This window comes from Devosia sp. 1566 (assembly GCF_004005995.1).
GTDB lineage: Bacteria > Pseudomonadota > Alphaproteobacteria > Rhizobiales > Devosiaceae > Devosia.
On sequence record NZ_CP034767.1, the window covers coordinates 3124478 to 3353992 of the forward strand.

The window sequence follows — 229515 nt, forward strand, 5'->3', positions numbered from 1 at the left end:
CGGCTCTCCAATGCCTTGACCCGGTGGCTCAATGCGGATGCGGAAACACCTAGCACAGGGGCAGCCCGGCTAAAGCCGCCCGCTTCCACTATTGCGGCCAGAACAGCCATGTCGCCCCAGGTGTCACGATCCATTGCTGAGCTCCATTCACAAGCCTTGCAAGTTCTTCCCAGCTAGTCCTCAGGGATCACAGGATACATCTTTGGTCCTGTCAACACGAAAGGACACTTCCATGTTTCTAAAAACCAGCTTTGTCGCCCTTGCCCTATTCGCCGCTTCTCCCGTTGCTATGGCAGCAGAAAGCTTGGTGTCGGATCGCGAGATCAACGGTCATTCGATCAGCGAGATCGAGGCAAATCTTAAAGCCAAAGGCATCGACGTCACGGGCATCGAGAAATGGGGTGACGCATTGCGTGCTCACGCCCAGAGCGCAAGTGGCGCCTTCTACTGGGTATTCGTCGATCAGCATACATTTCGGCCGCTCGAGGCCGCCCATGCGGTAGCCACCAGCCTTGACGTAGGCACGACCTCGGACGCCGTCCGCACCGCGCCTTCCTCATCTCAGGCGCCACTCTCACTGTCTCAGAACAGTGACGAGTAACCGACCTGACTCGAGGCTGTCACCAGCCTCGAGTCCTATTGGCTTGTGCCGGGAAGATCCCGAGCAAAGGGTGTTCCGCTTCCCACCCGATCAAGGTTTCGCAGGCCAGGCCGAAAGCGCCTGCTCGGCCACGGCGTCTAGCATTGCACGGCTAAAGCCAGCTTTGGCCTGCAAGGCCATGCCGTGCAGGACTGCCATCAGGAAAGCCGCAAGGGCCGCGGGCTTGGCGTTCGGGGGCAAGTCACCCTCGGCTACTGCCCGCTCGAAGCGCTCGCGGAACTGGATTTCACCTGCTGCCCGGACATCTATCAGCGCCTGTCGGATCGGCTCGGCATCATCCGATGCAGCCACAGCCCCATTGATGTTCAAACAGCCCGTATGCGCGGGATAGCGGGTGTTCAGGTCGGCTGAGCTGAACAGCATATGGGCAGCGACATCCCGTGCTGTCGGCAGAGCGAGAGCTTCGGGAATGAAGGTCAGGTAGTGCTCGTTGTAGCGCGCCAGGGCCAGGCGAAACAGCGCTTCCTTATTGCCAAAAGCGGAGTAAAGCGCCGGCCTTTCCACGCCAGCGGCCTTGGTGAGGTCGGCATACGAAGCCCCCTCATAGCCCTTGTCCCAAAACACCCCCAGCGCCGCATCAAGTACTTTATCAGGGTCAAACTCGCGATGACGTCCCATCAGCTCAACTCAACACATTCCATAACGGCTATTATTAAACCGCTTGACACGCCACGTCAAGGTTTCGTAATGGTCATTAGTGTAACCGACGTTATGCAATAGATTTCGCCGCATTATACGCCCGGCCGGTAGCTGGTCGTCCATGAAAGACTTCTCATGTCAAATATCTTAACAGGCAAGATTGCCCTGGTGACTGGTGGCTCGCGCGGTTTGGGTGCCGCCACAGCTGAGGCGCTGGCTGACCAAGGCGCAGATGTCGCCATCAGCTATGTTGCCTCCGCCGGGAAAGCCGAAGCACTGGTCGACAAGCTCAAGGCGAAGGGTGTGCGCGCCCTGGCGATCCAAAGTGATCAGGCTGACACCGCCGCGGCAAAACCCTTGATTGAAAAGGTCCTGGCCCATTTTGGCAAGCTCGACATCCTCGTCAACAACGCGGCGATCGTTGCCAAGGGGCAGATGGTCGACGATCTCGCCCTGGATACGGCCGCTCTCGACCGGCAGTGGCAAGTCAACGTCATGGGCGTCGTGGCGACCACGCGGGCGGCAGCGTCGGTGCTCTCCGATGGTGGCCGCATCATCTTCATCGGCTCGCTGAACGGCACCCATGCTCTGGTTTCCGGTGTTGCCGACTATGCGGGAGCCAAAGCCGCCATCAACGGCTACGCCAAGGGTGTCGCCCGGGACCTGGGTGGACGCAGCATCACGGTCAACGTCGTCCAGCCCGGCGCGATGCCCACCGACATGATGGCGAACGTCTTCGGCGGCACTGTTGCTCCCGAGGCTTTCCTGGATCTGCACCCTATCCGCCGGATCGCCACACTCGAGGAAGTGTCAGAGGTGATCTGTTTCCTGGCAGGCCCGCATGCCGGCTACATGACGGGCGGCATTATCGATGTGGCTGGCGGCCTTGGCATCTGAAAAGCTCCTGGCCCAGTCCGTCTAAGAGCTGTCATGACCACGATCGGCATCATCGGTGCAGGCGAAGTCGGCACGCAATTCGCGCGCGCAGCCATCGCGAATGGCTACCACGTCGTGCTGGCCAATTCACGAGGCCCTGAAACGCTGCGCGACCTCGTTCAAGAACTGGGGCCATCAGCTCAAGCCGCAACTGCGGCACAAGCTGGAGCCGCAGCCGATTTCGTGGTCGTGGCAGTGCCGCTCAAGTTGATCAACGACATGCCCGTCGACGAACTCGCGGGCAAGGTCGTGCTCGACACCAACAACTACATGATCTGGCGTGACGGCCATTTCCCCCTCGTCGATTCCGGCGAAAAGACTGTGCACGAACTGCGCCAGGAGCAGCTTCCCACATCGAAAGTGGTCAAGGCCTTCACCCATATCCAGGCGCCCCGGATCAATAGCTGGGGTCGACCGGCCGGAGCCCCCGACCGGCTAGCGCTGTCAACTTCAAGCAATTTCTCCGAAGCCGTAGACCTCGTCACCCGGCTTTACGACCAGTTCGGTTTCGACACCGTGGACCATAGTCCGCTCAGCCAATCCTGGCGCAGCGCTCCCGGGCAACCGGCGTGGAAGCAGGAGCGCCAAACCCGGCCAGAGCTGATGGCCAATTTGGCCCGGGCACGCCCCATCGTCCGGTCCTAGTCCAGCCCATATTCAAGGAATATCCGCCATGACATCGACCGCCTATGCGCCCTCCTTGCCGTTATGGGGAGCCGTGCTTGCTATGAGCCTTGGCATATTCGGCATCGTTGGAGCCGAGCTTCTGCCGGCAAGCCTGCTCACTTCCATGGCCCACGACCTTCAGGTCACCGAAGGCATGGCCGGCCAGGCTGTGACCGTGACTGCCGGCGTGGCCGTCCTTGCCAGCCTGCTCGTTGCCGCCGCGAGCGGTCGCGTGGATCGCCGCAATGTGCTGATTTTTCTCACCTCCCTGCTGGTCGTGTCCAATCTCCTTGTGGCCGTGGCGCCTTCGCTGAACCTGTTGCTGCTCGCCCGCATGATGCTCGGGATTTCGCTTGGCGGCTTCTGGGCATTGTCCGCGGCGACAATGATGCGGCTGGTCCCGGAGAAAGACATCGCCAAGGCATTGGCAATCCTGTTCGGGGGCGTTTCTGCGGCTACCGTGTTTGCCGCGCCGCTTGGCAGCTTGTTGGGCGATCTCTGGGGATGGCGGGCCGTTTTTGTGGCAGCGGCAGGTTTGGGCGCCCTTGCTCTCCTCGCGCAATTGGTGCTGCTGCCGTCCATGCATTCCGAGCAGGCGGCACGTTTGAGTACCGTGTTTCGCCTCTTGCGCCGGCCAGGCCTAGGCTTGGGAATGTTGGCTTTCCTGCTGGTGTTCACTGGCCATTTTGGCTTCTTCACCTATCTTCGCCCGTTTCTTGAAACGGTGACGCGGGCGGGCCCGATGGGTGTCACCTCCATACTGCTCATCTTCGGCATCGGCACCTTTGTGGGCAATTCAGTGAGCAGCCGGCTGATCGAGCGCTCGATGTTCGGGACGCTGGCAACAATGCCCCTTCTGCTTGCGGTTCTAGCCATCCTGCTGGCGACCCTTGGTGGGAACGCGTTTGCCGACGCGGCACTCCCCGCCATCTGGGGTTTCGCCTTCGGCATTATTCCGGTTTCCTGGTCGACATGGGTCACCCGCGTCGCACCCGATGAAGCGGAGTCCGGCGGCGGCTTGTTGGTGGCAACGGCCAACCTCGCAATCACCATTGGAGCGGCAGCAGGCGGCTGGATCTTCGACCACAATGGTTCGCGGATGGTATTCTTTGCCTGCGCGGCGGTTCTGGCCTTGAGCTTCGTGTCGACCCTCATGCTGAAGGCCCGCCCAAGCAGATGACCCTTCCCATGGTGCAGGTACCAGTCACCTCACCTGCCCCAGAGTCTGGTTCGTATCACGAGCGGCTCACGAGACCGTGGCGGGCAGGGCTGCGCCTTGTTCGTCAGACCGGATGGTCACTGTCTCGCCCTAGACATGTCACCCCAAGTGTCACGATGCATTGCTGAGCCCCGTTCACAAGGCTTGCAAGTTCATCCCAGCTAGTCCGCAGGGATCACAGGAGACATCTTTGGTCCTGTCGAAACGAACACCAGTTCCATGTTTCTGAAAACACGAAAGGGCATCACAATGGCTGAAAAAGTATGGTTTCTCACTGGCGGATCACGCGGTTTCGGTCGGATCTGGACGGAGGCGGCACTCAAGCGCGGGGACAAGGTTGCGGTCACCGCGCGCGACCCAGCCTCGCTTGTCGAACTGACGGAAAGGTTCGGCGATCAGGTGCTTCCGCTGACGCTGGACGTCACCGACTCCGATGCCGTGATCAAGGCCGTTCACATGGCCCACGATCATTTCGGCCGGCTCGACATCGTCGTGTGCAACGCGGGCTTCGGGATGGTCGGCGCGGTAGAGGAGGTCAGCATTGAACAAGCGCGCCTCGTCATGGACACCGACTTCTTTGGCATGCTGGCAGTCGTAAAAGCTGCGTTGCCGATCATGCGCGCCCAAGGGTCTGGTCACATCCTGACTGTGGCCAGCACCGCGGGCATCATGGCAACACCATGCGGCGGGCTCTATAATGCGGCCAAGTTCGCGGTCGTAGGCCTGGGTGAAGCCCTTGCCGGCGAAGTCGCGCGGCTGGGCATCAACGTCACGATCATCGAGCCAGGCCCGCACGCTACGGACTTCACGAGCGCGTCCTCGATGGTCGTTGCCCAGCCGATCGACGCCTACGGGCCCCTTCGAGACGAACTTGCGGCGGCGTATCCGGCCGGGGGCGCCAGTGATCCCCGTACAACAGCTGCCGCAATATTGGCAGTTGTGGATGCCCCCTACCCGCCCTTGCACCTGCTGCTTGGCAGCGGCCGGGCACAGATCGATCAAGTCTATGCCAGCCGGACCGCCGACTGGGATGCCTGGTCTGACGGTCCGCACTGAGCCTCGCGTGGAGCAAGAGGGAACCGCGCGGTGCGGTCCCGTCTCAGCCGCGGGCGCAATGGGCGAGGACCGTCGATAAAACAGCGGGTCGGCTGGCTTGAAGCCCGGTTGGTGGTTTCCTCCGTCCTGATCGGCGCAAGCGGCCGAGCAAGTGCTGGACGATGTTAGTTCACTTTCATTGGCCTGCAGTCCAGAACAGGTCGCCCGGCTGGGGCCAGGCCCCACTGCCGCAAGGTGCCCGAGGCCGAGATGATCAGCCACTCGCTGCCACAATCATGAAGGCGCGAGTGGGCAGCCGGATGATACCTTGTGCATCGGCATAGCCATTGAAGGCCTGCTGCAACGCCTCACGTAAGTTTTCACCCTCATCGGGGCTCAAGGCAGCATACCCCGGAAAACCGCGGAACATCGGGTCGCACTCGCTGACCACGTCGGGGGAGGAGTAAGGACTCCAGTCTGCCTGAGCGACGTGAATATTGGCAGTGGAGCAACCAGCCTCCAACAGGCTCTCCCTCAGCTCGTCTTGCGAGAAGGTAGGGAACATCCCTGCCGGCCATAGTTCGCGATCCGGATGAAGCTGCGCAAACACACGCCGCATCAGATGTGCCGGTGAGCAATCGTCTTCCTGCGTCCACATTGTCAGCCCAACACGACCCTGGCGGCGGGTGACCCGCAGCAACTCGTCCAGCCCCAGCCGCCATGTCGGAAAAGCAAGAATGCCAAAATGCGAGATGGCGATATCGTAGCTTGCACCGGCTGTGCCGAGCGATCTGAAATCCATGACCCCAGCGCGGGCATTCTTGAAGGATCGGAGCCGCTCCGCGCTGCGCGCCACCATGTCCGGACTGATATCGGTCGCCGTTACCCAGGCGTCGCGCTCTGCCGCAGCGACCGCGAGTCCACCAGTGCCGGAGGCAACGTCGATTACCGCCAAGCCATCGAGCGGCATCAACTGGTCGAGCAACTGGATCGCGAAGGGCTGCGTCGCGCGCTCGCCCATACGCTCGTAAAGTCCAATTGGGCCGGCGCCTGCATCGATGGGGCTGTTTGTCAAAGCTAGGCCTCCTAAAATCTTCTCGTAACGTGCAAAGTGTGGGGGCGGCGCTGATTGGCGTACTTTGTTACTCGTCCATCAAGCCACGTTCACGCCGGGCGTCGTATTTGAGAATTTCACCTCTCATGGCGTCACCCCATCGGCCAACGAACGCGACCGTGTCGCTAGAGTGGAGATGAGCAGTGAGTGCGGCCTGGTCTCTCCACCGCTCGGCAATCAGGAGGCGGCCAGCATGCGGATCGTCCATAGCCGCGTCATAGGACAGATTTCCGTCCCGCTGCCGCGCAGTGATGGCGAGTTTCTGGAGATCCTCGACAAACTCGGTAATCGAGGAGGGCTCGACATACATATAGCCGGTAACAATCAGCATCATGGCTTACCTTGGTGGATCCCGCTCGACCGTCTGCACTTCCGACGATCGGGCGGCTGACAGCAACAAATCAGACGGACAGCACGATCTTGCCTTGAATACTGCCGTGGGCGGCGCGCTCATGTGCGCGCGATGCCTCGGCCAGCGGGAATGTGCTGTCGATGACGACACGCACAATGCCGTCGTCGAGCAGGCGGGCGGCTTTTGCCAGTTGCGCGCCATTGGATCGAACCTGCGTGGATGAGACCGTAATCCCGAGCTTCTTGGCCTCCGCGTGACCAGAAAAGCCCAGCGGGTTGACCAGGAACAGCGCGCCACCCGGCTTCAGAACATGTAAGAAGCGCTCCATGTCCGCGCCGCCTACTGCGTCGAGGACAAGGTCCACGTTTCGGACGACTTCCTCCGTCGCGATCGTCTTGTAGTCGATGAACTGATCCACGCCGAGATCTCGCATCAGCGCCTCGTTCTTGGCCGATGCCACCGCGATGACGCGAGCGCCCTGCCATTTCGCCAGTTGGACAACCAGGTGCCCGACACCGCCCCCGGCGCCGTTGATCAGCACCGTCTGGCCGCCAAGGGGCACTGGCTCATGCCGGAAGGCTTGGAACGGATTGGGCTCGTCATGGCCAAGCTCGATCAGGAACTGCCATGCCGTTAAAAGCGACATCGGTGCACCGGCCGCATGAATATGGTCGATACCGGTTGGTTTGGACGCAAGATGCGATGCCGGCACACCGATGTACTGCGCGTAGGCGCCGCTTCCCGTCATTAGGTCGTCAGGGAAGCGAACCATCGCGTAGACCTCGTCGCCAATGCTGAACTCATCGACGTCGGGGTGAACCGCTTCCACGACACCCGACACATCCGTGCCGAGAATCAGTGGGAAGGATGCGTTGGGTCGCCATTCTGGCGGCAGCGCTCGATAGCCGTCCCGCAGATACCAGTCGGGCGGATTAAGCCCTGCCGCGTGGACCCGAACAAGCACCTCGCCGGGCTGCACATCCGGCCTGGGCGCGTCTTCGTACATCAGCACCTCTGGACCACCAAATGCGTGCAGACGAACTGCCTTCATCTCGTCGCTCATGGTCAAATCTCCGCCTCTCATTGTCATTGGCGAATTTAGCGGCAGCACTGCTGGTTGATAATCGCTGCAGAAGGCGTTTAAGTAATGCCATGGTGGAACATATCACTCTGGACCGGCTCACTGGCATTATCGCCTTCGCGCGTGCGGGATCGCTGGGCAGCTACACGGCAGCGGCGCGCGCGCTGTCGATTTCTCCGTCGGCTGTCAGCAAGAGTGTCCAGCGGCTTGAGCGGCATCTGGGGGTGTCGCTGTTTACCCGTACGACACGCTCGCTGGCCTTCACGCCTGAAGGACGCGACCTGCATGAGCGCGCGCTGCGTCTGCTCCGCGAGGCGGAGGAGATCGAGCAGACGGCAATGACCGCCCGCTCGGAGCCATCGGGCACGTTGCGCGTGGCGGCGTCACTGCCGATCGGACTCCACCTGATCGCTCCCGCTTTACCAGCTTTCCGCCGGCTCCATCCGAACCTGGTCGTTGATCTTAGGCTGGGTGACCAGATGGTGGACATGATTGAGGAAGGGATCGACGTCGCCATACGTATCGGTGATCTGGCTGACACTCGACTTCTATCACGCAAGCTCGCGCCCCATCGGCTTTGCTGCTTCGCCTCGCCAAGCTATCTCGAGGAACGCGGCACCCCAACCCACCCCGATGACCTAGGAGGGCACGACACCGTCAATCTTCGGTATCAGAGCACGGGCCAGGCATTTCGCTGGCCATTCCGGATTGGCGATCGTGAAATCGAGATCGTGCCCAATTCCGGTGTGCTCGCCGATGCCAGCGAGGCCGTGCTCATCATGCTGGCAGCCGGTGGTGGGATAGGGGTAGGCGCCTCCTTCATGGCAGCTCCCTACGTGCAGCGCGGTGAATTGATCCCAGTGCTGTCCAGGTTCGCCGTTGAGCGAAATAACGTCACCGTGCTTTGGCCGGCAAGCCGACGCGCCAACCCCGCCGTGCGCGCCTTTCTAACCATGCTCGACGCCACTTTCACCCAGCGAACGGCGGCTTCAAGTATCGGCTGATCTTGCGCGGAAGGGCGGCCTAAGGGGTCGGTTCCTGCCGACAGACTGCGCCCCATTTCAGGCGTTCGGTCCGCGTTTTCGTGCTGACGAGGGTCACTCGTGCATCAGCATCGGATGGCTGAGATCACGTAAAGTATCAAGGCAGCACACCGAGCTGGCGGGCAATGGCCTGGTAGTCCATTAAGAACCACATCTCGGCGAAGCGACTGTCTCGGATCCGGTAGCTGGCGAACTCGGTGAAATCGACGCGGCAGCCAGTTGACTCTAGGCCTAGCCAGGTTTGCCCGGGGGTTCCGGTATCGCGAAGCCGGGCGGCGATACGATCATCATCTACGAACAATTCTTCGACCTCCCAGGTGAAATCGGGCACAGCCTGGACTATGCTCTTGAGGGAATCCACCACGTCATCCCGCCTGTAGGATCGGCCATTTATGGTGACATCAGGGCTGATCAAATCCGCGATGGCACTGAAATCCCGCGCGTTCGCTGCTTGGATGTAATGAAGATAGAATTGCTTCAACAATTCGTCTGTCATGAAGCACTTCTCCATGTTGTTGACTGAGCGATGGGAATGGCGTCGGGGTGATCGACGCCATTGAAGCTTACTGGCCTTCGCTATTGCCAATGAAGTCCAGGATCAGGTCAGTGACCGCTTCGGGTGCCTCCTCGGCTACGTAATGACCGACATCAAGCTGAACGATCTTAGGGTTGGCGATCCGATTTTCCATGAAATCAGCCAGCAAACCGTAGCCCAAGCCACCGATGCCCAGCGAGGGGACATCGATTTCTCGGGGAAGGAAGCGTTGTCGATCAGATCCTGCGGATAGGCTTGGTACCATCCGTCGCCTGCCCGAATGGCAGCAGGCGTGTTGTAGGCGTTTGCGTAAACGGCGCGATCGAACTCGGTGATCGCGTCCTGATGGTAGAGGAGCGAGTCCCAAAACCAGTCCAGGTAGATATGTGCCCGTCCCTCGATCAGCTGCTCGGGCATGCCATGCACCTGATGGAAGGCGAACCACCAGATTAAGAAGTCCTTCCTGAATTCTCCCGACAGAACCTGGGGCGGCAGGAGCGTCATCTGGGAAGTTGATGCGGGAAGTCCGCCGACGTCGAGATAGGTCGTCGACAGGGTTGCTTCGGGGTAGAGAACAGAGAACGGATACGCGATGTGCCCGCCGATATCATGTCCGACGATATGGACTTTCTCCAATCCGAGGCTCTGGATCAGCTCGTATATGTCCTGGGCCATGTTCTTTTTATCATAGCCACCCTCGGGCTTGTCCGATGCCCCCATGCCGCGGATATCGACCGCGATGACGCGGTGGCTTTCCGCCAGCTTGGGCATGATCTCGTGGAACGCCCACCAGGTCTGGGGCCACCCCGGCCATGAGGACGACCGGCGTGCCTTCCCCGCCCTCCACATAGTGCAGCCGCGTCCCATTCACGTCGGCAAACCCGCGGCGAAAGCCGTCGAGTTGAGCGACCAGGGCGTCATCCGACACGTCCAAATGGGCGTAGGGATTTCCCTTGTCGGTGACTTGTGCAAGCACTGCTGTAGGCGAGAACATCGCCAAGCCCATCAGCGCTGATGCTGCGCCCACACGAACTTTGCTGCGCCAAACGGACCAGGTATCGGATTTAGGATTCATTCGTCTGCTCATTGGATTGCCATTGTAATTTTTGCGCGTCGCGCCTGAAGAGGGACGGGCCGCCTTTGCTTGGGCCTAGGCGTTGTACCCGCCGTCCACGGTCAAGGTCGCTCCGGTCACGAAATCAGCACCGGGGCTAGCCAGGAAAACCACGGCCGCCGCGATGTCGGCGGGCGTGCCGTACCGGAGCACTGACGTCAGGCGACGGTTTTCGTCGGCCAATGGACCGTTAGCCGGGTTCATGTCGGTGTCAGTCGGGCCGGGTTGAACGACGTTCACCGTGATGCCCATCGGGCCCAGTTCGCGGGCGAGATGGCGGGAGAGGCCCAGGTAAGCCGATTTGGTAAGCGCGTAGGCCGCCAGGCCAGAAAAGGGCGCGCGCTCAGCCGAGTTTGAACCGATGCTGATGATACGGCCGCCTCGGCCAAGGTGAGGAATTGCCGCCTTGATCGCCAGCATGGCCGAGCGCACGTTCACATTCAGCAAGGCATCAATGTCGTCCAGCGTGAGATCAACAAAGGCCCCCATGCGCGCGGTGCCGACATTGTTGACGAGAATGTCGAGACCGCCCAATCCGCCCGCCGCCTCGCCTACCGACCGGGTCACTGCAGCGGCATCAGCGCTGTCAGCCTGGATCGCCACCCCTCGGCGACCGGCGGCTTCGATCCTGCGCACCAGTTCATTCGCACGGTCGGCCGACCGCTCATAGGTAATCGCGACGTCAGCGCCTTGCTCCGCCAAAGCCAGCGCTATGCCAGCGCCAATACCGCGCGAAGCACCTGTAACCAAGGCACGTTTTCCAACGAGTTCGCTCATCAAAGCTTTTTCTGTATCGTTCGATCCAAAAACTCATAGGCCGACGTCAGCGTCCTGGTCAACACTTATATGTCGGTCGATACAGAAAGGAAGATGAAGCCGACTTTAGTGGCACCTCGGGTTGAATGTTCGCCTGAGCAGGAAACTTGAAGGTTGAGGCTGAGGAAGATATGTATCGCTCGATGCAGATTGCTTCAGTACCTGCTTCTCGGAGACCGACAGTGGCTAAAAGTCGGGGCAGACCTCGCGAATTCGACCGTGACGCCGCGCTTGCCGCCGCAGCCCGACTGTTCTGGTCGAAAGGCTATGAGGCGACGTCATTATCTGACCTCAAGCAAGCCATGGGCATCGGCTCGCCCAGCCTTTATGCTGCATTCCTATCCAAAGAGGCTCTGTATGTGGAGTCGCTGCAGTACTACCGCCGCACCTATGATGGTCTGGTGTGGGGCAATTTCGCGGAAGCGGCCACCGCACGGGAGGCCGTGCGGTCCTTCCTGACGGACTCCGCCGCTGCGCTCACGGGACACTTGGCTGACATCCCCAAGGGTTGCATGCTGGTGCTGTCCTCTGTCGGCAGCGAGGGTCACGACGTCCTCGGAGAGATCGTAAGGTCTGGACGGGCGGCCACTGTGGAACGACTGGAAGCCAGGTTTATCCAGGCCATCGCCGATGGCGAACTGTCCGAAGCCGTCGATGTCCATGCCTTGGCGCGCCTCGTACAGACAATGCAGTCAGGCATGTCCATTCTGGCGCGGGACGATGTCAGCTACGCCGAGCTTCGGGCGGTCGCCGAGTTGGCTATCGAGGGTTGGGACGCCTATTTGGCTAAAGCATCCCGTTCTCCAGAACAGCATGATGCTTAGGGATTGCTCCCTCCGCTCGCCTTGCCACTTGAATTTACGCTACTGCCGCTGCCACACCAGGTTTGTTGAGCATGGATGCGCGAAGCTGTCGCGACCCCTGCGGACTGCCACACCGTAGCGCCTTGCTGCTGAGCTCGAAGCATGAAGCGTAAACTCAGATCCTACTCACTTTTGGCGCGATCTGATTACCCCTTGTCATCCTCTGCCAATGCCGCTGTCGCCCGCACGGCATAGGTTCGCTCCAGCAAAGGAGCACATCATGACCGACACCATTTTGATAACGGGAACCTCGAGCGGCCTGGGCCGGGCAACAGCAAAGCTTTTCCAAGCCAGGGGCTGGAACGTCATCGCCACCATGCGGACGCCCAATCGGGAGACAGAACTCAACCAGCTCGAACGGGTCCTGGTCACGCGGCTCGACGTGCAGGACGTCGGCTCGATCCAGTCTGCGATAGATGCTGGGCTGGCGAGGTTCGGGCGCATCGACGCGGTGGTGAACAATGCCGCTTATGGCGCCTACGGTCCGCTGGAGGTGACACCGCTCGACAAGATCCGCCGCCAGTTCGACGTCAACGTCATCGGGCTCGTGGCGGTCACGCAGGCCCTGCTGCCGCACTTCCGGGCCAAGCGCAAGGGCACGATCGTCAATATCTCCTCGGTCGGCGGAAGGGTCGCTTTCCCGCTTGGTACGCTCTACCATGGCACCAAGTTCGCCGTGGAGGGGCTCTCAGAAGCGCTGCACTACGAACTTGCCCCGCTCGGCATTGCCCTTAAGCTCGTCGAGCCCGGCACCATCGCCACCAATTTCGCCGGGCCGTCTTTTGACTTCAGCAATGATCCACCGATCGCGGAATACCAAGGCTTGGTGGAGGCCCTGTGGAAGGTGATGGGGCCTATGATGGTGGAGGGATCGACGCCCGAACAGATCGCCGAAACGGTCTATGCCGCAACCACTGACGGCACCGACCGGCTGCGCTACGCGGCGGGGGAAGATGCCATCCAGTTCCTGAACAATCGTCGGGCAACCGATGACGCAAGCTTCTTTTCGAGCATGCGGGCGCAGTTCGGCATTGGTGCATGAAGTGCCCGGGGTTGGCGGCGTGATGGTGGTTTGATGATTGGAGACGTCATGCACGAGCATCACTATGCACTCGATACGACATGGCGCACCCTGCTCAGGGACCTGGAGATCGTTCCCGCCAATGTGCTGCGCCGGGCGGGACTTCCCGATGATCTGTTCCAGCAACCCTCGGCCCGCCTTGCTCCGCAAGACTATTATCGCCTTTGGGACAGCCTTGAGGCCGAATCGGCAGACCCGCTCCTGCCGATCCGGCTGTGCGAAAGCCTCCGCAGCGAATCCTTCTCGCCCGTCCTCTTTGCAGCGCTGTGCAGCCCGAACCTGCTGGTGGCGGCACAGCGCATCGCTCACTACAAGACGCTGATCGGCCCGATCCGGCTGGACGTCACGCGGACCGCCGACACGGTGACCTTCCAGCTGACCTGGCTCGACACGCCCCTGCTGCCGCCAACATCTCTGGTGTTGCTGGAATTGCTGTTTGGCGTCTCGATCGGCCGCATGGGCACGCGTGAACCGGTGCGGCCATTAACCGTCACCACCACGGTGCTGCCCAGTTCGGTCACACCCTACGAGGATTATTTGGGCGCCCGCATCCAACGCGGAACCGCCCATAGCATCACCTTCACACTGGCCTATGCCACTCGCCCGTTCCTGACCTCCAACGAACAGCTCTGGTCGGTGTTCGAACCCGAGCTGCGGCAACGCCTGGCCAGCCTTGAAGCCTCCGCGACCACCGCGCAGCGGGTACGGGCGGCCCTGCTCGAAAGCCTTCCCAGCGGTCTTGCCACGATCGAAGCCATTACCCAAAAGCTGGCCATGAGCCGCCGCACGCTGCAACGCCGCATTGAGGCCGAGGGCACGAGTTTCCAGGGGATCCTGCGGGACACGCGCGAGGCTCTTGCCCGCCATTATCTCGAAAAAACGAACCTCGCCCCTGCGGAGATTTCGTTCCTGCTGGGGTTCGACGAGCCCAACTCCTTCTATCGAGCCTTCCGGAGCTGGACAGGCACCACACCGGACGGAGTGAGGCGGGCGAATAGGAGGACCGCTTGAACTGGGTGTGCCAGTGCTCGAATCTTACCCACCCTGGGGACAGTAGAGCGCCCGCATTCCGGCCGTTCAGCGAGTCCGATCAAGCTCCTGAAAGCGGCCGTTCTGTCTCAGGGCTCCGGGACGGCTTCCTTGGGGTGGATTGCGGACTGACTGCTTTCGACACCGCACTCTCGTATACGGACACTGGAGGGGGCCGCTTCAGGCGGCCCCTATATTGCTGATTTCAGAGCGAACCCGCCTCCTTGAACCGGCGTGGCAGCAGGAAATCGATAAGGGCAAGGACGATGACTGAAGTGCCAGTGAGCGGGAAGGCAATGCAGACCGCCGCCGCGATGATGATCACGCCCCGGGGTGCCCGGTACTGTTTGGGATAGAGCGGTTCCGCAAGCCTGCCCTTGGGTCGACGCTTCCACCACATCACCACGCCCGATACTGCGATCAAGACCACAGCCGCGCAGAACAGCAGATTAAGGGCGATGTTCCACCATCCAAGATTGCCCTGATGCAAAGCGATGCCGGCTGCCATGGCCTTGCCACCGAGCCCGTAGTCGGCAAAGGCGACTTCGCTGATAATCTCGCCGGAGTACTGGTCGATATGGACGGTGCGGTCTCCGAACGGATTGGCGCTGTCCCCACTGCTGCTGTCGGTAGAAATGGTGAAAACACCGGTCTCGCTCGCGGGCATGTTCACGCGAAACTGGCCGGTAAAGCCGATGTCGAGGGGGGTGGCGACGATGCTGTCGAGGTTCGCCGGACCGGCTGCCGACATGTCCATGCCTGAATGATCCATGCCCGTGGCACTATGGTCATGCGGTTCGCACACCGGCATGGGGGTCTGCTCGAGGGTCCACGGGACGTCATGCTCGTCGCCATGGTTCAGGGAGGCATGGGTCGTGTCGGATACTGGCGCGCCAAGCTTGGCTGCCGGGAACGTGTTCCAAGCCTGCACGATCTGGGTGCCCCAGATGCCGGTCCAGGCCAGTCCGCTGAAGAGGAAGAACAGCAGGACAATGGCGAAGTAAAAACCGGTGCTCATATGAAGGTCGCGCGAAAGCCCCCGGCCCTTGGTCAAACGCGGAAGCAGCGCCTTGCTCCAGGTCCGGGCGCCGCGTGGCCACCACATATAAAGGCCGGTGAGCAACAGCACGATGCCGAGACCGGCCGCCATCTCAAGGACGCGGTCGCCGAAGTCGCCGAGCAGAAGTGTGCCGTGGATCTTGGAGGCCCAGTTGAACAGCACGCTGTCCTGCCGGTACTCGGCCATCACTGCGGCGTGGTTAGGATCGACAACGACGATGTGAGCCCCGTCCTCGGCAGACACCATGAACTTGTTGGCGAGGTTGGTCTCAGGTGCCTGAACGAACATGGTGATACGGCCACCCGGGATGGAGGCCGCGGCAGTGGCTGCTTGCTCGACGAGCGGCGCCGCTGCGGTGGGCGCCTCCACCAGGTGCCGCGGCCCGAGCATGGTCTCGACGGAATTGCCGTAGAGCATGATCATGCCGGTGCAGGCGAGCAGGATGAAGAAGGGTACGACGACGAGGCCCGCGTAGAAATGCCACCGCCACACGGCGCGATAAAGACGAGAGCTGGCGCGGCTGTTCGCCTGCGCGCCTTCGGAAGACATGATGGTCATATTAGATCCTGAGCGTTCACGCGCCGAGGGCAGCGTGATTGTAAGAGCGAGATTGATTGAGCTCAGGCGTGCAGCGGAGGGCCTCGGCTGCGATTGGCAATCGAGTGCAGGTCATCCTGGGAGACGACTTCGGCGAGCGGGTACACGACAGGCACCGCTTGAAGCGCGATGTGTTCACTGTGGCAGGGCGGCGGCGGCAAGACCGCGTCACCACCAAGTCGGCAGGCGTGGCATGGCGCATGGGAGAAATTGTCGCCGGGGCCGCCATCGCCACAGTAGACGACTGCGCCATTGGTAAACGCGAGGCCGTCGTAAGCAACTGCTGGCGCGGGTGCCGGGACGAGATTGAGCAGGACTAGCGCCAGCACCAGCAGCGCTCGCGTCACCTCCTCAAAATATGGTCGTACGCGATCCATGGTGCACCTCACCTCCAGATAGCTGGTGCTTCGGACTTCCGCCACGACAATCTTGAATGACGATCGCAACGTTAAGCCAGTGGTCCGGGAGACGTTGTGACCGCGCTTGTGGCACCGCACACTCCGCCAGAGTACATGGGCTCCTAAGCGTGCATTGCTGGCTGGAACGCGCCCCATTTCAGACGTTCAACCTGCTTGATCAAAATCTGAAAACCTGCCGGTCGGGTCCGGGCCTCCGGAACGGCTTCCATGGGATAAACCTGCGACCGGCAAGCTCTAAAGGAGCGTGGTAGAGCGCTATTGGCGCAGCGTGCCCCATAAAAGCGGTGCACGTTTAGCCGAGTTGTAGATACGGGGGGCAGTCCGAGGCTGGCCCATACCGAGGACAGGAAAGCGTCGATGACCAACGAGATCGAGGTCTGCGCCCCCGACCACCCACAATAGGGCGAGCGGCGGGGGGGGGTGGTCAGGGCTAGGCAGACGCCGGCGACGCGACCAGTGCCGACCAGAGTCGATCAGGCAAACACCAGCAGGGTCAGCCGGCTACACCTTTCGGCACGGCCGCAGTTCAGTAGTCGAACTGGTGCGCCACGCTGATTTTGAAGGTGCGGCCGAGGGAGCGGTCGAGGGCCAGGTTTTCGCGGTAGTCGGCGTCAAACAGATTGTCGATGCCCAGCCCGATCTCGGTGCCCGCCAATGGACCGTAATCGGGCTTCCAGGTGGCGAAAAGATCGAGCGTCGCAAAATCCTCGGCCGAACCGTCGGCCGGTCCGATGATGTATTCGCCAGCCTCCGCAAGGGTCAGCCGCGCGCCATATTCCAGCATCCATTCCGGATAGCGCCCGCCGAGCGTTGCCACCAGCCGCGATTGCGGCACGGTCGAGAGAGGGGTGCCGGTAACGAGGTTTGTGCCAATTGTCATGGCATAAGCGAGATTGGCGAACATCCATTCGGCGTCATAGGCCGCTTCGACCTCGATCCCGTACAGTTCGGCTTCCGAGATATTGCCATAATAGGGCAATCCCCAGACGCTGGGATTGGAGGCGATCATGTCCTCGATGCGATTATAGAACACCGTGGTCTTGAGCGCCCCCGTGTGTATTGTAGATATTTTCCGCATCAAGGATGCACTCGCTAGCACCGTTTGTTACGCAAGTTTAGGCCGCGAATGCCTCTTCCGTCTAGTTAGATGGATCACCGTGAGAAAAACTTGCAAGAGGCTAGCAGGACTTTTATGTGCGCTCCCAGATGCCGTGTGAATCGCAACTAATCAAAAGTCCTTTTTCGTTGCTTACCCTCTTCTGATAACCACGATGAAAACTCGCTCTTTGAATGCAGCCCGAAGCGGCTACATCGAACGTCACGCACAGCACGGCCCTCGACTTCACTGAACCTCAGTGATTAATTGAGCAGCTGTGTTCGCTCAGCTGACATGGAGAGATGCTATGAGACCGTCCACTGTCATCTTGCTTGCTATCGGAGGAATGCTCTTAGTTCTCACCCCAGCGCTCAGCCAATCTTTGTCGACCTTGCGAGGCGAAGTGAGTGTCGGAACGCTCGATTCCGCGATTGGCGAGTATTCTTTCCTCACGGACTCGACCGTAGGTGACGCAATTTTCGCCAGCTGCCAAATGGGCGATCTGTGCGAGATTCAGGCTCTCGTGCAGAACGAACAAATTGTGGCGGTGGCAAGCGCGAAGAAAGTTCCTGTGGGACCCCCTTCACCTGAAGCGGTTTACGATACGAGATATGCCTGCCTGTACGGCTCAATGGAAGGCGAGCAGCTAGCCGATGCTGACAGAATTGAGATGTGCGATGCGCTTGGCCAGCTTGAAGCTGAGGCTCTAGATGCGGGCTATTGCTGGAACCAGATGGCCGGCGAGTACAAAAGCTGCGAGTGACCGTTTGGTTCGTTCAACCCAGCCCGGCGGAGCTGAAGCCGGGGTGCTTGGCCGATACAGCAGTCACGGGTCTTTCTTGCCGTCTTCGGGGCTGGTGGGCCACTCGATATGGGCAGCCGCGGCCCTAACCAACAGCATTTCTAGAATGGCTCACAAACGCCGGTGACGTGTCGATTGTCTTAATACGAGGGTTGGAAGCGTCGCCTCCGCCACTTACTTGGCCAGAACGGCACCGGCCAATAAACCCATGCAAGTGGGTCGCCGAACTCCACGCCACCAATCTTGAGGATGCGGGACGTGCTGCTGATGGAAACCGTAACAGCGTTCAAGGCGACCTCATCCTCGTCGTCGGTCCACTGGTAGAGCTGAGTCATTGCTGAGGCTTTGGGGTCGTTGTCCTTAGGTGATTATCTACCCGCCTATCTAAGTCTTGGATATCTCCATAGGGATAAATGTCGGTTGCGCTTGTGGCGAAGGATGCGGGCCGAACGATCACCTTGTGACCCCGAAGTGCGGGATCTGGCTACAGCATGATCTCGCCACCTGTCACCGGGATCACAGCGCCAGTCATATAGCTTCCCTCGTTAGAAGCGAGTAGCACATATGCGCCTGCCAGCTCAGCCGGTTGCCCGACCCGTCCAAGCGGCGTGTCTTGCCCAAAGGTCTTTACCTTCTCTGCTGGCATTGTAGACGGAATGAGCGGCGTCCAGATAGGACCGGGCGCAACGGCGTTCACTCTGATGCCTTTCCCCCCAAGCATTTGCGCTAGTCCAGCTGTGAAGTTGGAGATAGCTCCTTTTGTCGTTGCATAGGCGAGGAGCTCAGGAGACGGATCCTTGGACTGAATGGATGTGGTGTTGATAATCGAGCTTCCCGGTTCCATGTGCGGGACCGCCGCCTTGCTAAGATAAAACGGCGCGTAGATGTTAGTCTTGAGCGTTGTGTCCCATTCCTCCGAGGTGATATCCCCTATGTCCTCGTAAGTGCGTTGGAACGCGGCATTGTTCACTAAGATGTCCAGCCTACCGAGTTGATCGACAGCCGCCTGAACCAGTGCACGGCAGTGGCTCTCCTTGGTGATGTCACCGGCCATCACCAAGGCTGTACGGCCAGCCTGTCGGACCAGTTCAGCCGTTGAGTTGGCATCTTGGTCCTCGCTCAAATAGGACAGGAGAATGTCCGCTCCTTCCCGCGCGAAGGCGATGGCGACTGCACGTCCAATGCCGGAGTCAGCGCCCGTGATAAGAGCCACTTTCCCGGTCAGCTTGCCACTTCCCTTGTAGCTGTCTTCCCCATGATCCGCAGGGGGATCCAACTGGTCAATGAAGCCGGGCGGCTCTTGCTGCTGTTCTGGGAACGGGGGCGTGGGTCTGTTGGACTCGGTCATTTACGTAACCTTCGGTTGAAGCCTTCTGCTCATTGCAAGCTAGTCCTCTGACGTTTGGTTCCTGCGTTTTATTATTCGGCCTTCTGAAGTGATCAAGGGTGCAATGCTGACGGCAGCCTTCCGAGCGTCAACATGGCGTTCTTTGACCCGCACGCCGCGACTAAGCCCGCTCAGCGGGTGAATTTCACGCCGAAACTCAGTTAGCGCTCGCCTGCTTTGGTGAAGGCGCAAAGGCCATGCCTGAGGCGAAAAGGCGGCCATCACCGGCACAACCATGTCGACCCAAACCGGCCGCACATCAACCCAGTCCCGGCGCAGGGGCAAGCCGCCCCCAGCTGTTGTTCCACAGAGCTCGGTCCTGCAGAGCTATGAGCCGGATGTTTTCACCCGATAGCCACAGGGTTACGGCGAGCGCTACTTCTGCTCAGAGGCGGATGCACGGTCTGCTGGGTGGCGGAAGTCAAGTGTCTAATGGTTAGGCCAGTAGACAGTTAGCCTACCAGCCTAGGTCTGCGGTTTCCAAGCAAATTGAAACCAGAAGCATTCATCCACACGCGAAACTTAAGCGTCGATCTGCATGGCCGCTCTTAGGTGGCCCTTGAACTCCGCGACGGCGGACAGAATGGCCGCTCGGTCACCAAGTTGTGCCAAATCGAATGTCATCTTAGTGGCCGCAAGCGGGGGGGTAGAACTAACTAGCACCTCACGGTCATTCTCGGGTGGCTCTTGCTTCTCCCATACACCGTAATACCAGTTTAGGCTGGTATCTTCCGTGCACTTCCAAGCCATTAAGGTGAGCATAGACTTCGTTGTGGCAGCGTCGGGAAATTTAGCAGCGTCGGGCTCCCCCCGGCCTAACTCATCAAAGTCTACATCGTCAGCATCCAGCATTATCTCCAGTAGCCAATCATTTGCCTTTAGCTCCTGATTGCTGGCGTTTATACCTTTGTAGAGAAATGACGCCTTGTAGAATGGCAGCGCGTCCCAAGCCCACTTGTGTCTCATCGGATTTGTCGACAACTGTCCGGGACGAGCGGTTGCAAAGGGAGCCCAAGCATAAAAATCGTGGGTCTCGAACTCGTCACTTATAACTTGAACGAGGTCCATGACCTTCCGCTGATAAGCCCAGACGAGGCGATACGCTTTCCGCACGTCCCGTAAGGCGAGTTCTAAATCTTGCATCATGCTCTCCAGAAGAGACTACGGATGACTGAAAGAGACTGGTCAGCGTTTTGCATCGTCTCGAAATTCCCCAAAGTGTTCAGCTCCTGCCCCTGTCGAAATCCAAAGAGCGAAAGTGCATCCCTTATGTCGTCAACTATGCGCTGTGTATGGCTATCGAAAATGTCGATGGCACTGAGCGCCGTGTAAAGCCTCGACCAATCGGCGGCGGCGGCGGTCAGCGCAGTCTTCCCATCGGACACAGTCAAAATCTCCGACTTGAGCCGAGCAGCAAGTTCTGCGGCGGAGCTGCCGACACCACCGATGGCCAAAAGGTACACCTTTCGGGTTCCGGCAAATTGCTCCTCATTGGGCGCATTCCTAGCCCTCAGCGCTTCCCATTGGCGATACCATTGGTGTGCGTATTGAGCCCCTCCGAGTTTTGCCTCGACTATAAGGTCGATGTGAATGGAGGGGTCACCCACCTCAAACTGGATAAATACGTCCGGCTCCACCGTGCCGCCAGTAACGGTGTCCGACCAACGAGGCCAAAATTCTATTTCTCTGAGTTCTGCCACTCTATACAGTGGAAGGACGGGACCAAAAGTCTCCCGCAAAACGGCCCAAAGAGTCGGCCCGCTTAGATACGCCAAACGTTCGAAGACGGTCGCGGTAAGAAGGTCTTCACTCGCTCGGAATGCTTCTGACCAAGAGACTGTTTCGCCTGATTTGGAGTCGACACGACCAGCTTTGCCCGACTGAATTGCTTTGAACAAAAATCAAGTCCTAGGGAATATTGCTAATCGGAGCATATGCGGCTCAGTGACTTAGCTGCAAGGGGTGAAGTTGTGCCGTGCAATTCTTTCTTGGGCTTGCTAGGGCAGAGCCCAAAACTTGCCTGCTATCGAAGTCAAGCACGCCGTCAATGAACCATTACAGTCACATCAGTCCACAAAATCGAATATTTCATCCACCAAATTCTCGCACGCAAGAAGTGCGCTCAGTGTGACTCCGATTGTCGCCAATGCCCAGTTGGGAGCGTTACAGACGGCTCTAAGTTCTTGCTCGCCGTCCACGAGATCTGCTCGAACCGCTATGCCTGTGTTGTCGCCCGACCAATTTTCGGACAACTGCAGCTGCAGGTGGATTCCGAAGAAAGCCCACTTGAACCTGTTCGCGTCCTCTAGTCGGGTTGTATAGCGAGGAACAACTTGCAGGTGCTGGACGTACTCGATTTCCGGCTCGCCTTCTTCATCGCCCTCCCCTCCCCAATTTGCTAAGTCGCGGATTGCCATAAGCTCCTCATAGTCAGCAGCAGGAGTGCGGTTGTTGTGCTTGAACCAGAGCCGCCTTTTCGACAACAAGTCACCGTCGATTACGTCGCCTGTCGTATGGCGGACCTTCACCACCGTCGCACTATCGATCAGCTGGAATAGCTCGCCGTCTAGTGCGCGCATCGCTGACGAAGTTGAGTGCCCTGTTTCGTTCCTGACGGCTTCGAGGAGGTCATTAATGCGCTTTCTCGAAATGAACATTGGATTCCTACCCACCATCGCCTTGGAGCATAGATAGAAGCGTATTCCGGGGTCCCGTAGCACGCAGCAATAGAGTGGAGCGGCCTTCACGTTCGGACAAGGTTGCCGAAGCAAGTATGCTAAGGCAGTAACATCAGGGCGTACCACCAAGTGACGTAACAGCCTTGCGCCCACGCACGTCACCTGACGCTCGATATTGGCCGATGTGACACTACTCAACCGCTGCCTAAGCCCTGATGTGGCAAAGTGATAGTCGCTTCACGACCGCGCGATTTGGCCCAGCCTTAGAACATCGTTAGCTATGTTGATCGCTAATAGACCTGAGCAGTGTTGTCCCGCAGGTGGGATTGGCTGACTAGATCCGTTCCCGAGTTCAAGATGCCAACATTGACCACGTGCGTTGCCCAAGCCGCCTTTGTTGCCGTACTTTCTATCTTCTGGAGCAATAACGCTCTGGCGCAGTCACAGACAATCACAGCGGACGCCATCAACTCTGCGAGTCTAACCGATTACATTGCTGCTGCGGCTTTCGCGCCTGCCGTGGTGCAGGTCGCGTCAAACGAAGCTATGGAGCCTGAGAGGGTTTACGCCGACCCGGCTCTAGCGCGCCTCCAGATACTGCTGGATCGGGCCGGAGCTTCCCCCGGCGTGGTTGACGGCTTCGATGGCGGAAACCTGCACAAGGCGGTACTGGCGTTTCAGATGATGAACGGCCTGCCTGCCGATGGACAACTGACGCTCGCTGTTGCGGCTAGACTGGATGAGCCGGGCGATGCCATCGGCCTTTACACCATCACTCCCGAGGACGCCGCAGCTATAGGCGGCCCCATTCCAACCGACTACGCCGAGAAGGCTGCGCTGGACTATCTTGGCTACGAGAGCGTTCCTGAACTGTTAGCCGAGCGGTTTCACATGGATGTCGGCTTACTAGTGGCGCTCAACCCGGCCTCTGGGTTCGGGGTTGGCGACAGCGTCAACGTCGCGATGACCGGCACCGGCCGCCAAGGTGTGGTGACTTGGATTGAAGCCGACAAGACCCTTAAACAGGTGCGGGTTTATGGCGTCGATGGCGTGCTGCTCGCCGCCTACCCTGCAACCATTGGTAATGAAGAAAACCCCTCGCCAACCGGCACTTATGTGGTCGAAAACGCCACAGCCATGCCGGGCTACACCTACAATCCCAAGATCAACTTCCAGCAGGGCGAGAATACCGAAGTTCTGACCATACCCCCCGGACCAAATGGGCCAGTAGGATCGGTGTGGATCGGCCTATCAAAGCCATCCTTCGGTATTCATGGCACCCCTGAGCCGTCGATGATCGACAAGACCGGCTCGCATGGTTGCATTCGCCTGACCAACTGGGATGCTGAGGAACTTGCAGCGATGATCGCTCCGGGTGTGACAGTGGACTTCCTGTAAGCTCCGACAACTGCATGTTGACACCGACTATTCGCGCCATGCGAGCCTCAGGTATAAACCTTGAGGTGACACATGGCTCGTATCGGCTACGCCCGCGTCAGCAGCAATGACCAAGACTTAGATATTCAACTGGCCAAGCTTAAAGCTGAGGGCTGCGAGATCGTTCGTTCCGAGAAGGTGTCGGGTGGAAGCCGTGAAGGCCGGGCCGAACTCGAAACGGTTATTGAGTTCCTGCGCCCCGGTGATGAATTGGTTGTCGCTCGCCTTGACCGACTGGGCCGCGACACCCGGGACGTACTCAACCTCATTCATGAATGCGAGCAGCGAAAGGCGTTTGTCACGGTGCTCGACCCACACGTTTCGACTCGTGGCGAGGTGGGGCACATCGTGCTCACCGTGCTCGGCATGGTGGCCCAGATGGAGCGCCGCTTCATCAAAGAGCGGCAGCGTGAAGGCATACAGCAGGCCAAGGCGCAGGGGCGATACACAGGCGGAAAACGACGTCCCGACCGGGAAAAAGTGATCCAATTCCGTACTGAGGGGCTGGGCGCTTCGGCGATTGCCAAACGGCTGGGCTGCTCGCGTATGCAGGTCTACCGGATCATAGCAGAGCAGTAATGACGGGGCATCAGCACGGCGGTGCCCTACAGGTAGGTCACGCCGACATGGCGGGATGGCGTACAGATTGCAGGGGCTCTTGGGCAGAGTTGCCTGCGTATTTGGTGCCTTGCTCGTCCGCCCATACACCACTCCACGGCACAACGACGACAATTCCGGCAACAACGCACGTGCTGAATAGCGATCCCTTTAAGCCAATCGTCACAACCTGAGTGGCGGGCCGAACTCACTTTGCACGAGCCGGGCCGAAGCGTAAGCTTCCGCCTGTTCAGCTCTGCTGACGCGGAGGGACAAAACACCAAGGGAGGACTTCATGAGGCCAATTGTTCTAGCTGCATCAGCAGCACTGTTGCTGACGGGCACGCCCGCCGCCTTCGCTCAGGATGCCATGAGCTTTTTCATTACCAGTACCGGGTTGGGCGACGGTGCCAACCTCGGCGGGTTGGAGGGCGCTGACGCGCATTGCCAGAGCTTGGCGGAGGCGGCCGGTTCCACCGGACAGACTTGGCGTGCTTATCTCAGCGCCGAGGGCGTCAATGCCCGCGATCGTATTGGCTCCGGTCCTTGGACCAATGCCAAGGGTGAAATCATCGCCGCCGATTTGGCTGAACTTCATAGTGACAAAGTCAACATCACAAAAGAAACGGGCCTCACCGAGGCTGGCGCTGTCGTCAGCGGACGGGGAGATGAACCCAATCAGCACGACATCCTCACCGGATCGAACGCCGACGGGACCTTGGCCGCTGGGCAAACTTGCGGCGATTGGACCATGAACGGAGAGGGGTCCGCCATGGTAGGACACCACGACCGTTCCGGCCCTGACACCCTCGCAACTGCCACGTCCTGGAACGCGGCGCACCCGTCACGAGGCTGCGGGCAGGATGCCTTGGTGGGAACCGGCGGCGCTGGCCTACTTTACTGCTTTGCGGTTTTGCCGGTCGGCAACTGAAGCCTCAATGCCCGGATCAGACTAAGCCGCCTTAGTGACACACTAGGGCGGCAGGCATAGCCGAGCAACGGATGAAGCTTTCTTACTGTTTTGGTGAGTGGTCTCCCCAGTCGCGCAAGCCGTGGCCATAATGGCCGTGGAGGACAAGCGTCGAGGCAGGTACAGTCAATAGGGGTTTACCACCCGGCAGGCCCAGATCAGCCCCCGAACCACCGGTGTCCGAGTGGTTGCTGGCTATATTTATATGGTGCCCCTCCTCGACGGCAATGATAAAGTCGGCCATGAGCACAATTCAGTTCGAACCAGATCCCCGCCTTGCCGCACAAAAAGTCTCAGGAGGAGATCGGACTTGGGAGAGTACCTCTGAGCTACGGTTCTTTGCTCATTCGCCTCATGACCCAACCGCACTTCAACAGCAATGGAAGTGCGTCGAGACGGGCGACTATGAATGGCGCGAGGTGCCTACGGTCACGGGTTCAACAATGTTGAACGACAACGCTGTCTAACCGCCTATATCCAGCAGGAGCTGGTAGACTTGCCTAGCCACTGTACGTAGCTAGCCAAGCTCGCGAACCAGTAACCTCAGGCCTTAGATTCCCCGCGCCGCTGTCACATCAACTCGGCTCGAACCTCGTTGTGACGCCCGTCCTTAGTATCGGTGTTACGTGCCGACAGGGTATGCCCAAAAGTGACAGATAGTTCTACGGGCACGCCGCACTCGTAGTTCCTGCGCATGGAGTTGGCAGTTGCTGAGTTATCGGCCAATAGAGGATCGGCAACTCATCATGTTGAGGCTCTCTGCAAACGAATAGAGTCTAGGGAGGTTGAAAAGCAGATCGCTTGCCAGAGAATGCGGACGTGGCAAGCCGGGCAAAGGCTACCAGGAGAAGCCGAGCAGAGGGCAAACGGGCTTTGCGACTGCAAGAAAACAGCTACACCGATTAGCAATAATTTCCGAGGAGGCGAACATCGCAGCTGCTAAGAGCTTTGCCTAAAGAGCGGCACTAAAACCAGAAGGAACTTGAGTTGTATATCTCTGTGATATTTCCACTAGCTGATTTTCGTGTACTTCATGACAATCATGCTGGCCGCCTGAGCAAACCGAAATGGGGCGAGCATGATCCCCAAGCTCTATTTGTGCGCGGCTTCGGAAGCATTCACACCCGAAACAAGTCAGGACTGGGTTTCTTCGGAGAGAATTATTACGCGGATTGCGACAACCTAGTGAAATATCCTCAGCAGACATTCGTGTCAGCGATTGTCGGGGACGAACGAAGAATACTTACTTACCCAATTTATCGTCGCTTCTATTTTGATGGCTTAACATCCGGTCGGTTCGAGCTCGGGTTCAGGATGAACAAGGCTACCTTAGAGGCAGCAAAGACGATTGCTGATTATAGACATAACGAACTTGTCTACGACCCCGTTTCAGTCGCGAAACAGATTCTATCGAAACAAACTACATTGCATCTTCTTGATGGCCGAACGCTCGCGTCTGCGCTCGTGCAAATCATGGAGCCGCTCAGAGATGCCTATCTGATGGCTACGACGAGCAGTAGTGCGATGCACCAGTATGACATCACCTCGGTCGGCTCCAGGTACGTCAATGTTAGTTCGCCATTTGTCGTTGTGCGATCGGGGAGCGACACACCACTCACCGGCGCAAGTAGCATGCGGTCACTGTACAAAGGGGAATTTGCAATGTGGGGGGCCAGAAGCGGCCACCACAGACGCGACATAGACACGATGATTATCGAGTCTTCCAATTTGCTAACTAACGAGTCAGCCAAAGAGAGGTTCGCTCGACTATTTTATACCCAGATCCGCTGTCTAAGCTTCTCCCACTCGTTTTATCTAAGACAATCAGACAAGGGACAGTTCACTGGCCCCAGTCACTTACGGCCAGCGGTAGCGGCTATGCTTACGCGCCTGCAGAACCTTCAGCCAGTCGCCGGAGATAAACATGATGCTGATGTATGTCTTGCAATGGCCGAGATTGTCGCAAATTCAGATTTCAACCCGTCTCGGCTGGCCGATGAGATAAATAAGCGGGTAAGTAGGACCTGGGCTAGAAGGTTTCTTCCAGCTGCCTTTAACTTTGTCGACAAGAAGATCGATAAAGCAATAGAGGCCGCCGCAAGCACTGCAACAAAGCAAGCGCTAAACGGCGGCCTCTGAATATATTGGGCAGCACCAAATGCTCAGCCCGTCTATGACGTTGAGGGCAGACCCTCTTGAGTTCATTGATGCCCAAAAAGCCTGCGTTTGTCAAGCCACGCTTCAGCTGCCGCACTTTGCAAGTGTGTCGACACTGGGCGCTATTGCCACGCAAGGTACGACTTCAATCCAGAACGCCACTAGCCTTGAGCGTCCATCGCCGCCCTATCTAAGCATGAAAAAGCTGAAGATATGGAGCAAACCTACTTAAATCGAAGCGGTCGCTTGATCGTGCTGACCATGGTGGCACTGCCTGTAGGACGTACTTTGCTGACGATTCGCATGACCGCGACACTATGATGATAGTTTTTGAAGTCTCTTGCGTCGCCACCACTTGAGAATGACGTGGACAGTTGAGCATCGCCTGATTGCGCCAGAAGCCCAGAAGGCAGTGCAGAATGCCAGCCTTTGCTTTGGCGAAATCCATTAACAATGGCTCCGAATGGTGGATTGCCGTGCGCGAGGTGCGCCTCCCCATAAGAGATTAAGTCACCAGTGACATCACACTGTAAGTGACCATCAGCGTCAGCAAAGCGGTCGAACTGGTTCTGCTTCATCGCAAGCAGATCACGGGCAACGGCATTGTGACAGGCATCGTAGAACTCTTGCGACTCGGGTCTGGGATTGCCAGCGACAGCATTCGGATAACTGAAGTCTGTTGCTGTGCCATCAACTCGTACGACCCAAAACCCTGAGCTTGACCATCCCTCTCCCTTGTTAAGCCTTCGTTCGAAGCGCTCTATACCCGGTCCGATTTTAGGTGGCCCATCACCAATCAACATATCATATCGCTCCAGCAACGCGGCAAGGTCGCTGTGGTCATTGAAGTCTGTTACAACATCTCCATTATTGTACCGAGCAAGCATCTCCCTAAAATGCTCAGTTGCCGCTTTCTTAGAAGTCCAATTGCGTCCGTTAGACAACTCAACTTGTTTCGCCAAAATCCCCCTCCGCAGCCTTAGCTAAAATCTTCTCCCTTACCTCCCTCGCTATGATCGCAGGCAGGCCGATGCTGTCAATTTCATCACGGCGCTCCAGAACCCAGTTTAAGCACGCGGCTTGGTCCAGATTGTCCAAAGCGATTTTCTCGTAAAGCGCAACTGCGCCCATTCGTGACATTCCAAGTTCCATTAGTGCACGCAATGTAATCGAGGAGACCCCAAACTCTAGAGCAGTACCAATATCGAGATCATCGTCAATAAGGTCAGTTTCCCCAATCTCTTGCAAGTAGAAGTTCAACACGTCAACATATGCAGAGAAAAACTTCGGCGCTCTAAACCTTGCTGTGTCTTCAATTAACTCGAGAGTATTCCTGATTAGAGTGGCTGCATCAAAACTCTGTCCGCGCCGCTGCTGATATTCCATTCGCTTGCGTATGATGGTTGGCAATGAAAACCCTTTTAACCACTCCAGAACAATAAGGGCGTGGAGTGGGACCAATCCAGCCGGAGTGAAAGTCGGCAATATAAATTCGTTGACCCTATTCATGATCAAACTGAACCGCTCGTATGCATCTTCGCTCTCGGGTGGCGCAGGAACAAGGTCCTCTGGCGATCCTTCGTAGCTTCGAAAATGCAGCAGTAAATTTTGCAGCCCTAGCAAGCTAACCCCCGGATTTCTTCCGGCCATTTCGCTCGGCAAATCGATCTGAGTGGAAGCAGAGGCGACCGCTGCTTCTAAGGCTTCAATACTTTCTGCCGAATGCCGTTTCGCCAACGGGGTGGAAGATAGCGATCCAGTACGAAGGTAAGCCGCCACCAAATAGGCACCCACTTGCTCAAACTGAGACAATGAGTCAGGGGTTAGCTGCTCTCCAGCCGCCCTGCGGTTCAAGTACTCCACTAGACCAGCAGTTTGAGCTACCACGGAGTCGGTTTCGCGGCGGATTGGGTATCGGGCGCGGTCAGGCACACCCGTCGGCCAAGCCTCAGTGTTCGAGGCATCAACGCAGATTATGTTGCCCTGAAACTCGTCTCCCCAGCGTCCCGCGCGCCCAGCCAAGTTCCAGAAGTCGTGAGCCTCCATAGGATGACCAGCACCCTTGCGTGGCCCCCTAACCACGATCGTGCGACACGACAAGTTCACGCCCTCGATCAAAGTCGAGGTGCAAACCAGAAACCTTATCTTGCCTGATCTAAATAGTCGCTCGATCTCAAGACGAATGAGGGAAGGCATGTTGCCGTAGTGAAAGGCAACACCACGCTCAACAAGTGGTGCCAGAATGTAGCTTTTGTGGATTCCCTTGCGTGCTAGGTCGGCAAGATCTGTGAGCTCTTGGTCAACGTTGTCTAATTTGGGTAACAACTGGCTTATGAGCAATGCGAGTTCTTCGGCTTCAGCTGCTCCGTTCGCGTAGACCAACGTTCCTCCTCGCTCACCCGCTGCTGCTGCGATGAAGGCTAGGCGCTTTCGCAGCCCCATGGGTTTGCTTCTAAGTGCCAATGTTCCCAGTGGCACAAATGTCGTTCCTTCTCTAAGATTTAGAGCCCATTCTTTCGGCTTTCTGGGGACCTGATGGGCCACAATGATATTCTGCAGCACGGTAGGAAAGTCACTGTCGACTGAAATCCTCCGTATCCCCTCGGGCGCATCGTCCAGCAGCATCTCGGGGTTCTGAGTGGCGGGACTGACAAACACAGCCCTGAGTTCAGGGTTGGACCGCTGCAGTCGCTCCAGCGCGTCCTGCAGTATCACGCCGCGCTGGTGATCACCAATCTTGTGGGCTTCGTCCACAACAACTAGGTCGATTTGTAAGTCATCTCGTAGCAAGTTCGCGAGCAAGTGCACTCGCTCTTGCGTGAAAACAAAAATGCACTTCTTTGAGCCGCTACGACTGGCCCTATACTTCTCGGCGGAAGGCAATGAAGTAACATCAACGTTGAGGTCGTCATCTGACACAAGGCTCTGTAGTGCCGCTTCAATCTCGGAGACCAAAGCGCGAGTTGGTGCTAGGTATACCGCCGTCCGGCTCTCTCCCGAAACCAAGGTATCTAGGAGCCACTTCAAGACTAAAAAGGTTTTTCCTGAAGCTGTTGGAGCGGATGCTGACAGCCAAGCATTTGGCTGGCTAGCCCCAGCCCAGAATTGACGCTGAAAGTCATTCACCTCTACTCGCTCCCCAGTTGATCCGAGCAGGACCGAATTGTTTAGCCGCCTCTCCTCACTTTCCATCCGGGCGGCCACCCCTATTCGAGACGAGAGCTCAGCGCGCACTCTCCCACGCTTTTCAGCCAACATAACAGCTCTTCGATTTGATAGCTTCTCAAGCACAAGAGCAGCAGCATCTCGGATGTGATCTTTCGTGTCCAACAGCAAGGCCGAGGTAGCAATCCGCAGCGCCGCTTCCCGATGTGCGCGCAACGGCGACTTTACGAGAATGCTCGATGCAAGGAGTAGCCGTCCCCAATCAAACGAGGGACTCTCAACAACCCGTGGCTCATGAAGGTTATCGATTTCGAGACGAGCAGTCCTCTGGGCAAGGGATCGCAGTTCGTCAGCTAGGGCAGTGGAATAAAGCCAGTCCTGCAACTCTTTCTCGGACATCAGTTGCCCATGACCTTGAGAAACTCTGATCGAAAGGCTTCTACTGATGGAAGAGGAACGCAAAAGAAGTGAACGTCAAAATTCTCGAGTTGCTCTTCTCGTAATCGTCGGTCGATCGGCTTCAGCCAGTCTGACAAACCAGTTTTGGCAGCAGATGCTACATCGGCTGCAGCGGCAGAAACTGCGTCGGAGGGGTAAAAGCTTGCGTCGAAACCCACCAGCGCAATACCGCAGTATTGCACCCGGTTAGAGAGTGGTAGGTTGGTATCGAAATACCTCCGGAAAGCGTTGGACAACTGTTCGTTGCCCAAATCAGCTCTGTCACTCAATAGAAGCAGGTCCCGCTCCCGAGACGAACCGGCGCTGTCTGCCTCCGTCAGAAAAGGGGCTAGTGACGCGAGACAGTCACGTATCGCAGTTGTGGCGTCCGCATAGACTTTGCTTTCTCCCCAGTAGAGCTTCAGCAGCCCGTCGTCAGATATGGACGCATAGACCCCGTCAGCACCATGATAATGCATACGAGTGTCAGTCTTGAGGTCCATTTTGCAAAGGACAAGCGGCAGATTGAGGAATCGCTCTGCTAGGAGAAAAAGCAGCATTTCGCCGCCTTCTCCTGTCTTGGCTAAATCGGTGAACAACTCACGTGCTTGTTGGTGAAGCTTCGCCGTAGCTGAACTAGATTTGAACTTGGCGTCACGCGCCCGAGCTTCGGCCAGTTTGGACTTAGGTATCGCATAATCGGCGGCTGCGTACCTCATGAACTCCGCCAATCGGCTAACCTTCACCCTTCCGTTGGCGTCTGTGGCTAGGCAGTGGCAATGAACAGTTACTCTGTGACCATCCACGGTAAGGTCGCGTTCAACTAGATGCAGATGAACTCCAAGCTCCTCTGGATCACCAGATAAGATGGATTGCATTTCACTATCGGTGATGTCCGGCATTGTTTCCCTCAGTAGGGTATTACTGAAGGTGACACTCACAATTGTCTAGACCTGCCATCGGGCGCAAAGCATTGCTCCACCGCAGGGAACCGGCGAAAGACCAAGGAGATGATAGCTGTGCAACGAATCGCTGCATAAGTGCTTGCTCATGCCCGTCCACTCGGAAGTACCACTACACAAGTGGAACTCCTTCGGCCAAAGCAGACCCCACAAAATGTGGGGCGCGATGAGGGAAGAACATTTAGCCTAAGAAAATAACGCGGGTGTTACAACCACTTAGCTCGGGCAAGTGGCGGAGAGGAAGGGATTCGAACCCTCGAGACAGTTCATCACCATCTGCGCCCTTAGCAGGGGCGTGCCTTCGACCACTCGGCCACCTCTCCGGCAGGGCTCGTCTAGCTTGAGGGAGCGGTGCTGGCAAGGGGTTTCTGGCGAACTGGCGTGTTCTTCCCACAACATCGGCGCCACCGCGTGCTCCGCCGCTTGAGATCGCCGCTGGTTTGACTTGGTGAAGCCGCCAATACGGGTTATTTCTTCGCCCCGCCATACAACCAATTTGTTGTTGGCGGCAGCAGTGGAGGGGGCATGATGCGCGGCAGCGTCTTACCGAGGTTAGCAACCGTCCTTGTTGGCACGGCCCTTCTTGGGGCGACAGCCAGCGCGGCCCAGGCTCAGGCCATGCTGGAAGGCACCTGGCGCACGGTGCTGGAATCGGAGATCACCATCACCCCATGCCCCGAGGGTTATTGCGGCGTATTGAGCAAGATCGTGGTGCCTGAGGGCAAGCTCAGCGCCGAAGAGACGCGCGCGGCCGCGGCGATTGGGCCGGAGGACTTCGTGGATGCGCGCAACAAGGAGCCAGAACTGCGCAACCGCCCGATGCTGGGGCTGCAGATCCTCACCTTGCGACCCAGCGACAAGCCTGCCGTTTTTGACGGCAGCATCTATAACCCCGAGGACGGCAACACCTATTCGGGCTATGTGCAGGTCACCGGGCCGGACGCGCTGCGCCTCAATGGCTGCGTGCTGTTCAACGTTATCTGCCGCGGCGAGGAGTGGGTCCGCGTTCCCTCCGAGGAGTTGGCCGGGGGGGCACCGCCTCCCGAGGCGGTGCCGTAAGCGAGCCTAGCGCGCCCGCTGGTTGAACAGCATGGCCTGGGCGGCCTTGTCATTGCTGAGATCGGCACTGGGCAGGTCCTTGCCCACTTCGAGGCCCCGCTTGACCGCGGGCCGGGCATTGCAGCGCTCGATCCAGGCTTTGACATTGGGGAACTCGTTGATGTCCATGCCCTGCCGCTCCCAGAGCTGCGCCCAGCCGATGCAGGCGATATCAGCGATGGAATACTCGCCGGCAATATAGTCCTGACCTTCGAGCTGCTTGTTGAGCACGCCATAAAGGCGGTGCGTCTCATCGATATAGCGCTTGGTGGCATAGGGGATGCGCTCGGGCGCATAAAGGGCGAAGTGGTGGTTCTGCCCCAGCATCGGGCCAAAGCCGCCGACCTGCCAGAACAGCCATTCATCCACCTTGACCTGCGCGCGCATGTCCTGGGGATAGAACTGCCCGAATTTGAGGCCGAGATATTTGAGGATCGCGCCCGATTCAAAGATCGAGATCGGCTCACCCCCTGGCCCTTCCGGATCGATGATGGCCGGGATCTTGTTGTTGGGCGAGATCGCCAGGAACTCGGGCTTAAACTGATCGCCCTTGCCGATATCGATGCGATGATAGGTATAGGGGACGCCCAGTTCTTCCAGCATGATGGCGGCCTTCTGGCCGTTGGGGGTCGGCAGCGAATAAAGCTCGATCGGCTTGGTCTGGGTGGTCATGGCGCGTTCCGCTGTATTTGGGGTACAGTAGTTTATCGGCATTTGCCGATGAATGGCAAGGCGAGGCAGCTGCGAGCCGCCTCCTTTCAGAGTGGCTGGATGCGCAGCTGGGGCTCGCCATTGCCGAGCCGCGCCGGCGACACACCCCGGATATCGATCGTCGCATTGACCCGCTGCCGGAACGCCGAGAACAGTTCGGAGCTCACCACATCCACCGGCTGGTCGAACTTCACCGTGATGTCGTAGTGGCTCATGTCGGCACGGATCCTGACGCCCAGCACCAGCCCGGTGAAGCTTTGCCCCAGATAGGTGCCGCGCACGCGCTGGCCCACCTGAAGAGGGCTGGCAATCCGCTCGGGCAGCATGGCGCAGGCCGTGTTCCAATCGCGAAAGCCATGGGTCCGGGCGACCGCTTCCAGGGCCGCGCCGTGGGTTAAGCTCTCGCCCGCGGCCTGCCGGCTGGTGCGCAACTCTCGTGCTTCGGCCTTGAGCGTCTGGATCGAAGGGGTATCAAGGGAATAAGTCATGGTGCTTCTCACATCCGTGAGGCTTAGTTCCATGGGGCTCGCCTTGCCATGAAGCGCCTCGCTGGGGAGAGACAACATGGGGGATATCAAAGGCTGTCTTCACCATCGGGCGGACCCGGCGAGCGGCAGGCGACAGCAACCATTGCCTGCATGCGCGCTTCCCCATGGAAAGTCAAGCGGAGCTAGGTTTTCGCGCCTTGGTGGCAACAATAGGTTTGGCCTTCGCGCGCCCAATTGGTTAGCTGAGGCAGTTCCTCTGCTTCACTTTGCGCCCAGAAAGCCCCTCGACATGACTGAAATGCTGCTGCTGATCGCCGGTTTGCTCGGCGGTGCAGTGAACTCGCTTGCGGGAGGAGGCTCGTTTATCGTGTTTCCGGCGCTGTTGTTTGCCGGCGTGCCGCCGGTGATCGCCAATGCTTCCAACACCTATGCCGCCCTGCCCGGCTATCTGAGCGGCGCCTTTGGCTATCGCCACGCCATGGCGCGCTATCGCAACAAGCTGGTGTTCTATACCGTCGTGGCACTGGTGTTCGGCTATGTCGGGGCCGAGCTGCTGCTGGTGGTGTCCGACGAGCAGTTTGCGCTGGTCGTGCCGTGGCTGATGCTGTTTGCGGTGCTGGTGTTTGCCTTTGGCAACCAGCTCAATGCGCTGGTGGCGGCGCGGGGCGGCAGCGGGCGCGGCATGCGGCTGGTCGGCAGCTTGCTGCTGACGGCGTTTCTTGGCGCCGTGTGCGTTTATGGCGGCTTTTTCAATGCCGGCCTCGGCATCCTGCTGCTGGCATTCCTCGCCGTGGCGGGGCTCGACGACATCCATGCCATGAATGGGCTCAAGCTCTGGATCTCGGCCGTTGTGGCGCTGGTTGCCGTGGTGCGTTTTGCCTTCAACGGCTCAATCGACTGGTATCACGGCTCCATTGCGCTGGTGGGCGTCACCATTGGCGGCTACCTGGCGGCCCGCAATGCCCATCGTGTTCCCAGGGCGGCCTTGCGCCTCGCGATCATCCTTTATGGGGTGGCGATGACCGCCTACTTCTTCTGGGGCGCTTATGCCTGATCTGCGCGACGTACCCAAACAGCGGCATCGTGGAAGGCGGCGCCGCCAAAGGGTGGCACGGGCCGTGCATCGGTCAGGGTATTGATGCCCCGGCCCTCGCGATGCGCCTTGTTGGGATGCAGCCCTTCGGCGATCACCACGCCAGTGGGCAGGCCCAGGCGCAGGCGGGCGGTCAGATGCACTTCGCCCCGACGATTGCCGACCAGAACCGCATCGCCCTCGCCAATGCCGAGCGGGGCGGCGTCAGCAGGATGGATAAACAGCGATGGCGGGCCTTCACGGCGCTGGCTGCCGGGCGTTTCGTTAAAGGTCGAGTTGAGAAAGGTGCGCGCCGGACTGGTGGCCAGCCGGAACGGATGCTCGCTGTCGGTGCGCTCGGTGATGTTCCAATGGTCGGCAAAGCGGGGCATTGCGGCGGGATCGCAGGTCCAGAGATAGCCCTTCTTGTCGGCTACGGCCTGCCAGTCCGGTGCAAAGCGGAAGCGCTTGTCGGGCCAGGCAAAACCCTGGGCATAGCGCGCTTCAGCATCGGGGCGTTCGCGATCCACAAAGCCGAGAGGCTCGATGGCATCGAGTTCGCCATAGCCTGAGCGGCGGAATGTTTCGGCCACGACCTCGCGGTCGGTGCTGGTGAACGAGGGGTCGTCGAGCCCGAGGCGCAGCGCCAGGGCATTGATCACCTGGTGGTTGGACCAGCATTCGCCCGGCCGCTCGACCAGCGCGGGTCCATAGAGCACGCGGGTATGCCCGCCGCGGGTGTAATAATCATTGTGCTCGAGAAACATGGTCGCGGGCAGAACGATATCGGCCAGTTCAGCCGTTTCGGTCATGAACTGCTCGTGCACGACGAGGAACAGGTCTTCGCGCGCGAGACCCGCCCGGGCTAGGGTCTGATTGGGCGCGACCGAGGCCGGATTGGTGTTCTGCACGATCATGGCCTTGACCGGCCCGCCGCCCTTGAGCGCGGTTGCGTCACCCGTGAGGATCGGCCCGATCTCGCTCATGTCGAGCCAGCGCGGATCGCCCTTTTGCAAATGGCTGCCGACCAGGCGCGATTTATCAAGCTGCCAAGTGCCCGAATTTGAATGGAACGCGCCACCGCCGCGATGCTGCCAGGCGCCGGTCATGGCCGGGATGCAAAGGGCGGCATGCATGGCGGTGGCGCCATTGCGCTGGCGGGTGAAACCATAGCCCAGGCGGAAATATGACCGCTTGGTCGTCCCCACGAGATGGGCGAAGCGCTCGATCTCGTCCACCGACAGCCCAGTGATCTCGGCGGCCCATTGCGGGGTCTTGGTGGAGAGATGCGCTTCAAATTCGGGGCTGCAATCGGTATACTGAGCCATATAGGCCCGGTCGGCGAGCCCATCGCGCAGCAGCACATGCATGACGCCGAGGGCGAGCGCGCCATCGGTGCCGGGCCGCAGCATCAGACCCAGGTCGGCCTTGTCCATGGTCGCCGTCTGGTAGATGTCGACAACGACAATGGTGGCGCCACGCTCCTTGCGGGCGCGCATGGCGTGGGTCATCACATTGACCTGGGTATGCACCGCATTGGTGCCCCAGATCACGACGCAATCACTTTCTGCCATCTGTTCGGGATTGACGCCGCCCAGCATGCCAGTGCCGGCGATATAGCCGGGCCAGGCCGTGCCGGTGCAGATCGTGTCATACTGGCGCGAATAGCCCTTGGCGGCGCGCAGGCGGTCGATGCCGTCGCGCTGCACATGGCCCATCGTGCCGGCATAATAATAGGGCCAGATGCTTTCGGCGCCCCATTCGGCCTCGATGGCGCTGAAGCGGGCGGCAGTTTCGTCGAGGGCCTCGTCCCAGCTGATCGGCGCCCATTGCCCCCCGCCCTTGGGCCCGACCCGCCGCAGCGGCTGGGTCAGGCGATCTGGGTGGTGGACCCGCTCGCTATAGCGGCTGACCTTTTCGCAGATGACGCCGGCGGTATAGGGGTCGTCCTGGGCGCCGCGCACGCGCCCGATCCGGCCAGGGCCCAGCAATTCCACGTCGAGCGCGCAGGCCGATGGGCAATCATGGGGGCAGACGGTGCGGGCAATGCGCGGCAGAAAGGGCTGGTTCATGGCTGGCTCGGCGTTCACGGCAAACTAGCCGAGCCGATGGGGCCTGACCAGCGCTGACATCGCCTACTTCGGCCGCTTAAAGGGTGGCGAAGGCCTTGGTTGCGGTTTCGCTATTGCGGCGGGCGCGATTGCTGGCATGGCGGGCCAATTGCGCGGCACCCGAGTGGAACTGCGAAAAGGTGATGCTCTGCCGATCGGCGGTGGCGATGGTGATGCCGCGCCAATCGGGCTGCACCGAGCGCACATCGGACCAGGCGATGGTGGTTTCCCGGCCGAAAGCCGAGCGATGCTCGAGGCGCGAATTGTTCCAGCGCAGCTTGGTGAAGAGCCCGCCAATGCCGATGCCAAAGGCCCCTGCGCCCAGCAATACCGAGGCCGAAAAGGCTGCGATCATCTGGGTGGGGTTAACGGCCTTGGTGCTGCCGATCACGATCACGGCCGACATCAGAACGACCGAAAGGGCAGCCGCGCCATAGCAGGCAAAATATTCCACCATGGCCGGGCGCAACTCGGACCAGCCATCGACCTCGATCGCTTCCTCGTCCTGCAACAGGCGCAGGGCCAGGAACGCAGCATAGCCGAAAGCCACGACGCCGGCGGCGCGGGCCAGCGGCAGGGCGGCAGTAGCTGGAATGTGCTTGAGCACCAGAAGGAAAATAATAACGACAAGCGGCACAGCCACTTCCTGCCAGCGCAAGGGCACGATTGCTCTCCAAAATCTGCGTCGCCAAACAGCGGCGGCGAACGAGTCTGAAACTAGCAAGTCACGCGCGCAAGACCATTAACAAAGTCGCGATTCTAAAAGGTTCCATCGCGACAAAGATATTTTTACCACAATGGAAATAGGCCGCTACGCGCGCCAAGCAGGCGAGAACAGTCCAGAATTGCGCGTCACGTCAGTAGCTTAAGACCGGCGATGCCCGCGATGATGAGCCCGATGCAGCCCAGCCGCGCGGCAGTGGCGGGGTCACCGAACAGCACCATGCCAAGGATCACCGTGCCAACCGTGCCGATTCCGGTCCAGATAGCATAACCTGTACCCACTGGCAGATCACGCAGCGCGAGGCCCAAGAGCAGAACACTCGCGACCATGGCCGCGACGGTGAGGGTGGTAGGGACAACGCGGGTGAAGCCTTCCGAGTACTTAAGGCCAACGGCCCAGCCGACTTCCAAAAGACCAGCGATAAACAGATAAAACCAGGCCAAGGATTACTCCTGCGCTTGGCGGGTCGTCCCGGCCAGAAAATGGGAAAGGCGCGAGGGTCGTCCCTCACGCCGTCTATTTAGTTCACACGCGCGCCGGTGGGAAGCCCCTGGTCGGTCGGTGTAGATGGCGCACCCACCGCTGCACTGCTTGCGTCGCCCTCGGCCTTGAGTTCTGCCTCCCCTTCTCGCCGCAGCGTACTGGCAAGCGGAAGCTCCTCAAGCAGGAAATTGAGCGCAAAAGCGAGCAAGGAAGCACCTGCGGCCGTAAAGAACACCGGATGGAGTGCACTGGCGAATCCCTCAAGCACCTGCTGGCGCACCTGGGGCGGCAGTGCTGCCACAGCCTGGGCATTGAAGGCTGAAGTGCCGCCGCCTTCCGGCAAGGCGTCACCCAACTCACGCGCAAGATTGCTCGCAAAGATGGCCCCGAACACAGAAACCCCGATTGAACCCCCGATCTGGCGGAACAGGGTGGCGCCGGCGGTCGCCACGCCCACCAGGTGCTGGGGCGAGGCGTTCTGGATTGCGGTCACGGCAACGCTGTTCACGGGACCGATGCCCACGCCAACGATGAGCATGAAAACGGCGATCTGCCAGTCGGGCGTGTCGAGGCTCATGCCGGCCAGCAGCAGCAGGCCCAAGGTCAGGAGGGCTGTCGAGACCGTGGGCAGGATCTTGTAGCGACCGGTGCGGCTCATGAAAAGGCCGGCGAGCGTCGAGGCGCTGATAAGGCCGATCATCATCGGTACCAGCTGCATGGCAGAGGCAGTGGGGCTGGTGCCGCGGGCCGTCTGGAGGAACAGCGGCAGGAAAGTGATGGAGCCGAACATCGCCATGCCGACAAGGAACGACACGCTGTTGGAGACCAGAAATGTGTTGTTGCGGAAAAGACTGAGCGGCAGCACCGGTTCGGCGGCGCGCTTTTCATTGAAAACGAAAGCGACGAGCAGCACCAGCGCTGCGACAACAAGGCCAATGATCTGGGCCGAGAACCAAGGGAAGGTCGTGCCGCCCAGGCTGGTGGCCAGTACAAAAGAGGACAGCCCGGCACTCAGGAGAACAAAGCCAGCAAAATCAATCTTGTGGGACACACGGTCCGGGCGCGGCTTGAGAGCCACGGCGATCACGCCAAGGGCGAGCAGCCCCAGCGGCAGGTTGATAAGGAAGATCCAGCGCCAGCTTAGATGCTCGACGATGAAGCCGCCCAGAAGCGGCCCGATCACGGTGGATACGCCGAAAACCGCGCCGAAAATGCCCTGAATCTTGCCGCGCTGCCGGGGCGGGATGACGTCGGCGACCACCGCCATGGCCACAACCATGAGGCCGCCGCCGCCCAATCCCTGGATGGCGCGGGCGATGATGAGGAAGGTCATGGAGGAGGCCATGGCCGAGAGCGCGGCGCCGCCAAGGAAGATAAGTATCGCTATCTGCAGGACTATTTTACGGCCGAAGAGATCGCCGAGCTTGCCATAGATGGGGGCGACGACGGTGGAGGAGAGGAGATAGGCGATTACCACCCAAGTGAGGTGATCAAGCCCGCCAAGCTCGCCCACAATGGTGGGAAGAGCTGTGGAAACAATGGTTTGGCCCAAAGAAGCCAGCAGGAGCGTAACGGCCACTGCGCCGATAATCACGCGAACCGACTGTGGTTCCGGCTCGCCGGGGGCTGAAGAAGTGGGAAACATGAACGCATCCTGAACGGATTCTGAACGGCCAGAGCACCGCCCTTGCGAGGGGGCGCCGGCGACGTTATATCTGCTTCTAGCATATGCATGTCAACAGCACGCAATTGCGACACATGCAGTTATGAGGCGTAAGTTGGCCCCCGAGACTCCCAATGATCAGGTCGATCTTTTGTTGCAGAAAGCAGGGCTCTCGCACGAAACTGTCACTGCGGCGCTGAGCATCGATGCGGTGCTGCAGAACTGGCGGCGGCGGGTGGCCAAGCGCGAACTGGGACACCGGGCGCTGGCCGATCTCAAGATCGGGCTCGACCTTGCGCAACTCGATGTGCTGGTCGCCATCGATGCGCCGGTCAACGAGTTCGGAGCCGCCACGGCGGGCGAAACTATGGTGTCGACCGTCGCCGAACGGTTGGGGATCGACCCCTCACGCGCTAGCAGGATCGTGGGGGACATGGTGGACAAGGGCTATGCAAGGCGGGCGGTAAGCCAGGCCGATGGGCGGCGCTCGATCATCGAGCTGACCGATGCGGGCCGTGCCGTGCTCGACGCGGTGCGCGCCTATAAATTCCTGATCTTGGGGGATTTCCTCAGCGGCTGGTCGAGCGAGGAGCTCGAAACCTTCCTCCCCCTGCTGCAGCGCTTTGGGCGCTGGTCCGAGCACACGGAATCGGGGGCGGAAAAGTTCCGCGGGCAGATTGAGGCGCTGGCGGCAGGCCTGCCCCGGGCGTAGGCCGCCCGGGCGCAATCAGTTCAGTTCAAAAGGGTCAAACCTGCGGCTTGCGCTTGGGCTTGTGGTCCTTGCTCTTGGGCGGCTTTGGCTTTTCGGACCGGCTGGCGGCGGGAGCATCGCTCTTGCCGGCCCATTTTGGCTTGCCCTTGTCCTTGGCTGGAGGGGCCTTGGGACGCGGGGCGCGGGGCTTGTCGGCCGCAGGAGCAGCCGGAGCACCCGCCGGGTCCCAGGCGCCGGTCGGGGCAGCAGCGAAATCGTCGGGCTGCAACTCGGAGGAGCCATAACGAGTCTGGCGATCAGCGCGGCCGGGGCGTGGCGCATCGGGGTCAAAGCGCTCGATTGGACCGGCGGGACGGCGCTGCGACGGCGGGGGACCCGCGCGGCGTTCGCCCGGACCATCAACCGGGGCAATGGTGACGCCGCGTTCGCCCGAGCCATTCTTTTCGATGCTGCGGGCAAAGGCGTCGGCCTTTTGCGCAGCGACCTCAAAGATGGATTCAGTGTCAAAGATGCGGATCGAGCCAATGGCGGTCTTGGTGACATTGCCGGCCTTGCACAGCATGGGCAGCAGCCAGCGCGGCTCAGCCTTGTGCTTGCGCCCGACCGTGACCTTGAACCAGGTGCCGCCCTCGAACTTTTCGCGCGTGCGTGGATCCTTGTCACCGGGCTTGTCGAATACGGGGATGTCGCTGACATCTTCGGGTGCGGGCCGCGCCGCAAGCTGCTGGCGCAGATAGGCGGCGGCAATGGCTTCAGGCGCATGGCGCTCCAGAAGCTGGGCGACGAAGGCGGTTTCTTCCTCGGCGATGGGCTTGCTCAGCATCTCGTTGGAAAGGATGCTTTCGCGGTAGCGCGCCTCGATCTCCTCGGCCGATGGCGGGGCCATCATGGACACGTCGAGCTTGGCGGTCTTGAGGATGCGCTGGGCGACATTGCGCCGATGCGTCGGGGAAATGATGACGCAGGTGCCCTTGCGCCCGGCCCGACCAGTACGGCCCGAACGGTGCAGGAGCGTATCGGGATTGGTGGGCAGATCGGCGTGGATCACCAGATCCAGATTGGGCAGGTCGATGCCGCGGGCCGCAACGTCGGTGGCGACGCAAATATGGGCGCGCCCGTCGCGCATGGCCTGGAGCGCATTGGTCCGCTCGGCCTGCGAGAGTTCGCCCGAAAGGGTCACGACATCAAAGCCGCGATTATGCAGCCGCGCCGAGAGATGCTTGACCCCTTCGCGGGTGGAGGCGAAGACGATGGTGTTGACCGCCTCGAAGTAGAGCAGCGTGTTGATGATGGCGTTTTCGCGCTCGGCGGCGGGCACCAGCATCAGCTTGTAGTCGATATCGGCATGCTGCTCGGTGGCCGAGGTGGCCGAAATGCGCAGCGCGTCGCGCTGGAAGGTTTTGGCCAGCTGCGCGATGGGCTTGGGAACGGTCGCCGAGAACAGCAGGGTCCGGCGCTCTTCGGGCGCGGCATCGAGGATGAACTCGAGATCTTCGCGGAAACCCAGATCCAGCATCTCGTCGGCTTCATCGAGCACGACGGCGCGCAGCGCCGACATGTCGAGAGCGCCACGCGTGATGTGGTCGCGCAGACGCCCCGGCGTGCCGACAACGATATGGGCGCCCCGCTCCAGCGCCCGGCGCTCGGTGCGGGCATCCATGCCGCCAACGCAAGACGCGGTCTTGGCGCCGGTTTCGGCATAAAGCCATTCGAGCTCGCGCTGCACCTGCAGGGCCAATTCGCGGGTCGGGGCAATCAGCAGGGCCAGCGGCGCGCCAACGGAGGTAAAATGGTCTTCATCGCCCAGGAGGGTTGGCGCAATGGCCATGCCAAAGGCGACGGTCTTGCCCGAACCGGTCTGGGCGGAAACGAGGAGGTCGCGCCCCGCGGTTTCCTCTTCGACCATCGCCGACTGGACGGGGGTCAGCGTGTCATAGCCCTTGGCCACGAGGGCGCGGGCGAGCGGGGCAAGGATAGTTTCAGGCAAGGACATTTCTGGCTTTCTGGACGCCGCCAATCATTGGCGTCATGGCCCGCGCGGCAGTGAGCCGTTGGTCGCGGATAGGGTAAAGGAGGCTCCTGCATTGGCAGGAACAAACGCCGTGGTGGTTGGAGGCACAGCACACAGCAAAGCAAAAGGCCGCCCCGAGGGCGGCCCGAAGGCTGTTTAAGCGCATTAAGCACAAAACCGGCGCCCTGTCACCCCGGCCAGCAGCCGGGACGACATTGCGCACAAGGCTTTTGGCTTAGCCGACGATCTCGTCTTCGGTGAAGAAGAACTTGATTTCTTCGGCAGCGGTTTCGGGAGCGTCCGAACCGTGTACCGAGTTTTCGCCGATCGAGAGGGCAAATTCCTTGCGGATCGTGCCGGGAGCGGCATTTTCCGGATTGGTCGCGCCCATCACTTCACGGTTCTTGAGGATGGCGCCTTCGCCTTCCAGAACCTGAACCACGACGGGCGACGCGATCATCTGCTCGACCAGTTCGCCAAAGAAGGGGCGTTCCTTGTGCACGGCGTAAAAGCCTTCGGCCTGTTCGCGCGTCATGTGGATCTTCTTGAGGGCGATCGGACGCAGGCCCGCTTCCTCGAACTTGGCAATGATCTTGCCGATCAGGTTGCGGCGGACGGCATCGGGCTTGATGATGGAAAAGGTGCGTTCGAGCGCCATAGCGGGCTGATCCCTTGATTGTTGTTGTTGGAAGGTGGCGCGCTTTTAGCTGCACTCTGTGTCCGACACAAGACGGCCGCGCTCAAAGGAACGCGGCCGCTGGGGATTGGCAAAAAGGATCAATCGTCGACCGTGGTGGTTCCGGTGGCAAGTGTTGCCCCATCAGGGCCGATCAGGGTGATGTTGACCGTGTTGACGGTGCCATCGACGGGCACGGTCTGGTCCACTTCCTGCTCGGTCTGCATGGCGGTGCAATTATCCCCTGTCCGAGTGACCGGGAAAGTGATGTCGAGCACGCCATCGATGGCATCGTTGAGTTCGGCCATGCCCACCTGATCGCAGGAGCTGCCCATATACTCGAATTCGATCTCCATCTGCGTCTGGTCAATGCGGTCAGCATCCAGATCATCGATGGACGCAGCGTCCTGGGCGAAAGCCGCTCCAGTGGTCGCCAGAACGAGGCCGGCGGCAAGGTTCAGGGCAAAGTGCTTCATGCTGAGTTCCTTTCGAGTGAAGAGCTTGTCAGGACACCAACGCATGGGCCGCGCAGGTGGATGCGCGACAATGGGGCACGGCCATGCAGGGCTGGCGGTTGCCATAACGGACACTTAACTCTATCCAACATTCCAAAGACAGTTTTGCCGCGGCGTTTGACCCGCCCGCCTTGTTCCGCAGCGCTTTGTGCTGCCTTCTCGATTCAGAAATTGCTTGCGCCATGCTCACCATCAACAATCTCACCTACCGCATCCAGGGCCGCGAGCTGTTCGAGGACGCATCGGTGGTGCTGCCGACCGGCTCCAAGACCGGCTTTGTGGGCAAGAACGGCACGGGCAAGACCACGCTGTTTCACCTGATCCAGGGGCATATCCACCTCGATGCCGGCTCGATCGAGCTCAACAAGAAGGCGCGGATCGGCGCCGTTGCGCAGGAAGCCCCGGCGGGCGACGAGAGCGTGCTCGAAGTGGTGCTGGCGGCCGATACCGAGCGCACCGCGCTGATGGCGGAAGCGGAAACCGCTGATGATCCCGACCGCATCGGCGAGATTTATATTCGCCTGGCCGATATCGATGCCCACACCGCCGAAGCACGCGCCTCATCCATTCTCAAGGGCTTGGGCTTCGAGCAGGACCGGCAGAACGCGCCGACCCGCGAGCTGTCGGGCGGCTGGCGCATGCGCGTGGCGCTGGCGGGCGTGCTGTTCAGCCAGCCCGACCTGCTGCTGCTCGACGAGCCCACCAACTATCTCGATCTCGAGGGTACGCTGTGGCTCGAGAAATATCTCGCCACCTATCCCTATACCGTCTTCATGATCAGCCACGATCGCGATCTGCTCAACAAGTCGGTGAGCTCGATCATCCATCTCGAGCACAAGAAGCTGACCTTCTACAAAGGCAATTACGACACCTTTGAGAATACGCGCCGCATGCAGATGGAGCTCAACAACAAGAGCCGCGACAAGACGCTCGACCAGATCGCGCATATGCAAAAGTTCGTCGATCGCTTCAAGGCCAAGGCCACCAAGGCCAAGCAGGCCCAGGCGCGCGTCAAGATGATCGAAAAGCTGCGGCCGCCCGCCGCGATGTTCGACGAATATGCGGCGCCCTTCACTTTCCAGCAGCCCAAGATCGAGCCCCCTACCCCCATGATCACGCTGGATGGCGTTTCGGCGGGCTATGGCAACAAGACGATTTTGCGCAACATCAATATGCGCATCGATCCCGAGGACCGGATCGCGCTGGTCGGCGTCAACGGCAATGGTAAATCCACCTTCGCCAAGCTGCTGGCCGGCGACATTCCGGTGATGGGCGGCTCGTTCAACAAGGGCAAGAAGCTCGAGATCGCCCACTTCGCCCAGCACCAGATGGACAAGCTCAAGCCCGAATGGACCCCGTTCGAGCATGTGATCGAGCTGATGCCCACCGATAGCGAGGCCAAGCGCCGCTCGCGGCTGAGCCAGATGGGCCTGACCAAATCGCGCATGGATACCCCAGCCAAGAACCTCTCGGGTGGCGAGCGCGCGCGTTTGCTGATGGGCCTCATCACCTTTGGCGGCCCGGGCATGATGATCCTTGACGAGCCCACCAACCATCTCGACATCGACAGCCGCGACGCGCTGGTGCATGCGCTCAACGAATATGAAGGGGCCGTGCTGATCATTTCGCACGACCGGCACCTGGTGGAAGCCACCTGCGACACGCTCTGGATCGCCGAAGGCGGCACGATCAAGCAGCTCGACGAGGATCTCGACAGCTACCAGCGCTCCATCACCGGCGCCAAGGAAAGCCGGGGCGGCACCAAGGAAGACCGCAAGGCCGCCAAGGCGCAGGCCGCGGCCCGGCGCGCCGAGATCGCGCCGATCAAGGCCTCGATCAAGGACGTGGAAGCCAAGATCAGCCGGCTCAAGAGCGAGATCGGCAAGATCGACGCCCAACTCGAGGACCCCAAGGTTTATAACGGCCCCGCCGACAAGGTGGTGACACTGGGCAAGGACAAGGCGCGCTTGAACGCCCAACTCGAGGAGGCCGAGGAAAACTGGCTGACCCTGAGCGCCGATTTGGAAAGCATGGAGGGGGCATGATCGGCCGCACTGCCGCGGAGGTGATTGCCCTGTTGGGGCTGGAGCGGCACCCCGAGGGTGGCTGGTATGTGCAAAGCTTTGCCGACAAGGCGGCGCCCGGCGGCCGCGCGCATTCCACGGCGATCTATTTCCTGCTCGAGGGCGGGCAGCGCTCGCACTGGCACCGGGTCGATGCCGCCGAAGTCTGGCACTGGTATGCCGGCGCGCCCCTGACGCTCGAGATTGCCGACGACACCGGCGCCTGGGCGCTGACGCTGGGGGGCGGCCTCTTTGCCGGCGAGCGCCCGCAGGCGGTGGTGCCGCCCGGGGCCTGGCAGGCGGCGAGCAGCAGCGGGGAGTGGACGCTGGTGGGCTGCACGGTGGCGCCGGGCTTTGAGTTCGCCCGGTTTGAGCTCGCGGCGCCCGGCTGGAGCCCTACGGAGCGTTAAGCCTGCCGCCCGGCCGGCGTTGACACAACGCCCTCCCCGGCTATTGCTGAGGTGGGATCACTCACCGGAAAGACGGATATGCGCTTCTTGGGCCCGGGCCTTGCCGCCGCCGTCTTGTTGCTGCTGGCCTTGGCGACCGGGAGTGCGCAGGCGCAGCCCCTGAGCGAGGCCGAGCGGCGGACGCGGGTGATCGAGTTTGCCGCCAACAACAGCCTGTTCGTGCTGTACCATGAAATGGCGCATTTGCTGGTGCATCAGCTCGGCCTGCCGGTGCTGGGGCGCGAAGAGGATGCCGCCGACAACATGGCCACCTGGACGCTGCTCAACCAGGGCACACCCCATGCCGAAGCCGCGCTGGCCGATGCTGCGCGCGGCTGGCTGCTCTCGGGGCTGGTGTATGGCGCCGAGCTTGATGACACCGATTACTACGACAATCACAGCCTGGATCGGCAGCGCGCGTTCGGGATCGTGTGTCTGATGGTGGGCAGCGACGCGCGCGCCTTTGCCCCCATCGCCAATGCCTATGCTATCGACGAGGGGCGGCAAGGCACCTGTCCGGATGACTACCGGCTGGTGAACCGCAGTTTGGCCAAGCTCCTGGCGGGGCGGGACCGCAAGAAAAGCAAGACCCGGGTCGAGGTGTCCTACCAGAGCGTGAGCGGACGGCTCAAAAGGGCGGCGGATGCCTTCAAGGCCAGCGGCGTGTTCGAGCAGGTGGCGGATGAATTGCGCGGGCATTACAGCCTGCACAAACCGGTGCAGCTCAATGCCAAGCGTTGTGGCGAAGCCAACGCCTTTTATGATCCACAAACGCGCGAGATCATCTTTTGCTACGAGATGATGCAGGACTATATGCAGCTTTACACCAGCCAAAAGCCCGGCAAGGCCGTCCCTGCGCTCTAGTCAGCTAAAGCCGACATAGCGGCCGGCGCGATGATTGGTGGCAATGATGAGATTGAGCACCAGCGCGCCCAGCAGCGAATACAGCACCCGGTCAAGCGGCAGGATGAAGAACGCGGCGAGCAGGATCACCGCGTCGATCCCCAGTTGCACATAGCCGGCGCGAATGCCGAAATTTTCCTGCAGATAGAGCGCGAGGATATTGATGCCGCCCACGCTCGCCTTGTGCCGGAACAGCGACAAAATCCCCAGCCCCATCATGCCGCCACCCATGAGCGCGGCGTATAGCGGCTCGATGCGCCCGATATCGAGCCAGGTGGGGATGGCGGAAGAGAAGAACGACACCAGCAAAACGCAGCAAAAGGTCTTGAGCGCAAAGGGCCAGCCCATGCGCAGCACCGCCAGCACGTAGAATGGCAGGTTGATGACGAAGAACAGCAGGCCAAAGCTCAAGCCAGTGCCGTATTGCAAAAGGAGGGCAAGACCCGCCGTGCTGCCGGTGATGAGGGTGGCTTCGGCGTAGAATACGATGCCCAGCCCCACCAGCATGGTGCCGATGAGCATGGCGAAGATGTCTTCGGCAAGGCTGTGGCGGCTGGGAGCGGCGAGGTCGGGGGTCAAGCGCGTTTGCTCCAGCGTCCGTCCTGGTTTTGCTGCCAGTAGGTCACGGTATTGCCCGGCGTCAGCGCCCGCCAGGCGAGGCGCGCTTCGGCCACGGCATCGGGATCGTGCCCGGAAAACAGATAAACCAGCCGCTGATAGCCCTCGGCCGATTGGGGCACGGCGCGATCAACGAAAAAGCGCACTTCCGCCCCGTTGGGGTTTTCGTTCGTCGTGGTCAACAGCACGGGCTGGAGCGGATCGGTGTCCTCTCCATCCAAGCCGTGGGGCAGGAAACTGTCGTCGCGATAGGTCCACAGATGCGCCTCGAGCGCTTCGGCGCGCTCGGGGCTGCCGATTTCCACCACCGCCCGCCAGCCGCGTTCGAGGGTTTTTTCCAGCAATTGGGGCAGCACCGCTTCCAGCGGGCGCTGCTCCAGATGGTAAAACAGAACTTCGGCCATGCCAGCTCCGATGCGCGGCTCAGTTCTCGTAGAAGTCGCGGACCAGCCGGTCCAGCAGCGCCACGCCAAAGCCCGGCGCCCAGGAGGCGTTGATCTCGCTGTTGCCGGCGCCAAAGGCCATGCCGGCGATATCGAGATGGGCCCAGGGGACATCATTGACGAAATGCTGCAGGAAATGGGCCGCCGTGATCGAGCCGGCCGGACGACCGCCGGTGTTCTTGATATCGGCGAAGCGCGATTCAATGAGCTTTTCATAAGCCGGCGACAGCGGCAGGCGCCACAGCTTCTCATTGGCGGCAAGGCCGGCATTGAGCAGCTGGATCGAGAGCTCGTCATTGTTGGAAAAGAGGCCGGCATGATCATGGCCCAGCGCGACGATGATCGCGCCGGTGAGGGTCGCCAGATTGATCATGAAGCGCGGCTTGAAGCGCTGCTGGGTGTACCAGAGCGCATCGGCCAGCACGAGCCGGCCTTCGGCATCGGTGTTGACCACTTCGATCGTCGTACCCGACATCGCCTTGACGATATCGCCCGGGCGCACCGCGGTCGCCGATGGCATGTTTTCGACGAGGCCAATCACGCCCACGGCGTTGACGGGCGCCTTGCGCTTGGCCAGCGCCAGCATCAGCCCGGTAACGGCCGCGGCGCCGCCCATATCGCCCTTCATGTCTTCCATGCTGGCCGCGGGCTTGATGGAAATGCCGCCGCTGTCGAACACCACGCCCTTGCCCACAAAGGCGAGGGGCGCGGCATCCACATCGCCGCCGCGCCACTGCATGATGGCAAGGCGCGCCGGACGGGCCGAGCCTTGCGCCACGCATAGCAGCGATTCCATGCCCAGCCGCTTCATGTCCTCGGGCAGGAGGATCTCGACATTGATGCCATGCTCGGCAAGCTCGGACACCCGGTCGGCAAATTCCACCGGGCCCAGCACATTGGCGGGCTCGTTGACCAGTTCACGCGCCAGGAGCGTGCCGTCAACCACCGCGCCACGATCGGCAATGGCGATGTCTGCCGCCGCAGGATCGGCAACATGGAGGGTGACGGCAAGATCGGCCGGTGCATCCTCGCGTACGGCCTTGTATTTATCGAACTTGTATTGGCGCAGCCGTAGCCCGGCCGCGAGTTCGGCGATGGCGGCGGGGGTTGCGCCGGCCTCATCGACGACGACGGCAACCGTGGGCACGCGGCTGGCCAGAATCTTGGCCATCAGCGAGCCGCCGCGGTCGGTCCAGGCATTGAGCGGGGTTTCGCTGCCCCCGTTGCCGGCGCCCAGTACAAGGAGGCGCCCCGCAGCGGTCACCACATCGAGCCCCTGCCCCTGCTTGCCCGTAAAGGCGGCAGCCTTGCTCGCCTGGCTCCAGTCCAGCCCCGTCTGCGCCCACAAACCAGCGGCAGCGCCGGCGGGGGCTTGCCCTTCATGGGCGTAAACGATGACGAGAGGCGCAGCAGCGCCAGCCAGCGCTGCGGTGTGGAGATCAAACTGTTGGGGCATGGAATGGCCTTGTTGGCGAAATAGGCTCGCAGTGTGCGCAAAGGTTGAGGGGGACTTTCACGGGGTTTGCGGCCCGCGTCAATCCCGCAACAGCGGCGCGGCAAAGGGCCCCTGCGGCCGGCCCCCCGCTTGAACCGGGCAGGGAAAGGTCTCAAGGTCGTTCCGACAGTCCAAGAGTAGTGCGAGTTTCTGCCAGCCCATGAAGCGATTGACGAGATATGTGGCGGGCCTGTTCGTGCGCGATGCCGTAATCCTGTTTGGTGTGGTGTGCGTGCTGCTTTGGCTGGTCAACTGCCTGCGATCCTTTGACGTGGTGGCGGTCAAGGGACAGGATCTGCTGACGCTGGCGCTGCAGGCGCTGCTCACCATGCCGCCGCTAGCCTTGACCTTTGCTTATGTGTGCATCGGCATCGGCGTTGCCCGGGCGCTGCAGGCGCTGCAGAATAATCGCGAACTCCATATCATCCACACCAGCCATGGACTGGGATCGCTGTGGCGGGCGGCCGCCATTGTCGCCGCGGGCGGGATGATCTTCGTGCTGCTGCTGAGCAATTTTGTCGAGCCGATGGCCAATCGGCGGGTCAATTTGCTGCAAACCAGTATCGCGGCGGACCTCGTCAGCTCCACCCTCAAGCCCAAGCGCTTCACCCAGGTAACGCCTGGCGTGGTGCTGTTGATCGGTGGCCGCTCCGGCAATGGGGAAATCACCGATTTCTTTGCCGATGACCGGCGCGATCCGCGCACCGAGCGCACCTATATCGCCAGTTCGGCCCGGGTGGCACGGGACGGCGACAATTACATGCTCGAGCTGCGCGATGGCTCACTGCAATATACCGAAAGTACGGGGCAGTTCTCGCAGATCTCGTTTGCCCGCTATGACCTCAGCGTCGAGCGGCTAACGCAAACCCCCGAGGACAATTTCCGCTTCCGCGAGCAGGACAGCCTTTCCGCAGTCAATGAAGCACTGCAGAGCGCGCAATGGACGCCCGAGCTGCGCGCCGACCTGCTGGAGCGGCAAGCACCCGCGCTCAGCGTTCTGGGCATTTGTCTGCTGATGGTCGCGGTGCTGGGCTTTCCCAATGGCAGGCGCAGCCGGTTCACCGTGCCCATGGAAGCCTTGGTGATGCTGCTGGCTTTTGCTGAGCGGGGCGTGAGCTCCTATAGCCCATGGGGTCCGGCCACCGGAGGGATCGTGCTCATTGTCGCCGCCCTCCTGATCATCCTGATGCGCGCGCGGCCCCGGGCGCCGGGCAAGGTGGTGCCCGCATGAGCCGGATCGACCTCCTCGTGCTCACCCGGCTGGGCGGGCGCATCGCTACCATCGTTTTTGTGTTTTACGGGCTGATCGCCCTGGTGGAATCGCTCGACACCTGGCGCTTCAACTATGTGGCCGAAAGCCAGGGCGTGCCGCTGGCCATCCTGATGGTGGCGATGAGCGCGGTGCGCTGGACCATCAAGACCCTGCCCGTGACCGTGCTGCTGGGCGCAATCCTGGGCTTCCTCGATCTCAAGGCGCGCCATGAGCTGACCGTGATTGCCGCCAGCGGCATCTCCATCTGGCGCATCGTGCGCGCCCCCACCCTGGCGCTGATCTTGGTGAGCTTTGTCATTGCCCTGGGCGCCGAAACGATGAGCACCCAGATCAACCGTCAGCTTTATCCAACCTCCCCGGGCAAATCCTCCATGCTCACCGATGGGGACGATATCTGGCTCGAGCAGCGCAGCGGGGAGTTCCGCTATGTGCTGCTCGCCCGTGCCATGCAGCCGGGCGGCTCGGTGCTGGGGGATGTGACGGTCTATGCCCTCGGAGGCGAAATGCCCCCGCGCATCGAGGCACCCGAAGCGCAGCTGCGCGACGGGCAGTGGCTGATGCCGGAAGCGATCGTGCGCACGGCCGATGCCCCGGCACGGCTGTTACGCGACTTCGCGCTGCCTACCACATCGAGCCCGGCCGAAATCAGCCTCAAGCTGGCCTCCACCGAAGACATGACCTTTTTCGAGCTGTCGCGCCTTGTGAGCGCGGGGATTGCCGATGAGGGCATCCGGGCGGCAGCGACAATGCGGCTGATCAAGCTGCTCTCCTTGCCGCTTGTGCTTACCGGATCGCTGTTCATTGCATTTGCATTTACTGCGGGTTATCGAAGGTCGGCTAACTATGGCCCCGCGGTTCTTTCGGGGATCGTTCTTGGGTTCGTTGTGTTCGTGATTACCGAGATGGCTGACCGCGCAGGGTCGACCGGCGTTCTCGACCCCACGTTTGCGGCAGTTGGACCGGCATTGGTGGCGATCGTTATTGGTGTAACGGTGCTGCTGTATAAGGAAGACGGGCGCGCGTGAGTAACAGGGGCTGGAACACAGGTTTGGTGTCGCCGCTCCGCAAGGCGGGTGCAGGTGCCCTGCTGGCGCTGGCCTTGTCTACGGGCGCCATGGCGCAAGGGCTGGTGCCGGCGCAATTCTTCAATGCTCCCGTCGATCCCGAAGCCGCTGCAGCGGTGGAAGCCGATAATCTGCAATTTGATGCCCGCACCGGGATCATCACCGCTTCAGGCGACGTGGTGCTGAATTATAGCGGTTACACCGTAACCGGGCACAATCTCGTCTTCAACCGCAACAGCAATGATGTGCAGTTCACGGGGCCCGTGAGCGTGCGCGACCCCTCGGGCAATGTGGCACAGACTACCGATCTGCGCGTGACGGGTGGCATGAAGCAGGCCTTCATCAACGCGCTGACGATTACCACCTATGACGGCGCCCGGATCACGGCGGACAGCGTCGAATTTGACGCGGCGCTGCGCACCCTTTTGAATGATGCCACCTATTCGCCCTGCGGCGATTGTATCGACGCCAAGGGACGGCGAATCGGCTGGTCGATGCGCGCGGCGCGCATCATCTCCAATGAGGAAGATGGCTCGCTGACGCTCGAGCAGCCCTCGCTGGCATTGCTGGGATTTCCCGTGGCGTGGCTGCCTTACCTTTGGCTGCCCGATACCAGCGACAGCGCGCTGGCCAATGTCCGCATGCCATCGATCGACTCCAGCGAGGAAATCGGGCTCAAGGTTGAAGTGCCCTTTGTGGCCTATTCCAACCAATGGACCGACATCATCCTGTCGCCCGCGCTGGTGAGCCGGCAGGGCCTGTTGCTGGGCGCCGAATGGATCCAGCGCTTCGACCAGGGCTCGTTCCGGATCAAGGCTTCAGGTATCTACCAGCTTCAACCGGACGCCTTCAGCTTCCCCGAAGCGCGCGAGGACTGGCGCGGAGCGGTGCAAAGCTCGGGCTCATTCCGGCCGGTCAAGGACTGGACGGTGGGTTGGTCCTACTCGGCCTTCACCGATGCGGCATTCTTCGAGGATTATCGCCTCGAAGAGCGCGAAGCTTCGGTCAACGAGGTCTATGCGACCAATGTGACGCGCGACACCTTTATCGATCTACGCCTGCAGCAGTTCACCCTTCTTGGAAAGGTGTCCGAAGCTGATCAGGACCGGCAGGGTGATGCCGTTCCCAGTGCGCGGTTCAACCATGTCGAGCGCCTCGCACCCGGCTGGGGCCAGGTCGAGGTGAGCGGACGCTTGCTAGGCGTGCAGCGCGAGGGCGATCATCGCGCCTTTGCCAACACCGTGCCCTATGTGTTTGGCTTTGCCGGCGACAAGACCCATGCCATGCTGCAGGGCGGCTGGCAGAGGCAATGGATCGGCGCGGGCGGCTTTGTCGCCACGCCCTATCTGGGTGGGCGCCTCGATGCGGCCTATTACAATGGCGAAAGCACCTTGCCAGTGGCGCCCGATGAAACCACGCTCTGGAGCGCAACGCCAATCGCCGCCATGGATGTGCGCTTCCCGATGGCCGCGAGCGATGGCTCCACGGTGCATCTGGTGGAGCCGATCGGGCAACTGGTTTATCGCGGCTCGGACACTTCGCTTGTCGGCATCACCAATGACGACGCCCAAAGCTTTGTGTTCGATGACACCAATCTGTTTTCGTATAATCGCTTTTCGGGCAGCGATCGGCAGGAAACCGGGCTGCGCGCCAATATCGGTGGCCGTTATCTGGCCGACTTCGCCGATGGCAGCTATGTCGAACTGATTGCCGGCCAGTCCTTCCATTTGGCGGGTGAGAATGCCTTTGTCACCGCCGATCCTGCATTCAGCAGCGCCCGGACTGGGCTTGAGGACGGGGCATCCTATGCGGTGCTGGGCGCTTATGGCGCCCTCAATCCCCATACCCGATTTGGCGGCAAGCTGCAGGTTGATACCGAAACCATGGACATCGCCCGCGCAGGGCTGGGGGCGAGTTTTTCGGCCGAAGGGTATTCGGCGGGGCTTGATTACTTCTATATTGCCGCCGACCCCCAGGGTGGCGTGCTGCGCGACCAGCATGAGATTGGCGCGCAAGTGGGCGTGCCCATCGCCGACTACTGGACGGTCAAGGCTGCCACCTATTGGGATCTCGCGGCCAATGAGTGGCTGCAGGTCAGCGGCGGCGTCGTATACGACGACGGCTATCTGGAACTGGGCGCCGGGGCGACCCTCACCGGGCCGACCCACACCTCCCCCGACGATACGCGCTTTACGGCATCGTTCCGCCTCAAGGCCCCGGCAGGGCTCAACATCGGCTATTCCGGAGATGTGGGCCGATAGGTTACCGATTTTGGCCGTATTCGTGAGCAATTGACTCCACGATGTTCCCGCCCCATTGGAGGTGGGCAAGCGAACAACAGGCGGATAAGCGAGATGGCGGTTGGAAATTTGGCCCGCGCGGCCGGGGCTGTGATGATCGGCGCGCTGATGAGCTTTGGTTTGGCAATGCCGAGCTTGGCAGCCAATGTGAAGGTCACCGTGAACGGCACCCCCATCACCGACGTGCAGATTGCCCAGCGCGTCAAGCTGTTCGCCATTGAAGGCAACAAGACCGGCCAGCGCGGCGCCACCGAGCAGTTGATCGATGAAGCCATCCAGATGCAGGAAGCCGAGCGGCTCGGCATCGAGGTTTCGGGCGCACAGGTGGATGAAGGCATCCTCCAGATCGCACGTAACACCAAGCTCAGCCAGGACAAGCTGATCCAGATGCTGCAGCAAAGCGGCGTCAATATCGACACGCTGCGCGATCGGCTGGAAGCGGCTATTGCCTGGAACGGCGTGACGCAGGCGGCGATCATGCCCCAGGTGCAGATCTCGGACCTGGCACTCGACCAGCAGGCGGCGAGCAAGGTCGCGGCCTATCAGAGCTTTGATTATATCCTCAAGGAAATCATCTTCGTGGCCCCGGGCGGCCAGGGCGCCGGCGCCCGCACTGCCCAGGCCAATCGCTACCGCAGCAGCTTTTCGGGCTGCGACAGCGCGGTGGAACTGTCGCTCGGCTATACCGACGCGGCCGTGATCGATGTGGGTCGTCGGCACGCCACCCAGCTGCCCGAAGCCATTGCCAAGGAACTGGCCGGGCTCAACGCCGGCGGCATCACCAAGCCGCGCGTGGTGGAAACGGGCGTTTCGATGCTCGCCGTGTGCCAGAAGACGCAGGCGGAAGACCTGACCTTCATCAAGGGCGATCTGCGCGCCGAAGCGGGCAGCGACGCGCTCAAGGGACAGGTCGAGACCTATCTGGCTGATTTGCGCAAACGCGCCAAGATCATCTACAACTAATCAGGGCCCGCTTCGGCGGGCCTTTTGCTTTGGGGGGTATGGATTTGGCTCAGCCGCTGGCGATCAGCATGGGAGAACCGGCCGGGATTGGGCCTGACCTGATCTTGCAGTTGTTCGCGCGACGTCATGCTGAGGCCCTGCCCCCATTTTGCGTCTTTGGCGCATCCGAGTTCTTTCGCGCCCGTGCGGCTCGGCTGGGCCTCGATCTGGCGGTAGAGGAATGCACGCCCGCTGACGCGGCCGAGGTGTTCGCGCGGGCTTTGCCCGTGTCAGCCGTTGAGGGGCTGGTGCCAGACCATCCCGGCAAAACGAGCCCGTTGTCGGGCCAGGCGGTGATCCGCGCCATCGAGCAATCGGTGGCCGCGGTGCTGCGTGGCGATTGTCGTGGGCTGGTGACCGCGCCCATCCACAAGGCGGCGCTTTACCATGCCGGCTTCCGGCACCCCGGCCATACCGAATTTCTGGCCGAGCTTTGCGCGGGCGGCGGCAAGCCCAAGCTGCCGGTGATGATGCTGGCCCATGGCGACCTGCGGGCGGTACCGGTCACCATTCACGTCCCGATCAAGGATGTGCCGGGGCTCCTCACCAAGGAGTTGATCGTCGAGACGGGCTGCGCCGTGCATCGTGATCTCAAGCACCGCTTCGGGATCGCCGAGCCGCGGATCGGGGTGGCCGGTCTAAACCCCCATGCGGGAGAAGGCGGCGCGATCGGACGCGAGGACCTGGAGATCGTGGGGCCGGCCGTGGCCGAAATGCGCTTCCAGGGCGTTGACGCAGTCGGTCCCATTCCTGCCGACACGCTGTTTTATCCGCCCCATTGGCGGCAATATGATGCGGTGATCGCCATGTATCACGACCAGGCGCTGATCCCGATCAAGACGGTGGCGTTTGAAGACGCGGTCAATGTTACACTAGGACTGCCGATCGTGCGCACGTCCCCCGACCATGGCACGGCGTTCGACCTGGCGGGCACCGGCAATGGGTCGACCCGCAGTTTTCTTGCGGCCATCCGGCTGGCCGACACCATGACGGAGCCGAGCAAGGCATGAGCCAGATCGATGACTTGCCCCCGCTGCGCGAAGTGATCGCCGAGCATGGGCTGCGCGCCAAAAAGGAACTCGGACAGAATTTCCTCCTCGACCTCAACCTCACCTCGCGCATTGCCCGCGTGGGCGGCTCGCTGGAAGGCGTGCGGGTGATCGAGGTGGGTCCGGGGCCTGGCGGGCTGACGCGAGCGCTGCTGGCCGAAGGGGCGCGCGAAGTGATCGCCATTGAGCGCGACCCACGCACGCTCCCTGCCCTCGCGCAGATTGCCCAAGCCTATCCTGGCCGGCTGACCGTAATCAGCGGCGACGCGCTGGAGATGGACTACCGTGCGCTGGCGGATGGGCCGACCCGCATCATTGCCAACCTGCCCTACAATATCGCAACACCCCTGCTGACTGGATGGCTCACTGCCGAGCCCTGGCCGCCGTTCTGGGACAGCCTGACGCTGATGTTCCAGCGCGAAGTGGCCGAGCGGATCTGCGCCGCGCCGGGCGAGGATCCCTATGGCCGGCTTGGCGTCCTGGCTGGCTGGCGCACCGATGCGCGGATTGCCTTCAATGTGGGTCGGCAAGCCTTTGTGCCGCCCCCAAACGTGACGTCCGCCGTGGTGCATCTCGTACCCAAGCCGGTGGACGACACCATTGCGGTCAAGCAGCTCGAACAGGTCACCAAGGCCGCGTTCGGGCAGCGGCGCAAGATGGTGCGGCAAAGCCTGAAATCGCTGGGCGTGCCGTTGGAAGGCCTGCTCGCTGCCGCCGGGCTCAAGGGCGATGAACGTGCCGAGGATTTGCCTGTTGGTGCGTTTCTCGCCATGGCGCGCGTATTGCCGCAGCTGCGCCAGGCAGCAGCGGCGGCCAGCCAGCAATAGGTCGGCTAGGCTCCGGTAGGGGCTGCAGGCACCGGCTGCTCGGATGGCAGCGGCGTAAGGCGGGTCAGGTGCAGCCCGACCAACAGGGCTGCCGCTGCCGCCCCGCCGCTAACCAGCAGCACGCCGTTCCAGTCCCAGGCGACCCACGCATAGCCGCCCAGCGTACCGAGCACAGATGAGCCCAGATAATAGCTGAACAGATAGATGGCGGAGGCCTGGGCGCGACCGACGCTGGCGCGGCGGGCAACCCATGCACTGGCAATGCCATGGGCGGCGAAATAGCCGGTGGTGGCAATGGCGAGCCCCAGAATGATCACCGGGGTTGAGGGCACAAGGGTCAGGAACACGCCAAGTGCCATCACCAGCACAAGGGTCCAATACACCCGCCGCCGTCCGAGGCGCTGCGCGAGGCCGCCGGCCCAGGCTGAGCTGAAACTGCCCAGCAGATAGACCACGAAAATGGCCGAGATGGCCGCATGGCTCAGCACAAAGGGCGGCAGCGCCAGCCGGAAGCCGACATAGTTGTAGAGGGTGACAAAGCTGCCCATCAACAGGAAGGCCGAGGCAAAGAGCCAGGGTAGCCCAGGATCACGGAATTGCAGGCGTACCAGCGCGGCAAGCTCACGCAGCGCAATGCGGCTGCGGCGTGAATTATGCGGCGCGGGAAGGAGCAGCACGACCACCAGAGCAGCGAGCGCGATGGCGGCGCCAAGAACCATGAGCGCGGGGCGCCAGCCAATGAGATCGGCAAGGATACCCGACAGCAGCCGCCCGGCCATGCCGCCAATGGCAGTGCCCCCGATGTAAAGCCCCATGGAAAAGCCCAAGGCTTCGGGGTCCATCTCCTCGGCGAGATAAACCATGGCGACCGCGGGCAGGCCGGAAAGGGTAAAGCCCATCAGGGTGCGGATGATGAGGAGCGCGCTCCAATTGGGCGCGAAGGGCAGGACGAGCCCCAAAGCCGCGGTGAGGAGAATGGCCCAGACCATCAGCGTGCGGCGCCCCAAGCGATCCGACACCCAGCTGGCGAGCAGGAGTGCGAGCGCCAAGGTGGCGGTGGTGCTGGAAAGCGCAAGGGAACTGGTGCCGGCGTCGAGCCCAAACTCGGCCGCCAGGATGGGCAGCAGCGGCTGCACGGAATACAGCGACGCGAAGATCGCGAAGGCGGACAGAAAGAACGCGATATTGGCGCGCACAAAGGCCGGGGTGCCACGGCGAATGATCTGCGTGCCGTTGGTCATGCCAGAAGTGCCTTGTCGCGCCGCGGGATATTGAGCTTAGAACCGCGCCCCGGCACCGCTCAAAGGGAATCGATCTGGTTCTGCAGATCCTTGACGAAATTATCGAGCTGCGTCAGCCGGCTCCGCTCGAGCCGTGCAGCGGCAAGGATGGAGCGCACCTTCTGGGTCGAAGCCTCCAGATCGTCATTGACGATGATATAGTCGTATTCGTTGTAGTGCTGCATCTCGAGCTTGGCGTTGCGCAGCCGCTTTTCGATCGTGCCCACGCTGTCCTGCGCGCGCCGCTCGAGCCGGGCGCGCAGCTCCTTGATGCTGGGGGGCAGGATGAACACGGTCACCATGTCCTTGCGGCTCTTTTCGTAGAGCTGCAGCGTGCCCTGGTAATCGACGTCAAACAGGATGTCGTTGCCGGCGGCCAGCTGCTCTTCCACCTTGGCGCGGGGGGTGCCGTAGAAATTGTCGTGCACCTGCGCCGATTCGAGCAATTCGCCATCGGCCTTCATGCGGTTGAAGGTGGGCACATCGATGAAATAGTAGTGCGTACCCTCGACCTCGTCGGTGCGGCGCGCTCGCGTTGTCACCGATACCGACAGCCGGATATTGGGGTCCTGCCCGAACAGGGAGCGCGAAATGGATGATTTACCCGCCCCAGAGGGCGAAGCAATCACCAGCATCACGCCGCGACGTTGAGATTCCATTGGGGCACGGCCTTGCGTGAGGTTCTGTCGCTGGGTTGTTTAGCGAACAAAGCCTTGCGGTCAAGAGCCGTGCGCCACCCCGTCCCCAGCTGCGACCTATTGCGGCGCGGCGGGGGCCGCCTCACCCGCTTCTTCGGCTTCCAGCGCCTGGCGGGCGGCTTCGGCATCTGCCTCGGCCTGGGCGGCCGCCTCACGCTCTATTTCGCGCCAACGCGCCACATTGGTCTGGTGCTCGGCATAGGTTTCGGCAAAGGCATGGCCGTCAGAGGGTACCGGCCCCTTGGCCACGAAGTAGAGATACTCGTGGGTGTCGGGGTTGGCGACAGCGCGCAGGGCATCGGCGCCCGGATTGGCAATCGGGGTCGGGGGCAGACCATCGATCTGGTAGGTGTTGAACGGGGTCTTGGCTTCGATCTCGGAGCGCCGCAGCCCGCGCCCAAGCGGAGCCTGGCCATTGGTGATGCCATAGATGATGGTGGGGTCCGATTGCAGGCGCATGCCTTCGCGCAGCCGGTTGACGAACACGGCGGCGACCTGCGGACGCTCGCTCGCGACCCCGGTTTCCTTTTCCACGATGGAAGCGAGAACCAGCAGCTCTTGGGCCGATTGGAGGGGCAGGTCCGGATTGCGGGCGGCCCAGATCGCGTCTAGCTCGGCCTTCATCGCCGCCTGCATCTTGTCGACCACTGACTGGCGGGTATCGCCAGGAAGGTAGTCATAGCTGCCGGGCAGCAGCGAGCCTTCGGGGGGCACCGGGGTGATTTCGCCCACCAGATTGCTGTCGCCATTGATCCGTTGCACCGCTTCCCACGTGGTCCAGCCCTCAGGGATGGTCACGGCGTAGCGGATCGGATTGCCTTCGGTGAGTTCCTTGAGGATATCGGCCATGCTGGCGCCGGCGGGGATGGTGAAGTCACCCGCCTTGAGCTTGCCTTGCCGCTCGAGCGCCCGCCCGCCGAGCTGGAACACATAGCGGTTCGAGATCAGCCCCTGCTCTTCAAGGCGCTCGGAGGTGGTGCCAAGGCCGTTGCCCGATTCGACGCGGAACACGGTGTCAGCCTGGGCGGGGCCGTCGCCATAGAACTGAGAGGCGCCATAGAGGAGCACGCCGCCGGCAACCACAAGTCCGATCACCAGCAGGGTCAGCAACCCATTGAGGATGTCGAGAAAGCCATTGCCCGAGCGCTTACGCGTCCGCCGGTTCTTTGGATCGGCCATGTTGCTGCCCCCGCCCTCTGTCGTGAATCGTTGTGGGGCTCTGTTCCATCGCAATGGCACAAAACTGTGGCATGGCTCGCGCTTGCGGTGCAAACCAGCGCATGAGCGCTGGCTACCCTGCGCGGGATAGTCGTCCCTTAATCGGCCTTGCGCATCACCAGAGTCGCATTGGTGCCGCCAAACCCGAAGGAATTGGACAGCGCCACATTGATCTCTTTCTTGCGCGGTGTCTTGGGCACCAGGTCCATGCTGGTTTCCACCGACGGATTGTCGAGGTTCAGCGTTGCCGGAGCAATGCTGTCACGCATGGCCAGGAGGCAGAAGATGGCCTCAACCGAGCCGGCAGCGCCCAGGAGGTGACCGATGGCCGATTTGGTAGAGCTCATAACCGCCCCGGCGGCGGCATCGCCCATGACACGCATGACGGCGCCCAGTTCGATTTCGTCGCCGAGCGGGGTCGAGGTGCCGTGGGCGTTGATGTAGTCGATCTCGGCGGGGCTGATGCCGGCGCGCTTGATCGCCGCGCTCATGGCGCGGAACCCGCCATCGCCATCGGGCGAGGGAGCCGTGATGTGATAGGCATCGCCCGAAAGGCCATAACCAACCACTTCGCCATAGATCTTGGCGCCGCGGGCCTTGGCGCGCTCATAGTCCTCGAGCACGACAATGCCGGCGCCTTCGCCCATGACAAAGCCGTCGCGATCCTTGTCATAAGGCCGGGAAGCGGCTTCCGGATTGTCGTTGAATCCAGTTGATAGCGCCCGTGCAGCCGAAAAACCGGCGAGAGCCAGCCGGTTGACGCAGCTTTCGGCGCCGCCGGCGACCATCACATCGGCATCGCCGAGTGCGATCAGCCGGGCCGCATCGCCAATGGCATGCGCGCCGGTGGAGCAGGCGGTAACCACGGAATGGTTGGGACCCTTGAGGCCAAAACGGATCGAAACATGGCCGGAAGCCAGGTTGATCAGGCGGCCGGGGATAAAGAACGGGCTGATGCGCCGCGGACCTTTTTCGTGCAGCGTGATGGAGGCATCATAGATGCCGCCGACCCCGCCAATGCCAGAGCCGATCAGAACGCCGGTGCGTTCCTGATCTTCCTGGGTCTTGGGCTCGACACCGGCGTCCTGGATGGCCTGCGTTGCCGCGGCCATTGCATAAACGATGAAAGGATCAACCTTGCGCTGTTCCTTGACGTCCATCCAGTCGTCGGGATCATACTTGCCCTCGGCATAGGGGCCGAGCGGCAAGCGATGAGCGATCTGGCAGGCGATGTCGTCGACCTGGAAATCGTCGATGCGCTTGGCGCCGCTCTTACCAGCCAGAAGATTGGCCCAGGTTGCTTCTACGCCACATCCTAAAGGTGTGACGAGACCCAAACCGGTGACGACGACGCGGCGCATTTCCATTGTCGAGCCTATCGTGCGCCGGCCTTAGCCGACAGCCTTGGTGAGGAAGGAAACTGCGTCACCAAAAGTCTGGATGGATTCAGCAGCATCGTCCGGGATCTCGACCGAGAATTCTTCCTCGAACGCCATCACCAGCTCGACCTGATCGAGCGAGTCAGCGCCCAGATCGTCGATGAAGCTCGCCTTTTCAACGACCTTCTCAGCATCCACATTGAGGTGTTCCACAACGATCTTGCGGACCCGATCAGCGACATCGCTCATATTTGACTTCCCTTTTTCGAAATCGAAGTTTCGGTTGCTTCTTATTGGCGCCTAGCCAAATCTTCAAGCGCCGTCTTGGGCTGCCACACCGGAATATCGGCTTCCAGCACAGCTTTTCCCGGGACGGAGCCGTCCTTGCAGTGGCCCCGATAGGGGCGCCAGCTGCCCTATCCTAACGCAGCACCGGCGATTTAGATCATCGCCATGCCGCCGTTCACGTTCAGCGTATGCCCGGTGATATAGGCCGCAGCATCGCTGGCGAGGAACACCGCGCAGGCCGCCACTTCCTGGGGCGTGCCCAGCCGATTGGCGGGGATGGTCGACAAAATCCCCTCGCGCTGCTTGTCATTGAGCTCATCGGTCATGGCCGAGGCGATAAAGCCCGGCGCGATGGAATTGACCGTGATGTTGCGCGAAGCCACTTCATGGGCAAGTGCCTTGTTCATGCCGATAAGGCCGGCCTTGGAGGCAGCATAATTGCCCTGCCCCGGGTTGCCCATGACCCCGACCACCGAGGAAATCCCGATGATGCGGCCAAAGCGCTGCTTCATCATGCCGCGCAAAACGGCGCGATTGAGGTGAAAGGCAGCGGTCAGGTTAACCGCGATCACCTCGTCCCACTCCTCGTCCTTCATGCGCATGAAGAGGTTGTCGCGCGTCATCCCGGCATTATTGACCAAAATATCGAGCCCACCCAGCGCCGCTTCCGCGGAAGGCACGAGCTTGTCGACGTCATCGAGCTTGGAGAGATTGCACGGCAGGATCGGACTGTCGGCGCCGATTTCCTTGGCAACATCCTCCAGCGCTCCCTGGCGGGTGCCGCTCAACGCCACCTTGGCTCCCGCTGCGGCGAGCGCCTTGGCGATCTCGCGCCCGATGCCGCCGCTGGCGCCAGTCACGAGGGCGCGCTTGCCGGTCAAATCAAACATGGGACAGCTCTCCGCAGAAAATCAAACAGGGGATCAACAAGAATCAGGCGGGCAGCGTCGCGGCGAAGGCGGCGATGTCGTCGGGCGTGTTGACCGCCACAGCAGTAGCCTCAGGGTTGATGCGTTTGGCAAGGCCCGTCAGCACCTTGCCGCTACCCAGCTCGGCCAGATGGGTGACCCCGCCCTCGCCGGTGAGCCAGGTCACGCTTTCGGTCCAGCGCACGACGCCGGTCACCTGCTCGACGAGACGCTGGCGGATCGCGTCGGGATCGCTGATCGGCGCGGCCAGCACATTGGCGACCAGCGGCACAACGGGAGCCTGCATCTGCACCTCGGCCAGCGCTTCGCGCATGGCATCGGCGGCAGGCTGCATCAGGGCGCAATGGAACGGGGCACTGACAGGCAGCAGCAGGGCACGCTTGGCGCCTTTGGCCTTGGCCAGCTCAACGGCGCGCTCGATGGCGGCGACTGCACCCGATACCACGACCTGGCCGGGGGCATTGTCATTGGCGACATCGCAGATTTCGCCCTGGCCCGCTTCTGCCGCGACGGCACGGGCGGTCTCGAGATCAAGGCCTAACAGCGCCGCCATGGCGCCATGACCGACCGGAACGGCCTTTTGCATGGCCTGCCCGCGCGTCTTGAGCAGCCGCGCCGCATCGGCAACAGTAAAGGTGCCCGCCGCGCAAAGGGCGGAATATTCGCCCAGCGAATGGCCCGCCACATAGGCGGCGTGATCGGCAAGGCGCACACCGCGTGCTTCAAGCACCCGCATCACTGCGATGCTCACCGCCATCAGCGCCGGCTGCGCATTTTCGGTCAGGCGCAGCATCTCGTCCGAGCCTTCGAACATGATGGCCGAAAGGCGCTGCCCGAGCGCCTCATCGACTTCCCCGAACACGGCGCGCGCTTCCGGAAAGCTCGCGGCCAAATCCTTGCCCATGCCAACTGCCTGGCTGCCCTGGCCGGGAAAGGTGAATGCATAGCGGGTCATTGACGGCGTCCTTGTTGCTCGGGAGCGGCGCCGCTCCCTCTTGGGAGGGGCGTTTGCCGGGTGTGTGTGGCAGAGTCAAGGCACGGGCCGCTGCCCCCGGCCATCCAATCTAGTTGTTGAGGCCAGCCGCCTGGCGGGCCGAGCGCTCGGCGACGTCACCGGCCTGCCGGATCTCGGCTTCGGTTTGCCCCAGGGCACGAGCACCTTCTTCGGCTGCGCGACGAGCAGCGACAACCGCATCGCGCCGCATCTGCTCGGTCATGGTGCCGGCCCGCGACCGCAGATTATCGATCGTCGCCTGGGGGTTGGCCATCGCGTCAACCGCGGGCGCCAGCGATTCGGGCACGTTGAGCTGCAAGGTGCGCGAACCATCGGGATTGGTTTGAACACTTGCCGCAGGCTCCCGGTCCGGCGCGTCATCACAGGCCACAAGCCCAAGGGTGGCAAGGAGCGCGAGTGGGGCAAACAGCTTTTTCATGCGAAACAAAATTCCTGGTAACGTTGAGTGGTCTCGCCATGGCAAAGCCTGAGCCGCCGGGCGGTTCCAAAATAGCCAACAGGCCGAAAAGCCTTGTGCGAAGCCCCTCTTTGGCCTATGTGACCCGCAGCATTCGTTTGGCCGGGGGCTGAACGGAGGGTTGGTGCATGGGGTTTCTCCTGCGCCGATAGGACCAACAAGTCCGGCCTCCCGTGTTCCCGCTCTTTGCAAGACTGCTTTGACGCCGTTCCCGGCTTCAAGGAGGCTCCGCGCCAACAAGTGCACTGTGTTGAACCACAAAGGAAGGCGCATCAATGGCCCTTTACGAGCATATCTTCCTGGCGCGCCAGGACGTTTCCCAGCAGCAGGTTGAAGAGCTGACCGCTGCTCTGACCGAAGTCCTCGCTTCTGGCGGCGGCAAGGTCACCAAGAATGAATATTGGGGCCTCAAGGGCCTCTCCTACCGCATTCGCAAGAATCGCAAGGCCCACTACACGCTGATGAACATCGACGCTCCGGCTCCCGCCGTTGCCGAGATGGAGCGCCAGATGCGCATCAATGAAGACATCCTGCGCTTCATGACCGTGCGCGTTGACGAGCTGGAAGAAGGCCCGTCGGCCATGATGCAGAAGCGCGACCGTGATGACCGCGGCGACCGCGATGGCGGCCGTCCTGATCGTGGTGGCTTCGGCGGCGAACGCCGTCCCCGCCGTTTCTAATTCAAGGACCTCAAAGCTATGGCAATCAAAGACCTTACCACCGCCCAGGCCCGCCGTCCGTTCCAGCGCCGGCGCAAGACCTGCCCATTCTCGGGCGAAGGCGCTCCCAAGATCGACTACAAGGACGTGCGTCTGCTCAGCCGCTATGTTTCCGAGCGCGGCAAGATCGTTCCCTCGCGCATCACCGCCGTTTCGGCGCTCAAGCAGCGTGAACTGGCTCGTGCGATCAAGCGGGCCCGCTTCATCGGCATCATGCCTTACGCTGTTCAATAAGCTCACTGGGACGGCCAGCTAGCGGCAATCTGCTGCGCTTCCGGTGCTCACGTACTTCAGTACGCTCCGCTCCGGTTCTCGCAGATCACCACTATCCGACTCGTCCCAGTGGCTTTTTGTCCGCGTAAGTGCCTGCCACAGTGTCCCCTTTGGGGGCACATCGCTGGGGTTCCGGATGGTCCGGGGCTCCTAACCGTCCATGAGACGGGACAGCCACAAGGAAATTGCAATGAAAGTTATCCTGCTCGAGCGCGTCGGTCGCACCGGCTCCATCGGCGACGAAGTGACGGTCAAGGACGGGTTCGCCCGTAACTACCTGCTGCCCCAGGGCAAGGCCCTGCGCGCCACTGCCGGCAACCGCTCCAAGTTCGAAGCCGAACGCGCCCATATCGAAAAGCGCAACGAAGAGCGCCGCAACGCCGCTGCCGGGATCGCCGAAGGCCTAAATGGCCATGTGGTGGTGATCATCCGCCAGGCCGGCGAAACCGGCCAGCTCTACGGCTCGGTTGCTTCGCGCGACATCGTCGAGGCCTTGGCTACCGACGGCTACACCGTACAGCGCTCGCAGGTGGACCTTGCCGACCCGATCAAGTCGGTCGGCATCCACACCGTCGCACTCAACCTGCATGCCGAAGTTGCGGTCACCATCACCGTCAACGTCGCTCGCTCGGAAGACGAAGCAAGCCGCCAGGTGGCTGGTGAAGACCTCACCGTCACCCAGTATGACGATGACGAGGCTGGCGATTTCGCCGCCGGCCAGGCCGATGCGGCCCAGGACGATCGTTTCGACGACTCGATCTAAAAACCTTCTGCCCAAATTTGTGAAAGGCCGGGCACCCTGCCCGGCCTTTCGCTATTTCCAGGCGCTTCGATTCGCCCCCATCTTGCCGCGTTCGCGCGCTAGCAAGGCAATCGCGCCCGCCATCCCCGTTATGCCCATAGTTCACAGCCTTGTTCGCCAGCCGTTAACCTTTGTGGCGTAGCGCGAGACTCCCGGCTCCGTGCCATGGTTAAGAAGCGTTAACGATCCCTTAGGAGGTCCGCATGGCAGAGATCGCGCACTTCCCCCGCGCCGAAGAAAAGCCCCTTCGTCTGGCGCCCCACAATGTGGAGGCCGAACAGGCATTGCTGGGCGCGGTCCTGGTCAACAACGAAGCGTTCTACCGGGTCTCGGACTTTCTCGAGCCCGTGCATTTCTACGAGCCCATCCACCGCGAAATCTACGAGGTGATCGGCAAGTTCATCCGCGCCGGCAAATCGGCCGATCCGATCACCATCAAGAGCCACCTGCCCGAGCAGCTACTCGCCGATATGACCATGCCGCAATATCTGGCGCGGCTGGCGGCCGAAGCAACCACGGTGCTCAACGCCGCCGATTATGGGCGGGCGATCTATGACCTCGCAATTCGCCGCAACCTGATCCTCGTGGGCGAGGAGATGGTGTCGGTCGCCTATGAGTCGGACGTCGACATGAGTCCGAACCAGCAGATCGAAAAGGTCGAGGGCGAGTTGTTCCAGCTCGCCGAAAAAGGCCGCTATGACGGCGGCTTTCAGGCCTTTGGCGCTGCGCTCACCGCCTCGATCCGGATGGCCGGCGAAGCCTTTCAGCGCGACGGTGGGCTTTCGGGCGTTGCCACCGCGCTGCACGACCTTGACCGACAGATGGGCGGGTTGCAGCGCTCGGACTTGATCATCCTGGCCGGCCGCCCCGCCATGGGCAAGACCTCGCTCGTGACCAATATCGCCTATAACGTCGCCAAGGCCTGGAAGGGCGATGTCACCCCCGACGGGCACAACCGCACGGTGGATGGCGGCATTGTTGGCTTTTTCAGCCTTGAAATGAGCTCCGAACAGCTTGCCACCCGTATTTTGGCGGAGCAGGCGGAAATCTCCTCCTCCGATATCCGCCGCGGCCGTATCCATGACAGCCAGTTCTCCAAGCTGGTGGATGTGTCCAATGCCATGAGCCGGGTGCCGCTTTATATCGACGACACCGGCGGCATCTCGGTGGCGCAGATGGCGGCCCGCGCCCGGCGCCTGAAGCGGCAAAAGGGTCTGGACCTCTTGATCGTCGACTATTTGCAACTGCTGTCCGGCTCGTCCAAATCCTCGAGCCAGAACCGCGTGCAGGAGTTGACCGAGATCACCACCACGCTCAAGGCGCTGGCCAAGGAGCTGGAAGTGCCCATCATCGCGCTGTCCCAGCTGTCCCGTCAGGTGGAAGCGCGCGACGACAAGCATCCCCAGCTCGCCGACTTGCGCGAATCGGGCTCGATCGAGCAGGACGCAGACGTGGTGATGTTTGTGTATCGCGAAGAATACTATCTCAAGAACAAGGAGCCCAAGGAGGGCACGCCCGAGCACATTGCCTGGCAAAGCGAGATGGAAAAGGTGCATGGCAAGGCAGAAGTGATCATCGCCAAGCAGCGCCACGGCCCCACCGGCACGGTGCAGCTATCGTTTGAGGCGCAATATACCCGTTTCGGCAATCTGGCCCGCGCCGATTACCTCCCCGAGCGAATGGAATAATTCATGGCCCTGCAATCCGGCCTGGGCGGCCAGTTGAGCATCGATCTTGGCGCGCTGGCCCGTAACTGGCGCGCCCTCGACAAGGTCAGCGCCGGAGCCCTGACTGGCGCCGTGGTGAAAGCGGACGCCTATGGCACCGGCATCACCCAGGCCAGCAAGGCTCTGTTTGCGGCAGGTGCCCGATTCTTTTTCACCGCAACCCCTGACGAGGCGCTTTCAGTGCGCGCCGCCCTGCCCGAAGCCCATATCTTTGTGCTGGACGGGCTTTACCCCGGGGCGGCCAATCTTTACGTGCGGCAAAACCTGATGCCGGTGATCTCCTCGATCCCCATGCTTGAGGAATGGCTGGCCAAATGCGTGGAGCGCAACGAGGCCTATCCTTGCGCTTTCCATTTCGATACCGGCATGAACCGCTTGGGTTTTCGGCTCAACGAGGCCGAGGAAGTGCGCGAGCGCACCGCGGCGCTTGGTTATCAGCCGCAAATGCTGATGAGCCACCTAGCCTGTGCCGACCAGCCCAACCATGAAAAGAACCGCACGCAGCTGGCGCTGTTCAGCTCCGTGCTCAACCAATTCCCCAATATCCCGGCCTCGCTCGCCAATTCGGCCGGGCTGATGACCGGACGCGAATATCATTTCCAGATGGTACGACCTGGCATCGCCCTTTATGGCGGGCGCGCGGTCAACGGGCGCCGCAACCCGATGGCGCCCGTGGCAACGCTGCACGTGCCCATCTTGCAGGTGCGCGAAGCCCGCACCGGGGAAACCGTTGGTTACGGCGCCCATTATTCGCTGGCGCGCGACAGCCGTCTGGCGATCCTTGGTCACGGCTATGCCGATGGCTGGCTGCGCTCGCTGTCCTCGGCAACGGCGCGGCAGACCGCCAAGGCCTATATTCGCGGCAAGCTCTGCCCCATTGTCGGGCGCATCTCGATGGACCTTTCCATCGTCGACATCACCGAGCTCGGTTCCGACCTGCCCCTTCCCGGTGAAGCGGCGGAAATCCTGGGCGCCAATGTGCCGGTGGACGAGCAGGCCGATGCCGGCAATACGATCGGCTATGAATTGCTGACTTCGCTGCGGCTGGCTCGGGTCAACCGGGTATATCTCGGCGACGGCGTCGGCGAGGATTAGCGTTCGTCTTTTGTTCTTGCTGCCCCGTCGTCCTTGTCGTATTGCCTGAGGTGAAACGAGAGGGTGCGATGGGCGTATATGTGATCCTGCTGCGGGCCATCGGTCCGGTCACGCACAAGATCATGTCCATGGCCGCCTGGCGCGATGCGGTAGCGGCCGCCGGCTTTACCGCGCCGCAGACCTATATCGCCACCGGCAACATGATCGTGCACAGCGACGATACGCCAGCCGCGGTGGAGCGCCGGATGAACGAGATCGTCCGCGGCTTGGGCTTGGGCCCCGGCAATGTGGCCGTGGTGCGCACCTCAGCGCAGGTGCGCCAGTTGGTGGACAGCAATCCCTTCCCCGAAGCGGCGGCCCAGCGTGGCGGGCAGATGGGAGTGTATTTCTTTGTGGACCCCAGCCCGGACTTCGGCTGGGTCGCCCGATATAACGGCCCGGAACAATTGCATGTCGAGGCCAACCACCTGATCGTCGATTACACCAGGCAGATCTCTGCCAGCCCCAAGCTTCCCGGTATGATCGAGAAGCGATCGGGCACCGCCACCGCCCGCAACTGGAATACACTCAAAGGACTGGCCGAACGAGCCAGCGCCCGCGAGCAGAAGGATCACTGACTTGGCAAAATCGCGCTCCTCCTTTGTCTGCCAGGCTTGCGGCGCTGTCACCACGCGCTGGCAGGGACGCTGCGACGCCTGCGGCGAGTGGAACACCATTGTCGAGGAACTCACCGATAGCGGCGTCGGCGCGGGACCCAAATCGGCCAAGGCTGGCGGCAAGCCGACCAATCTCGTGCCCCTTTCGGGGGAAACCGAAACTGCGGCGCGCGTCATCACTGGCATTGCCGAACTCGACCGGGTGACCGGCGGTGGCTTCGTGATGGGTTCGGCCTTGCTCGTGGGCGGCGATCCCGGCATCGGCAAATCGACGCTCCTGCTGCAGTCGGCGGCCGCGCTCGCCAATCGCGGCAAGCGCGTGGTCTATGTGTCGGGCGAAGAAGCGGTGGCGCAGGTGCGCCTGCGTGCCCAGCGGCTGGGCCTGGGGGAAGCCGAAGTGTTGCTCGCGGCCGAAACCAATGTCGAGATCATTCTCGCCACGCTCGAAAACGGGCCCCCGCCCGATCTTGTCATCATCGACTCCATCCAGACCCTCTGGACCGACCGCGTCGACAGTGCGCCGGGCACCGTCACCCAGGTGCGCACCTCCGCCCAGGCGCTGACGCGCTTTGCCAAGAAAAGCGGCGCCGCCGTGGTGCTGGTGGGCCATGTTACCAAGGACGGCCAGATCGCCGGCCCACGCGTCGTCGAGCACATGGTGGATGCCGTGCTGTATTTCGAGGGCGACACCAGCCATACTTTCCGCATCCTGCGCGGCGTCAAGAACCGCTATGGCGCAACCGACGAGATCGGGGTTTTCGCCATGACCGAGCGGGGGCTCGAACAGGTGGCCAATCCATCGGCGCTGTTCCTGGATCAGCGCGACGAAGGCGCCGCCGGCTCGGCCGTGTTCGCCGGGCTCGAAGGCACCCGGCCGCTGCTGGTTGAAATCCAGGCGTTGGTGTCGCCCTCGCCCTTGGGTACGCCCCGGCGGGCGGTGGTGGGCTGGGACTCCTCGCGCCTGTCCATGGTGCTGGCGGTGCTGGAAACCCGTTGCGGCGTGCGGATCGGCGCTAACGACATCTATTTGAACGTGGCGGGCGGGCTCAAGATCAACGAACCGGCGGCCGACCTCGCTGTGGCAGCCGCACTGATCTCGTCCCTCACCGGTTCGCCCCTGCCGGCGGATGCGGTGTATTTCGGCGAAATCTCCCTCGCCGGCGGTGTGCGGCCGGTGGTGCACGGCTCCTTGCGCCTGCGCGAAGCCCATAAGCTTGGGTTCAAGTCGGCTTCCACCGGGCGCCTTGCTAGCAATGACCGGCATGGCGGGCTCGACATCGCAGAATTTTCGGTGTTGTCCGAACTGGTTGGGCGCATTGCCGCCAATGGCAAGGCGCCCGCCCACCCCGGCGAGGACGACTAAGCAGCGCCTTTCAGGGGACATCCTGCCGCGCCCCCGGGTCCTGCCCTTGGCATCTCAGCTTAAAGCAGTTAAACGAGGCGCTTGTTGCACCTGACCCAACAAGCAGAACAGGCAAATAGACTATGCTAACAGCGTTCGATGTCGGTGTTGGTGTGCTGGTGCTGATCTCAGCAATCCTGGCCACAGCCCGCGGCCTGACCCGCGAAGTCTTGTCACTCGCCACCTGGGCCGGTTCGGCCGCCATTGCCATCTATATGTGGCAATATCACCCCGAGATCGCGCGGCAATATATCGCCGAACAGGTGGTCGCCGATATCGCCACCGTAGTTGGCACCTTCATCATTTCCCTGATCGTGCTGCATCTGCTCACCATGCGGATTGCCGACTTTGTGGTGGATAGCCGGGTTGGGCCGATCGACCGTACGCTGGGCTTTGTGTTCGGCGTGCTGCGGGGTGTGCTGATCGCCATTGTCGTCACCATTTTCGGCACCTGGCTCCTGGGCAGCAACCTGCCCCCCTGGGCCGCCCAGTCCCAGACCCTGCCGCATCTGCAAAGCATGGGCAATTCGCTGATCGCCATGCTGCCGCCTGACCTAGAAGAACAGGTTACCGAAATACTCAAGGGTGGCACTGGCCTGACCGATGACGCCGAGGACGCCCCCGGTCCTGCCGACGAAGGCACCGATACCAATGAGGACGGCACAGTCCCGCCGCCGGCAGGCGCGCCGACGACGCCTCCCGCACCGGTCACACCAGCTACGGGGGCGTGATCAAGCCTTGGTGACCCGGCCAGCATGGGCATGCCTGCCGGGCCATATCGGCATTGGTACATGCCGCCTGAATAAGGTATGGGTCGCCATCCGCTATTGTTTCTGCGCCGGACACTTCGCACCGGCTACCGCACAAGCCTGAAATGGAGAGCCCGGTGGTCCATCCGAGCGATGACGATTTCGATCTTGACGGCGACACCCTGCATGAAGAGTGCGGGGTGTTTGGCATTTTGGGGCATCCCGATGCCCCGGCACTGACTGCGCTGGGGCTGCATGCGCTGCAGCACCGGGGGCAGGAAGCGGCCGGCATTGTTTCGTTTGATGGGCGCCAGTTTCACTCCGAGCGCCAACTGGGGCTGGTGGGCGACCACTTCACCGACCCCGCGACGCTCAAGCGCATTCCCGGCTCCATGGCCATGGGCCATGTGCGCTATTCCACCACCGGCGAAACCATTCTGCGCAATGTGCAGCCCTTGTTCGCCGAATTGGAAGTTGGCGGCATTGCCATCGCCCATAACGGCAACCTGACCAATGGGCTGACCCTGCGCCGGCGCTTGATCGCGCAGGGCGCGATCTGCCAGTCGACCTCGGATACCGAGGTGATCCTGCACCTGATCGCCCGGTCGCAGCGCACCTCGTCCTCGGACCGGTTCGTGGATGCGATCGGGGCAGTTGAAGGTGCCTATGCCATGGTGGCGATGACGCGCACCAAGCTGATTGGCGCACGCGACCCCAACGGCATCCGCCCGCTGGTGCTGGGCGATCTGGATGGCAAGCCCATCTTTGCCTCGGAAAGCTGCGCGCTTGATATCATCGGCGCCAAGTTCGTCAGGGATGTCGAGAACGGGGAAGTGGTGGTCTGCGAGATCCAGCCCGATGGCTCGATCAGCATCGAATCGCTCAAGCCTTTTCCGCCCCGTCCGGAGCGGATGTGCCTGTTCGAATATGTCTATTTCGCCCGTCCCGACTCCGTGGTGGCCGGGCGCAGTGTTTATGCGGCGCGCAAGCGCATGGGCATGAACCTGGCCAAGGAAGCTCCAGTTGATGCCGACGTGGTGGTGCCCGTGCCCGATGGCGGCACGCCCGCGGCCATCGGCTTTGCCCAGCAGAGCGGCATTCCCTTCGAGCTCGGCATTATCCGCAACCACTATGTGGGCCGCACCTTTATTGAGCCGACCCAGTCCATCCGTGCCTTTGGCGTCAAGCTCAAGCACTCGGCCAACCGCGCCGAGATCGCGGGCAAGCGCGTGGTGCTGATCGACGATTCCATCGTGCGCGGCACCACCTCGGTGAAGATCGTGCAGATGATCCGCGAAGCGGGCGCGAGGGAAGTCCATATCCGCGTCGCCAGCCCCATGATCCATTATTCCGATTATTACGGCATCGACACGCCCGACCCAGACAAGCTCCTGGCCAACCAGCACGCGGACCTCGCTTCCATGTGTCGGTTCATCGGCGCCGATTCGCTGGAGTTCCTCTCCATTGACGGACTCTACGAAGCTGTGGGCGGCGCGAAGCGCAATCCCCAGGCGCCCCAGTTTACCGACCATTATTTCACCGGCGACTACCCAACACAGTTGACGGATCTGAACGGGCGCTCCAAGAACGAACCCAAGCAGATTTCCTTGTTGCGAGAGGCTGGTTAATGCCTGCAGAACACGATCTTGCGGGCAAAGTTGTCCTGGTCACCGGCGCATCGCGCGGTATCGGCTATGCCAGCGCCCTCGAAGCGGCCCGTCGCGGCGCCCATGTGGTCGCGGTCGCCCGCACCGTTGGCGCCCTTGAAGAGCTGGATGACGAAATCCAGGAACTCGGCTCGTCCTCGACGCTCGTGCCGCTCGACCTGCGCGATGGCGATGCCATCGACCGGCTGGGCGCGGCGATATTCGAGCGCTGGGGTGCGCTGGATGGCCTGATCGCTAATGCCGGCATGCTCGGAACGCTGTCGCCTGTGCCCCATCTCAAGCCCGAAGAATTTGAATCGGTGATGGCGGTCAATGTCACCGCCAATTACCGGCTGATCCGCGCCACCGACCTGCTGCTGCGCCAGGCGGCGGATGGACGGGTTGTGTTCGTGTCCTCGGGCGCCGCGCGCAATGTCCGGCCCTATTGGGGACTTTACGCCGCGAGCAAAGCCGCGGCCGACGCTTTGGCCAAGGCCTATGCCGGCGAGGTCGAGCAAACCCGCTTGCGCGTCAATGTGTTCTATCCCGGCGCCGTGCGTACCGCGATGCGCGCTAAGGCGATGCCGGGGGAGGATCCTGAGACCCTGCCCCGCCCACAGGATGTTGCGCCGCGCCTGGTGGATTTGCTGAGCCCGTCGCTAACGCAGACGGGCCAGATCTACGACATGCGCCAGGGCGGGTTTACCCCGCTCTAGGCCGTTGTCGTGACGCCATCGAGCCGCGTCATCAGCACCTTGTCGATCCTGCGGCCATCGAGATCAACGATCTCGAAGCGCCAGCCGTCGTGCTCGAAGGTTTCGCCCACGGCGGGCAGGCGGTTGATGGTCGAAAGCACATAGCCCGCTACGGTTTCAAAACGCGCATCCTTGGGGATGGCGACCTTGAGCTTTTCACTGAACTCGTCCACAGGCATCCAGCCGGCCACGAGGTAGGAGCCGTCTTCGCGCCGGACCACGGCCGGATCGTCGCCGGTTTCTTCCTGGAACACGCCGGTGATGACTTCCAGAATGTCGCCGGAGGTGACAATGCCTTCGAAATGGCCGTATTCATCCACGACCAGCGCCATATGCACGGTGGAATTGCGAATGGCGCGCACGACGTCGAGCGCATCGGCATGATCCATCACCACGGGTACAGGCTGCACGAATTTGCGGATATCGAGCGGCTGGCCGTTGGCGAAAGTGGCGACAAGATCGGTGATAGCCACGACGCCAATGATGGAGTCGGCGTCGCCGTCCTGCACGAGGAGGCGCGAACGGTGCGTGCTCAGGATGTTGCGGCGGATTTCAGCGCCGTCATCGGCAAGATCGATCACATCCACTTCGAGGCGCGGCGTCATCAGGCCGCGCGCGGAGCGATCAGCGAGACGCATGACGCCCGAGATCATGGAGTGCTCGTCGGTCTCGATCACGCCGGCCGTGGTGGCTTCGGCGATGATGGTGCGCACTTCTTCTTCGGTGACCGTTTCTTCCATCTGGCCGCCCTGCCCCAGAAGGGTCAGCACCGCCTTTCCCGAGATGTCGAGCACCCAGACGATGGGAGAGCCAACCTTGGCCAGCAGCTTCATCGCGGGCGCAACGCGGGCGGCAACGCCTTCAGGGTCGCGGAGAGCAATCTGCTTGGGCACCAATTCGCCCAGGATCAATGAAATATAGGTGATGAACAGCACCACGCCGCCCACACCCGCGACGTCGGCGATGTTATCGGGCACACCCAGGGCTTCGAGCCAATCGGTGAAGCGCAGGCCCAGGGTCGCGCCGGAGATGGCACCCGACAGGATGCCGACGAGGGTAATACCGATCTGCACCGAAGACAGGAACTTGCCGGAGTCTTCGGCCAGATGGATGGCGACCTCAGCCCCCTTGTTGCCGGCATCGGCCATGGTACGCAGGCGCGCGGGCCGGGCGGAAACAACGGCGAGCTCGGACATGGCCAACGCGCCATTGACGATGGTCAGAACGATTACGATCAGGATTTCTAGGAACAAGATTTCAACGTGATACGCGGCCCCGCACTCAGCATCGGGTCGCTTCAGACACGTTGATTATGAGGCAAAGCGAGACGAAGCACCATGGGGTGTTGATGCTTCGTCCGGTTTGGCTAGCCTAGCCGGCGCTTGCTGGGATCGTTATAGGGGTTATTGCTGCCCGAACGCACCCAGAGCCGAATGGGCGTGCCTTTGATATCAAAGGCTTCGCGCATCCCGTTTACCAGATAGCGCTGATAGGCCGTCGGCAGGGCATCGGGGCGCGAGGCAAACAGGATAAAGCTCGGCGGCCGGGTCTTGGCCTGCGTCATATAGCGCAGCTTGAGGCGGCGGCCCGAGACGGCCGGGGGCGGATGCCCCTCGACCATGCCCGCGAGCCAGCGGTTGAGGCGCGCGGTGGAAACATGGGAGTTCCAGGCGCGCTCGATGGTGAAGATCGCGTCCATCAGCTTGTCGATATTGCGCCCGGTCAGCCCCGAAAGGGTGACCAGGGGAATACCGCGCAGCTGCGGCAAGAGCCGGTCGCAGGCTTCGCGCAGGGCCGAAAGCGTGGCGTTCTTGTCCTCGATCAGATCCCATTTGTTGAGCGCGATCACCATGGCGCGGCCTTCGCGCTCCACCAGGTCGGCCAGCGCCAGATCCTGCTTTTCGAACGGGATCGTGGCGTCGAGCATCAGCACGACGACTTCGGCATACTGGATCGAACGCAAGCTATCGCCCACGGCGAGCTTTTCGAGCTTTTCCTGCACGCGCGAGCGTCGGCGAATGCCAGCGGTATCGACGAGATTGATCGTGCGCCCTTCCCATTCCCAGGGCACGAGAATGGAGTCGCGGGTGATGCCGGCTTCGGGGCCCACCAGCACGCGGTCTTCCCCGACCATGCGGTTGATCAGCGTGGATTTGCCGGCATTGGGGCGGCCGACGATCGCGACATTGAGATAGCGGCGCGGGTTCCAGCGCAGCGTGGCCTCATCGCCCTCGCCTTCGAGCATATCGGGGGTGATGTCGATATCGACCTCGGGCATGGCATCGAGATCGGCAATGGCTTCGGCCTGCTGCTTTTCGGCCGCGGCATCGATGGCCTGCCCGACAATGGAATAAAGCTCGGAGAGCCCCAGTCCATGCTCGGCCGACAGGGCAATGGGTTCGCCAAAGCCGAGCTTGAAGGCTTCCACGAGCCCCGCTTCCGCAGCCTTGCTTTCAGCCTTGTTGCCCACTAGATGGACGGTCTTGCCGGCCTTGCGCAGCACCTGGGCAAAACGCTGGTCGAGCGGCACGACGCCGGCCCGCGCATCGATCATGAAGAGGATCACATCGGCTTCGGCAATGGCGAGCTCGGTCTGCTGGCGCATGCGGTCTTCCAGCGAGCCGTCGGTGACATCCTCATAGCCCGCGGTGTCGAGCACGCGAAAGGTGAGATCGGCGATATGGCCTTCGGCTTCACGCCGGTCGCGGGTGACGCCGGGCGTATCGTCGACCAGCGCGATCTTGCGGCCGACCAGGCGGTTGAACAGGGTCGACTTGCCGACATTGGGACGACCGACAATGGCTACGGTGACGGTCATGGCATGGCTTTCTGGTAGGCGGGGCGCAAGGCTCCGCCGTTATTCAAGGACAGGATCGGTGGTTGGGGTGGCCGGAGCCGGAGCCGCGGGAGCCGGAGCTGCAGGCGCTTCGGTGGCCGGGGCCGCCGGGGCAACAGCTTCTGGCGCAGCGGGTGCTGCAGCTTCGGGAGCCGGTGCTTCAGCTGCCGGCTCGACGGGCCCAGCCTCGTCGACGACGATGGTTTCGCTCGATTGCAGCGTGGCTTCGCTGTCGGGGATCGGTGCCGGCGCAATCACGCCTTCCGATACCATCTGGCCGAGATAATAGCCCATGCGCTGGCGCGTGGTGTTTTGCGTCAGGGGATCGTTGAGCACCGATTCAAAGCTGGCCTGGGCGGCGGCAAAGTCGCCGGCCTTGTATTGCGCCAGCCCCATGGCTTCGCGCGCTGCATTGCGCAGCGGATTGCCTTCGGTTGCGATGGTCTCAACGCGCGTCTGCACATCGGCAAGCGTGCCATTGTCCACCAGCAGCGTGCCGGCAAAGACCAGGGCCAGTTCGCGCAGGCGCGGATTGGATTGGGTATTGGCGAGCTCATCGTAAACGGCCACGGCCTCGGCCGCCTTGCCTTCCTTGGCCAGCAGCCCCGCCTTGCGGAACTGCGCCAGCACCGGATAGCCGCCCGACCCATCGGCGATCAGGCGATCAAGCTCGGTTTGCGCCGCGGCAAGGTCGCCCCCGTCGGCGAGGTCAAAGGCCGCATAAAGCTCGTCCGAGGACTGCGCCGCATTGCTCGACTGGTACCAGGACCACCCTTCGTTGATCGCAACGATCAGCACCACGCCAACGGCTGCACCCAGGATATAGGGCGCAAAGCGGCGCCAGAACGCGCGCATGCGATCAGAGCGCAGTTCCTCGTCGACTTCGCGAAAGATGTTGTCCTGGGACATGGGCGGCCTGACGTCGTTGGAGAAGTGCGGGGAGCATTACCATGGGTCCCCGCGATTGCAAACGGAATGGGCTTGAGTGGGCGACCGGCCGGCCGCTCACTCCCACTCGATCGTGCCGGGGGGCTTGGAGGTCACGTCATAGACCACCCGGTTGATGCCGCGCACTTCATTGATGATGCGGGTGGCGGTGCGCCCAAGGAAGTTCATGTCGAACTGGTAGAAATCGGCGGTCATGCCGTCCACCGATGTAACTGCGCGCAGCGCACACACGAACTCATAGGTTCGCCCGTCGCCCATTACGCCCACGGTCTGGACCGGCAAGAGCACGGCAAAGGCCTGCCAGATCTTGTCGTATTGGCCCGACTTGCGGATCTCGTCGAGATAGATGGCGTCCGCCTTGCGCAGGATATCGAGCTTTTCTGGCGTGATCCCGCCGGGGCAGCGGATGGCCAGGCCCGGCCCGGGGAAGGGATGGCGACCGATAAAGCTCTCGGGCAAGCCAAGCTCGCGGCCGAGCACCCGCACTTCGTCCTTGAACAATTCGCGCAACGGCTCGACGAGCTTCATGTTCATGCGCTCGGGCAGGCCGCCCACATTGTGGTGCGACTTGATGGTCACCGAGGGCCCGCCGGTGAACGAAACGCTTTCAATCACGTCGGGATAGAGCGTGCCCTGAGCGAGGAATTCGGCGCCGCCGAGCTTTTCGGCTTCCGCCTCGAAGGTCTCGATAAAGAGGCGCCCGATGATCTTGCGCTTGGTCTCGGGATCCACCTGCCCCGTCAGCTCGCGCAGGAACAGCTCGGAGGCATCCACATGCACGAGCGGGATATTGTAGTGGTCGCGGAAGAGGCTGACGACCTGCTCGCTCTCGTTGAGGCGCATCAGGCCGTGATCGACATAAATGCAGGTCAGCTGATCGCCGATGGCTTCGTGGATCAGCACGGCGGCCACCGAGGAATCAACGCCCCCCGACAGCCCGCAGATCACCCGGCCGGTGCCGACCTGGGCGCGGATGCGCTCGATCATCTTGTCGCGATAAGCCGCCATGGTCCAGCTGGATGCCACGCCGCACACTTCATGGACGAAATTGGCAAAGAGCTTGGACCCGTCGGGGGTGTGCACCACTTCGGGGTGGAACTGGGTCGCCCAGATGCGCCGGCTTTCATCGGCGATCATGGCGAAGGGCGCGCCGGGCGAAGTGGCCACGATCTCAAAGCCGGGCGGGATGGTGACGACGCGGTCGCCATGGCTCATCCAGACCTGGTGCTCGGTGCCAACTTCCCACACTCCGGTGGTGAGGGCCGAGTGCTTTTGCACGGTCAGCTCGGCGCGACCAAATTCGCGGTGATGGCCCGCTTCCACCGTGCCGCCCAGCGCCATGCACAAGGCCTGCTGGCCATAGCAGATGCCAAGGATCGGCACGCCCGCATCGAGCAGGGCCGGATCGATCGTGGGGGCGTTCTCGTCCAGCGTGGAGGCAGGGCTGCCCGACAGCACAATGCCGCGCGGCTTGAGCTTCGCGGCCGCCTGGGCCGCGTGCTGGAAGGGATGGATTTCGCAATAAACCCCGGTTTCGCGGATACGGCGCGCAATCAACTGGGTGACTTGCGAACCGAAGTCCACAATCAGGATTGCGTCGGTCTCGGGATCTTTCTGGGGGTGCTGCATGGCGAGCATTTACCGGCACAAAGAGCTAAGTGCAAGCCTCGCGGATGCATGCCTGCCTAGTTCAAAAGTGCAATCGAAAGATTGAGGGCGCTGGCAAAGCTCACCCACAGCAAATAGGGCAGGAACAGCCAGCTGGCGAGCTTGTCGAGCGGGCGCGCCATCAGCATGAAACCGATGATCGCCAGCCACATGAGAACGACCACCACAAAGGCGGGCCACAAGAAGTGCGCGCCGAACCAGACCGGGGACCAGGCAAAATTGAGCGCCATCTGCACCCACCACAGTTTCATGGCGGTGCTGCGCGGATCGACCGTAAAGATGCGCCAGCCGGCAATGCCGATCAGCACGTAAAGCGTCGACCAGACCGGGCCGAATACCCAGCTGGGCGGATTAAAGAACGGCTTTTCGAGATTGTCGTACCATTCCCCGCCCCCGCCGGTGAACACCCCGATCAGCGAGCCGATCCCCAGCACCCCGACCACAAAGACAGCGAGAAGCAGCCAGGAGCGCGGGGTGCGATGATCGGCGGTGGAGACGCTGGACATTGGGCTCTCGCGGTTGGATAGAGGTCCCCCGCTGAACGCCCCTAGCGCCGCCCCGGTTTCACCGCCGCAGGATGTGGCAGTAAAAGCCGTCCGTGCCGGTCAGGCGCGGGGTCAGGGCAATGCCGCCCGCAGCGGTCGCAACGCCCTCGGGCAGCGCAGCGCCGAAAGCGGCGCTCCAGAGCTCGGCCGGTACCATCGAGACCAACTCGGGATGCTCGGCGCGCAGGGCAACGATCTGGTCGTCATTCTCCTCGGGCAGGATCGAGCAGGTGATGTAAACGAGCGTTCCGCCCGGCTTGAGGAAGGCGAGGCCCTGCCGCAACAGCGCCGCCTGTTCACCCATCCGGGTCGCGAGTAGCTCGGGCGAGAGCTTCCATTTGGTATCGGGACGGCGCCGCCAGGTGCCCGTGCCGGTGCAAGGGGCGTCGATGACGACGCGGTCCATCTTGCCAAGGAGGTCATCAAGGGCATTGTCGTGTGGGGCGCGCACCTGCACATTGCGCACGCCATTGCGCTTGAGGCGATCATAAATGGGCGCGAGCCGGTTGCGATCGCTGTCATAGGCAAAGATCTGGCCCTTGTTGCCCATGGCAGCCGCCAGAGCGAGGGTCTTGCCGCCGGCCCCGGCGCAGAGATCGAGCACCTGTTCGCCGGGCTGTGCATTGGCGAGGGCCGAGACGATCTGGCTGCCCTGGTCCTGGACCTCGAACCAGCCCTTGAGATAGCCCTCGTCGGTGGTGACATTGGGCGTGCGCGCATCGCGAGGCCCGGCCGGCATGGTCACACCCTGGGGCGCAATGGCGGTAGGCTGCGGATTGAACCGCGCAAGGGACTTGAGCACCCGCTCGCGGCTGGATTTGAGCGTATTGACGCGCAGATCAAGCGACGGACGACTGGCCATGGCAGCCCCTTCGGCTACCCAGTCGGCACCAAAGGCCCGCTCGAGCGAGGGTGCCAGCCATTCCGGCAGATCGGCGCGCACAGGAGCCGGCGCCCCATCGAGGCTGCCGGCGGCACGGGCGATCTCGTCCTCGCTCAGCGGCTCGGGGGCATGATTATCGCCGGCAAAAGCGGCGTTGAGCGCCTGCGGGTCCTCCTGCCAGTCGCGCAGGGCGACCGCGAGCACCAAAGCGCGCGGGGAATCGCTGCCCATCAGGAAGGCATGGGAAGCGCGGTGGCGCAGCGCGTCATAAACCAGATTGCCGATGGCGGCGCGATCGCCGGCGCCGGCGAAGCGGTTGGCCAGCCCCCAGGCCTTGAGCGCTTCGGAAACGGGGCGCTTGCGCGTTTCCACCTCAGAGAGAACGGCAATTGCAGCGGCAAGGCGGCCGGGAAGGCGCATGGGCAACTCAGGCTAAAAGAATGCGGAAAACCAGCACTAGCCAGAAGATGGCCAGCACCGCAAGGCCAAGGCCATAGGCGGCAAAACGCTGCTGCACATTGTTGGTAGTCACGTGAATGGCGGCGTGAAGGTAGCGCGAGGCCACGAAGAGGGCGGCGAGCAGCACTTCGATGAGGTTCGGCACCCCAGCCCAGAGCGCCAGCAGCGCGCAAATGTAAAACAGCACCGGCAGCTGAAACTGGTTGTCGAAATTGTTGGACAGCAGTCGCGCCCGCAGCGGATAGGCGGTTTTTTCCACCGCAATATCGGCGACCTTGATCTCGCCCGACAAGACGCGTGGCACCCGCTCCCGCCCCATCAGCACAAGGATGACGAGGGTCAGCAGCACCTGGGCGGCGATGGCGAGCACAAGGAGCTTGGCATTGAGCGGCATGAGGCAAGCCCCCGGTGAGACAGCGAGAATGTGACGGAGGGTTAGTCGTTCAGCGGGTCATGGCCCCAGTTCATCAGCGAAAAGCGCCAGGGCGTTTCGCTGATGTCCCCGCTCGGGCGCTGCGCCAGGTGGCGATGCACATAGCCCACCACCTTGCGCATATGCTGGTAGTCGTCATCGGTCAGCTCGGCCTTGGGCTTCCGCTTGATCTCGATGATGCGCTGGCCCGATTGGTGGCCCACCGATTCTTCGCCTTCGTCGCGATCCTTGGGCCAGCCGACCTTCTGGCTGTGCTCGGAGGCCAGCCATTTGTTGAGCTCGGCGGGCGCCATGTTGACCGCCGCGTTGAAATCCTTGCGGATCGCGTCCTTCTCCGCCTCGTCCATGCCAGCCAATCCCCCGGAGTTTGTGCCCGGGGGTAACGGGTGCGGCAGGGCGGCGTTCCGTCAGCGCCTTAGCGGGCGCTGCGATAGTTGGGGGCTTCGCGGGTGATGGTCACATCATGCACATGGCTTTCGCTGAGCGCCGCGCCCGAAATCTTGACGAACACCGAATTGTTGCGGAAGTCCTCGAGATTATGGGCGCCGGTATAGCCCATGGCGGCGCGCAGGCCCCCTGCGAGCTGATGCAGCACGGCGCCGGCCGAACCCTTATAGGGCACCTGCCCCTCGATACCCTCGGGCACGAGCTTCATCTGGTCGCGCACATCCTGCTGGAAATAGCGGTCGGCCGAGCCCGAGCCCATGGCTCCCACCGAGCCCATGCCCCGATAGGATTTATAGGAGCGGCCTTGGTAGAGGTAAACCTCGCCCGGGCTTTCATCGGTGCCGGCGAGGAGCGAGCCCACCATCACGCAGGAGGCGCCGCCGGCCAGGGCCTTGGCCATGTCGCCCGAGAACTTGATGCCGCCATCGGCGATCACCGGCACGCCATGCTTGGCGCCTTCTTCGGCGCAGGCCATCACGGCGGCCAGCTGTGGCACGCCCACGCCCGCAACGATCCGGGTGGTGCAGATCGAGCCGGGGCCGATGCCCACCTTGACCGCATCGGCGCCCGCGTCGATCAGCGCGCGGGTGGCTTCGGCGGTAGCGACATTGCCGGCCATGATGCGGGTGGAATTGCTTTCGCGCTTGACGCGCTCGACCGCTTCGGCAACCCGCACCGAGTGACCATGGGCCGTGTCGATGACGAGGAGGTCGACGCCCGCCTCGATCAGCGCCAGCGAACGCTCAAACCCGGCATCGCCCACCGTTGAAGCCGCGGCGACGCGCAGGCGTCCCTGCGCATCCTTGACGGCATTGGGGTTGAGCTGGGCTTTTTCGATATCCTTGACGGTGATGAGCCCGGTGCATCGCCCCTCGCTGTCGACCACCAGCAGCTTTTCGATGCGGTGCTTGTGCAGCAGCACCTTGGCTTCGTCTTTGCTGACGCCATCGCGCACGGTGATGAGGTTTTCATGCGTCATCAGCTCGGCAATGCGCTGGGCCGGATTGGAAGCAAAGCGCACATCGCGGTTGGTGAGGATGCCGACGAGCTTGCCGGTCATGCGTCCGCCCTTGCCGCCATTTTCCACCACGGGAATGCCCGAAATGCGGTTGGTCTGCATCAGCGACAGGGCATCGGCCAGGGTCGCATCAGGGCCGATAGTGATGGGGTTGACCACCATGCCCGATTCAAAACTCTTGACCTGACGCACCTGCTCGGCCTGCTCGGCCGGGGTGAGATTTTTGTGGATCACGCCCATGCCGCCGGCCTGCGCCATGGCAATGGCCATCGCGCTTTCGGTGACCGTATCCATGGCCGAGGACAGGATCGGCAGGTTGAGCGCGATGTCGCGCGTCACATAGGTGGCGATGTCGGTTTCGCCGGGCAACACATCGGAGCGTGCCGGCTGCAGCAGCACGTCATCAAAGGTGAGGGCGGAATCGCCGGTAATGGTGGTGATGATCTTTGCCAATGCCAATAACTTTCCGGTGGTCTGAGGGGGATCAGAGCTTTGGGGGTGTGAACGGAGCAGCTGAAGCGCCGAGTTCAGGTTGGCGAGGGTCTCTAGCACCCCCCGATTGCGCTGCATAGGGGGGCGGGCGCGCAGCGGGGCTGCCAGCTTTGCATGGCGCGCATGCCCATGGCGAGCGCCGCCAATACAGCGCGGCAAGAGCAAGCATTCATCATTTGGTCGATCAACACTTGTTTGCGCTTTCCAGTGCCGCCGCTGGCGACCATACTGGCATTGGCTGCTGCGTCGGCCCTTCTTTTGCTTTGCCCCGGTTTTCCCTTGATCCGCGTTACACCCCTCATCCTGGCGGTCGCCCTGTTCATGGAACAGATGGACTCCACGGTGATCGCCACCTCGCTGCCCGCCATTGCGGTGGACATCGGCACCGAGCCGGTGGCGCTGAAACTGGCGCTGACCAGCTATTTTGTCGCGCTGGCGATCTTCATTCCGATCAGCGGCTGGATGGCGGACCGCTTCGGCGCCAAGAACATTTTCCGCATCGCCATTTTCGTGTTCATGCTGGGCTCGCTCGCCTGCTCGTTTTCCTATTCGCTCGAAACCTTCGTGATCTCGCGCTTCTTTCAGGGCATCGGCTCCTCGATGATGACCCCGGTTGGGCGCCTGCTGCTGGTGCGCTCGACCCCGCGCAACGAGCTCGTTGCCGCCATGGCCTGGCTGACCGTGCCCGGGCTGATCGGGCCGCTCACCGGCCCGCTGATCGGCGGGTTTCTCACCACCTATCTCAGCTGGCACTGGATCTTTTGGATCAACATCCCTATCGGAATTGCCGGCATTCTGCTGGCCGGGCGGTTCCTCAAGGTCAAGGACGAGCGCAATTCACGCCCCATCGACGCGGTGGGCTTTTTGCTCGCCAGCGTCGCCTTTTCCGGCACCGTATTTGGCCTCTCGGTGATCAGCCTGCCCGCCCTGCCCCTGATCTATGGTTATCTCACCATCGCCGTCGGGGTGGTCGCCGGCATCTTTTATCTGCTCCATGCCCAGCGCACCCCATATCCGCTGCTCGATCCGCGCATGTTCCGACAGCGCCTGTTCCGCTCCTCCATCATCGGCGGCTCGATCTACCGCATCGGCATTGGCGCCGTGCCGTTCCTCCTGCCACTGATGCTGCAACTGGGCTTTGGGCTGAACCCCTTCCAGTCGGGCGCCATCACCTTCGTGTCCGCGATCGGCGCCATCATGAGCAAGTTCATCGCCGAACGCGTTTTTGCCTGGTTCGGCTTTCCCCATGTGCTGGCCGTTGCCGGCATTATCGGCGGCGTGCTGATCGCGGTGCAGGGCACCTTCACGACCACCACCTGGGTGCCCCTGATCATGGCCGTGCTGCTGGTGGGGGGCGTTTTGCGCTCGATGTTCTTTACCGGCTCCAATGCGCTTGGCTACGCCGATATCAGCGACGAGGACGCGAGCCAGGCCACCGCAATCGTTGCTGTTGCCCAGCAACTGAGCATCGCCTTTGGCGTTGCGGTGGCAGGGGCGGTGCTGGAAATCAGCACCCGCACCCATGGCGGGGAGCTGTCCCTCGCCGACTTCCAGATCGCGTTTTTCGTTGTTGGTTGCGTCAGCGCCCTTGCGGGCCTCGTTTATCTTCGCCTCCCCGCGGAAGCGGGCAACAATGTCTCGGGCTACAAGGCCCTGGTTGCCACAAAGGAGTGAGTGCGGGGCCTTCGCCCCTATGCTCGAAAACAGATTTGTCCCGCATCACGCCCCTGATCCTCGCCACCGCCTTGTTCATGGAAAACATGGACGCCACGGTGATCTCGACCTCGCTCAACGCCATTGCCAGCGATATCGGCACCGACCCGATCTCGCTCAAGCTGGCGCTGACGGCCTATCTCGTGGCGCTTGCGATCTTTATCCCCATCAGCTCCTGGATGGCCGACCGGTTTGGCGCCCGCACCGTGTTTCGCTGGGCCATGGGCGTCTTCGTGCTGGGCTCGCTCGCCTGCGCCTTTGCCAATTCGCTGGAAACCTTTGTCGGCGCCCGCTTCCTTCAGGGCATGGGCGGCGCGATGATGACCCCGGTGGCGCGCCTTGTGCTGGTGCGCTCCACCGCCCGGCACGACCTGGTCGCGGCCATGGCCTGGCTGACCATCCCCGGGCTCATCGGGCCCATCGTGGGCCCGCCATTTGGCGGTTTTCTCACCACCTATCTGTCCTGGCACTGGATCTTCCTGATCAATGTGCCGATCGGCATGGTCGGCATCGCTCTCGTGAGCAAGTTCCTGCCCGAAATGGAGCGGATCGAACCGGGGACGATGGATTTCAAAGGCTTCATCCTGGCCGGCAGCGCCTTCGCGCTCTTTGTTTTTGGCACCTCGGTGATCAGCCTGCCCGCCCTGCCGCCCATGTTTGGCGTGATTGCGACGGTGCTGGGCATTGTGCTCGGCCTGCTTTACGTCCGTTACGCGCTAGCCACCCCCAAGCCGCTGTTTGATCTGCGGCTGCTGCGCTTTCCGTTTTTCCGCAGCGCTGTCGTGGCTGGCTCGTTCTTCCGCCTGGGCCAAGGGGCGATCCCGTTCCTCTTTCCCCTGATGCTGCAGCTCAGCTTTGGCATGTCGCCCTTTGAGTCAGGGATGGTCACCTTTGCCGGTGCCGTCGGTGCCATCATCGCCAAATTCGTCGCCAACCAGATCTTTGCCAGCATGGGGTTCCGCAACGCCCTTGTGGTCGCGACGGCCGTGTCGGCGCTGGGGCTCGTCGCCATGGGGCTTTATACCCCCCAAACGCCCCTGCCCCTGATCATCGCCATTCTCGTTGTGGTGGGCTTTTGGCAATCCATCTTCTGGACCGGCAGCAATGCCTTTGTGTTTTCCGACATCAACGACAAGGACGCCGGCCAGGCCAATGTGATCAGCCAGGTCAATGTGCAGCTGACCATCGCCCTTGGCGTGGCGCTGGGCGGCGGTATCCTCGAGGCCAGCAATGCCCTGCGCGGCGGCGAGCTGATCCTCGCCGATTTCCACCTGGCGTTTTTCGTTTTGGCGGGCATGTGCCTGGTCTCGACGGCGCTGTTCATGCGCCTGCCCGGCAATGCCGGCCACCAGCTGACGCGCCCGGCCCCCGCGGCCGAGTAGGAGGGGGCGAGGAACTCCGGCACAGCCCACCCGTTTGCTGACAGGATCAATCCAGTCACGGAGTTCTGCGCTTGTTTCATTCCCTTCTGATCGGCATGGCCGGCGGCATGCGGGCGCTGAGCCCCCTTGCGGCCGTGTCCGTTGCCGCCAATCGCGGTGCCCTGCCCGCCGATAACGGCGCCCCGCCCTTTTTGGGTCATCCCCTGGTGGTTGCGGGCACGGTCGCGCTCGCCGCCGGCGAATTGCTGGGCGACAAGCTGCCCTCCTCACCCGACCGGATCATTGCCCCGGGCCTGGCCGCCCGCGCGATCACCGGCGCCATCACCGGCATGGCCCTGGCCCCGCGCGAACAGCGCTATACCGGGGCCGTGCTAGGAGCGGCGGGGGCTCTCGCCGCGGCCTATCTCACCTTTAATGCGCGCATGGCGGCAATGCGCGACCATGGACAGACCACGACCGGCCTTGTGGAAGATGCGGTGATGCTGGGCGCCACCGCCTGGGTCGTGGCCGATGCCAGCCATGCCAGCACCCGTGCCTTAGAGGACACTAGTCCTCGTCGTCTTCCGCCGCCGCCTCGGGCGCTTGGCGCCCCTTAAAACCCTTGGCCAGCAGATAAGCCTCCGCCGAGTCGGAACGACTGGACGGTGGCTTGGAATGCTGGGTGGTGCGGAAGTGGCGCTTAAGCATGTGCAGCAGCTCATGCTCGGTGCCGCCCTGGAACACCTTGGCGACAAAGGTGCCGCCCGGCGCCAGGACGTCGAGCGCAAAGTCCGCCGCAATCTCGATCAGATGCACGATGCGCAGGTGATCGGTCGGCCGATGGCCAGTGGTCGGCCAGGCCATGTCAGACATCACGAGATCGGCCTTCTTGCCGCCCATCGCCTCGATCAGCATGGCCGGCGCATCGTCGTCAGTGAAATCCTTTTGCAGCAGGATCACGCCCGGAATGGGATCCATTTCCAGGTAATCGATCCCCACGATCAGCGGATTGGCGTCCGTGGAGCCGGTCGCCGTCGCCGCCACCTGCGACCAGCCGCCCGGCGCCGCGCCCAAATCGACCACGCGCATGCCCTTGCGGAAGAGATGGTGCTTTTCGTCCATCTCCTTGATCTTGAACGCCGCCCGCGAGCGATAGCCCGCAGCACGCGCCCGCGCCACATAGGGGTCGTTGAGCTGCCGCTCCAGCCATTTGGTGGAAGAAACCTTGCGTCCCTTGGCCGATTTGACCCGGATCTTGAGGTCCTTGTCGGATTTGCGCCCGCCCGTACCCAGTGCCTTGTCAACCATTGCTGCTTCTCCGCGTCGGATAGCGCGAGGCGCGCGTTCGGGTCTTGTCGGCATCCATCAGCGAAATCAGGATCCCTTCGCGCAGGCCCCGATCAGCCACCCGCACGCGTTCCGCCGGCCATTCGCGCCGGATGGCTTCAAAGATCGCGCAGCCCGGCAGCACCAGATCGGCGCGGTCGCGCCCGATGCAGGGGTGAGCCACCCGGCGATCGAATGGCATGTTGAGCAACACGCGCATGGTTTCATCCACCTCCGCGCGGTTCATCCACAAGCCATCGACCTTTTGCCGCTCATAACGCTCGAGCCCTAGATGCAGCCCCGCCAACGTCGTCACCGTGCCCGAGGTGCCGATCAGGTGCACGGGATGGGTGGTGATCATCTGGCGCAGCTTTTCGCGGCCACGGAACTGGCGCAACTGATCGGCGACATAGGCGACCATGGCTTCAAACACCGCCGGGGTGACGTCAACGCCCCCGAAGCGCTCGGCAATTGACACCACGCCCACCGGCAGCGACTGCCAGGAACGGATCGAGGCAGACATGCGCCCGGTGGCCTTGGGGCGGCCGCCGCGGAAATCGAGCCAGGCGAGCTCGGATGAGCCACCCCCGATATCGAACATGAGGGCGCCCTGCGCCCCACCATCGATGAGGTCGGCGCAGCCGGTGACGGCCAGCTCGGCTTCCGTACGGCGATCGACGATCTCGAGCTCGATCCCCAGCTCATCCTTGACCCGCTGCAAAAAGGCGGGGCCATTCTCGGCCGCCCGGCAGGCTTCCGTGGCGATCAGGCGCATGCGGGCGGGCTGATGCTCGCGCAGCTTGTTGCGGCAATGGCGCAGCGCCTCGACCGTGCGGTCCATCGCGGCATCGCCGAGCCGGCCCGTCACCGAAACGCCCTCGCCCAGCCGCACGATGCGGGTAAACCCATCCAGCACCCGAAAGCCGCCATCATGGGGTCGGGCAATCAGGAGCCGACAATTATTGGTGCCCAGATCGAGAGCGGCATAGATGGTGCCCCGATGCCGCCGGGGTGGGGGAGGCGCGGCTGATGTCCGCTGTTCCGAGGGGTATGGAGGCGCACCGGCCCCCTCTTCCCTGCCCGGCTGGCCTTGCGCTGGCCGGGAACGGAATGGCGCATCGTCGGCAAGCGACGGCGCTGCAGCGGACCGATCGGGATCGGTCACTGTGAACTCCTGCGTGCACGGTCGCCGGTCCGGCTTTTCCGGACGCGCCCGGGCACTGTTTATTGCGTGTCACCGGGTAAGGTAGTGCAAGGGGCGGCCAAGCGCAATGGCAAGGATTGTTGCTGGCGCGCTATCCTCTTGAGGAGGTAAGGATATCGACCTCGCCCTTGTCCCTTTGTAGCCCCCGCCCTTGTGGCGCTCAAGCCGGGCGCAAAGTCCCTGCACAGCGTCCGAGCGCCCGAAAGGAGCATGACAAGAGCCCACCACGGCGGAGCGGACAACCGCCATCGGTAGGCAATCCTGGCCAGTTATCTACCCTAAAATCAGCTGCTCGGTGCCGCTTCCCCGTAGGCCGCGCCCTTGGCTGGGCCAGGTTTATCCACTGACCCCGCGCTTTCTCCGTCAAAGCCCCTTGATCCCCACCGCCCATGTGCTAAAAGCCGCCCCGAAGCCAGCCGGGCACCCGCCCCGCCAGCCTCCCAGCGCCGGGCTCGCTCACAGCCCACCGATGCCGCTTGCGCATTGGGGAATAGTTCAACGGTAGAACAGCGGACTCTGACTCCGTCAATCTTGGTTCGAATCCAGGTTCCCCAGCCACACTCTCAGCAAAACTCCAGGTTTTCCGCAGGTTTCAGCCAGCTCTAGCCGGCCAAATCGTGGGCTTTCCCACCGCTTTGGCCACCAGATTGGCCACCGGCGTCGTCTGCTTGGCTGCGAAGCAAGTCCGAATCTGGACGGGGACGCTTCGCACCTGCTGCAGCGAGACCGGTCATGACGGAGAGTGTCATGGCTTCGGATAGCTTCCTGCGCCTCAAGGGGCGCACCACCTACTTCCGCCGCAAGATTCCTGGCGACTTGATGAGTCGCCTTGCGTCAACTGAAATCTGCTTCAGACTAGGTGTTCTCAACCGAGATTCGTCGGTGCAGCTTGGGCGGCGCCTGGCCGTCGCGGTCGATGCGTTTTTTGTGTCTGCGCGTAGGGATAAAATGTTGTCATCACCTGACCTGACTGCTTTGCTGGGAGCCGCTCTGGCCGATTGGCGCGCCAGTGTGCAGCCTGTCCCCATTCCGCTGGTCTCGACCCGCCAACAGGCCAAGACCATGGCGTCGCTGGCTGATGGCCTATTGCGGCAGCAAGGTGATGGCTACCCAGTGATCGATGATGCCTTCATCACCGAGAAATTTGGCTCGGCGGGCATTGCTGTCCCGTCAGACCCGGTTACACGACGCGTCGCCAGCACTGTTCTAACCACAGGCATGGCAGCACATTATCTGGACACGGCGGCGGCCATCGCCAGACAGAGTGGGCTCGACCGGGGTTTCCGAAAGCTCCCAGCTGCGCAGTGGGAAGAGCGCGCGGAGCGGCTTCTGGCGCCCTATCACCACGCGGACGGACTAGATCAAGTCGTGACGCCACGATTGGCGCCGCCCGATCAGGCGCAAGCTGCGGCGCTCGTCACGCCGATCGGCCGACCGTCCTCGTTGCCTGGCGCCATGTCGACCAAGTTCGAGCGCGAGGCGGGGACGAGCTTTTCAACGCAAGCGCCCTACCTCGTTGGCGAGCGGGTCAAGGCCAAGCAGGTTGGGCCGGATGCGGTCATCAACCTTGGTCCCTCACTGAGGCTTTGGCTACAGATTTGCGGCGACTTGCACATCGGCAGTTACTCTCGGCAGCACATGGCCGAATATCGCGCCATGTTGATAGATACTCCAAAGATTTATTGGCGATCCAAAGCGGAGCAAGAAAAAACTATTCTGCAAGTCATTGTCGAGGCGGCGGCGGCAGGACCGAACTACGTCCGAGTGTCACCCAAGACCGTCAACAAACATCTGTCGAATATGAATTCGGTATTTGAGGCAGCCAAGGTTGCTTCGGCCATAGATCGAAACCTGCCGAATTTTGCCGAGGGTCTCTATCTCGAGACCGGAGTTGAGGTGAGCGGGCTGGAGGAGAACGAAGAGCGGCCGGGCTATACCCGCGATCAAGTAGAACTGTTCTTCCGCCACCCGGTCTACGCGGGCCGGAAGAGCGCCTATTTTTACAACGACACTGGCACCGTCGTCATCAGGGACGCCATGTACTGGCTCCCTCTGCTGGCGGCCCATGAGCTGATGCGGCGTGAGGAAATCTGCCAGCTCAAGGTGAGGCATGTTCGTGAGGAACACGGCATCTGGTTCTTCGACCTTTTACACCGCGAGATTAAGCTGAAGCGGGCTTCATCCCGTCGCAAGGTGCCGCTGCATAATGCGATCCTTGAACTGGGCTTTCTTGACGAGGTTGTGGCGGGTCGTAACCCGGATGAGCTGTTGTTTCCCGAACTCGCGCCCAATGCGAAGGGCTCGTTCAGCGACGGTGTCGGCAAACGCGTAGGCAGGATGGTCGATGCCCTGGGCATCAAGTTGATCCGAGTAGACGCTTCCGAGGCAGATGGAGCCCTTCATCCGTTCCGCCACCACGGCATAACGCAGCTCGAAAACACCCATGAAGTCAAAAGCGGCATCATTGACGCACTTACTGGCCACTCCTCAAAAGACCGCAAGAGCGAACGGCGCCGTTACACCGACGAAATATATCTCTCAGTACTGCACGACACGATCAACAAGCTGGACATCCCCGTGGATTTGAAGCTGCTCAATCAATGCTGGAGACAGCATTCTCTCTATCAGAAAGGGGGCGCAAGCTAGCGTGGCACCTTTAAGTCGTACTCGGCTTCAAGCATTTCGATGATCTTGACGAGTGCTCGATAGATGCTGAGTTCATTGGCGCCGAAACGGTAGTGGCCGGTGATAAGTTCTTCAGGTTGAAGCCCGTCCATGCTGGTACGGCGCTTCTCTGGCTCGCCATTGCGTATCATCGTCACTGGGTAACGAAACGATCGACCCTCGCCCTCCCACACACCCCAGGAACCGTAGTTTTGAATGTTGTCGTTGTAACACTCGTTGCCGATTATTGCTTCCATACGGACAAGCAGATCGCGGAGCGGGCCAACCTTTTCGCGTGTGTCGCGAACGTAGCGAAAACTGCTGAGCCCGCCTTCGATCTCATCACGTTGTGACGTGAACCAGTCGTGTTTCTGGGCGGCCTGACGTTTTAACTCGGAGACCGTCTCGCGGGGCACGTCTTCTGGCCACGCGCTCAGCTCTGCAAAGGCTTCTACTTCTTCCGCAACAAAGGATGCCTTCTCTTCCCATAGCGAACTATAGCCGTCCGCGGATTCTAGAATCTGCTCTCTGACCCCTTCTGCTGGGCCGAAGTCCAGCTCCAGGATCGCCGCATATCCATCGCATTCGGACTGAATGAAATAGTCCTGCATGTCCGTATCGCCTGGCCATTCTTCCTTGGCGGCGAGCTTAATGGCAGCAAGGATATCGCCAGGAACGTCCGACATTTCAGGTGTGCTCCATCACATCATCTAGTTTGGTGGCCTTCACGTACCGGGCAGGATTCTCGTTCACAGCCAAAGCTTCGAAGTGCGCAACGCCGCACGCAATCTTGGCTGCCTCCTGGTCTCGCAGGTCGTCGGTGAAGAGGCTGCCCTTGGTCTCGACCACGAAATAGAGGCGCTCCTGACCATCGACCTGCACCAGCACTGCCCAGTCGGGGTTGTAGCTTCCCAACGGGGTCGGGACTTTGAACCAGCCGGGCAGCTTGGCATAGACCTTCACCGCCTCGTTCTTTTCCATCTGTTCGGCAAAGGTGCGCTCGACGCCGCTGGAGTCATAGACAACGTGCTCGAACACGGACTTCTTGGTGTCTTCGAGCATGTTCTTGAGGTAGCCGGTCAGCTCCTCCTGCTGGAACAGCTCCTGGGCATAGAAGTGCTCGTCGCCGATGCGCTGGTATTTGATGCCATCGACCAGCGCGAGGCGCTTGGTGCGGTTGATCAGCTCGCCAGCCTGCTCAATGAAGGCCTGGGGGTTGCGCTTGAAATCTGTAAGGCGACCGCTTCCGGTCAGGATCGTCACCAGGCTGCGCCGGGTCAGCTGGGTGCGGTCCTGCAAGTCGGTCAAGATATCGGGCAGGACGATGTCGCCCTCCTCGATAGAGACCGGCCCGGAGGTGGACGTTTCCGTCGCGATGACGCCACCCTGGCCGATGGCAAGGTCAGCCTTGCGAATAGTTGCCCGCGCCTTCGCTATCGGCGCGCCTTCGGCGATAGCCTTAACGCAATCGGCAACAAGCTTGTCGTTGTCGAATTGGACGCGGTAGGTTGTCAGATGCTTGACCCGGTCCCACAGCGCCTGAAATTCCGGGCTGTGAAAGACTTCCTTGCGCACGGCTATCGGACGGCGTTCGTCGGCGTTCTTGATCTCAAGCCGGCCGGCTATCTTGCGCAGAACATCCCGGACCTGGGGCAAGTGGGCGGCGTAGGCGTCGGGCAAGGTCAGCGTGCCGTTCTTGATGGCCGTGCGTAGCGTGTCCTGCACCTTACCCTTAGTGTCGATGAACCCCTCGCCCTTCAGCCAGTCGTAGATGGCGGCCGATTCATCGAATCCAAGCATGACGGTGGAACCGTCCTCTTGCTGAATCGGGATATTGGCAAACTGGTGCTTTTCGACAATGCCGAAGCGGATGCCGGTATCGGCCTCGATTTCCTTCTGCAGATTTTCGGCGAAGGACTCGTAGCTCTCGGTGGCGATCACGGTGAGCGTATTGACCTCAAAGCCCCGTAGCCGCTCGCCCTTCTGGTTGACACAAAGGCGCAGGCCACGGCCGATGGTCTGGCGGCGCTCGCGTTCGGTGCCCATTTCGCGTAGCGCACATATCTGGAAGACGTTGGGGTTGTCCCAGCCTTCCTTGAGAGCGGAATGGGAGAAGATGAACTTGAGTTTTGTGTCGAAACTCAAGAGCTTTTCCTTGTCCTTCATGATGAGGCTGTAGGCGCGCTCGGCATTATCACGGTTGGACTGGTTATTCTCGGCTGTGTCGGACCAACGTTTGTTCTTGTCGATTGAGAAGTAACCGTCATGAACCGCTTCAGCGTCGGAGGTTACGTCCACTTCCTTGAACAGGCTTACAAAGTCGGGAAGCTTTGCGGCACGCCGATACTCTTCCTCGAAGATGGTGGCGTATTTGCCCTTAACGGCGTTTCCAGCCTCGTCATATGAGCGGTAATGCTCCACGGCGTCGATGAAGAACAGGCTCAGCACCTTGATGCCGAGCGGCGCAAGACGCTTTTCCTTCTCTAGATGCTCTTGGATGGTGCGGCGGATCATCAACCGCTTGATGGCGTCGGCATCAACGCCACCGACGGCTTCGCCTACACTGAGAAACGCCTCGGAACCGTCAGTCTTTACTTCAAGGAAGGGTGTATCGCCCACCCGGATTTCGCCAATGCGGCAATTGTTATAGAGGGCGCGGCCGGTTAGCTCTTCCAAGTCATCGCCATCCTGGACGGTGACTTCCTGGCGCTGGACCTTGGTGCCACGCTGCGCGTCAAGCTCCACGCGGGCGGTAATGGTGCCGCCTTTGTTGCTGGCGGATAGGAACCGGAGATAGGCCTTGTTGTGGCCGCCCTCGACTTCAAGCGAAGCCACCTCGATCTGCTTGACCAGCTTCCGCTCATAAGCGTCGACGGCATCGAGTCGATAGACCATGTGATGCTTGTTGGCGTGGGTGGCCGAATAGCGCAGGGTGCAAAGAGGATGCATGGCATCCAAAGCCTGCTTGCCGCGCCCATCAAGGCCACCGTCGACGCTTTGCGGTTCGTCCACGATGATGATCGGGCTTGTGGCGCGGATCAAGTCGATGGGGGCTTCACCGCCGGTTTTCTCGCTATCCTTATAGAGGTTGTTGACGTCCTTCTTGTTGATGGCGCCGACGGTCACCACCATGATCTGGATGGTCGGGCTAGTAGCGAAATTACGCACCTGGCCAAGCTTTGCGGAGTCGTAGAGAAAATAGTCGGAGGGCTGACCGGAATAGAGTCCCTTGAAATGATCCTCAGTGATCTGAAGGGTCTTATAGACCCCCTCCTTGATCGCAACGGACGGCACGACGATAACGAACTTGGTAAAGCCGAAGCGCTTGTTCAGCTCGAAGATGGTGCGCAGATAGACATAGGTTTTGCCGGTGCCAGTTTCCATTTCGACGGTGAAGTCGCCAGAGGCGAGACTGCTGGAAGGCGGCAGGCCGTTACGGAGTTGGATGGCTTTTAGGTTGTCGATGATCTCATCATCGAGCAAGGCTAAACGGTTGCCGATGCCGCGCTCGTTTTCGACCAGTCCAAGCTCACCCTGCGCACCCGTGGACGCGCGGCGGGTGACAGTGAATTCGGTGCGGTTGACTTCCTGACCAGCAAACAGGTCGCAGACAGCTTCAATAGCAGTGTGCTGATAATCTAGGTCGGGCTCGAAGTGGAGCTTCATGGCCGGTCCCTCACAGACTACGCACGTCGAGAATGCCGTTCTGGTTCAGGATGGCAGCCATATTGGTCTTGGCGACGTCGTCTGCGAAGCTGGAATCTTTAAACACGACGCGGGTATCGACGGCCGGTGCCAGCGCCTTGCGCCACGCGACAATACCGTTGGCGAGCGCCTCCACCACGTGTCCAGTGAGGCCATCACCAAGGCAAACGATCAAGGTCCCGCCGCCGATGGAATGAACGGACTTACCCGCAATTTCTTTTTGTTCAATAGGAACGCAAAGATCCAGGCCCAGCTTTAGCAGGAGTTCATAGAGAACGTCCTGCTCTGTCCGGCCTTGAACCAGGTGTTCCGAATTGGCAAGCAGGGTGCCTTCAATGTCCGACGGGGTCGGGTCCCATGAGCGGATGTTTGACTGGGCAAGTTTGAACACGCGAAAACCAAGATCGCTTGCTCCGACAGTAACTTCGCTTTCGATAGTTTTGGCCGCCCTGCGCAGTCGCTCCTTTGTTAGTTCGGCTATGTTTCGCGGCTTTCCAGCCTTATCGCAGAAGGCAGCAGCGGCCTTTTGCTCTTTTTTGCTTGGATCGAGTGGCTCCGGTAGCTGAACAAGAATGAATCGTCGATTGCCCTGATCTCCCGCGTTTAGAGACCAGACAGACTGACCGGTCGTGCCGCTTCCAGCAAAAAAGTCCAAGATCATCGCGTCTTTGTCGGCAGCAGTCGCATACTCAATCAGCCGCGCTATTTCTACATGGTCCTTTGGATTGTCAAAGACCTTCGCCCCCATCAATCGCCGCATGTACTTGGCAGTAACCTGCGCTTGCTTGTAGAAATAAGAACCGCGCACCTGTGTAGCGAGCTCATCCTCAGCGTCGGCATCAACCAGGTCAGCGGCATCATCTTCTTCGGTGTCTTCGAATTTACCTATGAACTCGAAGTCTATTGGTCGAATGTGAGATTTTCTAACTGGCGGCTCGGTATGATCTTCGCGAAATTCTACGATTCCTAGTTCGATCATGCGGGCCATCGTATCTGGTTGAGCGAAGACCCACCCTCTCTCAGGGACTGCGCATGGTAGTTTGGTCACCGGATGGATAACGTCGTACCTAGGTCCACCACCTCCCGGCCAGGAAATATTATCGTCGCGCCACGGACCATGCTTGTCGACGTGTTTATAGCGACTCCATTTTTTCGATGGGTGAGTTTTGGGAAGCTCAGAGTACCACTTCTGAAGTTCTGTCTCGACGGCAGCATCATCAGAGCCGTTCCGCTCGCGGAGAATGACGTACTGCTGCCAGATCTCACGGGCGCCAGGCTTTTCTTCTCGCCATTTGACATTCTTTTCGTTCAGAAACCCCAATGACGAAGCATAGACAACAACATACTCGTGACCAACAGAGACTAGCTTCGCATCATTCTTACGACTCTTCTCCCAGACAATGGTCGCTATAAAATTCTCCGCCCCAAAAATCTCATCGCACAAGAGGCGTAGGTTCGCCAATTCTTGATCATCAATGCTGATCATGACTACGCCATCCCTCTTTAGAAGGCCTTTCGCCGCCTTCAAGCGGGGTAGCATCATGCTTAACCAGTCGGTGTGAAAACGCCCCGAACTCTCGGTATTGGACGTAACCTTCACGCCGCCTTCGAGCTGTCGTGTAAGTTCAAGGTAGCTTTTAATGCCGTCTTGAAAGTTGTCCGGATAGACGAAGTCCTTGCCTGTGTTGTACGGTGGATCAATGTAGATGAGATTTACTTTTCCAGCGTAGCTCTTTCGAAGAATCTTGAGCACCTCTAGGTTGTCGCCCTCAATAACAAGGTTCCTGGTCGTATCCCAATTCAGACTGTCCTCGGGGCAAGGCAACAGCGTACCGGTGGAGGGTGCCAGCGCAATCTGACGCGCCTTGCGCTTGCCGTGCCAGTTGAGCCCATATTTTTCGTCGTGCTCATCAACGGCGCCGCCGAGAAGTTGCTTCAGAACTTCAAAATCGACCGTGCCTTCAGTGAATGCCTCGGGGAAGAGCGTGCTCAGAGCCTCGACATTGCCAGCAACCAGATCTGCGCTCTGGGTTTCTGGGTCATTGAGGGTTAGCTTTTCGATCTTGGGCATTGGCACGGCTTTCTCAGGTCAAATGCTTTGCATTATGTTGGCAAGTTCAGCTTCCACACGCTGAATCGCCAAGTTCAAATCGACAAGGCGGTTCAACTGCTTCTCGCGCTTGGCCTTGGCGCGCAAGGCTTCAATTTCCTTGGTCAGGCGCGAGTGGTCGTCCAGGGCCGCGCGCCGCCGCGAAATGGCGGTGCTGTCGTTTGTCGCCACAAAGGCGCCGGACACCTGCGCGGCGTTTAGTGCTTCGATGCGGGCAAGCCAGCCGGAATAGAGGGCATGGAGGTCTGCCCGGTTCTGCTGCGGCAGGGCAAGGCTTTGCAGGAAGGCGCGCTGCACGACATCTGCCGGATCAAGCCGCTGGTCAGTGGTGGCGACAACATGGTCGATGACGACGCGATCGACCTCGTTCTGGGCCTTACGTTTATGCGCGACGGATATGACAGCGCCGTTGGCGTTGGCGGTGATGAGCAGTACCGGGTATGGAACCGCACGGTGGATCAGCTCGATCAGCCGCGTGCTCTTCGCCGCCGGGCGAAAGGCGCAACCGATGATGGCGATTTCCAGATAGTCCCGTGTTTCATCTGCAAAAGACGGCACACCGATGGTCGCGGGCTTGCAGGCGGCAAACCATTGCAGCTCGTCAATTCCGTCCTGGATAGCGCGTTTGTCGGCGGCTGTCGGCGCGCCTTGTTCTACCAGCATTTTTTTGGGGACGCGGGCATCGACCCGCGCACTGGCCGGCAGGGCCAGCGCTTCGACAATGGTGCCAATAACGCCGTCGGCGGTCATGGTCCCTCCGTTTCGGGCACGACGACCAAGAAGGCCACGACCTCAAAATCGTTGATCCCGGCAAACTCACCCTTAAGGGCATGAGTACCACCTGGCGAAAATAGACTGGCGACGGCCCGCTCCTCGCTCTTGCCGGCTATCGAGGCAACGGCGCGGGCCAGAAGCTTCTGGTACGGTTCCATATCGCGGCCGAAACGGGTGGCGTTGTCGAATCGACCATAGGCTTGAGCATCGGGCAGATCGCGCCCGATGCTCAGCTTCTTGAGCCGGTCGAGTACCTGCTTGGCCTGGGTATAGGGCAAGTGGACCTCCCCCTCGTCGCTGACATGTACGACGAAATGGGGGCTCAAGGGGTAGCCTGGTTCGGCGGCGCTTTCTGCGGCTTCGCCAACCGCCCTCAGGCAGAAGATGGCGCCGGGTGGGATGGGATTGTCGCCACTACCGAATTGATCGTCCGGCGTCGTGACCACGGCATAGGTTCCAAGCGGCAAGGCCTCCAGCCGCTCTCTGTTCTCCCGCAAATAGCCGGACAGATCGATGCGGAAGTCATTGAGGGTAAGATCGGCAATGGAAACGCCGCTGGATAGGTCTTCGAGGTCGATTACGGCGTCTTGCATCTGCTGCAGCTGGGCGCGGCGGTATTCCAGGTCGTTCATCTGGTTGCCGGCCTGAAACTCGATGACGTTCTCCTCGCCGGTGGCGGAAACGTCCAGCAGCACCATGCGACCGCTGACGCGGGATTCCAGATCAAGATATTCGTCCAGCTCCATATTAGGCCAGAAATTGACCAGTTGGATTCGGGCGTTGGTTGAACCGATGCGGTCCACGCGGCCGAAGCGCTGAATGATCCGAACCGGATTCCAGTGAATGTCGTAGTTCACCAGGAAGTCGCAGTCCTGAAGGTTTTGGCCTTCGGAAATGCAGTCGGTGGCAATGAGCAAGTCGATTTCCCCTTCGCCCGCCATATTGGCCGGGCGCTCCTTGGAGCGGGGTGAGAAGGCGCTGAGGATAGAACTCATATCCGAGCGAATGCCGCCAAGCGTGGTCTTGTTGGCGCCGGTGCCGGTGACGACGGCGGCGTTGACCCCGTGGGTGTCCCGCGCCCAACCCGCCAACTCCCTATAGAGGTAGTCAGCCGTATCAGCGAAGGCGGTGAAGAGCAGGATTTTGCGGTTCCCCGCATTGAGCGGCGCCGTCACCTTGGCGGCGATCAGCTTTCTTAGGTCAGCAAGCTTGGCATCGCGGTCAGCGGTCACCGCCTGGGCCGCAGAGCGGAGCGTCATCAACCGGTTTCGATCTTCGATCAGGTCTTGCTGCCAGCGGACACGGTCAACGTCTTGCAAGAGGACCTTGACCTTGCGGCCGACAAGCAGCGCCTCGAAGGCCGCATCATCCACGTCGATGTCATCAACCGCCAATTCATCGACGGAATCGTCGTGGTTCTCGATCTTGGACAGCAGGGAATTCACATCGTCCAGCTGGCGCTTGATCGTAAGAGAGAAGGAGGCCACAGAACTTTCCATGCGCTTCAGAATGTTGACGCGCATCAGGTGGATCAGGCTCTCCTCTCGATCTGCCTGGCGGAAAATGCTCTCGCCGCCACGAATGCTGGTGCTGTATTTGGCGTCATAAGCGGCCTGCTTATGTGGCAGTACATACCGCATCGGCGCATAGGCGCCGAGCTTGAGGCGTCTGATCTCATTGTTGATCTCGCGGATCGGGCGGAACTCGCCGGCAAGATCAACGTCGGACTTGATGTTGACCGGACGTAGCCGGTCCGGAAACTGGCCGGTTTCGGCAGTGCCATAGTACCGCTGCACATGCTTGCGGGATCGTGCGATGGTCAGCATGTCCAGGAGCTTGAAGTAGTCAAAGCCCAGCATGTCCATGAGACGTGACGGTCGGCGTTCGGTCTCGGCGAGGTCGAGCCACCGGTTGAACTGGCCCTGCGCCTTGCGGATCGTCGTCTCTATGCTGGCAATGCCATGGCCCGCCAAGGCCATGTCGTCGCCTTCGGTCATGAAGGCAATCTGGTTCTTCAGATCAGCCAGCCGATTGTTGACCGGGGTGGCCGAGAGCATCAACACCTTGGTCTTTACGCCTGCCTTGATGATGCGCTTCATCAAGTGGTCGTATCGAGTGTCGTGGTCTCTATGTGTCGTCTTGTTACGGAAATTGTGGGACTCATCGATCACGACAAGGTCGTAGTTGCCCCAGTTGACGTGTGTCAGGTCGATGTCACCCGACATGCCACCTTCACGGGACAAATCGGTATGGTTCAGCACGTCGTAGTTAAGCCGGTCCCCTGCCAGGACATTCCGGTTGTCATTGGATTTGTATAGCGTCCAGTTGTCGCGCAAGCGTTTCGGGCAAAGGACGAGGACGCGGTCATTGCGAAGCTCGTAGTACTTGATGACCGCCAACGCTTCGAAGGTTTTGCCCAGACCTACGCTGTCGGCGATGATGCAGCCGCCGATGCGCTCAAGCTTATCAATGGCGCCCACCACACCGTCGCGCTGGAACTTGAAGAGCTTTTTCCATACAGCAGTGTCGCGGATGCCGGTCGCTGACTTGACGATGCGCTCCTCGTCCAGCTCGTCACCCAAATCCTTGAACAGTTCGAACAGGAATTTGAAATAGAGCAAGGCCGGCGGCCGTTGCGATGCCGTCTCGGCCAGGAGGGCCTGTAGTGGGTCGGGCATGGTTGGAGCCTTGAGCGAATTCCAATTCGCCTCGAACCAGTCGGCAAAGGCTAGAGCTTCCGCCTCGGTATCGGCCGCCTGAACCAGGCCCATCTGCCCCGTGGGCGTGATGCCTAGGCCAGCAGTGGTAAAGGAACAGGTGCCGAGTAGAGCACGCCGACCCGCCTTGCCACCAATCAACACCATAGATTGTGGCGGCGTCATTGGCGCTAGGCGCGTTTCCGCATTGCTCTTAAGCCAATCATGGGCGGATCTGGCGAGCCATCGGCCCTGCAACCGATTGCGATAGGCGATGTCAGCAGGGCCGCCAGACAGGGAAGCGCCATTGACGGCATCATTGCCAATCACCAAGCGGGCGCTGCCCGCCTTCCCAAGCGTGTCGCGCAGTTCCGAAAAGGCATTGAGGGAGAAATCCGGCGACATGATCGAAACGGCGTCGTCTTCGGCCAACCATTCTCGAACTTGGTCGATGACGCGGCTTGTGCCGGTATTAGGTAAAAGCCTCATGCCAGAACCGATCCCCCAAGTTCGATTTGCCCCAAAGGTTTGTGACAGACGATCTACCTCTGGGGCAACCTTAAAGCCAGGATGGGGGCGACCATCCCTACAACATCGAATTTATCCTTCGGTCGGTGAATTGGAATCGACTGGGTCAACCCCACTATCGCCAATACTGCCGCCGACGGCCGCGCTCACTGCACCAGCGATGTCGTCCAGGGCCTCAAGCAAAGCGCCATGCTGGCATTGGGTCGAGGCGGCGGTGGCCAGTTGCCGCCATTGTAGCCTAGGTCGATATCATATCGGACCCGAACATAGTCACCGGCTGCCGCCACCGCTTCGATGAAGCGGCGCGACTGACGCTTGATCTTCAACCCAACCGCCTCGCATTGAGTCAGCATGGCCTGGATATCGTGATTGAATTTCCGGATTTCTTCCGGGGTATGCCCAGACAGGCAGAGGAAGGCGCGCAGATACGTTTCCAGGGCGTGGAGATATAGCAGCCGACGGGGATTTGCAGTCGCCAGGCGAGGCTCACGCCCAAGCACATCGCCCGAAAGGCGATATTCGTCGGCAAGCAACAACACGCCATATGGGGTCAATCCCCCACCCGATACTTTTGCCACCGACGCCTCCAGGGCCATCCTGCATATGACGGCAATAGAGCCGTCTGCACCCCGTGTGGCAAGGCCACTCCAACTGCTTGCCCAGCAAGCCTTCGGCGCCTGCCCATGGGCAGGCTCCGCAATTTTTGAGACCCGCAAAGTGAGCACCGCTTACGCGGCGGCCTCCTTCGCCTTCTGCAACCCGGTCAGATAGTCGGCGGCCTTCTGGGCATAAGACGCAGCGGTGAAAATGGCCCGCTTATCGTTCTTCAACACCTTCAGCCAGTTTCCGATATAGGCGGCATGATCCTTGCGAACCGTCGGGGTGATCTGCATATCGGCACACAGGAATGCGGCGCCCAATTCCGCCACCAGTTCCTCGGCCGCATAGCCTTCATCGCCCCAGCGTTCGCGGCCAAAACTGCGATCCAGCCGCGACTTGTGGCGCGTCCAGTGCGTCAACTCGTGCAACAGCGTGGCATAATATCCCTCTGGCTCACGGAACGCCTGGAAGTCTGGCATCTGCACCATATCCCGGTCTGGCTGGTAAAAGGCCATCGTCCCGCCATTCCGAACCTCGGCGCCAGTGGCAGCAACAAACCTGTCTACCTGCTCTATGCGCTGGGAATGGTCCAGCATCACCACCGGCGGCTGGAGGAACCTGGCCGGCAGTCCCTCGATCTGGTCAGCATTGAAAACGGTATAGGACTTGAGAAACGGAATACCGCGCTCTGCTTCCTCGCCAGTCTGTTCGTTGATCTCGGTGCGGGTCAGGGTTCCGGCGTAAACTACCATGGTGCCTTTTTCACCCTTGCGCACATGGGCACCTAATTCCTGCGCCTGCTTGAACGACATCCAGGTTGGCGACAAAAAACCGTTCTCGCTGGCCGATGCCCAAAGCATCAGCACGTTGATTCCCTGATAGGCCGCACCATTGGCGCGCAATGGCCGGTTGAGCTGGCCGCCTTCACCACCGGTTTCCCACGGTTGCATCCATGGCCGAATACCAAACTTCAAGTCCTTGATGATGGTGTCCGTTACGGTCTGATAGAGGTCTTTCTTCACGTCGGTTTCTCCTAGCTTGCGGGTTCGCATGAACCCGGGCTAGCTCCCGGCAATGAGGGGGACTTTGAGTGTCCAGCACCGACCCTGGTGGAGGGGGATCACCCGGCCTGCACGACCAGCGGGAGGAAGGGTGGGGAGACCGCCAGGGTCGCGCCCATGGGCGTCTAGTGCTTGACGGGAAAAGGGGGGCGCAGCCCCACCCAGAAAGAAGAAGTCGCCCACGGCAGCAATCTGTAGGAGAAGCATGCTCATGCCGCGAACGGGACAGCTACCGCATGGCCGAGACCTTAGGCTCGGGGCACAGCCAATGGCCCGTCAGTTCGCCCTATCTCCCAAAAAGGTCCGTCCGCCCCAGGTGAGCGGCCTCTCAATGGTCTGGCAATTGAGGAAGTGATTGTTAAGGCCCACGACCAGCGGTTGTTGCAAGACAAACCATGTCCCGACATTCTGCCAAGACGGGAGGATCGGGCATGGCAGGATTTACGAAAGAAGAAGTCGCGGCGGAACTCGCACGCCGCGAACAGGCACAGCGTGACATCGAGACTGGCCGATCCGAACAAGCCCAGCGCAATCGAATTGCCAGCGCCGATACCGAGTGCCTGCGCTGTTGCACGCCGTACAACAGCGTCACGGGCGCGCCCATGGTCTCTGCGAACTATGTTTTGACGCAGACTGATGACGCCCGACGTAGACCAACAGTCCCAACGAAGCCACACCAATCTCTACCGCTTTCGCCGCATGAAGTGGGGCGGCCCACCGTCGCGATTCAAGCTAGCCCACGTGCTGCGTGCCAGACCCCAACCCGACCAACCACCCATCAAAGTCGAAACAACGCAGGAACCCTCGGTCGTCCAGTTGGATCGGATCAAGCACCCATGGTCGTCCATCGATGTGGCACTGCTGGTGTGCATCGGCATTTCGTGTGGCGTCATTGCGGTTGTCCTGACGAGCTAGCCTGCCGCTAGCGCCTTGCGGCCACGAACAGCGCCATCGCGTGCAACGTGAGCGCGCACATGGCTCCCAAAACGGCCGTCCCGATATCCACCTTTCCACCTGCCATGGGCGCGAGGAGCATGGTCGCCACCACCGCCACCGCAACGCCGTTGAGGAACTGGGCCACGGTGCGCCTGCCTTCTCGATCAAGTCTCATGGTCATCTCCTTGCTATGACGCAAGGATACGGCCTCTGGCGTGGACGGGGATAAGGGCGATAAGCTCATCGGGCGGAGGTGGCCATGAAGGCATTGGTGGATCGGTTGAGCGCCGAGCTTTCCTCAAAATACATCCAGTATATCGCGACGTTCATGGTGGACCTGTGGAGCGAGGCCGGCTTTATCGAGTTCCGCTGCGGCTTCTGCCTTCGGCGCGATCATGAGCTGCGCCGCTTCACACTCAAGGTGCCAGCGGTTGCCGGCGAAACCGATAGCGAACGCGAGCTGCTGATCGTCGTCATCTTCGATGAGATTGAGGAGCTGGTGGACAAGGCAATTGCAGAAGATCGGGTCGGTGCCAATTGATCAGTCGCGTGCCGGATACTGGTGCAGCGGTACGGGAGCGTGAGCGTTTGGTACGCAAGCTCCTCGCCGACCTTCGGCGCTTCGAGAATGTCCCAGCGCACCGCCGCGAAGCTGAATGCGCCGACGAGGGCGAGGTGACCTGCCGAGGCCTGCTGCGCGAACTCGGGATCGACGTGTAGCGCATGTGCAATCTGTATTCCGTCACCACCAACGTGGAGGCCATCCGGGCCTTTGTTCGAGACATGCGCGTCGATGAAATGGAATAGACGGCATACAAGAAGGCCCGGATAGCAAGCTATCCGGGCAAGTTGATCGCAACACACAGAAAGAGGCGTTCTTTCCCGCTGTCAGGCCTTAACCCCGGCCAAGGGAGTCAGGCCTTAGCCGTCGGCGAGCCGCCGCTGCCGCTCAACCGCCTCGCGTTCGGGCAGACCGAGGCGAAGCTTTTCAATGAGCGCATCGACCAGATCGCTGGGCTCGGGATAGGTCAGACCGGTGGCGCGGTTCCAGCGAGTGTGCGAAGCCGGCGCAAGCTTGATGACTTCCGCCTCAAGACGCTCGATTTCGGGCTTGCTGCCGTCGATGGGCACATAGACGGCGCGGCAATATTCCAAGACGAACAGGGAGCGCAGGCGCTTGGCGGTGTCGGCGTCGGGATGCCCCTGCTGCGACAGGCGACACCGGTACATGCGCCCGCAGTTGTAGACCTTGGAAAAGTAGTGGCTGTAAGTCTCCGAGCCCGTCCGGTGCCGGGCGTGGATGCGCTTACGAAAGTTTTCGTTCGCCGCGCTGGTGGAGCCGATATAGCTGATCCGACCTTCATGATCGATCAGGGCGTAGATGCCCCGCTGGTCAGAGGGCAGGTCCGAAGTCCGCACCGGTTCCATAGTGACCAGACGCTGCAATATCTCGTTGGCGTTCATGTTTTCTCCTTTTTGACGCGCGTGAACGGTCGAGCCACCGGCTAACGGTGACACGCCGAATTGGATAAGTTCGTTTGATGCTAGCGTCGGTGACCAGCACCGCGCTCGGGGTCTAGGACTGGTGGGACAGCTCGCGCCGGTCAATTTCGACCCAGGCCACGGCTCTGACGATGCCCCAATTGCCCTGCTCGTTGGGTCGTCGCCAGCGCGGCTCACTCATCTTTGCCAGAGCCTTCAGGGCCGTATCGAAGTCCTCGATCGTGACTTCACTGCCCTTCGCGCCGATCGTGTAGCCGTTGCGGCGACGCAGGCCCGGATGGAAGAGCCCTCCATCAGCCGCCTGCGGCACACGCAATCGGTCCGGCATGGCGGTTGTGGCCACCTGTTCCTCCTGCCAGATAGAGGGCCAAAACCCTGGACGGCTGCTCAACCACCGCAATGCTTCTGCTGCCGGGATGCGCCCTTGCACGGAGGTAAGTTGCGGCTCCTGGCCGGACATCAGGTTGCGAACACGCCCTTCCGACAGGTTGCCCAGCAGTCCGACTGCCTTTGGTTCGAGCACCCCCGCCCCCAGGTCCAGCGCCTGCCTGCCTGCGGCCAGCACGATGATACGAGTAGGAACCTCATCGTGCGCGGCGGGAGGGGCCTTGCTCACCAGCCATTCGGCTGATCCGATGGCGGCCGCGACCCAGTCCGGCCGCCGGTCGCGCGGGAGCTTCTCAAGCAGGGCGCCGTACCGCCCGTAGAATGCAAGTCCAGCGAAGAGCTGTACAGCGCTCCAGTTCTCGACCTTTGGCGGCCCCATGGCGGCCGTTGTGCCCGAGGCTGCTTGCTCAAACGCTTGCCACGATCGCGCGCACTGAGTCAGCCAAGGGATGACCAGCCAGTCCGCGCCGTCGTCGTTCAGTGTGCGCTGCCAATCATCCAGCCGAGTACCAAAATCCGCCTGCACATCTGCCTCCATTCGTTATTCCTACAGTTTCACGTTCAGCCTCTTTCGTCAACGTACAATCTTCACGAAAAGAGGCTGACGGAGAATTGCCAGGCAGGTAGGCGATGGTGCTGACGCCCTCGAATGCGGCGATGCCGATAACTCAACCCTCAATGCCCATGCCGCTAACGCTCTCGATCATCGTCGCGGCTCTTGTCTCGTGGCTTCGGGGTGTCCGCCGGCCGCTCGCCCTCGCCTCCATCTTCTGGCCTGCCGGGCGAACGGCGTCCAAGCAAGCGATCACGTTCCTCCTGCGAATAAGCTGGTGCATCCGCAGCACGCCCGACGTCGCTGGCGGCCACATCGCCACCATCACGGTCTCGCTGTGGTGCGGCTCGACCGTGACCGCGCTCAAATACAGCCTGCACAAGCTCCCAGACGGTAGCTACACGCTCCCGCTGCAACGACAGCCACCCATGCAACCGGGCAAGGTTCCGCGCCATGACCGTGCGCCACAGGTCGCCGCGCTCGGTGCGCTGTCCCTGGCGCTCCAGCGCCATGGCGATATGGCCGATTTTCGGCTGCGGTTCGCGGTCAAGAACAACTGCCTCCACCTCCAGCGCCTCAGCACGCTCATTGTCATTGGCGGCGCGCGCCTCAGCCGCCTGACGCTCTGCATCACCGCGTTGGGCTTCGAGGGTACGGTGGTCAACGCGCTCCTGATGCCCGGCGCGGTCCAGGGCATGATTGACATGCTCGGCCCACTCCTCACGCCATTGACCTAGGAGCGCGCGATCATTCCAGGACCGGTCCTTGTTACCGAAACCGGCCTGGGTAATTTGCCGTAAGGTGAGCATGACATGGGCGTGCTCATTGCGCGCATCGCCTTTGCGGTGCGAGGCATGGATGGCAATATCGGCGATCATGCCATGGGTCACGAACGCTCGACCGACAAAGCCGCGCACCAGCTCCAACTGCGCCGCCCTGCCCAGCTCGTGGGGCAAGGCCAATTGCACCTCACGGCAAAGCTGCGCATCACTGCGTTTCTCGACGCGCTCGACCGTGTTCCACAGGGCCTCACGGTCCAGCATCCAGTCCGGCGTGTCGGCCGGCGCCATGATTTCCTCATGCAGGATGCCGCTGCGCCGCTCATAGTCGTGGACTAGGCCAGTGCGCTCATCGGCAATGCGCCCGCCAGAACGATAGGCCGCAGCCGCCGTGGCTGATCGACCATCAGCGCGGGAAATGACCTGGGCAGACAAACGGTAAATGGCCATAGCCCTTCCCTTCCTCGCTCACCATTGCGGTCCAGCAGGCATGATGCTGGCGCGGGGGTTTGGGGATTGTGCGGGACATCCCCATTTCGACCACTGGTCGATGCTGGGGAAGCCGTCCGGCTGGGGCAAAGCCCCATTGAGGACGCGCACGTTACGCAGTAATGTATAAGCGCGCATTTCCAACTTCAAGGCCCTTGCCTCCCTAATGTCCGCTTCCAAAACCAACCGCATTAACGAACTGGAAGCCCAGAAGGCCCGCATCGAAGCCCAACTCGACCAGCACAAGGTTCGACAGCTCCGCCAGGACACGAAGCGCACCGATCGGCTTCACGTCTTGTTAGGCTCGTTCCTGCTGGCCGATATGAAGCGCAACCCAAAGTTAAGGGCCTACGTGGAACGACATCTCCTCGACTTCCATACGAGGCAAAGGGATCGGGATTTTCTCGCCACCTTCCTCGACGGGCTGCCGAAGGACGAGTGAATGCCGCAGTTTCCCACCGACCTTCTGGGCTGGGCCCTCTTTGTCGCCGTCGTTGGATTCTTCATTTGGGTATTGTGGGGTCTATTCGGCCGCGAGTGGATGCGTGACTGGCGCCGGAAGCATCCCGTTGACCGCACCGCCGAAGGTGGCCCATGGCGCGGGGGTTTTCTGGATGAGGTGGACCTCAAACACCTGGGCCGGAACAGGGGTGGATTGCCGCTAGGCATCCATGCCGGCAAAATCGTCCGCTATGTCAAGGACGATGAGAAGGGGTGGCTCGGGGGGCACCATGCCGTCATCGCCGGCACTCGGGGCGGCAAATCCGTTTCGGCGCTGGTGCCGGCAATCCTCGATCATGTCGGTCCTGTTGTCGCGTTGGACATCAAGGGCGAGCTGGCCACCATCACTGGCAAGCGTCGGGAAACGACCGACCGAAAGGTGGTCATGCTTGACCCGTTCCGCACCACCAAAACGAGGGGCTTTGCCTATAATCCTCTGTCTTTCATCCGTGACGGTCACCGAGACCGTGACGCGGCGGTAATCGCCGACGGGTTGGTCCTGACAGAAACGGGCGACGGCGCCCATTTTTCGGACAGAGCGCGGGATATCCTGCAAACGGCTATCGAGGTCGTACATGAACTGACAGGGGCAAAGGCCAACCTCCACGACGTTCGGAGCCTGGTGCTCAATGCCAATTTCCTCGACACGCTGGCCGCCTGGTCGGACGCCTCTGACCTGGCCGGCGGCCGCGCTGCCGAGTTGGCGGGGTCGCTCCTCCAAATGGGCGACAAGGAACGGGGCGCAATTCTCTCTACTGTGGCGCGCTCACTTAAATGGACAAGTGCCGGGCATATGCGTGCCTTCCTCGCACCCGAGAAGGGATTCCAGCTCGATCTGCTGCTCAAGGGTAATGTCGATCTGTTCATCGTCATTCCCTTGGACCAGATCGGTCCTCAGGCTGGTTTCCTGCGTCTGTTGACCAACTTGTTGTTGGCCGTGATGGTGCAACAGGATGACCGGGGCAAGGCCGAGCAGCCGGTGCTGTTTGTCGCTGACGAATTCACCAGGTTGGGGTTCATGCAGCGCATCGTCGATATTGCCACCGTGGCCGCTGGCATGTCACTTGAAACGATCTTCGTGCTGCAAGATCGGGGCAGCCTCGAAGCTGTCTATGGCCAGTATGCGGCTGACACCATTCTGGGTTCCTGCGCCACCACGCGGGTTTTCAATCTCGGCCGCGCCGATCTCCGAACCGCGAAATGGCTGTCGGACGCGTGTGGTTTCAAGACCGTCCTGAGTGAGGGAAAGACCTTCCAGAAGATAAGCAATGACCAAGCCACCAGCCAGTCTGAAGTCAAGGAAAGCCTACTCAGCGTCTCGGAAATTCTAGAACTTCCCGCGGATCAAATGATTTGTCTGATACGCGGGCGAAGCCCGGCGAAACTAGGCCGTATATTCCACTTCAGTAATCCCAACTATAGGATCCAAAAGTGATTGAACAGGTACGAGATCAAATCGAGCAGGGCGCCGAACCCTCACAGCATTTTATGCAGGTGCTCGCATCGGTAGCCGCCGAGCAATTTGGCCGTGACTACACTATTCCTCCGAATGCCCTCATAGTGGTCAATGACTACCTCTCGTCTATCAATCAACCCCCGCTGCCCGAAGGCGCTGATGCCAGCACTCTATACGCAATAATTCATACTAAGCTGGGCGACTATCTCACCGCGGACAATCGCACCGAGGTGACCCTTGGGCTTCTAAACGTGGTAATTGCACTACATGCATTCGCCCCCACCCCAGGATATCAAGAGCGCTTGAACCATCTCGCACAACAATGGCAAGCGTAGTCACAATTGGCCTCGATCCGGGCTGAGGGTGTGTGTGAACCGGTTGAAGTGGCCCCGGAGACTAGCTCCGGGGCACCCTCCCGCATAGGGGAGGATAGGGAGGCCCATCAGGCTGAGGGATGTCAACGCTTGGGTCGCCCTCCCGCATCAGGGGAGGATTGTCTTCATTTATAGAAGTCAGTATGCATAAGCGTTTCCCCGGTGCCTACCATTTGCGTTAGTTGTTAGCTACCGCCGCGCGCCCATGTTATCGCCTGATGTGCTGTGGGCGCTGCTCGTAAGCTGCCATAGAGTCACATGAGCCTGATAGGGTATGGAGTGGCCTATCCCTCAACGCTGGGACGACGCTGTAACGGCCTACGTCGAACACCTCCGCCGTTGCCAGGATCGACGTAGCTCCGCTGTCACTCAGCTGGGAGAGTACGCCGCCAACACAATGAAAGCCGAACGAGATTGCCGCTGCATTGGCCCGGCGCCACGCGGCTAGTGTATGGCGGCTATGGTGTGCTTCTCGCCGACTGACCTGACCAGCAACATCTTCGACCTTCTGGGTGCCGTGGTGCTGGGGGCTGTCATGACGATGCTGTAACAAGGGCCAACGGCATCACCCGCTAGGGTGTGCCAAGGAGCGGTATGTTCCAGTTATGGGGCCGGGCGGGCTTGGGCATCATCGCCAGCAAGCCGCCCGGCCGCGTGACACGCTGCGTCTCGATCACCACGGGAATGTCGTACAGCTCCGGATCGGCCATAGCGAAGAGCATGACGTGCAGGCCTTTGTGGAAACTGGCGAGGCACGAGAACATGCCGACACCATCGCTGTTGAAGCGGTAGGCGAATTGCCCCAGTGAGTCCGACTTGCCCTGCCGGAGAGCGTTCAAACCCGGTAGAATGGAGAGAAGCGTGTCCGCAGTATCCTGGCCCAGCCCGACATTCGTGAACCACATGGCGTTGACGGCCCCGGTAAGGGGTAGGTTGGTGCCGATGTGCTCCCGGTAGAGCGCCATCCCGAGCTTGGCGCTGAACACGTCCAGACAGGCAGACCCGATGGGGCCGGTGCGAATTTGCACCCGGTCGAGCAGAACGCCGCCGTCGGTCTTGAACAGGATAGGTTCGGAGTTCGCCTTGGGACCGAAAAGCTCCTCAAGGAAGCCGGGCGCCTTCTTCCGCAGCATCCACGCCTGGCGGTGATTGTCGGCAAGCTCCCAATCGCCCTTGCCAATGAGCGGCCCGATCTTTGACATGAACGCCGCCACCAGGTCGGCCGCGCTCGTCCCGTTGTTGCACGGCTCACAGCAGGGAAACTCCATACCGCTGAGCCGGTATCGGTCCTTGAACATCGTCTTCGGCGGCATGTGTTCGAGCGTATCAGGTGGATCGGCGCAGTAAACGCACCGCTCTTCGCCTGCCATGATGACCTTGCGGCTCAGGCTCTTCTTGCGGCCGAGCTTCTGATTCAACGCGGCCCCTTGCGCTCTGCATGACTGGTCACTATGTTAACCACTTATCAACTATAGCGCCCTTGTGGCGTGCTGGGCAAAGGCTCTTGCTGCGCCTCCCCAGTTTACTGTCAGCCCGGAATACGTATGGGCAAGTAATGACACCCTTCTAACTTGGGGTGGATAAGACCGCGCGTGACGCGCAGGTCGAAGAGCAAGCCACGCCGAGGAATTTGTTTCGACCCTTTGATGGGCGAGCAAGTTCCTTGGCGCATAAGCCAAGGTTCTCTCGCCCAAGAGAGAACTCAGATGAAGATAGACCCAAACAGATTTCTCGTGGCGCTGCTACTCGTTTCAATTGCGGGGCTAGGCTCGACTTATGCTCATGCCTCGGCCGATCTGACGCCGAATGTGTTTGACCTTTGTGGCAACATCCTCGTGGCAACAATATTTGGTATGCTGAGACCTTGAACCTATCCGGTCGGGTGTGCATTTTAGTGCGGTCGAGCAGATGCAACCTCAGCCGCCAATGCACGATAACTAGCCTGCCATCGCCCCCAGTGGTTCTCGGGTGGCCGGTGCCTTCAATAGGCGCCAGCGCTGAGTCACCCGAGTTCGCCTTTAGTGGAGGCGGAGATGGGTATTATACCATCACATCATCTGCGGACCATCGCGAGCATTCTCTCGTGCATGGCCTATGATGTGGCTGTCCGGGTCATCGTGAAGATGATCATTTTATGCATCACCTAGTTTCATGGCCCCGCTGGCAGAATTGCTGGCGGGGCCATTCGCCAAGCGGGCAAAGCTGCTCATGATTCATCGGTGAAAAACGACAAACTTGGTCCTGCTCACGCTCGCCCTGTTCGTAGTTTGGCGACGGTACCGCGAAACATTCATCGCATCTCGTCGAACTAGAACTATGCCGCTAGGTGGTCGTTCCCATTCAATCCGGAACGACCGCTTACTATGGCTCCAGGCCGGGAAGCTATCATTCCGCCTACCACCCCCCTTCCAGTCATTCGTGAGGGAATGGGCCGGCAAGTGCAGATCAGCGATCCACCCATTTTTGAGATTGGCGCCGAGGTGCTGTGTCCTGAGAGCGTAGATAATCACGAAACGGATCCGGCATAACTCTCAGCGGGCTCGCCTAATACCCTTGGTGGCCAGCTTGACCATTGGCCACTAGCATGGTCCATTGGCCGCGTTGGCCGCCAGAACACCTCGGTTTTCGGCGACTTGCGGGCGACATTTAGTTTTGCTGCGAATCCAGGTTCCCCAGCCAATCTCTCAGCGAAACTCTTTGTTCCCAGCAAGTTAGCGCCAACGCCGTCGGCCCGGTTGTGTGGATTACCCCAGTTTGGCCACCGAACTGGCCACCGGACACGATGCGATTTCCGGAGTCGCAGGGGAGCGGCATACCCAGCCGAAACTGTCGTGCCGGTCAGTTGGGAGCATGCATCGAGATGCGCACGGGACACTACACGCCTGAAAGGCCGCGTTACCTACTTCCGCCGGAAGGTACCTGAGTTCCTACAGGAAAGGCCTGCATCTACGGAGATCTGCTACAGACTTGGGTCATCTTCAGCGTGCCCCCCATAAAACCCAGAAAGCTGCCAGGGAGGACCGGCAGCTTTGATCGCGTACTTGGAGAAGAGCACCTCCGGATCGGAGCGGACTTCCAGCCTAAAGCAAGCCCCGGTCAAACGCCTGGTAGACCCAGCGATTAGTTGGAGTGAAGCCAACGCTCATCTGCCTCGGTGTTTGCAGTCCACCATCATCTCCCGATCATCCTGCTGTGGTTCAAAAGTCCGCTGCACGGCTCGGCCTGGCTGCGCTATCTGGGGTTCCTTGCCTTCACCGGCGCCTCCTCCAGGATCGGGCTTTCAAGCGGTGCGAACTACGCAGTAACCATTCGCGAGGACGCCGGAGCGCACGTTTTTGAGAGCGGGTTCCATTCGGAGCGGGGAAGGCTAGGCTTGAGGGGTTAGGCAGCTGCCGGGCGCCTCCTGCGCCCGCTCAACGGGAGTGTCCCGGGGTGAAGCGACGACCGATTTATATCGGATCGAACAAGGCGCGCACGGGCCAGCCGTCGGGGCGCGCTATGGCCACACGCCCCCTTCCCCAGGCAACTGATCCTGCCGCCCAAGAACCTAGTTTCTCCCACCGCGCGCGCCAGCACCTGCACCGGACCTACAACCAGCATCAAGGCAAGGTGCTGGTGCTGTCCTCGGTGCTCCTCGCCCTCTTGCTGGTGGGGCTCTACGACGTGTTGCGTCCGCCCGGCCAGAACCTGAGCCAGGGCGACATCACCGACGCCGTGAACTTCGCCCTCGACGAGCGCGGACGCCCCCCGTCAATCGCATCCCAGGCTTATGCTACCATTATTCCTTCGGTGGTGCGGGTCACTGGCTATGACCCGGCTGCCGGTGAAGAACCCGCGGCTCGCGCCCAGGCCGGGGAGCCGCCGGCAGCCGAACTGCCCCAATCGGGGGAGATCGAAGAAGATTTCCATGAAGAGTTCACCGCCGTCGGCAGCGGCGTCGTCATCGACGACCAGGGCACTATCCTGACCAATCTGCATGTTGTGCGCGCCGCCAAGCGGCTGCGGGTGTCGTTCTTTGATGGCACCGAAGCCGACGCCACGATCGTCGGCGCCCGACCCGAACTCGACCTTGCCATCATCCGCCCCAGCGTGCTGCCCGATGACCTGCTCCCGGCAACGCTCGGCTCGAGCAGCAGTCTGCGCCCGGGGGACGATGTTGTGGCTGTCGGCTTTCCTTTCGGCATCGGCCCCTCCGCCTCGGCCGGCGTGGTGTCGGGCCTGTTGCGCGTGCTCGAGCGGGAAGGCGAAAGCACCATGCGCAACCTGATCCAGTTCGATGCAGCCGCTAATCCCGGCAATTCGGGCGGCCCGCTGGTCAATGCCGATGGCGAGGTCGTCGGCATCGTCACCGCCATCCTCAATCCCTCGGGGCTGCGCACTTTTGCCGGTATCGCCTTTGCCGCCACCATCGAGGAAGCCGGGGGCGCCGTCGAAGAGTCACCGCTTTAGCCAGGAACGGAAGCAGCCATGGACGATCCAATCGAGACCCCGACGCCCGCCGCCTCCTTGATGGAGCAGGTGCTCTATGAAGTCAAAAAGGTCGTGGTCGGGCAGGACCATTTCCTTGAGCGCGTGTTGATCGCCCTTCTGGCCAAGGGCCACCTCCTGGTCGAGGGGGTTCCGGGCCTCGCCAAGACACTGACCGTCAACACCCTGGCCCATGCGATCCAGGGGCAGTTCAAGCGCATACAGTTCACGCCCGACCTGGTGCCCGCCGATCTTGTCGGCACCCGCATCTACAACAACAAGGATGGCGAGTTCACCACGTCCCTCGGGCCGGTGTTCTGCAATCTGCTGCTCGCGGACGAAATCAACCGGGCCCCGGCCAAGGTACAAAGTGCCCTCCTCGAAGTGATGCAGGAACGGCAGGTCACCATTGCCGGCCAAAGCCACCGGGTGCCCGAGCCCTTCGTCGTGATGGCGACGCAAAACCCCATCGAAACGGAAGGAACCTACCCGCTGCCCGAAGCGCAGGTGGACCGCTTCATGATGAAGGTGCTGGTCGGCTATCCCTCCGAGGAAGAAGAATTCGTGATCGTCTCGCGCGTAACCGGGGTGATGCAGACCGTGGCTAAAGTGGCGACCACCGAGCAACTCATTGCCCTTCAGGCGCGGGCGCGGCAGCTTTACGTCGATCCGACGCTGATCCAGTTCGTGGTGCGGCTGGTTGCAGCCACCCGCAACCCCGAACTGGTCGGGCTCAAGGACCTGCAGCGCCTGATCACCTATGGCGCGAGCCCGCGGGCCAGCATCAACATGATTGAAGCCGGACGAGCGCTCGCCTTCCTGAGGGGCCGCGAGTATGTCTTGCCCCAGGATGTGATCGACGTGGCGGCCGATGTCATGCGCCACCGCATTGTCCTGTCCTATGAAGCGCTCTCGGAATCCATCGGTCCCGACGGGATCATCAACCAGATCCTTCGGGCCGTCCCGGCACCCGAACAACCCTTGCAAACCCATGCCCGCCTCGCCTCGGCAAGCTGAAGCGCTGCTCCAGCGCGTGGAATGGACCGTGGTGCGCCGCCTCGACGGCGCATTGCAGGGCAATTACCGCACGCTGTTCCGCGGCGCCGGCCTAGATTTCGCGGATTTGCGCGAATACCAGGCCCACGACGATGTCCGCCACATCGACTGGAACGTCACCGCGCGCACCCAGGTGCCCCATGTGCGCATCTTCCACGAGGATCGCGAGGTGACCGCCTGGTTCCTGCTCGATCTCAGCCCCTCGGTCGATTTCGGCTCCGGCGACACCAACAAGCGGCAGGTGCTGACCGAATTCACCGCCGCGCTCGCACGAATATTCGTGTATCACGGCAACAAGGTGGGCGCCATTCTGTTTGATGGCGTCGACGAGCTCATCGTTCCCGCCCGCAGCGGCCGCCGCCATCTGCTGCATCTGATTGACAAGGTGCTCAGCCATCCGCGGCGCCTGCGCGCACCGCAAACCGATCTTGGTGGCTTTTTTCACCGCGCCGGTTCGGCCCTCAAGCGCCGGTCCATCGTCTTTGCCGTATCTGACTTTGTGTCGCTTCCCGGCTGGCAATCCTCTCTTGGCGCGCTCGCGCGCCGCCACGAAGCCGTTGCCGTGCGGCTGGTCGATCCCCTCGAACAGGCACTGCCCGATCTGGGCCTGCTGGCCATCGAAGACGCCGAAACGGGCGAGCAGTTGCTTGTCGACACGGGCGACCGGACCTTCAGGGATCGGTTCAGCGCGCTGGCCGGGCAATGGGAGGAAGAGATCGTCGATGGCTTCAATCAGGCCGGAATCGATGCGCTTGAACTCTCGACGGCCGACGATCTGGCCGACGCGATCCTCAGATTCGTCACCATGCGCCGGATCAGCGCCAGTGGCGCCATAGCAGGAGCAACGGCATGACCTTTCTCTGGCCAGATATGCTCTGGTTGTTGCTGCTCCTGCCGTTGCTGGTGGGCGCCTATGTCTGGATCCTGCGCCGGCGCAAGAAAACGGCGCTGCGCTATGCCAATCTGCCGCTCATCCGGCAGGCGCTTGGCAAGGGGCCGGGCTGGCGCCGCCATGTGCCACCGGCGCTGTTGCTGCTTGCCGTTGGCGTGCTGGTGCTGGCCGTGGCGCGCCCTGCGGCGGTGGTCACCCTTCCCAGTTCCCGCTCCACGGTGATCCTGGCGATCGACACCTCCGGCTCCATGCGCGCCACCGATATGTCGCCCTCGCGCATTGCTGCCGCGCAGGAAGCGGCCAAGGCCTTCATCACCAGCCAGCCCATGGATGTGGAGATTGGCATCGTGGCCTTTGCCGCTTCTGCTGTCCTGATGCAGGCGCCCACGCTCGACCGGGAACTGCTCACGGCCGCCGTCGATGGCTTTGACCTGCGGCGCGGCACTGCCGTGGGCGCGGGCGTGATCACGGCGCTTTCCACCATCTTTCCCGACCGCTCGTTTGAGATCGAAGGCTATGATCCGCGTGATCAGCTGGGGATGCGAAGCGGTGGCGTGACGCCCCAGACCGGCCGCTCGCTCGACAATGCCGAGCCTGAGCCCCAGCCGGCAGAACATGTGCCGGTTGAACCGGGATCCTACCAGAATGCGGTCATCATCCTACTGACGGACGGGGCAACCACCACCGGCCCTGATCCTCTGGCAGCGGGGAAATTGGCGGCCGATCACGGCGTGCGGATCTATACGGTGGGCTTTGGCTCGACCGGCGGCGAAGTGGTCGATTTCGGCGGCCGCTTCATGCGCGCCATGCTCGACGCACCAACCCTGCAGGCCATCGCCGCTACCACGGAAGGTGAGTATTTCGAGGCCCAGTCCGCCGAGGCGTTGTCGGAGGTTTACGGAACGCTGGCGACCCGCCTGATCGAGGAAAAAAAGCTCACCGAAATCGCCTTCCTCTTCGCCGGCCTCGGCGCCCTCCTCACCCTCGCCGCCGCTGGCCTGTCCATGCTCTGGCTTGGGCGCATAGCCTGATCTTTGGCGCGAGTTCTGCGGGCAAAGCTAGGTCCCGAGTGTGGTTACTTTCTGCTTCATGCATTCCCGGAACGTCTCGTCTGGGGCCGTAATTGGTGTATAACAACCAGTCACAAGCACCTCGGCCAAGCGGCTGGTGGGCCTAGTCGAGTGTGGGCTAAACAAGCAGTCCCACCTTGAAAGCGTCTGTCGTGATTGACGGCAGAGTGCTTCATCCTTGCCACATTGATAGTAGCTCAGTGCGATAACGGCGCCTAAAGGGCCCAGCCCTGCGAGGCCAGCCAATCGCGGTCATCAAGATTGAGCCTGTCCCGGAACACGTCCCGAGCCGAAGGGGCAGAACCATGCTGCCGCATAGTCGGCGGCAGGATCGCCCACGGCATATAGCCTGCAAATCGAGCACACCCGGCAAAACACCATCTCGGACGATCAGGTTGTCAGCCTTGAGATCACGGTGCAGCCAAACTGCTGGCCCCATAAACTCTGCGTGCAGACCTCGTCCCAAAGAGCATGCGCGCGCCGGGCGTCTATTTCGTCGGCGACGATGTCAACCTCAAGGACCCCACCGATGAGCACGCCCGGGCAAGGTAACGCAACTGCAAAACCGGGTCGCCGGGATTGCTGCTGAGGCTGGCGCGCCTGACCGACCCGGGATATTTCCAAACGGCTGTGGAGTAAACTGGGGAATCTCCCGGCCAGCCATATGCTAGTTAAGGCAACTCATTTTATTGCGCACGCACGACTCTTCCTGCTAGGGCTTAAGCTTGGCCCCGGCAATCCAATTCAGCTATTTTGGAGCCTAGGCCATGTATGATGTTATCATTATCGGCCTCGGCGCCATGGGCAGCGCGGCGGTCGCCGAAATCGCGGCCCGCGGGCACAAAGTGCTTGGTCTCGAGGCGTTCCAGCCGGCGCATAAGCTCAGCTCTTCGCACGGCGACAGCCGTATCATCCGGCTCGGTTACCATGAGGACCCAGCCTATGTGCCGCTGCTACAGCGCGCTTATCGCAACTGGGCCCGCATGGAACGCCGGCGCCAAACCAACCTCCTGAGCAAGGTCGGCGTGTTGCAGATCGGCAAGCCGGGCAGCGAGCTGATCGGGGGCATGTTGGCCTCCTGCGCAGAATACGGCCTCGCGCACGAGATTCTGGATCAGGCTGAAATGGCCGACCGCTATCCGGCCTATCGGCTGGCTGGGGACGAAATTGGCGTCTTCGATCCAGAAGGGGGTTATATTCGTCCCGAAGCCGCCATTTGGGGCAATCTCAAGCTGGCAACCGCCGATGGGGCCCATATCCATATCGGCGAGCGCGTCACCAGAATCGAGCGAGGGGCAACGATTATGGTTCGCTCGCCCCAAGCGAGCTACGAAACGCGCAAGGTCATCGTTGCCACCGGCGCTTGGATATCGGAACTGGTCCCGGAGCTTGCGGCCCGCGCCCCGCCAATCAAGCAGGTCGTCGCCTGGTATCAGCCGGGCGATGGCTTTCTCGCCCAACCCGAAAGAATGCCCTGCTTCCTCAGCGATGAAGGCGAAGACGGCACCTGGTTTGGTTTCCCGCAAATCGGCGTTGATGGCGTCAAGATCGGCAAGCACTGCCATTTTTTCGAGCCAATCGATCCAGACCAGGCCAATCCGCCCGTCACTCACGCGGACATGGATCTCCTCGACGCCTTCGCCGCACGCCGAATGCCGGAGGTCGCAACCACACGGATCAAAGCGGTCACCTGCCGCTACACCATGCTTCCGGGCGAAAATTTCCTCATCGACCTTCTGCCAGCCGATCCTCGCGTTATCGTGTGCTCCGCCTGCTCCGGCCACGGGTTCAAATTCGCCAGTGTCATTGGAGAAATCCTTGCCGATCTGGCGCTGGATGGCGGCACTACCCTGCCCATAGCGCCCTTCACGTTCGACCGGCACATGGTGGGGTAAAGCCTGCTACCCTGAGGCGGAGGTGAAGTTTCTCGGAAGCATGAACCAGAGTGGCAGCTTTCCAGTACTGCACTGCACCGCACTGATTTGCTTTACGTCTGCAACCGGGGGCACGCTGCCGAGCAGAAAAGCGCCCCCTTCTTGGTCATTTTCGAGAGCTGCAGCTGGCACACAAAAGCGGACATAGACGTATTGCCGCCGAGTAGAGCGGATCAGGGCAATACCCAAGCTCTAGATCACCGCCGCCCTGGGCCGATAAGTCTCTTCCAGCTCCGCGACGTCTTCCGTGCTGAGCTTCAGCGCCAGTGCCGCAACGGCGTCGTCTAGGTGATGCGGTTTGGACGCGCCGATGATGGGCGCAGTGACGACGGGGTTTTGCAGAACCCAGGCGAGAGCGACCTGAGACATGGCGACGCCGTGGCGCTGGGCGACGCTCTGAACGGCGTCTACGATGCCATGGTCCATTTCGGCAGTGTCGCCATAGACTTTGGGAATGACATTGTCCGTCCCTGAGCGACCGGTGACCTGGCCCCATGGTCGGGTGAGCAGCCCCCTGCCCTGCGGGCTCCAGGGAATGACGCCAACGCCCTGATCCGCGCAAAGCGGCAGCATCTCACGCTCTTCCTCGCGGTAGAGGAGGCTTAGCTGGTTCTGCATCGAGACGAACGGCGTCCAGCCGTTCATTTTGGCGACATACTGGGCCTTGGAAAATTGCCAGGCCGACATGGATGAGGCTCCGATATAGGTGGCCTTTCCCGAGCGCACGACGTCGTGCAGCGCCTCCATCGTCTCTTCAATGGGGGTGTCGTTGTCCCAGCGGTGGATCTGATACAGGTCGACGTAATCGGTTTGCAGGCGAATGAGTGACGCATCGATCTCACGCATGATTGCCCGGCGTGACAGTCCGGTGGCGTTGGCATCGGTTCGACGGGTTGCGCCGTTGACCTTGGTGGCGAGGACGACGTCCTCCCGTCGCACAAAGTCCTTCAACGCGCGCCCCAGGATTTCCTCGGAACTGCCGTCGGAATAAACGTTTGCCGTATCGAAAAAGGTGATGCCGAGGTCAAGCGCTTGGCGGATAAAGGGACGACTTTGGTCCTCAGGCAGCGTCCATGGGTGGTTCCCCTGGTCAGCTGCCCCATAGGTCATGCAGCCGAGGCAGAGCCGCGAGACTTTGAGACCGCTAGTGCCCATTCGCTTGTGGTCCAAAGTCGCTCTCCCGATACCTGTGTTTGGTCCAGGCAAGGGTAAGGCTTAGTGGCGCCGGATGTATAGGACTATTCAGCGGGCCAGCGTGGCCCGCGTTCCAAGGACACGGCTGTTGCCGGACAGAACCAGCGTAGAATGGCGGAACATGCGCTTGGCGCCGCGCAGCGGCGGATGAGAAACCAAGCAATAGCTTCAATGGTGACGACTGCCGATAATAATGCGCCCCCTTTCGGTCATGCGCACGAGCTGCGGAAATTCCCAATAGCAGCCGTTGTGTCTAACCACCATGACGATGGTACCTAGAACACTAGATAGGTACCTCAGCGGCAACGGCAGCTCCTGTAGGTTGCCATTAAGCGAGATGTCCTTGATGATCGGATGTCGGTGACGCTCCGTCAAAATGCCAAATGCTCAGTCCTGCAAAAACGCTGATTGGGATCAAGCGGACATCCGCGTTGCCGATACATCGCGGACGGGTGGCATGCCGAACATGCGGCGGTATTCGCGCGTGAACTGTGGCACGCTTTCATAGCCGACAGCATACGCCGCAGTGCTGGCAGAGGCACCCTCTGCGACCATTTGTCGACGGGCCTCAATCAGCCGTAGCTGCTTTTGAAACTGCAGTGGCGAGAGCGACGTCACCTGACGGAAATGTTGATGAAAGGACGAGAGGCTCATGCCGGCCACAGCGGCAAGTTTTTCGACCGGCAGCGGCTGAGCGAAGTCGGAGCGTAGCACTGCCACCGCCTTGGCGATGCGCTGGATGTTGCTATCGGGCCAGCCAAGGCGCCGAATGGCCGAGCCGTGGCGGCCTGCCAACAACCAATAATGCATCTCGCGCAGGAGCAGCATTTTGAGCACGGGAATCGAGGCCGGGCGTTCGAGCAAATGCAGCAACCGCCGAGCCGCGTCAGCAACTTCAGCATGGGTCGGTTCGGTTCGGATCGGCGCAGCGTCAGCCACCGGGGCCAGTCTCATCTCGACGCTAAGCTCTGTCAGCAGCGCCCGTTCGAGGTCCAGCACCAGCGAGAAATAAGGCCGGCCGACGCTAGCTTCAGTGATCTGGCTGATTGTCGGCACGTCGGCGGTGACAACGAGCGAATCTCCTGCTCCGAAATCGAAGACGTCGTTGCCCATGGTGACGCGCTTCTGCCCTTGAACCACAAGTGCCACGAGCGGCTTCGAGACTGCGTATTGCAAGGCACTTGGCCGGGTGGCGCGGATCAGTGTCAGACCTGGAATGGGCGTCACGGCAATGCCATCCGAATCGGCATGAGCATTGGCGTAACGCGCGACAGCATCGAGCAAAGCTTGGGTCACCGTGGCGCTCTCCTCCTTGGATGCTGCCGGCACTCTAGGGTGGGCTCGATGGCGCGTAAAGTCAGTTTAGAGGATTAGGCAAAGTTCAGCGAGTTCCGGCAAAGCGGCCGAGTCTCTTTAGGCAAGTATCTGCCACCCAATCAGCCCTGCTGCGGCAAGGCAAGCCAAGGAGGACAAGATGAGCCAACTCGCTCGCGTATTGATGCTGACAGCAACGGCTTTGCCGAATTGATGGGGCCGCATGCCGGACGATCTGCCGCGCTCTTGCGCCGCAGTGGTTGGTGCCATTTTCGCCTGACTGGTTTTATCCGATCGAGCAAGACAGGCGCAGAATTGAGCAAAACGTCCGCTCCCCGCACTCGTAAGTTCAATTCATCAAAGCCTAGGAGACTTCTATGTCCAAGATTGCACTCGTTACAGGTTCCAGCCGCGGCCTCGGTCGCAACACCGCCCTGTCAATCGCCCGCCGTGGCGGAGATGTTATTGTGACCTATCGCTCCGGCGCCCAAGAGGCAGCCAAGGTGGTCGACGAGATCGAGGTCTTGGGCCGCAAGGCGGTCGCTATACGGCTCGATGTGGCCAGTGTTTCGAGCTTCGCGGGCTTTGTTGAGCAGCTAAAGGCTGCGCTTTCCGCGACCTGGGACCGCGATACTTTCGACCACCTCATCAATAATGCCGGACATGGTGACATGGGAATGCTCGCCGAGACCACCGAAGCCCAGTTCGACGCCCTGGTTGACGTCCATTTCAAGGGCGTCTTTTTTCTCACCCAGGCACTATTGCCGGTGCTCGCCGATGGCGGCCGCATCGTCAATATCTCGACGGGGCTCACACGCGTTTCCTATCCAGGGTTCTCGGCTTATTCGGCGGTCAAGGGGGCCATCGAGACACTCACGATCTACATGGCTAAGGAACTGGCAGTCCGCGGGATCACCGCCAATGTTGTCGCGCCCGGCGCTATCGAGACCGACTTTCTGGGCGGCGCGGTCCGCGACACGCCTGACCTCAACACGGCTTTCGCCGGGATGATCGCGCTGGGTCGGGTGGGCGTGCCCGATGATATCGGTCCGATGATCTCGAGCCTCCTGAGCGAAGACAATCGTTGGATCACCGGTGAGCGCATCGAAGTCTCGGGGGGCCAGGTGATCTAACAAGGCGCAAGGGGAGCTCACGCTTCCCTTCTACGTCTCTCCGGTAAACGAAGCTCGGGGCAACTTCACGCCGGCTCGTCACCAATTACGGGCAAACACTTGATCAGCTTGCATGATGGCGCATCAAGGAACTCCACCCCCTGCGCGCCCAACTCGGTCGAACGATTGAGCCGCCGTTCAACCCAGAGGCAGACGCTGACAGCTCGCGAATACCGGGCGGCCAGGCATGCGCCTAGGCGTGCGTTGCCGACAGCGACCGCAATTTCTGAGCATCCTGGCTAGGTGCGGCACCGAAGTACCTGCGGTATTCACGGCTGAACTGAGACGCGCTGTCGTAACCAACCTTGAAGCCTACGCCAGTGACGTCGTTGGGGTGGCTGGCAAGCAGGAGTCTGGCTTGCTGAAGGCGGATCTGCTTTTGAAACTGGATGGGGCTCATGGCAGTGACCGCCTGAAAGTTGCGGTAGAAGGCCGAGACGCTCATGCCAACAAAGTCGGCCACGTCTTCCACCTTGAACGACGCAGCATGATGCTCGCGGATCCAGCGCACGGCCCGGGAGATGTGACTGAGATGGCTGTCGGCCAGTCCAAGCTGGCGTACTGCGCTGCCTTGCTCCCCCACAATCAGCCGCCAGAGGATTTCCCGCTTGATGAGCGGGGCCAGGACAGCGATGTCGCGGGGAGAGTCGAGCAGGCGCAGCAGGCGAATAACAGCATCCAGCAGAGCCTGCGGCGCATCACTGACGAGCATGCCCGATGGTGGCGGTCCAGAGCCCTCGCGCACACAATCGCGTCCCCCTTGCAGCAGCAGTTCCGCAATGGACATGGGATCAAGCTCGAACCCGAACCCAAGTGCCGGGTGGTCGGGGCCCGCATCCAGAAACTGCCCGGAAACGGGAAGGTCAACGGATGCCAGCAGGTATTGCCCTGGACGGTACTCATAGAGCCGATCACCCAGCGCCAGGTATTTGGCACCCTGCGCCACAAGCGCCATCACTGTGCCAGACATGGTTTTCTCATAAGCGGACACATCATGGCGGGCCAACATGATCCCGGCAATTGGTGTACTCATGTCAGGCCTGGCGTGGCGATCGATGAGATCCCGAAGTTCGGTGATGTGCTCGTTCATGGGGCCACTCCCAAGTCGGTCAGGACTGTCTAAAGCTACTCGGGTGCTCGTCTTCATGCACCCGAGTATTCCTGCTTGAGAGCGCAGCTCAACTCGCGCGCGCCAGTTCCACAGCGTCAGCACCTGCGGGGAAACGAAGCTGTCCGGAAAGATCGTTGGCAGCTGCCCAAACCGCCTCGGCAACATCGCTTTCTTTGGTCGTCAGCGCCGGGTTGGCAAAGGCGACAAAGATTGGTTCGGCATAGGACTGATAGGCGGGTGGGATCAGATCCGCGATGTTCAGCTCTGAGTTGGCTCCAAAGCGCGTGGTCGGCGCATAGCCAGGCTCCACAAGCTTGGCCCGGATGTTGAATGCTGCCAGTTCATGCGCCAGCGATCCAGTAAAGCCTTCAATGGCCATCTTGCTGGCCGTGTAGGCTGCCGCGAGCGGCATGGGCACCAGTGTCACGCTTGAGGTGACATTGACGATCACGCCGGAGTTCCGGGCGCGGAACAGCGGGATAACGGCTTGCGTCATGGCCATGACACCAAAGGTGTTGGTGTTGAACACCTTGCGGATATGGCTCATGGGCGTTGCTTCAAAGGCTCCAACCACACCGATCCCCGCATTGTTCACGAGAACATCAACGGGGCCGGCCGCCCCGAGGGCTGCCGCTATGCTTTGCTCGTCCGTGACGTCGAGGGCGATGACGCGGAGCCGCTCAGAGCCGGGCAAAACATCGTCCCTGGGCGTGCGCATCGTGGCGACGACATTCCAGCCTTTGGCGTGGAAGAAGCGAGCGGTCTCCAGTCCATAGCCCGACGAACTGCCGGTGATCATAACCGTCTTCATGGCGTATTCCTTTGATGTGGTGCGATCCCTTTGACCGCCTCGACACCATCTAAGCGCCCGCCCGCTCGCTGCGTTATCATCAAACTGCCAATCACTTGCACGATCCTATCTCAAGCGAGAGCCGAGTTGACGATTTGGACGCGACGCAGATTGCCTTGTTCAGGTCCAACGCGCGATTGGCGCCGGTCGGCGACTCGGAAGGGCTTGCATGAGGGGGTGCGCACTGGACGCTCGCAGGCGGGCGACGCCCGCAAGCGGGCGCCTGGCAGGTGAACTTCGCGACAGCGTGGGCTGTTGTCACGCCTTCATTTTCCCGCCGTCGTCTAGCGCGAGGTCTCGAGCACCTTCAGCACGCCGTCGGCAAGGGCATCAACACATGCCGCGATGTCTTGCGAGGCGCGCGCCGACGGCAGCCCAAGAACCGCGTCTTCCAACCGCTTAGGCACGTGAGGGAGCCTCGCTGCGAGTTGCACAAGCCTCTTTTCGCCAGGGTGGGTGGCGCGATTGGCAGCAAAGAGAACGTCGAAGTAGCTGCCAAGAAAGGCGGCGCTGCGATGGCTAATAGCAACCGCATCACCCCGTTGTGCTGCTTTGATGACCTGCCCGCCGAAAGCTCCGAACGAGTCCCGTAACAAGGGTAGATTCTCGGCGATGATCGCCCGTGCCAGTGCCTCAGATTAGGGCTGGCGGGCGTAGGCCTGTAACGCTCCGAGCACGCCCCGTTTGTCCGGCAGCACCCTGCAGGTGGCGAGATTGTGTACGATGCAGGTCGTGTACCCGATTGACGCCTCGTGTTGGTGGAGAACCCGCGACAGGTGGGCGCGAGTATCCGCCAATGCGCGATACATCACGTCGACATGGATGCCGGTTCCCAGTTCGTCCCATTCGTCGCTGGTCTCCCAGTAGCGGTTGTCGATCTCAACGGGCGCCGTGTCGGTGTGCCAGTGCCGAGCGCGTTTCCACGCGCACCGGAACATTGGAGTAGACGTAGAGATCAATGTCCGATGCGTCGTCCGCCCAGCCACTGACGCGCGAGAGCTACTGCCTCAACTTCGGGGACACGCCAAGTTCCTCCGCAAGATCATCAATAAGCATTTCCAAGCCTTCAGGATGCCAGGGTTGTAGTGCCTGACTACCCTGCCGGAGTGCCCGTTAACGGCTGCTTCCGTGCCAATCAAACACTTTTCGGGCCCTACAGGCTTACATTCTGCCTGGACCGACGTGGCACCTATGAGGTTCGCGGGGGTGGGCTTAACTGCTCCGGTCGAATGAACTGGAACGTCTCCGGGCGCGCCGTTTTGATGGAGCTTCAGAGGTCGTCGTGTGGGCAGAGGCGAGCCTGGGAAGCTGCGCGAATAGATTGCCGTTCCGCCGGAATATTGAGCCGGATAGCGGGTCAGCTTTTAGGCACACCAAGGCTCTCCGCCTTGCGGTGCACGTACTTTCCTAGTGTCCGTGGTGTGTCTTCTCGGACTTTCACTGCCAACCGCATCTAGACTGCCGCTGTCGGTTGCGCCGGGCAATCCCGCACCCCCGTGTTTCCGCCAGCGTAGTTCAGGATTGGAGCTACAGGATGTACTCTGCCTCGAGGTTGCAAACAAAAGGCCGCTCAACCGAGGAAGTCACACGCGGTACGCCCCACCACTTCGTCCTCTTCATTTCTCAACGGACGAGGTTTTGGTGCAGCATCGATTTACGACTTGGCGGGATATGCATTCGGTAGTCGTCAACTTGAGCACTAACGCGGATGCTGGCGCATTTTCGGGACGGCATCGAACCTGGGATCTGGGCACTATGGTGCTTCAGACGATCCAAACGGACGGCGTACAGTTCGCAAGTCTAAATGAACATGCCAGACAGGGTCCGGTGGATCATTGGGTGATCACTTTATTTCTTAAAGGCGACTGCAACATCCGACGCCGCGATACGGTTCTGAAGACCAGGCCTGGAGTTCCGCAAATCACCTCGCTGGCAACTCCGTTTCGAGGCCATATCACCCGCAGCGAAGTGTGTTTGCTCTACATCCCGCGCGATACCTGCAGAGATGCAGCTTATATGCTCGATGCCGCCTCGTTCTCCTCCCTGCAACACGGAATGGGCGGCGTATTCGCCGACTATATGCAAAGTCTCGAGCAACGCATGCCCCAAATGCAGCGCGTTGATTTGCCTGAGCTCGCCTCCTCTACTCGTTCCCTACTCTTGGCCGCAGTCGCCTCGTCGCCAAGGCGCTTGGAGGAAGTCGAGACCATGATCAATTATGTACTGATAGAGCGAGCAAAGCGGTGCATACATGATCATCTACAGAGCCCCCCTGCTAGACGTTCGCTTTATATTGAAGGAACTGGGGATTTCTCGATCCAGACTATATCCACTATTTGAGGCCTCAGGCGGCGTTGTGCACTACATTCAAAAAAGACGTCTTCTTGCAGCTCACAATGCGCTAGCCAGCTCGGTGATTGGCAAACGCATTTTCGAAATTGCTGAAGCATTCTGCTTTAACGATGCGGCGGAGTTTAGTCGCGCCTTTCGGCGAGAATTCGGCTACAGCCCGTCTGATGTTCGGAATGACCGACGCACCCCACCGGTCGGCTATCCGTGCAATCCGGACTGGAAATCCAGCGATTTGCGCTCTCTCCTGAAGCGATTGCAGGCTTAAGAACAGCATCAGGCTCACTGCTTTTGTTGGTGCGGTATGAAGGCGAGCCCTGACCAACCTTCTTGATCGTACAACGCTTGAGGGCAGCTTTTGGGGACACGCGAACTGCCGGTGAACGGCTGAAAAGGGGTCGAGAGCCGTCAGTCGGCTTTTGGTGGCTTTGGCAAGTTAGCAGACATTTGGCACGCCGAAGTCGTTTCGCCGACCAATCCCGGCCGAGCGGCGGGTTGGCAAGCCAGACCTTACTTCTGTATTAGCAGGTCCTTCGACGTTACGACCAGACAGGCGGAGGGGATTTCTGCCCCTCCGCCTTGCCGGTTACTGTGCCGCTGCCGGTTCCAGCTTGGCGGCGATGAACTTGAAGTTGCTCCACCACCACCATGGCCCCTCATAATAATTGTCGGCCGAAGGGTAATTGGTCCAGTAGGTCTCGTTGACCGGCACGAATTTGGACGTACCGAACAGCTCGATGCTCGGCATGCCTTGCACCAGTTCCTTGAGCATATCGGTGCTCAACCCCACGACGCGCTCGTCATTGGCCGGGACCGCCCGCAGTTCATCGATAAGGGCGCTCAGTTCCTCGTCGACATATCGGCCCTGGTTGGAAGACGCAGGCGTGCCGTTCTCGCGGACATAATCCTTGTGCCAGCCTTCCAGCCGCACGAACAGATCGGGCGTGATCGCACAAGACGAGCCCCAATAGGAGCCAACGTCGTAGTCGCCCGTGTTCTCGGCGGTAAAGAATGCACCCGACTGCATTTGCTGGACCTGCGTCGGGATGCCGAACTGCGTCCATTCATTGGCGACGGCAAAGGCGAGGCGCTGCGACTGCACCTCGAAATCGGCCGGAGCCAGGATGTTGATCGTCCACGGCGTGCCGTCCGGCTTGAGCCACTGCCCGCCAGTATTGGTGAAGCCGGCTTCGGTCAGCAGCTTTGTTGCCTGTTGGGGATCATGCTTCCACCACCCGACCCCGAGGAGTTCGCGCAAGGCGTCCGGATCTTCGGGAATGCTTTCGACCCCTTCCGACCTCAGCCGTTCGCCCAGGCGCACGGCATAGTCGGGATCGAACGGCTTGTAGCCATCCTCCATGGTGAACTCGGCCAGCCACTGCGCCATGGGCTGATGATAGGTATCCATCAGCACCGTCGTGGGTGGAATGGCGAGTGGCGAAGCCCTCAGCATGCCCGAGAACGTTGCGATGCTGGCCTGCTCGGCATTGATGGCCAGCGCCAGCGCCCAGCGCGTTTTGGGATTGTCATAGGGCGCCTTGGACGTGTTGAAGTGCATGCCCCGCTCGCATGGATCGTCGAGATTGGCATAAGGGAAATCGGTGAACCATGCCCGCACCGCCGGGTTCTGGTTGCGCAGGATGTCGAGGCTCTCGGGCGAGATGTCCGTGAGAATATCGATGTCATTGGCGGCCATCGCCAAGACCCGCCGCTCTTCCGTGCCATAAGAGCGGAACAGCACGAATTGCGGTTTGGGTTCGCCAATGATCTGGCCGATATCGGAGTTCTGCCAATCCTCCCGCTTCTCCCAAAGGAACCAGGTGCCGTTGGGGTCATAGTCCTTGAACTTGTAGGCACTTATGGAAACCGGCGGGAAATTGGCGAAGGTCGCCGCATCCTCGTTTTCCCAGATGTGCTTGGGCACGACGTGGAAATTGTTGCCATAGATCACCGAGCCGAGCACTACGGCAAGGCGCGCCGTTGGCTTGGTGGTCGTCACCTCGATAGTATGGTCATCCACCTTGGTCATCGAGGCGATCTGGGCCGCATAGGCGGCGCTATAAGCGAGGGCCGAGGTGTTGCGGATCATGTTGTCGGTGAAGATCACGTCATCGGCAGTGAATGGCTGGCCATCGCTCCAGGTCAGGCCCTGCCGCAAGGGAACGGTGAACACGGTGAAGTCTTCATTGGCGATCGGCATTTCGGCCGCCAGATCAGGGAACTGCGAACCCTTGGCCGTGTCGATATCGTAGAGCAAGGCGCCGGCCATCTGGTGGTAGCCATGGTTGATGGTCACGCCCTGCTGGTACATGTTCATATTGGTCGGATTGCCGACGCGGGCGTTTAGCATGTCTACCACGAGGGTCTGCTCGCGCGGGGTCCCCACATCGGTCATCTGCTGTGCCCATGCGGGCAGCGTCGTGCTGGTCAACATCGTGCCGCCAAGGGCCAAAACAAGCCCGAGGCTGAATAGGGTGGTTCTGGCGCCGGGGCGCAGGGAACTGGTCAACAAGATCTCCTCCTCATTTGGATGCTTGATGCGCGTTGGGGTGCACGAGTGCACCGGGCTTTCTGGTCTGCTCGGATCGATAGCGGGCATCGATGGCGGCCAGTTCGCTCCAGCGCTCATCAACGGTTGGAATGGCGGCCATCAGTTCGCGGGTATAATCCTGCGTTGGATGGTCGAGGATGTCGGTGGGCACGCCACTTTCGACCACGCGCCCCCGGTTCATGATCGAGACCTGATCGGACAGGTAGTAGGCGGTGGACAGGTCATGGGTGATGTAGATGAACGACACACCCTGTTCTTCCACGATCTGGCGGAACAGGTTGACGATGCTCATGCGCAGTGAGGCGTCCACCATGGACACCGGCTCGTCGGCAACGATCAGCTTGGGTCGCGGAATAAGCGCGCGCGCGACGCTGATGCGCTGCAGCTCTCCGCCCGAGAACTGACGGATATACTTGCCCCGAATGCGCTCCAGAGAGAGACCCACCGAGCGAAGCGCCCGGTCGCAGATTTCGCTGGCATTCCCCCTTTCCCCGGCGATCTTGAGGTTGATGGCCGTGCGCCGCAGATAGTCCTCGACAGGCAGGTAAGCGCTGAAGGCCTCAAAGGGGTTCTGGAAGATCGGCTGCACCAGGCGGCGGAATTCCAGGTCGTCCACCCGGTCCTGGTGTCGGCCGGTCAGGGGGCGCCCCATGAGCCGGATACTGCCCGAACTCGGCTCGACCAGCCGCAGGACCATGCGCGCCAGCGTCGTCTTGCCCGATCCCGATTCTCCGACCACGGAGAAAACCTGGGGCGTCTCGGGCAAGCAAAACGAGACATTGTCCACCGCCGAAAAACGACTGCCCGAAAACAGGCCGCCCTTGCGATAGACGCGGCTCACGCCCTCCACTTCCAAGATAGGGACCCCGCTCATGCCAGGGCTCCCACGGGGTCGGCCGATCGCCTTCCATGCAGTCGCGGCAACGAGGCAATGAGGTTCTTGGTGTAGTCATGCTGGGGATTGGCAAAGACCTGGGCCGTCGGACCCTCTTCGACAATCTTGCCCTTGTACATGATCACCAATCGGTCGGTGATCTGGTAGTGCACGCCCATGTCATGGGACACGAGCACCAGCGTATTGCGCTGGCTGCGTTGGATTTCCACCATCATCAGCAGGATCTTTTTTTGCACCACCACGTCGAGAGCCGTGGTGGGCTCGTCGGCAAGGATCAGCTTGGGGTTCACAAAGGCGGCGATCGCCACCAGCACCCGCTGCCGCATGCCCCCGGACAACTGGTGCGGATAGGCATCGAGCACGCTTTCCTCAAGGCCGAACCCGCCGAGGAAATCAACGATCCGCTGGCGCAGTGCCACGCGGCTTCCGTGCCGCTCGCGCTGGGGCAAGCCATCGATGACCTGCTTTTCGACCTTCATCAGCGGGTTGAGAACGCTCATCGAGCCTTGGGGAATATAGGTGATCTGGTCCCACCAAAGCTTTGCGAAATCGCTCGATTGCGCCTCGACGAGTTGGCTTGTCCTTGGGTCGGTGAACTTGCCCGAAACGGTGCCGCTCTGAATCCGTAACCCGGTGGAAAAATCACCATACACTGCCCGCATCAGCGTCGACTTGCCCGACCCGGACTCCCCGGCAATACCCAGGATTTCATTGCTGTTGATGGCAAGGCTCACCCCATCCACCGCGGTTATGAACCCGGCCGTGCCATAGCCGACGGTTACATTGTCGATGCTGATCATACGCTCATCCTCCGGGCAGATGATCTCATCGACAGGCCCGAGGACACGAGGAACAAACCGATGAACAGCAGGACGATGGACACCACCGGAGAGCCGACCCAGACATACTTGCCCGCCAGCAGCGCCTGGTAGTTGATGGCCCAGTAGATCATCGTTCCGAGCGTCGCCTGCTGCGCGCTCGACAGTCCGATCACGGCCACGGCGCTTTCCGTCGAAATGCCGACAAGGACGGTGTTGATGAAGTTGGCCGCCGACCAGCCCGCGATATAGGGGAAGATGTGGCGCATCAGGATGCGAACACTTGATTCCCCGCTGAACCAGGCGACGTTGACGAACTCACGTTCGCGCATGGTCAGGGCCACGGCCCGGACCTGGCGCGCCGGATAGGGCCAGTTGAACAAGATCAGGATGAAGCCGATGATGGGCAGCGCCAGTTGGCCGCCGAACAACGCGGCCATCAGGATGAGGATGGGCAGGGTCGGGATGCACAGCAGCGCATCCATGAAGAACGACAACACCCGGTCGAGCCACCCGCCGGCATAGCCTGCAGCAAGGCCCAGAAACACGCCGATCAGCGTGGAGAATGCCGCAACAACAAGCCCCAGGATCAGGGAATTGCGCAAGGCATAGGTCAGGAGCCAGAACACGTCCTGCCCGAGGCTGGTCGTACCCAGCCAATGGGCGGCGCTGGGGTTCTGGTTTCGTGGCGCCGTATACCAGACCAGCGGGTCGGTCGGCGCGAACCAGGGCAGGATGCCGCCCAGCACTACGAACACCACGACAAGGAAGATGCCGAGATAAAGTCGAAACGGCGCATGGGTAAAAAAGCTGCGCATGGGTCTATCTGTGCCGAATTCGAGGGTCGATCAGCGGGTAGAGCAGGTCGATCACCATCGTGGCTGTCGCCACCGCAATGATGGAAAGACTGATCGTGCCCATGAGAAGGTTGAAGTCGCCCTGCAAGACGGCCGAGTAAATCAGCAGGCCCAGGCCCGGATAATCGAACAGGATCTCGGTGATGAGCGAGCCGTTGAACATCAGCCCGATCTGGAGGGCCAGAAAGGTGATCTGCGGCAATATTGCGTTGGGCAGCACGTAGCGACTCAGGATTCGGGCATCGCTGAGCCCCTTGAGGCGAGCGTAGCGGACAAACTCTTCCTCTCGCAGCGCCGTGGTCTGCGCCTTGACGCTGATCACCCACCAGCCGAACACCACGATCACGATGGACATGGCCGGCAGGAACGAATTCCAGACGATGCTAGCGATCAGGTCCCAGCTCCAGGGCGCACCCCGGATCGTGGTCGTCAGCGGGAAGATCTTCCACACATAAGAGAACAGGATTGAGAGCACGAGTGCCAGGATGTAATAGGGGATCGGGTAGAGGCAGATCGCAATCCCTTCCATCACCCGGGAGCTGTTGCTGGTTGGCCGCCAGCCCGAGAGCAGGCCGACGAAATTGCCGAGGATCCAGGCAATCAGCGTTGAGGTCAGCAACAGCCCGAAAGTCCAGGGCAAGGCGTTCCAGATCAGCTCCATCACCGGCGTCGGATACATCGAGAGCGAAGGGCCGAAATCGGCGGTGATGACGATGCGCTTGATGAACGCCCAATATTGCTCGAGCAGGGTCCCGTTGAGCCCGAACGTGTCCGAGAGCGACTGGCGCAGCATGTCTACCTGTGCCGCGTCCATATAGGCGCCCTGGGAAGCAACCTTAGCCAGCATGGCCTCCACCGGGTCGGTCGGTCCAAGCCGAGGCACAAAGAACAGCACGGTGAGCGCGAAGATGATCACCAGTGCGTACACCACGAGCCGTCCGGCGATGTAGCGAAGCAGGTTCATGGGTCAGATGACTTCAAGGTAATCGGCGGGCGCGAGTTCCGGGAACGGCGCCGTCGGCAGGGTCTGATACCAGAAGGCCACCGAGGCGATATCGTCTTGCAAGGGCAGGTAGCGCCGGTTCTTCTTCTCCGTCCGCCAGCCCAGCGCTTGAATGGTTACCCGCAAGTCCTGGTCGAACCGGATGGGATCGGGGATGTGCCAGCGATACATGCCGAAGCGTAACTGGCTTTGGTAAACCCCGTCGGGCCGCAGCACCTGCGGCAGCCCCGCATAGGGCGTGGTGAACTCGCGATAGGCGCTTTCCATGGTGTCATCCACCACACCGCCATCGAAGTTGTAGGCGCCGCAGAAATAATCCTCAGTGCCTGTGCCGCAGATGGTCGGAAACTCCTGGTCACCGTCCATGAAGAACTTGATCTCGCCCTCGCCCCACCAACCTGAATTGTTGGTGCCCCAGGCCATATAGGTACCGACATAGTGCCCCCTGCCCTGCACGCCATCGAGGATCGTGTAGTCCTGCATGAACGGCAGCGGGTTGGTGCGGCGGAACTGAGCATGGAAATAGGCAGCGTCTGGCGGCACCTCGGTCAGGGCATAGTTGATCTGATAATAGATGATGCCGTGCTCTGCAGGATCGCGGTTCTCGATAGTGATCCGGGCGCGCTGGCGGAACGGCATCTGCCAATAGCAATTGAAGGCCCGGCCCGGATTGACGCAAACAGCCAGCGAGGTCACCTGCGCAAATCGGTTCCAACCCGAGCAGAAGAAGTCCCCGATCGGCGACTCCACTGAGGGATGCTCTTGGTCGTCCCAGTAGATCCGCAGGATCAGGTCCCGCCAGCGCAGATGGGCCGTGGTCAGCCAGATCTGCTGGATGGCACCCGGGCCTTCGATGTCGGCGAGCACGCGGGTTTCACCCGGCTCGATGCGGATCGACGGCGAAACCTTCCAGCCCTGCCCCAGGCCGCGCGCGCAAACGGCACCCGTACCTTCGGTTGCCATCCCGCCCTTACCCTTGTCCCCGCTGAAGTTCTCCGGCGAGATCGAGCGGGTTTTGGCATCGGACAGCCGATACAAATTGCCGATATTAAGGTCCAGGCCGGAAAAAGGTGAGTTCATTGTTCTTGCCGGGGTAAAAAGGCCAAAATGGGGGCGAGCATCGTCCCGCAGGCGGACGGCGCATGAGCCCGGATCGAAGCTAAACGGCACGCACATTCTCGCCCCGCCGGGTTGGCCGGGCGGCTCAGCGTGTGCATGCAGGCGCGCCTAGGCGCTTTCTAATTGGCGCATTCATGATTCTCCTCGCTAGCTGGGCACCGAACTGGCGTCGCTTTTGCCCTTTGCCGCCGGAGTTCTGGGCTCCGACACTCAGACCGTAGCATCAAAAAATCGTTTTGCAAATGCATTCACGGACCGATTTGCCAACGACGCTGCCGGGTGCTAGCGAATGGCTCCATGACAACCATTTCCAAGGTAGCCGAACGAGCGGGCGTGTCTCGCACTACGGTTTCGCATGTGCTTAATCATGCGGACCGCGTGTCCCCGCATCTTCGCGAACGGGTGATGCAGGCGGTGGCCGAACTCAATTACCTCCCCAACCCGCAGGCACAAAGCCTGCGCACCGGCCGCACCAATATGGTGGCCATGGTGATCCCCGACATTCGCAACTCGTTTTATCCCGAACTGGTCAAGTCGGTGCAGACCGATCTGGAAGCGGTTGGTCTGGACACCTTGATCTTCAACACCGACGTACCGGGTGGCCACAGCCAGGAACACGTCTACGAATATCTCCGGCAGATCCGCAGCAAGCGGGTCGACGGGCTGATCATCGGTGATTTTGCGCTGCACGGCATGCACGACGCCTTGCTCAGCATCGACATTCCCACGGTGTTCATCGGCAAGCTGCCCAATCGGGCGGTCGACAGCGTGCGCGTCGATGATGAAGGAGCCTGCTACGAAATGGGATGCTATCTCGCAAAGCGGGGGCACCGCAAAGTTGCGCAGATTACCGGACCCAGTTTCTTCGCTGAAGCCATGGATCGCGCACGTGGCTTGCGAAAGGGCCTTATCGACAACGGCGTTTCGCCCCAAGATGTTTGGGAATGGGAAGGCACCTTCCTTTCGCCATCCGGCACAGAAGGTGTCGACTGGCTGCTTAGGAAACACAAGCAAGACATGCCCACTGCTCTATTCTTCGGCAACCACCTAATGGCGCTCGGCGGCATTGCTCGCCTTTTCGACCAGGGGGTACGCATCCCGCAAGATCTTTCAGTTGCCGTTTACGGCGATCAACCCCAGATGAATTATATCCGGCCGCGACTTACGCGGGCGGGCGTGCAGCCCGCAGAACAGGCGCATGTCGCTACAAGGATGCTGCTCGAACGTCTTGACGGTTCTTACGTCGGCCCGGCCCGAAGCGAAGTTCTCATGGGCGGCCTCTATCCAATGGACAGCGCCTGATAACGACACCCAACTTCCACAATAAGGTCGTGAGCGGCCGATCAGCTATGCTTAGCGACATCTTGGAGCTTCAGCTGGCTTCCATGAATACGGATACGAGGTACAGCGCGGCAACGGATAATACGGCCGTCGCCAGGATTTCAGGTCCAGGACTCGCCGATATGGCCAGTATGAGCTCATCCGCGTTTCACCGCGGCTTCAAAGCAAGCACGGGCTTGTCGCCGCCGCAGTATCGAAAGCACCTCAGCGTCGGCTCGCCTTGGCGAGGGAGCCGCTTGGGAATGGCGGCTGCGCATCGTATTCCATAGACAACTGAATGAGCTGGGCGCGTTCGTCGCCGAATATTCTGGCCACCAGTGCGAGTGCGAAGTCGATCCCCGAAGTCACCCCTGCCCCGGTTACACGATTGCGATCGATAACTACGCGCTCCTGCACCGGCACTGATCCCATCCATGCAAGCTGAGATAACTACATCCAGTGGCAAGTCGCCTGATAACCCTGCAGCAACCCGGCGGCCGCAAGAACGAGGGACCCTGTGCATACCGACGTCACGAACTTGGCCTGTTTTGCCTTTGACGAAGGAAGGTCAGCGACTCAGCGTCGTCCATCAAAGCCAGTTGCCCTGGCCCGCCCGGCACAAACAGAATGTCAGTAGGCGGTGCATCGTGGAAGGCGTGAGTGGCAAAGAGGCGAAGGCCGGAGGCGTCCACAATCGCCATGCGTTCCTTCCAAACCAAGTCGATTGAAAGACCAGGTACGCGAGCGAAGACTTCAAATGGGCGGGTTAGGTCAAGCTGCGTCAGGCGTGGGTAGAGGAGCATGGTCACGTGGATGAGCATCACCATTCAAGTCGTGGAATTGCCCAAGCGAGCGGCACCGCAAGGTTGCGCTTCCCCATGGTGCCCCATCTCGTTCGCCAGTTACGCAACGAACGCAGTATTCCAGAGCCTGTACGAACCGCAAGCTCGGCGGTTCCCGTCTGGGCTTATACATTTCAGGCGAAAGCGGTGGCTCCCTCGGTTGCGCACCACGTCCTAGCCGCCAATCCGCAATGCGCTTGTCAAAAGCAGACATCGTGATGGTGACGGTCGCGCGTTGTGGTCAGCAGCAGCCAGACTGATCGTGAAACCAGTGCTCGACTTCAGCTCCGATGGTAGGCCAAGCCGATCGGAGGCCATCAAATCGTTGCGTTTCGCTGCGGTAGCGGGCACGGAGTTCGTTATGCACGGCATCGAGGTCGACACCGATATTTCGGCCGGCCTTGACGATGGTACGGCCGGCGACAATCACTTCCATAATGTGATTTGCGTCAGCCCTCGCGAACAGCAGGTCGATGGGGTCAACATCCATGATGCGGTCGCGGTCGAGCTGGTCGTAGTCGATGACAACAAGGTCAGCAGCAGCGCCGAGGGTGATCCGGCCCGTCCCAGGCGCACCCGTGGCATCTCGACCATGGGCGATGCTTTGCGCCAGAAATGCGGGGCGATGCCATGTCTGCTTGAAGCCAGTCCCGCCATGCAGTGCATTGGCAAGCCGGGTCTCGCGAACTATGTCGTCATCTTCGTCGAACGCCAAGCCATCCATGCCGACAGCTATCCGGCAGCCACGGGCATAGGCATCCGCAATTGGGCCGATGCCGGAGCGCAGATGCATGTTGGAGCTTGAATTGGTGACAATGGTCGCTCGGGCTTCGGCAATCAGGTCAAGTTCGTCCGGTCGGGCATGAATGCAATGGGCGAGCGCCAGCCGGGGAGAGAGGAGGCCGATCTCCTTTAGGTAGGTCACGATGCCCCGCGGAAAATTGCGGTCCGCCCATTCGCGCTGATAGACGGTCTCCAGAAGATGCATATGGACGCGGCGGCCCGTTTCGGCGGATCGCGCGGCAATCGCTTCGAGCAGGCCGGGCGAACACCACTGAACTGCTGCGGGGCCGAATTGCACGTCCACCATCGGCCCTTCGATGGCTTGGGCGATTGCCTCGGTGGTTTCGATCATGGCCGTGATCGATCCTGACGGCTGGCAATAGGTTTGCCTGACCAACGCTGCGGTCTCAGGGGATAGGCGGGCGAGAATATCGGCGTCATCGCCATAAACCAGCGGATTTCGGTCGCGCAGGGCGGGGGCGTAGGCGATGCGCACACCGATATCGGCAGCGGCGCGCGCGACTTCGCGTGCTTCATCCACGGGGGATAATCGTCCGCAAGGCCGCGTATAATGGACCATGACCGAAGCGCAGCCAGATCGGGCGGCCCGCGCTAAGGGCGCAAGGGCCGCCAGATAGGCGTCGGGCGGCGTGGCGAGCATGGATCGAGGCAGCCACGTCTCAAGCGGCATGAAGGCGGCACCAAAGGACGACATGGCCAAAGGCCGGGCGTGGTCGTGTCCATTGGCAAAGGCGGGCAGTACCAGCGTGCGGCCAGCGTCGGCCCGAGACGCCTGGCCTGGTAGTAGTCCCGAGATGATCTCTCCATGCAATTCTATCGCAACATCGCTGTCGATCCCTTTGGCCGGATCGATAAAGGCGTAAGTGGCGTGAATCAGTGGCATGGCGGTCGCCCCGGATGCATCGGCGTCGATTGTCCCCGGAACCAACGATGGCTCCGGGGAAAGCGCACTTCACTGTGCTACATAGACGAGTTCGCGATCTTCGCGCGGAGGGAGGAACTCACGCGAAAAAATCTGGCTCGCCTCTGGTGTGTTGGCAAGGCCATAGCCTTCAACGACGATCTCGATCGAGCGCGCCAAACGTTCGTCATCGACGTCGCCGAGACCGATTTCCGCAGCTTCCTCGGAAGCCATGAGCTTTGCATAGGCAAAGTTCAGCCGCATACGCTCCACCTCTTCATTGACGAGGTTGTCGTAGTTCATGACGGCCTGCATGGCCGTGTCCTGATCCACGCCGATCTCGATGGATGCCCGGTTCACCGCGCGCACCAGACCGGCGATCGCTTCGGGGTTTTCCTTGATAAGCTGCTGGGAAACCATCATGCCATTGGAATAAAGATCCATCCCGTAGTCACCGAACTGCCAGAAGTCGAAATCCTTTTCAGGGTCCTGACGGTTGTTGATCAGGTTGAAGTAGCTGGTGATATTAAAGACCAGGGCGCCGTCAATCTCGCCGCGGATCAGCATGGGTTCCTGCAGGTTGGGCGCCATGTTCGAAACGGCGATGGCGTCGACATCGAGATCGTTGGTGCGGGCAAAAACCGGCAGGAGGCGGGTCGTTGGTGTGCCCTGCGCGCCGCCAAGGGTGCGACCTTCGAAGTCCTTGATTGAGGTGATGCCGCTGCTCTTTTTGGTGACAATGGCGAAAGGCGGCTGGTTCCACATCATGTAGACCATCACGGGAACTTCGTTCGGACGCTCCGCCGCGTTCTGGATGATGGCATTAATGTCACCAAAGCCGGCGTCGTAAGCACCACCCATGATGCGGGTCACCGTCGCGCCGGAGCCTTCACCCTTGTCGATTATGACATTAAGGCCTTCTTCCTCGAAGTACCCCTTGTCCTTGGCGACAAAGAAGGCGGCGTCCGAGCCCTGAGTGACCCAGCCGAGGGTAAAGCGGATATCGGTGAGCTCCTGCGCGAAGGCTGACGAGGTGGTCAGAGCGAGAAGGCCGAGGCCCGCAATCAGTAGACGTTTCATTCAAGTTCTCCATATGCGTGGGGCGATGTGAATGGATCAGGTCGGAATGTCCCGCTTGCGGGTCGCCCAGCCGGTGACCCGACCCTCGATCAGCGAGAAGATGGCGTAGAGCGCGACCCCGAGCGCCGCGAGAATGAACAGCCCGGAAAAGACGAGGGGCACGTCGAAATTTGATGAGGCTGTCATCATGACATTGCCGATGCCGCGGTTGGAGGCGACGGTTTCGGACAGCACGGTGCCAACGAACGCGTAGGTGACGGCCACCTTCAGCGACGCGAAAAAGAACGGCATGGTACGGGGCAGCCCGACATTCCAGAGAATGTCGAGCTTGCTGGCGCCAAGGGCCTTGAGCACGTCTTCCTGTTCCGGCTCGGTCGTCGCCAGGCCAGTCGCGATGTTGACGACAATAGGGAAGAAACAGATCACGATGGCGGTGAGGATTGCCGGCACGGTGCCGGAGCCAAACCAGAGAACGAAAATCGGCACCACGGCGACTTTGGGGATCGATGAAAAGCCGATAAGCAGCGGATAGGCCGTGTCATAGGCGGTGCGCGAAACCCCGACCGCCGCGCCGATCAGAACGCCGATCGCGACCCCCAGTCCGAAGCCGATCAAGGTTGTGACCAGCGTCTGCACTATGTGCGGCCACAGCACATTCATGCGTGAGAACAAGGTGGCAAATACCTGCGAGGGTCGTGGCAGGATGAGGTCTGAAATGCCGAGCGCAAGGCAGAGCACTTCCCAAAGCACGAAGAACCCGACGATAACGGCGGCCGCGGCCAGCCGGCGGCGAAGAGTGTAGCTCATATGCGGGACTCCTCGCTGGGGCGGGCACCGCCGCGCGCGTCGACGATGAGGCCGCGCAAGCGTTGGTTGAGATCTACAAAGCCTGACTCAAATGTCATCTCGATCGTGCGGGGCCGAGGGAAGGTGACAGCACTGTTGTCTAGAATGCGGCCTGGACGAGCACTCATGACGCAGATGCGCTCGGCAAGAAAACCGGCTTCCTTGAGGTCATGTGTAACCAGAAGCACCGTGGGGCGCAGTTTGATCCAAAGAGCCTGCAAGGTCCCCCAGAGTTCCTCCCGGGTGAACTGATCCAGGGCCCCGAAGGGTTCATCGAGCAGAAGCAGGCGCGGCTCGTGAACCAGCGCGCGGCACAGATTGGCCCGCTGCAGCATGCCTCCAGACAACTGCCAGGGAAAATGATTGGCGAAGCCCTTCAGCCCCACGTCATCAAGAAGCGCATGGACGCGATCACGATACTCCGTTCTCTTTTTGGCGTGAAACTCGTGCCGGAACGGCCGCACGATCTTGAGCGGCATCATCACGTTCTTTTCGATGCTCAGCCATGGCAGCATGGTCGGGTTTTGAAAGGCCATGCCAATTCGCAACGCCTTTGCGGCCACTTCGCGCCCGCCCACGATCACGGCGCCAGTGGTCGGATTGATCAGGCCAGCGGCAAGCTTGAGGATTGTCGACTTGCCACATCCGGACGGGCCTACGAGGGCGAGGAATTCGCCATCAGCAATCTTGAGCGAGGTTTCCGACAGGGCCGGAACCTGGTTGTTGCCCCGGCCAAAGGTCACCGTAGCCTGTGACAGTTCGACGGCGGGGATCACGCGCGATGTGGAAGCCGCCTCAGCGCTTGCCACCGGGGAAAGAGGAGATGTGGGTTGCATACTGATCATAACTAGAACTGTATGCAATCTCAGTGCCAGTTTGCTGAGCTGCCGAAAATCGCGGAAGTTTCGGCTTTAACACCGCTTTCTGCAGACCTGAGCCTGATCAGTTATGCAACGCAGAGAAGATTCTGCACATCGTTTAGGCATAGGGTGGATTCAGAATGGGCGGCGGCAAGTCATCTGGTGGCGTTCCGACATTGCCTGCCGGTGCATCCGCCGCTATCACCGGCACACCACAAGGGCGGGAAGATTGTCCAGGAGCACCATGCCAAGCAATGCGGACAGCGATAGCTCCAAGGGTGAAGACAAGGCCGGGGCCATCTGCCGAGCCATACGCCGTGCCATTGTCGAGCGCGCATTGTGCCCGGGTGATCGGCTGCCCGAGGATGCGCTGGGCGAGCGCTTTGGCGTCAGCCGGACCATTGCGCGTCATGCGCTCGGCCAACTGGGCGCGGAAGGCCTGGTCGATCTGCGTCGCAACCGGATCGCCGTGGTCGCGACACCTTCAATGGAAGAAGCCCGTGACACATTCGAGGTCCGGATCGAGCTGGAGCGGCTAGTGGTTAAGGCGCTTGCCGGCCGGCTCCACAAGAACCAGGTCGCCCAGCTGCGCGATCACGTCAAAGCAGAGCAGGCAGCGAGTGGCGGCAGCCAAGCGGCTTCGATCCGCCTGGCGACCGAATTCCACGTCTTGCTGGCGGAGATGACTGGCAACTCCATCCTCACCCGCTATGTGAACGAAGTTTCATACCGCTGCGCCTTGACGCTGTCAGCCTTTAGCCGTCCTCATTCGGCCGACTGCGCTGTTAATGAGCACAGTCAAATCATAGACGCACTCGTTGCCGGGACCACCGACAACGCCATGAAACTGATGAGTAGTCATCTTGAGGAAGTCGCCGAACGCGCGCTTTTGGTAGCGCCGGAGGCGCGTGCCCGCGATCTCATGGATATCCTTGCGCCTTATGCCGAACAGGTGGCGCGGCCGCCCGGGCGCCGGCCGGCAAGCAAGCGCTGACCCGCACTATCTAGCTGATTAGCGCCGTGAAATCGATGGATTGAGAATCCACTCGGCACTGTCGTTCCAGACATCCATCTTGACGATTTTGCCTTCCCGCACGACGAAGCGATCGACATAGCGATTATCCTTGAACGGCGTGCCATCAGGCCATTCACCATAAAGCGTTCCGATACTGTAGACGACTGTCTCGTCAGTTGAGCGAGCGACATCGAAGCGCTCCATGCTCTTTTTCACCCATTTGTATCGCGCAGCATTGAAGCCCGTCGGGCCCCGCGGGTGATCGTAGTCTCGGCCGCCCGTAAAGGTGACGACGAAATCGGGCCCCACGAATTCGGCTGCCGCATCGGGGTCTGGGATCATGGAGGCATCTAGATATTGCCGCACGATCTCGGCGTCCTGGTCAACTAGACGAGCCAGGATGTCCTGTGAGGATAGGGTTGCAGCCATCGATCTGTCCTTCCATAGAGCAGTGGCCTTGGCGCACTGGACCTTGCCAAAGTGAATGCAATAATGCTTCAGAAGTGTATGCGACTGACGCGCCGCTGCAAGGGAGTTCTTGCCTATGATCGATCTGATTTTCCGCAAAGCATGTCTGCGCGGTCGCAAGGGCGTCTGGGACATGGCGATCGGAGGCGGGCGCATCAAGGCCATCGAGCGCGAGATCACTGCCGATGCGCCTGTCGACGATGTGGAAGGCTGCATTGTCCTCCCTGGCTTTTGCGACACCCATGTTCATCTCGACAAGGCGTGCCTGCTGGATCGGTGCGGGCATGATCATGCAACGCTGGGCGAAGCCATCGCCGCTGTTTCAGCGCTCAAACATGGCATGAGCGTCGAGGACGTTTACGACAGGGGCGCCCGATGCCTCGAGCGGGCTATTGTCCAGGGCACGAGCTATATGCGCACGCATGTGGAGATCGACCCCAAGATCGGTCTACGTTCGTATGAAGCTATCCGGCAGCTCAAGCGCGACTATGCCTGGGCGATCGATCTTTCAATCTGCGTGTTTCCCCAGGAAGGGCTGTTCAATAATCTCGGGACGGAGGCGTTGCTGGTCGAGGCGCTGGAAAATGGCGCGGATTTGGTCGGAGGCTGCCCCTATACCGACACGGAGCCGGAAGCTCATATAGGCCGCGTCTTCGACCTCGCCGAGCGCTTCGAGGTCGATATCGATTTTCATCTCGATTTCGACCTGGACCCGAGCTGGACGCACCTCGACACGGTCCTGCACGAAACCGAAAAGCGGCGGCTCGGGGGAAGAGTTGCTGTCGGCCATGCCACCAAGCTGTCGGCGCTCACGCCCGAAGCCCTCGCCGCAGTCACGACGAGGCTGGTCTCTGCCGGAGTCGCCGTAACCTCGCTGCCTGCCACCGACCTCTTCCTAACCGGACGAGATCGCACTCAAGACGTGCCTCGCGGCGTTGCGCCGGTTCATCGATTGGCAAGCGCGGGGGTGTGCTGCTCGATCGCGACCAACAATGTGCTCAATCCCTTCACGCCCTTTGGCGATTTCTCACTGCTGCGCATGGCCAATCTCTACGCCAATGTGTGTCATGCCGGTCCGCTCGACTTTGACACCGTGCTTGACCTGGTGACCGAAAGTCCTGCCCGGCTTCTCAGGCTGGAGGGGTACGGGGTTGAAGTGGGTGCATTCGCCGATCTGGTGGTGCTCGATGCCCCCGATGAGGTGGAAGCCTTGGGCGCCATCGCGCCACCGCTGTTTGCACTCAAGCGGGGTCGCAAAACCTTTGCACGCCAGCGCCCGGTTTTGCTCCCGCCTCAAACTGCTTCCAACGCATGAGATCAAGCCATGCCGACATGGGCTGAATCCTTCATCTTTGCCGTTGCCGGCCCGGCGGCGGCCATCCCCATGTTCTGGAGTTTTCCGTAATGCCCGGCATGATTGTCAGCCCCCATCCCGTCGCGACCAAGGCGGGCGAAAATGTTCTGGCCGAAGGCGGCAACGCTATTGAGGCCGCCATCGCCGTTAATGCAGTGCTAGCGGTGGTCTATCCGCATTTTTGCGGCATTGGCGGGGACGCGGTCTGGCTGGTATCCGATGGTCAGGGAACCGAAACATCCTTACTGGGGATCGGGCAGGCGATAAAGTATGGGAAGGTGACGGCTCCCATGCCCGTCAGGGGCCCCGGCTCGGTGCTGACCACCGCTGCGGTGGTCGACAGCTGGGCCCATGCACTGGCGCACTGGCCCGCCCGGCACTCCCTAGGCGACCTCATCGCCCCGGCCATTAAGATCGCCGCAGACGGGTTCGCGGTTTCAGCGTCCCAAGCGTACTGGCTGGCACTACGTGCCAAGGAAACGGCGAGCTGGCCCGGGTTTGATGCGTTGTTCCGGCAAGAAGGCCGCTGTGTGCAAACCCAGCTCGCCCGCACGCTCGAGACGATAGCAAAGGACGGGGCACGTTGCTTTTATGAGGGAGAACTCGGTGACAGGATCGTCCGGGGCCTCAAGGCGGCGGGGGTCCCGATCGACCATGCCGATCTTGCCGCGACGCAGACGCGCAGCGCCGCCCCTGTTGCCATCGACTATCGGGGTTTGCAGCTTCTTGCGCCGCCAGCGCCCACACAGGGTCTGACGACACTGAGCATCATGGGCATTCTCTCCCATTTTGATTTCTCGTCCATTGCCGAGGACAGCGCCGAGCATGTTCACCTGGTGGTGGAGGCGGTCAAACATGCCTTTCTCGATCGCAACATGATCGCCGATCCAGATAGCTGCAATGTCGATTTCGGTGCCATGCTCGATCCGGCGCGACTTCGCGCGAAGGCGGCGTCGATCAGCGATCGGGCCATGGCCTGGCCCCAGGTCTTTGCCTCCGCCGATACGGTGTACTTCGCCGCCACTGACAAGGAGGGTCGCTGTGCCTCCGTGCTCCAGAGCATCTACTTTGATTGGGGAAGTGGGGTGGTTGCCGGTGATACCGGCATTCTCTGGCAGAACCGGGGGGCGGCGTTCGATCCCGATCCCAGCCACATCAACGGCTTTCGACCCGGTAAGCGACCCTTTTACACCCTCAATCCAGGCATGGCTTTGCGCAACGGCAAGCCAGGCTTGCTTTATGGGACCCAGGGGGCGGACGGGCAGCCGCAAACGCTCGCCATGCTGCTCACGCGCCTCATTGATTACGGCAGACGGCCAGCCGAAGCGTTGGCGGGCGGGAGGTTCTTGCTGGGACGGACATTTTCGGACAGCCGCGACACGCTTAAACTTGAAGGTCAGTTCCCACCATCAGTTCACCAAGAACTCGCAAGGCGCGGCCATGAAGTGGCGCCGATCCCCGCGCTGAGCCCACTAGCAGGACAGGCCGGCGCGATTGCCATCGACATCGATGGCTCGCTCGATGGAGGTCACGATCCCAGGGGGTGAGAGGTTTGGAGAGCTAGAAGATGCCGACGGCCAGTTGTGCCCAGATGGCAAGAAGAGCAATGAGCGCTAAGCTTGTGCCCATTAATCGTGCGCGGACAGTTTGAACCGCTCTGAAAAGAACTTCGATTGCAGCCCAAGCTGCCGCCAATAGGCCCGCTGCTGCAAAGAAATCCTCGGCGCCCCAGTTCACTTCGCCAGACACTTGCGTGGCTACGGCCGGGAGCAAGAGCACCGCGAATGCAGTGCACGCAAATGCCACCCGCCACTTCCAGGTGACACCAGTCCGATGGGATAAGCGATCCATTGCGAGCCTCCATGAGCAGGCATCTGACATGGACTTCAGGCAAGCTATGGTAGCAAGCTAAGCGGACCGGTAGCAATCAGGAATCGAAGATGGCCTGGACGACCGAATGAGGGGCATTCAAGCCCGGGGCGGACTGCCCTTCGATAGGCTCGGCGGGTAGAGGCCACAATGAAAAAGCGGGACATGCAAGCACGTCCCGCCGAGCGCTCTCTCAGAAGCGATCGTCGCGCATCTCGTACCACATGGCATTGAGGATGGCGAAAGAGCAGGCGAGCCCTACCCCGAGGATCCAGGCGAAGTACCACATTGAACTGAACTCCTAGTAAGCGTTGGGATTGCGGCCAAGGCTGGTGGTGGTGACGGGCCCGCGCATGACGCTGAAGACCCAGCTGGTGTAGCCAAGGATGATGGGCAGGAAGATGATCGTCATCACCAGCATCAGGAACAAGGTGAGCTGGCTCGACGAGCTGTCCCAAACCGTAAGGCTCATCGAGGGATCGAGCGAAGACGGGAGCAGGAACGGGAACAGCGACAATCCGGCCGTGCTGATGATGCCGAAAATGGCAAGGCTTGAGCCGATAAAGGCGGCAAGCTTGCGCCGGGCGCCAAGGGCAAGAAACGCCGTGGCCGAACCCAGGATTGCCAAAAGCGGAGCGATCATCATCCAGGGATAGGCGCTGTAATTGGCCGCCCAGGCGCCACGCTCGACCACAACGGTCTTGCCCAGGGGATTGGAGGGGCCGGCCAGGTTCTGGATGCTCGTGACCCGATAGCCGTCGAGCAAGAACAGCGCCGCGATCCCGCCCACCACAAAGAGAATGATGGTGGCAAGGGCGGCCCAGCGGCCATAAAGGCGTGCCCGCTCGGCGGTGATGCCTTCGGTGCGCATGGCAATATAGCTCGCCCCCTGGGTGAGGAGCATGCAAAGGCTGACGATCCCCGCTAGGAGAGCAAACGGCGTCAGCAGGCCAAAGAAGTTGCCGGCATAGCTGATGCGCATATTGCCATCAAAACCGAAGGGAGCGCCGAGAAAGACGTTGCCCACGGCCACGCCAAACACCACCGCCGGCACGAAGCCACCGATGAAGAGCCCCCAGTCCCACGCCTTTTGCCAGCGCGGATCCTTGACCTTGCCGCGAAACTTGAAACCGACCGGACGCAGGATCAGCGCCAGGAGGATGGCGATCATCGCAATGTAAAAGCCGGAAAAGCTTACCGCATAAAGGGTGGGCCAGGCGGCAAAGATCGCGCCGCCCCCCAGAACCAGCCAGACCTGGTTGCCTTCCCAGGTGGGGCCAATGAGATTGATGAGGACGCGCCGCTCCTCATCGGTGCGCCCCACCGCGGGCAGCAGGGCACCCACGCCCAGATCCATGCCACCCATGATAGCGAAACCGATCAGCAGGGTGCCAAGCAAACCCCACCAGATGAGGCGCAGCACTTCGTAGTCGAGAGGAATAGCACTCATTTAAGCTGCGATCTCCGCATTGGGGCTGGGTGCAGGCGGCGTGCGCCGACCCGTGAAATCCTCTTCGGGAAGGCCAAGCCCGAGCTTGTCGGAAGGGCCCGCCTTGATTACCCGCACCATAAGCCAGGTCATGATGACGAAAAGGACGGTGTAGACGATCATGAAGAAGGTCAGCGAGATGGCCAGGTCCCACCAGTTGAGGCCCGAGGCCGCGTAGAAGGTGGGCAGCACGCCCTCCACCACCCAAGGCTGGCGGCCATATTCGGCAATGATCCAGCCGGCTTCGATGGCGATCCAGGGCAGCGGGATGGTCAGGACGGCCGCCCACAGCAGGACACGGTTGGTGTGGAGCCGGTGCTGGCTGGCCTTGAGGAACCATAGCGCGAAAAAGACGATGTAGAACATGCCCACAAAGACCATGACGCGGAAGCTCCAGAAGAGCGGCCAGACATCGGGCACGGTATCGAGGGCTGCCTGGGTGATTTCCTCGCCCGTGGCGTTCTGGACGTCGTCGCGATACCGCTTGAGCAGCAGTGCATAGCCGAGGTCGCGCTGGTGTTCTTCGAAAAGGGCACGGGCAGCACTGTCTTCGGGATTGGCCCGGATGCCCTCGAGCCCCTTATAGGCTTCAACGCCACTGGCGATGCGCACCGCCGCATGCTCAACCAGCTCGGTGATGCCAGGCAGGTCGCGATCGAGCGAGCGCGTCGCGATCAGGCCCAGCACCCAGGGCAGCTGGACAGTAAAGGCCGGGCGGTTGTCGGCTCCAGGAATGGCAAAGAGATTGAGCCCGGCAGGGGCCGGTTCGGTCTCATACATGAGCTCCATGGCAGCAATCTTCATCTGCTGGTGCTCGGTGGCGACGTAGCCCGACTCATCGCCCAGCACCACGACCGAGAGGGCCGAGGCCAGACCGAACGAGGCGGCAACCGTCATCGAACGCTTGGCCAGCTCCACATGGCGGCCCTGGAGGAGGAACAAGGCGCTTACGCCCAGAACGAACACCGAGCCGGTGACATAGCCGGCCGAAACCGTATGCACGAACTTGGCCTGCGCCACCGGATTGAAGATCACCTCGACGAAGTTGACCACTTCCATGCGCATGGTGTCGGGATTGAAGAGCGCCCCGACAGGGTTCTGCATCCAGCCATTGGCGATCAGGATCCAGAGCGCGGAGAAGTTCGCGCCCAGGGCCACGAGCCAGGTGACCACCAGATGGGTGACCGGCTTGAGACGATCCCAGCCGAAAAAGAACAGGCCGATAAAGGTTGCTTCGAGGAAGAAGGCCATCAGGCCCTCGATGGCGAGCGGGGCGCCGAACACGTCCCCCACATAATGGCTGTAGTAGCTCCAGTTCATACCGAACTGGAATTCCATCACGATGCCGGTCGCGACACCCATGGCGAAGTTGATGCCGAACAAGACGCCCCAGAACAATGTCATCTGCCGCCAGATCGGCCGGCGGGTCATGACATAGACGCTCTCCATGATCGCCATGAGGAACGACAGTCCCAGGGTCAGCGGCACGAAGATGAAGTGGTACATCGCTGTCGCCGCGAACTGCAGGCGCGACAGATCGACGACTGTCATATCAATCATGCGAAAAGCCCCTAATCAAACCGGCACCTGCCGGCATGAGCGCCTCGATAGGACCGGCGGGGCCAAAATACCTTGACCTAGATCAAGGCGGCCGGGGGCACGGAGCACCTAGATAAGCCCATCTTTTCGAAGGCCCCGTAATGACCGACACTCCCTTATCCGAACGCGATCGCAGCCGGTGGATCACCCGGCTTTACCGCCAGGCCGGCGGCGCCGCCGTTCTGGCGCTGGCACTGCCGCTGCTGAGCGGCGCGCTGCTGCTGGCGCAAGCCTGGGTGCTGGCCGATGTGATCCATCGCACGGTGATTGAGGGTGCTGGCCTGACGCAGCTGGTGCCTTCCATCCTCGTTGTCGGCGGGCTGATCGGCGCCCGCGCAGCACTGGCCGTCCTGAGCGAGATCATCTCGGTGCGCGCGAGCGAGGGGCTCAAGGCCAGGCTGCGCCGCGAGCTGTTGCACACCGTGCTGGCGCGGGGACCCGTCTGGACCGCGCGGCAGTCTTCAGGCGCGCTCAGCACCGCCCTGGTCGAGCAGGTCGAGGCGCTGGACGGCTTTTTTGCCCGCTACATGCCGGCCATGGTGCAGGCCGGGGTGCTGCCGCTGGCCTTTGCCATTGTGGCCTTTCCCATCGATTGGGTGGTGGCGTTGCTGTTCCTGTTCACCGCACCGCTCATCCCGGTCTTCATGGCCCTCGCCGGCTGGGGCGCCGAAAGCGCCAGCAAGGCCCAGGCGCAAGCGCTGAGCCGGCTGACCGGCCGCTTCGCCGACCGGCTGCGGGGCATCGTGACCCTCAAATTGTTCGGGCGCGAAGCGGCCGAGACGGACGATATCTTCAACGCCAGCGAGGAATTGCGCCTGCGCAGCATGCGCGTCATGCGCATCGCCTTTTTGTCCTCGGCGGTGCTCGAATTCTTCGCCGCACTCGGAGTTGCCGGTGTCGCCCTTTATGTCGGGCTAACCTTTCTCGACCTCGTTTCCCTGCGCGGCAGCGAGCTGACATTGCAGGCGGGGCTGTTCTGCCTCCTCATGGCGCCCGAAGTTTACCAGCCGCTGCGCCTGATGGCCGCCCATTACCATGACCGGGCATCGGCCAAGGCAGCGGCCGGCGAGATCGCCCGTCAATTGGGCGACCTGCCCGAGCTGACCACGGCGCCGGAAGCCCAGGCCGTACCTGTGAATGCACCAGCGCAACGTCGCAGCATGTCGTTAAGTGCGGAAAGCCTCACCATCGCCTCGCCCGATGAGCAAAGGGTCATCACCGAGGCGGCCCTCAAGGTTCCGGCCGGCGCGCATTACGCGATCCTGGGGATGAGCGGCATAGGCAAGTCGACACTGCTGGAAGCCTTTGCCCGCCTGCGCCCATTTGAGGGCACGGTGCTGCTCGATGGCATCCCGCTCGCTGCGGTGCCGGAGGGTAAACTGCGCCAGCGTGTGGCCATGCTGGGCCAGCGCCCGCGCATCTTTGCCGGCACGGTTGCCGACAATATCCGGCTGGGCTGCGCGGACGCCGACAATGCAGCCGTGCGGCGGGCGGCCGAACGCGCCAAGGTCACCGCCTTTACCGATGCGCTGCCGTTTGGGCTCGACACCCTCGTGGGCGAAAATGGCCTCGGGCTCTCGGGCGGTGAAGTGCAGCGGCTCGCGCTGGCGCGCATCTATCTGCGCGATCCTGCCCTGATCCTGCTTGATGAGCCTACAGCCCATCTCGATGCGCAAACCGAAAGCCAGGTGCTCGACGGACTGCTCGACTTTGCCGCGGGGCGCACGCTCCTTGTCGCCACCCACTCCCATGCGGTCGCCGAGCGGATGGACAAGGTCTTCCGCATTGCCGGCGGCAGCATCCTGGCCGCACCCCACCCTGCCCGCACAGCTCTTGTTTCCCGGAAAGGCGCCGCATGAACGCGCTCCCGCACTTCGCGCCGCTGTTCGCGCGGCAACGCCGGCGCCTCCTTGTCGCCCTGCTCCTCTCGCTCGTGACCCTTGCCGCGGGCATAGCGCTGCTGGGCCTGTCCGGCTGGTTCCTGACCGCCGCCGCCATCAGCACCGCCGGGGCAGCCTTCAACCTCTTTGCGCCTTCAGCCGGGGTCCGAGGGCTGTCCTTTATCCGCATCCTGTCGCGCTATGGGGAAAAGCTTGCGGGGCATGACGCCACGCTGCGCCTCCTCAGCGACATCCGTCACTGGCTCTTTGGCAAACTCTTTCCCATCCTGCCGCTGGGTCGCCGTCATGGCCGGGCTGACCTCGTCAGCCGCCTCACCGCCGATGTGGAAGCACTCGATACTGCCTTCCTCGTGGCCTTGGGACCGATCACCACGGCCGTGCTGACGGGTCTCGCCATGAGCCTGGGCTTGAGCGCCGTGTCGGGTGCCGCTGGGCTAGTTTATGCCGGGGCGTTTTTCACCGCCGCCGTGCTCGTACCAGTGATGCTGATCCTGGCTTCCCGCCGCAGCGGGGAGGAAGCCGTGCGCGCTTCGGCAGCCCTGCGCCAGGCCGTGCTGGACGGTCTCGACTGCCACCAGGACCTGGTCCTCTTCGGGCAAACCGATCGGGCCAGTAAAGCGGCCGCTGCTGCCGGCGAACGGCTGGCGCGGGCGCGCTGGCGCCTGGGGTTTTATGGAGCACTGGCTTCGGCCACGGTGCAGGTGGCAACAGGCGCCGCCATTATCGGCACGCTCCTGGCGGGCGTTCCGGCCATGCAGGCCGGGGTGCTGAAAGGCCCCCTGCTTGCCGGTCTCGTCCTGGCTGTCGTGGCGAGCTTTGAAGCCTGTGCGGTGCTGGTGCGCAGTGCCACTCGGCTGGCCTCGGCTGCCGCCGCGGCCGAACGGCTGCGCGATCTAGCCGACGAAGCGCCCGGCATACGCGAAGCCGCCAAGGCTGTCGCCGTGCCCGCTGGTGGCACGGTGCGCTTCGAGAACGTCACCTTCGGCTATGATGCCGACCGGCCGGTGCTCAAGGATGTCAGCTTCACCATCCCAACCGGCAGTGTGGCAGCGATTGTCGGGCCCAGCGGCGCCGGCAAGTCGACCATCGCCCAGCTGCTGGCGCGTCTTTGCGATCCGCAGGCAGGTGCGGTGCAGCTCAACGGGATCGACCTGCGCGCCATCCGCACTGCTGAGTTGCACCGGCGTCTGGCTCTGATGACCCAGGATGCCCCTGTTTTCCTCGACACCGTGCGCGAGAACCTGTGCATCGGCGCGCCCGAGGCGAGCGACGCGGCTTTGTGGGACGTGCTGCGCGCCGTCAAGCTCAATGGCCTCGTCGCGGGCCTGCCCGAGGGGCTCGACAGCTATCTGGGCGAAGCGGGCCTGAGCCTATCTGCCGGGCAGGCGCGCCGGCTTTGCCTCGCGCGCACGCTCCTTTCGAGCGCCGACGTGATCGTGCTCGACGAACCCACCAGCGGCCTCGATTGCGAAACCGAAGCTGCCTTCCTCGCCGACCTACCCGAGCTTGCCTGCGAACGCACCGTCATCGTCATCACCCATGCGAGCCTGCCACCCAGCGGCTTTGACACAGTGCTCAGCCTCAAGGCCGGCCGCCTCGTGCCGCTGCGCCGTACCCCATCAATCGCGGAGAACGCCCATGCCTGACCATAACCGCGCCGCAGGATTTTCCACCCAGCACCGCCGGCTTCTCGCCATGTGCGACGAACTCGAGACGGTGGCCGACAGCCTGCCAACAATGTCGACCGGCACAAATGCCTCGCCCTCTCCCGCGCGCTCGGACCCCTCCTGGCCGAGGCGCAGGAACTCGAGGAAGGCGAGATCTTTCCCGCTCTTCTTACCCTAAAGCCGCTGCAGGCAGAACTCGGTGGAACGCTCAAGCAGCTGCGCTTTGATCACCAGCTCGATCTGTTCTACGCCGAGGAAGTGCAGGAAATGCTGCATTCCTATGGGGAAGGACGGCGCCGCGTCTCGCCCGAAGCCGCGGGCTTCATGCTGCGCGGGTTCTTCGAGGGCCTGCGCCGTCACATCGCCTTTGAAGAGCATCTGCTAGTGCCCCTGATGCAACTGGTGGAGAAACAGCCGCGGGCGGCGCCCATCTAGACCTTGCCCGCTGCCACCGTTTGGCGCCAGACGGCGCCGCTCAATCCAGCAGCAGGCGGTAGCCGATACCGGGTTCGGTGATCAGATGCGCGGGCTGGCTCGGGTCCCGTTCCAATTTTTGCCTGAGTTGGCCGATCGCCACGCGCAGATATTGCGTGTCCTCGACATGAGCAGCGCCCCAAACTGCACTCAGCAGTTCCTTGTGGGTCAACACCTTGCGCTGCCCCGCGATAAGGCGGGTCAGCAAGGCATATTCCTTGGGTGGCAGACGGATCGGCTCGCCGGCGCGGGTCACATAGCGCAGATCGAGGTCCACCACGATGTCGCCAAAGGACACCTTGGCCTGCGAAGGCTGCACCGCTCCTCGCTGCCGGAGTGCGACGCCAATACGCGCCAGGAGTTCACCAATGCCGAAAGGCTTTTCCACATAGTCATTGGCACCCTTTTCAAGGGCCTCGATCTTTTCGCCTTCCTTGTCGCGCGCGGAAAGGATGATCACCGGGCCATCGTAGAAGGTGCGGGCTTTCACCAGCACATCCTTGCCGTCCATGTCGGGCAGGCCAAGGTCGAGGATCACTACATCGGGGCTGCGCAGCACGATTTCGCGCAAGCCCTGCGCGCCGTTATCTGCCCGCAGATGCGCATAGCCTGCCGCCTCAAGTGCCGGACCCAAAAAACGATGCATCTGCGGCTCGTCATCGATCACGAGGACGCGTTTGCGGATTTCGGTCATGGCTTGATCCAGTGATCCTGCGGCGATTTGTTGAGGCCGATCAGCATGCGGGTGCCCTTATCGCCATGGATGGGGCTGGCGGCCTGAATGGTGCCGCCCATGGCTTCGATAAAGCCCTTGGTGATGGAAAGGCCAAGGCCAACGCCCTTGCCGCGGTCGGTAGGTTCTTCAAGGCGCCGGAACTTGTCGAACACCCGCTCCAGCTCGGCGGTGGGAATGCCGCGGCCCTCATCCTCGATGCTGATCACGATCTTGGAGCGGTCCTCATAGGCGGCGATGCTGATTTCGGTGTTGTCGGGCGAATAGGCAATGGCGTTTTCGAGGATATTGACCACGGCTTGTTCCAGCAAACCGGGATCGACGATGACCATGGGCAGTGCCGTGGGGAAATCATAGGAAATGGAATGCTCGCCCAAGCGCCGGCTGAGGCGGGCGGCGGCGGCCCGCAGAATGGCTTCAACATCGCAGGCTTCGAGGCGGAGCGTCACGCCATTGCCCTCGAGCCGGGTCATGTCGAGGAGGTTGCGGATATAATGGTTGAGGCGCTCGGCTTCCTCCCGGATGGAGTGGAGCAGGTCGAGCTTGACTGGCGCTTCGAGCTTGTCGCCCAGTTCGATCAGGGTCGAAGAAGCGCCCAGGACTGTCGACAGCGGCGTGCGCAAATCGTGGCTGACGGAATTGAGGAGCGCGGTGCGGAAGCGGTCGGAGCGGCGCAGGGTTTCGGCTTCCACCGATTGGAGCACCAGATCGGCGCGTTCCAGCGCCACGCCGCCGCCATCGGCCAGCGCGGTCAGCAGTTTTTCGCGATCCGAGCCCGGCAGCGGCGCCTGGGCCTCGACGCCCAGAACACCGGTGCGGCTGGCGACGCCCTGGAGGGGCCGGAAAGTCCAGCTGGTTTGCGGCAGCGTGCCGGTGCCCTGCCCTGCCAGCTCGCCCCGTTCCCAGGACCAACGGGCGGCGGCCATGGCGCCGGCGCCGAGCTGGGCCAGATCGGGCGCGCCGGCCACCAGTTCCAGATCATCGCCCCGGGGCAAGAGCACCACCGATTTAGCACCGGTGACCGCCGTGGTTTGCTCCACCAGGGCCTTGGCCGCGTCGAGGCGCGTGGGGGCGCGCGAAAAGGCGCGGCTGGCGACAAGGAGCGAGGCGACATCGCCGGCCCGGCGCTGGGCATCCCGGGTGCGGTCGCGCGAGCGGCCGGCGAGAATGCCGGTGGCCAATGCGACGGCCAGGAACACCAGCAGGGTCAGAAGGTCCGTGGGCGAGCCGATGGCAAAGCTGTAGCGGGGGCTGAGGAAAAGGAGGTTATAAAGCAAAAAGGCGAATACCGCGGCTACGAGGCCGGGCCACAAGCCATGGAGGAGCGCGGCGGCGAGAATGGCGGCCAGAAAAATCATCCCCAGATCGGCGCGTTCGAAGCGCTGATCCAGCAGGTGGGCAATGCCGGTAGCCGCGGCCACATAAACCATGCCCACAAGGTGGGAGGGCCAGCTATGGCGCAGGCCGCGCAGCCACCACCAGCGCCGCTGTGCCGGAGCACTTTCCCCCGGCTCGGTGACCACATGGATGGAAACGCCCCGGGCGGCGCGCAGCAATTCGGCGGCCAAGGACAGGCCCAACAGTTCGCGCAGGCGGCTATCGGGGCCCTTGCCGATCACGATTTGGGTGACGTTGTTCTGGCCGGCATATTGCAGGGCTGTAGCAACCAGATTGTCGCCATTGAGCACGACGGTGGTGGCGCCCAGCTGTTCGGCGAGCTTGAGCGCATCGGTCAGGCGCGAGGTGGTGCCGGCATCGCCGTCTTCGTGGCGGCCGCGCGAGATATGGGCGACGATCCAGGGGGCGTCCTTCATGGTGTCCGAGAGGCGCCGGCCCTGCCGGACCAGGCCGCCCGCCATGGCATCATCGGCGACCAGCACCAGAATGCGATCGCCAGCGGCCCAAGGCCCTTCGAGCCCCTTGACGCGCATGGCGGCATTGAGCTGGTCATCCACGGTTTGCGCGGCGCGGCGCAGCGCCAGTTCACGCAAGGCGGTGAGGTTTTCGGGCTTGAAGAAATTGTCGGCGGCGAGGCGCGCGGTTTCGGGCACATAAACCTTGCCGGCGGCCATGCGCTCGCGCAGCTCGGCCGGGGTGATGTCGACCACTTCGATATCGTCGGCGCGCGAGAGGGCACTGTCGGGCACAGTTTCGCGCTGGCGCACGCCCGTGATCTTGAGCACCACATCCACCAGGCTTTCGAGGTGCTGGACATTGAGCGTCGTCCAAACATCGATGCCAGCGCAAAGCAGTTCTTCCACATCCTGCCAGCGCTTGGGATGGCGCGAGCCCGAGGCATTGGTGTGGGCATATTCATCAACGATCAGCAGTTCGGGCCGGCGAGCCAGCGAAGCGTCGATGTCAAATTCGAGGAGCGTGCGGCCGCGATGGTCGATGGGTTGGCGCGGCAGAACTTCGAGCCCGCGCAAGAGGCTCTCGGTTTCTTTGCGGCCATGGGTTTCCACGAGGCCCACCACCACGTCGAGGCCCTCCGCCTTGCGGCGGCGGGCCTGGCGCAGCATTTCATAGGTCTTGCCGACGCCCGGGGCCATGCCCAGGAACACTTTGAGCTTGCCGCGATGCGCGTTTTGCGCGGCGATGAGCAAAGCTTCGGGATCCGGGCGTCGGTAGTCTTGCAAGGCGAGTTTACTCCGTGGGCGCCGGCAGGGGATAGGCGCTGTCGAGGGCCAGATTGGTCAGCAACACATTGACCCTGGGCTGGCCGATAAAGCCAAGCAAGGGGGTTTCGGTGTTCTGGGCAATAACCATGCGCACCGCTTGGGCGTCGATGCCGCGGGCTGCGGCAATGCGGTCGGCCTGCAGGTCGGCAAATTCGGGCGAAATCTCAGGGTCGAGACCCGAGCCCGAAGTGGTGACCGCATCGGGCGGTACGGGGGCACCGGCGGGGGCATAGTCCCGCACCGCCGCCGCATCGCTCGCCACCCGCTCAAGGAGAGCGGGATTGAGCGGCCCCAGATTGGAGCCCGAGGAGCCGGCGGCATTATAGCCGTCGCCAGCCGCCGATGGGCGGGGCCACAGATAATGGGGGGCGGTGGTGACTTGCCCGATCAGGCGCGAGCCGATCACGACGCCCTCATTGTTGCGCAACAGCGAGCCCTCGGCCTGGGCAGGAAACAGCGCGCCCCCGGCGGCGGTCACCACCGCGGGGTAAGCGCCGCCCAGCAGCAGCGAAAACAGCAGCATGGAGACAAGGGCGGGTCTTGCTTGGTTCAGCATTTTCCTGGTTCCTTTCCTAGGCCAGACCGAGAGCGGTGAGCACCAGATCGATCAGCTTGATGCCGATAAATGGCGCCACCAGCCCGCCAAGGCCATAGATCAAGAGATTGCGCGACAAGAGCGCTCCGGCGCCCACGGCACGGTATTTGACGCCGCGCAGGGCCAGCGGGATCAGCGCCACGATCACCAGCGCATTGAAGATCACGGCCGAGAGAATGGCGCTTTCGGGGCTTTGCAGGGCCATGACGTTGAGGGCCTGCAGCTGGGGCAGCACGCCCACAAACAGGGCCGGGATGATGGCGAAATACTTGGCCACGTCATTGGCGATAGAGAAGGTGGTCAGCGCACCGCGGGTGATCAGCATCTGCTTGCCCACTTCCACGATCTCGATGACCTTGGTGGGATCGCTGTCGAGATCCACCATATTGCCCGCTTCACGGGCCGCCTGGGCGCCGGTCTGCATGGCAACGCCCACATCGGCCTGCGCGAGGGCTGGAGCGTCATTGGCGCCGTCGCCGCACATGGCAACGAGCCGGCCCTTGCCCTGTTCTTCGCGGATCAAGCGCAGCTTGTCCTCAGGGGTGGCTTCGGCCAAAAAGTCGTCAACGCCCGCTTCGGCGGCAATGGCGGCAGCGGTGACCGGGTTGTCGCCGGTGATCATCACCGTGCGCAGGCCCATTTTGCGCAAATCGGCGAAGCGGGCGGCGACGCCGGGTTTGACCACGTCCTTGAGGTGGATGACGCCCAGGAGGTTGCTGCCTTCGGCGACCCCGAGCGGGGTGCCGCCGGAGCGGGCAATGCGTTCCACCGCCTGGCGGAAGGCGGCCGGGGTGTCGGCCTCGCTTTTGCCGGTGAAGCGCAAAATGGCGTCCACCGAGCCCTTGCGCCAGCTTTTGCCGCCGGCATCGAGGCCGGAGAGGCGGGTGGTGGCCGAGAAGGGGATCACATGGGCGCCAGCCGGCACTTGCGTGGTGACGCCCTTGTTGCGGCCGAGTTCCACAATGGAGCGGCCCTCGGGGGTTTCATCGCCCAACGAGGCCATCACGGCCGCCTCAAAGGCGAGATCGTCGCGAATGCCGGGGGAGGCAATCACTTCGGTGGCCATGCGGTTGCCGAAGGTGATGGTGCCGGTTTTGTCGAGCAGGAGCGTGTCGACGTCGCCCGCCGCTTCCACCGCGCGGCCGGAGGTGGCCAGCACATTGACCTTGAGCAGCCGGTCCATGCCGGCGATGCCCACGGCCGACAGGAGCCCGCCAATGGTGGTGGGGATCAGGCAGACAAAAAGGGCGCCCAGCACCACGGGATCAAGCGCGAGGCCGGAATAGGCGGCAAAGCCCAGGAGGGTCACGACCGCGATCAGGAAGATCAGGGTGAGGCCGGCGAGAAGCACGGCCAGCGCGATCTCGTTGGGGGTCTTGCGGCGATCAGCGCCTTCCACCATGGCGATCATGCGATCAAGGAAAGTGGAGCCGGGCTGGGCGGTGACGCGCACCTTGATCCAATCGGACACAACCGTGGTGCCGCCGGTCACGGCCGAACGGTCGCCGCCCGATTCACGGATCACGGGGGCCGATTCACCGGTGATAGCCGCTTCATTGACCGAAGCGATGCCCTCGATGATTTCGCCGTCCACGGGGATAACGTCACCGGCCTCAACGAGGATGATCTGCCCCAGGCCCAGTTCATGGGCCGGCGTGGGGACGATCAGGCCCTGCTTTTCGTCAACGATCAGCTTGGCCTTGGTGGTGGTGCGGGTGGCGCGCAGGCTATCGGCCGCCGCCTTGCCGCGCCCTTCGGCGACGCTTTCGGCGAAGTTGGCAAACAGCACCGTGGCCCAGAGCCAAAGCGCGATGGCGGTGGCAAAGCCGCCATTGCCGCCCGAGGTAAAGGCCACCACCGCCGAAATGCTGGCCAGCACCGCCACCAGTTCGGTGGCGAGAATAACCGGGTTGCCGAAGAGCTTGCGGGGGTCGAGCTTGCTGAAACTCTCACCCACCGCCCGGGCGAGCATGGCCGGCGAAAAGCTGCTGGCCAGGCGCCTCGGTGTCGACGACCCGGCGTTGAAATCCACTGATGTCATGATGGGAAACCTTAATTGGCCCCAATCGTCTCAAGCACCTGGAGGTGCTCGACGATCGGGCCGAGGGCGAGTGCAGGGAAATACTGCAGGGCACCCAGGATGATGATGATGCCGATCAGAAGGCCGATAAACAGCGTGCCGCTGGTGGGCAGCGTGCCAGCGCTGGGGGCCAGCTTGGGCTTGGCCGCAATGCTGCCGGCAATGGCAAGCACCGCCACGATGGGAATAAAGCGCCCCATCAGCATGGCCAGGCCCAGCGTGGTGTTCCACCAGGGCACATTGGCCGAGATGCCGCCAAAGGCCGAGCCGTTATTGGCCGTGGCCGAGGTATAGGCATAAAGCAGCTCGCTCAGGCCATGCGCACCGGGGTTGAAGAGGCTCGACAAGCTGCCGGGCCACACCACGGTGAGCGCCGCCCAACCCAGGGTCGAAAGCGGTACGATCAGGAGCGCCACCATGGCGAACTGGATTTCGCGCGCCTCGATCTTCTTGCCCAGATATTCGGGCGTGCGCCCGACCATGAGGCCAGCCACGAACACCGAGAGCACGGCCATGACGACCATGATGGCAATGCCCGAGCCGATGCCGCCGGGCAGGATTTCACCCAGCATCATCAAGAGCATGGCCATGCCACCGCCCAGGGGCGAGAAGCTGTCATGCATCCCGTTGACCGAGCCGTTGGAGGCGCCGGTGGTTTGGGCCGCCCAGGCGGCCGTGCTGGCGATGCCGAAGCGGGTTTCCTTGCCCTCCAGGTTGAGGGGGTTCTCGATCCCGGCGGCAACAAGGGCGGGAGCGGGTTGGGCTTCGCTGTGGTAGATCACTGCGGCGCCGGCCGCCAGGATGATGATGGCGGCCGTGGCGAGGGCGCGAATATCCTTGCGGGCAATGGCCGTGCGGCCAAAGGCAAAGAATGCGGCCCAGCCCAGTACGTTGATGGCTACAGCGGTCAGGAGATTGGTGAGCGGGCTGGGGTTCTCGAAGGGATGGGCTGAGTTGGCGTTGAAGATGCCGCCGCCATTGATGCCCAATTGCTTAATGGCGAGCTGGCTGGCGGTGGGCGCCACCGAAATGGTTTGGCTGGCGCCTTCCAGCGTGGTCGCCGAAACGGTTGCGGCCAAGTTTTGCACCACGCCGATGCCAACGAGGCCCACGGCAAAGACCAGCGACAGGGGCAGCAGCACGTAAAGCGTGGTGCGCACCAGATCGGCCCAGAAATTGCCGATGCCCGCTTCCTTGTTGCCCGCGAAAGCGCGGGCCAGCGCGGCAGCGATGGCGGCACCGGTGCCGGCAGAAACGAAGTTCTGCGTGGTCAGGCCCACCATCTGGGTGAAGTGGCTCATCGTGGTTTCGCCGGCATAGCTTTGCCAATTGGTGTTGGACACAAAGCTGACCGCCGTGTTGAAGGCGAGATCCGGAGTCACCCCGGCAAAGCCCTGCGGATTGAACGGCAGCACGCCCTGCAGGCGCAGCATCGTATAAAGCAGCAGAAAGCCGACGAGGTTGAAAGCGAGCAGCGAAGCGCCATAGCCCAGCCAGCCCTGCGAGCGGTTGGGGTCGATGCCGCAAGCGGCGTAAAAGCCGCGCTCGATGGGCTTGAGCACGGGGTCGAGCCAGGTGCTTTCCCGGTTCCAGACGCGCGACATGAAAATACCCAATGGCCAGCCCAATGCGAGGGCGAGACCAAGGGTCAGGGCGATTTCCGCCCATCCTTGCCAGTTCATTTTGGTGAGTTTCCGCTAAAGTTTGTCAGGCCGGAACAGGGCGATAACCATGTAAACGGCAATGGCGAGGGCGCCGGCGCCCCAGAGCAAGAACAGCATGGCGCTACACGCGAGCCAACAGCCGGGCCAGGGCATAAGTCAGGGCAAAAAACCCCAGGCCAAGGGCAAGAAAGAAGATGTCGAACATATCGAGCCTCCGGAAAGAGAGGCCCGGACATTCCTCCCGCGGAGCGTAAAGTTTCCATACGAAAAGCAGTCATGCCGCATAAGGCCGCCATAAAGAAAAGAGGCGCCGGGAGGCGCCTCAAAACAATAGGGTGGCAAGGACCACAAGGCCGCTGCAGAACGGCAGTCCCACCGCGCTTACCAGCAGCAGCACGTCCCGTTCGGCCTCCCGGTCGCGCTCTCGCCGCGACCCTCGCACCGGGGCGGCGCCATGAACCACCCGCGCCCGCGCCTGGCAAAACAGCATCCAGGCCATCACGCCACCCTGGAAAGGATCAGGGCGTCATCGGGTTCGCAATCCTGCAGCGCCAGGCGCATTTCAGCGGCCGTGACCACATTGCGCCGATTGGCGAGGCTGTCCCCGGTCACGTCATGGAGGCGGAACAGAAAGCCGTCGAAACCGGTCACCAGATACCAGCGCGGCTCGGTTTCCGCCGCCAGGCGCGGCAGATGAAGGCGCATGATGCAGATCTGGCGGCGTGCGAGATAGCCCAGGATCATTTCGGGCGTGCCGGGCATGGGCTCCTCGATGAGCCGATCGGCGAGATCGGGCGCCAGCAAGGCGCCCGTGGCTTGAAACCCAATGCGGACCACATAACGGCGCCGCGCCGCGGCAAGCGCCATGGCATGCGCCACGGGCAAGTCAGCGCCTTCCGAGTTCAGTTCATGGGCCACGACCTGGCGGGCGCGCGGCGTCAGCAGCATGGCAGGCTCCAATGCGCCCATGGCCACCAGCAGGCACTGGGCGGCCGACTCTTCGGGGGCAACCGGATCGTGCCAGGGCACGGCAATGTCACTATAAGAGCGGGACTGATGACCGTTCCAGAGCCCGAAGGCCCATTCGCCCGAGCCCAGATCGAAAAAGCAGTGCTCGGCATAAAGGCGCGCCAAGCCATCGGCGCGCTCGGGCACAGCGGCATAAAGCACGGCGCCGCCTTCGGAGCGGGCACGGCCCACGAGGGTTTCGAGCAGGAGGTGCCCAATGCCACGGCAGCGTACATCGGGGCTCACCAGCAGGAATGGGAGGGAGGCCTCTGCAGCGCTATAGCCGTGCGCCAAGATGCCAACGCCAACCACGAGGTGGCATTCGGTGGCCACCAGCACATAGGCACCCTCCCCTTGCAGCAGTTCGGGCCAATCGAGGGCGGTGTGCTTGCCTTCGCCACAGGCTCGCTCGCTCAGGGCCCGCAATTGCGGCAGGTCCGCTTCCCCCGCTCGGCGCAAGCGGGCAAAGGTGGAAAAATGAGCGAAAGACGCATGAGCCGACATGGTGTCGTTCTCCTTGAAACAAAATGGGGGCTGGTGGTGGGGTGCGCGGCCGATCAGGTCAGCAGGACGAGGGCCCCGACCACTGCAATCGCGTAAAGCAGGGCCACCACGACCAGGGTGATCCGCGTGCGCCGCCCAAGCGCCGCACCCTCGCATTGCGCGGCACCGCCGAAATGGCGATGCAGATACCAGTTGTACCGGTACATCTCGAAACTCCACGAACGAACCGGCGCGAAGATGCTCCCGGGGCGCGTAAAGTTTCGATGTGAATTGGGGGTTAGGTACGTAAAGCCGAGCTAAAGATGCGGTGCCCACACGGTCCACAGCACAGCGCCACGGTCTGCTGAAGGTGCACTCTCTGCCTTTAGGGGGCGGACCGTGCTTGTGCCCGGCCCCGCGCGTCATCGCAGATTCTGCAGCAAGTTTCCCTGTTTGCTTGATGCCACTATCTCGATCAAGCGATCGCCGGGGATGGGCCGAGACAGCAAATAGCCCTGGAAGCTGGCGCAGCCCAAGTTCCTCAGCCGTTGCAGCTGCAGATCGTCTTCCACGCCTTCCGCAGTCACGCTCACGCCCAAGGCATGCGCCATTTCTATGATGGAACGGACAATCGTGCTCGTGGCCGTATCCCGCAGGAGGTCACGGGTAATCGATTGATCGATCTTGAGCTTGTCGACGCTGTGGTGCCGCAAATGGCTGATGGAGGAATATCCGGTGCCGAAATCATCGAGTGCAATTCTGATCCCGGCCGTTCTCAGCTTTGCCAGCGTATCGCGCACCATTGGGGAATTTTTCAGCAGGATACCTTCGGTAATCTCCAGTTCAAGCCTGTCAGGCTGCAGATGCTGGTTGGAAAGAACGTCGAGGATGCGATCGGCGAGGTTGGGATCATCGAACTGGAGGGGGGACACGTTAACCGCGATCCAGGGCAGCTCGGCAATGGCTGCAAAGCCGCAGGCTTGTGCCAAAACCCACAGACCAAGCTCGTGAATGACACCCCGCTCTTCGGCATCGCCTATGAAGCTGTCGGGCGAGAGCGGGCCGCGCACCGGATGGTTCCAGCGCACCAAGGCCTCGGCCCCGACGATCTCCCCGCCCAGTGCGCCGTAAATGGGCTGATAAAGCAAATGGAGCTCGGTTCCTCCAAGGATGGCATTGCGTAAGTCGACTTCCAAGATTCGCTTCTCCCGCCGCAACTGGTCCATCGAGAGATCGTAAATCCTGAAGCAGTTCCGGCCGGCAGCCTTGGCGGCATAAAGCGCCACATCGGCACACCGCATCATTTCAGCGGTGGATACCGCGTCCCCAGCTTCAAGGGCGACACCGAGGCTTGCCGTGACATTGACCGCCTCGCCGCCAAGCACAAAGGGATCGTGGAAGCTGTCCAGCATCGATTGACACAAGAAACGCGCATGTCCGTCGCTGACAACGCCAGGCTGCACGAGCGCGAACTCGTCGCCCCCCAGACGGGTCAGCGTCGCTCCTTCAGGGAGGGTGGCAGACAAGCGGCGCGCAACCTGCTTGATAAGCTGGTCGCCGGCTGCATGGCCGAGCGTGTCGTTGATCTCCTTGAATTTGTCGAGGTCAATGCAAACCAGCGCGACTTTGGCCTTGGCCAGATACTCATACTGCAGTGCCTCCTGCAGCCGAACTTCAAAGAGGGCCCGGTTGGCAATGCCGGTCAAAGGATCATGGAAGGCCAGGAACTCGATCTGGGCTTGGCTTTGCTCCAGTTGTAGCGTGGTTCGCCGGAGCCACACCAGCAAGCCGCCCATCCCGGCGGAGCCCAACAGCAACAAGCCCAGCGCGGCAGGGGCGCTATCCTTCAACAATGCCAGTGCCGGTTTTATTGGTGTCCAAACAACAAAGCCAACTATGCGGCCAGCATTGCTGAGCAGCGGTAGTGTACCGCTACCCTTCCCGGGTCCCCCGATCCGAAGGTCAGTCAAGCCCGCTTGCCGGCCGAGCTGGTCGAGAAATCCCGAGCCTAGCAAGACAACTGAAACATGCAGGAACTCACTGCCTGGAGTCTGGGTTACGGCGCGGCTTGTTGGAACAACGGGCCTGATGCTCACAAACGCCAGTTGCCCGTCGGTTAGGCGGGCGGTTTCAGACAGTCCCAAGCCAGTAATGGCGGCAGTTGAGTCGCTCATGGCTGCTGAAACGGCGGCCATCTCCTGACGAAGCAACTGCGTTAGTGCTTCGACGGTGGGCAAGTCACGGGGGTCGACCTCGGGTTCCGCCGTCACGCCCTCGTTGGCGGCCCGCACCACGCGGTTATCCGGCGCAATGACGTAGACGCGATCGTGCTTGAAGAAGGTCCCCATCCACTCGACCAGATTCTGGGCGATCCAGGTCTGGTTCGCCGCCCGTAGGTTGACGACGGCATCGTCTCCGGCAGCGGAGCTGTCCTGCTCCATAGCGATGCGCTCTTTGCGAGCAGCAATTCCCGCGGCAATATAATGCTGTTCTTCCACCAGTTCCCTGGTGTCTATTCTATGAACTGCCCACCACGCGGCCACGGCAAAGGCAAGCACAAGGGCCAAAGCTAAACAGAGCGAAACCGTCGCCACTGGCCTTATGCTGTGCTCTTTGCCGTGTTGAAGTCTATTCATGACGCGGATGCCGATTTACGCACACGTTAGTCGGCCAACCTGGCAGCCGCTTTCGTAAGGATCTCTGCCGCACATCAAACTATCAAAGTAGTTACGGTCACATTACTTTCGCCCTCTTAAACGCTCTGCTGGAGAAATCTGAATTCTCCATGGATCATTTCAGGTCTCCAAGCGCTCAGTAGCGAGCCCCAATTCCCCACCGCAGACTTATAAGGTTAGTTGACTGGCAGAAGTATCAAGAAGAGCCAGCCCTGAAACAGGGCTACTTACCTTCTAGTACTTGGGGCCGGACCATCGAAGAATCGTGAACTGCTCGGCCGCAGGAGCAAGACCATGCTTGCCAACTGCCATCGATGAGAACAAGCTGCCTCGGCCGGACCGGTGGATGCAGTTGGACAGACCCCCGCGACCGGCATGGGGAGGTTGGAACATCATGGACGATGGATTTGCCGGTGCCGGTGAAATGACCACCGCAGCGGGGGTATGTTCGCTCAACCGCCGCCGGTTCCTGGTGGGCGCTGCGGCCGGTCTTGGCGCCGTGGGGCTTGCCGGCTGCGCCAGCTCGGGCACCGATATGAGCCTGGCTGAAGCCAAGCTCGCCTATGGCCCCCTTCCCCAGGAACGCTTCCCCGTTCCGGCGGTCAATGTCAGCAAGATCAACCCGAAATATCTGCGCCGCATCGTGCGCTACGACACGGCGGAAGCCCCTGGCACGATCATCATCGATCCGCGCAATTACTACGTCTACCGCATCGAGGGCGAGGGCAATGCCACGCGTTATGGCGCCAATGTCGGCCGCCAAGGCTTTTTGTGGAGCGGGGACGCCTATATCGGGCGCAAAGCCGAATGGCCGGTCTGGACGCCGCCCCGGGAAATGATCGCGCGCCAGCCCGAGGTCGCCAAATATGCCGGCGGCATGCCCCCGGGCCTCGGCAATCCTCTAGGCGCGCGCACGCTTTATCTTTATCAGAACGGCACCTACACGCTTTACACCATCTACAGCACGATCATGCCTGAAACCATCGGCAAGGGCATTTCCAGCGGCTGTATCGGCCTGCTGACGCAGGACATGGTCCATCTTTATGAGCGGACCCCGGTCAAGACCAAGGTCGTGGTCCTCAAGGCCTGAAGCTGACGCGGCAGGCGGCTGGAGCGATCAGCGCCGCCTTTGCGTCAGCGCCATGCCCGCCAGGATCATCACCACGCCAAGGCTTGCCGCCCACAGCGTCACCGGTGCGCCGCGCAGCATGTCGAAAATGACGCCGCATACCATCTGCCCGGCGATCACGAGGAGCGTCGAATTAACGGCACCGATACGTGGCAAGAGCCAGGAGCCGGAGGCGACAAACACCACCCCGAGCGCCCCACCCGTGAAAACCCACCACGGAATAGCGGCAAGGTTGCTGGGAATGAGCCCGCCGATCACTAGGGCAATGGCACTGAGGAAAACAAAGCCGACGCCGTGATTCCAGAAGGAGGATATCAGCGGCGTGCTGGACAGGGACAACCGTCCATTGACCTGGCGGCTTAGGATCACGAGCAGACCCGCGACGAAAGCGAAGACGCTGGACGTAATCATGCGCCACCCAGTCCGAACAGGATGATGACCATGCTGCCGCCCCCGATCAGGAGCACGGCAGCGGCATCGCGCCACTCAAGGCGTCGCCGCGGCAGGCCGAGCAAGCCCCAGAAGTCGGCGGCTAGGCTAAGCACCACCTGACCGACCAGGCCCAGCGCCAGCGTGCCCGCCAGGGCGAGCGGCGAATTGACGGCGGTGGAGGTCAGCATCACGGTCGCTGCGCCCAAGATGCCCCCGAGATAAGCCCAAAGGGGTGCCTTGCCCGCTTTTTCCTGCGCAGCTTGGCTTGAAGCGCGTTGTTGGCGCCAAACGATCGCCAACACCGCTACGGAAACAACCATGCCGACGCCATGGGCAAGCCAGGACGAAAACATGGGCCCGCCATAACGCCCCGCTTCGCCATTGATGAACACGGCGAGCGACAGCAAACCCCCGGTTGCAAAGGCTGCGATCAGGTGCAGCGGGTTGAGGCGCTGCGCACCAGATGACGACATGACAAGGAACCGACTCGGGTTGGGATCAAACAGCTCTAATGGTTGTGAGGCGCCGGTAGAAGTGCAATCCACCGGGCGCCCTATCCGTGCGGACAAGAAGCAATAGAACGCCCACGTCATGATGTTGCGTTGCGTCGCAGAGCACAAGATCTGCGGCAAGACCGAAGCATTCAGGTTGGGCGCGCAGCAAGGCAAGCTGCGCGCTCAAAACTATTGCGCCGGGCACATATTGGTGGGCTCGACCTTGAGGACGGGGAAGCAATCCTTCCACTGCTCGGTGCGAGTCGGCCACGGGGTGAGGAACTCCGGCGATTCTTCGTATTCAAGCACGCCCTGCGCCTGCAGGTTTTTGACCCGCCCATCGAGATATTCCTTGAGCACGGCGACCTTACCGTCGACAACCGTGGCGATCCAGACATCGTTGACCACCTGGCGGCTACCGCGCTGGATGGTGCGGAACTGAATTTCCATGGCGACCCGATTGGCTTCGGCATCAATGTAGAAAGCGTCGGCCGGCAGGAAGAAGCTCGTATCCTCGGCCTGGCCGCAAAACAGTTCGAGATCGGCGACCGCCGCATCAATGCCAAGCACGCGGCTTGTAGGATAGGAAAAGTCCACGTCCTCCGCCAAGGTGGCCCGCATCAGATCTGTATCGCAGGTGGCCCACGAACTGGCGAGGTCAAGCATCAGCGCTTGCATCTGAGCGCGGGCCGATCCTTCGGACTCGATCGTACCGGCAAACTCCACGCCCGGACGAACTTCGGCGGCCACAAGACTGGCAGCAGGCAAGCTTGCGAGAAGGGCAAGACAAGAAACGGCGAGGCACTTCAAATTACGCATTATAGTGTTGTCCCATTGAGCAAACATCTGTTCGCCCGCTTACTATGGCTGTGGCACATTCCTCCGGCAAGATGACCGGGGGCCTGCGAGGCCTTCCTAGTCCAGCGAGACGTCGCTTACAGGGACGGGTTGGGCGATCCGCTACTCAAGTGCCTGGCCGTTTGCCCCAAAGCCGGCATCAAAAATGGCAGCCCGAGGCCGAGAGCAGGACGGGCTGTGTGGAGCTCGATCTCCCCGAACTGAAGCCTGACCATGCATGAGCTCAACACAGCTGAGTGCAATCAAGGCATGGACCGTTTTGTGCGGAAAAAAGATGCAACTTTGTTGACACGACGTAGATAAGATGTTGCAGGTGCGGCAAGCAGACATGCAAGGACCGCGAGTTTGACGGGTTCACCGAAGTCCACACGGACGACACCGCATCCGCCCCGGACAGCACAGGGCGACAGAGCCTTTGGCCCAATTGTTTCCTCCCAGCATCTGGCTGAGGGCTCATCGCCGGGCCTTTCGGAACTGGAGTTCGGGGTGACGCAGGTCTTTCATGCCTTTTCGCGGTGGATGGTGCGCTGCATGACCGCAGCAGGTCAGCCGGGTTTGTCGGCTATGGAGATCCTGATCCTTCATTCTATCCGCCATCGCGATCGTCCGAAAACACTGGCCGATATTTGCCTCGTGCTCGATATCAACGACACGCATGTCGCCAGCTATGCCATCCGCAAGCTCGAAGCCGCAGGCCTGGTTCATGGCGGGCGGGCCGGCAAGGAAAAGACAGTGCGCATATCGGAAGACGGGATTGAGCTGTGCGGGCGTTATGCGCGTATTCGGGAGGAGCTTTTGGTGCGCGCCACCTCTGCTGGTCCTTCCCAGGAAGAGCTGTCGAACATGGCCAGCGTGCTGCGCCATTTGTCCGGGTGCTATGATCAGGCTGCGCGGGCGGCCGCCACAATATGAATACCGATTACGCAGCGCAGGCCAACACCAGTTCGCCAATCCTGAAAGTCAGTGGCCTTTCGGTGGACTTTGGGGCCAGCCGGGTCGTTGAGGATCTATCCTTCAGCGTACGTCCCGGCGAAACGCTCGCCATTGTCGGCGAGTCCGGTTCCGGCAAGTCGGTCACCTCGCTTTCGGTGATGCGTTTGGTCGAGTACGGCAATGGACGCATCGTGAGCGGCGAGATCCGCTTTGATGCCGGCAATGGCCCCCAGGACCTCGCCCAGGCCAGCGACGCCGATATGCGGCGCATTCGCGGCAATGACATCGCGATGATCTTCCAGGAGCCAATGACGTCGCTGAACCCCGTTTATACCGTGGGCAATCAGATCAGCGAAGTGTTGACGCTCCATCGCGGCCTCAGCCGGAGCGCGGCCCGCACGGAGGCCGTGCGCCTGCTGTCGCTGGTGCGCCTGGCCGACGCCGAAAGCATGCTGGACCGCTATCCCCACCAGCTGTCAGGGGGCATGCGGCAACGCGTCATGATCGCCATCGCCTTGGCCTGCCAACCCAAGGTGCTGATCGCCGACGAGCCCACCACGGCGCTCGACGTGACCATCCAGGCGCAGATTCTGGCCATTCTCGCCGATCTGCAGCGCGAACTTGGCATGGCCGTTGTTTTCATCACCCACGACATGGGCGTGGTCGCTGAGATCGCCGACCGGGTCGTGGTGATGTGGCGGGGCCGGAAGGTTGAAGAAGGTTTTGTCAGCGAAATTTTCGCCAACCCGCAGCACGCCTATACCAAGACGCTTCTTGCAGCGGTTCCCCGCCTGGGGGCAATGAAAGGCCGCGAACTGCCCCGGCGACTGGCCTTGACGGTGATGGACGGGGAAGTACCCCGAAGGATTGGTAAGGATCGCGACCACGATACGGCAGACCTTTCAGCCGCTCCTATAGCGGAAATCCGTGATCTCACCGTGCGCTTCAACGTAGGCAAGACCCTTTTGGGCCGCGTCACGCATCGGGTCCACGCCGTGGAACATGTCAGCCTCGACCTCCGGCCGGGCGAGACGCTTGCGCTGGTGGGAGAATCCGGCTCGGGCAAATCCACCATTGGTCGCACCCTGCAGGGCCTGCAGCCCGCTACATCGGGACAGATTTTCTATCAGGGCAGTTCCGTGGCCGACATGACCGGCGCCGATGCCATGCGCCTCAAGCGGGAAATCCAGTATATCTTTCAGGATCCCTTCGCTTCGCTCGATCCGCGCAAGAGCGTTGGCTTCTCCATCGCCGAGCCGATCCGGACCCATGGCCTGATTAAAGACGAGAAAGCGCTGCAGGCGCGCGTCGCCGAGCTTCTGGTCAAGGTCGATCTCGACCCGAGCGTCGCCAGCCGCTATCCCCACCAATTCTCGGGCGGCCAGCGTCAGCGTATTTCTATCGCGCGGGCACTCAGCTGCGATCCCAAGCTGATTATTGCCGATGAAGCGCTTTCAGCTCTCGACGTCTCCGTACAGGCCCAGGTTATCGAGCTGATGATGGCGCTCCAGGAAGAGCGTTCCCTAGCCTACCTGTTCATCAGCCATGACATGGCCGTGGTCGAGCGCATGGCACATCGGGTCGCGGTGCTTTACCTCGGCCAGGTGGTGGAAATCGGCACGCGCCGGCAAGTGTTCGAGAACGCTACGCACTCTTATACGCGCCGCCTTCTCGCCGCCGTGCCGCGCGCCGAACCGGGAAAGGATTGGGGACGGACCCTGATGGAAGGGGAGATTCCCAGCCCCGTGCGACCCGTCGGACAGGAACCAACAGCGCTGAGCTACCGCGAAGTCGCGCCCGGGCACCTGGTTGCGATTGAAGACTGATCGGCCCCAGATTCAACAGGAGAGAGAGCATGAAACTTTGGCACAAAGCCCTTAAGGGAGCGCTCTTGTCGAGCGTCCTGGCGCTCAGCGTGACCGGCGCTGCCTTGGGGCAAGGAGCGGGCACCCTCAACATCGCGACCCCTCAGGATCCCGGCAGCTGGGACCCGATCGACACGTTCCTCGTTAACTGGTCCGCCGTCGCCAACAATGTTTTCGATGGCCTCGTGGCACGCACGCCCGAGCTTGAGATCGTGCCGGCGCTCGCGACCGAATGGGAGATCAGCGAGGATGGGCTCACCTACACGTTCAAGCTGCGGGATGGCGTGAAATTCCACAATGGCGAGGCGTTCGACGCCGACGCCGTCAAGTTCACCTTTGATCGCCTCCTTGGCGAAGAAGGCGCCGTGGGGCCGCAGCAGTCCAACTACAATTCCATCGAGAACGTCGAAGTTGTCGACCCAATGACGGTGGTTTTGCATCTGTCGCAGCCCGACCCGGTCCTGCTCACCAAGTTGACCGGTTATGGCGCGATGATCGTGCCGCCCGACTATATCGCCGAAAAAGGCGATGAGGTCTTCAACACCCAGCCGGTCGGCACCGGGCCGTTCCGCATGGCCTCTTACGAGGCACGCAACCAGGTGACTCTGGAAGCTTTTCCCGAATTCTGGGGCGAAGCACCCAAGCTGCAAAGCGTGGTGTTCCGCTTCATCACCGAGCCCTCCACCGCTGTAGCCGAACTGCAGTCGGGCCGCATCGACATGGTGATTCCGCCTTCCGTTCCGGTCGGCTCCATCCCCACCATTGAACAGGCCCCCAATCTCAAGGTCGTTTCGGTCCCCGGCCCTACGGTATATTCCCTGCGCTTCAAGACCGATGAAGGCATTACCGCCGACGAGCGCGTGCGCCGCGCTCTCGTGATGGCTGTCGATCGCGACACCATTATCGAAGCGATCCTCGCGGGCCAGGCGACCCCAATCTCGTCGTTCCAGTCGGCTCAGACCTTTGGTAACGACCCCGATCTGGAGCCTATCCCGTTTGATCCCGAGGGCGCTAAGGCGCTGCTAGCCGAGGCGGGTGTCGAACCCGGCGCCACCGTCCAGATCGACGTGCGCGGCAACGACGCCACCTTCAACGAAGTCGCTCAGGCCGTGGCTGCCTACCTGTCCGCTGTTGGCATCACGGCAACCATCCAGCCCTATGAAACCAATGTCTTGCTCAACGACATCATTCCCGCCGGTCGCACTGGCGCTATGTGGCAGCAGTCCTGGGGTGCATGGACGTTCGACTACGACAACACCGCCTATCTGATGTACCACGAAGGCGAAAAGTGGAACCCGTATGGCAACGACCCCGAGTTGGACGCACTGCTGGAATCGCAGCGCAGCATGACCAATGTCGCCGAACGCGAGACCGTGCTGAAGCAGATCGCGAAATATGTTGCCGACCAAGCGCTGGAAATGCCGCTCTACAACGTCAACCAGATCTACGCGGTCAGTGACCGGGTCGGCAATTTTGTTGCCCCGCCCGATAGCCGCTTGCGCCTGACCGACGTCACCGTCGAATAGTCCGAGACTTTTTAAACTCGCCGCTCCGCGAGGCGGGGCGGCTCATGCACTTCCGGGGTGAAGCGATGGCAGGTTTCCTTATCAAGCGGTTGTTGCAGGCAGCCTTCGTCGTCTTCGCCGTCACGCTGATCGTCGCCTTTGCCATTCGGCTCACCGGCGACCCTGCCCTGATGCTGAGCCAAGGGGTCGGCAGTATCACTGAAGCCGATCTGCAGCGCATTCGGGTGGGCCTGGGCATCGATCGGCCCTTCCTGGTGCAGTATTTCGATTTCGTGGGCGGCATTTTCACCGGCGATCTCGGCCGCTCTTTCATGGGCGGCACACCCGTCAGTCAACTCATTGGCCGGGCGTTGCCCGCAACCTTGTCCCTGGCACTCACCTCCCTCGTCGTTTCCATCCTGGTCTCGATCCCGCTGGGGGTGGCTTCAGCAACCCATCGTGGCAAATGGCCCGACCAGCTCATTCGCGTGTTGTCGCTGGTTGGGCTGTCCTTTCCCAATTTCTGGCTTGCGATCATGCTGGTGTTGCTGTTGTCGATCACCTTCCAATGGCTGCCGCCAAGCGGCCTCGAAGGTTGGCAGAGCTTCATCATGCCAGCGCTCACCATGGCCATCATCCTGACGGCAACCAATGTGCGCCTGGTGCGCACCTCCATGCTGGAGATCTTGCAGCAGCAATATGTGTTGGTCGCGCGGGCTAAGGGGCTCTCCGAACGCGCCGTCCTCTACAAGCACGCCTTACGAAACTGCGCTATTCCCCTGATCACCTATCTGGGCCTGCAATTCGGTGGCCTTCTGGGCGGCATCGTCGTGGTGGAGCGCGTGTTCAACTGGCCGGGCATGGGCACGCTTGCCTTTGATGCGGTGTCTGCGCGCGACTACCCGGTACTGCAAGGCGTGATCGTGGTGCTTTCGCTGATGATCGTGCTGGTCAACCTTCTGGTCGACATCGCTTATGGCCTGGTCGATCCGCGCATTTGGACGGAGTAGAACCGTGAGCGAAATTGCCATCAAGCCGCATCCGCTTTCCGCCTTTCGCTCGGTCGAACTACTGGTGGGCCTCCTTATCGTCGGCAGCATCGCGCTGGCTGTTATCTTCGCTCCCCTGCTGTTTCCCGATGGCGGCACGGGCGTGAACCTGATGGCGCGTCTCACGCCGCCCTTCACGAACGCGGCCCATCTCTTTGGCACCGACCCTCTTGGTCGTGACGTTCTGGCCCGCGTGGTTTGGGGGGGCCGCATATCCCTCCTTGTGGGCATGGTTTCGGTTGCCGGCGCGGTTGTCATCGGCGTCGTCATGGGCCTTGTTGCCGGCTATTACCGCGGCATCTGGGATATCCTCGTCATGCGCTTTGCCGACATCCAGCTAGCGCTGCCCTTTATTCTGCTCGCCATCACCTTCATGGCCATCATTGGCGGTGGGCTGACCAACATCATCATCCTCATGATCGTCTCCCAATGGGTGCAATATGCACGCATCGTGCGCGGCCAGGTGCTGACGCTGCGCGAGCGTGAGTTCGTGCTGTCGGCTCGCTCCTTTGGCGTGTCGGGGTTCAACCTTATCCGTCATCACCTGCTGCCCAACCTGCTGGGGCCGGTGATCGTGCTGATGACGCTCAACATCGCCAACAACATCCTGTTGGAATCGAGCCTGACCTTCCTGGGCCTTGGTGTTGATCCCTCAACGCCGTCCTGGGGCGGCATGCTGGCCGACGGCCGCACTTACCTGCAGACCGCATGGTGGGTGAGCGTCTTTCCCGGCCTTGCCATCTTCCTGACCGTGCTCGGCCTGAACCTCCTGGGTGACTGGCTGCGCGACCGTCTCGATCCTACTGGAAGAACCAGCCGATGAGCTTCCCACTTCGCCGGACCTTTCCCTCCACCATCGAGGAGATCACCGTCCGCTTCGCCGATGCCACTGACGTCGAGGCATGGCTCTTCGCCGACGAAGGCTCGCGCCGCGCGGCGGAACTCAAGCTCGCCGCAAAAGGTATTCGGGCCCGGTTTCGCTCTGCCTACAAGCCACTGGTCCACGCCTTTCTGGAAGAGATCGACCTAGCTGGCGTTGCCGCAGTGGAAATAGCCTATCCTGTTCACTCCCAAGGGGAGCCTGGGCGATTCCTGCTCGAAGCTTACCCGCTCGCCGGTCTTTTGGCCGTGCCGGTCCGCTTCACCCCCCGAGCTGACGCCGACCTTCACTATGACGTCGTTCTCCTGCACGAGGATGGCAGTTCGGCAAGCCTGGCGGTGCAAGCGCCAAACCGTGTCCATGTGGATCACACGGGAGCGCAGGTGCTTTCTCCCACAGGTTGGGTGCGGGTGGAGCGCGCGGGTGTAACGGTAGCTGACGAGCGGATTGAAACCGACTTTGAGGCGCTGTTTGCAACAGCGATCAAAGCAATTGTTGATTATGAGTGGGGCCCTACTGAGCCATTCTTTGACGAGCTACGCATTGCCGTGACATTGCCGATTGCCGACCGGCCCCTGCCGCTCGGCGAGGAGGTGATCAGCCTGACCGAAGCACTGCATGAGGATCTTTACTTCTCAGGTCTCGAGATTTTTCATAGCAAGTCCGGTCGGCCGTCAGGCGATCGTGGCCTGCAGCCCGGCCGCATTGTCCCGGTGGTCAGCTATGGGCTTGGGCCAGCGCGCCTCGATATCTCCTTGCGCCATCATAGCCACGCCCTGCCCTCGGCTCCCCGCCAGCCCCTCGAGACCGCGCAGGCCCCCATTGCCTTTGATGATGTTGATGAGGGACTTGAAGCGGTCGGCGGCGAGGTTTTTACCGGCACCTCCTACTGCGGGCGCACTGTATCGGGGCGCTATCACCTCGGGTCAGATGCCCCTGTTCTTGTTTCCGGCGGCCAACATCCCAATGAGCCAACCGGCGTGGTCGGCGCCTTGCGGGCGGCTCAACGCCTTGCCGGCCGCAAGAATGCCCACTTCAGCGTCGTGCCGCTCGAGAACCCCGATGGTTATGCCCTCGCCCGTGAACTTTACGAGGTCGAGCCGCGCCACATGCATCACGCCGCCCGCTACACGGCGCTCGGCGACGACCTAGAATACCGGCAGGCCGGCCCACTCTATGAACGCGACGTCCGCGAGCAGATGCTGGCGCTTTGCAGCCCTGCCCTGCATGTCAACCTTCATGGCTACCCCGCTCACGAGTGGACGCGGCCGCTGACCGGATATGTGCCACGCAATTTTGCCCTGTGGACCGTGCCAAAAGGCTTCTTTCTGGTCCTGCGGCACCAGCCCGGCTATCGCGCCCAAGCCGAACGTCTAGCGCGCGAGGTAGCCCAAAGACTCACTGGGGTTCCTGGCCTCGCCGAACTTAACGCGAGACAGATCGAGCTTTATCGGGCCCATGCCGGGGCACTAACCTTCGACATTTACTCCGGCTTTCCGGTGAACATCACTGAATTCCCTGACCTGAAAGTGCCGGTGACGCTCATCACGGAATACCCCGATGAAACCATCTACGGAGACGCTTTCCAGCTGGGCCATGAAGCCCAGACCCAGACCGTTCTAGCCGCCTATGATGTTTGGCAGGAGATCGCAAACGACCGGCGGCAATAACGGCCGCCTCCAATCGCAGCCGAAGTAAACCTTCGCCTCGCTGAGGGGCAGAGGCTTACATAAACATGCTGGAGTGCTGATTTTCCAGATCGGGTAGATCGTCCAGTATGCTCCCCAAGTGCTCGGCCATGGCCGTCTGGGCCCGCTGCACATCATGGGCGTCGATGGCCTCCATGATCGCCTGATGCTCGCGCACCCGGCGTTGCATGTCGGCTTCCCGCTGCAAGGTTAAATTGCAGACCCGATCCATATGCGTTTTCATGTCCGCGATGGCTCTCCAAGCCATGCCGACGCCAGCCCCAGTGGCCACGGCAATATGGAACGCCTCATCATGCTCGCGAAAGGCGGCGTGATCGAGCCGGCTGGATGCCTCCTCCTGCTTCACCAGCAGATTGGCGATGCGCTTGCGTTGCCAAGGGTCGAAGGACTGCGCCGCCCGAGCCACGACAGCAACTTCCAAGGACTGCCGCACGAACAGCGCTTCGGTCATTTCCTGAGCTGAGATGCGAGCAACCACGGTGCCTCGATGGGGCCTTATCTCGATCAGCCGCGAATTAGCCAACCGGATCAGCGCCTCGCGGACAGGCTGTCGTGACACGCCCAAGCGGGTGGCGATCTCCTGCTCGGAGAGGCGGGAGCCAGGCAGCAACTCCAACTCGATGATAGCGCGGCGAAGGTCTTTCTCGATGGTCACGGCAGCGCTCTCGCCGCTCTCGGCCATCTGGATATCCAAGGTCATCGTACAAGTCTCATCCCGATTGACAGCTCACATGCCCCCGCCATACGGTACCATACAATTCCATACAGGGCGCAATGAACGTCCGGCACATCTGAGGAGAGGCGGGTTCCACCCGCAATGGCGATGAACATCCAGTCCCGCTTTCAGCCCAACTTTGTATCGCCAAACCTTAGTGATCCGCGACTGGCGAGTAAACGTAGCTATCGTATGGTGATCGATGGCGTGCCTTGCGATGCTCAGTCGGGCAGGGTTTTTGAGCGGGACAGCCCAGGCCACCGGGGCAAAGTTGTAGGCGTGTGGCCCGCGGGTGGCCCAGCAGACGCTGCTTTGGCTATCAGCGCTGCCCGTCGGGCTTTCGACGATGGTCCCTGGCCGCGCATGAGCGGAGCGGAGCGCTCAACCATCTTGCACCGCGTGGCCGCAGGGATCTTGGCTGATCTAGACGAGTTGGCGCTGATCGAATGCCTCGAAACGGGCAAGCCGCTGAGCCAGGCGCGTGGGGAGATCGGATACTGCGCTGATTTGTGGACCTATGCGGCTGGTCAATGCCGCGGCCTTGAGGGGGACACCCACAATTCAATCGGCGAAAACCGACTGGGACTCGTGCTGCGCGAACCTGCTGGGGTGGTTGGCATTATTACCCCGTGGAATTTTCCATTCATTATCGTGTCCGAGCGCGTTCCGTGGGCGCTGGGTGCGGGCTGCACCGTTGTCGTGAAGCCCAGCGAATTCACCTCTGGCACCACAATTCGTTTGGCCGAGATTGCCCTCCAAGCTGGGCTGCCCCCCGGTGTGTTCAACGTCATAACCGGATACGGCCCCGAAGTCGGACAGGTCCTGGCGGAAGATCCGCGAGTGGACGTTCTGGCCTTTACTGGATCGGTTCGGGTCGGCACCGCCTTGGCGAGCATTGCCGCTGGTGGTGTCAAGCGAGTGGGCCTGGAACTGGGTGGCAAGGGACCGCAGATCGTCTTTGCCGATGCGGACCTTGAGGCTGCGGCCGACGGAATCGCCTATGGCGTCTACCACAATGCCGGCCAATGCTGCATTTCCGGCAGCCGCCTTATCGTTGCCAATGCCATCCGCCCGGCGCTGCTGGAGCGCCTACTCGACATTTCACGGCGCCTGCCCTTTGGCGATCCCCTTGGCGCAACCACACGATTTGGCGCCATGGTTTCTCAGCAGCATACCGAGAAAGTTTCAAGCTATGTGGCGGCCGGTGTGGCCGAAGGGGCCGAATTGCTGCTCGGCGGCGACATGGTCGATGCCAAGTCGGGCAATTTCTTTGCCCCGACCGTGTTCGACCGGGTGCGCCCAGACATGCGCATTGCCCAAGAGGAGATCTTTGGACCCGTTCTGGCAACCATAGGTTTTGACACGCCCGAGGAAGCCGTTGCCCTTGCTAATGGGACCCCTTTTGGGCTGTCGGCCAGCGTCTGGTCGCGCGACCTTGAGACCGCGATTCAGACCACGCGCAAGCTGCGGGCGGGCCGCTGCTGGATCAACTCCGTTATCGACGGAACACCCGAACTGCCGATCGGTGGCTACAAAAAGAGCGGCACTGGCCGGGAACTCGGCCGCTATGGCTTTGACGAATATTCCCAGTTCAAGGGTCTGCATATGACCCTTGGACGCGGGCAACCGTGGTTCGAGCACTGAGGAGCGCTGCACGACCGAAAACTAGCGGCGGGCTCCGGATCGGAACACGCCCCTCGACCCGGACCTGAGGAGGACCCGGGGCAATTCAAAGGGAGGACTAATCCATGAAACTGACCAAGTTTAAGTGCGCCTTGCTGGGAGGCTGCGCCCTGTTCGCCAGCCTAGGAGGAGCAATGGCGCAGGATCAGGAGCCGGTTAAGGCGACCATGATCATCTATCTCGATCCGAGCGTGCAGTTTTTCAATCCCGTGGTCAAAGGCGCGCAAGACGCCGCAGCCGCGTTCAATGTTGATCTGGACGTGCAATATGCCAACAACGACCCAGTGCGCCAGAATGATCTGATCGAAACGGCCGCGGCCACGGGCGTGGATGGGATCGCCGTGTCCATCTCCAGTTCGGATGCATTCGACGACAGCATTTGCGCGGCAGTCGAAGCCGGCATCGTGGTGATCGGTTTTAATAATGACGACCTGGAAGGCGGCGATGGCAATTGCCGGCAGGCCTATGTTGGCATGGATGAGTTCGCCTCCGGCTACGAACTGGGCAACCGGATGATCGAGGAATTTGGTCTCAAGGAAGGGGACACGGTCTTCAACCCACGCGAAATTCCCGAGGCAAGCTTCGCCGTGGCGCGCGGCGGCGGCATCGAAAAGGCTATGGGGGAACACGGTATCACTGTTGAAACAGTGCGTGCCGGCCTGGACCCCGCAGAAGCTCAGAACATCATGGCACAGGCACTGATCGCCAATCCAAACATCAAGGCGGTGTTCGGCACTGGTTCGGTCACCTCCACTGTTGGGGCTGGCGCCATTCGCGACGCTGGGGTGGACGTACCGTTTGGCGGCTTTGATCTGGCGATCGAAATTGCAGACGCGGTGGAAACGGGCGCGATGTTCGCCACCATGGACCAGCAACCCTATCTCCAGGGCTACTACCCGATCGCCCAGATCGCCATGGCCAAGCGCTACGGTTTGACCCCGACAGATGTCGACACCGGACAGGGCGCGTTCCTGGACCAAGGCCGCATTGGCGCCGTCAAGCCACTGATCGGTACCTATCGCTAACGGGATCTGCCCCGGCCCACATGGCCGGGGCTTCCCTTCAGAACTGGATATCACCGTGACCGAACTTTCCCCTGCTCGCGCCCTTGCGCCGAGGCGGACGGCAGCGACGTGGCTGCACGATTTGCTGTCGATGCCTGCAGGTGCGATTCTGCTGGTGTTTGTTGTTGTGCAACTCGCCTGCATCATCGCCGGACTTTTGTTGCCTGACACCTTCCGCTACCTGTCGCCGCAGAACATGGGCATCATGATGCGCTCGGTCCCCGTACTGGGTTGCCTGGCGCTTGGCGCCGGTGTGCTGATGATCGCCGGGGAGTTCGATCTGTCCATCGGTTCGGTCTACACGTTGACCGCCGTGGTCATGGCGGTGCTGGTGGGCCATGGCGTGGACGCCTTTCTTGCCGCCCCTGTCGGCCTGCTGGTCGGTGCTGCGATCGGGTTGGGCAATGGAGCGCTGACGCTGCGCTTCAATCTGCCATCCTTTATTGTTACCCTTGGTGGCTTGTTGTTCTGGCGGGGCGCGGTGCTGCTGATCAACGGCGCCGTGCAGGTGCGCTTTGATCCCAATCCGGTGTTCCAGGCCATGTTTGGCGGCACAGCACTCGGCATCAACGCCGCATTTATCTGGTTTGTCGGGCTCTGCCTGGTGTTCTGGGCCATGCTGCACCGGCACCGTTTCGGCAATCATGTGTTCGCGACAGGCGGCAATCGCTCGGCAGCAACAGCGATCGGCGTCAACACCGCCCGGGTCAAGCTGATGGCCTTCGCCCTTGCCGGCTTCATGGCCGCTTTTGCCGGTATCCTCGCGACCACCCGCGTTGGTAGCGTGCAACCGGGACAGGGAGCCGGGCTGGAGCTGCAGGCGATCGCCGCTTGCGTCATCGGTGGGCTATCCCTACGCGGTGGACGCGGCTCGATCCTGGGCGTGTTCCTCGGGGTGATGCTGATCTTCACCATTACCGACGTGCTGCTGCTGATGCGCGCGCCTGGTTTTTATCTCGACATGTTCATCGCCACGCTGATCGTGGTGGCCTCGATCTTCAACCATGGGCTCGATCGCCGGGGAGCTTCCATATGAGCCTGTTGGCCCTGCACAATATCAACAAGTCCTTTGGACCCCTCAAGGCGCTGACCGATCTCAGCTTTGAAGTCGGGCATAGTGAGGTTGTGGGCCTGCTTGGCGATAACGGCGCGGGCAAGTCGACCACGGTCAACATGATCTCGGGCATCCACCAGCCGAGTTCGGGCTATATCTCGGTGGAGGGGCAGCGGCACGACTTTACCTGCCGGCGCGACTCCGCCGAGGCGGGCATTGAAACCATTTACCAGAACACCGCTCTGGTGGATTGCCTGTCCATCTCACGCAACATCTTTCTGGGACGTGAACTCACTGACCGCTTTGGGTTTCTTGACCTCAAACGCATGCGCGAGATTGCCATGCAAGTGCTTGAAAGCGCCGTGCATATTTCGGGTATCTACAGTCCGGACAAGCTGGTGGGCGATCTCTCGGGCGGGCAGAAACAAGCGGTCGCAATTGCTCGCGCCGTGTTCTTCAAACGGCGGGTCCTTCTCCTCGATGAGCCCACCTCGGCGCTTTCCGTGCGTGAAACCGAAGCCCTCCTGCATCAGGTGCTTGAGCTCAAGGCAGAAGGGGTCTCGAGCGTGCTCGTGACCCACAACCTCTACCACGCCTATCAGGTCTGTGACCGCTTCGTGATCATGAGCCACGGCACCAAGGTTTGTGACGTGGCCAAGGCCGACACCACCATCGAGGAACTGACGCAGCATGTGGTGCTGACATGAGTATTCCGCTGCCTGCCGGTTTCATCGAAAAAGACTGGAACCACTGCCTGCTCCCTCAGCGCCAGACCACTTTGCCGCAATTCCGCCTGCGAGATGAACGGGTTCTGAACGACAGATGACTGGGGTCTTGTTAAACGCGGTAACGAGGCGCGGGGGAGCCGGTCTGACTGGCGGCGAACAGTGCCTGGGAGGTTGCGGCGTATCGGTGCCAGAGCTCGATGTCCGCCACTGACGGCAAGGTGACATCTTCGCCGCTATCCAGACCGGCCATAGCCGCGTCGACCATCGTATCTGCGCTCATGATCAGTTCTGCCGGGATTTGGTCGAGCGGCATGATCGAGCCATCGTAAATCTCGGTGGCGACACCGGCGGGCAGCACTGCCTGCACCTGGATGGGTGTGTCCTTGAGCTCCTGCTGCAGTCCGCTCGTGAACAGCAAGACGAAAGCCTTGGTTCCGGCATAGATGGAGGAGAGGGGCAAAGCCTGGAATGCCAGGACCGAGCTGATATTGATGATTGTCCCGCGGTTGCGGGCAATGAAGCCAGGCAGGGCGGCGTGAGTGAGACGCGTGAGCGCGGACACGTTCAGCGACAACATGGTGCTGATCCCCTCGGACGACAGCTCGGCCGTGCCCCCGATGTGGGTCAGGCCTGCATTGTTGACCAGCATGTCTATAGACGTATCGGACGCCAGAACTTCGGCCACCCGTGTGATGCCGTCGTCGGTGGCGAGGTCGGCAACCAGTGGTCGTGCGCTGATGCCGTAGCTGCTGATGAGTTCGGCGGCCAACTGCTCGAGCCGTTCGGCGCGGCGCGCGACAAGGATGAGGTCGTGCCCACGGGCTGCTAATCGGCGCGCATAGGCAGCTCCGATGCCGGAGGACGCTCCGGTAACAAGAGCAGTGCTGGAAAGGGACATGATTGATCTCCAAGGTTGATGCCGAGGAGATAGACCCGAATTGGCTTCTGCATTAGGCTGATAAATCTGATAGGGTTCATTGGCTGGACCGATAGATGAGACGCCAAGACTTGAGCGACCTCCTTGCCTTCCAGGCTGTCGCCGAAGAGCAGAGCTTTACGCGGGGCGCCAAGCGCCTTGGCTTGTCGCAAGCGACGCTCAGTCAAACGATCAGCAAGCTTGAGCAACGCCTTGGCTTCAGGCTTTTGGCGCGCACAACGCGCAGCGTTCGGGCCACCGAGGCGGGACAGCGCTTGCTCGACACGCTTAGACCGGCACTCGCCGAGCTTGAAGCAGAGATCGAGGCGCTCGCGGGGTTAAGCGATACGCCATCTGGCACCATCCGCCTGACCACCATCCGCTTTCCCGCCAAGTCCCTGGTCCTGCCAGCCCTCGAGGCGTTCCGGATGGCTTATCCCCGGGTGAAGGTGGAGATATTCGCCGACGACGCCTTTGCCGATATCGTCGCCGGCGGTTTTGATGCCGGGATCCGGTTTGGCCACCAGGTTGAACAGGACATGGTGGCGGTGCCGATCGGGCCGGACGCCCGCGCTGCGGTCGTAGCGACACCGGACTATTTCGCCCGTTATCGGGTTCCCAAGGACCCCTGGGATCTCGCCCGCCACGATTGCATCAACTTCCGCATGGCGAGCGCTGGCAACATCGCCAGGTGGCACTTCTCGCAAGGCGGGCGCCCCCTCGACGTCACGGTGGACGGCACCCTGGTGGTCAACGACGGGGACACTCTGGAGGCAGCCGCTTTGGCCGGATACGGGCTGGCTTATGTTTTCGAGGATCAAGTGGCCGATCATCTCAGCAGCGGGCGGCTCGTGCGGTGTCTCGAGGATTGGTGCCCGCCTTCGCCGGGCTACCATCTTTACTATCCATCGCGGCGGCAACGGACCCCCGCACTGGTCGCCCTGGTCGACATGCTGCGTTACCGCCCCTGAGTGGATGGAAAAGAGGACAATACCCCCGGCCAGCACGGGCAAGCTCGAGGGCATTTCGATCAACCCCCAGCACAGTGGGCTTTCGCATCTGGCGGGCCGCACGGTTAATAATTGGCGGGTCAGCAGGCCCGCCAATCCCCGGGGTGTAACAGCCCGATCACACAGCCATGACAGCTTCGGCAGCCCTGGGGTAATCGACATATCCAGCGGCTCCGCCGCCATAATACGTTTCGCGATCACTCGGGCTCAGGCTTGCCCCGGTAGCGAAGCGTTCGACCAGGTCCGGGTTCGAGATAAACGGAGCGCCAAAGGCAATGGCATCGGCAAAGCCATTGTTGATCAAAGCATTGCCGGTTTCGAAGCTATAGCCGCCATTGGCGATCAGCGGGCCGGAGTAAAGGGGCCGGAAATGCTTGGCAATATCGGCTCCAAGAGCTTCCACCGGCGTGCCTGCCAGATTGCTGATCGGGTTCATGAGGTGCAAGTAGGCCAGATTGCGCTCTGACAACTGGCTAACCAGATGCTCAAAGGTCTTCAGGGTTTCGGCTCCCGCAACGAACTTGCCGACGCCAGTCAAGCCTGGGCTGAGCTTGATGCCAACCCGACCAGGAGCCCAGGCATCGGCCAGGGCGTCGATAATTTCCAGCGGGAGCCGCGCCCGGTTTTCGACCGAGCCGCCATAGTCATCCGTTCTGAAATTGACGGTTTCGTAGAGGAAGGCCGGGATCAGAAAGGTGCTGATGCCATGCAGTTCAACTCCATCGAAACCGGCAATCTGCGCCAAACGAGCGGATTTGGCGAAGTCGTCCACCGTGCGGGCGATATCGCTGAGGTCCATGGCTCTGGGCGTTACGGTTTCCTGAAAGCCGGCATTGGTAAACGTCTGCACACCAGGGTTCACCGCCGATGGGGCAAGTGGCAGTGCGCCGTCCAGCATATCAGGGTGCGACGAAGGGCCGGTATGACCGAGCTGGACGAAAATCCGCCCGCCCGCTTCATGAACGGCATCGGTGACGCGACGCCAGCCTTCGGCCTGCTGCTGCGTGTAAAGTCCGGGCACATTTATGAAGCCCACCCCATCGCGGCTGGGCCAGGTCCCCTCGGTCAAAATGAGGCCCGCCGACGCGCGCTGGGCGTAGTACTGGGCTTGAAGCGCATTGGGGACCAGTTCAGGATTGTTGGTCCGCGCACGGGTCATTGGCGCCATCACGATGCGGTTGGGGAGTTCGAGATCGCCCAAACGGATTGGGCGCAAAAGGACAGGGTTTGACTCGGTCATGTTCGCTCATGGGGCAAGGCGAAGCGCCAACCGCGGATCGGGCTTCTGGAGGAGGACGATGCCCGTCGACATCATTGCCCAACCTAGCTATGACCTTGCGCACCCAGAGACAAGTACCGACCTTTTAGTAAGTATCAGCGGGCGGAGGAAGAGATGACCCAAACCAAGTTCAGATGCGGCCTGGAAGCGGTGCTGGAAATTCTGGGCGGCAAGTGGAAGCCGCTTATCCTGTTCCATCTAGCCAGTGGCGCGAAGCGCACAGGACAGTTGCGCGGCCTTGTCACCAATGTGAGCGAGAAGATGCTGATCCAGCATCTCAAGGAGCTGACCAATGACGGCATTATTCGCCGCATTGATTTCCGGACGGTCCCCCCGCATGTCGAATACGAATTGACCGAGTTTGGCCAGAGCTTGGCTCGTGTTCTGGCGCCGCTGTGCGAATGGGGAACACAGCATGACGGTGAAATCTCGGTTATCGTACAAAAGCGGACACTTGCGGCAGACGCGGCATAGTCGGTGGGTGTTCTGGCGATGACCGCCCTGGCACCTATCCAGCGCAAGACCGATGGCCGAATGGAGGTCGGCTGCCGACCGGCCACTTCGGGGTGGGAAGGGGCCGGAGCTGCTGGTGTTCAAGTGTTTCCCTTCGCACCAGTTTGGTGGCGTTCTGGCTTGTGATGGAACGCGATCGCGGCACAAGCCTTAGCTGCATAGTTGCATCAAATGCCGTGGGCTCATGCTTTTCGACTCTGAACGTGCCTTGGAAGAGTTTATCCGGGATCCATCCTTTCCCTGCGTTGGCGCCAAGTCCGCCTTGGGAAAAGACCAGTTGACCACTTATGTGGCTCGCAGCCTCGACAGCGCCTGGAACGATGTCGAGATCCAGGACCAGCTCATGCGGTTCGCCTGGCGCTATCAAGAACATCCCACGCTGTTTACGAGCTTTGCGGTGATCTTCGAGGGCCCCGATGACCTGGATGAAGCGCGGTTCGAGCGGCACATGTGGGAGCGCATCCAGTCGCTGACCGCAAAGGACAGCTGGCGCGGACAAACATCGGACCCACGCGTCAGTGCAGACCCCGATGATCCGCATTTCTCGCTGAGTTTCGGCGGCCAGGGGTTCTTTGTGGTGGGCCTGCATCCCGGGGCCAGCCGCCCGGCCCGCCGCTTTGCTTATCCGGCCATGATCTTCAACCTGCATGATCAGTTCGAAGCCTTGCGCGCGCAGAACCGCTACGAGAAGCTGCGCGGCTCGATCCTGGAGCGTGATCTGGAACTTGCGGGCAGCATCAACCCAATGCTGGCTCGCCACGGCACCGTTTCCGAAGCCAGGCAATATAGCGGCCGCAAAGTGCCCGATGGCTGGAGCTGTCCTTATCATCGCGAGGAAATTCCAGCCGCGGCCGACCCTTTGGGCGAAATGGAGCATTCCTGATGGACCTTGGCATCAACGAAATTGCGCCACGCTCAGGTACGGCCTTCGAGCTCAGCGCGGGGCAGATCCTGACCGTTATCGATCCGCTGGGGGGCCAGGTCGCGGACCTGTTGGCGATTTCCCGGGCCGATACTGCCGAGATGATCTCCTCGGGCCGCACCCTGGATTATGCCGAGAGCATCTATCTCACCACCGGCAATATGCTGTATTCGAACCGTTCCAACGTGATGCTCGACATCATCGAGGACACGGTCGGCCGGCACGATTTCCTGCTGACCCCGTGCAGCGAAGCAACCTTTCGCCTGTGTTACGACAATGAGCCACCCCACCAGGGCTGCCATGGCAATCTGCACCACGCGTTGATGCCCTATGGCATCGCCGAAGACGCTATTCCCGTGGCCTTTAATTGCTTCATGAACGTGCCGGTGGATGGGGTAACGGGCAAATTCAACGTGCTGCCCCCACTGAGCAAAGCGGGAGACTTCATCCGCTTCCAGGCCCGGATGGACCTCATCATCGGGCTCACAGCATGCTCGGCGCCGGCCAGCAATGGCGGCAGCTTCAAGCCAATTCATTATTCCATCGGCTGATCGTTGGATTTTTTGCCGGTGCCAGGGCCGGCTCAAGCAACGCCGGCAGCCCGGAGGTAGTCGAGGAGGTCCTCGGGAAACACCTGCTCGCTTGTTGTGGCAAGCTCCTTGTGGCTCCACCAGCGATGCTCCGCCATCACTTCGCGCTCGAGATCGGTCCAACCTTGCCGCGAGATGTCCTGGCTCGGCGCCCGAACCAGGAAATATCGCTCATCGGCTTCGACCATCTGACCCGAGGCCAGGGGGAATGTGGTTCTGCGCTGGCCCACCTCCTGCCCTACCTCCAGGATCAGGCCAGTTTCTTCATCGAGTTCGCGCCGGGCGGCCTGTTCGAAGCTCTCGCCCTCGTCCACTGCGCCGCCCGGCGTCGCCCAAAAAGTTCGCCCGGCCAGCGCGCCCGAACGGTGCACGAAGCGAAACAACAGCAGGCAACCGCTGGGATCGACAACCAGGAGCCGCGCTGAAGGGCGCTGAACGAGATCAGGTTTCATGCAAGCCGCCCCCCTGTCGTCAATGCTGTGCTAAAACGAGCCCAGTCCCAACGGAAGCGATTTCCGAACGGGACCAGTGTCGGTAGGGTTGCCTTGCGAGATACACGTCCCCTTTTTGCCCGCCCTAGTCGTGCAGTTTCGAAGTGATGGCTAAAGCACAACCTGCCGACAACAAACCTTATTACCAGATCGTTCGGGAGGCACTTCACGCCAATATCCGGACGGGCAAGTTACCCGCTGGGACCCGGCTGCTGGTTTCGGCAGTGGCCGACCGGTTGGGCGTGAGCCGCCCGCCCGTAAAGCGGGCCTTGGACCTGTTGGCGGCTGAAGGGGTGATCACCCCGCTGAGTTCGCAAGGCTATGTGGTCGGCGCCGGGGGTGCTGGAGAAAGCACGACGCGCACCAATCTGCACGGCCTGGCACTGGACCTACCAGCCGAACTTGGGAGCAATCTGGGGCAAGCCAGTTGGGAGCGCATCTTTGCGGCCGTCGAGACCGACATCATGAACTGCATTCCCTTCGGCACTTTCCAGATTTCGGAGGCCGGGATCGGGGATTATTTCGATGTCAGCCGCACCGTGGTACGCGACGTGCTTTCGCGCCTCGATGCGCGAGGGCTGATAGACAAGGACCGCAGTTCCCACTGGATTGCCGGCCCGTTCAGCGCCCGCATGCTCGATGATGCCCATGAAGTGCGCCGGCTGCTGGAGCCCGGAGCAATTGCCGCCGCGCAGCCGCACCTGGATAGCGGCATGCTGAGCAAAGCGCGTGCCGATATCGCAGCGGTGCTGGAGGGATCAGTGCCCCTCACCCAGGCCGTGCTCGGCAAGCTCGAAGCGGACCTGCATGTGGAAGCGCTGCGGGCCGGCCGAAACAAGCAACTGGCGCGGGCGGTGCAGCTGTCGCAGCTTTCGCTCGTTATCAATCGCCTGTTCGAGACCTATATCGGGCTGCACGAGGAAACCAATCTTTTGCGCGAGCATGCGCTGGTGTTTGATCATCTGCTGCTTGGCGACGGCGCTGGGGCAGCGATGGCGCTGCGTCACCATCTCGATGCGGACCATGCGCGAGCCCGGGCCCGGCTTAAAGTGCTTTCGGTGTTTGATGCCGCCGCGATCGCGCCCTATCTCACCCGCATTCACTAAAGAGTTCCTGCGTGCCCCAACGACCCAAGCTCCGCATCATCGCCCGCAGCGAAGTTCTCCCCCGCGCTGTGCTGGAACAAGCGGCGAGCGATCTGCCGTTCGACCTGGAATTCGAGCTGATCGACAGCGTCAAGGGTTTGCAGCGGGTGGTGACTACCCCTGAGAGCTTCGATGTGTACCACCAGTGGCATACGGTTGATCTGATCTGGACGGCCCGCGCCATTCAGGCCATTGACCTTAAGCGCATACGCAATGGTCAGCTGATCAAGAGCCAGGCGGTGGCGCGCCGCAGCGACGCCCGCGCTTTGGGGTCGGTATTCAACCAGCTCTTTGTGCAGCCATCGGGCGCTATCGGCCCTGCCCCCACCGACCAGATCGTGATGTTGCCGCTGCAGCATGGCGTCGATTCCTTTGCCTTTTTGCCGGCCGCCCTCAAGGAATGGCCAGAGGGCACGCCCCATAGCTGGGGCTGGATGCTCGACAAGCGTCTGCATGGCCGGGTCGCGATCATGAGCGAACCCGTGCTGGGCATGATCGAGGCAGCCCTTGCCGTGGAGGCTTCCGAGGGGATGAGCTTTGCCGATGTCGGCAATCTCTCCATCGAGGAGATCGACATCGTCGCGGACATCCTGCTGCGCAAAAAGAAACTGGGTCACTTCAAGACTATCTGGAACAACCACTACGAGGCGGCCCGGTCCATGCACCGCGGGGCCGTGCTGCAATCGATGTTCTCACCGGCCCTTGCCACCCTGCGCAGCCAGGGCGTGCCGGTGGTTTCCGCCGTGCCGCAGGAGGGCTTTCGCGGCTGGCATGTGGATCTGTGCATTTCGGCAGCCGCGCAAGGCGAGCAGCTGGAAGCGGCCTATGCCTATCTCAACTGGTGGATGAACGGCAAAGGCGGCGCCATCACCACCCGCCAGGGCTATTACTTCGTACTGCCCGATCTGGTGCGGCCCCATCTGAGCGGGCCGGAATGGGATTACTGGTATGCCGGCAAGCCGGCCGAGACCGTGCTGACCAATCCGGCGGGAGAGCCTAGCATCGCACCCGGCGACCTCCGGGAAGGCGGCTCGTATCTTGAACGCATGGCGCGGGTGCGGGTGTGGAACGCCTTTATGGACGAGCACACCTATCTGGTGCGCCGCTGGCGGGAGTTTCTGGAGGCATAAAAAAGAGGCAACAGCCGGCCTGGTGCCGAACTGCCGCCTCAGATTCCGAGGCCGGCACGAATGCTGGCCCCGGGTCGGGAACGCTTGGGCGCTAGGCCGAGCGCAGCTGCGCTGTGCGCGCCCCATCCACCGCATTGCCGGAGATGGCGACGCCGTAATGCTGTTCGGCGGCCTCGGCAGAAACCAGGCCTTCCAGCACGTCGAACAACACGGCCTGGGGATCGCGCTCGAATGGATTGCCGTAACCGCCGCCGCTGGGGCCGCGCGAGATCAGGTGATCGCCGGCCTTGATCTTGTGGTAGGGCACCTTGGAAACGAGGTCGGTTTCCCCGCCCGCTTGGTGGATCAGCTTGAGCGAAGCGGTATAGCCGTCCTCGCCGCCCTCATAGCCCCAGGGCCGGTATTTGTGGCCATCCCCTTCCACCGAAAAGGCGCCATCGGCGAGGAAGGTGAACTCGCGCACCGTGCCAATGCCGCCACGGGTGCGGCCGGCAGCGGTGGCGTCGTTGCGCAGCTCATAGCGATCAACCCGGATCGGCAGATGCGACTCGATATCTTCAATCGGATTGTTGCGGGTGTTCGCAAAGAGCGTATCCACCGCGTCCATGCCATCCGAGCCATATCGGCCGCCGTAGCTGCCTTCCAAAATCTCCATATGAACCCACTGCTTGCCGTCTTCCATGCCCGAAAAGGCGACCACGCGCAGATTGCCAATGCCGGCCGATACCTGTTGGGGCACGGCTTGGGCCAGCGCCTTCATCACGGTGTCAGCCAAGGCATTGCCGGGGCAGAAACGGGCGATCACCGGAGCTGGGAAAATCGGATTGGCGAGGGTGCCGCGGGGGGCGACAATGGTGATGGGACGGGTCAAGCCCTCGTTCTGCGGAATGCTGCCATAGGTGACGCTGTCCAGAAGGATCGAGCGCAGCGTCAGCCAGATGGAAATATCCACCGTTCCGACCAGCGGCATGTTGATGGGCTTGTCGGGTAGTTGCGGTGCGGTACCGGTGAGATCAACGGTGATGCTGTCGCCCCGCACCTTGAGCGTGACGGCTATGGGCAGGTCCTTGCGCGAGGGATCGGCGTCGTCAAGGAAGCCATCGATGAAGGTTTTGGCGGAATAGTCCCCATCTGGCAGCGCGGCGATGGCCGAGCGCATCAGCCGCTCGGAATAATCGAGCAGGTCCTCAAAGGCGTCCATGACGGTCTTGAGGCTGTATTTGTTGACGAGGTCGAGGAACCGTTCGGCGCCGATCTGCGCGGTTTGCACCTGGGCTTCCATGTCCCCGACAACGAGGGCGGAAGCACGGATATTGTCGCGCAGGATCGACCAGACGGCTTCATTGCGCTTACCGGCATCCACCACCTTGATGGCCTTGAACTGCAGGCCCTCGGCATAAGTATCGACGGCATCCACAATGCCGGTGCTGCCGGGCGTTAGCGCGCCGATATCGAGATGGTGCGCTGTGGTAACCGAAAAGCCGATCAGCTGTACGCCCAGAAACACCGGGACAGCAAAGCCGACATCGGGGCCGTGGCTGGCACCGCCATAGGGATCGTTGTGCATGATGACGTCGCCGGGGCGAAGGGTTTCGCCGCGAGCTTCCATCTGCTTGAGAATGCCGCGCACATAGCCCGGGATCGGGCCTGACTGCAGGGGGGTCGACATCTTGCATTCGCACATCTGCCGGCCAGTGGCGTCAGTGAGCGCGGTGCCGAAATCTTCACTCTCGCGAATAATGGAGGAATAGCTCATGCGCATGAGCTTGTGACCCATTTCGATGGCGATGTTCTCGAGCGCGCCCTGGATCACGGCGCCGGTGACGGGATCAACGCGGGTGGGTGCGGCCACGAGAGTTTCGGTGAGGTTCTGGCTCATTTGGCCTCTCCCAGGGTGATGATGATGCTGCCTGAAGCCTCCACAACGGCGCTGGTCGCGGGCGGCATGACGGTGGTGGAATCTTTTTGCAGGATAATGGCGGGACCTTCGAAAGCCTGGCCGACCGGCAAGGCGGTGCGCCGATAAACTGGCGTGTCAAAGGTCTTGAGCTCGCCTCCAACACGGAAAACGCTTGGCACGGTGCGCACCAGCGCTTCCTCGAGGCTGCCGCTGGCGGGGGCGCGCAGCTTGTCGATCTTGGGCATGCGGCCAATGCCGCTCACCCGCAGATTGACGATCTCAATGGGGCTTGCCTTGAACGCGTGCCCATATTCTGCCGCATGGGCACGGTGGAAGGCTTCAAAGGTCTCGTTGAGCCCTGCTTGGGTGATGGCGCCACCTGGGAAGGCGATCTTGAGTTCATAGCCCTGCCCCACATAGCGCAGGTCACCAATGCGCTGGAACGACACGTCTGCGCTGGTGATCTTGTCGGCGACGAACTGTGCCGAGAGTTCGGCTTCCATGGCGGAGATATCGCTGTTGATGCGCTCGAGATCGACCGCGCCCGAGACCTGGAACTGCGTGCGCGTCAGGTCATATTTGAGGTCGGTCGTCAGCAGGCCCATGGCCGAGGTGATGCCGGGGAATGGCGGCACGATCACTTCGGGGATGTCGAGCATGCGCGCCACTTCCACGCCATGCAGCGGGCCGGCCCCGCCAAAGGCGACCAGCGCGAAGCTGCGGGGGTCGATGCCCTTTTGCACGGTGCGCGAGCGGATGGCATTGGCCATGTTGGAATTGATGATGGTGAGGATGCCTTCGGCCGTCTCGTTGATCGACATGCCCAGGCGCTCGGAAAGCTCGCCCACCACTTTGCGCGAGGCGGCTTCATCGAGCGTCATGCCACCGCCAAGGAAATCCTGCGCGGCAAGGCGACCCAGCACCAGATTGGCGTCGGTCACGGTGGGCTCGGTGCCGCCCCGTCCATAGGCTGCGGGACCCGGCACGGCGCCGGCCGATTGCGGACCGACCCGGAAGGCGCCGCCCCGATCGATATGGGCGATGGAGCCACCACCCGCACCAATGGTGTGGATGTCGATCATCGGGGTCAGCAGCGGAAAACCGGCAATGGAGGTGGAGCGCGCATCGGTTTCCGAGAACACCCCATCCACGATGATGCCGATATCGGCGCTGGTGCCACCGATATCGAAGGTGATCAGGCGATCATGGCTGGTGAGATCACCGATCCATTTGCCCCCGAGCACCCCGGCGGCAAGGCCGGACAGCAGGGTCAGGGTTGGCTTTTCCACCACCATCTTGGTGGTGGCGACGCCCCCATTGGAAGCCATGATGCGCAGATCTCCCTGCACACCGATGGCGCGCAGCGCCTTGTCGAGATTGTCGATATAGCGGTCGACCTTGGGGCCGATAAAGGCGGCGAGCGCAGCGGTGGTGAAGCGCTCGAACTCGCGGAACTGGGGGGAGATGAACGACGAAGTGGTGACAAACGCCCCAGGCATCACCTCTTCGACGATGGCCTTGGCTTCAAGCTCATGGGCGGGATTGAGATAGGAAAACAGGAAGCAGATCGCGACCGATTCGACGCCCTCCGCCTTTAGCTCCTGGGCCGCACGGCGCACGCCCTCACGATCCAGCGGCTCCAGCTCAGCGCCGGTCGGGGGCACCAGGCGCCCACCGACGGTCTTGCGATGCTGCCGGCGCACCAGCGGGCGGTGCTGCCAGGGCAGTTCCTGGATAATGGAATAATGCTCCACGCGCTGGTGGCGCCCGATATGGATGATGTCGCGAAAGCCTTCATTGGTGATGAGGCCGGCCTTAGCGCCCTTGTTTTCCAGCACCGAATTGGTGGCGGTGGTGGTGCCATGGAACACATAGTCGATACTGGAAGGCTCGACATTGTTCGCCGCACAAAGCTCGGTAATCCCCGTCATCACGCCGCGCGAGGGGTCGTCAGGCGTGGTGGAGACCTTGTGGATGGCGATGTCTCCGCTGGTCATGTCGCAATAAACCAGGTCGGTAAAGGTGCCGCCGACATCGACGCCGATCGTTTTCATCATATTCTCCGGAAGGCTATTCGTCCTTAGCGTTACGGTACTGTGGATGCATAGTCCATAATCTCTTGGTTGATTTTGCACCGCTGATCAGAAGCCGCTCAACTCTCGGGAAGACAGCACTGGCGCCTGGCAGAACACGCACAACTTTGCTCGCTGCGAAGGCATTCGGTGCCGCATTGTTGTTCAGCGGGCGCAACACTTGGGCGAGCTGCTAATTTTCAGCGGCAATCGAACCAAAAACACCGGAAACGCAGTTGACGAGCGCCGCGAAAGCGGTTGTCAATCGTGGACTATGTATACCCGTGGCGACATGTTGCGGGCGTCTTGGAGAAGGGGACGTGAGGATCATGGCAACAACAACGAGATTGGTGGCGGCCACGCTGGCGCTTGGCTTGCTTTCGGCGGGAGCGACGCAGGCGCAGGACGCCCTGGCAGCAGCGCAGGCGGACCTGGACAAATATACCGGTGTTCCCACGTTCACCGCGCCCGGCGAGCCTTTCGACGCCAAGGCCTGCATGGCCGAAAAGAGCATCCTGTCGGTGCCCGCTTCGAGCGCCGTTCCCTTCGTTGCCACCATTGCCGAGGCCATGGGCGAAATCGCCAAGGAAATCGGCTTTGAATACCAGATCTGGGAAAACCAGGGCCAGCCGACCCAGTGGGTGCAGGGCATCGAATTTGGGGTCACCAACCAGTTCGACCTCATCGATCTCCTGGCCGGGGCCGATCCTCGCGTGCTAACGACGCAGATCAAGGCGGCCCGCGATGCTGGCGCCATCGTCACCGCATCCCACCTCACGGGCTTCGAGCAGGAAGTGCCCGGCGGGCTCACTGCCTCCATCCCGATCGACTACAAGCAGGCCGGCAAGCTGCTGGCTGAATGGGCCATCACCAAGACCCAGGGCAAGGCCAATGCGCTGGTGCTGATCACCAATGAAGTGCTGTCCACCGAGTCCATGATGGCGGGCATCGAGGAGGTCTTTGCTGCCCATCCCGAGAGCAAATTCACAACGGTGAATGTGTCGATCCCCGATTGGGCCAGCAAGATCCAGTCCAATGTGCAGTCTGCGATCATCGCCGACCCGACCATCAACTATATCCTGCCCATCTATGACGGCATGAACCAGTTCGTGGTACCGGCCCTGACCATCACCGGCGCCACCGACCGGGTGAAGATCGCGACCTTCAACGGCACGCCTTTCGTGCTCGACATGATCCAGAACGGCCAGGTCGAGATGGATATTGGCGAGAACCTCGACTGGATCGCCTATGGCATGCTCGACGCCCAGATGCGCCTTGTTTGCGGCCTCGATCCCGTTACGGACCCTAAGATCCCGCTGGTGATCTTTGACGCCAACAATGCCGCCAGCGCCGGAACACCCGCCGAAGTCTCCAAGGGCTATGGCGACGCCTATGTGCAAGGCTACAAGGAGCTCTGGCAGCTTTGACGCTTCCTCTTACTGCCCCCGCCGGCTCGCCCCAGGGCGGCCCGGCCAGCGCGCTGCGGGTTGAGGCCCTGTCCAAGCATTTCGGCACGACGCGCGTGTTGTCCGACGTGACGCTTGAAATCGCGCCCGGCGAAGTGCACGGGCTGTTGGGCCAGAACGGCTCGGGCAAATCGACCTTCATCAAGATCCTGGCGGGCTTTCACACCCCTGACCAGGGCGGGCGCCTGTTGGTGGGTGGCCAGGAGGTGCCCCTTCCCTTGCCGCCGGGCGAATTTCGCAAGCTCGGCATTGCCTTTGTGCATCAGCATCTGGGCCTCATCGCCTCCATGTCCGTGCTGGAAAATCTGCTGATCGGGGAGCACGCCACAGAGCCGCGCTGGCGCATCAACTGGAGCGCTCAGGCACGCCGCGCCAGGGAATTGTTCGCGCGCTTCGGCCTCGCCCTCGACCCTTATGCCGAGGTGGAGAGCCTCAGTTCGGTTGAGCGGGCGCTGCTCGCCATCGTGCGCGCCTTTGATCAGCTCGAGCAAGCCAAGGGCACGCTCACCAAGCTCTTGATCCTTGACGAGCCGACGCCTTTCCTGCCCGCCAAGGATGTCGGCAAGCTGTTTGACCTGGTGCGCGCCATCGTGGCGCAAGGCGCGAGCGTGATCTTTGTTTCGCACGATATCGACGAGGTCAGCGAGATCACCGATCGCATCAGCGTGCTGCGCGATGGGCAGCTGGCCGGCTCCCTCATCACCAAATCCGCCAGCAAGGCCCAGATCGTTGAACTCATCATCGGCCGCTCGGTTGATCTGGCCACTATGCGGGCGCCCGAACGTGAGTTCGGGTCCGAGGTGGCGATCATTGCCGGCCTGCGAGGCGGTGCCGTGGAGGATTTCTCCTTGCGCGTGCGGGCTGGAGAAGTGGTGGGGATCACCGGGTTGATCGGCTCGGGCTATGACGATGTGGTTAGCCTGTGCTTTGGCGCCACCCGGGCGGACGCGGGATTCCTGACGCTTGAGGGCACCGAGAGCGACTTGAGCCAAGCCACGCCGCACCAGTCGGTGCGCAATGGCATTGCCTTTATCCCCGGTGACCGGCTTGCGGCCGGCGTGGTGCCCACGCTCAGCGTCACCGACAACGCGACCCTGCCCATCCTGCGACGCTTTGGAGGCGGCTGGTTGCTCTCGCGCAGCGCCATGCGCGCAGAAGCGGCGCGCCTCAACGCCGCCTTTGACGTGCGCCCGGCCGATCCCGAGGCGCTGATGAGCGCCCTGTCGGGCGGCAACCAGCAGAAGGTGGTGCTGGCCAAGTGGTTCCAGCTGCAGCCCAAGCTGGTGCTGCTGGACGAGCCGACGCAGGGCGTCGATATCGGCGCGCGCGAACAGGTGTTCGGCGAAATCCGCCGCATGGCTGACGCTGGTGCAGCGATCATCTGCGCCAGCTCGGATCATGAGCAATTGGCCGCGATCTGCAATCGGGTGGTTGTGCTGGGCCGAGGCCGCCAGGTGGCGGAACTCGAAGGCGCCGCCATCTCCAAATCGGCCATCGCCGAAAGCTGTTACATTACCGAAGACACTGGAGCCAAGCTGTAATGACCCAAATCAATGCGGCTCGGGGCACAACCCGGAACAGGAACTGGGTAGTGTGGGGCGAGCGCTATGGCCTCGTTCTGGCCTGGGTGGCGGTGATCATCGTCTTTAGCCTATTGCGGCCGACGACCTTTTTCAGCTGGGCCAATTTCTCCACCATCTTCGGCTCGCAAGCGGTCCTCGTCGTCATGACGCTGGGCCTGATCGTGCCGTTGACGGCCGGCGACTACGATCTTTCCATCGCGGGCAATCTGACGCTCAGTGCCATGGTGATCGCGGTCCTCAATGTTTACTTCGACTGGCCCATCGTGGCGGCAGTGCTGGCGGCGGTAGCCACCGGTCTCGTGATCGGGGCGGTGAACGCCTTTCTCGTCCTTTATTTCCGCATCAACTCGCTGATCGTCACATTGGGCATGGGCACGTTCCTCCATGGCATCACGCTGTGGATCTCGAACTCCAACACGATCAGCGGCATCGACTTTGCCATCACCAATGCGGTTATTGTCACCCGCTTGTTCGGCATTCCCATGGCCTTTTATTACGCGCTGATCGTGGCGGCGATCATCTGGTATATCTTCACCTTCACCGCCGCCGGTCAGCGCCTGCTGTTTGTGGGCCGCGGGCGTGAAGTCGCCCGGCTCTCGGGCATTCGCGTCGACCAGGTTCGCGCGGTCACCTTCCTGGTTTCGGGAGCTCTGGGCGGCTTGGCCGGCGTGCTGTTTGTCGGCTCACTGGGCGCTGCAGACCCCAATTCGGGCCTCACTTACCTCCTGCCTGCCTTTGCCGCGGCATTCCTGGGTGCTACCAGCATCACGCCCGGTCGCTTCAACCCCATCGGATCGGTGATCGCCGTCTATTTCCTTGTGACCGGCATTACGGGCCTGTCGATCCTGGGCATCAGCACCTTCGTGCAGGATCTGTTTTATGGCGGCGCGCTCGTGATAGCGGTTTGCCTCTCCCAACTCGTTCGCGGCCGCCAGGAGCGCTTGTCTTGACCCCCATCACCATCGACCCCGCGCTGGTTGAAGCCATGATCATGGAAATGGGAGCCATTGGCGCCCATAGCGGCACCGGCGTGTGGCGCACCGTGTATTCGCCCGAATGGGTGGCGGCCAATGACCTCTTTGCCCGCTGGGCCGCCGAAGCGGGCCTCAGTGTCAGCCGCGACGCGGTGGGCAATGTCTGGGGCAAGCTCGAGGGCAGCCAGGGCGGCCCATCCATCGTTTCGGGCTCGCACATCGACACCCAATGTCCGGGCGGGCGCTATGACGGCACGCTCGGAGCGCTGAGTGCGCTGATTGCCCTGCGGGCGCTGAAGGCGCAATACGGCCAGCCCAAGCGGACACTGGAAGCGCTTTCCCTCTGCGAAGAAGAAGGCAGCCGCTTCCCGACGGCCAATTTTTGGGGCTCGCGCGCCATTACCGGCGCCATCCAGCAAGACGACGCCGACAGCACCCATGACTTCGAAGGCATGAGCATCGCCAATGCCATGCGCGCAGTGGGCCTTGATCCCAGCCGGATCGCCACGGCGCAGCGGGACGATATCGAGAGCTTTGTGGAACTCCATATCGAGCAGGGCCCGATCCTCGAACATGCCGACCTGCCGGTGGCCATCGTTGATGCCATCACCGGCCTGCGGCATTATCGGGTCACGCTGCGCGGCGAGCAGAACCATGCCGGTGCCTTCCCCATGGATCTGCGCCGTGATCCTATGGCCGGTTTCCTTGAAATCGGCAGTGGCGTGATCAACACCGCCCACCGGCTCGGACGCCCTGCCGTGACCACGATCGGCCGGGTGGAGGTCAATCCCAATGGCGCCGCCGTGGTGCCCCGCGAAATCCGCTTCACCATCGATGTGCGCCACCCCCACCCCGCCAAAGGCGAGGAGCTTTACCGCCTCCATGAGCAACTGATGCTGGAAGTAGCCGCACGGCGCGGGCTCGAGATCGAATGGGATATCGGCACCGAAAAGGCACCCTGCCTCAGCGACCCGGACCTTGTCGCCACCTTCCGCCAGGCAGCGGCGGATCAGGGCGTGCCCGCCCTCACCATGGCGAGCGGCGCCGGCCACGACACCCAGCAAATGGCCAAGATCGCCAAAACCGTAATGATCTTTGTGCGCTCCGAAAAAGGGCGCAGCCACACGCCTGAGGAGTTTTCAACCATCGCCGACATTGTCGCGGGCATCCAGGTGCTGGCCGCCGGGCTATATAAACTTGCTTACTGATCGTGGGATTTCGCCCATCGCCACGAGCTGACGAGGCGCCGGATGGCAGCTTGTGCTGGTGGGCCCCAGGTCGCCTTCCCACCGGGTCGACCGTGAACACCATCATCGCCGATAATAAGGCACACGAGAGCCTTGCCGAGTGCCCAACCGCGGGCACGGCGCAGGGTTGCTGCGTCAATTGCCGGGCGATAGCTGTCCCAGAAGCGACTGATTGCGCCATCAGGCAGCAGCAGCCACGCGGCACCCAGGTCGCAGGCAGGATCGCCTGCACACATGTCGCCAAAGTCAACGACGCCGCAAAAATCACCCCCTCTGGTCAGCAGATTGGCCGGGTGTAGGTCCGCATGAAGCCACATGGCTTGGCCCGTCCACGCAGGGGCGGTCACGGCGTCAGCCCAGATTTCACGCAGATCATCCGGATCGGCGATCAGCCGACGATCGGTTGCCTCTTTCAGGAACCGGGCAACACCTTCGCTGGATGTGGCCAGGGATCCGCCTCTGCCGTGTCGCCCGATTGGTGCAGCAGGAGGCGCGGGGTGGTGAAGCGCTGCCAGGAAAGCCGCAAGGCTGTCTGCGGCTTGAAGGCCAAGAGTCGCAGGGGCGCGGTCCGCTGGCTCGCCAGGAACCCAGGTCGTCACGATCCATGTGCGCGGGAACAGCTCGGAAGGTTGCCCAAGTCTTTTGGGGACAGGTATCCGCAGCGGAAGACGCGAGGCCATGGCAGGCAAGAAAGCGTACTCCTTGAGGAGGAGTTCATCCGCATCTTGGGTCGACCAGGGCAAACGAACTGCGAGGTTGTCCCCCAGCCGCCACATCTGATTGTCCCAACCCAAAGCCCCCAAAACCAGCGGCAACTCGGCCAAGTCCGGGTGCTGTTCGCCAAGCAGCTTCGCGATCAGGTCCGCGTCGAGTGCCGCCTTGGTATCGCTCATTCGGTCGCCCTTGTTGGATGATGCTCGCCGCGCCAAGTGGTGCCGCTGCTGGTAGGCAGCAGACCAAACAGCACAAATTGTGGCCACGCCGGGGACGCGCCAAGCAGGCGGCCGAGATGTCTGCCCTTTTCCTCCTGTTTCACCCTCGACAGCTGAAATGGCGTCGTAGCGTTCGGGGCAGTGAGTGCGCCCCAGTCGGTCGTTCTCTGCGGGGTATACGGTTTGGACGCTGCCCCAGCCTGTTGCCAGCCGATCGACCCCGCTCGCCCGAGTGCCGTGTTCAATGAAGGACCCGCTGTAAGCGGTCAAAATCTATTGACCCCGTTGATGCAACGGGAAGGAAGGTCGGGGATTGCTCCAACCGGGTGGTAGTTGCCGGTCGCCCGGAAAACGCCGCCTTCCTGCAGTTATCACAATGGGAGTTCTCGATGCCTCGCCTTTCCCTTTTGCTTGTCGGGACCGTACTCTCCACGGCGGCACTGATGCCCCCTGTATTGGCGCAAGCGCCCACCGTGCAGACGCAAGCCCCAAATGCGCCTGATCAGGAGCCGGCCTTCGCCCAGCAGACGCGAGCACCACTGCCGGAAAACCCCACTGCTGTTGAAACGGAAGTGGTGGCAAGTGATCTGCCGCAACTTTGGGCGATGGAATTTCTTCCGGACAACCGCATGTTGGTGACCGCCAAAGCCGGGGCGCTGCACATCATCAGCGAAGATGGCGAAGTGAGCGCGCCGGTCGAGGGTGTTCCCTCTGTCGACAGCGAAGGACAGGGGGGGCTGCTCGACGTGGCGCTGGCGCCGGACTTCGAGAGCTCAGGCCTGATTTTCTTTTCGTTCTCCGAACCGCGTGAGGGCGGCAATGGCACATCCGTGGCCAAAGCCCGACTGGTGATGAACGATGATGGCGGCGCCAGCCTCGAGGATATGGAGGTGATCTTCCAGCAGATGCCCACCTATGACGGCACCAAGCACTTCGGCTCTCGCCTCGTGTTCGGCACCGATGGATCCTTGTTTGTTACCGTGGGCGAGCGTTCCGACGTGGAGCCGCGGGTGCAGGCACAGGATCTGGGCTCTGGCTTGGGCAAGATCTTCCGCATCGACCAGAATGGCGATCCGCTTCCCGACAATCCTTTTGTGGATGTGGAGGGCGCCCTGCCCGAGATTTGGAGCCTTGGGCACCGCAACATGCAGTCGGCGGCGCTGGATGGGCAAGGCCGTTTATGGGCAGTGGAACATGGGCCCAAGGGCGGTGACGAACTCAATCGTCCCGAGCCTGGCACCAATTATGGCTGGCCTGAAGTCACCTACGGGATCGACTATAGTGGCAAGCCGATCGGTGAGGGCATCACCCAGGACGCTGAAACCTCCCAGCCGGTCTATTATTGGGATCCGGTGATCGCGCCATCGGGCATGGCCTATTACGAGGGGGATGAATTCCCGCAATGGCAGGGTGCGTTTCTGGTCGGCGGCCTGGTGGCGCAATCCATTGTTGTCCTGCACCTCAACGACAAAGATCAGGTCGAAACCGAGGAATGGGTGCCGCTCCAAGCCCGGGTCCGGGATGTCAAGGTCGGGCCTGACGGCGCGGTCTATGCAGTAACCGAAGATGCCGAACGGGGCACCTCCGAGATCGTCCGCATCACCAACGCGTCGTAAGCTCGACCGGAGCTTGCATTTGGCGCGGCGTGATAAGCCCGAGGTGCCGGCACGTCCTTTGCGGCCGGCACCTCGAGAACCGCTCACGAAGTGCCCCATATTGCGCGGCTCGTGGATGTTGTCCGTGTCGTACATGGGAATGAATGGCACGTCGGAATGAATGGCACGTCGTGGGGCCCATCCACGGGCATGGTGTGAAGTCTTAGTTCCGTCTTCTCGATCACCGCATAGAGCAACTGCTGCCCCACTCCGCCGATGGAGGCTAGCGGAAATCAGTACTAATCCAATTGGTCGAGAACCCATTGCCGGAAAGCCATCACACGCGGCAGTCCGGCTTTTGTTTGGGGTGTGATGAGGTAGTAGGCGCCCGGCCCGGCAACTCGCTGGGCGAAAGGCGACACAAGTTGAGCTTGAAGCAACTCTTGCTCGATCAGGAATGTGGGCAGCAGCGCCATGCCGAGGCCCGCCTTTGCCGCCTCGATGATCATAAAGAAATGCTCCAGCCGTGGGCCCCAGTTCATGGCAGGCACATCCGAGCCAATGGAGCGAAACCAGTACTCCCAGCTGTCCGGGCGTGTGGAGTGATCGATCAATCGATAGCTGCTTAGCTGGGCCGGTAATGTGAGATCAGGGCGACCATCGAGCAGCATAGGCGAGCAGACGACCTGGATCTCTTCGCTCATGAGCGGGTCGATCAGCGCGTCAGGCCACTGGCCGTGGCCAAAACGGATGGCAATGTCGATTCGCTCGTTGATGAAATCGAGCTCGCCATCGCTGGAGACGACGTTCACCAAAATATCGGGGTAGAGCTTTTGGAAGGAGGGCAGACGCGGCAGGAGCCAGCGGGTGCCGAAAGTGGGAAGCATGCCGACCGAGAGCGTACCCTGCCCTGCCTTCGATGACATTAGTTCAACCGTGCCTGCTTCCAACAGGTCAAGTGATCGGCTCACGAGACGACTGTAATAGTGACCTTGGTCGGTCAACTCGATGCGTCGGCTGCGTCGCGTGAACAGCGCCACTTCGAGGTACTCTTCAAGGCTGTGCACAAGGCGGCTCGCCGCGCTCTGCGTCACGTTCAGCTCCTCGGCCGCCCGCGTGAATGAGTTATGTCGCGCCACGGCTTCGAAGGTTCTTAATGCGTTGAGCGAGGGGAGAACGCGTCGTTTCACCAGTTACCATTCCATGAGGTCATGCAAGAGCGATCTTTATGCGCCTTGCGGCTCGCCGCCAAGCCGCTAGCTTTTTCCTTGGGGCGCAATAAAGCGCCGATCCATTTCCCACGGCTGGACCCGCCCAAAATGATCCCATTCCACATGGCCTTCGCTGTGAAGGACAAAGAAAGCACCCGGAACTTTTATGGTGGGGTCATCGGATGCAATGTCGGTCGGGAAGCGGAAAACTGGATCGATTTCGACTTCTTCGGACACCAGCTTTCTGCCCACATCAACAGCGATCCCAAGCCTGAGGCGAAGTCGAAAGTCGGCACTGATATAGTGCCGCTGCATCATTTCGGCGCGGTGCTGCCGTGGGAGACCTGGAATGAACTGATCGAACGGCTGCGCAGCGCGGCCTACCGCTTCGTCATGGAGCCCAAGATCCGCTTTGAGAACGAGCCGGGCGAGCAGGGCACGTTCTTTATTCTCGATCCATCAGGCAATGCTTTGGAATTTAAGTCCTTCCGCAATCCTGACGCCATCTTCGAACACTGAGTTTTAGCGCAATGAATTCCTTCGAAATCGGTCGCGACCTCACTTCCATTACCATGGGCATCGATGCCTTCGAACGGCGTCAGCCCGCCGACCGCAGCTTGTTGGGGGGCGAGGGGTTGGTGCCAATTTATCTTGGTGCCGACAGCGTCAATCCGCGCACCTATGATGATGTAGAAACCATCAAGGCCGATCTGGACAGGCTGGCGACGGAAGCCGCAGCCCTCAAGGCGGGGCCGCGCAAGGTATTCCTTGAAGGCATGATCCGGTCCGTGCGCACGGCCACCAAGATGCTGGCCGGTGCGAGCCCGAGCTTTGAGGAAAAGGTCACCCAGCTGGTCGGCGCTCCCGCCGGCCGCGAAGATGAAGCCGTGATCGAAGATGCGCGCGCCAAGCTCGATGCGGTGCTCAAGCGCTCCGGTTTTGTCAACGGCACTCTGGGCCAGCGCGTCGCGGCTTGGGAGGAGGCTCGCGCGGTCCCCGCCGAGCAGGTCGAAACCGTGTTCCGCGAACTCATGGCCAAGGCCAAGGCCAAGACTGACGCTATGATCTTTGACACCGGCGATTATGACATGGTGCTCAACCCTGTGCGCGGCATGTTCTACACCGCGCGCTGCTCCTTTAACGAAGGCAAGATGGACCTCAATTTTGACCTGAGCTTCACGCGCGCTGCGCTCAAGCATCTGGTCTGCCACGAAGTTTATCCCGGGCACTCAACTCAGCTCCTGTCGACCAAGGCCGCAGTGGATGCGGGCGAGGCGCCTGCCGATGCGCTGCTGATCACCACCGATGCCATCACTGGTTGCGTACAGGAGGGCATCGGCGATCAGGGCGTGCACCTGATCCATTTCGTGGAGGACGATGATGACGCGATCCATATCGAGCTGCGCCGCGTCCGCTCCGCTGCCCAGACCAGCGCTGCCTGGATGTTGATGGTCGAAGGCGTGCCGCGCGAGGACGTAGCCGACTATCTGCGCACTACGGCGATGGGGCAGGAAGCCTGGGTGCAAGGTCGCCTGCGTATGGCCGCCCATCCGTTCCGGGGACCGTTCATCTCGTCCTACTGGGCTGGCAATGAGACCGTCCGCAAAGTGCGCGAACGCGTCAGCGACGCTGAGCGCCCCGCTTTCATCAAGGCGCTCTACTCCTACGCCAATTCGCCCGAGAGCCTGTCGATGTTCCCCCAGGTCGCCAACTAAAAGAAGGTCAGGGCTCCACCCATGAAGTTCACGATAATCGGTGCAGGGGCCATCGGCGGCCTTGCAGGCGCCTACATGACCAAGGCGGGCCACGACGTCCTGCTCGTTGATCGCTGGAAAGAGCATGTCGATGCCCTCAACGAAAAGGGGATGAGCATTGACGGCGTTCGGGGCGACATGAACATCCCCGTCAAGGCTGCAACGCCCGACCAGCTCTCGGGCGATCTCGGCGTCGTGCTCATCGCCACCAAGTCCCAGCACACGCTTGAAGCGCTCGGGCAAATTGCCCCGCTGCTGACTCCCGATAGCGCCGTCGTTTCCTATCAGAATGGCTTCAACGAGCCCGACATGGTGGCACTGCTCGACAAGGCAGGGCTGCCCGGCAAGGACATGGTCATCGGCTCGATCCCCAATTACGGCGGTGCGCTGGTTGACCCCGGCTACGTCGAGTTCGTCCATGAAGGCCCCATCCAGCTGGGCGAAATGAACGGCGAGATGACGCCGCGCCTCAAGGAAATCGGCGATGCGCTTTCTGCCCTAACCGAGGTGCAGTATTCCGACCGCATCTGGGGCCAAATCTGGGCCAAGGAAGTCTATTCCGCCCAAGTGGTGTTTTCCGCGCTGGCGGACGCCAAGATCCGCGACACGCTTGGGGTTGAGCGCTATGCCCGCCTCGCCGGCGCGGTGGTCAAGGAGGCACTCGAGATCGCCGATGCCAATGGCATCGAGGTGCAGGCGTTCGACTTCTTCGATCCGGCCAACTACCGGGTCAAGACGGCCGATGATACCAAAAAGCTGATCGACAACGTCAATCACGCCATCTGGCTCCTCAAAAAGGACCAGGACAACAAGCCCACCCACAACTTCAAGAAGAAGGGGTCGGGCATCTGGTGGGACATCGTTTATCGCAAACGCCCATCTGAAACGCGCGCTTTTGCCGGCAAGCTCATCGAGTTCGGCAAGAAGGCCGGTGCCGATACCCGCCTGAATGAAAAGATGGTGGGCATGATCTACGAGATCGAGGATGGCAAGCGCCAGCTCGGCTTTCACAACTATGATGAACTCGAAGCCTATGCGGCCCAGATCGGAAAGACCCTGCCATGACCAGCAAACTCGGCGTCGGCCTTATCGGCGCGCATACCTGGGCCGACAAGGCGCACCTGCCGGGCTACAAGGCCCATGAACGGGTGGAACTGGTCGCGGTTTGCGATCTCGATCCTGATCGTGCCCGGGCGATGGGCGAGAAATATGGGGCGAAAAAGGTCTATACCGACCCCGAAAAGCTGATCGCTGATCCAGATGTGCAGATGGTCGATGTCTGCACGCCAACCCATACCCACCTGCCGCTAAGCCTGCTGGCCATTGAAGGCGGCAAGCATGTACTGTCGGAAAAGCCGCTTCACACCGAAGCGGCGCCTGCCTTCGCTGCCGCCGCCAAGGCTGACGCCAAGGGCGTGCGCACCAAACTCGGCTTCACCTTCCGCTATTCGCCCGCCATCCGTCAGATCAAGAAGTGGATCGATGATGGCACGCTTGGCGAAGTGTTCCACATCCATGGCTTTGAGCAGAATTCGCAATGGCTCGATCCGCAAGAGCCGCTGCGCCAGATCACCCCGGGTGTCGATCGCAATTCCCTGATCCCGGCGTCCATCGTCGGCTATGGTTCGCACCTCATCGACCTGATGCGCTGGCTCGGCGGTGAGTTCGGCTCGGTCGCCTCCACCATGAAGAACTTCATCCCCGAGCGTATCGTGCGCGGTGAAGTGGGGCTGCAGAAGATCAAGGTCGAAGACGGCGCCGTGGCACTGGTCGAATACGCCAATGGCGCGCAGGGCCTGTTACAGACATCATACGTCGCCGTCGGCAATTATCCCGGCGTCGAGATTCGCGTTTATGGGTCCAAAGGGGCGGCGGTCGCGCGCCTCATCTCGGAGTTCGGGACGGCCGAAACGCTCAAGATCGCCAAGGCCGAAGCGGTCGAGTTCATCCCCTATGACGTGGGTCCCGAGGCGCTGCCGCCGGGCACAACGCTCAACACGCCCTGGCCCGAGCTCTACTACCGCAACCTCGTGCGCCATTTCGTTGATGAAATCCTCGAAGACCGGCCGCAGGAATGCACCTTCTACGATGGCGCTAAGAGCCAGGAGATCGTCGACGCGATCATCAAAGCCCATTTCGAGCGCCGCTGGGTCGACTTGCCGGGCAAGAGCGCATGACGCTCTCCTACGATCCCGCTGTTGTCGATGACTTCCTTGCCCATCACTGGCGCCATCGCCCGGTGGACGCAACCTTCATGGGTGACAAGGGTCACGACGCGGCTCTGCCGCCTGCCGCACCCGATACGCTGGCGCAGGAGATCGCCGCAATCGACGATCTCCTCGCCCGCCTCGAACCGACTGACGAACCGGACGAACTCGGCGACCGGCTTGACCGACGCATGATGATTGCCGAACTGCGGATGCAGCGTTTATCGGCGCAGACCCGGCCGCGTTTGCACAACCCGGCCTGGTATTCGGGCGAAGCGGCATTCTCCATCATCTCGCTGCTCCTGCCGCAATCCATGCCGATCCGCCACGCGGCGTTGATTGCCCGCCTTGGCGGCATTTCGGACTTTCTTGCGGCTGCCGCAGCGCGGCTCCAGGACGTGGCGGCGCCACAGGGCTGGGTCAAGCGCGCGCAAAAGGAAGCCATCGCGATGGCCGGCTTCTTGCGCACCGACATCAAGCTGCATGAGGAATTTGCCGATGACTGGGCTGAGCCGGCCCGCCGCGCCGCAGATGCGTTCGAGGCTTTTGGGGCGGCTATCGAAGGCAGGCCCGATGCCGATCCGGCTAGTGGCGAAGCCTATCTCACCCAGCTTATGGCCGGCATCCACGGCCTCACCATGTCGCCGCGCGAAGCGGTGGACATGGCCGAAGCCGCCTACAAGCGTATGGGCGAGGAAATGGCCGAGATGACCCGCGCCATAGACCCCACCCGCACGGCCGACCAGATACTTGCCGGTCTTGCCGAGATCCATCCCGCTGATGCAGAGGCTGTCTTTGATAGTTACATGGATTGGGATGTGCAGGCCGTTGCGCGAGGGGCCGCGCTCGTCACTCCTGCGCAGGAATATGATCTCGACTATCGCTGGATGGCACCGTGCTTTCGCAAGATCAGCCAGCCCCTGTATTTCCTGTTCTATCGCTCTCCCCCTGCCCTTAATCCAGGGGTGGGTAGCGTTTACTGGGTCACCCCGCCTGGCGAGGACCAAGCTGCGTTTTTGCGTGCCAACAACACAGCGATGGTCAAGACCATCCATTCGGTCCACCACGGCAGCGTCGGCCACCACACGCAAAACACCCGCGCTCGCGCGGCAGCCTCGCGCCTTGCCCGCCTTGCCGGTACCGATTGCGCACTGGGTCTAGCCTTTCTCGGCGCCGGCACGCTGATCGAAGGCTGGGCCTGCTATGTGGAAGACCTGCTCATGGAAGCGCCGGGCTTTTACACGCCTGAGGAAATCCTGCTTCTCAAGCAGTTTGAGCGCAGAAATGCCGCGAGCGTCCTTGTCGATATCAAGCTCCATCTTGGAGATTGGAGCCTAGAGGACGCCATGGCCTTTTATCGCGAGGCCGGCTTTGCCGCCGCCCGTGTCCAGGGCGAAGTGGTGCGCAATTCCATGCTGCCGGGCTCGCGCCTCATGTATTGGCTGGGCGTCGAAGGCATCAAGGCCTTGCGCGGGCGCTGGAAGAGCGACACGCTGAGCTTCCACGACAGCCTGCTCAGCTATGGCCATATGCCGCTGGCCTGGATTGCCGAGGAAATGGAAAGGGCAGGACAACTCAACCCATGACGTCGCACAACACAGTGCCTTTGCTCGACATCAAGGGGCTCGTCACCGAGTTCAGCACCGAATCCGGCTTGGTTCGCGCCGTCAAAGGCGTGGACCTAACCATTGGCCAGGGCGAAACCGTCGCTCTTGTGGGCGAGAGCGGGTCGGGCAAGTCCGTCACCAGTCTTTCCGTCATGCGCTTGATCCCCAAGGGGGTCGGCGCCATCGCCGGCGGCGAAATGCTGTTCCGCACCCGCGCCGGTCAGGTTATCGATCTGGTGAAGCAGCCTGAACATGCCATGCGTGCCATTCGCGGCAATGAAATCGGCATGATCTTCCAGGAGCCCATGACTTCGCTCAACCCGACCCAGAAGGTCGGGGCCCAGATTGCCGAAGCGGCCCGTCTCCATCAGGATCTCACGCGCAAGCAGGCCTGGAACCGCGCCGTAGAGATGCTGGCACTGGTCGAAATCCCTGATCCAGCCCGTCGCGCCGATATCTATCCGCACCAGATGTCGGGCGGCATGCGCCAGCGCGTCATGATCGCGATGGCTCTGGCCTGCAATCCCGCACTCCTGATCGCCGATGAGCCGACCACGGCCCTCGACGTCACGGTGCAACTGCAGATCCTCGAACTCATGCGCCGCCTGCAGCGCGAGATCGGCATGGGCATCCTATTCATCACCCACAATCTTGGGGTCGTCGCCGAGATCGCCGACCGCGTCGCCGTCATGTATGGCGGCCGCATTGTTGAGACCGCACCAGTGCGCGAACTCTTCGCCCGGCCCAGCCACCCTTATACGCGCGGCCTGCTCAACAGCCTGCCTGTTGTGGATCACGCCGCCCGCAGCCGTGGCGAAGAGCTGCGGCTGCGCGCCATACCGGGCAGCGTCGTTGATCCGCGCAATCCCCCACAAGGCTGCGATTTCAATCCACGCTGCGCCTGGGTCATCCCTGAATGCCGCGCCGCGGTGCCGCCGCTCCTACCTGTCGTTCCCGAGCATCGGGCGCGCTGCATCCGCTGGAACGAAGTCCATGGCTGATCCGCTCCTGGTCGTTGACGACCTCAAGGTTCACTATCCCATCGGCAAGACGCTCTTCAAAGAAGGTGTCACGCTGCGGGCGCTCGACGGCGTCTCGTTCACCGTTGGGAAAGGCGAAGTCGTCGGTCTCGTCGGTGAATCCGGCTCGGGCAAGACCACGCTCGGCCGCGCCGTGCTGCGCCTTGTTGAGCCCACTTCGGGCAAGGTGCGGCTAGGCGACAAGGAGGTCACGGCGCTGTTGCCGCCCGACCTCAAAGCCCTGCGCAGCAAGATGCAGATCATCTTCCAGGATCCCTATGCGAGCCTCAACCCACGCATGAGCGTCGGCCAGACGCTGGGCGAAGCATTGATGCTGCACAAGATCGGTACGCGGAAGGATCGGGACCAGCGCATCGGCGACCTTCTCGAAAAGGTCGGCCTGCCGCGCAGCGCCGCGGCACGCTTCCCGCATGAGTTTTCCGGCGGGCAACGCCAGCGCATCGGCATCGCCCGGGCATTGGCGGTCAATCCCCAGTTCATCGTCGCAGACGAGCCGGTCTCGGCCTTGGACGTTTCGATCCAGGCGCAGATCATCAACCTGCTGCAGGATCTTCGGCGCGAGTTGGGCCTGTCGCTGCTCTTTATCGGTCACGATCTCTCCGTCATCGAGTTCCTTTGTGACCGCGTCATTGTGCTCTATCTCGGCCGTGTCATGGAAATGGGCACGGCTGCCGAGCTATATGCCAAGCCGCGCCATCCCTATACCCGCGCGCTGCTCGATGCAGCCCCAGTGCCTGACCCTACCATTCGGCGCAAACGCATTACCCTGAAGGGCGACTTGCCCAGCCCGGTGAACCCGCCCTCGGGATGCGTTTTCCGAACCCGGTGCCCCTATGCGATTGAAGCCTGTGCGCAAATTGTTCCACCGCTTGAAGCCACGCAGAACGGTCACAGCGTCGCCTGCATCCGCAGCCACGAACTCGATTTGACCAACCCATTAGCCTAGAAGGCGTGGCTAATTTCGTGGCACCCTGTTCAGACTTGCGCCAGTAGCGGAGCAAGCCATGTCCATTTCGGCTGAAATCATAGTTCACATGAGCTGATGTACGGGGAATTTAGATTTTTTCGGCCATTGCATGACCCAAGCATCGCGCACCATGCTCGCTGACATGAAACGGTTATTTATTGCCTCGCGAGGCAACCCTGAACATCTGGCCCAACTATTCCGTGCCGAGTTGCCGGACTTCGATGTGCTGACCGAGCAGCCCAAGGATGGCGATGCCGATGTGCCATATATTGTTGTCGGGCGCCCACTGCCGGGCGTCGTGCGGGCTGTTCCTGGCCTGAAGCTCGTCCTCAGCCTGAATGCCGGCATCGAGCATCTGCTCGCGAGCGGCGAAGTGCCCGAGGAACTGCCGATCGTGCGATTGGTCGATGATGGGCTCGCCCTGGGCATGGCCGAGTGGGTCCTGGCTCAGGCCCTGGCCTGGCACCGTAACCTGTTCCTTTACGCAGAGCTGCAGAGCAAGGGGGAATGGGCCCCACAGCCGGAAAAGCTCGCCAATGAGCGCAAGGTGACCGTTCTTGGGGCGGGCGCACTTGGCCGCCCAGTCGCCGAACACTTCGTGCGCTTGGGCTTCGGCACCCATGTCTGGGCTCGCTCCAGGCACAGCATTCCGGGCGCGAGCACATTTTCCGGCACGGATCAGTTGCCGGAGGCCGCGCGAGGCGCCGACATCCTGGTCAATCTTTTGCCGCTGACCGCAGAGACCGCCGACCTGATCGATGCGGACCTGCTCGCAGTTCTTGCCGATGGCGCGTTCTTCATCAACGCAGCCAGAGGCGGCCATGTCGTCGATGCCGATCTGATTGCGGCGCTCGACAGCGGCAAGCTCAGCGGGGCTGCACTCGACGTTTTCCGAACCGAGCCGTTGCCGATCGAAGATCCGCTCTGGCAGCATCCCCGGGTGCGCCTTTCTCCCCATGTCGCCGCCCCCACCCACCAGCATATGGCGGTCAAGGAAATGGCGGCCAATATCCGGCGCTTCGAACAAGGAGAGCCGGTGCGCAACGTCGTTGATCGGAGCCTGGGTTACTGAGCAAGACCGGCAAAACCGGCGAAACAAGCAATTGCATCAAGGAAGGGACATCATGAAGACTAAGCTTACGCGCCGCGTCGTGCTCCAGGGCATTCTCGCCGGTACTACCGCCTTCGCCACCATGCGCGTGCTGCCCGCAATGGCCCAGCAGGCTGGCGGCACCCTCAATGTCGGCCTCACCTATGAGCTCGACACCATGAATACCTATTCCACCGGCTTCCTCGCCGATGCCCAGCACACCGTGATCGAGGGCCTGATCGCTCCTGACAAGGATGCCCGCTATGTACCGGTGCTGGCCAAGGAAGTGCCGACGCTTGAGAATGGCGGCATTGTCTTGTCCGAAGACGGCTCCAAGATGACGATCACCTATAAGCTCCATGAGAATGTGAAGTGGCATGACGGCGAGCCCCTCACCTCGGCCGACGTGAAGTTCACCTGGGAAGCGGTCAAAGATCCCGCCTTCATCGCCGAGTCCAAGGACGGCACGCAGGACATCGACAGCATCGACCTGCCCGACGACTACACCGTCGTGTGCAACTACAACACGGTGAAGCCGAACTTCGCCTCGACCCTCTTTACCTTCGGCATCATGCCCAAGCACCTGCTGGAAGGCACCGACCTCAACACCTCGTCCTATAACGAGACCCCTGTGGGCACCGGCCCGTTCAAGGTCGCGGAATTTGTGCGTGGCCAATATGTCGTGCTCGACAAGAACACCGATTACTGGCGCACTGCCGAGAACGGGGACGCACTGCCCTATCTCGATCGCCTGGTGTTCCGCATCGTTACCGACAGCAACACCTTAATCACCCAGCTGCAGAGCGGCGAACTCGACATGGCCGTCTCGGTGCCCTATGGCCGCGCTTCGCAGCTTGAAGGCGCCAACGGGCTTGAGATCGTCGTTGGCCAGCAGCTGAGCTGGGGCCACCTCGACTTCAACTTCCGCAACGAACTGCTCGCCGATCTCGCCGTCCGCAAGGCGGTGGCGCATGCCATCAATCGCGAGACGCTGATCCGCGTGCAAGGTGGATTCCCTACCCCGATCAAGTCCCTCGTCCTGCCCATCTTCGACCTCTACGATGATGCGACGCCGGAATACGTCTATGACGTTGCTGCCGCCAATGCGCTGCTCGACGAGGCAGGCTATGCCCGTGGCGGTGACGGCATCCGCGAAAAGGACGGCCAGCGCCTGAGCTTTGCCTTCGTGGTGCAGTCGGGCCGTGCTGACGACGAGAACGTGCAGCAGGTGATCATCGCCCAGCTCAAGGAAATCGGCATCGAGGCGAGCGCTGACAACAAGACCGGCGTTGCCTATCGCGAGGCCCGCTACAGCGGGGGTTACGACCTGATCTATGGCCGCTGGATCACTTCGGCCGACCCTGTCTACTCGACGTTCTACGGCTCGGAAGGCGAGAACAACGGTCAGGGCTATTCCAACCCTGAACTCGACGCGGTGTTTGCACGTCTTGAGAACACGCTCGATCCGCAAGAGCGCAAAGCCGCTGCGTCCGAGATGCAGCGCATCATTGCCGAAGATCTTCCTGCCATCGCACTGACCCAGGGCGTTTCCGTTATTGCCAAGCCGGTGGAACTCAAGAACTTCGTTCCCAATCCCACCAACATGACCAATTTCGTGGACACCAAGGAATGGTATCTTGAGGCTTGAGGCCTCAAGCGCGACACTTGAACTGCATGCCGGCCCTGCTTGTGCAGGGCCGGTGGCTCCGTAGCCCCAGGGAGCAAGATGAGCCTAAGCTATATTATCCGCCGCATTCTGGGCGCCATCCCACTGCTTTTGGGCATTTCGGTCATCCTCTTCGTCATCATCCAGCTGGCGCCCGGTGGCCCGCTCGATATCTATGCCGAGAACCCGTCCGTCAGTAAGGAAGCGCTGGCCCAGATTGCGGCGCGCTATGGGCTGGATCAGCCGGTTCCCGTTCAATACTTCCTGTGGCTCAAAGCCATTCTCGTGGGCGATTGGGGCTATTCCATTCGCACGGGCCGCCCCGTGCTCGACGAAATTGTCCTGCGCCTCGGGCCGACACTGCAATTGGGCGGGCTGGCCATGCTCGTTTCGCTGCTGATCGCCGTTCCCGTTGGCATCATCAGCGCCGCCCGCCGCGGCTCCAAGCTCGACGGTACCGTGACCGTCCTAAGCTTTGCCGGGATCTCCACTCCGGTGTTCTGGCTCGCCCTGCTGCTTCAGCTTCTGTTCAGTGTTCAGCTCGGCTGGCTTCCGTCCGCCGGCTACCAGTCCATCGGCGATGGGTCCTTCATCGACCGGCTCCGGCACATCATCATGCCGGCCGCCGTTCTCTCGCTTGCCACGGTCGCCAGCTGGAGCCGTTTTATTCGCTCGGGCATGATCGATGTGCTCCACCAGGATTATATCCGCACCGCCTATGCCAAAGGGCGCGGTGAAAAGGCAGTCCTGTTCTACCATGCCCTGCGCAACGCCATGATCCCGGCGGTGACGGTCATTGCCGTCGACTTCGTGACCATCATTTCAGGCGCCGTCATCACAGAAACTGTGTTCGCCTGGCCCGGCATTGGTCGGCTGTTCATGGAAAGCATGGATGGGCGCGACTACCCCATGCTGATGGGTCTGATGATGATGGGTTCACTTGCAATTGTCGTCGCCAATATCGTGGCCGACCTTTGTTACGCTGCGCTCGATCCCAGGATCCGCTATGACTGAAGCAACGATTGCCGGCGCCATTAACCCGGCCGCGCCGCCCCAGAGCTACTGGCGCCGCGTCATCCGCCGCTTTCTCAAGCGCCGCCTCGCCGTTGTCGGTGCGGTGTTCCTGGTGTTGCTCGGGCTGGCCGTCACATTCGGGCCGATGGTTTCACCCTATAGCTATGACTACCAGGACTTCGAGCTCCTTGGCATGCCCGGACCAATGTCGGCCGAACACTGGCTGGGCACGGACGAGCTAGGGCGCGACGCGCTGACGCGCCTCCTGCATGGTGGCCGTGTCTCGCTCGCTGTCGGTCTGGCCGGTGCCATGATCGCCGGTATTGTCGGGACGTTGGTTGGAGCCGTTTCCGGCTTTTATCGTGGGATCCCCGACGTCCTCCTCATGCGCTTCACCGATGTCATGATGTCGATCCCAACCCTCCCACTGGTGCTACTCCTATCCGGGCTTTTTCGCCCCAGCCCGCCGCTTCTGGTCGCAATAGTGGGCATCCTGATCTGGATGGGTACGGCACGTTTGGTCCGCAGCCAGTTTCTCGCCTTGCGTGAGCGCGAATTCGTCGAAGCAGCCCGTGCGCTGGGGGCGAGCGGACCACGGCTGATGTTCCGGCACATCCTTCCCAATGCCATCGGCCCCATCACTGTGGCCTCGACCCTGGCGGTGGGCAGCGCCATCATGATGGAATCGGCGCTGTCCTTCCTTGGCTTCGGCATCCAGCCACCAGTGCCGACCTGGGGTAACCTGCTGAACAGCGCCTCGTCCTGGCTGTCGCAGGCCCCTTGGCTCGCCATCCCACCGGGACTTCTCATCCTCTTCACGGTACTCGCCGTTAACTTCCTCGGCGACGGGTTGCGGGACGCCATGGAGCCGCGGGAGTAAACAAGAGCGCGCTTGGATCTATATCGCGAACTGCACATCAGGAATGGCGCAGCGGATCCTGCCGCCACGCCATTCGCCGCGCCCGCCCGGACCCGACTGTCCGTCATTTGGCCTTCGACTTGGGCAACTCTGTACAGACCGGCTCTCCCAAGTCCGTACAGCCGTTGTCAGTGTGGACGCCCCCGCTTGCCGTCGGGAGTCGTGCGGACCGAAACACAGCCCTCGGGCAACATGCCCACCTGTCCTCGGTCTACTTGGTCGTGAGATTATAGTAGGTGACGTCTGGCGAGGAGCCCTGCACGAAGCCTTCCACATTCTCCCGATCGGCCCGCTGCGAGGTGGCCTGGAACATGATGACGTACGGACCCTCATCCAAGAGCCGTTTCTGCAGGTCGATATAGGCCTGCATGCGCGCCTCGGTGTCGCTCTCCTCGGCGGCGGCCCTGGTGGCCGCGGTTAGCTCAGGCGAGTCCCAGGCATTGCGCCAGGCCAGCGGCTTGGCCGTGGCTTCGTCGGAATTGTCGCTGTTGGTGATGAAGCCGTCGGCATTGGTGTGCGGGTCCATGTAGTCGGGGCCCCAATAGACCATCAGCGCCTCGTGCTCGCGCGCGCGATACTTGGTCAGCATGGGCGCCATTTCCGAGGACACGATGTTCACGGTGACACCGGCTTGCGCAAAGGTGGACTGCACCGATTGGGCCATGTTGACAAAGGGCGAGAAATTGGGCGCATCGAGGTCAAGGGTGAAGCCGTCAGGCAGGCCGGCTTCCGCCAGCAGCGCCTTGGCTTTTTCCGGGTCGAAGTCATAGGGGTTCTCGTTATAGGAGGCCCAGAAGCCCTCCGCCCAGAATGACTGGTGCACCTGCGCGGCCCCTTTGAGGAAAGAATTGGCTATGCCCTCGTAATCGATGAGGTGGCGCAGCGCCTGGCGAACTTTTGGATCCTGCAGCTCCGGGGTCTTTTGGTTGAGGCCGATATAATAAAGCAGCGCCTGCGGGACCGTGGTGACTTCGATGTCGGCATTGCCTTCAATGGAGGCAATCTGGTCCGGGCTCAGGTTCATTGCAATGTCGACATCGCCCTTCTCCAGCGCGAGCCGCTGGGCCGAGGCTTCGGGAATGTGCTGCACCACGACGCGCTTGAGATTGGCCTCGCCGCCGCGATAGTTCGGATTGGACGCCAGAACAACCGCCTCATTGGGCGTCCAGGAGCGGATCACATACGCCCCCGACCCGGCCGAAGTGGTCTTGAGCCACGCATTGCCCAGGTCACCATCAACTTCATTTTCGAGGGCGAGCTTGCTGTCCACCACGGAGCCGACCACTGAACCAAGCAGCGCATAAACCAGCGAGGGCGCGAAATCGACGCCGATCTGGACCACCAGGGTCGACTCGTCCGGTGCAGTCACCATCGTGTCGACATTCTCCTTGGTCCAGCCCAGTTGCGAGAGCAGAAACACCGGCGACTTTTCGAGCTTGATCACCCGTTGCAGCGACCATGCGGCGTCGCCCGCAGTCACGGGATTGCCCGAAGCAAAGGTCTGGCCCGGCCGCATCTTGAACGTAAAGGTTCTGCCGTCTTCGCTGACTTCAACGCTCTCGGCGGCGCCGGGGACCAGACTGTTCACGTCCGTCGGCTCGAACCGCATGATGCGGTCATAGGCATTGGCGAGCACCTCAATGCCCGAGAGCTCATACGCCTCGGCGGGATCAAGCGAGATCAGATCGTCAATCTGTTTGGCGATCACCAGCGTATCGGCCGGTGTCGCGGCAAACGCGTGAGGCATGAGCGCCAACAGCGCCCCCGTAACAAGACTATATTTCAGGCCGTTCCACATGCACGTCTCCCTATGGAAGTCCTTCGCGGTCGTTTGCGAGCGAGGATCTTACCGCAACCACGTCATGTGAAGTGCTTTTGCCTAAAAAGACAAGAGACTGGCTAGGCCCCTGCCCGCGTAAAGCCACGGCTTGCTTGAACCAGGTTGCGCGTGTACTCGACTTTCATCTTGCCTGCCCGCAGGTCCTCGGCGCTGATCACTTCAACCACCCGGCCGAGCTGCATGATGGCAATGCGGCTGCAAAGATGCGCCACTACCGCAAGATCGTGGCTAACCAGGATGGATGTGAGGCTGTAGCTGCGCCCGAGCCGCCCCAGCAGATTGAGGATTTCGGCCTGGATGGATACGTCCAGCGCCGATGTCGGCTCATCGAGCAGCAGGATTGGCGGTTTCAGCATCAGGGCGCGGGCAATGGCGACCCGCTGGCGCTGGCCGCCGGAGAGCTGGTGCGGATAGCGGAAGCGCTGCATGGGTTGAAGCCCGACATCTGCAATCGCTTGCGAGACCTTTGCGTCGATATCGCTTTCCCGGTGGATCTCAAGCGGCTCCCTGAGGGTGTCGTCGACGGTCTTGCGCGGATGCAGGGAGCCGTAGGGATCCTGGAACACATATTGCAGCAAGCGCCGATCGGAGCGTCGTCGACTGCCAGCGGGCCGGCCGTTGACCTCGATGGTTCCATCACTGGGGGGCACGAGGCCCGCGATCGCCCGCAGCACGGTGGACTTGCCCGAACCGGACTCGCCAACAATGCCAAAGCTTTCACCCGGCGCCACCGCAAAGGAAACGCCCTGCACGGCGCTGATTTCGCGGCTGCCCACACGAAAAATGACGTCGAGATTGTTGACCGAGATCACGTGAGCCACTCGGGGTCGCGGACCATGGTCGCAAGTTCAGCCTGTTGGGCATCGAGCGATGGAGTCGCGGCCACCAGCGCCCTTGTATAGGGGTGGCGCGCATTGTGAAGGTCCCTGGCCGCGCATTGCTCGACAATGCGGCCGCCATACATGATCAGCACGCGGTCGCAGAAGCTCGCCACCATGGTCAGATTGTGGCTGATCATGATGAGCCCCATGCCGCGATCACGCACAAGATCATCCAGAATGCGCAGGACTTCGTTTTGCACGGTGACGTCAAGAGCCGAAGTCGGCTCGTCGGCGATCAGCAGGTCAGGTTCGGCCACCAGCATCATGGCAATCATCACGCGCTGGCCCATGCCGCCCGAGAGCTGGTGGGGGTGGAGCCCATGGACCAGTTCGGGGTCGCGGATCTGCACCGCCTCGAGCATCGCCAGCGTCCGCTTCCGGGCGTCGGCTCGGGATGTCTTGATGTGCAGCAACAAGGTTTCCTCGATCTGCTTTCCGACGGTCTGCACCGGGTTCAGCGAATATTTCGGATCCTGCATCACCATTGACATGCGGCGGCCGCGCAGTTCGCGCCATTCGCGCTCGGTGCAACTCAGCAGGTTCTTGCCGGCATAGGACATTGTTTGCGCTGTGACATCGGCCGAGCGCGGCAGCAGGCCGAGAAGCGCACGTCCCATTGTGCTTTTGCCCGATCCGGACTCTCCGACGACACCGAGGCGCTCCCGGCCTAGGGTGAAGCTGGCGTCCCGGACCGCGCGCGTCACGCCGGACCGTGTTGGAAAGCTAACCTCGAGGCCTTCCACGACAAGAAGATTATCGGTCATTGGATCTTGGATCAAACACGTCACGCAGCCCATCGCCCAGCAGATTGAACCCCAAGCTGACGATGAAGATCGCAAGCCCCGGAATGGTCGCCACCCACCACTGGTCAAGAATAACTTCGCGCCCGGCCGAAACCATTGCCCCCCATTCGGGCGTCGGCGGCTGGGCGCCAAGGCCAAGGAAGCCGAGACCTGCGGCGGTAAGAATAATTCCAGCCATGTCGAGCGTGAGGCGGACGATCACCGACGACAGGCAAAGCGGCACCACGTGTCGAAACAAGATTCGCCCGGTCGAGGCGCCCTGAAGGACTGCCGCCTGGATGAAGTCGCTATGGGCGATCGCCATGGTTTCCGAGCGCGCCAAGCGGGCATAGGCAGGCCAGGAGGTCAGAGCAATGGCGAGCACTGCGTTTTCAATTCCCGGCCCGAGGGCCGCAGCAAAGGCGAGTGCCAAAATCAGGCGGGGGAAGGCCAGGAATATGTCGGTGACGCGCATCAACACCACGTCGACCCAGCCACCCGCATAGCCTGCCGCGGTGCCCAGCGCGAGGCCAATCGGCACAACCACAACCGAAACCAGAAGCACGATGGTCAGCGTCGCGCGCGCCCCGTATAGCGTTCGAGTGAAGATGTCGCGGCCCAACTCGTCGGCACCAAACCAGTAAGTGGCCGAGGGCGGTGCAAGCCGGTCGCTGAGCACTGACTCGAACGGTGACTTGCCCATGGTCAGCAGGGGCGCGAACACCGCCAGCAGAACCAATACTGTGACAATCACCAACCCGATCAGCGCCGTTGGATTGGCGACAACGGCGCGGAAGCTGCGGTAAGCGCTACCAAATATGGCCTGACGCCGGGACTGGGGCGCGTCGCTTGCCAGCCACTGTCCAATGGTGTCGCTCATGAGCGCCTCAGCCGCGGATCGAATAACTTGTAGAGCATGTCGGACACGACGTTGATCGTGATAAACACTGCGCCAACCAGCACCGTCCCGCCGAGCACGGCGTTCATGTCGCTGTTGAACAAGGCGCGGGTGATGTAGAGACCCAGCCCCGGCCAGGCGAACACTGTTTCCGTAAGCACGGCTCCTTCCAGCAGCGAGGCATAGCTCAGCCCGATCACGGTGATCAGCGGCACCATGATGTTGGGGAATGCGTGCCGCCAAACTGCACCCCAATAGGAGTTGCCCTTGATGCGCGCCGCGATGACATATTCCTGGCTTAGCTGGTCGATCATGAAGCTGCGCGTCATGCGGGCGATATAGGCAAGCGAGAAGTAGCCCAGCAAGCTCGCGGGCAGGATCAGGTGACTGAAAGCGTTCGAGAAGATCTCCCAGTTTCCTTCCAGCGCCGCGTCGATCAAAATTACGCCGGTGCGGTGCTCAAGCACGCCCTGGTAGAACACGTCCAACCGACCGGTTCCTGCCACCCATCCGAGCTTGCCATAAAACAGGAAAAGCCCGACCAGACCGAGCCAGAAGATCGGAACGGAATAGCCCAGAAGACCCACCACCCGGATCACTTGATCCGGCCAGCGGCCCTTGGCGGCAGCTGCAACAACCCCCATTGGAATGCCAAGCACCACCCCGATGATGATGGCGATGGTTGCAAGTTCAAAGGTGGCCGGAAATACGCGCAACAGGTCGCTCAGCACCGGGCGCGAAGTCAGCACCGAAACCCCGAAATCGCCGGACACGAGGCGCTTGAGGTAGATGCCGTACTGAACAAATACCGGTTGGTCGAGCCCGAGCTCCTTGTAGACCGCATCATAAGTTGCAGCGCCCACCCGGTCGCCCGTCACAGCGAGCACCGGATCGATATTGGTCAGGCGGCTGATCAGAAAGGTTACCGCGGTCAGGCCAACAAAAGTGATCGCGAGGGTAAGTACAAGTGAGGCAATCCGGCCTAGAACAGCCATTCGCTGTTTGCCGCTGACGGCTCGCGCAGCGTTTGGGCCGGTTTGGGCCTGAACTTCGGCCCTCACGCTACGGCGCCCACGCGCATAACACCCCGAAGGCGAGTTGGGCTGCAAAGGCTAGCCGAAATTGCAAACCAGTCCCCAAACCTAGCCCAGCGCGGCCAGTGGCTCAGAGGCGGGAGTGGGCAGTAACCGTTGGTACGCAGCATGAAACCAATAGCCATGTCGACGGCCGTAACCCTGAAAAGCATGGCATCTACCATTCGCGTAGGCGAAACTTCCGCGTCCGCCGACAAGATCCGAGGCTCCGCGTTGAGACGGTCGCGGTTACGCATGCGCCTGCCGCCAACATAGTTCACCCCTTTAATTGATCAATACTTGCCACCCATTCTAACTCTGCGCAAGGGAAGCCCGATAGACAGTTTACCTTTATATACAGGGCCCGTACTCAGCCCATATGCACCTCGGTAGCCAATCCAGGGATGAACTCGAGCACAAAGCCAATCCGCGACCCACAGTAGCAATGGGGCACGATCCTCAAGCTTTATGTCTATGGCTCCCTGCACCGGCCGTTTCCGGGGAGGAAGCTAGACGCAACATTGACCCCATGTTGGCTGACCGGCAAGCTGGTGCGGGCTTCAACACCACTTGGACTGCACTCATGGGGTCGCGCCGGGCGTCAGCCCAGGGTTGCGCAATATCGCGAATGCTTCCTCAACCACCAAGATCAGTGCCCACGCCCTTGGCCGGGCCACCCGGTCATTGCACGTGCGCAATGACCGCCGGATGCCCGAACTGCCAAGACAATCAATCAGGTCGACGGGCACCGATTTGCGGAACCAGTGAACCGAACCTCGCCGGTGCACCAAGGATGCAATGGACTTAAGCAATGAACAAACGCCCCGTCAGATGCGACGGGATGCTGTGAGAGAATCCGCTTTTTGACTGGGACTCTACGTCTTCATTTTCAACGGCTTAGGAATGGCGGAGAGGGAGACCGCTGAAAACCCGGCTATAGCCATCTCAAGGCGTTGAAACCGCTGGTGGCAGTTCGCCTGCCGCGTTCACTATCCGTTCCTAACATGTATAACCGTCTATAGTAATCTACGCCGACCTTTAGGGCTGGTGTTAGGGTTGATGGGATGGCGAGGGAAACAAAGCGGCTCAACGCGCGGACGGTAGCGACAATCACGGACCCCGGCATGCATGCCGATGGGGACGGGCTTTATCTTGTCGTGGACAAAAGCGGCGCCAAGCGCTGGAGCCCGATCTACCGAAGGGATAGCAAACGCCGCGAGATGGGCTTGGGCCGGTTGGCAGATGTGGGCCTGGCTGATGCGCGCGCAAAAGCCGCCGACTATCGCCGCGAGATAACCGCCGGCATCGATCCGGTGGCGCAGCGTGAAGTCGAGCGCGTAAAGCGAGCACAGGTGGGCGTCACCTTCGGCACCTTCGCCAGTGACCTTGTTGCCGATCGGGAAACTCAGTTCCGGAACGAGAAACACCGCCAGCAGTGGCGCAATACTCTCGCGACCTATTGCGCTCCGATCAGCAACAAGCGCCTGGAGCAGATCGACACAGAGGCGGTGCTGTCCGTGCTGAAGCCGATTTGGGGAACGAATGCGGAAACCGCCTCTCGGCTGCGCGGGCGCATTGAGCGCGTGCTGGATGCGGCAAAGGCCAAAGGGTTGCGGGAGGGAAAACCCTGCACGCTGGCGCGGGCACCTCGACAAGCCCCTGCCCAAGCGGCGGAAGCTGACCCGTGGTCACCACGCGGCAATGTCCTACGCTGAAGTGGGCGAGTTCATGGGCAAGCTGGCCCAGAACAGCGGCATGGGTGCCACGGCCCTGCGCTTCCTGACTTTGACAGCCGGCCGCACTGGAGAGGTGATGGGCGCTAAATGGGCAGAAATCGATTTAGCTAGAAAGGTCTGGACGGTGCCGGCGGAGCGTATGAAGGCCGGGCGGGAGCATCGGGTGCCGCTTTCAGGCCCCGCTCTCACCATTCTTGATGGTCTGCAAGAGGTAGCCACAGGGGAACTGATGTTCCCTGGCGCCAAGCCGGGGCGGCCGATCAGTAACCGCACCATGACGGCAGCGCTGGAGGCCGCTGGTGGTGCACACTTCACCGTTCACGGCATGCGCTCCGCCTTCCGAGATTGGGTGCACGAAGAAACAGCTTTTGCCGCGACCTGGCAGAGGCGGCGCTCGCCTATATCAGTGGTGATGAAACCGAGCGGGCTTATCGGCGCGGTGACGCACTTGAGAAGCGCCGCAAGCTCATGGAGGCCTGGGCGAGCTACTGCACCACCCCACAGACAGACAAGGTAGTGCCGATGCGCAGGAAAGCTACGGCACAATAAGAGTTGCGCAGGGATAGGCCGGCCAGCCGACACGCCAGCTCACCACTGGTTTCCCTGCGCTCCATCTGGTGACGCGAGGTGACGCGATGCCGAACCGCTCAAGGAAATTCCGCACATCGAGCGGCCCCTAGACGTTGAAGAACGAGCTCTAGCGTACTTAAGCCCGCGGAAGGCAGATCGCATCGTCCAAATGACGCATCAGTTCGGCGGGGATACCCGCGCCTACTCGACCGCAAGGAACGGGGACCGCATCGCCACCATCGTCTGTCACGCTATGGCACAAGGACTGGCGGGCATGATCGACTTCAAAGAAGGTCACCCAGACCCTGACACCGCGGGGGCCGTCCATCATGAGTACGGCTTTGCTTTGGGGAAGTCTGTGGCTGAACACTGGCCTATGTCCCTCGAGGACATGGTCCATGCTTTCCGCAATCCAGGCGGGGAATTTTTGCGGGGGATCGAGCATGAGCGATAAGCTGATCGCGGTCATCCCGAGAGACTCCGGGTGGCAGCTCCGCGTGAGCCTTGCTGGGTCCGGAGGCCCGCACCTCCTCCGTCTGAGGGCTTATTTCCGCGGAGAAGATGGCAAGTTCCGCCCGGGCAAGCCGGGACTGAGTCTCCCGCTTCGTGTTCTGCCTGCACTGGTTGGGGCGCTACGCGATGCCCAGGCTCAGAGTCCAGGTAATGCCATCCTAAGGAGGAACCGGCGCAATGAGCTCCTCAGAAAGCAGAGGCCATGATCGGAGCTGATCGGCATCCTTGATGCCCTGGACGGCGACCCCGACCAAGATCCGGAAACCGACCTCAACATCAACCCCACCAGTTTGCAGGCCGTGGACCGTGTTCCGGCCAAGCACATCACGCGCCGGAGGGCAGCATGAAGCCTATCCTTGTCCCCACCTTAGCAGAGCTTGCAATCGAAATGGAGAAGGCTGTTGCAGCCTTTCGGACTGCGGAAGCTGCTTGGGATGCCTATCCCCACCCCGGACCCAGCCGGGATGACCCGATCAACGTGCGGCTCGATGCGGAAACAGGGAACTGCCTCGACGTGGCAGCGCAAATAGGGGAGCTGCCAGCATAATCGCTTACCTACCTTCGGATCAAAGCGCGGGCTCTGAGCTTCGGCGGCGATTACCTAATCAGCGCAGGCAATGGGATGGATGACAAACTCATTGCCCAGCTTGTGTCCGGCCTCCTGGACGAGAGTATCCGCTAATCAAGCTCATAGAGAAAGGCCTGACGCTGACCAAGCGCGACCTCCTTACCCGGCTCAACCAGATGGAGAAGGCGCTGGGTACTCAGGCGCAGCGTGCCGACGCGGCCGAGCGCGCCAACAGCGCCTTGATTGCCGAAGTGGTGCGGCTGCGCGCCATGGCACTAGAAAGCACCGCCCCATTGCCTGTTTCGGCTTAGAGCCGCCCAACGATTTATTAATCGATTACAACGAAGTGGTGAGCGTGACACCTGCAGTGAAGGCGGTGGCGTAGGCGTCGCTTTGATAGTTCCACTGTTTCGAGCAAATGACTGATGTCGAATAACTCCCCCACGACCATCGTAGATGGTCTGTCCAGACCCTTCCGCCGCGACTTAACCTTCGGAACTTTGCACATGGGTTTGGGGCTTTTGCTCGGCCTCATCCCAGTGCTGTTCAACCATCGGTTCTTCCTCAAGGACGACATGGAGCATCAGTTCCTGCCCATGTTCTACCATGTGGGCCGATTGCTGCGCCTGGGTGAGTTTCCGACCCTGACGCTGTCGAGCTGGTTTGGCAGCAACATTGTTAGCGAATTTCAGTTCGCGCTGTTTAATCCCGTGAGCTTAGCACTTAACGCCATACTGCCCTCTTTCACGGATTATGAAGCCGGCGCGGCGTTTCTGGCTTGCGTATATTACGCCATTCTCGCCCCCGGCTGTTTTGTGCTGGCACGCACCTTCAGTATCGAACGCGGCTGGGCTTCCTTGCTCGCTTTGTGCATCACGTCAGGGAACTTCCTCAGCTATTGGGGCGCTTCAAACTGGTTCCCCATGTTCTCGTCCTTTGCCTGGTTCGTTTGGGCGTGGGCGTTTCTGCGCCTGTCGCTCCGGGGCCGCCGTTATTGGCTGGGGGCAGCGCTGTTTTGCTACCTGACCATCACGATGGGCTTTCCCTACACCATCCTGCTCCTTGGCTTCGTGGCCGCGCTGCACCTGGTGGAGCAGTTCCGTGTTGATCGCTCGTGGGTGCGCGCCCTGCTGTCTGTGATGCCCCTGGGTATTGCATTGTTGCTCAGTGCCCTGCCGCTGCTTGCTTTGGTGGGGGCAAGCAGCGTTTCGTCGCGCACGAGCACGGTGTTCAACAACGGCTTCATGATGCCCAATCTGGCGGACGTGCTGCAGGTCAGTGCGCCGCTACATTTCGGCTTTCTCAAGCTGTGGCACGGCTACGGCCCGGCCGAGACCCCGATCTTTTATGTCGCCTGGTTCCTGGCGCCGCTGGCAGCATTGCTTGATTGGAGGTCGTTCAACTGGCGGCAGCCGGCCGTGCTCTCGCTGTTGATCCTTGGAGGTCTAGTGGTGATTGCCTTTCAGGGGCCCGAAGAGTTTTCGCTCCTGCATTTCCTCCTGCGCTGGATACCGTTCCTCCATCTAGCGCTGCTGCTGCTGTTCGCTCTTGTTGTTACGCAGGTGGGCCTGGTCTGGTCACGTTATCGGCTGATGCTGGCTGGCGCCCTAATCGGCTTGGCGCACTTGACCTCTTGGCAGCTGACGCCCGGCCGCGGACGGGTCTTGCTGGTTTCCCTTCTCATCTGCGTTGGCGCGTTTGGGATGTTGGCCATGCTGCGCCAGCGGCGCGCCGCCATGCTTGGCTGGGCCGGCGCAGTCACCTTGCTGCTGTTCACCGCCACGCATGGCCTGATCCGCCAAAACAATGCCTTTGAGGATGTGAACTTTCCGCGCTATTCGAGCGCCGCTGCAGACGCCCTGACCACAGATGCGCCGCCCGCCTATGAAATCGTGCTTGGGCCGGCCGGCTATGGCACCAATCCTGAGCGCGCCGCTGAATTTGTCAGCGGCTATATTTTCTTCGAACAAGGCAAGAGCCGCATCAATGGCTACAGCGCCATCGGCCACCAGCCCCTAACCGATCTGCTCTGCATGCCTTGGAATGGCTCCACCTGCCCGGAAGCGGCGACGCGGCTGTTCGCTATAGAACCGGAAACCGGTCAGCCTTTTGTGGACCTGTTTCGTATCAACAGCATCATCGCGCACAGGGGCGAGCACCTGGAGACCTTGCTGCCGCAGCTCGGTTCCGAATGGCGGCTCGCATTTGACGGTGTTTATACCCAGCGCTACATTCGCGAACTGACTACCATGCCTGGCTCCTTGGCCTGGGCCTCCCCCGGAATAGCGGCGGCGCAAACAGCGCCCGCGACCTTCACCCAAGCTAAATTGAGAGTTGCGAACACAGGCGCAGAACCGGGGACTCTGGTGTTTGCCCGGGCGTGGTGGCCGGGTTACCGAGCCGAGTTAAACGGAACGCCCATAGCGGTGCGGGCGGTTGACGGTATCTTCACCGCCATAGACATCGCGGCCGGGAGCAATGGGGAACTTAGGCTGTTCTATGCACCCCCGCTGCTCACCGCCGGCTTAATCGGAGTTGCGCTAGGTTTGATCCTGACCCTTACCCTGCTGCTGGCGTACCGGCGGTTGGTGGTGAAGGGCTAAGCCGATGGCCATCTATATAGCCTCTACTTCAGACGCGAGTTCGTCCATCTAGAGGGTGCGCGCAGCCGAAAAGGACAGCGCGCTGCCCTATCTTTCAAGGGCATCGGTGAACTAAATGGCGGGAGTGGGAGGATGCAAATGGCTCGGTGCAATAGGCTGATAGCGATGGCGCCGGGGCGTTCCTCTGCTCAACATCCGGGGTAACAATGGCCCAGGACGGCGCCACCCGATATGGCCCCTTCACGCTTCCACCTAATGCTCCCAATACAATCCAGATGCGAGGGGACTTCACTCCTACGACCGCGCGCGAGTTTGCGAATGCGCTGCAGGCCCGCCCCGGCGCCAACCTTCTAGACCTAGCCAGCAACGGCGGTGACGCTCTCGATGCCCTTGCCGTCGCCGGAGAAGTGTTCGCCCGCAAGATGGACACTAGGATATCGGCAGGAGCCGGCTGCTACTCAGCTTGCGCTTATGTGTTTCTAGCCGGAGACAACCGCCAGGCCGCAGGCGAACTGGGCGTGCACCAGGTTTCCGGCCCGGGTGACGTTGACCTGACCGCAGCTCAGTACACAATTGCCGATATCCTCGACGCTATGGCAAAGTTCGGTGTCCACTCCGCCGTAGTCACCACCATGTTCCGCACGCCGCCAGAAGGCATGTATGTTTTCAGCCGGCAGGAGCTGGCTGCCCTATCCATCGAGCGAGGTGAGGGAGACCATACCCCATTGGCAGCTCAGGAAAATCAGACAGCTGCGCCCGAGGCACCGGCATACAGCTCAAACGTGCAAGTAGTCGCCCAAACGCGCACTGAGCCCTTTCCTGAGTTTCTCGACCTAGTAATGCCCGTTGCGACCCCTGCCCCGCTATCGCAGACGCTGGAGCGCATCGGCTTTACAGAAGCGGGCGTTCGGATAGCCGCTCCGGTTCTTGCTGCCGTTCTGGGTGCAGACACTATTCCCAGCCTGTCAGAAATTCGGGTGCTGTTCGGGCCATTGAACTACGGCTCCAAAAACTTTGTGCCTTACAGGGTGAGCCTCTATGGCGGCCCTGAGCGGCTCCACCTTGGAACGATAGCTCTTACGGATGTTGGCGACTACAAGCAGGGCAGCGATCCGATGGCTGCTGCGGGCGGCAATGATGGGCATTTAGGAAAACACCGACGCTCTCGGCATTGATGCTGCGCTAAGGCTGAATGGACAGCCATCAGGGCCACAGCAAGAAGGGCCACGCCCTGCGCGTCTTTTCCGCCTTCACCGAAAGGCGGTTCACAGGTCGAGACATTATTTTTCCCGGTTCCACCACGCCGAACGGCCACGCTGCTGCACATGTTAGGCTTGCTTTTACGGTCCAGAGCTAAGCGACGTCGCTTACCTTCGTGAATTCAACCATTCTAAGTAAGGAAAGTGGCGGAGCGGGAGGGACTCTGCACGAATTCCACGTTTTCGCCCGGATATTGGCGGTTTGCACGCGGCATAAAACGCCGGTTGGTACAAGCCGAGGTACAATCGCGGATCCAGCTCGGCTTTGCAAGGGTCTGCATTGTGCCCCTCACTTCCATTGACACATAGTCTGCCCCGAGGGCCGAAAGACCTGTGCAGCACCCCTGACCCTCGCTACGCTTGCCGGCGAGGGTCGTCCTGCCAGCCTGAGCCCCACCCAACCGGTCCTGCGCTTGGCATAATGCGTCATGGCAGTGTGCACCGAGGCATGACCGGCAGAGGCGGCGACCTCCTCGGGCGCCATCCAGCTCTTGGCCGTAGCCATCCCGACATGGCGCAGGGTGTAGAGGCTAACCCGCGCGATGCCGAGGCATTTGCAGATGCGGGCTAATCGCGAAGCGAGCCGGTTATGGAGCTTCTTCCAGGCGCCGGCCTCCTGGACCGCCGTACGCAGGCGCTCGACGAACTTCACAAGAGCGGCAATGGCCTTCTTGCCCATGGATTGGAGATCACGCGCGCGTTCCTCGCCATTTCCCCGCCCATTGGTGGCCTTGGCGTTCTGCACCATCAACATCATGCCCTCCACCCGAGCGTTGAGATATTCGACCGGCCGCAGGAAGAGCGCTGCCCCGAAGACCAGGAAGCCCCGGATCAGCTTGTCATCTGACCGTCCCGAATCATGGAGGAACTGCTCCAGCCGGGTGAACTGCGCGATGGGCAGGCTCTTGCGCTTCTTTGCCGAGGTCTTTCGAGGTCCCGAGTTCGTCGGCAAGGGCCCCCTGCGCAAGCGCTCTACAAGGAGCGTACGTGCTGTAGGATGAAATGGTAACGTCTCCAGTGCCATCAGGATGGCGGCCCGATACTGCCGCACGGTGCTGGGCGACCAGCGTTCATCCTGGGCACAGAACCAGCCGGTGAGTTCCAGCATATCCCCGCCGGCCCGATCTTCCCGCTCGGCCATCAGGCGTAAGTCATGGA

208 protein-coding genes, 2 tRNA genes, 1 pseudogene and 1 riboswitch (2 of these 212 only partly in view) are annotated in these 229515 nt (G+C 61.4%); of the genes and pseudogenes, 100 read left to right on the forward strand and 111 right to left on the reverse strand.

Translation table 11 applies throughout. The features are described 5' to 3' along the window. On the reverse strand, positions 1-134 hold the beginning of the coding sequence (locus ELX51_RS14990; protein ID WP_127754279.1) for a LysR family transcriptional regulator. 757 nt of this gene lie to the left of the window's left edge; the window shows 134 of its 891 coding nt (coding positions 1-134); its start codon is at positions 132-134; its stop codon lies beyond the left edge, outside the window. A gap of 98 nt (positions 135-232) precedes the next feature. Here ELX51_RS14990 and ELX51_RS14995 point away from each other — a divergent pair, with 98 nt between their 5' ends. Beyond that, on the forward strand, positions 233-601 hold the full coding sequence (locus ELX51_RS14995; RefSeq protein ID WP_127754280.1) for a hypothetical protein: 369 nt from the start codon (positions 233-235) through the stop codon (positions 599-601). Between the two features lie 90 nt (positions 602-691). Here the strand turns inward: ELX51_RS14995 and ELX51_RS15000 are convergent, their stop codons facing one another. Beyond that, the gene (locus tag ELX51_RS15000; RefSeq protein ID WP_127754281.1) at positions 692-1279 is read right to left on the reverse strand and encodes a TetR/AcrR family transcriptional regulator; all 588 of its coding nucleotides are present in this window, start codon (positions 1277-1279) and stop codon (positions 692-694) included. A gap of 156 nt (positions 1280-1435) precedes the next feature. Here ELX51_RS15000 and ELX51_RS15005 point away from each other — a divergent pair, with 156 nt between their 5' ends. From ELX51_RS15005 to ELX51_RS15020, 4 genes are all read left to right on the forward strand, one after another. Further along, entirely contained in the window at positions 1436-2197 is a 762-nt protein-coding gene (locus ELX51_RS15005; RefSeq protein WP_127754282.1) for an SDR family oxidoreductase, read from the forward strand. A 33-nt stretch (positions 2198-2230) separates the two neighbouring features. Then, positions 2231-2881 (forward strand): NAD(P)-binding domain-containing protein, encoded by a 651-nt coding sequence (locus ELX51_RS15010; protein WP_127754283.1) that lies wholly within the window; start codon positions 2231-2233, stop codon positions 2879-2881. Between the two features lie 28 nt (positions 2882-2909). Next, the gene (locus ELX51_RS15015) at positions 2910-4082 is read left to right on the forward strand and encodes an MFS transporter (RefSeq protein WP_127754284.1); all 1173 of its coding nucleotides are present in this window, start codon (positions 2910-2912) and stop codon (positions 4080-4082) included. Between the two features lie 258 nt (positions 4083-4340). Beyond that, positions 4341-5177 (forward strand): SDR family NAD(P)-dependent oxidoreductase, encoded by an 837-nt coding sequence (locus ELX51_RS15020; protein ID WP_248305139.1) that lies wholly within the window; start codon positions 4341-4343, stop codon positions 5175-5177. Between the two features lie 253 nt (positions 5178-5430). Here the strand turns inward: ELX51_RS15020 and ELX51_RS15025 are convergent, their stop codons facing one another. The 3 genes from ELX51_RS15025 to ELX51_RS15035 form a co-directional block, all read right to left on the reverse strand. Then, positions 5431-6231: a class I SAM-dependent methyltransferase gene (locus ELX51_RS15025; RefSeq protein ID WP_127754285.1), complete on the reverse strand. Its 801-nt coding sequence runs from the start codon at positions 6229-6231 to the stop codon at positions 5431-5433. A gap of 67 nt (positions 6232-6298) precedes the next feature. Next, the gene (locus ELX51_RS15030; RefSeq protein ID WP_248305140.1) at positions 6299-6604 is read right to left on the reverse strand and encodes a putative quinol monooxygenase; all 306 of its coding nucleotides are present in this window, start codon (positions 6602-6604) and stop codon (positions 6299-6301) included. 67 nt (positions 6605-6671) lie between these two features. Beyond that, entirely contained in the window at positions 6672-7685 is a 1014-nt protein-coding gene (locus tag ELX51_RS15035; protein ID WP_127754286.1) for an NADP-dependent oxidoreductase, read from the reverse strand. An 89-nt stretch (positions 7686-7774) separates the two neighbouring features. Here ELX51_RS15035 and ELX51_RS15040 point away from each other — a divergent pair, with 89 nt between their 5' ends. Then, the gene (locus ELX51_RS15040) at positions 7775-8707 is read left to right on the forward strand and encodes a LysR family transcriptional regulator (protein ID WP_127755317.1); all 933 of its coding nucleotides are present in this window, start codon (positions 7775-7777) and stop codon (positions 8705-8707) included. A 136-nt stretch (positions 8708-8843) separates the two neighbouring features. Here the strand turns inward: ELX51_RS15040 and ELX51_RS15045 are convergent, their stop codons facing one another. From ELX51_RS15045 to ELX51_RS15055, 3 genes are all read right to left on the reverse strand, one after another. Continuing rightward, positions 8844-9242, reverse strand: a complete 399-nt coding sequence (locus ELX51_RS15045) for an ester cyclase (protein WP_164854884.1) — start codon at positions 9240-9242, stop codon at positions 8844-8846. Positions 9243-9377: 135 nt separating this feature from the next. Beyond that, positions 9378-10148, reverse strand: a complete 771-nt coding sequence (locus tag ELX51_RS15050) for an alpha/beta hydrolase (RefSeq protein ID WP_127754288.1) — start codon at positions 10146-10148, stop codon at positions 9378-9380. A gap of 283 nt (positions 10149-10431) precedes the next feature. Then, entirely contained in the window at positions 10432-11172 is a 741-nt protein-coding gene (locus tag ELX51_RS15055) for an SDR family oxidoreductase (protein ID WP_127754289.1), read from the reverse strand. A gap of 170 nt (positions 11173-11342) precedes the next feature. Here ELX51_RS15055 and ELX51_RS15060 point away from each other — a divergent pair, with 170 nt between their 5' ends. From ELX51_RS15060 to ELX51_RS15070, 3 genes are all read left to right on the forward strand, one after another. Further along, positions 11343-12035 (forward strand): TetR/AcrR family transcriptional regulator, encoded by a 693-nt coding sequence (locus ELX51_RS15060; RefSeq protein ID WP_127755318.1) that lies wholly within the window; start codon positions 11343-11345, stop codon positions 12033-12035. A gap of 259 nt (positions 12036-12294) precedes the next feature. After that, on the forward strand, positions 12295-13116 hold the full coding sequence (locus ELX51_RS15065; protein ID WP_127754290.1) for an SDR family oxidoreductase: 822 nt from the start codon (positions 12295-12297) through the stop codon (positions 13114-13116). A 48-nt stretch (positions 13117-13164) separates the two neighbouring features. After that, positions 13165-14166 (forward strand): AraC family transcriptional regulator, encoded by a 1002-nt coding sequence (locus tag ELX51_RS15070; RefSeq protein ID WP_127754291.1) that lies wholly within the window; start codon positions 13165-13167, stop codon positions 14164-14166. A 223-nt stretch (positions 14167-14389) separates the two neighbouring features. On the opposite strand, the gene ELX51_RS15075 is transcribed toward ELX51_RS15070, so the two are convergent. The 3 genes from ELX51_RS15075 to ELX51_RS15085 all read right to left on the reverse strand — a co-directional run bounded on the left by ELX51_RS15075 (position 14390) and on the right by ELX51_RS15085 (position 17338). Beyond that, positions 14390-15802 (reverse strand): PepSY domain-containing protein, encoded by a 1413-nt coding sequence (locus tag ELX51_RS15075; protein ID WP_127754292.1) that lies wholly within the window; start codon positions 15800-15802, stop codon positions 14390-14392. A 62-nt stretch (positions 15803-15864) separates the two neighbouring features. Further along, positions 15865-16218 (reverse strand): hypothetical protein, encoded by a 354-nt coding sequence (locus tag ELX51_RS15080; RefSeq protein WP_127754293.1) that lies wholly within the window; start codon positions 16216-16218, stop codon positions 15865-15867. Between the two features lie 568 nt (positions 16219-16786). Then, a complete protein-coding gene (locus ELX51_RS15085; RefSeq protein WP_127754294.1) occupies positions 16787-17338 on the reverse strand; it encodes a TonB-dependent receptor in 552 nt (183 codons plus the stop codon). Between the two features lie 325 nt (positions 17339-17663). On the opposite strand from ELX51_RS15085, the gene ELX51_RS15090 reads away from it, so the two are divergent. Then, the gene (locus ELX51_RS15090) at positions 17664-18119 is read left to right on the forward strand and encodes a hypothetical protein (protein WP_127754295.1); all 456 of its coding nucleotides are present in this window, start codon (positions 17664-17666) and stop codon (positions 18117-18119) included. Between the two features lie 523 nt (positions 18120-18642). Here the strand turns inward: ELX51_RS15090 and ELX51_RS15095 are convergent. The 4 genes from ELX51_RS15095 to ELX51_RS15110 form a co-directional block, all read right to left on the reverse strand. Beyond that, entirely contained in the window at positions 18643-19506 is an 864-nt protein-coding gene (locus ELX51_RS15095) for an SDR family oxidoreductase (RefSeq protein ID WP_127754296.1), read from the reverse strand. Between the two features lie 561 nt (positions 19507-20067). Next, positions 20068-20691 (reverse strand): hypothetical protein, encoded by a 624-nt coding sequence (locus ELX51_RS15100; RefSeq protein ID WP_206524639.1) that lies wholly within the window; start codon positions 20689-20691, stop codon positions 20068-20070. Beyond that, the gene (locus tag ELX51_RS15105) at positions 20688-21443 is read right to left on the reverse strand and encodes a hypothetical protein (protein ID WP_127754298.1); all 756 of its coding nucleotides are present in this window, start codon (positions 21441-21443) and stop codon (positions 20688-20690) included. Before ELX51_RS15105 ends, ELX51_RS15100 begins: the two co-directional genes overlap by 4 nt. 168 nt (positions 21444-21611) lie before the next feature. Next, the gene (locus ELX51_RS15110) at positions 21612-22202 is read right to left on the reverse strand and encodes a hypothetical protein (protein WP_127754299.1); all 591 of its coding nucleotides are present in this window, start codon (positions 22200-22202) and stop codon (positions 21612-21614) included. A 378-nt stretch (positions 22203-22580) separates the two neighbouring features. On the opposite strand from ELX51_RS15110, the gene ELX51_RS15115 reads away from it, so the two are divergent. The 4 genes from ELX51_RS15115 to ELX51_RS15130 all read left to right on the forward strand — a co-directional run bounded on the left by ELX51_RS15115 (position 22581) and on the right by ELX51_RS15130 (position 27366). Next, positions 22581-23621, forward strand: a complete 1041-nt coding sequence (locus tag ELX51_RS15115) for a L,D-transpeptidase (protein ID WP_127754300.1) — start codon at positions 22581-22583, stop codon at positions 23619-23621. A gap of 72 nt (positions 23622-23693) precedes the next feature. Further along, positions 23694-24239 (forward strand): recombinase family protein, encoded by a 546-nt coding sequence (locus ELX51_RS15120; RefSeq protein WP_127754301.1) that lies wholly within the window; start codon positions 23694-23696, stop codon positions 24237-24239. 313 nt (positions 24240-24552) lie between these two features. Then, complete coding sequence (locus ELX51_RS15125) at positions 24553-25188, forward strand: hypothetical protein (protein WP_127754302.1); 636 nt, start codon at positions 24553-24555, stop codon at positions 25186-25188. Positions 25189-26214: 1026 nt separating this feature from the next. Further along, positions 26215-27366 carry a hypothetical protein gene (locus ELX51_RS15130; protein ID WP_127754303.1) on the forward strand — a complete coding sequence of 384 codons (1152 nt, stop codon included), beginning with the start codon at positions 26215-26217 and terminating at the stop codon, positions 27364-27366. Between the two features lie 242 nt (positions 27367-27608). On the opposite strand, the gene ELX51_RS15135 is transcribed toward ELX51_RS15130, so the two are convergent. From ELX51_RS15135 to ELX51_RS15150, 4 genes are all read right to left on the reverse strand, one after another. Next, entirely contained in the window at positions 27609-28346 is a 738-nt protein-coding gene (locus ELX51_RS15135) for a DCL family protein (RefSeq protein WP_127754304.1), read from the reverse strand. Continuing rightward, positions 28330-30948, reverse strand: a complete 2619-nt coding sequence (locus ELX51_RS15140) for a DEAD/DEAH box helicase (protein WP_127754305.1) — start codon at positions 30946-30948, stop codon at positions 28330-28332. Before ELX51_RS15140 ends, ELX51_RS15135 begins: the two co-directional genes overlap by 17 nt. Next, a complete protein-coding gene (locus ELX51_RS15145; protein ID WP_127754306.1) occupies positions 30948-31889 on the reverse strand; it encodes a DUF1837 domain-containing protein in 942 nt (313 codons plus the stop codon). The genes ELX51_RS15140 and ELX51_RS15145 overlap by 1 nt, the downstream gene beginning before the upstream one ends. A gap of 290 nt (positions 31890-32179) precedes the next feature. Beyond that, positions 32180-32272 (reverse strand) — tRNA-Ser (locus ELX51_RS15150). Between the two features lie 202 nt (positions 32273-32474). Here ELX51_RS15150 and ELX51_RS15155 point away from each other — a divergent pair. Further along, positions 32475-33008, forward strand: a complete 534-nt coding sequence (locus tag ELX51_RS15155) for a DUF2147 domain-containing protein (protein WP_127754307.1) — start codon at positions 32475-32477, stop codon at positions 33006-33008. Between the two features lie 6 nt (positions 33009-33014). Here ELX51_RS15155 and ELX51_RS15160 read toward each other — a convergent pair whose 3' ends face one another. Both ELX51_RS15160 and ELX51_RS15165 read right to left on the reverse strand, forming a co-directional pair. Next, a complete protein-coding gene (locus ELX51_RS15160) occupies positions 33015-33719 on the reverse strand; it encodes a glutathione S-transferase N-terminal domain-containing protein (protein WP_127754308.1) in 705 nt (234 codons plus the stop codon). Between the two features lie 86 nt (positions 33720-33805). Then, positions 33806-34246, reverse strand: a complete 441-nt coding sequence (locus ELX51_RS15165; RefSeq protein WP_127754309.1) for a glyoxalase superfamily protein — start codon at positions 34244-34246, stop codon at positions 33806-33808. 289 nt (positions 34247-34535) lie between these two features. Here ELX51_RS15165 and ELX51_RS15170 point away from each other — a divergent pair, with 289 nt between their 5' ends. Further along, positions 34536-35300, forward strand: coding sequence for a sulfite exporter TauE/SafE family protein (locus ELX51_RS15170; protein ID WP_127754310.1), 765 nt, complete (start codon positions 34536-34538; stop codon positions 35298-35300). Here ELX51_RS15170 and ELX51_RS15175 read toward each other — a convergent pair. From ELX51_RS15175 to ELX51_RS15190, 4 genes are all read right to left on the reverse strand, one after another. Then, positions 35291-37390 (reverse strand): molybdopterin oxidoreductase family protein, encoded by a 2100-nt coding sequence (locus ELX51_RS15175; RefSeq protein WP_127754311.1) that lies wholly within the window; start codon positions 37388-37390, stop codon positions 35291-35293. The genes ELX51_RS15170 and ELX51_RS15175 overlap by 10 nt on opposite strands. 76 nt (positions 37391-37466) lie before the next feature. Further along, the gene (locus ELX51_RS15180; protein WP_127754312.1) at positions 37467-38093 is read right to left on the reverse strand and encodes a hypothetical protein; all 627 of its coding nucleotides are present in this window, start codon (positions 38091-38093) and stop codon (positions 37467-37469) included. Positions 38094-38281: 188 nt separating this feature from the next. Next, positions 38282-38596 carry a quaternary ammonium compound efflux SMR transporter SugE gene (gene sugE / locus ELX51_RS15185; protein WP_127754313.1) on the reverse strand — a complete coding sequence of 105 codons (315 nt, stop codon included), beginning with the start codon at positions 38594-38596 and terminating at the stop codon, positions 38282-38284. Positions 38597-38673: 77 nt separating this feature from the next. After that, a complete protein-coding gene (locus tag ELX51_RS15190; RefSeq protein ID WP_127754314.1) occupies positions 38674-40281 on the reverse strand; it encodes an MDR family MFS transporter in 1608 nt (535 codons plus the stop codon). A gap of 133 nt (positions 40282-40414) precedes the next feature. Here ELX51_RS15190 and ELX51_RS15195 point away from each other — a divergent pair, with 133 nt between their 5' ends. Further along, a complete protein-coding gene (locus tag ELX51_RS15195; RefSeq protein ID WP_206524640.1) occupies positions 40415-41011 on the forward strand; it encodes a MarR family transcriptional regulator in 597 nt (198 codons plus the stop codon). Between the two features lie 34 nt (positions 41012-41045). On the opposite strand, the gene ELX51_RS15200 is transcribed toward ELX51_RS15195, so the two are convergent. The 3 genes from ELX51_RS15200 to ELX51_RS15210 form a co-directional block, all read right to left on the reverse strand. Then, positions 41046-43004 carry a DEAD/DEAH box helicase gene (locus ELX51_RS15200; protein ID WP_127754316.1) on the reverse strand — a complete coding sequence of 653 codons (1959 nt, stop codon included), beginning with the start codon at positions 43002-43004 and terminating at the stop codon, positions 41046-41048. A 253-nt stretch (positions 43005-43257) separates the two neighbouring features. Further along, the gene (ndk, locus tag ELX51_RS15205; protein ID WP_127754317.1) at positions 43258-43680 is read right to left on the reverse strand and encodes a nucleoside-diphosphate kinase; all 423 of its coding nucleotides are present in this window, start codon (positions 43678-43680) and stop codon (positions 43258-43260) included. 119 nt (positions 43681-43799) lie between these two features. Beyond that, on the reverse strand, positions 43800-44174 hold the full coding sequence (locus tag ELX51_RS15210; protein ID WP_127754318.1) for a hypothetical protein: 375 nt from the start codon (positions 44172-44174) through the stop codon (positions 43800-43802). Between the two features lie 221 nt (positions 44175-44395). Between ELX51_RS15210 and ELX51_RS15215 the strand changes: the two genes are divergently transcribed. From ELX51_RS15215 to ELX51_RS15225, 3 genes are all read left to right on the forward strand, one after another. Beyond that, entirely contained in the window at positions 44396-46258 is a 1863-nt protein-coding gene (locus ELX51_RS15215) for an ABC-F family ATP-binding cassette domain-containing protein (protein WP_127754319.1), read from the forward strand. Next, on the forward strand, positions 46255-46686 hold the full coding sequence (locus ELX51_RS15220) for a cupin domain-containing protein (protein ID WP_127754320.1): 432 nt from the start codon (positions 46255-46257) through the stop codon (positions 46684-46686). Before ELX51_RS15215 ends, ELX51_RS15220 begins: the two co-directional genes overlap by 4 nt. Before the next feature lie 78 nt (positions 46687-46764). Beyond that, a complete protein-coding gene (locus ELX51_RS15225) occupies positions 46765-47589 on the forward strand; it encodes a DUF4344 domain-containing metallopeptidase (RefSeq protein WP_127754321.1) in 825 nt (274 codons plus the stop codon). Here the strand turns inward: ELX51_RS15225 and ELX51_RS15230 are convergent, their stop codons facing one another. The 3 genes from ELX51_RS15230 to ELX51_RS15240 are packed head-to-tail and all read right to left on the reverse strand — an operon-like array spanning position 47590 to position 50145. After that, the gene (locus ELX51_RS15230) at positions 47590-48150 is read right to left on the reverse strand and encodes a YitT family protein (RefSeq protein ID WP_127755319.1); all 561 of its coding nucleotides are present in this window, start codon (positions 48148-48150) and stop codon (positions 47590-47592) included. A 53-nt stretch (positions 48151-48203) separates the two neighbouring features. Continuing rightward, entirely contained in the window at positions 48204-48650 is a 447-nt protein-coding gene (locus tag ELX51_RS15235; protein WP_127754322.1) for a DNA polymerase III subunit chi, read from the reverse strand. A 19-nt stretch (positions 48651-48669) separates the two neighbouring features. Beyond that, positions 48670-50145 carry a leucyl aminopeptidase gene (locus tag ELX51_RS15240; protein WP_127754323.1) on the reverse strand — a complete coding sequence of 492 codons (1476 nt, stop codon included), beginning with the start codon at positions 50143-50145 and terminating at the stop codon, positions 48670-48672. Positions 50146-50353: 208 nt separating this feature from the next. Here ELX51_RS15240 and ELX51_RS15245 point away from each other — a divergent pair, with 208 nt between their 5' ends. The 6 genes from ELX51_RS15245 (at position 50354) to rsmA (ending at position 57699) form a co-directional block, all read left to right on the forward strand. Next, positions 50354-51415 carry an LptF/LptG family permease gene (locus ELX51_RS15245; RefSeq protein ID WP_164854886.1) on the forward strand — a complete coding sequence of 354 codons (1062 nt, stop codon included), beginning with the start codon at positions 50354-50356 and terminating at the stop codon, positions 51413-51415. Beyond that, positions 51412-52482 (forward strand): LptF/LptG family permease, encoded by a 1071-nt coding sequence (locus ELX51_RS15250; protein ID WP_164854887.1) that lies wholly within the window; start codon positions 51412-51414, stop codon positions 52480-52482. The genes ELX51_RS15245 and ELX51_RS15250 overlap by 4 nt, the downstream gene beginning before the upstream one ends. Beyond that, the gene (gene lptD, locus ELX51_RS15255; protein WP_127754326.1) at positions 52479-54782 is read left to right on the forward strand and encodes an LPS assembly protein LptD; all 2304 of its coding nucleotides are present in this window, start codon (positions 52479-52481) and stop codon (positions 54780-54782) included. The genes ELX51_RS15250 and lptD overlap by 4 nt, the downstream gene beginning before the upstream one ends. Positions 54783-54875: 93 nt before the next feature. Next, positions 54876-55784, forward strand: coding sequence for a SurA N-terminal domain-containing protein (locus ELX51_RS15260; protein ID WP_127754327.1), 909 nt, complete (start codon positions 54876-54878; stop codon positions 55782-55784). Positions 55785-55822: 38 nt separating this feature from the next. Beyond that, positions 55823-56833: a 4-hydroxythreonine-4-phosphate dehydrogenase PdxA gene (pdxA, locus tag ELX51_RS15265; RefSeq protein WP_127754328.1), complete on the forward strand. Its 1011-nt coding sequence runs from the start codon at positions 55823-55825 to the stop codon at positions 56831-56833. Further along, positions 56830-57699, forward strand: a complete 870-nt coding sequence (rsmA, locus tag ELX51_RS15270) for a 16S rRNA (adenine(1518)-N(6)/adenine(1519)-N(6))-dimethyltransferase RsmA (protein WP_127754329.1) — start codon at positions 56830-56832, stop codon at positions 57697-57699. Before pdxA ends, rsmA begins: the two co-directional genes overlap by 4 nt. Before the next feature lie 5 nt (positions 57700-57704). Here the strand turns inward: rsmA and ELX51_RS15275 are convergent, their stop codons facing one another. The 8 genes from ELX51_RS15275 to ELX51_RS15310 form a co-directional block, all read right to left on the reverse strand. Further along, positions 57705-58940, reverse strand: a complete 1236-nt coding sequence (locus ELX51_RS15275; RefSeq protein ID WP_127754330.1) for an MFS transporter — start codon at positions 58938-58940, stop codon at positions 57705-57707. Positions 58941-58999: 59 nt separating this feature from the next. After that, positions 59000-59638, reverse strand: coding sequence for a guanylate kinase (gmk, locus tag ELX51_RS15280; RefSeq protein ID WP_248305141.1), 639 nt, complete (start codon positions 59636-59638; stop codon positions 59000-59002). 96 nt (positions 59639-59734) lie between these two features. Beyond that, positions 59735-60856 (reverse strand): endolytic transglycosylase MltG, encoded by a 1122-nt coding sequence (mltG, locus tag ELX51_RS15285; RefSeq protein ID WP_127754331.1) that lies wholly within the window; start codon positions 60854-60856, stop codon positions 59735-59737. Positions 60857-60993: 137 nt separating this feature from the next. Beyond that, positions 60994-62256 carry a beta-ketoacyl-ACP synthase II gene (fabF, locus tag ELX51_RS15290; RefSeq protein ID WP_127755321.1) on the reverse strand — a complete coding sequence of 421 codons (1263 nt, stop codon included), beginning with the start codon at positions 62254-62256 and terminating at the stop codon, positions 60994-60996. A 30-nt stretch (positions 62257-62286) separates the two neighbouring features. After that, positions 62287-62523, reverse strand: coding sequence for an acyl carrier protein (locus ELX51_RS15295; protein WP_035100440.1), 237 nt, complete (start codon positions 62521-62523; stop codon positions 62287-62289). Between the two features lie 191 nt (positions 62524-62714). Beyond that, complete coding sequence (gene fabG / locus ELX51_RS15300; protein ID WP_127754332.1) at positions 62715-63452, reverse strand: 3-oxoacyl-[acyl-carrier-protein] reductase; 738 nt, start codon at positions 63450-63452, stop codon at positions 62715-62717. A gap of 43 nt (positions 63453-63495) precedes the next feature. Further along, positions 63496-64446 carry an ACP S-malonyltransferase gene (gene fabD, locus ELX51_RS15305; protein WP_127754333.1) on the reverse strand — a complete coding sequence of 317 codons (951 nt, stop codon included), beginning with the start codon at positions 64444-64446 and terminating at the stop codon, positions 63496-63498. A 109-nt stretch (positions 64447-64555) separates the two neighbouring features. After that, positions 64556-64924: a hypothetical protein gene (locus tag ELX51_RS15310; RefSeq protein ID WP_127754334.1), complete on the reverse strand. Its 369-nt coding sequence runs from the start codon at positions 64922-64924 to the stop codon at positions 64556-64558. A 314-nt stretch (positions 64925-65238) separates the two neighbouring features. On the opposite strand from ELX51_RS15310, the gene rpsF reads away from it, so the two are divergent. The 10 genes from rpsF (at position 65239) to ELX51_RS15360 (ending at position 74748) form a co-directional block, all read left to right on the forward strand. Continuing rightward, entirely contained in the window at positions 65239-65643 is a 405-nt protein-coding gene (rpsF, locus tag ELX51_RS15315) for a 30S ribosomal protein S6 (RefSeq protein WP_127754335.1), read from the forward strand. A gap of 18 nt (positions 65644-65661) precedes the next feature. After that, positions 65662-65916 carry a 30S ribosomal protein S18 gene (rpsR, locus tag ELX51_RS15320; protein WP_035100429.1) on the forward strand — a complete coding sequence of 85 codons (255 nt, stop codon included), beginning with the start codon at positions 65662-65664 and terminating at the stop codon, positions 65914-65916. A 229-nt stretch (positions 65917-66145) separates the two neighbouring features. Beyond that, a complete protein-coding gene (gene rplI, locus ELX51_RS15325; protein ID WP_127754336.1) occupies positions 66146-66718 on the forward strand; it encodes a 50S ribosomal protein L9 in 573 nt (190 codons plus the stop codon). Between the two features lie 242 nt (positions 66719-66960). Beyond that, positions 66961-68445 (forward strand): replicative DNA helicase, encoded by a 1485-nt coding sequence (locus ELX51_RS15330; protein ID WP_127754337.1) that lies wholly within the window; start codon positions 66961-66963, stop codon positions 68443-68445. Positions 68446-68448: 3 nt separating this feature from the next. Next, on the forward strand, positions 68449-69579 hold the full coding sequence (gene alr / locus ELX51_RS15335; RefSeq protein ID WP_127754338.1) for an alanine racemase: 1131 nt from the start codon (positions 68449-68451) through the stop codon (positions 69577-69579). Between the two features lie 68 nt (positions 69580-69647). Beyond that, entirely contained in the window at positions 69648-70196 is a 549-nt protein-coding gene (locus ELX51_RS15340) for a DUF1697 domain-containing protein (protein WP_127754339.1), read from the forward strand. Between the two features lies 1 nt (position 70197). Beyond that, complete coding sequence (radA, locus tag ELX51_RS15345) at positions 70198-71598, forward strand: DNA repair protein RadA (protein WP_127754340.1); 1401 nt, start codon at positions 70198-70200, stop codon at positions 71596-71598. 122 nt (positions 71599-71720) lie between these two features. Then, positions 71721-72368, forward strand: a complete 648-nt coding sequence (locus ELX51_RS15350; RefSeq protein ID WP_127754341.1) for a CvpA family protein — start codon at positions 71721-71723, stop codon at positions 72366-72368. A gap of 143 nt (positions 72369-72511) precedes the next feature. After that, positions 72512-74014 (forward strand): amidophosphoribosyltransferase, encoded by a 1503-nt coding sequence (gene purF / locus ELX51_RS15355; protein ID WP_127754342.1) that lies wholly within the window; start codon positions 72512-72514, stop codon positions 74012-74014. Beyond that, positions 74014-74748: an SDR family NAD(P)-dependent oxidoreductase gene (locus tag ELX51_RS15360; RefSeq protein ID WP_127754343.1), complete on the forward strand. Its 735-nt coding sequence runs from the start codon at positions 74014-74016 to the stop codon at positions 74746-74748. The genes purF and ELX51_RS15360 overlap by 1 nt, the downstream gene beginning before the upstream one ends. Here the strand turns inward: ELX51_RS15360 and ELX51_RS15365 are convergent. From ELX51_RS15365 to guaB, 9 genes are all read right to left on the reverse strand, one after another. Then, positions 74745-76025, reverse strand: a complete 1281-nt coding sequence (locus ELX51_RS15365; protein ID WP_164854961.1) for a hemolysin family protein — start codon at positions 76023-76025, stop codon at positions 74745-74747. The two genes, ELX51_RS15360 and ELX51_RS15365, sit on opposite strands and share 4 nt — an antisense overlap. 128 nt (positions 76026-76153) lie before the next feature. Then, complete coding sequence (der, locus tag ELX51_RS15370) at positions 76154-77605, reverse strand: ribosome biogenesis GTPase Der (protein WP_127754345.1); 1452 nt, start codon at positions 77603-77605, stop codon at positions 76154-76156. A 39-nt stretch (positions 77606-77644) separates the two neighbouring features. Beyond that, the gene (locus tag ELX51_RS15375; protein WP_127754346.1) at positions 77645-78532 is read right to left on the reverse strand and encodes a tetratricopeptide repeat protein; all 888 of its coding nucleotides are present in this window, start codon (positions 78530-78532) and stop codon (positions 77645-77647) included. A gap of 96 nt (positions 78533-78628) precedes the next feature. Next, positions 78629-80200 carry a glutamine-hydrolyzing GMP synthase gene (guaA, locus tag ELX51_RS15380; protein ID WP_127754347.1) on the reverse strand — a complete coding sequence of 524 codons (1572 nt, stop codon included), beginning with the start codon at positions 80198-80200 and terminating at the stop codon, positions 78629-78631. 56 nt (positions 80201-80256) lie between these two features. Continuing rightward, positions 80257-80745, reverse strand: a complete 489-nt coding sequence (locus ELX51_RS15385; protein ID WP_127754348.1) for a TspO/MBR family protein — start codon at positions 80743-80745, stop codon at positions 80257-80259. Between the two features lie 58 nt (positions 80746-80803). Beyond that, positions 80804-82087: an RsmB/NOP family class I SAM-dependent RNA methyltransferase gene (locus ELX51_RS15390; RefSeq protein ID WP_127754349.1), complete on the reverse strand. Its 1284-nt coding sequence runs from the start codon at positions 82085-82087 to the stop codon at positions 80804-80806. Between the two features lie 7 nt (positions 82088-82094). Next, positions 82095-82520 (reverse strand): MAPEG family protein, encoded by a 426-nt coding sequence (locus ELX51_RS15395; protein WP_127754350.1) that lies wholly within the window; start codon positions 82518-82520, stop codon positions 82095-82097. A gap of 41 nt (positions 82521-82561) precedes the next feature. Next, positions 82562-82906, reverse strand: coding sequence for a DUF3140 domain-containing protein (locus ELX51_RS15400; RefSeq protein WP_127754351.1), 345 nt, complete (start codon positions 82904-82906; stop codon positions 82562-82564). Between the two features lie 68 nt (positions 82907-82974). After that, positions 82975-84477 carry an IMP dehydrogenase gene (guaB, locus tag ELX51_RS15405; protein WP_127754352.1) on the reverse strand — a complete coding sequence of 501 codons (1503 nt, stop codon included), beginning with the start codon at positions 84475-84477 and terminating at the stop codon, positions 82975-82977. 318 nt (positions 84478-84795) lie between these two features. Between guaB and ELX51_RS15410 the strand changes: the two genes are divergently transcribed. The 3 genes from ELX51_RS15410 (at position 84796) to ELX51_RS15420 (ending at position 88207) form a co-directional block, all read left to right on the forward strand. Continuing rightward, complete coding sequence (locus ELX51_RS15410) at positions 84796-86190, forward strand: MFS transporter (protein ID WP_282567561.1); 1395 nt, start codon at positions 84796-84798, stop codon at positions 86188-86190. Positions 86191-86225: 35 nt separating this feature from the next. Next, positions 86226-87611, forward strand: a complete 1386-nt coding sequence (locus tag ELX51_RS15415) for an MFS transporter (RefSeq protein WP_127754353.1) — start codon at positions 86226-86228, stop codon at positions 87609-87611. Positions 87612-87682: 71 nt separating this feature from the next. Next, on the forward strand, positions 87683-88207 hold the full coding sequence (locus ELX51_RS15420; protein ID WP_206524641.1) for a DUF4126 family protein: 525 nt from the start codon (positions 87683-87685) through the stop codon (positions 88205-88207). On the opposite strand, the gene ELX51_RS15425 is transcribed toward ELX51_RS15420, so the two are convergent. Both ELX51_RS15425 and ELX51_RS15430 read right to left on the reverse strand, forming a co-directional pair. Beyond that, the gene (locus tag ELX51_RS15425; protein ID WP_127754354.1) at positions 88158-88898 is read right to left on the reverse strand and encodes an RlmE family RNA methyltransferase; all 741 of its coding nucleotides are present in this window, start codon (positions 88896-88898) and stop codon (positions 88158-88160) included. The two genes, ELX51_RS15420 and ELX51_RS15425, sit on opposite strands and share 50 nt — an antisense overlap. Continuing rightward, the gene (locus ELX51_RS15430; protein ID WP_127754355.1) at positions 88891-90081 is read right to left on the reverse strand and encodes a Ppx/GppA phosphatase family protein; all 1191 of its coding nucleotides are present in this window, start codon (positions 90079-90081) and stop codon (positions 88891-88893) included. The genes ELX51_RS15425 and ELX51_RS15430 overlap by 8 nt, the downstream gene beginning before the upstream one ends. Before the next feature lie 523 nt (positions 90082-90604). Between ELX51_RS15430 and ELX51_RS15435 the strand changes: the two genes are divergently transcribed. Together ELX51_RS15435 and ELX51_RS15440 are read left to right on the forward strand one after the other, a co-directional pair. Further along, a tRNA-Gln gene (locus ELX51_RS15435) sits at positions 90605-90678 on the forward strand. A 189-nt stretch (positions 90679-90867) separates the two neighbouring features. After that, positions 90868-92766 carry a hypothetical protein gene (locus tag ELX51_RS15440; RefSeq protein ID WP_164854888.1) on the forward strand — a complete coding sequence of 633 codons (1899 nt, stop codon included), beginning with the start codon at positions 90868-90870 and terminating at the stop codon, positions 92764-92766. Here ELX51_RS15440 and ELX51_RS15445 read toward each other — a convergent pair. From ELX51_RS15445 to ELX51_RS15480, 8 genes are all read right to left on the reverse strand, one after another. Then, the gene (locus ELX51_RS15445; RefSeq protein WP_127754357.1) at positions 92763-93470 is read right to left on the reverse strand and encodes a hypothetical protein; all 708 of its coding nucleotides are present in this window, start codon (positions 93468-93470) and stop codon (positions 92763-92765) included. The genes ELX51_RS15440 and ELX51_RS15445 overlap by 4 nt on opposite strands. Before the next feature lies 1 nt (position 93471). Next, the gene (locus tag ELX51_RS15450) at positions 93472-96450 is read right to left on the reverse strand and encodes a DEAD/DEAH box helicase family protein (protein WP_127754358.1); all 2979 of its coding nucleotides are present in this window, start codon (positions 96448-96450) and stop codon (positions 93472-93474) included. 10 nt (positions 96451-96460) lie between these two features. Further along, positions 96461-98560 carry a site-specific DNA-methyltransferase gene (locus tag ELX51_RS15455; protein ID WP_127754359.1) on the reverse strand — a complete coding sequence of 700 codons (2100 nt, stop codon included), beginning with the start codon at positions 98558-98560 and terminating at the stop codon, positions 96461-96463. An 18-nt stretch (positions 98561-98578) separates the two neighbouring features. Next, on the reverse strand, positions 98579-99349 hold the full coding sequence (locus tag ELX51_RS15460) for a DUF4391 domain-containing protein (protein ID WP_127754360.1): 771 nt from the start codon (positions 99347-99349) through the stop codon (positions 98579-98581). Further along, a complete protein-coding gene (locus ELX51_RS15465) occupies positions 99346-102558 on the reverse strand; it encodes a helicase-related protein (protein ID WP_127754361.1) in 3213 nt (1070 codons plus the stop codon). Before ELX51_RS15465 ends, ELX51_RS15460 begins: the two co-directional genes overlap by 4 nt. Before the next feature lie 185 nt (positions 102559-102743). Then, positions 102744-103175, reverse strand: a complete 432-nt coding sequence (locus ELX51_RS15470; protein WP_127754362.1) for a hypothetical protein — start codon at positions 103173-103175, stop codon at positions 102744-102746. A gap of 150 nt (positions 103176-103325) precedes the next feature. Continuing rightward, positions 103326-104219 carry a zincin-like metallopeptidase domain-containing protein gene (locus tag ELX51_RS15475; RefSeq protein ID WP_127754363.1) on the reverse strand — a complete coding sequence of 298 codons (894 nt, stop codon included), beginning with the start codon at positions 104217-104219 and terminating at the stop codon, positions 103326-103328. Positions 104220-105180: 961 nt separating this feature from the next. Next, complete coding sequence (locus tag ELX51_RS15480) at positions 105181-105369, reverse strand: hypothetical protein (RefSeq protein WP_127754364.1); 189 nt, start codon at positions 105367-105369, stop codon at positions 105181-105183. Between the two features lie 84 nt (positions 105370-105453). On the opposite strand from ELX51_RS15480, the gene ELX51_RS15485 reads away from it, so the two are divergent. Together ELX51_RS15485 and ELX51_RS20440 are read left to right on the forward strand one after the other, a co-directional pair. Next, on the forward strand, positions 105454-105735 hold the full coding sequence (locus ELX51_RS15485) for a hypothetical protein (protein ID WP_127754365.1): 282 nt from the start codon (positions 105454-105456) through the stop codon (positions 105733-105735). A 47-nt stretch (positions 105736-105782) separates the two neighbouring features. Continuing rightward, positions 105783-105914 (forward strand): hypothetical protein, encoded by a 132-nt coding sequence (locus tag ELX51_RS20440; protein WP_282567562.1) that lies wholly within the window; start codon positions 105783-105785, stop codon positions 105912-105914. A 201-nt stretch (positions 105915-106115) separates the two neighbouring features. Here ELX51_RS20440 and ELX51_RS15490 read toward each other — a convergent pair whose 3' ends face one another. From ELX51_RS15490 to mobQ, 3 genes are all read right to left on the reverse strand, one after another. Beyond that, positions 106116-106658, reverse strand: coding sequence for a hypothetical protein (locus tag ELX51_RS15490; RefSeq protein ID WP_127754366.1), 543 nt, complete (start codon positions 106656-106658; stop codon positions 106116-106118). 112 nt (positions 106659-106770) lie between these two features. After that, the gene (locus ELX51_RS20160; protein WP_206524642.1) at positions 106771-107622 is read right to left on the reverse strand and encodes a hypothetical protein; all 852 of its coding nucleotides are present in this window, start codon (positions 107620-107622) and stop codon (positions 106771-106773) included. A 152-nt stretch (positions 107623-107774) separates the two neighbouring features. Further along, complete coding sequence (gene mobQ / locus ELX51_RS15500; protein ID WP_127754367.1) at positions 107775-108866, reverse strand: MobQ family relaxase; 1092 nt, start codon at positions 108864-108866, stop codon at positions 107775-107777. Positions 108867-109071: 205 nt separating this feature from the next. Here mobQ and ELX51_RS15505 point away from each other — a divergent pair, with 205 nt between their 5' ends. Genes ELX51_RS15505 through ELX51_RS15515 form a run of 3 tightly spaced genes read left to right on the forward strand, consistent with a single transcriptional unit; the run spans position 109072 to position 111197 of the window. Then, positions 109072-109347 (forward strand): hypothetical protein, encoded by a 276-nt coding sequence (locus tag ELX51_RS15505; protein ID WP_127754368.1) that lies wholly within the window; start codon positions 109072-109074, stop codon positions 109345-109347. Next, complete coding sequence (locus ELX51_RS15510) at positions 109348-110841, forward strand: type IV secretory system conjugative DNA transfer family protein (RefSeq protein ID WP_127754369.1); 1494 nt, start codon at positions 109348-109350, stop codon at positions 110839-110841. Beyond that, positions 110838-111197, forward strand: coding sequence for a hypothetical protein (locus tag ELX51_RS15515; RefSeq protein ID WP_127754370.1), 360 nt, complete (start codon positions 110838-110840; stop codon positions 111195-111197). Before ELX51_RS15510 ends, ELX51_RS15515 begins: the two co-directional genes overlap by 4 nt. 611 nt (positions 111198-111808) lie before the next feature. Here ELX51_RS15515 and ELX51_RS15520 read toward each other — a convergent pair. Beyond that, a complete protein-coding gene (locus tag ELX51_RS15520) occupies positions 111809-112654 on the reverse strand; it encodes a hypothetical protein (protein WP_127754371.1) in 846 nt (281 codons plus the stop codon). 2080 nt (positions 112655-114734) lie between these two features. Here ELX51_RS15520 and ELX51_RS15525 point away from each other — a divergent pair. The 5 genes from ELX51_RS15525 (at position 114735) to solA (ending at position 120616) form a co-directional block, all read left to right on the forward strand. Further along, the gene (locus tag ELX51_RS15525) at positions 114735-115685 is read left to right on the forward strand and encodes a trypsin-like peptidase domain-containing protein (RefSeq protein WP_127754372.1); all 951 of its coding nucleotides are present in this window, start codon (positions 114735-114737) and stop codon (positions 115683-115685) included. Positions 115686-115703: 18 nt separating this feature from the next. Then, positions 115704-116720, forward strand: a complete 1017-nt coding sequence (locus tag ELX51_RS15530; protein ID WP_248305142.1) for a MoxR family ATPase — start codon at positions 115704-115706, stop codon at positions 116718-116720. Next, the gene (locus ELX51_RS15535) at positions 116695-117612 is read left to right on the forward strand and encodes a DUF58 domain-containing protein (RefSeq protein ID WP_206524643.1); all 918 of its coding nucleotides are present in this window, start codon (positions 116695-116697) and stop codon (positions 117610-117612) included. Before ELX51_RS15530 ends, ELX51_RS15535 begins: the two co-directional genes overlap by 26 nt. Next, positions 117609-118682 (forward strand): VWA domain-containing protein, encoded by a 1074-nt coding sequence (locus tag ELX51_RS15540; RefSeq protein ID WP_127754374.1) that lies wholly within the window; start codon positions 117609-117611, stop codon positions 118680-118682. The genes ELX51_RS15535 and ELX51_RS15540 overlap by 4 nt, the downstream gene beginning before the upstream one ends. 806 nt (positions 118683-119488) lie before the next feature. Next, positions 119489-120616: an N-methyl-L-tryptophan oxidase gene (solA, locus tag ELX51_RS15550; protein WP_127754376.1), complete on the forward strand. Its 1128-nt coding sequence runs from the start codon at positions 119489-119491 to the stop codon at positions 120614-120616. Between the two features lie 231 nt (positions 120617-120847). Here the strand turns inward: solA and ELX51_RS15555 are convergent, their stop codons facing one another. Beyond that, positions 120848-121825, reverse strand: a complete 978-nt coding sequence (locus ELX51_RS15555; RefSeq protein ID WP_127754377.1) for an aldo/keto reductase — start codon at positions 121823-121825, stop codon at positions 120848-120850. A 438-nt stretch (positions 121826-122263) separates the two neighbouring features. Beyond that, complete coding sequence (locus ELX51_RS15560) at positions 122264-123145, reverse strand: AraC family transcriptional regulator (protein WP_127754378.1); 882 nt, start codon at positions 123143-123145, stop codon at positions 122264-122266. Positions 123146-123540: 395 nt separating this feature from the next. Here ELX51_RS15560 and ELX51_RS15565 point away from each other — a divergent pair, with 395 nt between their 5' ends. Then, positions 123541-124296: an SDR family oxidoreductase gene (locus tag ELX51_RS15565; protein ID WP_127754379.1), complete on the forward strand. Its 756-nt coding sequence runs from the start codon at positions 123541-123543 to the stop codon at positions 124294-124296. A 232-nt stretch (positions 124297-124528) separates the two neighbouring features. Here the strand turns inward: ELX51_RS15565 and ELX51_RS15570 are convergent, their stop codons facing one another. The 3 genes from ELX51_RS15570 to ELX51_RS15580 form a co-directional block, all read right to left on the reverse strand. Beyond that, positions 124529-125425 carry an AraC family transcriptional regulator gene (locus ELX51_RS15570; protein WP_127754380.1) on the reverse strand — a complete coding sequence of 299 codons (897 nt, stop codon included), beginning with the start codon at positions 125423-125425 and terminating at the stop codon, positions 124529-124531. A gap of 88 nt (positions 125426-125513) precedes the next feature. Then, positions 125514-126257 carry an SDR family oxidoreductase gene (locus ELX51_RS15575; RefSeq protein WP_127754381.1) on the reverse strand — a complete coding sequence of 248 codons (744 nt, stop codon included), beginning with the start codon at positions 126255-126257 and terminating at the stop codon, positions 125514-125516. Positions 126258-126580: 323 nt separating this feature from the next. Then, the gene (locus tag ELX51_RS15580; RefSeq protein ID WP_127754382.1) at positions 126581-126892 is read right to left on the reverse strand and encodes a hypothetical protein; all 312 of its coding nucleotides are present in this window, start codon (positions 126890-126892) and stop codon (positions 126581-126583) included. Between the two features lie 1075 nt (positions 126893-127967). Between ELX51_RS15580 and ELX51_RS15585 the strand changes: the two genes are divergently transcribed. Continuing rightward, positions 127968-128636, forward strand: coding sequence for a hypothetical protein (locus tag ELX51_RS15585; protein WP_282567587.1), 669 nt, complete (start codon positions 127968-127970; stop codon positions 128634-128636). A gap of 595 nt (positions 128637-129231) precedes the next feature. Here the strand turns inward: ELX51_RS15585 and ELX51_RS15595 are convergent. From ELX51_RS15595 to ELX51_RS15620, 6 genes are read right to left on the reverse strand one after another with little or no spacing between them, the layout of a single operon-like run. After that, the gene (locus tag ELX51_RS15595; RefSeq protein ID WP_248305144.1) at positions 129232-131154 is read right to left on the reverse strand and encodes an ABC transporter substrate-binding protein; all 1923 of its coding nucleotides are present in this window, start codon (positions 131152-131154) and stop codon (positions 129232-129234) included. A 13-nt stretch (positions 131155-131167) separates the two neighbouring features. Beyond that, positions 131168-132070: an ATP-binding cassette domain-containing protein gene (locus tag ELX51_RS15600; protein ID WP_127754385.1), complete on the reverse strand. Its 903-nt coding sequence runs from the start codon at positions 132068-132070 to the stop codon at positions 131168-131170. After that, positions 132067-132891 (reverse strand): ABC transporter ATP-binding protein, encoded by an 825-nt coding sequence (locus ELX51_RS15605; protein ID WP_127754386.1) that lies wholly within the window; start codon positions 132889-132891, stop codon positions 132067-132069. The genes ELX51_RS15600 and ELX51_RS15605 overlap by 4 nt, the downstream gene beginning before the upstream one ends. Beyond that, positions 132888-133727: an ABC transporter permease gene (locus ELX51_RS15610; protein ID WP_127754387.1), complete on the reverse strand. Its 840-nt coding sequence runs from the start codon at positions 133725-133727 to the stop codon at positions 132888-132890. Before ELX51_RS15610 ends, ELX51_RS15605 begins: the two co-directional genes overlap by 4 nt. Positions 133728-133731: 4 nt before the next feature. Further along, positions 133732-134730, reverse strand: coding sequence for an ABC transporter permease (locus ELX51_RS15615; protein ID WP_127754388.1), 999 nt, complete (start codon positions 134728-134730; stop codon positions 133732-133734). Between the two features lie 3 nt (positions 134731-134733). Further along, positions 134734-135849: a glycoside hydrolase family 172 protein gene (locus tag ELX51_RS15620; RefSeq protein ID WP_127754389.1), complete on the reverse strand. Its 1116-nt coding sequence runs from the start codon at positions 135847-135849 to the stop codon at positions 134734-134736. Positions 135850-136185: 336 nt separating this feature from the next. On the opposite strand from ELX51_RS15620, the gene ELX51_RS15625 reads away from it, so the two are divergent. Both ELX51_RS15625 and ELX51_RS20355 read left to right on the forward strand, forming a co-directional pair. After that, positions 136186-137190: a LacI family DNA-binding transcriptional regulator gene (locus ELX51_RS15625; protein WP_127754390.1), complete on the forward strand. Its 1005-nt coding sequence runs from the start codon at positions 136186-136188 to the stop codon at positions 137188-137190. A gap of 170 nt (positions 137191-137360) precedes the next feature. Further along, a complete protein-coding gene (locus tag ELX51_RS20355) occupies positions 137361-137498 on the forward strand; it encodes a helix-turn-helix transcriptional regulator (protein ID WP_348983133.1) in 138 nt (45 codons plus the stop codon). Here ELX51_RS20355 and ELX51_RS20490 read toward each other — a convergent pair. The 6 genes and pseudogenes from ELX51_RS20490 to ELX51_RS15655 all read right to left on the reverse strand — a co-directional run bounded on the left by ELX51_RS20490 (position 137434) and on the right by ELX51_RS15655 (position 142526). Continuing rightward, positions 137434-137625: a hypothetical protein gene (locus ELX51_RS20490; RefSeq protein WP_206524645.1), complete on the reverse strand. Its 192-nt coding sequence runs from the start codon at positions 137623-137625 to the stop codon at positions 137434-137436. The genes ELX51_RS20355 and ELX51_RS20490 overlap by 65 nt on opposite strands. After that, positions 137610-138035: pseudogene (locus tag ELX51_RS20175) on the reverse strand (DJ-1/PfpI family protein). The gene ELX51_RS20490 and the pseudogene ELX51_RS20175 overlap by 16 nt, the downstream one beginning before the upstream one ends. Positions 138036-138043: 8 nt before the next feature. Next, positions 138044-138124, reverse strand: a riboswitch (ZMP/ZTP riboswitch). Between the two features lie 167 nt (positions 138125-138291). After that, on the reverse strand, positions 138292-139737 hold the full coding sequence (locus tag ELX51_RS15640) for an amidohydrolase family protein (protein WP_127754391.1): 1446 nt from the start codon (positions 139735-139737) through the stop codon (positions 138292-138294). Positions 139738-139806: 69 nt separating this feature from the next. Further along, a complete protein-coding gene (locus tag ELX51_RS15645) occupies positions 139807-140835 on the reverse strand; it encodes an ABC transporter substrate-binding protein (protein WP_127754392.1) in 1029 nt (342 codons plus the stop codon). Between the two features lie 36 nt (positions 140836-140871). Then, complete coding sequence (locus ELX51_RS15650; RefSeq protein WP_127754393.1) at positions 140872-141642, reverse strand: ABC transporter permease; 771 nt, start codon at positions 141640-141642, stop codon at positions 140872-140874. Continuing rightward, positions 141639-142526, reverse strand: a complete 888-nt coding sequence (locus tag ELX51_RS15655) for an ABC transporter ATP-binding protein (protein ID WP_248305145.1) — start codon at positions 142524-142526, stop codon at positions 141639-141641. The genes ELX51_RS15650 and ELX51_RS15655 overlap by 4 nt, the downstream gene beginning before the upstream one ends. 259 nt (positions 142527-142785) lie before the next feature. Here ELX51_RS15655 and ELX51_RS15660 point away from each other — a divergent pair, with 259 nt between their 5' ends. Beyond that, positions 142786-143535, forward strand: a complete 750-nt coding sequence (locus ELX51_RS15660) for a GntR family transcriptional regulator (protein WP_127754394.1) — start codon at positions 142786-142788, stop codon at positions 143533-143535. An 18-nt stretch (positions 143536-143553) separates the two neighbouring features. Here the strand turns inward: ELX51_RS15660 and ELX51_RS15665 are convergent, their stop codons facing one another. Continuing rightward, positions 143554-143985 carry a nuclear transport factor 2 family protein gene (locus ELX51_RS15665; protein WP_127754395.1) on the reverse strand — a complete coding sequence of 144 codons (432 nt, stop codon included), beginning with the start codon at positions 143983-143985 and terminating at the stop codon, positions 143554-143556. Between the two features lie 115 nt (positions 143986-144100). On the opposite strand from ELX51_RS15665, the gene ELX51_RS15670 reads away from it, so the two are divergent. Next, positions 144101-145339: an amidohydrolase family protein gene (locus ELX51_RS15670; protein ID WP_127754396.1), complete on the forward strand. Its 1239-nt coding sequence runs from the start codon at positions 144101-144103 to the stop codon at positions 145337-145339. A gap of 98 nt (positions 145340-145437) precedes the next feature. Next, positions 145438-146925, forward strand: coding sequence for a gamma-glutamyltransferase (locus tag ELX51_RS15675; RefSeq protein ID WP_127755328.1), 1488 nt, complete (start codon positions 145438-145440; stop codon positions 146923-146925). Between the two features lie 13 nt (positions 146926-146938). On the opposite strand, the gene ELX51_RS15680 is transcribed toward ELX51_RS15675, so the two are convergent. The 4 genes from ELX51_RS15680 to ELX51_RS15695 form a co-directional block, all read right to left on the reverse strand. Continuing rightward, positions 146939-147229: a hypothetical protein gene (locus ELX51_RS15680; protein ID WP_127754397.1), complete on the reverse strand. Its 291-nt coding sequence runs from the start codon at positions 147227-147229 to the stop codon at positions 146939-146941. 211 nt (positions 147230-147440) lie between these two features. After that, complete coding sequence (cydX, locus tag ELX51_RS15685) at positions 147441-147536, reverse strand: cytochrome bd-I oxidase subunit CydX (RefSeq protein ID WP_127754398.1); 96 nt, start codon at positions 147534-147536, stop codon at positions 147441-147443. A 12-nt stretch (positions 147537-147548) separates the two neighbouring features. Then, a complete protein-coding gene (gene cydB, locus ELX51_RS15690) occupies positions 147549-148697 on the reverse strand; it encodes a cytochrome d ubiquinol oxidase subunit II (protein ID WP_127754399.1) in 1149 nt (382 codons plus the stop codon). Further along, positions 148698-150296: a cytochrome ubiquinol oxidase subunit I gene (locus ELX51_RS15695; RefSeq protein ID WP_127754400.1), complete on the reverse strand. Its 1599-nt coding sequence runs from the start codon at positions 150294-150296 to the stop codon at positions 148698-148700. It abuts the gene before it with no gap. Between the two features lie 140 nt (positions 150297-150436). Between ELX51_RS15695 and cydD the strand changes: the two genes are divergently transcribed. The 3 genes from cydD to ELX51_RS15710 are packed head-to-tail and all read left to right on the forward strand — an operon-like array spanning position 150437 to position 154338. Further along, positions 150437-152194, forward strand: a complete 1758-nt coding sequence (gene cydD / locus ELX51_RS15700) for a thiol reductant ABC exporter subunit CydD (protein ID WP_127754401.1) — start codon at positions 150437-150439, stop codon at positions 152192-152194. After that, positions 152191-153882: a thiol reductant ABC exporter subunit CydC gene (cydC, locus tag ELX51_RS15705; protein ID WP_127754402.1), complete on the forward strand. Its 1692-nt coding sequence runs from the start codon at positions 152191-152193 to the stop codon at positions 153880-153882. The genes cydD and cydC overlap by 4 nt, the downstream gene beginning before the upstream one ends. 51 nt (positions 153883-153933) lie before the next feature. Further along, entirely contained in the window at positions 153934-154338 is a 405-nt protein-coding gene (locus ELX51_RS15710; protein WP_164854891.1) for a hemerythrin domain-containing protein, read from the forward strand. A 40-nt stretch (positions 154339-154378) separates the two neighbouring features. Here ELX51_RS15710 and ELX51_RS15715 read toward each other — a convergent pair whose 3' ends face one another. The 9 genes from ELX51_RS15715 to ELX51_RS15745 all read right to left on the reverse strand — a co-directional run bounded on the left by ELX51_RS15715 (position 154379) and on the right by ELX51_RS15745 (position 166215). Then, positions 154379-155071: a response regulator gene (locus ELX51_RS15715; protein ID WP_127754404.1), complete on the reverse strand. Its 693-nt coding sequence runs from the start codon at positions 155069-155071 to the stop codon at positions 154379-154381. Further along, positions 155068-157749: a sensor histidine kinase KdpD gene (locus ELX51_RS15720; RefSeq protein ID WP_248305146.1), complete on the reverse strand. Its 2682-nt coding sequence runs from the start codon at positions 157747-157749 to the stop codon at positions 155068-155070. Before ELX51_RS15720 ends, ELX51_RS15715 begins: the two co-directional genes overlap by 4 nt. A 7-nt stretch (positions 157750-157756) precedes the next feature. Further along, on the reverse strand, positions 157757-158347 hold the full coding sequence (kdpC, locus tag ELX51_RS15725; RefSeq protein ID WP_127754406.1) for a potassium-transporting ATPase subunit KdpC: 591 nt from the start codon (positions 158345-158347) through the stop codon (positions 157757-157759). A gap of 16 nt (positions 158348-158363) precedes the next feature. Continuing rightward, the gene (gene kdpB / locus ELX51_RS15730) at positions 158364-160358 is read right to left on the reverse strand and encodes a potassium-transporting ATPase subunit KdpB (protein ID WP_248305360.1); all 1995 of its coding nucleotides are present in this window, start codon (positions 160356-160358) and stop codon (positions 158364-158366) included. Positions 160359-160438: 80 nt separating this feature from the next. Further along, positions 160439-162148, reverse strand: coding sequence for a potassium-transporting ATPase subunit KdpA (kdpA, locus tag ELX51_RS15735; protein ID WP_127754408.1), 1710 nt, complete (start codon positions 162146-162148; stop codon positions 160439-160441). Between the two features lie 304 nt (positions 162149-162452). After that, positions 162453-162629, reverse strand: coding sequence for a hypothetical protein (locus ELX51_RS20085; protein ID WP_164854892.1), 177 nt, complete (start codon positions 162627-162629; stop codon positions 162453-162455). After that, the gene (locus tag ELX51_RS15740; RefSeq protein WP_164854893.1) at positions 162629-163642 is read right to left on the reverse strand and encodes a GNAT family N-acetyltransferase; all 1014 of its coding nucleotides are present in this window, start codon (positions 163640-163642) and stop codon (positions 162629-162631) included. The genes ELX51_RS20085 and ELX51_RS15740 overlap by 1 nt, the downstream gene beginning before the upstream one ends. Before the next feature lie 53 nt (positions 163643-163695). After that, positions 163696-163848, reverse strand: a complete 153-nt coding sequence (locus tag ELX51_RS20090) for a hypothetical protein (protein WP_164854894.1) — start codon at positions 163846-163848, stop codon at positions 163696-163698. Positions 163849-164043: 195 nt separating this feature from the next. Continuing rightward, complete coding sequence (locus ELX51_RS15745) at positions 164044-166215, reverse strand: EAL domain-containing protein (RefSeq protein ID WP_206524647.1); 2172 nt, start codon at positions 166213-166215, stop codon at positions 164044-164046. A 475-nt stretch (positions 166216-166690) separates the two neighbouring features. Here ELX51_RS15745 and ELX51_RS15750 point away from each other — a divergent pair, with 475 nt between their 5' ends. Next, positions 166691-167386: a L,D-transpeptidase gene (locus ELX51_RS15750; protein ID WP_127754411.1), complete on the forward strand. Its 696-nt coding sequence runs from the start codon at positions 166691-166693 to the stop codon at positions 167384-167386. Positions 167387-167413: 27 nt separating this feature from the next. On the opposite strand, the gene ELX51_RS15755 is transcribed toward ELX51_RS15750, so the two are convergent. The 3 genes from ELX51_RS15755 to ELX51_RS15765 form a co-directional block, all read right to left on the reverse strand. Then, positions 167414-167836 carry a DMT family transporter gene (locus ELX51_RS15755; RefSeq protein WP_127754412.1) on the reverse strand — a complete coding sequence of 141 codons (423 nt, stop codon included), beginning with the start codon at positions 167834-167836 and terminating at the stop codon, positions 167414-167416. Continuing rightward, positions 167833-168330, reverse strand: a complete 498-nt coding sequence (locus tag ELX51_RS15760; protein WP_127754413.1) for a DMT family transporter — start codon at positions 168328-168330, stop codon at positions 167833-167835. The genes ELX51_RS15755 and ELX51_RS15760 overlap by 4 nt, the downstream gene beginning before the upstream one ends. Before the next feature lie 210 nt (positions 168331-168540). Beyond that, entirely contained in the window at positions 168541-169170 is a 630-nt protein-coding gene (locus tag ELX51_RS15765) for a nuclear transport factor 2 family protein (RefSeq protein ID WP_206524648.1), read from the reverse strand. A 462-nt stretch (positions 169171-169632) separates the two neighbouring features. Here ELX51_RS15765 and ELX51_RS15770 point away from each other — a divergent pair, with 462 nt between their 5' ends. The 6 genes from ELX51_RS15770 (at position 169633) to ELX51_RS15795 (ending at position 177111) form a co-directional block, all read left to right on the forward strand. Beyond that, on the forward strand, positions 169633-170121 hold the full coding sequence (locus ELX51_RS15770) for a winged helix DNA-binding protein (protein WP_248305361.1): 489 nt from the start codon (positions 169633-169635) through the stop codon (positions 170119-170121). Further along, positions 170118-171968: an ABC transporter ATP-binding protein gene (locus ELX51_RS15775; RefSeq protein ID WP_127754415.1), complete on the forward strand. Its 1851-nt coding sequence runs from the start codon at positions 170118-170120 to the stop codon at positions 171966-171968. Before ELX51_RS15770 ends, ELX51_RS15775 begins: the two co-directional genes overlap by 4 nt. A 29-nt stretch (positions 171969-171997) precedes the next feature. Next, positions 171998-173533: an ABC transporter substrate-binding protein gene (locus tag ELX51_RS15780; protein ID WP_127754416.1), complete on the forward strand. Its 1536-nt coding sequence runs from the start codon at positions 171998-172000 to the stop codon at positions 173531-173533. A gap of 65 nt (positions 173534-173598) precedes the next feature. Then, entirely contained in the window at positions 173599-174522 is a 924-nt protein-coding gene (locus ELX51_RS15785; protein ID WP_127754417.1) for an ABC transporter permease, read from the forward strand. A 13-nt stretch (positions 174523-174535) separates the two neighbouring features. Then, positions 174536-175384, forward strand: a complete 849-nt coding sequence (locus ELX51_RS15790; protein WP_248305362.1) for an ABC transporter permease — start codon at positions 174536-174538, stop codon at positions 175382-175384. Beyond that, positions 175381-177111 carry a peptidase M14 gene (locus tag ELX51_RS15795; protein ID WP_127754419.1) on the forward strand — a complete coding sequence of 577 codons (1731 nt, stop codon included), beginning with the start codon at positions 175381-175383 and terminating at the stop codon, positions 177109-177111. Before ELX51_RS15790 ends, ELX51_RS15795 begins: the two co-directional genes overlap by 4 nt. A gap of 55 nt (positions 177112-177166) precedes the next feature. Here ELX51_RS15795 and ELX51_RS15800 read toward each other — a convergent pair whose 3' ends face one another. After that, positions 177167-177850: a GntR family transcriptional regulator gene (locus ELX51_RS15800; RefSeq protein ID WP_127754420.1), complete on the reverse strand. Its 684-nt coding sequence runs from the start codon at positions 177848-177850 to the stop codon at positions 177167-177169. A 207-nt stretch (positions 177851-178057) separates the two neighbouring features. On the opposite strand from ELX51_RS15800, the gene ELX51_RS15805 reads away from it, so the two are divergent. The 4 genes from ELX51_RS15805 (at position 178058) to ELX51_RS15820 (ending at position 182373) form a co-directional block, all read left to right on the forward strand. Beyond that, positions 178058-179509, forward strand: a complete 1452-nt coding sequence (locus tag ELX51_RS15805; RefSeq protein ID WP_127754421.1) for an aldehyde dehydrogenase family protein — start codon at positions 178058-178060, stop codon at positions 179507-179509. Positions 179510-179613: 104 nt separating this feature from the next. Beyond that, entirely contained in the window at positions 179614-180573 is a 960-nt protein-coding gene (locus ELX51_RS15810) for a substrate-binding domain-containing protein (protein ID WP_127754422.1), read from the forward strand. A gap of 124 nt (positions 180574-180697) precedes the next feature. Then, positions 180698-181648, forward strand: a complete 951-nt coding sequence (locus tag ELX51_RS15815) for an ABC transporter permease (RefSeq protein ID WP_127755330.1) — start codon at positions 180698-180700, stop codon at positions 181646-181648. Next, positions 181645-182373, forward strand: coding sequence for an ATP-binding cassette domain-containing protein (locus ELX51_RS15820; protein WP_127754423.1), 729 nt, complete (start codon positions 181645-181647; stop codon positions 182371-182373). Before ELX51_RS15815 ends, ELX51_RS15820 begins: the two co-directional genes overlap by 4 nt. A gap of 130 nt (positions 182374-182503) precedes the next feature. Here ELX51_RS15820 and ELX51_RS15825 read toward each other — a convergent pair whose 3' ends face one another. Then, positions 182504-183292, reverse strand: a complete 789-nt coding sequence (locus tag ELX51_RS15825) for an SDR family oxidoreductase (RefSeq protein ID WP_127754424.1) — start codon at positions 183290-183292, stop codon at positions 182504-182506. 95 nt (positions 183293-183387) lie between these two features. On the opposite strand from ELX51_RS15825, the gene ELX51_RS15830 reads away from it, so the two are divergent. Next, complete coding sequence (locus ELX51_RS15830; RefSeq protein WP_127754425.1) at positions 183388-184281, forward strand: LysR family transcriptional regulator; 894 nt, start codon at positions 183388-183390, stop codon at positions 184279-184281. Positions 184282-184438: 157 nt separating this feature from the next. Here the strand turns inward: ELX51_RS15830 and ELX51_RS15835 are convergent, their stop codons facing one another. Beyond that, entirely contained in the window at positions 184439-185560 is a 1122-nt protein-coding gene (locus tag ELX51_RS15835; RefSeq protein ID WP_127754426.1) for an alkene reductase, read from the reverse strand. Positions 185561-185713: 153 nt separating this feature from the next. Between ELX51_RS15835 and ELX51_RS15840 the strand changes: the two genes are divergently transcribed. The 3 genes from ELX51_RS15840 (at position 185714) to ELX51_RS15850 (ending at position 187585) form a co-directional block, all read left to right on the forward strand. Then, positions 185714-186073 (forward strand): helix-turn-helix domain-containing protein, encoded by a 360-nt coding sequence (locus ELX51_RS15840; protein WP_127754427.1) that lies wholly within the window; start codon positions 185714-185716, stop codon positions 186071-186073. A 223-nt stretch (positions 186074-186296) separates the two neighbouring features. Then, entirely contained in the window at positions 186297-186995 is a 699-nt protein-coding gene (gntA, locus tag ELX51_RS15845) for a guanitoxin biosynthesis heme-dependent pre-guanitoxin N-hydroxylase GntA (protein WP_127754428.1), read from the forward strand. Continuing rightward, positions 186995-187585 (forward strand): urea carboxylase-associated family protein, encoded by a 591-nt coding sequence (locus tag ELX51_RS15850; RefSeq protein ID WP_127754429.1) that lies wholly within the window; start codon positions 186995-186997, stop codon positions 187583-187585. Before gntA ends, ELX51_RS15850 begins: the two co-directional genes overlap by 1 nt. A 32-nt stretch (positions 187586-187617) precedes the next feature. Here the strand turns inward: ELX51_RS15850 and ELX51_RS15855 are convergent, their stop codons facing one another. Continuing rightward, a complete protein-coding gene (locus tag ELX51_RS15855; RefSeq protein WP_127754430.1) occupies positions 187618-188076 on the reverse strand; it encodes an NUDIX domain-containing protein in 459 nt (152 codons plus the stop codon). A gap of 146 nt (positions 188077-188222) precedes the next feature. Here ELX51_RS15855 and ELX51_RS15860 point away from each other — a divergent pair, with 146 nt between their 5' ends. Both ELX51_RS15860 and ELX51_RS15865 read left to right on the forward strand, forming a co-directional pair. Then, complete coding sequence (locus ELX51_RS15860) at positions 188223-189221, forward strand: GntR family transcriptional regulator (protein ID WP_127754431.1); 999 nt, start codon at positions 188223-188225, stop codon at positions 189219-189221. Positions 189222-189232: 11 nt separating this feature from the next. Then, positions 189233-190390 (forward strand): signal peptide prediction, encoded by a 1158-nt coding sequence (locus ELX51_RS15865; protein WP_127754432.1) that lies wholly within the window; start codon positions 189233-189235, stop codon positions 190388-190390. Between the two features lie 91 nt (positions 190391-190481). On the opposite strand, the gene ELX51_RS15870 is transcribed toward ELX51_RS15865, so the two are convergent. Together ELX51_RS15870 and ELX51_RS15875 are read right to left on the reverse strand one after the other, a co-directional pair. Continuing rightward, entirely contained in the window at positions 190482-192269 is a 1788-nt protein-coding gene (locus ELX51_RS15870; protein ID WP_127754433.1) for a hydantoinase B/oxoprolinase family protein, read from the reverse strand. Continuing rightward, the gene (locus tag ELX51_RS15875) at positions 192266-194347 is read right to left on the reverse strand and encodes a hydantoinase/oxoprolinase family protein (RefSeq protein WP_206524649.1); all 2082 of its coding nucleotides are present in this window, start codon (positions 194345-194347) and stop codon (positions 192266-192268) included. Before ELX51_RS15875 ends, ELX51_RS15870 begins: the two co-directional genes overlap by 4 nt. A gap of 344 nt (positions 194348-194691) precedes the next feature. Here ELX51_RS15875 and ELX51_RS15880 point away from each other — a divergent pair, with 344 nt between their 5' ends. From ELX51_RS15880 to ELX51_RS15895, 4 genes are read left to right on the forward strand one after another with little or no spacing between them, the layout of a single operon-like run. After that, positions 194692-195789, forward strand: a complete 1098-nt coding sequence (locus tag ELX51_RS15880) for a substrate-binding domain-containing protein (protein ID WP_127754435.1) — start codon at positions 194692-194694, stop codon at positions 195787-195789. Continuing rightward, positions 195786-197369, forward strand: a complete 1584-nt coding sequence (locus tag ELX51_RS15885) for a sugar ABC transporter ATP-binding protein (protein ID WP_206524650.1) — start codon at positions 195786-195788, stop codon at positions 197367-197369. The genes ELX51_RS15880 and ELX51_RS15885 overlap by 4 nt, the downstream gene beginning before the upstream one ends. Continuing rightward, positions 197369-198361 carry an ABC transporter permease gene (locus tag ELX51_RS15890; protein ID WP_127754436.1) on the forward strand — a complete coding sequence of 331 codons (993 nt, stop codon included), beginning with the start codon at positions 197369-197371 and terminating at the stop codon, positions 198359-198361. Before ELX51_RS15885 ends, ELX51_RS15890 begins: the two co-directional genes overlap by 1 nt. Next, positions 198358-199593: a Zn-dependent hydrolase gene (locus ELX51_RS15895; RefSeq protein ID WP_248305149.1), complete on the forward strand. Its 1236-nt coding sequence runs from the start codon at positions 198358-198360 to the stop codon at positions 199591-199593. The genes ELX51_RS15890 and ELX51_RS15895 overlap by 4 nt, the downstream gene beginning before the upstream one ends. On the opposite strand, the gene ELX51_RS15900 is transcribed toward ELX51_RS15895, so the two are convergent. Beyond that, positions 199587-200525, reverse strand: a complete 939-nt coding sequence (locus ELX51_RS15900; RefSeq protein WP_127754437.1) for an aminoglycoside phosphotransferase family protein — start codon at positions 200523-200525, stop codon at positions 199587-199589. The two genes, ELX51_RS15895 and ELX51_RS15900, sit on opposite strands and share 7 nt — an antisense overlap. 428 nt (positions 200526-200953) lie before the next feature. On the opposite strand from ELX51_RS15900, the gene ELX51_RS15905 reads away from it, so the two are divergent. Next, a complete protein-coding gene (locus ELX51_RS15905; RefSeq protein WP_127754438.1) occupies positions 200954-202180 on the forward strand; it encodes a PQQ-dependent sugar dehydrogenase in 1227 nt (408 codons plus the stop codon). A gap of 278 nt (positions 202181-202458) precedes the next feature. On the opposite strand, the gene gcvA is transcribed toward ELX51_RS15905, so the two are convergent. Then, on the reverse strand, positions 202459-203349 hold the full coding sequence (gene gcvA, locus ELX51_RS15910) for a transcriptional regulator GcvA (RefSeq protein WP_164854895.1): 891 nt from the start codon (positions 203347-203349) through the stop codon (positions 202459-202461). 21 nt (positions 203350-203370) lie between these two features. Here gcvA and ELX51_RS15915 point away from each other — a divergent pair, with 21 nt between their 5' ends. From ELX51_RS15915 to ELX51_RS15965, 11 genes are all read left to right on the forward strand, one after another. Beyond that, a complete protein-coding gene (locus ELX51_RS15915) occupies positions 203371-203889 on the forward strand; it encodes a VOC family protein (RefSeq protein WP_348983118.1) in 519 nt (172 codons plus the stop codon). An 11-nt stretch (positions 203890-203900) separates the two neighbouring features. Then, positions 203901-205085 carry a hypothetical protein gene (locus ELX51_RS15920; RefSeq protein WP_127754440.1) on the forward strand — a complete coding sequence of 395 codons (1185 nt, stop codon included), beginning with the start codon at positions 203901-203903 and terminating at the stop codon, positions 205083-205085. Between the two features lie 21 nt (positions 205086-205106). Next, a complete protein-coding gene (locus ELX51_RS15925; protein WP_127754441.1) occupies positions 205107-206189 on the forward strand; it encodes a 2-dehydropantoate 2-reductase N-terminal domain-containing protein in 1083 nt (360 codons plus the stop codon). Next, the gene (locus ELX51_RS15930; RefSeq protein ID WP_127754442.1) at positions 206186-207301 is read left to right on the forward strand and encodes a Gfo/Idh/MocA family oxidoreductase; all 1116 of its coding nucleotides are present in this window, start codon (positions 206186-206188) and stop codon (positions 207299-207301) included. Before ELX51_RS15925 ends, ELX51_RS15930 begins: the two co-directional genes overlap by 4 nt. After that, a complete protein-coding gene (locus ELX51_RS15935) occupies positions 207298-208917 on the forward strand; it encodes a DUF885 family protein (protein WP_127754443.1) in 1620 nt (539 codons plus the stop codon). Before ELX51_RS15930 ends, ELX51_RS15935 begins: the two co-directional genes overlap by 4 nt. Continuing rightward, complete coding sequence (locus tag ELX51_RS15940) at positions 208914-209939, forward strand: ABC transporter ATP-binding protein (RefSeq protein ID WP_127754444.1); 1026 nt, start codon at positions 208914-208916, stop codon at positions 209937-209939. Before ELX51_RS15935 ends, ELX51_RS15940 begins: the two co-directional genes overlap by 4 nt. Then, positions 209932-210924: an oligopeptide/dipeptide ABC transporter ATP-binding protein gene (locus ELX51_RS15945; protein ID WP_127754445.1), complete on the forward strand. Its 993-nt coding sequence runs from the start codon at positions 209932-209934 to the stop codon at positions 210922-210924. The genes ELX51_RS15940 and ELX51_RS15945 overlap by 8 nt, the downstream gene beginning before the upstream one ends. Before the next feature lie 130 nt (positions 210925-211054). Continuing rightward, positions 211055-212017: a glyoxylate/hydroxypyruvate reductase A gene (locus ELX51_RS15950; RefSeq protein WP_127754446.1), complete on the forward strand. Its 963-nt coding sequence runs from the start codon at positions 211055-211057 to the stop codon at positions 212015-212017. Positions 212018-212069: 52 nt separating this feature from the next. Continuing rightward, positions 212070-213683: a peptide ABC transporter substrate-binding protein gene (locus tag ELX51_RS15955; RefSeq protein WP_127754447.1), complete on the forward strand. Its 1614-nt coding sequence runs from the start codon at positions 212070-212072 to the stop codon at positions 213681-213683. Between the two features lie 78 nt (positions 213684-213761). Further along, entirely contained in the window at positions 213762-214715 is a 954-nt protein-coding gene (locus tag ELX51_RS15960) for an ABC transporter permease (RefSeq protein ID WP_127754448.1), read from the forward strand. After that, complete coding sequence (locus ELX51_RS15965; protein ID WP_127754449.1) at positions 214708-215595, forward strand: ABC transporter permease; 888 nt, start codon at positions 214708-214710, stop codon at positions 215593-215595. Before ELX51_RS15960 ends, ELX51_RS15965 begins: the two co-directional genes overlap by 8 nt. A 250-nt stretch (positions 215596-215845) precedes the next feature. Here ELX51_RS15965 and ELX51_RS15970 read toward each other — a convergent pair whose 3' ends face one another. The 5 genes from ELX51_RS15970 to ELX51_RS15990 form a co-directional block, all read right to left on the reverse strand. Then, on the reverse strand, positions 215846-217432 hold the full coding sequence (locus ELX51_RS15970; protein ID WP_127754450.1) for an ABC transporter substrate-binding protein: 1587 nt from the start codon (positions 217430-217432) through the stop codon (positions 215846-215848). 101 nt (positions 217433-217533) lie between these two features. Continuing rightward, entirely contained in the window at positions 217534-218295 is a 762-nt protein-coding gene (locus tag ELX51_RS15975) for an ABC transporter ATP-binding protein (RefSeq protein ID WP_206524651.1), read from the reverse strand. After that, positions 218283-219119, reverse strand: a complete 837-nt coding sequence (locus ELX51_RS15980) for an ABC transporter ATP-binding protein (RefSeq protein WP_127754451.1) — start codon at positions 219117-219119, stop codon at positions 218283-218285. The genes ELX51_RS15975 and ELX51_RS15980 overlap by 13 nt, the downstream gene beginning before the upstream one ends. After that, complete coding sequence (nikC, locus tag ELX51_RS15985) at positions 219109-220017, reverse strand: nickel transporter permease (protein WP_127754452.1); 909 nt, start codon at positions 220015-220017, stop codon at positions 219109-219111. The genes ELX51_RS15980 and nikC overlap by 11 nt, the downstream gene beginning before the upstream one ends. Beyond that, on the reverse strand, positions 220014-221030 hold the full coding sequence (locus tag ELX51_RS15990) for an ABC transporter permease (RefSeq protein ID WP_127754453.1): 1017 nt from the start codon (positions 221028-221030) through the stop codon (positions 220014-220016). Before ELX51_RS15990 ends, nikC begins: the two co-directional genes overlap by 4 nt. Before the next feature lie 1142 nt (positions 221031-222172). Here ELX51_RS15990 and ELX51_RS20495 point away from each other — a divergent pair. Next, entirely contained in the window at positions 222173-222823 is a 651-nt protein-coding gene (locus ELX51_RS20495; RefSeq protein ID WP_348983119.1) for an Arm DNA-binding domain-containing protein, read from the forward strand. After that, positions 222810-223361 carry a tyrosine-type recombinase/integrase gene (locus ELX51_RS20500; protein ID WP_348983120.1) on the forward strand — a complete coding sequence of 184 codons (552 nt, stop codon included), beginning with the start codon at positions 222810-222812 and terminating at the stop codon, positions 223359-223361. The genes ELX51_RS20495 and ELX51_RS20500 overlap by 14 nt, the downstream gene beginning before the upstream one ends. Before the next feature lie 189 nt (positions 223362-223550). On the opposite strand, the gene ELX51_RS20095 is transcribed toward ELX51_RS20500, so the two are convergent. Beyond that, positions 223551-223883 (reverse strand): hypothetical protein, encoded by a 333-nt coding sequence (locus tag ELX51_RS20095; protein WP_164854677.1) that lies wholly within the window; start codon positions 223881-223883, stop codon positions 223551-223553. Between the two features lie 387 nt (positions 223884-224270). Here ELX51_RS20095 and ELX51_RS16005 point away from each other — a divergent pair, with 387 nt between their 5' ends. The 4 genes from ELX51_RS16005 to ELX51_RS16015 all read left to right on the forward strand — a co-directional run bounded on the left by ELX51_RS16005 (position 224271) and on the right by ELX51_RS16015 (position 228273). Continuing rightward, a complete protein-coding gene (locus tag ELX51_RS16005; RefSeq protein ID WP_127754455.1) occupies positions 224271-224474 on the forward strand; it encodes a hypothetical protein in 204 nt (67 codons plus the stop codon). A 197-nt stretch (positions 224475-224671) separates the two neighbouring features. Further along, positions 224672-224806, forward strand: coding sequence for a hypothetical protein (locus tag ELX51_RS20445; RefSeq protein WP_282567563.1), 135 nt, complete (start codon positions 224672-224674; stop codon positions 224804-224806). A gap of 195 nt (positions 224807-225001) precedes the next feature. After that, the gene (locus ELX51_RS16010; protein ID WP_127754456.1) at positions 225002-227098 is read left to right on the forward strand and encodes a hypothetical protein; all 2097 of its coding nucleotides are present in this window, start codon (positions 225002-225004) and stop codon (positions 227096-227098) included. 206 nt (positions 227099-227304) lie between these two features. After that, complete coding sequence (locus tag ELX51_RS16015; RefSeq protein WP_127754457.1) at positions 227305-228273, forward strand: hypothetical protein; 969 nt, start codon at positions 227305-227307, stop codon at positions 228271-228273. A 373-nt stretch (positions 228274-228646) separates the two neighbouring features. Here the strand turns inward: ELX51_RS16015 and ELX51_RS16020 are convergent, their stop codons facing one another. Then, positions 228647-229515, reverse strand: the 3' portion of a protein-coding gene (locus ELX51_RS16020) for a hypothetical protein (protein WP_127754458.1). 70 nt of this gene lie beyond the right edge of the window; only the last 869 of its 939 coding nucleotides appear in the window; its start codon lies off the right edge, out of view — the gene reads right to left on this strand; it ends in the stop codon at positions 228647-228649.

Excerpts from the sequence above, each read along its gene's own strand:
- ELX51_RS15385 (WP_127754348.1), bottom strand. The coding sequence starts at position 80,745 with ATGTCCAGCGTCTCCACCGCCGATCATCGCACCCCGCGCTCCTGGCTG.
- ELX51_RS15625 (WP_127754390.1), top strand. The coding sequence starts at position 136,186 with ATGACAACCATTTCCAAGGTAGCCGAACGAGCGGGCGTGTCTCGCACT.
- ELX51_RS15400 (WP_127754351.1), bottom strand. The coding sequence starts at position 82,906 with ATGGACGAGGCGGAGAAGGACGCGATCCGCAAGGATTTCAACGCGGCG.
- ELX51_RS15680 (WP_127754397.1), bottom strand. The coding sequence starts at position 147,229 with ATGGATCGCTTATCCCATCGGACTGGTGTCACCTGGAAGTGGCGGGTG.
- ndk (WP_127754317.1), bottom strand. The coding sequence starts at position 43,680 with ATGGCGCTCGAACGCACCTTTTCCATCATCAAGCCCGATGCCGTCCGC.
- fabG (WP_127754332.1), bottom strand. The coding sequence starts at position 63,452 with ATGTTTGATTTGACCGGCAAGCGCGCCCTCGTGACTGGCGCCAGCGGC.
- ELX51_RS15340 (WP_127754339.1), top strand. The coding sequence starts at position 69,648 with ATGGGCGTATATGTGATCCTGCTGCGGGCCATCGGTCCGGTCACGCAC.
- ELX51_RS15485 (WP_127754365.1), top strand. The coding sequence starts at position 105,454 with ATGAAGGCATTGGTGGATCGGTTGAGCGCCGAGCTTTCCTCAAAATAC.
- ELX51_RS15170 (WP_127754310.1), top strand. The coding sequence starts at position 34,536 with ATGACTGAAATGCTGCTGCTGATCGCCGGTTTGCTCGGCGGTGCAGTG.
- ELX51_RS20095 (WP_164854677.1), bottom strand. The coding sequence starts at position 223,883 with ATGACCGCGATCAGCTTATCGCTCATGCTCGATCCCCCGCAAAAATTC.
- ELX51_RS15040 (WP_127755317.1), top strand. The coding sequence starts at position 7,775 with ATGGTGGAACATATCACTCTGGACCGGCTCACTGGCATTATCGCCTTC.
- ELX51_RS15065 (WP_127754290.1), top strand. The coding sequence starts at position 12,295 with ATGACCGACACCATTTTGATAACGGGAACCTCGAGCGGCCTGGGCCGG.
- ELX51_RS15015 (WP_127754284.1), top strand. The coding sequence starts at position 2,910 with ATGACATCGACCGCCTATGCGCCCTCCTTGCCGTTATGGGGAGCCGTG.
- ELX51_RS15855 (WP_127754430.1), bottom strand. The coding sequence starts at position 188,076 with ATGAAACCTGATCTCGTTCAGCGCCCTTCAGCGCGGCTCCTGGTTGTC.
- ELX51_RS15905 (WP_127754438.1), top strand. The coding sequence starts at position 200,954 with ATGCCTCGCCTTTCCCTTTTGCTTGTCGGGACCGTACTCTCCACGGCG.
- ELX51_RS15875 (WP_206524649.1), bottom strand. The coding sequence starts at position 194,347 with ATGATGAAAACGATCGGCGTCGATGTCGGCGGCACCTTTACCGACCTG.
- ELX51_RS15575 (WP_127754381.1), bottom strand. The coding sequence starts at position 126,257 with ATGAAGACGGTTATGATCACCGGCAGTTCGTCGGGCTATGGACTGGAG.
- ELX51_RS15900 (WP_127754437.1), bottom strand. The coding sequence starts at position 200,525 with ATGAGCGATACCAAGGCGGCACTCGACGCGGACCTGATCGCGAAGCTG.
- ELX51_RS15960 (WP_127754448.1), top strand. The coding sequence starts at position 213,762 with ATGAGCCTAAGCTATATTATCCGCCGCATTCTGGGCGCCATCCCACTG.
- ELX51_RS15090 (WP_127754295.1), top strand. The coding sequence starts at position 17,664 with ATGAGACCGTCCACTGTCATCTTGCTTGCTATCGGAGGAATGCTCTTA.
- ELX51_RS15085 (WP_127754294.1), bottom strand. The coding sequence starts at position 17,338 with ATGCGGAAAATATCTACAATACACACGGGGGCGCTCAAGACCACGGTG.
- ELX51_RS20160 (WP_206524642.1), bottom strand. The coding sequence starts at position 107,622 with ATGGAGGCAGATGTGCAGGCGGATTTTGGTACTCGGCTGGATGATTGG.
- ELX51_RS15190 (WP_127754314.1), bottom strand. The coding sequence starts at position 40,281 with ATGTTTCCCACTTCTTCAGCCCCCGGCGAGCCGGAACCACAGTCGGTT.
- ELX51_RS15295 (WP_035100440.1), bottom strand. The coding sequence starts at position 62,523 with ATGAGCGATGTCGCTGATCGGGTCCGCAAGATCGTTGTGGAACACCTC.
- ELX51_RS15650 (WP_127754393.1), bottom strand. The coding sequence starts at position 141,642 with ATGAGCTACACTCTTCGCCGCCGGCTGGCCGCGGCCGCCGTTATCGTC.
- ELX51_RS15050 (WP_127754288.1), bottom strand. The coding sequence starts at position 10,148 with ATGGGACGCGGCTGCACTATGTGGAGGGCGGGGAAGGCACGCCGGTCG.
- ELX51_RS15615 (WP_127754388.1), bottom strand. The coding sequence starts at position 134,730 with ATGAACCTGCTTCGCTACATCGCCGGACGGCTCGTGGTGTACGCACTG.
- ELX51_RS15920 (WP_127754440.1), top strand. The coding sequence starts at position 203,901 with ATGAATTCCTTCGAAATCGGTCGCGACCTCACTTCCATTACCATGGGC.
- ELX51_RS15055 (WP_127754289.1), bottom strand. The coding sequence starts at position 11,172 with ATGAGCGAACTCGTTGGAAAACGTGCCTTGGTTACAGGTGCTTCGCGC.
- ELX51_RS15530 (WP_248305142.1), top strand. The coding sequence starts at position 115,704 with ATGGACGATCCAATCGAGACCCCGACGCCCGCCGCCTCCTTGATGGAG.
- ELX51_RS15220 (WP_127754320.1), top strand. The coding sequence starts at position 46,255 with ATGATCGGCCGCACTGCCGCGGAGGTGATTGCCCTGTTGGGGCTGGAG.
- ELX51_RS15785 (WP_127754417.1), top strand. The coding sequence starts at position 173,599 with ATGGCAGGTTTCCTTATCAAGCGGTTGTTGCAGGCAGCCTTCGTCGTC.
- pdxA (WP_127754328.1), top strand. The coding sequence starts at position 55,823 with ATGGATTTGGCTCAGCCGCTGGCGATCAGCATGGGAGAACCGGCCGGG.
- ELX51_RS15825 (WP_127754424.1), bottom strand. The coding sequence starts at position 183,292 with ATGTCCCTTTCCAGCACTGCTCTTGTTACCGGAGCGTCCTCCGGCATC.
- ELX51_RS15330 (WP_127754337.1), top strand. The coding sequence starts at position 66,961 with ATGGCAGAGATCGCGCACTTCCCCCGCGCCGAAGAAAAGCCCCTTCGT.
- ELX51_RS15060 (WP_127755318.1), top strand. The coding sequence starts at position 11,343 with ATGTATCGCTCGATGCAGATTGCTTCAGTACCTGCTTCTCGGAGACCG.
- ELX51_RS15760 (WP_127754413.1), bottom strand. The coding sequence starts at position 168,330 with ATGTCGTCATCTGGTGCGCAGCGCCTCAACCCGCTGCACCTGATCGCA.
- ELX51_RS15835 (WP_127754426.1), bottom strand. The coding sequence starts at position 185,560 with ATGACCGAGTCAAACCCTGTCCTTTTGCGCCCAATCCGTTTGGGCGAT.
- ELX51_RS15890 (WP_127754436.1), top strand. The coding sequence starts at position 197,369 with ATGACCCAAATCAATGCGGCTCGGGGCACAACCCGGAACAGGAACTGG.
- ELX51_RS15565 (WP_127754379.1), top strand. The coding sequence starts at position 123,541 with ATGTCCAAGATTGCACTCGTTACAGGTTCCAGCCGCGGCCTCGGTCGC.
- rpsF (WP_127754335.1), top strand. The coding sequence starts at position 65,239 with ATGGCCCTTTACGAGCATATCTTCCTGGCGCGCCAGGACGTTTCCCAG.
- ELX51_RS15260 (WP_127754327.1), top strand. The coding sequence starts at position 54,876 with ATGGCGGTTGGAAATTTGGCCCGCGCGGCCGGGGCTGTGATGATCGGC.
- ELX51_RS16015 (WP_127754457.1), top strand. The coding sequence starts at position 227,305 with ATGGCCCAGGACGGCGCCACCCGATATGGCCCCTTCACGCTTCCACCT.
- ELX51_RS15510 (WP_127754369.1), top strand. The coding sequence starts at position 109,348 with ATGCCGCAGTTTCCCACCGACCTTCTGGGCTGGGCCCTCTTTGTCGCC.
- ELX51_RS15450 (WP_127754358.1), bottom strand. The coding sequence starts at position 96,450 with ATGAAGCTCCACTTCGAGCCCGACCTAGATTATCAGCACACTGCTATT.
- ELX51_RS15075 (WP_127754292.1), bottom strand. The coding sequence starts at position 15,802 with ATGACCATCATGTCTTCCGAAGGCGCGCAGGCGAACAGCCGCGCCAGC.
- ELX51_RS15080 (WP_127754293.1), bottom strand. The coding sequence starts at position 16,218 with ATGGATCGCGTACGACCATATTTTGAGGAGGTGACGCGAGCGCTGCTG.
- ELX51_RS15310 (WP_127754334.1), bottom strand. The coding sequence starts at position 64,924 with ATGAAAAAGCTGTTTGCCCCACTCGCGCTCCTTGCCACCCTTGGGCTT.
- ELX51_RS15505 (WP_127754368.1), top strand. The coding sequence starts at position 109,072 with ATGTCCGCTTCCAAAACCAACCGCATTAACGAACTGGAAGCCCAGAAG.
- ELX51_RS15850 (WP_127754429.1), top strand. The coding sequence starts at position 186,995 with ATGGACCTTGGCATCAACGAAATTGCGCCACGCTCAGGTACGGCCTTC.
- mltG (WP_127754331.1), bottom strand. The coding sequence starts at position 60,856 with ATGGCCGATCCAAAGAACCGGCGGACGCGTAAGCGCTCGGGCAATGGC.
- ELX51_RS15375 (WP_127754346.1), bottom strand. The coding sequence starts at position 78,532 with ATGTCCCAGGACAACATCTTTCGCGAAGTCGACGAGGAACTGCGCTCT.
- ELX51_RS15675 (WP_127755328.1), top strand. The coding sequence starts at position 145,438 with ATGATTGTCAGCCCCCATCCCGTCGCGACCAAGGCGGGCGAAAATGTT.
- cydC (WP_127754402.1), top strand. The coding sequence starts at position 152,191 with ATGAACGCGCTCCCGCACTTCGCGCCGCTGTTCGCGCGGCAACGCCGG.
- ELX51_RS20445 (WP_282567563.1), top strand. The coding sequence starts at position 224,672 with ATGGAGAAGGCGCTGGGTACTCAGGCGCAGCGTGCCGACGCGGCCGAG.
- ELX51_RS15200 (WP_127754316.1), bottom strand. The coding sequence starts at position 43,004 with ATGTCCTTGCCTGAAACTATCCTTGCCCCGCTCGCCCGCGCCCTCGTG.
- ELX51_RS15395 (WP_127754350.1), bottom strand. The coding sequence starts at position 82,520 with ATGCCGCTCAATGCCAAGCTCCTTGTGCTCGCCATCGCCGCCCAGGTG.
- ELX51_RS15925 (WP_127754441.1), top strand. The coding sequence starts at position 205,107 with ATGAAGTTCACGATAATCGGTGCAGGGGCCATCGGCGGCCTTGCAGGC.
- ELX51_RS15640 (WP_127754391.1), bottom strand. The coding sequence starts at position 139,737 with ATGCCACTGATTCACGCCACTTACGCCTTTATCGATCCGGCCAAAGGG.
- ELX51_RS15840 (WP_127754427.1), top strand. The coding sequence starts at position 185,714 with ATGACCCAAACCAAGTTCAGATGCGGCCTGGAAGCGGTGCTGGAAATT.
- ELX51_RS15350 (WP_127754341.1), top strand. The coding sequence starts at position 71,721 with ATGCTAACAGCGTTCGATGTCGGTGTTGGTGTGCTGGTGCTGATCTCA.
- ELX51_RS15155 (WP_127754307.1), top strand. The coding sequence starts at position 32,475 with ATGATGCGCGGCAGCGTCTTACCGAGGTTAGCAACCGTCCTTGTTGGC.
- ELX51_RS15125 (WP_127754302.1), top strand. The coding sequence starts at position 24,553 with ATGAGGCCAATTGTTCTAGCTGCATCAGCAGCACTGTTGCTGACGGGC.
- ELX51_RS15030 (WP_248305140.1), bottom strand. The coding sequence starts at position 6,604 with ATGATGCTGATTGTTACCGGCTATATGTATGTCGAGCCCTCCTCGATT.
- ELX51_RS15070 (WP_127754291.1), top strand. The coding sequence starts at position 13,165 with ATGCACGAGCATCACTATGCACTCGATACGACATGGCGCACCCTGCTC.
- fabD (WP_127754333.1), bottom strand. The coding sequence starts at position 64,446 with ATGACCCGCTATGCATTCACCTTTCCCGGCCAGGGCAGCCAGGCAGTT.
- ELX51_RS15360 (WP_127754343.1), top strand. The coding sequence starts at position 74,014 with ATGCCTGCAGAACACGATCTTGCGGGCAAAGTTGTCCTGGTCACCGGC.
- ELX51_RS15230 (WP_127755319.1), bottom strand. The coding sequence starts at position 48,150 with ATGCTCATCGGCACCATGCTGGTGGGGCTGGGCATCGTATTCTACGCC.
- ELX51_RS15740 (WP_164854893.1), bottom strand. The coding sequence starts at position 163,642 with ATGTCGGCTCATGCGTCTTTCGCTCATTTTTCCACCTTTGCCCGCTTG.
- ELX51_RS15810 (WP_127754422.1), top strand. The coding sequence starts at position 179,614 with ATGAAACTGACCAAGTTTAAGTGCGCCTTGCTGGGAGGCTGCGCCCTG.
- ELX51_RS20495 (WP_348983119.1), top strand. The coding sequence starts at position 222,173 with ATGGCGAGGGAAACAAAGCGGCTCAACGCGCGGACGGTAGCGACAATC.
- ELX51_RS15425 (WP_127754354.1), bottom strand. The coding sequence starts at position 88,898 with ATGGTTGACAAGGCACTGGGTACGGGCGGGCGCAAATCCGACAAGGAC.
- ELX51_RS15955 (WP_127754447.1), top strand. The coding sequence starts at position 212,070 with ATGAAGACTAAGCTTACGCGCCGCGTCGTGCTCCAGGGCATTCTCGCC.
- ELX51_RS15540 (WP_127754374.1), top strand. The coding sequence starts at position 117,609 with ATGACCTTTCTCTGGCCAGATATGCTCTGGTTGTTGCTGCTCCTGCCG.
- nikC (WP_127754452.1), bottom strand. The coding sequence starts at position 220,017 with ATGAGCGACACCATTGGACAGTGGCTGGCAAGCGACGCGCCCCAGTCC.
- ELX51_RS15250 (WP_164854887.1), top strand. The coding sequence starts at position 51,412 with ATGAGCCGGATCGACCTCCTCGTGCTCACCCGGCTGGGCGGGCGCATC.
- ELX51_RS15645 (WP_127754392.1), bottom strand. The coding sequence starts at position 140,835 with ATGAAACGTCTACTGATTGCGGGCCTCGGCCTTCTCGCTCTGACCACC.
- ELX51_RS15780 (WP_127754416.1), top strand. The coding sequence starts at position 171,998 with ATGAAACTTTGGCACAAAGCCCTTAAGGGAGCGCTCTTGTCGAGCGTC.
- ELX51_RS15655 (WP_248305145.1), bottom strand. The coding sequence starts at position 142,526 with ATGATCAGTATGCAACCCACATCTCCTCTTTCCCCGGTGGCAAGCGCT.
- ELX51_RS15120 (WP_127754301.1), top strand. The coding sequence starts at position 23,694 with ATGGCTCGTATCGGCTACGCCCGCGTCAGCAGCAATGACCAAGACTTA.
- ELX51_RS15880 (WP_127754435.1), top strand. The coding sequence starts at position 194,692 with ATGGCAACAACAACGAGATTGGTGGCGGCCACGCTGGCGCTTGGCTTG.
- solA (WP_127754376.1), top strand. The coding sequence starts at position 119,489 with ATGTATGATGTTATCATTATCGGCCTCGGCGCCATGGGCAGCGCGGCG.
- ELX51_RS15750 (WP_127754411.1), top strand. The coding sequence starts at position 166,691 with ATGGACGATGGATTTGCCGGTGCCGGTGAAATGACCACCGCAGCGGGG.
- ELX51_RS15460 (WP_127754360.1), bottom strand. The coding sequence starts at position 99,349 with ATGACCGCCGACGGCGTTATTGGCACCATTGTCGAAGCGCTGGCCCTG.
- ELX51_RS15535 (WP_206524643.1), top strand. The coding sequence starts at position 116,695 with ATGCCCGCCTCGCCTCGGCAAGCTGAAGCGCTGCTCCAGCGCGTGGAA.
- ELX51_RS15930 (WP_127754442.1), top strand. The coding sequence starts at position 206,186 with ATGACCAGCAAACTCGGCGTCGGCCTTATCGGCGCGCATACCTGGGCC.
- ELX51_RS15140 (WP_127754305.1), bottom strand. The coding sequence starts at position 30,948 with ATGTCCGAGAAAGAGTTGCAGGACTGGCTTTATTCCACTGCCCTAGCT.
- cydB (WP_127754399.1), bottom strand. The coding sequence starts at position 148,697 with ATGAGTGCTATTCCTCTCGACTACGAAGTGCTGCGCCTCATCTGGTGG.
- ELX51_RS15005 (WP_127754282.1), top strand. The coding sequence starts at position 1,436 with ATGTCAAATATCTTAACAGGCAAGATTGCCCTGGTGACTGGTGGCTCG.
- ELX51_RS15610 (WP_127754387.1), bottom strand. The coding sequence starts at position 133,727 with ATGCGCAGCTTTTTTACCCATGCGCCGTTTCGACTTTATCTCGGCATC.
- ELX51_RS15480 (WP_127754364.1), bottom strand. The coding sequence starts at position 105,369 with ATGAGACTTGATCGAGAAGGCAGGCGCACCGTGGCCCAGTTCCTCAAC.
- ELX51_RS15945 (WP_127754445.1), top strand. The coding sequence starts at position 209,932 with ATGGCTGATCCGCTCCTGGTCGTTGACGACCTCAAGGTTCACTATCCC.
- ELX51_RS15235 (WP_127754322.1), bottom strand. The coding sequence starts at position 48,650 with ATGGCCGAAGTTCTGTTTTACCATCTGGAGCAGCGCCCGCTGGAAGCG.
- ELX51_RS15950 (WP_127754446.1), top strand. The coding sequence starts at position 211,055 with ATGACCCAAGCATCGCGCACCATGCTCGCTGACATGAAACGGTTATTT.
- mobQ (WP_127754367.1), bottom strand. The coding sequence starts at position 108,866 with ATGGCCATTTACCGTTTGTCTGCCCAGGTCATTTCCCGCGCTGATGGT.
- ELX51_RS15670 (WP_127754396.1), top strand. The coding sequence starts at position 144,101 with ATGATCGATCTGATTTTCCGCAAAGCATGTCTGCGCGGTCGCAAGGGC.
- ELX51_RS15570 (WP_127754380.1), bottom strand. The coding sequence starts at position 125,425 with ATGAACGAGCACATCACCGAACTTCGGGATCTCATCGATCGCCACGCC.
- fabF (WP_127755321.1), bottom strand. The coding sequence starts at position 62,256 with ATGCGCCGCGTCGTCGTCACCGGTTTGGGTCTCGTCACACCTTTAGGA.
- ELX51_RS15100 (WP_206524639.1), bottom strand. The coding sequence starts at position 20,691 with ATGATGCAAGATTTAGAACTCGCCTTACGGGACGTGCGGAAAGCGTAT.
- ELX51_RS15210 (WP_127754318.1), bottom strand. The coding sequence starts at position 44,174 with ATGAAGCACTTTGCCCTGAACCTTGCCGCCGGCCTCGTTCTGGCGACC.
- ELX51_RS15160 (WP_127754308.1), bottom strand. The coding sequence starts at position 33,719 with ATGACCACCCAGACCAAGCCGATCGAGCTTTATTCGCTGCCGACCCCC.
- ELX51_RS15225 (WP_127754321.1), top strand. The coding sequence starts at position 46,765 with ATGCGCTTCTTGGGCCCGGGCCTTGCCGCCGCCGTCTTGTTGCTGCTG.
- gmk (WP_248305141.1), bottom strand. The coding sequence starts at position 59,638 with ATGGAATCTCAACGTCGCGGCGTGATGCTGGTGATTGCTTCGCCCTCT.
- guaA (WP_127754347.1), bottom strand. The coding sequence starts at position 80,200 with ATGCAGCACCCCCAGAAAGATCCCGAGACCGACGCAATCCTGATTGTG.
- ELX51_RS15445 (WP_127754357.1), bottom strand. The coding sequence starts at position 93,470 with ATGTCGGACGTTCCTGGCGATATCCTTGCTGCCATTAAGCTCGCCGCC.
- ELX51_RS15870 (WP_127754433.1), bottom strand. The coding sequence starts at position 192,269 with ATGAGCCAGAACCTCACCGAAACTCTCGTGGCCGCACCCACCCGCGTT.
- alr (WP_127754338.1), top strand. The coding sequence starts at position 68,449 with ATGGCCCTGCAATCCGGCCTGGGCGGCCAGTTGAGCATCGATCTTGGC.
- ELX51_RS15165 (WP_127754309.1), bottom strand. The coding sequence starts at position 34,246 with ATGACTTATTCCCTTGATACCCCTTCGATCCAGACGCTCAAGGCCGAA.
- ELX51_RS15660 (WP_127754394.1), top strand. The coding sequence starts at position 142,786 with ATGCCAAGCAATGCGGACAGCGATAGCTCCAAGGGTGAAGACAAGGCC.
- ELX51_RS15800 (WP_127754420.1), bottom strand. The coding sequence starts at position 177,850 with ATGACCTTGGATATCCAGATGGCCGAGAGCGGCGAGAGCGCTGCCGTG.
- ELX51_RS15390 (WP_127754349.1), bottom strand. The coding sequence starts at position 82,087 with ATGCGCCTTCCCGGCCGCCTTGCCGCTGCAATTGCCGTTCTCTCTGAG.
- ELX51_RS20090 (WP_164854894.1), bottom strand. The coding sequence starts at position 163,848 with ATGTACCGGTACAACTGGTATCTGCATCGCCATTTCGGCGGTGCCGCG.
- ELX51_RS15765 (WP_206524648.1), bottom strand. The coding sequence starts at position 169,170 with ATGCGTAATTTGAAGTGCCTCGCCGTTTCTTGTCTTGCCCTTCTCGCA.
- ELX51_RS20355 (WP_348983133.1), top strand. The coding sequence starts at position 137,361 with ATGAGCTCATCCGCGTTTCACCGCGGCTTCAAAGCAAGCACGGGCTTG.
- ELX51_RS15860 (WP_127754431.1), top strand. The coding sequence starts at position 188,223 with ATGGCTAAAGCACAACCTGCCGACAACAAACCTTATTACCAGATCGTT.
- ELX51_RS15715 (WP_127754404.1), bottom strand. The coding sequence starts at position 155,071 with ATGACCGAAATCCGCAAACGCGTCCTCGTGATCGATGACGAGCCGCAG.
- ELX51_RS15915 (WP_348983118.1), top strand. The coding sequence starts at position 203,371 with ATGCAAGAGCGATCTTTATGCGCCTTGCGGCTCGCCGCCAAGCCGCTA.
- ELX51_RS15095 (WP_127754296.1), bottom strand. The coding sequence starts at position 19,506 with ATGACCGAGTCCAACAGACCCACGCCCCCGTTCCCAGAACAGCAGCAA.
- ELX51_RS15275 (WP_127754330.1), bottom strand. The coding sequence starts at position 58,940 with ATGACCAACGGCACGCAGATCATTCGCCGTGGCACCCCGGCCTTTGTG.
- kdpB (WP_248305360.1), bottom strand. The coding sequence starts at position 160,358 with ATGCTCGCCCGGGCGGTGGGTGAGAGTTTCAGCAAGCTCGACCCCCGC.
- ELX51_RS15525 (WP_127754372.1), top strand. The coding sequence starts at position 114,735 with ATGGCCACACGCCCCCTTCCCCAGGCAACTGATCCTGCCGCCCAAGAA.
- cydD (WP_127754401.1), top strand. The coding sequence starts at position 150,437 with ATGACCGACACTCCCTTATCCGAACGCGATCGCAGCCGGTGGATCACC.
- purF (WP_127754342.1), top strand. The coding sequence starts at position 72,512 with ATGGAGAGCCCGGTGGTCCATCCGAGCGATGACGATTTCGATCTTGAC.
- kdpA (WP_127754408.1), bottom strand. The coding sequence starts at position 162,148 with ATGAACTGGCAAGGATGGGCGGAAATCGCCCTGACCCTTGGTCTCGCC.
- ELX51_RS16010 (WP_127754456.1), top strand. The coding sequence starts at position 225,002 with ATGGGTTTGGGGCTTTTGCTCGGCCTCATCCCAGTGCTGTTCAACCAT.
- ELX51_RS15455 (WP_127754359.1), bottom strand. The coding sequence starts at position 98,560 with ATGCCCAAGATCGAAAAGCTAACCCTCAATGACCCAGAAACCCAGAGC.
- ELX51_RS15755 (WP_127754412.1), bottom strand. The coding sequence starts at position 167,836 with ATGATTACGTCCAGCGTCTTCGCTTTCGTCGCGGGTCTGCTCGTGATC.
- ELX51_RS15665 (WP_127754395.1), bottom strand. The coding sequence starts at position 143,985 with ATGGCTGCAACCCTATCCTCACAGGACATCCTGGCTCGTCTAGTTGAC.
- ELX51_RS15600 (WP_127754385.1), bottom strand. The coding sequence starts at position 132,070 with ATGAGCGGGGTCCCTATCTTGGAAGTGGAGGGCGTGAGCCGCGTCTAT.
- ELX51_RS15935 (WP_127754443.1), top strand. The coding sequence starts at position 207,298 with ATGACGCTCTCCTACGATCCCGCTGTTGTCGATGACTTCCTTGCCCAT.
- gntA (WP_127754428.1), top strand. The coding sequence starts at position 186,297 with ATGCTTTTCGACTCTGAACGTGCCTTGGAAGAGTTTATCCGGGATCCA.
- ELX51_RS15490 (WP_127754366.1), bottom strand. The coding sequence starts at position 106,658 with ATGAACGCCAACGAGATATTGCAGCGTCTGGTCACTATGGAACCGGTG.
- ELX51_RS15820 (WP_127754423.1), top strand. The coding sequence starts at position 181,645 with ATGAGCCTGTTGGCCCTGCACAATATCAACAAGTCCTTTGGACCCCTC.
- ELX51_RS14995 (WP_127754280.1), top strand. The coding sequence starts at position 233 with ATGTTTCTAAAAACCAGCTTTGTCGCCCTTGCCCTATTCGCCGCTTCT.
- ELX51_RS15145 (WP_127754306.1), bottom strand. The coding sequence starts at position 31,889 with ATGCCGGACATCACCGATAGTGAAATGCAATCCATCTTATCTGGTGAT.
- ELX51_RS15970 (WP_127754450.1), bottom strand. The coding sequence starts at position 217,432 with ATGTGGAACGGCCTGAAATATAGTCTTGTTACGGGGGCGCTGTTGGCG.
- der (WP_127754345.1), bottom strand. The coding sequence starts at position 77,605 with ATGACCGTCACCGTAGCCATTGTCGGTCGTCCCAATGTCGGCAAGTCG.
- ELX51_RS15115 (WP_127754300.1), top strand. The coding sequence starts at position 22,581 with ATGCCAACATTGACCACGTGCGTTGCCCAAGCCGCCTTTGTTGCCGTA.
- ELX51_RS15000 (WP_127754281.1), bottom strand. The coding sequence starts at position 1,279 with ATGGGACGTCATCGCGAGTTTGACCCTGATAAAGTACTTGATGCGGCG.
- ELX51_RS15240 (WP_127754323.1), bottom strand. The coding sequence starts at position 50,145 with ATGCCCCAACAGTTTGATCTCCACACCGCAGCGCTGGCTGGCGCTGCT.
- ELX51_RS15940 (WP_127754444.1), top strand. The coding sequence starts at position 208,914 with ATGACGTCGCACAACACAGTGCCTTTGCTCGACATCAAGGGGCTCGTC.
- cydX (WP_127754398.1), bottom strand. The coding sequence starts at position 147,536 with ATGTGGTACTTCGCCTGGATCCTCGGGGTAGGGCTCGCCTGCTCTTTC.
- rsmA (WP_127754329.1), top strand. The coding sequence starts at position 56,830 with ATGAGCCAGATCGATGACTTGCCCCCGCTGCGCGAAGTGATCGCCGAG.
- ELX51_RS15990 (WP_127754453.1), bottom strand. The coding sequence starts at position 221,030 with ATGGCTGTTCTAGGCCGGATTGCCTCACTTGTACTTACCCTCGCGATC.
- kdpC (WP_127754406.1), bottom strand. The coding sequence starts at position 158,347 with ATGCTGAACCAAGCAAGACCCGCCCTTGTCTCCATGCTGCTGTTTTCG.
- ELX51_RS15110 (WP_127754299.1), bottom strand. The coding sequence starts at position 22,202 with ATGTTCATTTCGAGAAAGCGCATTAATGACCTCCTCGAAGCCGTCAGG.
- ELX51_RS15965 (WP_127754449.1), top strand. The coding sequence starts at position 214,708 with ATGACTGAAGCAACGATTGCCGGCGCCATTAACCCGGCCGCGCCGCCC.
- rplI (WP_127754336.1), top strand. The coding sequence starts at position 66,146 with ATGAAAGTTATCCTGCTCGAGCGCGTCGGTCGCACCGGCTCCATCGGC.
- ELX51_RS15010 (WP_127754283.1), top strand. The coding sequence starts at position 2,231 with ATGACCACGATCGGCATCATCGGTGCAGGCGAAGTCGGCACGCAATTC.
- ELX51_RS15795 (WP_127754419.1), top strand. The coding sequence starts at position 175,381 with ATGAGCTTCCCACTTCGCCGGACCTTTCCCTCCACCATCGAGGAGATC.
- ELX51_RS15775 (WP_127754415.1), top strand. The coding sequence starts at position 170,118 with ATGAATACCGATTACGCAGCGCAGGCCAACACCAGTTCGCCAATCCTG.
- ELX51_RS15695 (WP_127754400.1), bottom strand. The coding sequence starts at position 150,296 with ATGATTGATATGACAGTCGTCGATCTGTCGCGCCTGCAGTTCGCGGCG.
- rpsR (WP_035100429.1), top strand. The coding sequence starts at position 65,662 with ATGGCAATCAAAGACCTTACCACCGCCCAGGCCCGCCGTCCGTTCCAG.
- ELX51_RS20500 (WP_348983120.1), top strand. The coding sequence starts at position 222,810 with ATGTCCTACGCTGAAGTGGGCGAGTTCATGGGCAAGCTGGCCCAGAAC.
- ELX51_RS15805 (WP_127754421.1), top strand. The coding sequence starts at position 178,058 with ATGGTGATCGATGGCGTGCCTTGCGATGCTCAGTCGGGCAGGGTTTTT.
- ELX51_RS15830 (WP_127754425.1), top strand. The coding sequence starts at position 183,388 with ATGAGACGCCAAGACTTGAGCGACCTCCTTGCCTTCCAGGCTGTCGCC.
- ELX51_RS15980 (WP_127754451.1), bottom strand. The coding sequence starts at position 219,119 with ATGACCGATAATCTTCTTGTCGTGGAAGGCCTCGAGGTTAGCTTTCCA.
- ELX51_RS15440 (WP_164854888.1), top strand. The coding sequence starts at position 90,868 with ATGGCTTCGGATAGCTTCCTGCGCCTCAAGGGGCGCACCACCTACTTC.
- ELX51_RS15020 (WP_248305139.1), top strand. The coding sequence starts at position 4,341 with ATGTTTCTGAAAACACGAAAGGGCATCACAATGGCTGAAAAAGTATGG.
- ELX51_RS15605 (WP_127754386.1), bottom strand. The coding sequence starts at position 132,891 with ATGATCAGCATCGACAATGTAACCGTCGGCTATGGCACGGCCGGGTTC.
- ELX51_RS15215 (WP_127754319.1), top strand. The coding sequence starts at position 44,396 with ATGCTCACCATCAACAATCTCACCTACCGCATCCAGGGCCGCGAGCTG.
- ELX51_RS15465 (WP_127754361.1), bottom strand. The coding sequence starts at position 102,558 with ATGAGGCTTTTACCTAATACCGGCACAAGCCGCGTCATCGACCAAGTT.
- ELX51_RS16005 (WP_127754455.1), top strand. The coding sequence starts at position 224,271 with ATGAAGCCTATCCTTGTCCCCACCTTAGCAGAGCTTGCAATCGAAATG.
- ELX51_RS15620 (WP_127754389.1), bottom strand. The coding sequence starts at position 135,849 with ATGAACTCACCTTTTTCCGGCCTGGACCTTAATATCGGCAATTTGTAT.
- ELX51_RS20085 (WP_164854892.1), bottom strand. The coding sequence starts at position 162,629 with ATGGCCTGGATGCTGTTTTGCCAGGCGCGGGCGCGGGTGGTTCATGGC.
- ELX51_RS15045 (WP_164854884.1), bottom strand. The coding sequence starts at position 9,242 with ATGACAGACGAATTGTTGAAGCAATTCTATCTTCATTACATCCAAGCA.
- ELX51_RS15585 (WP_282567587.1), top strand. The coding sequence starts at position 127,968 with ATGCATTCGGTAGTCGTCAACTTGAGCACTAACGCGGATGCTGGCGCA.
- ELX51_RS15175 (WP_127754311.1), bottom strand. The coding sequence starts at position 37,390 with ATGAACCAGCCCTTTCTGCCGCGCATTGCCCGCACCGTCTGCCCCCAT.
- ELX51_RS15035 (WP_127754286.1), bottom strand. The coding sequence starts at position 7,685 with ATGAGCGACGAGATGAAGGCAGTTCGTCTGCACGCATTTGGTGGTCCA.